General features: G+C 56.0%; 182 protein-coding genes, 3 tRNA genes and 3 rRNA genes (2 of these 188 running past the window's edge). 106 read left to right on the forward strand and 82 right to left on the reverse strand.

What is annotated here, in order from left to right; translation table 11 throughout:
• The 4 genes from accC to AC0L6S_RS20420 all read right to left on the reverse strand — a co-directional run.
• On the reverse strand, positions 1–1,113 hold the 5' portion of the coding sequence (accC, locus tag AC0L6S_RS20405) for an acetyl-CoA carboxylase biotin carboxylase subunit (protein WP_473428658.1). The gene continues 228 nt to the left of window position 1, outside the view; 1,113 of the gene's 1,341 nt are visible here — the first part of the coding sequence; its start codon is at positions 1,111–1,113; the stop codon falls past the left edge of the window.
• 42 nt (positions 1,114–1,155) lie between these two features.
• Positions 1,156–1,623, reverse strand: coding sequence for an acetyl-CoA carboxylase biotin carboxyl carrier protein (gene accB, locus AC0L6S_RS20410; protein ID WP_473425950.1), 468 nt, complete (start codon positions 1,621–1,623; stop codon positions 1,156–1,158).
• A 12-nt stretch (positions 1,624–1,635) separates the two neighbouring features.
• Complete coding sequence (aroQ, locus tag AC0L6S_RS20415; protein WP_473425951.1) at positions 1,636–2,088, reverse strand: type II 3-dehydroquinate dehydratase; 453 nt, start codon at positions 2,086–2,088, stop codon at positions 1,636–1,638.
• Between the two features lie 213 nt (positions 2,089–2,301).
• A complete protein-coding gene (locus AC0L6S_RS20420) occupies positions 2,302–4,086 on the reverse strand; it encodes a protein-disulfide reductase DsbD family protein (RefSeq protein WP_473425952.1) in 1,785 nt (594 codons plus the stop codon).
• A 163-nt stretch (positions 4,087–4,249) separates the two neighbouring features.
• Between AC0L6S_RS20420 and AC0L6S_RS20425 the strand changes: the two genes are divergently transcribed.
• Together AC0L6S_RS20425 and AC0L6S_RS20430 are read left to right on the forward strand one after the other, a co-directional pair.
• Positions 4,250–4,711: a copper chaperone PCu(A)C gene (locus AC0L6S_RS20425; RefSeq protein ID WP_473425953.1), complete on the forward strand. Its 462-nt coding sequence runs from the start codon at positions 4,250–4,252 to the stop codon at positions 4,709–4,711.
• A 13-nt stretch (positions 4,712–4,724) separates the two neighbouring features.
• Positions 4,725–5,750 (forward strand): DUF2333 family protein, encoded by a 1,026-nt coding sequence (locus AC0L6S_RS20430; protein WP_473425954.1) that lies wholly within the window; start codon positions 4,725–4,727, stop codon positions 5,748–5,750.
• A gap of 56 nt (positions 5,751–5,806) precedes the next feature.
• Here the strand turns inward: AC0L6S_RS20430 and AC0L6S_RS20435 are convergent, their stop codons facing one another.
• Positions 5,807–6,151, reverse strand: a complete 345-nt coding sequence (locus AC0L6S_RS20435; protein ID WP_473425955.1) for a pentapeptide repeat-containing protein — start codon at positions 6,149–6,151, stop codon at positions 5,807–5,809.
• Positions 6,152–6,287: 136 nt separating this feature from the next.
• On the opposite strand from AC0L6S_RS20435, the gene AC0L6S_RS20440 reads away from it, so the two are divergent.
• The gene (locus tag AC0L6S_RS20440) at positions 6,288–8,642 is read left to right on the forward strand and encodes a DNA polymerase II (RefSeq protein WP_473425956.1); all 2,355 of its coding nucleotides are present in this window, start codon (positions 6,288–6,290) and stop codon (positions 8,640–8,642) included.
• 7 nt (positions 8,643–8,649) lie between these two features.
• Here AC0L6S_RS20440 and AC0L6S_RS20445 read toward each other — a convergent pair whose 3' ends face one another.
• Positions 8,650–9,651: an adenosine kinase gene (locus AC0L6S_RS20445; protein ID WP_473425957.1), complete on the reverse strand. Its 1,002-nt coding sequence runs from the start codon at positions 9,649–9,651 to the stop codon at positions 8,650–8,652.
• A gap of 167 nt (positions 9,652–9,818) precedes the next feature.
• Between AC0L6S_RS20445 and mrcB the strand changes: the two genes are divergently transcribed.
• From mrcB to AC0L6S_RS20465, 4 genes are all read left to right on the forward strand, one after another.
• Positions 9,819–12,077, forward strand: coding sequence for a penicillin-binding protein 1B (gene mrcB / locus AC0L6S_RS20450; RefSeq protein ID WP_473425958.1), 2,259 nt, complete (start codon positions 9,819–9,821; stop codon positions 12,075–12,077).
• Positions 12,077–12,523, forward strand: coding sequence for a tetratricopeptide repeat protein (locus AC0L6S_RS20455; protein WP_473425959.1), 447 nt, complete (start codon positions 12,077–12,079; stop codon positions 12,521–12,523). The genes mrcB and AC0L6S_RS20455 overlap by 1 nt, the downstream gene beginning before the upstream one ends.
• Positions 12,524–12,608: 85 nt before the next feature.
• The gene (locus AC0L6S_RS20460; RefSeq protein WP_473425960.1) at positions 12,609–13,751 is read left to right on the forward strand and encodes an efflux RND transporter periplasmic adaptor subunit; all 1,143 of its coding nucleotides are present in this window, start codon (positions 12,609–12,611) and stop codon (positions 13,749–13,751) included.
• Between the two features lie 28 nt (positions 13,752–13,779).
• Entirely contained in the window at positions 13,780–16,815 is a 3,036-nt protein-coding gene (locus AC0L6S_RS20465; protein WP_473425961.1) for an efflux RND transporter permease subunit, read from the forward strand.
• A gap of 1 nt (position 16,816) precedes the next feature.
• Here the strand turns inward: AC0L6S_RS20465 and AC0L6S_RS20470 are convergent, their stop codons facing one another.
• Positions 16,817–18,310, reverse strand: a complete 1,494-nt coding sequence (locus AC0L6S_RS20470) for an ATP-binding cassette domain-containing protein (RefSeq protein ID WP_473425962.1) — start codon at positions 18,308–18,310, stop codon at positions 16,817–16,819.
• 118 nt (positions 18,311–18,428) lie between these two features.
• On the opposite strand from AC0L6S_RS20470, the gene AC0L6S_RS20475 reads away from it, so the two are divergent.
• The gene (locus tag AC0L6S_RS20475; protein WP_473425963.1) at positions 18,429–19,079 is read left to right on the forward strand and encodes an NUDIX hydrolase; all 651 of its coding nucleotides are present in this window, start codon (positions 18,429–18,431) and stop codon (positions 19,077–19,079) included.
• A 28-nt stretch (positions 19,080–19,107) separates the two neighbouring features.
• On the opposite strand, the gene AC0L6S_RS20480 is transcribed toward AC0L6S_RS20475, so the two are convergent.
• From AC0L6S_RS20480 to AC0L6S_RS20535, 12 genes are all read right to left on the reverse strand, one after another.
• Positions 19,108–20,304: a diguanylate cyclase domain-containing protein gene (locus AC0L6S_RS20480; protein ID WP_473425964.1), complete on the reverse strand. Its 1,197-nt coding sequence runs from the start codon at positions 20,302–20,304 to the stop codon at positions 19,108–19,110.
• Positions 20,305–20,393: 89 nt separating this feature from the next.
• A complete protein-coding gene (locus tag AC0L6S_RS20485; protein WP_473425965.1) occupies positions 20,394–21,002 on the reverse strand; it encodes a delta-aminolevulinic acid dehydratase in 609 nt (202 codons plus the stop codon).
• Positions 21,003–21,009: 7 nt separating this feature from the next.
• Positions 21,010–22,023, reverse strand: coding sequence for a porphobilinogen synthase (gene hemB / locus AC0L6S_RS20490; RefSeq protein WP_473425966.1), 1,014 nt, complete (start codon positions 22,021–22,023; stop codon positions 21,010–21,012).
• Between the two features lie 14 nt (positions 22,024–22,037).
• Complete coding sequence (gene hemL / locus AC0L6S_RS20495; protein ID WP_473425967.1) at positions 22,038–23,318, reverse strand: glutamate-1-semialdehyde 2,1-aminomutase; 1,281 nt, start codon at positions 23,316–23,318, stop codon at positions 22,038–22,040.
• A 100-nt stretch (positions 23,319–23,418) separates the two neighbouring features.
• Entirely contained in the window at positions 23,419–25,320 is a 1,902-nt protein-coding gene (locus AC0L6S_RS20500) for an acyltransferase family protein (RefSeq protein ID WP_473425968.1), read from the reverse strand.
• 170 nt (positions 25,321–25,490) lie between these two features.
• Positions 25,491–27,257, reverse strand: a complete 1,767-nt coding sequence (locus AC0L6S_RS20505; protein WP_473425969.1) for a sugar phosphorylase — start codon at positions 27,255–27,257, stop codon at positions 25,491–25,493.
• 5 nt (positions 27,258–27,262) lie between these two features.
• Entirely contained in the window at positions 27,263–28,489 is a 1,227-nt protein-coding gene (locus tag AC0L6S_RS20510; RefSeq protein WP_473425970.1) for a glycosyltransferase family protein, read from the reverse strand.
• Between the two features lie 12 nt (positions 28,490–28,501).
• Entirely contained in the window at positions 28,502–29,344 is an 843-nt protein-coding gene (locus AC0L6S_RS20515; RefSeq protein WP_473425971.1) for an HAD-IIB family hydrolase, read from the reverse strand.
• Positions 29,341–30,276 (reverse strand): hypothetical protein, encoded by a 936-nt coding sequence (locus AC0L6S_RS20520; RefSeq protein WP_473425972.1) that lies wholly within the window; start codon positions 30,274–30,276, stop codon positions 29,341–29,343. Before AC0L6S_RS20520 ends, AC0L6S_RS20515 begins: the two co-directional genes overlap by 4 nt.
• A gap of 100 nt (positions 30,277–30,376) precedes the next feature.
• Complete coding sequence (locus tag AC0L6S_RS20525) at positions 30,377–31,165, reverse strand: prolipoprotein diacylglyceryl transferase family protein (protein WP_473425973.1); 789 nt, start codon at positions 31,163–31,165, stop codon at positions 30,377–30,379.
• Positions 31,166–31,238: 73 nt separating this feature from the next.
• Positions 31,239–34,205, reverse strand: a complete 2,967-nt coding sequence (locus tag AC0L6S_RS20530) for a thrombospondin type 3 repeat-containing protein (protein ID WP_473425974.1) — start codon at positions 34,203–34,205, stop codon at positions 31,239–31,241.
• Between the two features lie 503 nt (positions 34,206–34,708).
• Complete coding sequence (locus AC0L6S_RS20535; RefSeq protein ID WP_473425975.1) at positions 34,709–35,938, reverse strand: sulfotransferase family protein; 1,230 nt, start codon at positions 35,936–35,938, stop codon at positions 34,709–34,711.
• A gap of 139 nt (positions 35,939–36,077) precedes the next feature.
• Between AC0L6S_RS20535 and AC0L6S_RS20540 the strand changes: the two genes are divergently transcribed.
• Positions 36,078–36,662, forward strand: coding sequence for a hypothetical protein (locus AC0L6S_RS20540; protein WP_473425976.1), 585 nt, complete (start codon positions 36,078–36,080; stop codon positions 36,660–36,662).
• 48 nt (positions 36,663–36,710) lie between these two features.
• On the opposite strand, the gene AC0L6S_RS20545 is transcribed toward AC0L6S_RS20540, so the two are convergent.
• Both AC0L6S_RS20545 and AC0L6S_RS20550 read right to left on the reverse strand, forming a co-directional pair.
• Positions 36,711–37,130 carry a CopD family protein gene (locus AC0L6S_RS20545; protein WP_473425977.1) on the reverse strand — a complete coding sequence of 140 codons (420 nt, stop codon included), beginning with the start codon at positions 37,128–37,130 and terminating at the stop codon, positions 36,711–36,713.
• 32 nt (positions 37,131–37,162) lie between these two features.
• Positions 37,163–38,896 carry a chloride channel protein gene (locus tag AC0L6S_RS20550; protein ID WP_473425978.1) on the reverse strand — a complete coding sequence of 578 codons (1,734 nt, stop codon included), beginning with the start codon at positions 38,894–38,896 and terminating at the stop codon, positions 37,163–37,165.
• A gap of 162 nt (positions 38,897–39,058) precedes the next feature.
• On the opposite strand from AC0L6S_RS20550, the gene argC reads away from it, so the two are divergent.
• The 4 genes from argC to erpA all read left to right on the forward strand — a co-directional run bounded on the left by argC (position 39,059) and on the right by erpA (position 41,714).
• Positions 39,059–40,090 (forward strand): N-acetyl-gamma-glutamyl-phosphate reductase, encoded by a 1,032-nt coding sequence (gene argC / locus AC0L6S_RS20555; protein WP_473425979.1) that lies wholly within the window; start codon positions 39,059–39,061, stop codon positions 40,088–40,090.
• Between the two features lie 13 nt (positions 40,091–40,103).
• A complete protein-coding gene (locus tag AC0L6S_RS20560) occupies positions 40,104–40,844 on the forward strand; it encodes a DUF6776 family protein (RefSeq protein WP_473425980.1) in 741 nt (246 codons plus the stop codon).
• On the forward strand, positions 40,831–41,289 hold the full coding sequence (locus AC0L6S_RS20565) for a bactofilin family protein (RefSeq protein ID WP_473425981.1): 459 nt from the start codon (positions 40,831–40,833) through the stop codon (positions 41,287–41,289). The genes AC0L6S_RS20560 and AC0L6S_RS20565 overlap by 14 nt, the downstream gene beginning before the upstream one ends.
• Before the next feature lie 71 nt (positions 41,290–41,360).
• A complete protein-coding gene (gene erpA / locus AC0L6S_RS20570) occupies positions 41,361–41,714 on the forward strand; it encodes an iron-sulfur cluster insertion protein ErpA (protein ID WP_473425982.1) in 354 nt (117 codons plus the stop codon).
• On the opposite strand, the gene AC0L6S_RS20575 is transcribed toward erpA, so the two are convergent.
• Together AC0L6S_RS20575 and AC0L6S_RS20580 are read right to left on the reverse strand one after the other, a co-directional pair.
• On the reverse strand, positions 41,711–42,862 hold the full coding sequence (locus AC0L6S_RS20575; RefSeq protein ID WP_473425983.1) for an anhydro-N-acetylmuramic acid kinase: 1,152 nt from the start codon (positions 42,860–42,862) through the stop codon (positions 41,711–41,713). The genes erpA and AC0L6S_RS20575 overlap by 4 nt on opposite strands.
• Before the next feature lies 1 nt (position 42,863).
• The gene (locus AC0L6S_RS20580; RefSeq protein WP_473425984.1) at positions 42,864–44,279 is read right to left on the reverse strand and encodes a peptidoglycan DD-metalloendopeptidase family protein; all 1,416 of its coding nucleotides are present in this window, start codon (positions 44,277–44,279) and stop codon (positions 42,864–42,866) included.
• A 158-nt stretch (positions 44,280–44,437) separates the two neighbouring features.
• On the opposite strand from AC0L6S_RS20580, the gene tyrS reads away from it, so the two are divergent.
• From tyrS to AC0L6S_RS20615, 7 genes are all read left to right on the forward strand, one after another.
• On the forward strand, positions 44,438–45,733 hold the full coding sequence (gene tyrS / locus AC0L6S_RS20585; protein ID WP_473425985.1) for a tyrosine--tRNA ligase: 1,296 nt from the start codon (positions 44,438–44,440) through the stop codon (positions 45,731–45,733).
• Positions 45,734–46,260: 527 nt separating this feature from the next.
• A 16S ribosomal RNA gene (locus AC0L6S_RS20590) occupies positions 46,261–47,794 on the forward strand.
• Between the two features lie 234 nt (positions 47,795–48,028).
• Positions 48,029–48,105: transfer RNA gene (locus AC0L6S_RS20595), tRNA-Ile, on the forward strand.
• Positions 48,106–48,229: 124 nt separating this feature from the next.
• Positions 48,230–48,305: transfer RNA gene (locus AC0L6S_RS20600), tRNA-Ala, on the forward strand.
• A gap of 468 nt (positions 48,306–48,773) precedes the next feature.
• A 23S ribosomal RNA gene (locus AC0L6S_RS20605) occupies positions 48,774–51,785 on the forward strand.
• Between the two features lie 238 nt (positions 51,786–52,023).
• Positions 52,024–52,139: ribosomal RNA gene (gene rrf / locus AC0L6S_RS20610) — 5S ribosomal RNA — on the forward strand.
• Together the 16S, 23S and 5S rRNA genes with 2 tRNA genes alongside form the textbook arrangement of a ribosomal RNA operon.
• A gap of 198 nt (positions 52,140–52,337) precedes the next feature.
• Complete coding sequence (locus tag AC0L6S_RS20615; protein ID WP_473425986.1) at positions 52,338–53,921, forward strand: peptide chain release factor 3; 1,584 nt, start codon at positions 52,338–52,340, stop codon at positions 53,919–53,921.
• A gap of 5 nt (positions 53,922–53,926) precedes the next feature.
• On the opposite strand, the gene AC0L6S_RS20620 is transcribed toward AC0L6S_RS20615, so the two are convergent.
• From AC0L6S_RS20620 to AC0L6S_RS20635, 4 genes are all read right to left on the reverse strand, one after another.
• Positions 53,927–54,412 carry a glutathione peroxidase gene (locus tag AC0L6S_RS20620; RefSeq protein WP_473425987.1) on the reverse strand — a complete coding sequence of 162 codons (486 nt, stop codon included), beginning with the start codon at positions 54,410–54,412 and terminating at the stop codon, positions 53,927–53,929.
• Between the two features lie 24 nt (positions 54,413–54,436).
• A complete protein-coding gene (locus tag AC0L6S_RS20625) occupies positions 54,437–55,618 on the reverse strand; it encodes an acyl-CoA desaturase (RefSeq protein ID WP_473425988.1) in 1,182 nt (393 codons plus the stop codon).
• Between the two features lie 207 nt (positions 55,619–55,825).
• The gene (locus AC0L6S_RS20630) at positions 55,826–57,169 is read right to left on the reverse strand and encodes a glutamine synthetase family protein (protein WP_473425989.1); all 1,344 of its coding nucleotides are present in this window, start codon (positions 57,167–57,169) and stop codon (positions 55,826–55,828) included.
• 163 nt (positions 57,170–57,332) lie between these two features.
• Positions 57,333–58,184, reverse strand: a complete 852-nt coding sequence (locus AC0L6S_RS20635) for a helix-turn-helix transcriptional regulator (RefSeq protein ID WP_473425990.1) — start codon at positions 58,182–58,184, stop codon at positions 57,333–57,335.
• Positions 58,185–58,472: 288 nt separating this feature from the next.
• On the opposite strand from AC0L6S_RS20635, the gene AC0L6S_RS20640 reads away from it, so the two are divergent.
• A complete protein-coding gene (locus tag AC0L6S_RS20640) occupies positions 58,473–59,510 on the forward strand; it encodes an AraC family transcriptional regulator (protein ID WP_473428659.1) in 1,038 nt (345 codons plus the stop codon).
• Positions 59,511–59,551: 41 nt separating this feature from the next.
• Here AC0L6S_RS20640 and AC0L6S_RS20645 read toward each other — a convergent pair whose 3' ends face one another.
• Entirely contained in the window at positions 59,552–61,264 is a 1,713-nt protein-coding gene (locus tag AC0L6S_RS20645; protein WP_473425991.1) for a proline--tRNA ligase, read from the reverse strand.
• Between the two features lie 345 nt (positions 61,265–61,609).
• Between AC0L6S_RS20645 and AC0L6S_RS20650 the strand changes: the two genes are divergently transcribed.
• The 17 genes from AC0L6S_RS20650 (at position 61,610) to AC0L6S_RS20730 (ending at position 75,473) form a co-directional block, all read left to right on the forward strand.
• Positions 61,610–62,014 (forward strand): HU family DNA-binding protein, encoded by a 405-nt coding sequence (locus AC0L6S_RS20650; protein ID WP_473425992.1) that lies wholly within the window; start codon positions 61,610–61,612, stop codon positions 62,012–62,014.
• A 192-nt stretch (positions 62,015–62,206) separates the two neighbouring features.
• Entirely contained in the window at positions 62,207–62,533 is a 327-nt protein-coding gene (locus AC0L6S_RS20655) for an FmdB family zinc ribbon protein (protein WP_473425993.1), read from the forward strand.
• A 50-nt stretch (positions 62,534–62,583) separates the two neighbouring features.
• A complete protein-coding gene (aspS, locus tag AC0L6S_RS20660) occupies positions 62,584–64,368 on the forward strand; it encodes an aspartate--tRNA ligase (RefSeq protein ID WP_473425994.1) in 1,785 nt (594 codons plus the stop codon).
• Between the two features lie 574 nt (positions 64,369–64,942).
• On the forward strand, positions 64,943–65,461 hold the full coding sequence (gene ruvC / locus AC0L6S_RS20665; RefSeq protein WP_473425995.1) for a crossover junction endodeoxyribonuclease RuvC: 519 nt from the start codon (positions 64,943–64,945) through the stop codon (positions 65,459–65,461).
• Between the two features lie 14 nt (positions 65,462–65,475).
• A complete protein-coding gene (gene ruvA, locus AC0L6S_RS20670; RefSeq protein WP_473425996.1) occupies positions 65,476–66,093 on the forward strand; it encodes a Holliday junction branch migration protein RuvA in 618 nt (205 codons plus the stop codon).
• Positions 66,094–66,103: 10 nt separating this feature from the next.
• Positions 66,104–67,168, forward strand: a complete 1,065-nt coding sequence (ruvB, locus tag AC0L6S_RS20675; RefSeq protein WP_473425997.1) for a Holliday junction branch migration DNA helicase RuvB — start codon at positions 66,104–66,106, stop codon at positions 67,166–67,168.
• Positions 67,165–67,584, forward strand: coding sequence for a tol-pal system-associated acyl-CoA thioesterase (gene ybgC / locus AC0L6S_RS20680; protein WP_473425998.1), 420 nt, complete (start codon positions 67,165–67,167; stop codon positions 67,582–67,584). The genes ruvB and ybgC overlap by 4 nt, the downstream gene beginning before the upstream one ends.
• 18 nt (positions 67,585–67,602) lie before the next feature.
• The gene (gene tolQ / locus AC0L6S_RS20685) at positions 67,603–68,313 is read left to right on the forward strand and encodes a protein TolQ (RefSeq protein WP_473426000.1); all 711 of its coding nucleotides are present in this window, start codon (positions 67,603–67,605) and stop codon (positions 68,311–68,313) included.
• A gap of 36 nt (positions 68,314–68,349) precedes the next feature.
• Positions 68,350–68,739 (forward strand): protein TolR, encoded by a 390-nt coding sequence (tolR, locus tag AC0L6S_RS20690; RefSeq protein ID WP_473428661.1) that lies wholly within the window; start codon positions 68,350–68,352, stop codon positions 68,737–68,739.
• A complete protein-coding gene (locus AC0L6S_RS20695; RefSeq protein ID WP_473426001.1) occupies positions 68,736–69,557 on the forward strand; it encodes an energy transducer TonB in 822 nt (273 codons plus the stop codon). Before tolR ends, AC0L6S_RS20695 begins: the two co-directional genes overlap by 4 nt.
• Positions 69,557–70,855 (forward strand): Tol-Pal system beta propeller repeat protein TolB, encoded by a 1,299-nt coding sequence (gene tolB / locus AC0L6S_RS20700; RefSeq protein WP_473426002.1) that lies wholly within the window; start codon positions 69,557–69,559, stop codon positions 70,853–70,855. The genes AC0L6S_RS20695 and tolB overlap by 1 nt, the downstream gene beginning before the upstream one ends.
• Before the next feature lie 111 nt (positions 70,856–70,966).
• Positions 70,967–71,500 (forward strand): peptidoglycan-associated lipoprotein Pal, encoded by a 534-nt coding sequence (gene pal / locus AC0L6S_RS20705; RefSeq protein ID WP_473426003.1) that lies wholly within the window; start codon positions 70,967–70,969, stop codon positions 71,498–71,500.
• A 3-nt stretch (positions 71,501–71,503) separates the two neighbouring features.
• Positions 71,504–72,505 (forward strand): tol-pal system protein YbgF, encoded by a 1,002-nt coding sequence (ybgF, locus tag AC0L6S_RS20710; protein WP_473426004.1) that lies wholly within the window; start codon positions 71,504–71,506, stop codon positions 72,503–72,505.
• 68 nt (positions 72,506–72,573) lie between these two features.
• Positions 72,574–73,233 (forward strand): 7-carboxy-7-deazaguanine synthase QueE, encoded by a 660-nt coding sequence (queE, locus tag AC0L6S_RS20715; protein ID WP_473428662.1) that lies wholly within the window; start codon positions 72,574–72,576, stop codon positions 73,231–73,233.
• Between the two features lie 14 nt (positions 73,234–73,247).
• A complete protein-coding gene (queC, locus tag AC0L6S_RS20720; RefSeq protein WP_473426005.1) occupies positions 73,248–73,946 on the forward strand; it encodes a 7-cyano-7-deazaguanine synthase QueC in 699 nt (232 codons plus the stop codon).
• 139 nt (positions 73,947–74,085) lie between these two features.
• On the forward strand, positions 74,086–75,282 hold the full coding sequence (locus AC0L6S_RS20725; RefSeq protein ID WP_473426006.1) for a hypothetical protein: 1,197 nt from the start codon (positions 74,086–74,088) through the stop codon (positions 75,280–75,282).
• 115 nt (positions 75,283–75,397) lie between these two features.
• Positions 75,398–75,473, forward strand: a tRNA-Lys gene (locus AC0L6S_RS20730).
• Between the two features lie 23 nt (positions 75,474–75,496).
• Here the strand turns inward: AC0L6S_RS20730 and AC0L6S_RS20735 are convergent.
• The 3 genes from AC0L6S_RS20735 to AC0L6S_RS20745 all read right to left on the reverse strand — a co-directional run bounded on the left by AC0L6S_RS20735 (position 75,497) and on the right by AC0L6S_RS20745 (position 77,357).
• The gene (locus tag AC0L6S_RS20735; protein ID WP_473426007.1) at positions 75,497–75,994 is read right to left on the reverse strand and encodes a hypothetical protein; all 498 of its coding nucleotides are present in this window, start codon (positions 75,992–75,994) and stop codon (positions 75,497–75,499) included.
• A gap of 15 nt (positions 75,995–76,009) precedes the next feature.
• A complete protein-coding gene (locus tag AC0L6S_RS20740) occupies positions 76,010–76,195 on the reverse strand; it encodes a hypothetical protein (protein ID WP_473426008.1) in 186 nt (61 codons plus the stop codon).
• 262 nt (positions 76,196–76,457) lie between these two features.
• Positions 76,458–77,357 carry a LysR substrate-binding domain-containing protein gene (locus AC0L6S_RS20745; protein ID WP_473426009.1) on the reverse strand — a complete coding sequence of 300 codons (900 nt, stop codon included), beginning with the start codon at positions 77,355–77,357 and terminating at the stop codon, positions 76,458–76,460.
• A 163-nt stretch (positions 77,358–77,520) separates the two neighbouring features.
• Between AC0L6S_RS20745 and AC0L6S_RS20750 the strand changes: the two genes are divergently transcribed.
• The 4 genes from AC0L6S_RS20750 (at position 77,521) to AC0L6S_RS20765 (ending at position 80,923) form a co-directional block, all read left to right on the forward strand.
• Positions 77,521–78,426 (forward strand): DUF302 domain-containing protein, encoded by a 906-nt coding sequence (locus AC0L6S_RS20750; protein WP_473426010.1) that lies wholly within the window; start codon positions 77,521–77,523, stop codon positions 78,424–78,426.
• 33 nt (positions 78,427–78,459) lie between these two features.
• Positions 78,460–78,843, forward strand: a complete 384-nt coding sequence (locus AC0L6S_RS20755) for a DUF4345 domain-containing protein (RefSeq protein WP_159170952.1) — start codon at positions 78,460–78,462, stop codon at positions 78,841–78,843.
• 50 nt (positions 78,844–78,893) lie between these two features.
• Positions 78,894–80,684 carry an arylsulfatase gene (locus tag AC0L6S_RS20760; RefSeq protein ID WP_473426012.1) on the forward strand — a complete coding sequence of 597 codons (1,791 nt, stop codon included), beginning with the start codon at positions 78,894–78,896 and terminating at the stop codon, positions 80,682–80,684.
• Between the two features lie 101 nt (positions 80,685–80,785).
• The gene (locus AC0L6S_RS20765) at positions 80,786–80,923 is read left to right on the forward strand and encodes a hypothetical protein (RefSeq protein ID WP_473426013.1); all 138 of its coding nucleotides are present in this window, start codon (positions 80,786–80,788) and stop codon (positions 80,921–80,923) included.
• Between the two features lie 241 nt (positions 80,924–81,164).
• Here the strand turns inward: AC0L6S_RS20765 and AC0L6S_RS20770 are convergent, their stop codons facing one another.
• Positions 81,165–81,842, reverse strand: a complete 678-nt coding sequence (locus AC0L6S_RS20770) for a TetR/AcrR family transcriptional regulator (protein ID WP_473426014.1) — start codon at positions 81,840–81,842, stop codon at positions 81,165–81,167.
• A 185-nt stretch (positions 81,843–82,027) separates the two neighbouring features.
• Complete coding sequence (locus AC0L6S_RS20775; protein WP_473426015.1) at positions 82,028–82,933, reverse strand: fumarylacetoacetate hydrolase family protein; 906 nt, start codon at positions 82,931–82,933, stop codon at positions 82,028–82,030.
• Positions 82,934–83,126: 193 nt separating this feature from the next.
• Between AC0L6S_RS20775 and AC0L6S_RS20780 the strand changes: the two genes are divergently transcribed.
• The 6 genes from AC0L6S_RS20780 (at position 83,127) to AC0L6S_RS20805 (ending at position 90,751) form a co-directional block, all read left to right on the forward strand.
• Positions 83,127–83,585: a hypothetical protein gene (locus tag AC0L6S_RS20780; RefSeq protein WP_473426016.1), complete on the forward strand. Its 459-nt coding sequence runs from the start codon at positions 83,127–83,129 to the stop codon at positions 83,583–83,585.
• A 39-nt stretch (positions 83,586–83,624) separates the two neighbouring features.
• On the forward strand, positions 83,625–85,274 hold the full coding sequence (locus tag AC0L6S_RS20785) for an FAD-dependent monooxygenase (protein WP_473426017.1): 1,650 nt from the start codon (positions 83,625–83,627) through the stop codon (positions 85,272–85,274).
• 35 nt (positions 85,275–85,309) lie between these two features.
• Positions 85,310–86,086, forward strand: a complete 777-nt coding sequence (locus tag AC0L6S_RS20790) for an SDR family oxidoreductase (RefSeq protein WP_473426018.1) — start codon at positions 85,310–85,312, stop codon at positions 86,084–86,086.
• A 55-nt stretch (positions 86,087–86,141) separates the two neighbouring features.
• Positions 86,142–87,638, forward strand: a complete 1,497-nt coding sequence (locus AC0L6S_RS20795; protein WP_473426019.1) for an arylsulfatase B — start codon at positions 86,142–86,144, stop codon at positions 87,636–87,638.
• A 66-nt stretch (positions 87,639–87,704) separates the two neighbouring features.
• A complete protein-coding gene (locus tag AC0L6S_RS20800) occupies positions 87,705–89,882 on the forward strand; it encodes a TonB-dependent receptor (RefSeq protein ID WP_473426020.1) in 2,178 nt (725 codons plus the stop codon).
• 23 nt (positions 89,883–89,905) lie between these two features.
• Positions 89,906–90,751, forward strand: coding sequence for a glutathione S-transferase family protein (locus AC0L6S_RS20805; RefSeq protein WP_473426021.1), 846 nt, complete (start codon positions 89,906–89,908; stop codon positions 90,749–90,751).
• 24 nt (positions 90,752–90,775) lie between these two features.
• On the opposite strand, the gene AC0L6S_RS20810 is transcribed toward AC0L6S_RS20805, so the two are convergent.
• The 6 genes from AC0L6S_RS20810 to AC0L6S_RS20835 all read right to left on the reverse strand — a co-directional run bounded on the left by AC0L6S_RS20810 (position 90,776) and on the right by AC0L6S_RS20835 (position 97,113).
• Entirely contained in the window at positions 90,776–90,955 is a 180-nt protein-coding gene (locus AC0L6S_RS20810; protein WP_473426022.1) for a VOC family protein, read from the reverse strand.
• Positions 90,956–90,961: 6 nt separating this feature from the next.
• The gene (locus AC0L6S_RS20815) at positions 90,962–92,692 is read right to left on the reverse strand and encodes an FAD-dependent monooxygenase (protein ID WP_473426023.1); all 1,731 of its coding nucleotides are present in this window, start codon (positions 92,690–92,692) and stop codon (positions 90,962–90,964) included.
• Positions 92,693–92,948: 256 nt separating this feature from the next.
• Positions 92,949–93,575 (reverse strand): TetR/AcrR family transcriptional regulator, encoded by a 627-nt coding sequence (locus AC0L6S_RS20820; RefSeq protein WP_473426024.1) that lies wholly within the window; start codon positions 93,573–93,575, stop codon positions 92,949–92,951.
• A 298-nt stretch (positions 93,576–93,873) separates the two neighbouring features.
• Positions 93,874–94,995 carry an integrase core domain-containing protein gene (locus tag AC0L6S_RS20825; RefSeq protein ID WP_473426025.1) on the reverse strand — a complete coding sequence of 374 codons (1,122 nt, stop codon included), beginning with the start codon at positions 94,993–94,995 and terminating at the stop codon, positions 93,874–93,876.
• A gap of 532 nt (positions 94,996–95,527) precedes the next feature.
• The gene (locus tag AC0L6S_RS20830; protein ID WP_473426026.1) at positions 95,528–96,769 is read right to left on the reverse strand and encodes a cytochrome P450; all 1,242 of its coding nucleotides are present in this window, start codon (positions 96,767–96,769) and stop codon (positions 95,528–95,530) included.
• A gap of 23 nt (positions 96,770–96,792) precedes the next feature.
• Positions 96,793–97,113 carry a 2Fe-2S iron-sulfur cluster-binding protein gene (locus tag AC0L6S_RS20835; RefSeq protein WP_473426027.1) on the reverse strand — a complete coding sequence of 107 codons (321 nt, stop codon included), beginning with the start codon at positions 97,111–97,113 and terminating at the stop codon, positions 96,793–96,795.
• Between the two features lie 124 nt (positions 97,114–97,237).
• Here AC0L6S_RS20835 and AC0L6S_RS20840 point away from each other — a divergent pair, with 124 nt between their 5' ends.
• Positions 97,238–98,257: an AraC family transcriptional regulator gene (locus AC0L6S_RS20840; protein WP_473426028.1), complete on the forward strand. Its 1,020-nt coding sequence runs from the start codon at positions 97,238–97,240 to the stop codon at positions 98,255–98,257.
• Between the two features lie 52 nt (positions 98,258–98,309).
• Here the strand turns inward: AC0L6S_RS20840 and AC0L6S_RS20845 are convergent, their stop codons facing one another.
• The gene (locus AC0L6S_RS20845; RefSeq protein WP_473426029.1) at positions 98,310–99,536 is read right to left on the reverse strand and encodes an aromatic ring-hydroxylating oxygenase subunit alpha; all 1,227 of its coding nucleotides are present in this window, start codon (positions 99,534–99,536) and stop codon (positions 98,310–98,312) included.
• Between the two features lie 367 nt (positions 99,537–99,903).
• Between AC0L6S_RS20845 and AC0L6S_RS20850 the strand changes: the two genes are divergently transcribed.
• Positions 99,904–102,204: a sulfatase-like hydrolase/transferase gene (locus tag AC0L6S_RS20850; RefSeq protein WP_473426030.1), complete on the forward strand. Its 2,301-nt coding sequence runs from the start codon at positions 99,904–99,906 to the stop codon at positions 102,202–102,204.
• A gap of 48 nt (positions 102,205–102,252) precedes the next feature.
• On the opposite strand, the gene AC0L6S_RS20855 is transcribed toward AC0L6S_RS20850, so the two are convergent.
• Positions 102,253–103,683, reverse strand: a complete 1,431-nt coding sequence (locus tag AC0L6S_RS20855; protein ID WP_473426031.1) for a CehA/McbA family metallohydrolase — start codon at positions 103,681–103,683, stop codon at positions 102,253–102,255.
• A 268-nt stretch (positions 103,684–103,951) separates the two neighbouring features.
• On the opposite strand from AC0L6S_RS20855, the gene AC0L6S_RS20860 reads away from it, so the two are divergent.
• Complete coding sequence (locus AC0L6S_RS20860; RefSeq protein WP_473426032.1) at positions 103,952–104,761, forward strand: acyl-CoA thioesterase; 810 nt, start codon at positions 103,952–103,954, stop codon at positions 104,759–104,761.
• Here AC0L6S_RS20860 and AC0L6S_RS20865 read toward each other — a convergent pair.
• The gene (locus AC0L6S_RS20865) at positions 104,758–106,959 is read right to left on the reverse strand and encodes a TonB-dependent receptor (RefSeq protein ID WP_473426033.1); all 2,202 of its coding nucleotides are present in this window, start codon (positions 106,957–106,959) and stop codon (positions 104,758–104,760) included. The genes AC0L6S_RS20860 and AC0L6S_RS20865 overlap by 4 nt on opposite strands.
• Before the next feature lie 345 nt (positions 106,960–107,304).
• Here AC0L6S_RS20865 and AC0L6S_RS20870 point away from each other — a divergent pair, with 345 nt between their 5' ends.
• Together AC0L6S_RS20870 and AC0L6S_RS20875 are read left to right on the forward strand one after the other, a co-directional pair.
• On the forward strand, positions 107,305–108,789 hold the full coding sequence (locus tag AC0L6S_RS20870) for a mechanosensitive ion channel family protein (RefSeq protein ID WP_473426034.1): 1,485 nt from the start codon (positions 107,305–107,307) through the stop codon (positions 108,787–108,789).
• A gap of 139 nt (positions 108,790–108,928) precedes the next feature.
• Positions 108,929–110,266, forward strand: coding sequence for a tetratricopeptide repeat protein (locus AC0L6S_RS20875; RefSeq protein WP_473426035.1), 1,338 nt, complete (start codon positions 108,929–108,931; stop codon positions 110,264–110,266).
• Positions 110,267–110,339: 73 nt separating this feature from the next.
• On the opposite strand, the gene AC0L6S_RS20880 is transcribed toward AC0L6S_RS20875, so the two are convergent.
• Complete coding sequence (locus tag AC0L6S_RS20880) at positions 110,340–111,035, reverse strand: transglutaminase-like domain-containing protein (RefSeq protein WP_473426036.1); 696 nt, start codon at positions 111,033–111,035, stop codon at positions 110,340–110,342.
• A 244-nt stretch (positions 111,036–111,279) separates the two neighbouring features.
• Between AC0L6S_RS20880 and AC0L6S_RS20885 the strand changes: the two genes are divergently transcribed.
• From AC0L6S_RS20885 to AC0L6S_RS20905, 5 genes are all read left to right on the forward strand, one after another.
• Entirely contained in the window at positions 111,280–111,891 is a 612-nt protein-coding gene (locus AC0L6S_RS20885; RefSeq protein ID WP_473426037.1) for a cysteine hydrolase family protein, read from the forward strand.
• A gap of 245 nt (positions 111,892–112,136) precedes the next feature.
• Positions 112,137–113,705, forward strand: a complete 1,569-nt coding sequence (locus tag AC0L6S_RS20890) for an arylsulfatase (protein ID WP_473426038.1) — start codon at positions 112,137–112,139, stop codon at positions 113,703–113,705.
• Positions 113,706–113,782: 77 nt separating this feature from the next.
• The gene (locus AC0L6S_RS20895) at positions 113,783–115,486 is read left to right on the forward strand and encodes an alkaline phosphatase family protein (protein ID WP_473426039.1); all 1,704 of its coding nucleotides are present in this window, start codon (positions 113,783–113,785) and stop codon (positions 115,484–115,486) included.
• A 365-nt stretch (positions 115,487–115,851) separates the two neighbouring features.
• Entirely contained in the window at positions 115,852–117,339 is a 1,488-nt protein-coding gene (locus AC0L6S_RS20900) for a SulP family inorganic anion transporter (RefSeq protein ID WP_473426040.1), read from the forward strand.
• Positions 117,340–117,349: 10 nt separating this feature from the next.
• Positions 117,350–118,201: a universal stress protein gene (locus tag AC0L6S_RS20905; protein WP_473426041.1), complete on the forward strand. Its 852-nt coding sequence runs from the start codon at positions 117,350–117,352 to the stop codon at positions 118,199–118,201.
• Positions 118,202–118,239: 38 nt separating this feature from the next.
• Here the strand turns inward: AC0L6S_RS20905 and AC0L6S_RS20910 are convergent, their stop codons facing one another.
• Positions 118,240–119,346, reverse strand: coding sequence for an NADH:flavin oxidoreductase (locus AC0L6S_RS20910; protein ID WP_473428665.1), 1,107 nt, complete (start codon positions 119,344–119,346; stop codon positions 118,240–118,242).
• Positions 119,347–119,669: 323 nt separating this feature from the next.
• Between AC0L6S_RS20910 and AC0L6S_RS20915 the strand changes: the two genes are divergently transcribed.
• Complete coding sequence (locus AC0L6S_RS20915; protein ID WP_473426042.1) at positions 119,670–120,101, forward strand: VOC family protein; 432 nt, start codon at positions 119,670–119,672, stop codon at positions 120,099–120,101.
• Positions 120,102–120,136: 35 nt separating this feature from the next.
• Here the strand turns inward: AC0L6S_RS20915 and AC0L6S_RS20920 are convergent, their stop codons facing one another.
• The 4 genes from AC0L6S_RS20920 to AC0L6S_RS20935 all read right to left on the reverse strand — a co-directional run bounded on the left by AC0L6S_RS20920 (position 120,137) and on the right by AC0L6S_RS20935 (position 123,073).
• A complete protein-coding gene (locus AC0L6S_RS20920; RefSeq protein WP_473426043.1) occupies positions 120,137–121,051 on the reverse strand; it encodes a LysR family transcriptional regulator in 915 nt (304 codons plus the stop codon).
• 103 nt (positions 121,052–121,154) lie between these two features.
• Positions 121,155–121,925, reverse strand: coding sequence for a GNAT family N-acetyltransferase (locus AC0L6S_RS20925; RefSeq protein ID WP_473426044.1), 771 nt, complete (start codon positions 121,923–121,925; stop codon positions 121,155–121,157).
• 3 nt (positions 121,926–121,928) lie between these two features.
• Positions 121,929–122,369: a DMT family transporter gene (locus AC0L6S_RS20930; RefSeq protein WP_473426045.1), complete on the reverse strand. Its 441-nt coding sequence runs from the start codon at positions 122,367–122,369 to the stop codon at positions 121,929–121,931.
• A gap of 2 nt (positions 122,370–122,371) precedes the next feature.
• The gene (locus tag AC0L6S_RS20935; RefSeq protein ID WP_473426046.1) at positions 122,372–123,073 is read right to left on the reverse strand and encodes a nitroreductase family protein; all 702 of its coding nucleotides are present in this window, start codon (positions 123,071–123,073) and stop codon (positions 122,372–122,374) included.
• Between the two features lie 273 nt (positions 123,074–123,346).
• Here AC0L6S_RS20935 and AC0L6S_RS20940 point away from each other — a divergent pair, with 273 nt between their 5' ends.
• A complete protein-coding gene (locus tag AC0L6S_RS20940) occupies positions 123,347–125,290 on the forward strand; it encodes a hypothetical protein (protein ID WP_473426047.1) in 1,944 nt (647 codons plus the stop codon).
• A gap of 50 nt (positions 125,291–125,340) precedes the next feature.
• On the opposite strand, the gene AC0L6S_RS20945 is transcribed toward AC0L6S_RS20940, so the two are convergent.
• Positions 125,341–127,869, reverse strand: a complete 2,529-nt coding sequence (locus AC0L6S_RS20945) for a TonB-dependent receptor (protein WP_473426048.1) — start codon at positions 127,867–127,869, stop codon at positions 125,341–125,343.
• Between the two features lie 215 nt (positions 127,870–128,084).
• Between AC0L6S_RS20945 and AC0L6S_RS20950 the strand changes: the two genes are divergently transcribed.
• Entirely contained in the window at positions 128,085–129,839 is a 1,755-nt protein-coding gene (locus AC0L6S_RS20950) for a mechanosensitive ion channel family protein (protein ID WP_473426049.1), read from the forward strand.
• A 41-nt stretch (positions 129,840–129,880) separates the two neighbouring features.
• Here the strand turns inward: AC0L6S_RS20950 and AC0L6S_RS20955 are convergent, their stop codons facing one another.
• Entirely contained in the window at positions 129,881–130,984 is a 1,104-nt protein-coding gene (locus tag AC0L6S_RS20955; RefSeq protein WP_473426050.1) for a calcium:cation antiporter, read from the reverse strand.
• Positions 130,985–131,405: 421 nt separating this feature from the next.
• Between AC0L6S_RS20955 and AC0L6S_RS20960 the strand changes: the two genes are divergently transcribed.
• Together AC0L6S_RS20960 and AC0L6S_RS20965 are read left to right on the forward strand one after the other, a co-directional pair.
• Positions 131,406–132,905, forward strand: a complete 1,500-nt coding sequence (locus tag AC0L6S_RS20960) for a metal-dependent hydrolase family protein (RefSeq protein WP_473426051.1) — start codon at positions 131,406–131,408, stop codon at positions 132,903–132,905.
• Between the two features lie 21 nt (positions 132,906–132,926).
• Positions 132,927–134,027, forward strand: coding sequence for a linear amide C-N hydrolase (locus AC0L6S_RS20965; RefSeq protein ID WP_473426052.1), 1,101 nt, complete (start codon positions 132,927–132,929; stop codon positions 134,025–134,027).
• A 39-nt stretch (positions 134,028–134,066) separates the two neighbouring features.
• Here the strand turns inward: AC0L6S_RS20965 and AC0L6S_RS20970 are convergent, their stop codons facing one another.
• From AC0L6S_RS20970 to AC0L6S_RS21025, 12 genes are all read right to left on the reverse strand, one after another.
• On the reverse strand, positions 134,067–135,905 hold the full coding sequence (locus tag AC0L6S_RS20970) for an SLC13 family permease (protein WP_473426053.1): 1,839 nt from the start codon (positions 135,903–135,905) through the stop codon (positions 134,067–134,069).
• Between the two features lie 8 nt (positions 135,906–135,913).
• On the reverse strand, positions 135,914–137,356 hold the full coding sequence (locus AC0L6S_RS20975) for an efflux transporter outer membrane subunit (RefSeq protein ID WP_473426054.1): 1,443 nt from the start codon (positions 137,354–137,356) through the stop codon (positions 135,914–135,916).
• A gap of 3 nt (positions 137,357–137,359) precedes the next feature.
• A complete protein-coding gene (locus tag AC0L6S_RS20980; protein WP_473426055.1) occupies positions 137,360–138,490 on the reverse strand; it encodes an HlyD family secretion protein in 1,131 nt (376 codons plus the stop codon).
• Between the two features lie 3 nt (positions 138,491–138,493).
• Positions 138,494–138,796: a DUF3302 domain-containing protein gene (locus tag AC0L6S_RS20985; protein ID WP_473426056.1), complete on the reverse strand. Its 303-nt coding sequence runs from the start codon at positions 138,794–138,796 to the stop codon at positions 138,494–138,496.
• 165 nt (positions 138,797–138,961) lie between these two features.
• Complete coding sequence (gene poxB, locus AC0L6S_RS20990) at positions 138,962–140,689, reverse strand: ubiquinone-dependent pyruvate dehydrogenase (protein ID WP_473426057.1); 1,728 nt, start codon at positions 140,687–140,689, stop codon at positions 138,962–138,964.
• 17 nt (positions 140,690–140,706) lie between these two features.
• The gene (locus AC0L6S_RS20995) at positions 140,707–141,153 is read right to left on the reverse strand and encodes a DUF2721 domain-containing protein (RefSeq protein WP_473426058.1); all 447 of its coding nucleotides are present in this window, start codon (positions 141,151–141,153) and stop codon (positions 140,707–140,709) included.
• A gap of 70 nt (positions 141,154–141,223) precedes the next feature.
• Positions 141,224–142,105 (reverse strand): cytochrome c oxidase subunit 3, encoded by an 882-nt coding sequence (locus tag AC0L6S_RS21000; RefSeq protein ID WP_473426060.1) that lies wholly within the window; start codon positions 142,103–142,105, stop codon positions 141,224–141,226.
• Entirely contained in the window at positions 142,102–142,689 is a 588-nt protein-coding gene (locus AC0L6S_RS21005; protein WP_473426061.1) for a cytochrome c oxidase assembly protein, read from the reverse strand. Before AC0L6S_RS21005 ends, AC0L6S_RS21000 begins: the two co-directional genes overlap by 4 nt.
• 3 nt (positions 142,690–142,692) lie before the next feature.
• Positions 142,693–144,231, reverse strand: a complete 1,539-nt coding sequence (gene ctaD, locus AC0L6S_RS21010; RefSeq protein ID WP_473428666.1) for a cytochrome c oxidase subunit I — start codon at positions 144,229–144,231, stop codon at positions 142,693–142,695.
• An 87-nt stretch (positions 144,232–144,318) separates the two neighbouring features.
• Positions 144,319–145,425, reverse strand: coding sequence for a cytochrome c oxidase subunit II (gene coxB, locus AC0L6S_RS21015; protein WP_473426062.1), 1,107 nt, complete (start codon positions 145,423–145,425; stop codon positions 144,319–144,321).
• Complete coding sequence (locus AC0L6S_RS21020) at positions 145,419–146,966, reverse strand: c-type cytochrome (protein WP_473426063.1); 1,548 nt, start codon at positions 146,964–146,966, stop codon at positions 145,419–145,421. The genes coxB and AC0L6S_RS21020 overlap by 7 nt, the downstream gene beginning before the upstream one ends.
• Before the next feature lie 94 nt (positions 146,967–147,060).
• Positions 147,061–149,253 (reverse strand): beta-glucosidase, encoded by a 2,193-nt coding sequence (locus AC0L6S_RS21025; protein ID WP_473426064.1) that lies wholly within the window; start codon positions 149,251–149,253, stop codon positions 147,061–147,063.
• 250 nt (positions 149,254–149,503) lie between these two features.
• Between AC0L6S_RS21025 and AC0L6S_RS21030 the strand changes: the two genes are divergently transcribed.
• The 5 genes from AC0L6S_RS21030 to AC0L6S_RS21050 all read left to right on the forward strand — a co-directional run bounded on the left by AC0L6S_RS21030 (position 149,504) and on the right by AC0L6S_RS21050 (position 157,308).
• Positions 149,504–150,943 (forward strand): lipase family protein, encoded by a 1,440-nt coding sequence (locus AC0L6S_RS21030; RefSeq protein WP_473426065.1) that lies wholly within the window; start codon positions 149,504–149,506, stop codon positions 150,941–150,943.
• Positions 150,944–151,193: 250 nt separating this feature from the next.
• Positions 151,194–152,591, forward strand: a complete 1,398-nt coding sequence (locus AC0L6S_RS21035; RefSeq protein ID WP_473426066.1) for a hypothetical protein — start codon at positions 151,194–151,196, stop codon at positions 152,589–152,591.
• A gap of 348 nt (positions 152,592–152,939) precedes the next feature.
• Positions 152,940–153,314, forward strand: coding sequence for a cupin domain-containing protein (locus tag AC0L6S_RS21040; RefSeq protein WP_473426067.1), 375 nt, complete (start codon positions 152,940–152,942; stop codon positions 153,312–153,314).
• A gap of 50 nt (positions 153,315–153,364) precedes the next feature.
• Positions 153,365–154,861: a malate dehydrogenase (quinone) gene (gene mqo, locus AC0L6S_RS21045; protein ID WP_473426068.1), complete on the forward strand. Its 1,497-nt coding sequence runs from the start codon at positions 153,365–153,367 to the stop codon at positions 154,859–154,861.
• A 245-nt stretch (positions 154,862–155,106) separates the two neighbouring features.
• Complete coding sequence (locus tag AC0L6S_RS21050) at positions 155,107–157,308, forward strand: TonB-dependent receptor (protein ID WP_473426069.1); 2,202 nt, start codon at positions 155,107–155,109, stop codon at positions 157,306–157,308.
• A gap of 135 nt (positions 157,309–157,443) precedes the next feature.
• Here AC0L6S_RS21050 and AC0L6S_RS21055 read toward each other — a convergent pair whose 3' ends face one another.
• The 3 genes from AC0L6S_RS21055 to AC0L6S_RS21065 all read right to left on the reverse strand — a co-directional run bounded on the left by AC0L6S_RS21055 (position 157,444) and on the right by AC0L6S_RS21065 (position 162,105).
• The gene (locus AC0L6S_RS21055) at positions 157,444–159,630 is read right to left on the reverse strand and encodes a molybdopterin-containing oxidoreductase family protein (RefSeq protein WP_473426070.1); all 2,187 of its coding nucleotides are present in this window, start codon (positions 159,628–159,630) and stop codon (positions 157,444–157,446) included.
• Between the two features lie 31 nt (positions 159,631–159,661).
• Positions 159,662–161,365 carry an alkyl sulfatase dimerization domain-containing protein gene (locus tag AC0L6S_RS21060; protein WP_473426071.1) on the reverse strand — a complete coding sequence of 568 codons (1,704 nt, stop codon included), beginning with the start codon at positions 161,363–161,365 and terminating at the stop codon, positions 159,662–159,664.
• 89 nt (positions 161,366–161,454) lie between these two features.
• Complete coding sequence (locus AC0L6S_RS21065) at positions 161,455–162,105, reverse strand: HAD family hydrolase (RefSeq protein ID WP_473426072.1); 651 nt, start codon at positions 162,103–162,105, stop codon at positions 161,455–161,457.
• A 210-nt stretch (positions 162,106–162,315) separates the two neighbouring features.
• Here AC0L6S_RS21065 and AC0L6S_RS21070 point away from each other — a divergent pair, with 210 nt between their 5' ends.
• Complete coding sequence (locus AC0L6S_RS21070) at positions 162,316–163,323, forward strand: MBL fold metallo-hydrolase (protein ID WP_473426073.1); 1,008 nt, start codon at positions 162,316–162,318, stop codon at positions 163,321–163,323.
• Positions 163,324–163,357: 34 nt separating this feature from the next.
• On the opposite strand, the gene AC0L6S_RS21075 is transcribed toward AC0L6S_RS21070, so the two are convergent.
• On the reverse strand, positions 163,358–164,074 hold the full coding sequence (locus tag AC0L6S_RS21075) for a dienelactone hydrolase family protein (RefSeq protein ID WP_473426074.1): 717 nt from the start codon (positions 164,072–164,074) through the stop codon (positions 163,358–163,360).
• Positions 164,075–164,536: 462 nt separating this feature from the next.
• On the opposite strand from AC0L6S_RS21075, the gene AC0L6S_RS21080 reads away from it, so the two are divergent.
• Both AC0L6S_RS21080 and AC0L6S_RS21085 read left to right on the forward strand, forming a co-directional pair.
• Positions 164,537–166,285: an isocitrate/isopropylmalate family dehydrogenase gene (locus AC0L6S_RS21080; RefSeq protein ID WP_473426075.1), complete on the forward strand. Its 1,749-nt coding sequence runs from the start codon at positions 164,537–164,539 to the stop codon at positions 166,283–166,285.
• A 294-nt stretch (positions 166,286–166,579) separates the two neighbouring features.
• Complete coding sequence (locus AC0L6S_RS21085; protein ID WP_473426076.1) at positions 166,580–168,754, forward strand: glutamine synthetase III family protein; 2,175 nt, start codon at positions 166,580–166,582, stop codon at positions 168,752–168,754.
• 74 nt (positions 168,755–168,828) lie between these two features.
• On the opposite strand, the gene AC0L6S_RS21090 is transcribed toward AC0L6S_RS21085, so the two are convergent.
• Both AC0L6S_RS21090 and AC0L6S_RS21095 read right to left on the reverse strand, forming a co-directional pair.
• On the reverse strand, positions 168,829–169,788 hold the full coding sequence (locus tag AC0L6S_RS21090) for a PilZ domain-containing protein (protein WP_473426077.1): 960 nt from the start codon (positions 169,786–169,788) through the stop codon (positions 168,829–168,831).
• Between the two features lie 111 nt (positions 169,789–169,899).
• Entirely contained in the window at positions 169,900–170,583 is a 684-nt protein-coding gene (locus AC0L6S_RS21095) for a murein L,D-transpeptidase catalytic domain family protein (protein WP_473426078.1), read from the reverse strand.
• Positions 170,584–170,860: 277 nt separating this feature from the next.
• On the opposite strand from AC0L6S_RS21095, the gene AC0L6S_RS21100 reads away from it, so the two are divergent.
• Positions 170,861–172,771 (forward strand): DUF3604 domain-containing protein, encoded by a 1,911-nt coding sequence (locus AC0L6S_RS21100; RefSeq protein WP_473426079.1) that lies wholly within the window; start codon positions 170,861–170,863, stop codon positions 172,769–172,771.
• A 37-nt stretch (positions 172,772–172,808) separates the two neighbouring features.
• Here the strand turns inward: AC0L6S_RS21100 and AC0L6S_RS21105 are convergent, their stop codons facing one another.
• From AC0L6S_RS21105 to AC0L6S_RS21135, 7 genes are all read right to left on the reverse strand, one after another.
• Complete coding sequence (locus AC0L6S_RS21105; protein WP_473426080.1) at positions 172,809–173,294, reverse strand: type IV pilin protein; 486 nt, start codon at positions 173,292–173,294, stop codon at positions 172,809–172,811.
• Positions 173,295–173,304: 10 nt separating this feature from the next.
• Complete coding sequence (locus AC0L6S_RS21110; RefSeq protein ID WP_473426081.1) at positions 173,305–176,613, reverse strand: pilus assembly protein; 3,309 nt, start codon at positions 176,611–176,613, stop codon at positions 173,305–173,307.
• A gap of 40 nt (positions 176,614–176,653) precedes the next feature.
• A complete protein-coding gene (locus tag AC0L6S_RS21115; RefSeq protein WP_473426082.1) occupies positions 176,654–177,199 on the reverse strand; it encodes a pilus assembly PilX family protein in 546 nt (181 codons plus the stop codon).
• A gap of 5 nt (positions 177,200–177,204) precedes the next feature.
• Positions 177,205–178,194 carry a PilW family protein gene (locus tag AC0L6S_RS21120; protein WP_473426083.1) on the reverse strand — a complete coding sequence of 330 codons (990 nt, stop codon included), beginning with the start codon at positions 178,192–178,194 and terminating at the stop codon, positions 177,205–177,207.
• A complete protein-coding gene (gene pilV, locus AC0L6S_RS21125; protein ID WP_473426084.1) occupies positions 178,185–178,793 on the reverse strand; it encodes a type IV pilus modification protein PilV in 609 nt (202 codons plus the stop codon). Before pilV ends, AC0L6S_RS21120 begins: the two co-directional genes overlap by 10 nt.
• A complete protein-coding gene (locus tag AC0L6S_RS21130; protein WP_473426085.1) occupies positions 178,778–179,383 on the reverse strand; it encodes a GspH/FimT family pseudopilin in 606 nt (201 codons plus the stop codon). The genes pilV and AC0L6S_RS21130 overlap by 16 nt, the downstream gene beginning before the upstream one ends.
• A 289-nt stretch (positions 179,384–179,672) precedes the next feature.
• The gene (locus AC0L6S_RS21135; protein WP_473426086.1) at positions 179,673–182,939 is read right to left on the reverse strand and encodes a 3-keto-alpha-glucoside-1,2-lyase-like domain-containing protein; all 3,267 of its coding nucleotides are present in this window, start codon (positions 182,937–182,939) and stop codon (positions 179,673–179,675) included.
• 363 nt (positions 182,940–183,302) lie between these two features.
• On the opposite strand from AC0L6S_RS21135, the gene AC0L6S_RS21140 reads away from it, so the two are divergent.
• From AC0L6S_RS21140 to AC0L6S_RS21165, 6 genes are all read left to right on the forward strand, one after another.
• On the forward strand, positions 183,303–183,770 hold the full coding sequence (locus tag AC0L6S_RS21140; protein ID WP_473426087.1) for a nitroreductase/quinone reductase family protein: 468 nt from the start codon (positions 183,303–183,305) through the stop codon (positions 183,768–183,770).
• A complete protein-coding gene (locus AC0L6S_RS21145) occupies positions 183,767–183,982 on the forward strand; it encodes a DUF1653 domain-containing protein (RefSeq protein WP_473426088.1) in 216 nt (71 codons plus the stop codon). Before AC0L6S_RS21140 ends, AC0L6S_RS21145 begins: the two co-directional genes overlap by 4 nt.
• A 53-nt stretch (positions 183,983–184,035) precedes the next feature.
• On the forward strand, positions 184,036–184,842 hold the full coding sequence (locus tag AC0L6S_RS21150; protein WP_473426089.1) for an SDR family NAD(P)-dependent oxidoreductase: 807 nt from the start codon (positions 184,036–184,038) through the stop codon (positions 184,840–184,842).
• 195 nt (positions 184,843–185,037) lie between these two features.
• Positions 185,038–185,517, forward strand: a complete 480-nt coding sequence (locus AC0L6S_RS21155) for a nitroreductase/quinone reductase family protein (RefSeq protein WP_473426090.1) — start codon at positions 185,038–185,040, stop codon at positions 185,515–185,517.
• An 89-nt stretch (positions 185,518–185,606) separates the two neighbouring features.
• Positions 185,607–185,840, forward strand: coding sequence for a YgaP family membrane protein (locus tag AC0L6S_RS21160; protein ID WP_473426091.1), 234 nt, complete (start codon positions 185,607–185,609; stop codon positions 185,838–185,840).
• Between the two features lie 143 nt (positions 185,841–185,983).
• Positions 185,984–186,523 (forward strand): DUF2452 domain-containing protein, encoded by a 540-nt coding sequence (locus tag AC0L6S_RS21165; protein WP_473426092.1) that lies wholly within the window; start codon positions 185,984–185,986, stop codon positions 186,521–186,523.
• A 268-nt stretch (positions 186,524–186,791) separates the two neighbouring features.
• On the opposite strand, the gene AC0L6S_RS21170 is transcribed toward AC0L6S_RS21165, so the two are convergent.
• Complete coding sequence (locus AC0L6S_RS21170; RefSeq protein WP_473426093.1) at positions 186,792–187,328, reverse strand: DUF3833 domain-containing protein; 537 nt, start codon at positions 187,326–187,328, stop codon at positions 186,792–186,794.
• A 234-nt stretch (positions 187,329–187,562) separates the two neighbouring features.
• On the opposite strand from AC0L6S_RS21170, the gene AC0L6S_RS21175 reads away from it, so the two are divergent.
• Both AC0L6S_RS21175 and AC0L6S_RS21180 read left to right on the forward strand, forming a co-directional pair.
• On the forward strand, positions 187,563–188,267 hold the full coding sequence (locus AC0L6S_RS21175) for a hypothetical protein (RefSeq protein WP_473426094.1): 705 nt from the start codon (positions 187,563–187,565) through the stop codon (positions 188,265–188,267).
• Between the two features lie 32 nt (positions 188,268–188,299).
• Positions 188,300–188,752 carry a pyridoxamine 5'-phosphate oxidase family protein gene (locus tag AC0L6S_RS21180; protein ID WP_473426095.1) on the forward strand — a complete coding sequence of 151 codons (453 nt, stop codon included), beginning with the start codon at positions 188,300–188,302 and terminating at the stop codon, positions 188,750–188,752.
• Between the two features lies 1 nt (position 188,753).
• On the opposite strand, the gene AC0L6S_RS21185 is transcribed toward AC0L6S_RS21180, so the two are convergent.
• Positions 188,754–189,587: an NAD-dependent protein deacetylase gene (locus AC0L6S_RS21185; RefSeq protein ID WP_473426096.1), complete on the reverse strand. Its 834-nt coding sequence runs from the start codon at positions 189,585–189,587 to the stop codon at positions 188,754–188,756.
• A 95-nt stretch (positions 189,588–189,682) separates the two neighbouring features.
• Here AC0L6S_RS21185 and AC0L6S_RS21190 point away from each other — a divergent pair, with 95 nt between their 5' ends.
• Positions 189,683–190,606, forward strand: coding sequence for a TIGR01777 family oxidoreductase (locus tag AC0L6S_RS21190; protein WP_473426097.1), 924 nt, complete (start codon positions 189,683–189,685; stop codon positions 190,604–190,606).
• On the opposite strand, the gene AC0L6S_RS21195 is transcribed toward AC0L6S_RS21190, so the two are convergent.
• Positions 190,570–191,541 (reverse strand): YbgA family protein, encoded by a 972-nt coding sequence (locus AC0L6S_RS21195; protein ID WP_473426098.1) that lies wholly within the window; start codon positions 191,539–191,541, stop codon positions 190,570–190,572. The two genes, AC0L6S_RS21190 and AC0L6S_RS21195, sit on opposite strands and share 37 nt — an antisense overlap.
• Before the next feature lie 288 nt (positions 191,542–191,829).
• Here AC0L6S_RS21195 and AC0L6S_RS21200 point away from each other — a divergent pair, with 288 nt between their 5' ends.
• Positions 191,830–192,069 (forward strand): hypothetical protein, encoded by a 240-nt coding sequence (locus AC0L6S_RS21200; RefSeq protein ID WP_473426099.1) that lies wholly within the window; start codon positions 191,830–191,832, stop codon positions 192,067–192,069.
• A 179-nt stretch (positions 192,070–192,248) separates the two neighbouring features.
• Here the strand turns inward: AC0L6S_RS21200 and AC0L6S_RS21205 are convergent, their stop codons facing one another.
• The gene (locus AC0L6S_RS21205) at positions 192,249–196,100 is read right to left on the reverse strand and encodes an NAD(P)-dependent oxidoreductase (protein WP_473426100.1); all 3,852 of its coding nucleotides are present in this window, start codon (positions 196,098–196,100) and stop codon (positions 192,249–192,251) included.
• 160 nt (positions 196,101–196,260) lie between these two features.
• Positions 196,261–196,518, reverse strand: a complete 258-nt coding sequence (locus AC0L6S_RS21210; protein ID WP_473426101.1) for a hypothetical protein — start codon at positions 196,516–196,518, stop codon at positions 196,261–196,263.
• Between the two features lie 229 nt (positions 196,519–196,747).
• Here AC0L6S_RS21210 and AC0L6S_RS21215 point away from each other — a divergent pair, with 229 nt between their 5' ends.
• The 3 genes from AC0L6S_RS21215 to AC0L6S_RS21225 all read left to right on the forward strand — a co-directional run bounded on the left by AC0L6S_RS21215 (position 196,748) and on the right by AC0L6S_RS21225 (position 202,116).
• A complete protein-coding gene (locus tag AC0L6S_RS21215; RefSeq protein WP_473426102.1) occupies positions 196,748–197,989 on the forward strand; it encodes an MFS transporter in 1,242 nt (413 codons plus the stop codon).
• 184 nt (positions 197,990–198,173) lie between these two features.
• Complete coding sequence (locus AC0L6S_RS21220) at positions 198,174–200,801, forward strand: B12-binding domain-containing radical SAM protein (protein ID WP_473426103.1); 2,628 nt, start codon at positions 198,174–198,176, stop codon at positions 200,799–200,801.
• 10 nt (positions 200,802–200,811) lie between these two features.
• Positions 200,812–202,116, forward strand: coding sequence for an NAD(P)/FAD-dependent oxidoreductase (locus tag AC0L6S_RS21225; RefSeq protein ID WP_473426104.1), 1,305 nt, complete (start codon positions 200,812–200,814; stop codon positions 202,114–202,116).
• 26 nt (positions 202,117–202,142) lie between these two features.
• On the opposite strand, the gene AC0L6S_RS21230 is transcribed toward AC0L6S_RS21225, so the two are convergent.
• Both AC0L6S_RS21230 and AC0L6S_RS21235 read right to left on the reverse strand, forming a co-directional pair.
• Positions 202,143–203,027, reverse strand: coding sequence for a DUF3014 domain-containing protein (locus tag AC0L6S_RS21230; protein WP_473426105.1), 885 nt, complete (start codon positions 203,025–203,027; stop codon positions 202,143–202,145).
• A gap of 248 nt (positions 203,028–203,275) precedes the next feature.
• Complete coding sequence (locus AC0L6S_RS21235; protein ID WP_473426106.1) at positions 203,276–203,548, reverse strand: hypothetical protein; 273 nt, start codon at positions 203,546–203,548, stop codon at positions 203,276–203,278.
• A 264-nt stretch (positions 203,549–203,812) separates the two neighbouring features.
• Between AC0L6S_RS21235 and AC0L6S_RS21240 the strand changes: the two genes are divergently transcribed.
• The 21 genes from AC0L6S_RS21240 to AC0L6S_RS21340 form a co-directional block, all read left to right on the forward strand.
• Positions 203,813–204,493, forward strand: coding sequence for a DsbA family oxidoreductase (locus AC0L6S_RS21240; protein ID WP_473426107.1), 681 nt, complete (start codon positions 203,813–203,815; stop codon positions 204,491–204,493).
• 308 nt (positions 204,494–204,801) lie between these two features.
• The gene (locus AC0L6S_RS21245) at positions 204,802–205,566 is read left to right on the forward strand and encodes an ATP-dependent zinc protease family protein (RefSeq protein ID WP_473426108.1); all 765 of its coding nucleotides are present in this window, start codon (positions 204,802–204,804) and stop codon (positions 205,564–205,566) included.
• Entirely contained in the window at positions 205,563–207,080 is a 1,518-nt protein-coding gene (locus AC0L6S_RS21250) for an inactive transglutaminase family protein (protein ID WP_473426109.1), read from the forward strand. The genes AC0L6S_RS21245 and AC0L6S_RS21250 overlap by 4 nt, the downstream gene beginning before the upstream one ends.
• Positions 207,080–208,060: an alpha-L-glutamate ligase-like protein gene (locus tag AC0L6S_RS21255; protein WP_473426110.1), complete on the forward strand. Its 981-nt coding sequence runs from the start codon at positions 207,080–207,082 to the stop codon at positions 208,058–208,060. Before AC0L6S_RS21250 ends, AC0L6S_RS21255 begins: the two co-directional genes overlap by 1 nt.
• A 36-nt stretch (positions 208,061–208,096) precedes the next feature.
• Entirely contained in the window at positions 208,097–210,250 is a 2,154-nt protein-coding gene (locus AC0L6S_RS21260; RefSeq protein WP_473426111.1) for an AAA-type ATPase lid domain-containing protein, read from the forward strand.
• Positions 210,251–210,263: 13 nt separating this feature from the next.
• Positions 210,264–210,884 (forward strand): hypothetical protein, encoded by a 621-nt coding sequence (locus AC0L6S_RS21265; protein ID WP_473426112.1) that lies wholly within the window; start codon positions 210,264–210,266, stop codon positions 210,882–210,884.
• Positions 210,877–211,797 (forward strand): chemotaxis protein CheB, encoded by a 921-nt coding sequence (locus AC0L6S_RS21270; protein ID WP_473426113.1) that lies wholly within the window; start codon positions 210,877–210,879, stop codon positions 211,795–211,797. Before AC0L6S_RS21265 ends, AC0L6S_RS21270 begins: the two co-directional genes overlap by 8 nt.
• Positions 211,798–212,059: 262 nt before the next feature.
• Entirely contained in the window at positions 212,060–212,470 is a 411-nt protein-coding gene (locus AC0L6S_RS21275; RefSeq protein ID WP_473426114.1) for a response regulator, read from the forward strand.
• A gap of 2 nt (positions 212,471–212,472) precedes the next feature.
• Complete coding sequence (locus tag AC0L6S_RS21280) at positions 212,473–213,039, forward strand: chemotaxis protein CheW (RefSeq protein ID WP_473426115.1); 567 nt, start codon at positions 212,473–212,475, stop codon at positions 213,037–213,039.
• On the forward strand, positions 213,032–214,351 hold the full coding sequence (locus AC0L6S_RS21285) for a methyl-accepting chemotaxis protein (protein ID WP_473426116.1): 1,320 nt from the start codon (positions 213,032–213,034) through the stop codon (positions 214,349–214,351). Before AC0L6S_RS21280 ends, AC0L6S_RS21285 begins: the two co-directional genes overlap by 8 nt.
• Complete coding sequence (locus AC0L6S_RS21290; protein WP_473426117.1) at positions 214,348–215,202, forward strand: CheR family methyltransferase; 855 nt, start codon at positions 214,348–214,350, stop codon at positions 215,200–215,202. The genes AC0L6S_RS21285 and AC0L6S_RS21290 overlap by 4 nt, the downstream gene beginning before the upstream one ends.
• A gap of 10 nt (positions 215,203–215,212) precedes the next feature.
• On the forward strand, positions 215,213–217,645 hold the full coding sequence (locus tag AC0L6S_RS21295) for a FimL-related protein (protein WP_473428668.1): 2,433 nt from the start codon (positions 215,213–215,215) through the stop codon (positions 217,643–217,645).
• 44 nt (positions 217,646–217,689) lie between these two features.
• The gene (locus AC0L6S_RS21300) at positions 217,690–221,808 is read left to right on the forward strand and encodes a hybrid sensor histidine kinase/response regulator (RefSeq protein WP_473426118.1); all 4,119 of its coding nucleotides are present in this window, start codon (positions 217,690–217,692) and stop codon (positions 221,806–221,808) included.
• A gap of 9 nt (positions 221,809–221,817) precedes the next feature.
• Positions 221,818–222,264 carry a hypothetical protein gene (locus AC0L6S_RS21305; protein ID WP_473426119.1) on the forward strand — a complete coding sequence of 149 codons (447 nt, stop codon included), beginning with the start codon at positions 221,818–221,820 and terminating at the stop codon, positions 222,262–222,264.
• Positions 222,265–222,285: 21 nt separating this feature from the next.
• Entirely contained in the window at positions 222,286–222,672 is a 387-nt protein-coding gene (locus AC0L6S_RS21310) for a hypothetical protein (protein ID WP_473426120.1), read from the forward strand.
• Positions 222,673–223,015: 343 nt separating this feature from the next.
• Positions 223,016–223,351: a hypothetical protein gene (locus AC0L6S_RS21315; RefSeq protein WP_473426121.1), complete on the forward strand. Its 336-nt coding sequence runs from the start codon at positions 223,016–223,018 to the stop codon at positions 223,349–223,351.
• A gap of 89 nt (positions 223,352–223,440) precedes the next feature.
• A complete protein-coding gene (locus AC0L6S_RS21320) occupies positions 223,441–224,379 on the forward strand; it encodes a cation diffusion facilitator family transporter (RefSeq protein ID WP_473426122.1) in 939 nt (312 codons plus the stop codon).
• 227 nt (positions 224,380–224,606) lie between these two features.
• Complete coding sequence (locus AC0L6S_RS21325) at positions 224,607–226,898, forward strand: TonB-dependent receptor (RefSeq protein WP_473426123.1); 2,292 nt, start codon at positions 224,607–224,609, stop codon at positions 226,896–226,898.
• 257 nt (positions 226,899–227,155) lie between these two features.
• Positions 227,156–228,337 carry an acyl-CoA dehydrogenase family protein gene (locus AC0L6S_RS21330; RefSeq protein ID WP_473426124.1) on the forward strand — a complete coding sequence of 394 codons (1,182 nt, stop codon included), beginning with the start codon at positions 227,156–227,158 and terminating at the stop codon, positions 228,335–228,337.
• Positions 228,338–228,365: 28 nt separating this feature from the next.
• Complete coding sequence (locus AC0L6S_RS21335) at positions 228,366–229,505, forward strand: acyl-CoA dehydrogenase family protein (protein ID WP_473426125.1); 1,140 nt, start codon at positions 228,366–228,368, stop codon at positions 229,503–229,505.
• Between the two features lie 48 nt (positions 229,506–229,553).
• Positions 229,554–230,686, forward strand: partial view of a class I adenylate-forming enzyme family protein gene (locus tag AC0L6S_RS21340; protein ID WP_473426126.1) — the 5' portion only. Its footprint extends 571 nt past the window's final position; only the first 1,133 of its 1,704 coding nucleotides appear in the window; the start codon lies at positions 229,554–229,556; its stop codon lies beyond the right edge, outside the window.

A 230,686-nucleotide genomic window follows, 5' to 3' on the forward strand; every position in this document is an offset into this window, starting at 1 on the left:
CAGGTGTGAGTCAACGCGCACACCCAGACCGCCGGGTGCGTGGAATGTAGTGACCTTGCCGGGGCAGGGCAGGAATGTCTTGGGGTCTTCGGCATTGATGCGGCACTCAAACGCGTGCCCGCGAAATGTGATGTCGCTTTGCTGGACAGACAGCGGCAAGCCACTGGCAATACGCAGCTGCTCCCTCACAATGTCGATCCCTGTGATCATTTCAGTGACCGGATGCTCCACCTGCACACGGGTGTTCATCTCGATGAAATAGAAACCTTCATCCTCGTACAGGAATTCGAAGGTGCCGGCACCGCGGTATCCGAGATCGATACAGGCCTGCACGCAGGAGTTTGCCACAGCATCGCGCACTTCTTGCGGAATACCCGGAGCTGGTGCCTCTTCGAGGACTTTCTGATGGCGACGCTGCAGTGAACAGTCCCGGTCGCCGAGGTGTATCGCATTGCCCTGGCCATCGGCGATCACTTGTATCTCCACATGACGAGGCCGTTGCAGAAACTTCTCAAGATAGACGACATCAGAGCCGAAGGCGGCCGCGGCCTCGGATTGCGTTACCTGTATCGAGCTGAGCAAATCGGCTTCTTCGTGTACCACGCGCATGCCTCGACCGCCGCCGCCGGCAGCGGCTTTAACAATCACGGGGTAGCCGATACGCCGGGCTATCGCCAGTGTTTGTTCGTCGTTACCGGTCAGGGGGCCGTCGGAGCCGGGTACCGTGGGTACACCAGCCTCTTTCATGGCCTGAATCGCGGAGACCTTGTCGCCCATCAGGCGGATAGTATCGGCGGTGGGGCCGATAAAAATAAAGCCGCTCTTTTCCACCTGATCGGCAAAATCGGCATTCTCAGCCAAAAAGCCATATCCTGGGTGGATGGCGGTGGCGCGGGTTACTTCGGCGGCGCTGATAATGGCGGGTACGTTAAGGTAGCTTTCGGTCGATGGCGCAGGCCCGATACAGACGGCTTCATCTGCCAGCAGGACATGCTTGAGCTCGCGGTCTGCTTTGGAGTGTACCGCAACCGTCGGGATATCCAGCTCCTTGCAGGCCCGCAGCACGCGCAGCGCAATCTCACCGCGGTTGGCGATGAGTACTTTCTCTAGAATGGGCATGCGGTGATCCTCGGTTCGTCTCTGGCTGAACTGCGCTTAAACAATGGAGAACAGGGGTTGGTCGAATTCGACTGGCTGTCCATTTTCAACGAGGATGGCCTCTATGGTGCCGGCTTTGTCGGCCTCGATCTGATTCATCATTTTCATCGCCTCGACGATGCAGATGACATCGCCAACATTGACCGTCTGGCCAACTTCCACAAACGAGGGAGAGCTGGGTGATGGCGCACGGTAAAACGTGCCAACCATCGGGGAATTCAGTTGGTGGCCGGCAGGGGCGGCATCCGCCGCAGGTGCTGCGGGCTCTGCTGCGGGGGCAGCCGGCGCTGGTGGCGCCGCAGCAGCAGGCGCGGCGTACACCGGCGGGCTCTGCGCAGCCATCGATAGCGCAGCGGCACTGTTGCGGCTGATGCGCACGGACTCCTCGCCCTCCTTGATTTCAATTTCGTCGATGTTGGACTCTTCCAGCAATTCGATCAGTTTTTTTACTTTGCGAATGTCCATAGTGCGGTCTCGTCAATGTGTTTTCGGTTGTTCCAATTGGTTCAGAGCGGCTTGCAGCCCCAGTTCGTAACCCTGCGCGCCCAGCCCACAGATGACACCCTGTGCGATGTCCGAGAAATAGGAGCGCTGCCGGAAGTCTTCCCGGGCATGGGTGTTGGACAGGTGTATTTCGATAAAGGGAATCCCCACTGCGGCAATCGCGTCGCGCAGCGCTACACTGGTATGCGTGAACGCAGCGGGATTGATGAGAATAAAGCTGACCCCTTCGCGGCGCGCAGCCTGCACGCGTTCTACCAGTTCGTACTCGGCATTGCTCTGCAGGTGCACCAATTGGTGTCCTCGCGCCTCGGCCTGAGTTGTCAGTTGTTGATTGATATCAGCCAGAGTGGTGCTGCCATAAATATGTGGTTCGCGCTCGCCCAGCAGATTCAGGTTGGGGCCGTGTAGTACTAAAATGGTCGCCATTCGGATGGCTCTCCCCGCTGGAGCACGATGAGCTGGAATTCTCGCGCAAATATTCGAGGCTGTCCAGTAAATCGATAAGTTTGTGAATTTTGGCAGAATATAGCTACTTTATTCCAGAAGTTAGCTAGATTTTTTGATAGCGGGGGCGCGTACAAAAAAATGCGCTCCCATTTGCTGTCAGCCCGAAAAAATAGCCTATTTTCGTGAAATGGTCTAGAAAGTGGTTGCAACGTCAGTGTTTGTGCCAGAAATCGCCTGCAGAGCCTCTCGCACGGTGTTTTTGGTCAATACCTGCGGCAGAATTAACGGCGGTTCATCTGTATCGGCTGAGTATGCGAGGTAAAGGGGGATGCCGTTGCGGCCGTGTTTTTTCAGCAGTGCGGCAATATCGGCGTCTTGGTTGGTCCAGTCGGCGACCACATAGGCCACGCCATGATCGGCAAAGGCCTGCTCTATGTCATCGGTGAACAACACGGCTGTTTCGTTCGCAATGCAGGTAATACACCAGTCCGCGGTGACATCGACAAACACCGGTTTGCCAGCAGCGCGCAGCGCCGCCACCTGTTCCTCAGACCAGGCCATGCGGCCATTGGCAAGCGCCGTATCTCCACTGTTGCCCCCCCCATCCAGCCCGCGCATTGAGCCGAGGCCGACCGCTCCGAACAGGCAGATGATGGCCAGTATCCGTCGCGTCCGGCTGTCACTCCACAGCCACAGGCCCAATGCCAGCGCCAGTGCGCCGGCGAGCGCGACTGTCATCGTGTTTACGCCGGTCTGCCTGCCCGCCACCCAGAACAGCCAAAGTGCTGTGGCGTAGAGCGGGAAAGCCAGGAATTGTTTGAGTGTTTCCATCCACGGGCCGGGTTTCGGCATCATGGCCCGCGCCGCCCCGCTGTAGCTGAACAGCAGCAGGGGCGCGGCCATGCCGGCGCCGAGTGCAGCGAAGATCAATAGTGCGATCTGTGGCGGCTGGCTGGCGGCAAAGCCCAGTGCGGTACCCATAAAAGGCGCGGTACAGGGGCTGGCCACCACAACTGCCAGTACGCCGGTGAAAAAACTGCCGCTGAGCCCGCCTCGGTTGGCGAGCTCGCTGCCGGTATTCATCAGGTTTCCGCCCATTGCAATCACGCCGGACAGGGATAGGCCCATGGCGATGAACAGGTAGGCCAGGGCGATGACAAAACCCGGCGACTGCAGTTGAAAACCCCAGCCGATGGCGCTCCCCGCCTGTTGCAGGACAATCAGCAGTCCCGCCACCAGTACGAAGCTGGCGATAACGCCGGCTGTGTATAGCCAGCTGTGCAGGTGCCGGTCGTGATCGGTGCTGCGTGCAAAGCTGAGCACCTTTAGTGACAGGATCGGGAAGACGCAGGGCATCAGGTTGAGTATTGAGCCACCGAGGAAGGCCAGCGCCAGCATCATCAGCAGTGTCTCGCCTGTGCTGGATGCGCTAGCGGGCGGTGTCTGCTGGCTGGCCTTGGCCGACGGGGGAGCGATGGCTGTCGCTGTGCCGGTTTCGAAATTCAGCTCAAAAAATTCTTTCTGCGGGGGATAGCACAGCCCGGCGTCAGCGCAGCCCTGCGAGGTCACCGCCAGAGTTGCGCGCTGTGTGGCACGCTGCAGTTGCACCGTGATATCGGCGCTGTTGTAGTGGATCTCCACTTCACCGAAATACTCATCGTTGTGCAGCAGGCCTGCCGGCAGCTCGGTCTGCAATGCCACTGTGCCTGCCGCATCTTCCAGAGTGACGTCGAAGCGGTGTTGGTAGAGGTAGTAGCCGGGGGTGATCTGCCAGTGCAGTAGCACGTCGCGTTCGCCGAGAATCTCCACGGCCAGCTGGTAGGCTTCTTCCACCGGCAGGAACTCCGGTGTGGTGGAAGCCCCAATGGCAGAGCCAGGCATGGCGGTGCCCGGCACGCTGCGATCGACAGCGTCGAAACCCTGCGCAAGGCAGGTACTGCTGATCAGTAGTAGCAAGCTGGTGAGCATTGCACGCATATCTATTCCTTACCGGTGGCAGCGCTCATTGCCGCACAATTTCGGGGCCGAATTGTACCAAGTCTTTGCGGAAGTGGCGAAGAGGGTGGGATCAAAGTCTCCACGGGTGGTACACTGCTATGACGTCTATACGCAGCATTAGTTTCGCAATCGGAGCTCAATAGTGAACAAAATATGGATGCTGGCATTGGTTGCCAGTCTTTTTTCGTGGGCCGCAACGGCTGCGGCAGAAACCTCGCTGGAATTTGAGAATGTCTGGGTCAGGGCCATGCCGCCGTTTCAACCCAACTCTGCAGGCTATCTCACGCTGGTCAATCGCGGGGAGTCTGCGGTGGCCATTGTTGGTGCCAGTTCCAATGTAGCGGAATCGGTAGAGTTGCATGTCACCCAGGAGGTGGATGGTCTGATGCGCATGGAGAAGTTGCAAGGGCTGGCGGTTGCGCCGGGAGAGCGTGTGGAACTGGCGCCCGGTGGCAAACATTTGATGTTATTTGGGCTGGCGTTTAGGCTGGTACCTGGCGATGACGTTGAAATCTGTCTGCAACTGATCACCGACGAAGAAGTTTGCACGGACGCTGAAGTGCGTAAGAGCGACGACACGTCTGATCATCAACACCACCACTGAACAGAGTAATATCATGAACAAGTTTACTGATCCAACCTCTTCCTGGCTCAAGGTCGGGGGGGCCGTGCTCGGCGTATACCTGTTGGGTGCAATTCTGCTTGGCATGTACTGGAGCATTACGCCGCCCCCCTTTGATGTGCGGGCCAATGCTGTGGCTCTGACCGAAGCGGAGGGGATACAGGTCGGTCCCAAGGACAAGCTTGTCACAGGCGCTGTCACTATGGGGGCGCTTATTGGAGCGATGGAGGTCCTGCTGGATAAGCCGGGTGGCTATACACACAATGACAGGTTCCCGCCGGGTGTCTGGCTGGACAACATGCCCAACTGGGAATACGGCGTGCTGATTCAGGTGCGTGACATGTCGCGGGCAATGCGTGAAGTGTTCAGTCGTTCGCAGTCGCAATCGAAGGAAGATGTCGATCTGGTAGAGATGGAGCCTCGCTTCCACTTCAATTCGGACAGCTGGGTACTACCGTCCTCTGAATCCGAGTACCGCCAGGGACTGAAATACGCCAAACAGTATTTCCGTCGTCTGTCGGATAAAGACGCGAGCGGGGCCCAGTTTTACGCGCGAGCGGACAACCTGCGCTACTGGCTGTCAACGGTCGACAGTCGGCTCGGCAGTTTGTCCCAGCGCCTCAGCGCCAGCGTGGGCCAACTGCGGCTCAATACTGATTTAGCCGGTGATACGGCGGCCAAACAGTCTACCAAGGCACCGATGGAACAGGAGGTGAGAACCCCCTGGACCGAAATCGACGATGTCTTTTGGGAGGCGCGCGGCACGGCCTGGGCGCTGATCGAGTTTCTCAAAGCGGTGGAAATCGATTTCGCCGATGTGCTGCGTAAAAAGAATGCCCAGGTGAGTGTTAGACAGATTATCCGTGAGTTGGAAGGCACCCAGGAGGCCATGTGGAGCCCGATGGTGCTCAACGGCAGCGGTTTTGGTCCACTGGCCAATCACTCACTGGTGATGGCCTCCTACCTCAGCCGTGCCAATTCGGCCATTATCGATCTGCGCGATTTGCTCTCTCAGGGCTAGCAGTCGTGTGATTGGCCGATGCGGCATCACCGCACCGGCCAGCTTCGCCCGACTGCTCAGTCGTTGCTATAGCGTAGGCGTGTTCCTGTCTCCAGTGAGAGCCGGATCTCCTGTGCGCTCAACGCCGCTGGGAAATAGGTGCCCGACAGCTTCGCGTCGAGCAGACTGGCACCTTCCAGATTGGTGTTGCGAAAGTCAATGCCGCTGAGATCGGCGTTGCGGAAGTAGGAGTTGCTGAAATCCAGCCCCGCCGCATTCATATTCCGCAGGTCGCGCCCCCGATAGTCGCCATTCTTGAGTTCGTCGGTATCCAGTTGGTCGCGCTGTTCGTTGAATTCCTTGATATTTTCCGTGCGCAGCAGCTGGTATAAAGGGTCTTGTTTAATGACGGGCTTGTCCATTGCATTACCTTGCTTATGATTGTCCGAGTCGGGTTCGGGCGGTCGTTCGGGCGCACCCGGCGACCGTATACCCGGGGATAGCTTAAGCTACCGCGTCGGCCAAGCCCAGCCCCTGAGGCAAAACAGAAGGTGGAGTTTGACTGCACAGACTTTCGACGGATTTCTCCTGACCCGCAATTGGCGCGATACGCCCGCAGGTATTGAACTGGAATTCTGGTTCAGCACGGTGCAGGGGCCGCTGTGCGCGCTGGTGCGCGGCGAGCGCAGCGTGTTTTTTCTGCCGGAGCATGCACTGGCAAGGGCACTTAAGCTGCTGGGCACGGTGCCCGGGCTGGAGACCAGGAAGGTGCCCCTGCGCAGCTTTGCGATGGCCCCGGTAGTCGGGCTGTATTTCCGGCAATATCGGCAGGCGCGCCGCGCCGCCGACCAGTTGCGGGCCAATGGGCTCGATCCGCTGGAGGCCGCTATCAACCCAGCCGATCGCTATTTGATGGAGCGTTTTGTGGCGGGCTCGGCGCGCCTGCACGGCGCAGTCCGTCGCCGCGGTCAATTTCTCTTGCTGGAAGATCCGGCAGTCAAAAAGGGCGACTACCTGCCTTCGCTGAAGGTTGTGTCCTTCGATATAGAGACGGCGATGGAGGGGCTGCAATTGTATTCCATCGCCGTGCACGGTAACTCCTCCGCTGGTGAGGAGCGGCGGGTATTTATGCTGGGTGAGGGCGCGCAACAGGCGTTTGTGCAGACCTGCTCGACGCAGGAGCACCTATTGCAGGCCTTTCTGGACTGGATTGTGGACTACGATCCAGATGTGCTGATCGGTTGGAATGTGGTGAATTTTGACACCCGATATCTGCAGCGGGTAGCGGATCATCTGGGTCGCCGCCTACTGCTGGGCAGGGAGCGCCGCCCGGGTCACTGGCGTGAACTTGACGACGACGGTGAGCGCTACACAGTACAGTTTCCTGGCCGGGTGATACTTGATGGTATCGAACTGCTGCGGGCGGCATTTTACCGCTTTGAAAGCTTCTCACTGGAGAATGTCGCGCGCGAACTGTTGGGCGAGGGGAAACTGCTGCACGGCAGCGATCGCGGTGGCGAGATCACCCGCCAGTTCCAGCAGGATAAAACCAGCCTCGCCGCCTATAACCTGAAAGACTGCGAGCTGGTCTCTCAAATCTTTGACGCCACAGCAATGTTGGATTTTGCTGTAGCCCGCAGCGCGATGACTGGTCTCAATCTGGATCGCATGGGCGGCTCAGTGGCGTCCTTCGACAACCTGTATCTGCCGCGGCTACATCGGGCCGGCTATGTTGCGCCCAACGCCAGCACCGAGCACACCGCCAGCCCCGGCGGCTTTGTGCTGGATTCCATGCCCGGTATCTACGATCATGTGCTGGTACTGGATTTTAAAAGCCTGTACCCCAGTATCATTCGCACCTTCTTTATCGACCCGCTGGGCCTGGCATTGGGTATGTCAGGTCAATTGCCGGCGCAGGGGACGGTCGAGGGTTATCTGGACGGGCACTTCGCGCGGGAAGGGCATATTCTTCCGGCCCTGATCGAACAGCTCTGGCAGCAGCGCGATGCCGCGAAGGCGGAGGGCAATGGGCCGCTGTCGCAGGCGATCAAAATTATCATGAACAGTTTTTACGGCGTGTTGGGTACGCCGGGCTGTCGTTTCTTCGATGCCCGTCTCGCTACATCGATCACCCGTCGCGGACACCAGATACTCGGCCTTACCCGGGACGTAATCGAGGCGGCTGGGCACCGTGTTATATACGGTGATACTGATTCCGTGTTCGTCTGGATTCAGGACGCCAATTCCGACGACCAGGCCCTGTCTGCCGGGAAAAAACTGGAGCGGGACCTCAACAACTGGTGGCGCGATCGGGTGCGCGAAGAATTTGGCCTGCAGAGCGTACTGGAGCTGCAGTTCGAGACCCACTTCAAGCGGTTTCTGATGCCCACGGTGCGAGGCTCGGACAAGGGCAGCAAAAAACGTTATGCCGGTGTCGTATCCGGTAAAGACGGCGATCAGTTAGTGTTCAAGGGACTGGAGAGTGTGCGTACAGACTGGACGCGGCTGGCCCGCAATTTTCAGGAAGAGCTCTACGGGCGCATTTTTCGGCAGGAGCCTTACGCGGATTACGTCAAGGCTGTTACGGCGCGGGTGCTGGCAGGCGATGAAGACGCCCAGTTGGTTTTTCGCAAGCGCTTGCGGCGCAGATTGGATGACTACCAGCGCAACGTGCCGCCCCATGTGCAGGCAGCGCGTCTTTACGCGGACAGAGGGCTACCTTTACCCACCCGGGGCAGTTGGGTGGAATACGTGATTACTACTGCCGGCGCAGAGCCTGCCGCCCGGCCGCTGGCGCCGCTGGATTACCAGCATTACGTCGACCGTCAACTGGCGCCGGTCGCGGACGGCATTCTCGGTTTTGTCGGTAGCTCGTTCAGCGCACTTACCGATAAGCAGATCGGCCTGTTCTAGGGTTCCGCTAGTCGCCGAAGAACTCCTTGCGCAGCGCCGGGTAATCAGCGGCGGGCAGTCGCGGACCGTAGTTGGCCACCACTTTTCCCGCCGCCAGGCTGGCGAAGCGGCCTGCTGTTGGGAAGTCTTCGCCCCGTGTGATAGCGTACAGAAAAGCCCCGGCAAACATATCGCCAGCGCCATTGGTGTCCACGGCCATCACCTTGTGTGGTGGGATCTCAGTAAGCGTATTGCCGTCATAGGTGAGAGCCCCTTCGCTGCCCCGGGTAACCACAAAGCATTCGGCGGTGGTTTTCAATCGCTCCACCGCTACGTCCAGGTTGTCTGTCTCTGCCCAGCCCAGAGCTTCATCCTCATTACAGAAAATCAGGTCCACTCGCTTGCCGATCATCTCGGCAATCCCCTCGCGGAAGAACTCCACCATGCCGGGGTCGGAAAAACTCAGGGCTGTTTTTACACCGGCGGCCTCTGCGATTTCCCTTGCCTTGATGGCGGCAGCCCGGCCGGTGGGGGACGTCACCAGGTATCCTTCCAGGTACACATACTCTGAATCGGTGATGGCCTGGGCATCGAGTTCGTCGGTGGACAGGGTTTCGCTGATGCCCAGATAGGTATTCATGCTGCGCTCGGCATCGGGTGTAATCAGCACGAGGCATTTCCCCGTAGTGCCCTGGGCGCGGGCACCATTGAAACAGTGGTCCACGCCGGCGGCTTCGAGGTCGGAGATGTAGATGTCGCCATCCTCGTCATTGGAGACCTTGCATGACATAAAGGTTGGCCCACCGAACTGCGCTGTGGCAATCATCGAATTCCCCGCGCTGCCACCGCTGGCATGACTGGCTTTGACCAGATGGCCAGCAAGGTGCTTGAGCAACTCGTTGCGCCGCTCCTCGTCCACCAGCGTCATAAGCCCTTTCTCGACGTTCATTTCCTCCAGTTCAGCATCGACCACCTTGATTTCGGTATCTACCAATGCTGCGCCAATGCCATATGCCTTGTACTTCTTCATGCCTGTTTCGCCCAATCAGTTGAAATCAGCGCACTATTATCCTGATTCGCCCGTTGAATAACAGTGCTGGTTGCTCCAACGTAGGATTGTTTCGCCGGTTATAAAGTTGAGCGGCGCGATAAACTCAATCGGTAAATTCCGCCAGAGCTGGTGTACACTCGCACCCCATGTTCCGTACCAGCCATCTTCTGCTTAAAATCGCTCTGGTCGCCCTTGTTGTGGGGGCGATGTTCGTGATCTATCTCGACGCCCGAATCACGGCAACATTCAGCGATAAGATGTGGGATCTGCCGGCCAAAGTCTATGCCCGGCCGCTGGAGCTATTTGCCGGTGCTGCCGTGTCGGCGTCAGATCTGGCCTACGAACTGGATGTGCTCGGATATCGGCCGGTGAGTTCGCCGCGCAAGCGCGGGGAAGTGTCGCGAAACCGCGATCGGTTCGATCTTTATACCCGTGGTTTTGATTTTCCGGGCGAGCGGGAGCCGGAGCGACGTGTGCTGATTGAATTTAGTGGCGATCGCGTCAAGAGCCTGCACTCAGGCGGCCGTACGGTAGACCTGATGCGGCTGGACCCGGTGCAGATAGGCGGCATTTTCCCCCAGCATGGCGAGGATCGCGTGCTGGTGCAATTGGCAGATGTGCCGGAACAGTTTCGCCAGGGTCTGCTGGCCGTCGAGGATCGCAATTACTACCAGCACTGGGGCTTTTCCATTGTCGGTATTGCGCGAGCGGCGTTCAGTAATCTGCGCTCCGGGCAGGTTGTCGCCGGCGGTAGCACCATTACGCAGCAGTTGGTAAAAAACTATTACCTCACATCCGAGCGCACCATTATCCGTAAGCTGACAGAGCTCGTGATGGCTGTGCTGTTGGATCTGCACTACGACAAGGACCAGATTCTGGAGAGTTACATCAATGAGGTGTATCTCGGGCAGGAGGGGCCGCGCGCCGTGCACGGTTTTGCGCTGGCCGCCCAGCACTACTTCGGCAAGCCTCTGGACCAGTTGAATCTCCCACAGCAGGCGCTGCTGGTCGGCATGATCAAAGGTCCCTCCCTGTATAATCCTGAACGCAACCCGAAACGGGCACTTGAGCGGCGCAATGTTGTGCTGGGCGTGATGGCAGAGCAGGGGGTGATTACCGGCGAGCAGGCGGCTGCCGCTCGTGCCAGTGGCCTTGGCCTGAACAGCGAAGGCAGTATTCGAGGTTCCTTCCCTGCCTATCTGGATCTGGTTCGCAGGCAGTTGCGACGCGATTATCGCGAGGAAGATCTCACTACCAAGGGTTTGAGCATCTTCACGCCTTTTGATCCCCTGCTGCAACGCCAGTTGGAGCGCAGTACCACGGATGTGATGAACCAGCTCGATCCTGCCAATAAGCTGCAGAGCGCCTCCGTTGTTACCCGCTTCGACACCGGGGAGGTGGCCGCGCTGATCGGCGGACGCAAGACACGTTTTGCCGGGTTCAATAGGGCGCTGGATGCGCGCCGCCCGGCCGGCTCTCTGCTGAAGTCGGCCATTTATCTTGCCGCATTGGAGCAGCCCCGAAAGTATTCATTGGCGACGGTGTTGTCTGATACGCCAGTCTCGGTCAGTGCGGCGGGTGCGAAAACCTGGCAGCCGCAGAATTTTGACCGTAAATCTCACGGTGATGTGCTGCTCTACCAGGCGCTGGCGCGATCATACAACCTGGCGAGCGCCCGTCTGGGGATGCAATTGGGCGTGGGCAGTGTTGCCGATATGCTGGCGCGACTGGGCGTCGAGGACGGCGTGCCACGTTTGCCAGCACTGTTTCTGGGCGCCGGTGAATATTCCCCGATGGATATGGCGAGAATGTACCAGACCATCGCCGCCGGCGGATTTCGGATGCCGCTGCGCAGTATTCGCGACATCGTCGATGCCAATGGCGAGCCGTTGCGGCGCTACCCGCTGGAGTATGATCGCACCGTCAGCCTGCAGTCCATGCACCTGCTGCACTTTGCGCTGCGTGCAGTTGTTCGTGAAGGCACTGGACAGGGAGTCTATCGCTACTTGCCACAAAGCTTTGCGGTGGCGGGGAAAACAGGCACCACCAATGATGGCCGCGACTCCTGGTTCGCTGGATTCTCCGGCGATTTGATGGCTGTCAGTTGGATTGGGCGGGATGATAATGGTAGTACCGGGTTGACCGGAGGCAGCGGCGCACTGAAGATCTGGGCGCAGTTTATGGCCGGCGCTAGCAGGCAATCGCTTGCCTACCGCATGCCGGACGGCATTCAGACACAATGGGTAGATGGTCGCAGTGGTTACCTGACCGGCGAGGGTTGCCCCGACGCAGTCAAATTGCCATTTATTACTGGGTCCGAACCGCAGGGGCGCACTGACTGCGGTGCACAGGGGACGGGCTCCGGGCCGCGCGGTTGGTTCGATTCTCTGTTTGGAGGAAATTGATGGTATTGTCGCAACGGGTCCTGCGGGCTGTTGTGCTGGCAATTATTGCAATGCTGGCGGCTTGTACTACCTACACAGAGCCAGGCCGGGGCACGGTGCCAGTGGAGGCCCCTCAGATTGAACCGCAGGCGCCTGTGATAGTAAAACCCCCTTCCCCCGAGCACGAAACGCCTCCTCGTGCTGCCACGCATTCCGCCAGTGCGGCGTGGCGTCCGCTGTTGGTGAATGCCGCAAACGCCACCGAGCGCGGCGATTACGAACAGGCACTGGCACTGCTGGAGCGGGCGCAACGTATTGATCCGGACAATGCCCAGATCTACCTCGGTATCGCAGAAACTCACCGGGCCAAAGGCGATACCGTACAGGCGAAGGTGATGGCCGAGCGTGGTCTGCTCTACTGTTCCAGTGTCGCGCTGTGCGATGCCTTGCGCGCGCTCGCGCGCTGAACCGGCGGTATACTCAGCCAGGGCTTGGAGCATTCTGCGTCACAACGTATTATGGCGTAACTAAAATGGCCGGGAGTGGTTTTTGATGCTGGGTTACACATATAAATTCGTTGTAGCAGCCCTGCTGCTGCCGGTTCTGGTCGCGTGCGGCGAACAGGAAGAGACGGTGGTAGTGGAGCAGACTAGGCCGGTTAAGACTTTCGTTGTCGAGGGCGGTAGCGGCAATACGCTGCGCAGTTTCCCGGGTCGGGTCGATGCCAGCAAGCGCGCTGAACTCGCATTTCGTGTACCGGGACGCCTGCAGGAAATCCTCGTTAAAGAGGGGGATCTGGTCGAGGAAGGCGAGGTGCTGGCGCGCCTGGACCCCACTGATTACCAGTTGGTCTATGAAGACAGGAAAGCGACGTTCGACAACTCGAAAAGTAATTTTACACGGGCCAAGGACTTGGTTGCCGACGGCAATATTTCACGCATGGACTATGACAGGATGGAGGCGAACTTTCGCACCGCTTCAGCCGCCCTGTCGCAAGCTGAGCAGGATTTGGAGTACACCGTACTGAAATCGCCGTTTCAGGGGCGGGTCGCTGAGCGCAAGGCGGAAAAGTTTGAAGAGGTGTTGGCCAAGCAGACGGTTTTTTCGCTGCAGAATACCAGTACGCTGGATATTATTATCGACGTACCGGAATCCGTGGTGCGCATGGTGCGCAAGATGAGCGATCTGGACCGCTCTATTGAATCCAATAGCAAAGTCAGTGCGACTGAGGCCTACGCAGAATTCCAGGGTCACTCCGATGAAAAATTTCCGCTGACACCCAAGGAAATTGCCACCAAGGCGAACTCTCAGACACAAACATTCAGAACAACCTTTACGATGGAGTCTCCCACTGACTTCACCGTGTTGCCGGGCATGACTACCACCGTGGTGTTGGATCTCAGTAACCTGATTGGCTCTGACGGCGGTATGGTGAGGCGTGTACCGGTGCGCGCGGTGCAGGGTGACGCTGGCTTGCAATCACGTGTCTGGGTGCTCGATTCCGATACGATGACGGTGTCGGCGCAGCCGGTGACGATTGGCCGTATGAGTGGCGATCTCGTCGAAGTGACGGAGGGGCTCAACGGCGGTGAGGAAATCGTCTCTGTGGGCTCGCCCTACCTGGCCGAGGGCATGAAAGTATCACGCATGGCGGTGACCGAGCAGGCTGTCCCGCGGCCTGGCGAACCCCTCTGAACCTATCGACTGAACAAGGAACGCCCGTATGAGCATTGGGGAATTTTCGGTCGAGAACAAGGTGATCTCGTGGTTGTTGGTGGTGATCATGGTCGGCGGTGGGTTGCTCGCATACCAGAAGATGGGCAAATTGGAGGACCCTCCTTTTACCATCAAATCCGCTAAAATATTAACGCTATATCCGGGAGCTACTGCGCGCGAGGTGCAGGAAGAGCTGACCTACCACCTGGAAGACGCAATCCAGAAAATGCCGCAGGTGAAACGGATCAAGATGTCGGTTTCCCGTCCCGGCCTCTCCGATATCCTGATTGATTTCAAGGACAAGTACACGGCCTCCGACCTACCGGATATTTTTGACGAACTGCGGCGCAAGATTGCCGATGTGCGCCCCTCACTGCCGCCCGGCGCACAGGATCCGATAATTCTGGATGATTTCGGTGATGTGTACGGCATATATATGGTGCTTACCGGGGATGGCTACAGCTGGCGTGATTTATATGACACCGCCGATGCGGTCAAGAAGCAACTGGTACTGGTGCCCGGTGTACGCAAGGTTGTGATCGAAGGCGAGCAACGCGAGGTGGTGTACCTCGATGTGTCGCGTAGTCGCCTGGCGGAGTTGGGCATAGACCTGCAGCAGATCGCCAGTGTGCTGGGCTCGCAGAATGTGGTCGTAAACGCGGGCAAGGTGCGTGTGGGTGACGATTACCTGCGTATCAGTCCTACTGGCAATTTTACTTCCGTGCAGGAAATGGGCGACCTGTTGATCAGCGGTACCGACAAGACACTGGTACGGCTCAGCGATATTGCTACCATCACGCGCGCCTACGAGGAAGTGCCGACCAAGCTCTATTACGTCAATGGCAAGCCCGGCCTGAGTATCGGTATATCGATGGCGCCGGGTCAAAATGTGGTGGAAGTCGGGCGCGCCGTGAACCGTGAGATGGACGACTTGCAGGCGGTGATACCGGTGGGTATGGAAATGGTGCCGGTTTACGATCAGCCGGCGGAAGTCGAGAAGTCTGTGGGCGGCTTCCTGATCAGCGTTGGTCAGGCGGTGGCAATTGTTATCGTTGTGTTGTTGTTATTTATGGGCCTGCGCACTGGTATTGTGATCGGTGCGGTGTTGTTAATCACGGTGGCCGGTACGCTGTTTGTCATGAATATCTTCGGCATTGAGTTGCAGCGCATCTCGCTGGGAGCGCTGGTGATCGCGCTGGGGATGCTGGTGGATAACGCGATAGTCGTGGCCGAGGGAATGTTGGTGCGAATGCAGGCCGGCATGGATGCGACCAAAGCCGCCGGCGAGGCGGTGGGCAAGACAATATGGGCGTTGCTCGGTGGAACTGTCATCGGGATCCTGGCGTTCTCGGCAATCGGCTTATCGACCGACAACACCGGGGAGTTCGCCAGCTCCTTGTTCTATGTCATCCTTATCTCGCTGTCGTTGAGCTGGGTGACGGCTATCAGTACCACGCCCCTGCTGTGCGCCCTGCTGTTGAAACCGGACCCCGCTGCGGCGGATAAAGACCCGTATGCGGGCAAACTGTTCCAGCTGTACCGTGGAGCCGTAGAGAAAGCGGTGAATGCGCGGTGGCTGACATTGGCGGTTGTGGTGGGTCTGTTTGTACTGGCCGTGGTCGGGTTTGGCAGCGTTAAGCGAAGCTTCTTCCCCGATTCCAATACGCCGTTGTTCTTCGTGGATATCTGGGAACCTGAAGGCGCCGATATTCGCGTTACCCGCGATGACACCCTGCGCGTCAGCGAGTTTATCCGTCAGTTGCCCAATGTCGTGGAGACCACGTCGGTCATCGGTGGCCCCCACCAGCGTTTTACACTGGTATATGACTCCAGGGAACCGGCCCCGGTGTATGCCCAGATTATTGTGCGCACAGAAACGCGAGAGCAAATCCCGGCCGTGTGGGAGGCAACGCAGAAGTTTATGCGTGAGGAGTTGTCCTGGACTGACCCGATCATAAAAGCCCTGCGTATCGGGCCCGGTCGCGATGCCAAGATCGAGGCACGTTTTTCCGGGCCGGATCCACACGTGTTGCGGGAGTTGTCTGAGCAGGCGCAGGCGATTATGCGCGCCAACCCGAACGCTGTGGATATTCGCGACGACTGGCGTTCCCCGGTTAAAGTGGCGACGCCGATTTTTAATGAGCAGGTGGGGCGTCAATTGGGGGTCGATCGCGAAAGCCTCGGCGGCGCCATGCAGTATGCGTTTGAGGGAACCGACGTGGGCTTGTACCGCGATGGCAATCGCGTATTACCGATACGGATGCGGGCGCCGCTGGATGAGCGCGGCGATATCGATAACATGCAGGACGTACAGGTGTGGAGCCCGGTACTGGGCAAATCGGTGCCGGTGTCGCAGGTGGTATCCGGTTACGATACCCGTTGGGAAAATGCTGTCATTCGTGGGCGCAACCGAATACAGACCAATATAGCATCGTGTAATCCCCGCGACGGCATGGCCACTGGATTGCTGGATGAACTGCGTCCGGAGATCGAGGCCATTCCGCTACCGCCGGGTTACAAGCTGGAGTGGGGCGGGGAGTACGAGGATTCCATCAACGCACAGGCGGGGCTCGCCGCCTCGCTGCCGGTGGGCTTTTTGCTGATGATTCTGACCAGTATCTTCCTGTTCGGGAAACTGAAACAGCCGGCGATCATCTGGCTCACTGTGCCGCTGGCTATTGTCGGCATTACCGCCGGCCTGCTGTTTACCGGCGGCGCGTTCGATTTCATGTCCCTGCTGGGCGCGCTATCGCTGGTGGGGCTGTTGATCAAGAACGCCATTGTGTTGATCGAGGAAATCGATCAGCAGATCGAGACCGGCAAGGATCAGTTCCAGGCGATTCTGGACTCCTCCGTCAGCCGTATGCGCCCGGTGATGCTGGCTGCGGCAACCACCATTCTGGGCCTGATTCCACTGCTGTCCGATGTGTTTTTCGTGAATATGTCGATCACTATCATGGCCGGCCTCGGTTTCGCTACCGTGCTGACCTTGATTGTCGTGCCCACACTTTACTCGGTGTTTTTCAAGATTCGGCGCGAATAGCTTATTCCTGGCGGCATAGCAGTTCGAAACCGCCATCACGGGGCTCGAACATGAGGTGCTGGTTGATACAGGCCGGTGTCTCTCCCGCCGAATGGCTGACAAAAATCAGCTGGGTGTCACTGTGCCGGGCAATGTGGTCCAGAGCGCGCAGCATCAGGCGGCGGTGGTAGCCGTCCAGTCCGAGCGTGGGTTCGTCCAGCAGGAGTATGATGGGCGATTTAACCATCGCGCGCGCCAACAACACCATGCGTTGCAGGCCGAATGAGAGTTCGTCGAACTTTTCCCTGCTGAACTCTGCCAACCCGAGCGCGCTCAGCCACTGCTCTGCGCTGCTGCGCTGGGCATCCCCCCAGTCATCGTACAGCCCGATGGAGTCGAAGAAGCCGGACACCACCACTTCGACTACGCGCATGCCCCGCGCGAAATTGAGCTGCAGTTGTGTGTCCAACTGACCGAATTTCTGTTTGATATCCCACACGCTTTCGCCGCTGCCACGGCGTATTCCAAACAGCGTAATATCCTGGCCGTAAGCCTTGTGGTTATCGCCGGTGATCAGGCTGAGCAGTGTCGTTTTACCGCAGCCGTTGGGACCCGAGATACAGCAGTGTGTCCCGCGCGCCAGTGTCCAGTTCACATTCTGCAGGACGGTGAAATCGCCGTATTGCACGCAGACGTTATGCAGTTCCAGCAGGGGGCCGTCGACCGGCAGCGTGTAGGGGCGCGCAGCCGGTGCGGGAAGTTCACCCAGCGCGGCCATCGGTGGGTTCATCAGCGCCTCGACAGTTGTGCTGGATACAATGGTCTCGCGGCTATCACAGGCCACTACCTGTCCCTCATCCAGTACCAGTACGTGAGAAATATCGGCGGGTATATCCTCCAATTGCCGGCACAGCATCACTATAGTGACGCGAGATCGCAGTAACTCTGCGATCACCGTGTGCATCTCCTGCTGACTGGCGTAATCCAGCCCGTCCAGTGGGCTGTCCAGAATGAGCAGCGCGGGTTCGCTCAGAATGGCGGAAACCAGCAGGGTTTTGCGCATCTCGCCGGTGGAGAGGAAGCGCAGCCCGCGCTGCAGGAAATGGCGCATGCGCAGGCGTTCTGTCCAGTGGGCATAGTGTTCGTCGGGCGCGCGCCCTGCCAGTATCAGTTGCTCTACCGTGGTGCCGGGGTCGCTAGCGTCTGCGCGAAACTCAGAGTCATCCAGTTTTTTGTCGCGCTCGCACAGGGTTCGCGCCTGTTCAAAGCACACATAGGCAACACCTGCCTGTTCCAGCTCAGGGGAGCGTCGCATTTCGCCGGAGAAATGGGTGGCCTGTCGACTGATGATCTTTGCGAGACTGGTTTTTCCCGAACCGTTGGGTCCCAGGCAGGCCCACTGCTGGCCGGCATGGATGGTCCAGTGAATGTCACGCAGTGCAGGCAGCGCGCGGTAGACAAGGCTCACTGCTTGCAGTTCAAGAAGATGTTGCGGTACGGATTTTTTGTCTGGCATGATTTTCCTGGTCGTAATTGTCTGCGAACGCTTGTCATGTTCCCGTCCGGCTGGCTTAATCCGGGCAGGCGCTCGCAATTGGATCGGGCGTGCCCTTCTCTGTTGCCAAGGCGTTCAAGTGTCAGTGTCACTGCTACAACTCATCGAAACCCGACTCGGCGATCATACGCCGGGCAAAAAACTGTTGCGGCGATTGATGAAGCGCTCAGCCGTGGCGATGATACTGCAGGTTCGTGAGGGCGAACTGCATATTCTAATGATTAAACGGGCCGAGCGGGAGGGGGATCCGTGGTCTGGGCATATGGCTTTCCCCGGCGGCCGCATGGACAGCATTGATGCCAACGGCTATGCCGTTGCGGTGCGTGAGACGGAGGAAGAGGTCGGTTTGAATCTGGGCGAGGAGGATCTGTGTATCGGTCGTCTGTCCGACCTTCACGCCAACCCATACCGCGGCCCCCTCGGCATGGCTGTCAGTCCTTTCGTATTTCGTCTCGATCGCGAAGTCACCTTTACCCTGAACCACGAGGTTGCAGAAGTTGTTTGGGTGCCGCTGGAGTTTTTACTGGATAAAGAAAATCAATCGGAAATGACCTGGCGCTATCGGGGTGCGAAGGTAGCGATGCCCTGTTACTGGTATGAAGGCTATTGTATCTGGGGGCTGTCGCTGATGATGCTGGGTGAGCTGTTGGACCTCATTGAGGGTGGCAAGTCACGGCAGGCACACTGGCGTCGGCGTAGGTTCCTGGGGCGATTCCGGCGCCGGCCATGAGGTAGCACCTCATTCATTGCGCCCTGCGCTAGATGCGGTTGGTCGGCGCCCTCGCAGGCATCGGTCTGTTGGTTGCTTCGAGACTGGCCAGTGCCACAGGGATGCCGCGACCTTTGGCCAGATACATGGCTTTGTCCGCTTTCTCTTCCAGTTCATGCAACTGGCGTCCGTCAATCGGAAAAATTGCAACCCCAGTGCTGCAACTGAAATTCAGTATCTGTTGCCTGACATACAGTGGCTGCTCGATAGCCTGAGACAACTTATGGGCCAGCCGCGTGATCTCATCGGTGGATCTGACATCCTCCAGCACCGCCACGAATTCGTCGCCACCGAGGCGCGCGACCAGATCCGTTTCTCGAAGGCTGCTCTGTATCCGTTGGGCAACCGCGATGAGTAACTTGTCACCCGCGCCGTGTCCATAGGTGTCGTTGACGGTTTTAAAGTCATTCAGATCCATAAACAATAGACCAACCATGCTGCGCTGCTCTGCCGCACGTTGCAGGGCCAGAGCAACACGCTCGTCATAAAACCGGCGATTGGGCAATCGTGTCAGCTGATCATGGGATGACAGATGTGCCAGTTCCGAATTGCTTGCTTGCAGGCTGTTGCGCAGTGCCTTATTCATTTCCGCGTAGACAATGATGACGCTGACCACAGATATCGCCAGTGCGGCGTAGGCCGTCATCATCGCGATACTGTAGTTTTCCGGGAGGATAATCTGCGTGAACTGGACGCCGTGCCGCTCCGCCTGCAGTATGCAGACCCAGATAGCGATAGTCAGCAGGCCCCAGGCTGCACTCAGGGCTGCGTTGCCCGCAATGCCTGCCATTGCCGGCGCGAGTATCAGCAGGGGGTATGTGGGCGATGCTGTGCCCCCGAAGACGGAGCAGGCCAACGTGAACGCGCTGGTATAAATCAAAAGCATGATATTGAGTGCAGCGATGCGATCGCCGCGAAGGCGCAACAGCAACATACTGACAAGAACGCCGAGTATGCTGACCACAAACAACAGGTTGGCGGCGATTTTGCCCTGCGGGGTGATATCCAGGAAAAAGGGAATGACAACAGCGAACAGGATGACGTTCAGTAGCCAGAAGCAACTGGTCATCACCAGGATGCGCTGGCGGTAGTGTTCTTCGTCCGAGCGCCCGTACACCGAGCGTCCGGTACACAGTTGGAACCACCAGTTACGGGCCTTTCTAAGGGGCACAGTTAACGAGTACATGGTCGTTTGTTCTTGTTTTTTGTCACACGATTCGTATTTATAGCGTATCAGAATGACCTTTGTCGCCAATAAATCGTCAAAAAGTGGCGTTAGTGCTCGTTTCGCAGAAAAGCACGCGTATCCAGCTTTAACTTGCGCAGGGCAGGGTCCTCCCTGCTGGCCTGCAACAGCGCATCGCTCGCGAGCCTGCCCTGTACAAATTCCACGACCAGGTCCAGCAGAACCGGCGTCATGGGTGGGTCGCGTTCCCAGCGCGGTGCGTCTATAAGGTTTCCTGTCACCAGATTATCGCTGCGCCTTAGCCAATAGCCACCACAACTGGACAGGATATAGTCACCGAGTCGGCCATAACTGACATTGGGTGTGGCAGGATTAAACCCGCCGGGAGCCTCTTCGGTGATCCTATTGAGCGCCATTACCCAGGTGGAACCGACGGGGAAACGTTCGACATTCGGACGGCAGTAATCTCCTGTCTGTAACCAGATACGTAGCGGGGCAGGCGGCTCTGGGCCGCGTAATACCTGCGATACCGCAAGATCTATGGAATTGCCTTTACTGGCTCCGACGCGGCCACTGACCACCAGATCCGTAGCGGCCTGTACCTCGCTGAATGAGCCCTGCCAGAGGCATTCACAATCTGCCAATGCAGGCGGCGCCAGCAGACAGAACATCGCAGCCAGGCATAGGGTGGCACGCATCTGGTGCTCAACCGCCCTGCAGAGCCTGCGCTGCCTCGAGCGCGAAGTAGCTCAGAATGCCATCACAACCGGCGCGTTTGAACGACAGGAGTGACTCCAGTATCACCGCTTCGCGGGGTAGCCAACCGTGCTCAAATGCGGCGATGTGCATGGCGTACTCTCCACTGACCTGATACGCGAAGGTCGGCGCGCGCAATTCCTGCTTTACCCGGTGGACGATGTCGAGATAGGGCATGCCGGGTTTGACCATGATCATATCCGCGCCCTCGGCGAGATCCAGCGCGCATTCGTGCAAGGCCTCGTCGCTGTTGGCCGGGTCCATCTGGTAGCTGCTTTTGTTGCCGCCTTTGAGATTGCCCGCTGATCCTACGGCATCGCGAAAGGGGCCATAGTAGGCGGATGCGTATTTTGCGGAGTAGGCCATGATAAGCGTGTTGTGAAAACTGTCGCCCTCCAGCGCCTCACGGATGGCTCCGATGCGGCCATCCATCATATCTGAGGGCGCCACGACATCCGCGCCCACCGCCGCATGAGAAAGCGCCTGTTTCACCAGTATTTCACTGGTGACATCATTCAAAACGTAGCTATTTGAGTCAATGATGCCGTCCTGGCCGTGCGTGGTATACGGGTCGAGTGCAACGTCGGTGATAATGCCCAACTCCGGTAGCGCGTCTTTCAGCGTTTTCACCGCACGCTGCACAAGCCCCTCGCGGTTGAATGCCTCCTCAGCGAGCAGGCTTTTACGCTCAGCTGGCACCACTGGAAACAGCGCAATTGCCGGAATCCCCAACTGGTGCACACGTCTGGCCTGCTCCAGCAGCAGGTCGACGCTGAGACGCTCGATGCCGGGCATGGAGGCTATCGCCTCGCGCTGACCACTGCCCTCCAGTACAAACACCGGGAAGATAAGATCGGCGGGGCTCAGCGAATGTTCACTGATCAGCCGCCGGGAGAATGCACTGGCGCGCAATCGACGCATACGGGTTTGGGGAAACGGGCCGCGCTGTGTGGTAAATGCCATGGATTAATCCTCGGTCAAAGACTGGCGAAGGCGACCTTGGCCGCCGCCAGGGTCTGGGCGATATCATCATCGCTGTGCGCGCTGGACATAAAACCCGCCTCATAGGAGGCCGGCGCTAGATAGACACCCTGGTCGAGCATGGAGTGAAAAAACCGGTTGAACGAATCACCGTTGCAGGCCATCACCTGATCGTAGCGGGTCACGCTGGGTGCGTCGGTAAAAAAACCGCCGAACATGGTCCCGGCGTTGTTGGTGGTAAAGGGTATACCGGCGGCGTCGGCCGTGTCGCGCAGGCCCTTGCACAGTTGCTCGGTGCGTTCAAACAGCGGTTCAAAGAAACCCGGTTGTGAAATGACATTCAGTGTCGCCAGCCCCGCCGCCATGGCGACGGGATTGCCGGACAGTGTCCCGGCCTGATATACCGGGCCCAGCGGTGCTATCTGCTCCATGATGGTCTGCTTTCCGCCGAACGCGCCGACCGGCATGCCGCCGCCGATAACCTTGCCCAGCGTGGTGAGATCTGCCTCGATATCATAGTAGCCCTGCGCACCCTGCAGGCCGAAGCGGAATCCGGTCATCACTTCATCGAGAATAAGAACGGCGCCATTCTCAGTACATACTGAGCGCAGTGTTTCAAGAAAACCGGGGGCAGGGGGTATGCAATTCATATTGCCGGCCACGGGTTCCACGATAGCACAGGCAATGCTTGCACCGTGCTCACTGAAGGCGCGGCGCAAACCGTCGATATCATTGTAGGTGAGCGTCATGGTGTGATCCGCCAGTGCCGCCGGTACGCCGGGTGAACTGGGTACGCCCATGGTCAGGGCGCCGGAACCGGCCTTCACCAGTAGGGAGTCGGAATGCCCATGATAGCAGCCCTCGAACTTCACGATGGTGTCGCGCCCGGTATAGCCGCGTGCCAGGCGGATAGCACTCATGGTGGCCTCGGTGCCGGAGCTGACCATGCGGACCATGTCCATGCCTGGCATGATGTTACAAATGCGCTCGGCCAGTTCAATCTCCAGCTCGGTTGGCGCTCCAAAACTGAGTCCTTTCAGGCACTGTTGCATGACTGCTTCTCGCACGGCCGGGTGATTGTGGCCCATCAGCATCGGCCCCCAGGAAAGAACGTAATCGATGTAACGTTTTCCCTGGCAATCAAACAGGTAGGCACCTTCGCTGCGCTCAATAAAAACGGGTGTTCCGCCCACCGCTCTGAAGGCACGCACTGGCGAGTTGACCCCGCCGGGGATGTGCTTGTTGGCGCGTTTGAATAACTGTTCAGAGGTGCTCATTGTGTCGCTGTCCCAAGTAATCTTTGGCCGGCGCAGGCATTGCGAGTGGCCGAGGTGAAATTATCAGGGCTGCAGCGCACAATATCCAGTGCCCGCCGGTTTATTCGGGCAGCGGGTAGTGCTGTCGCAGGTAGTTGCCGAACTGCACTGCACCGAAAGAATTGAGGTGCTTGCCGTCATACGTCAGCAGCTTACCGGATGTGCGATCGGCAAAATGATACTCGCCGTCAAAAAACAGCGGCCTATAGCTGAGATAAACTGCGCCCAACGCCCGGATATGCTCCGCGTATTCGCCGTCGAGAAAGAACGGCTCGTCAACCAGATAGCGTTGCAGATGGTCTGCCCGCTCTGGAAATCGCAGCGCCTCTATCTCGATATCGATCGGTGTAATTTGGTTTGTAATGTGGAACTCCCCTGTCAGAAAGACGGTTTTACCGGCCTGCCTGAGGCGCGCGACCGTGTCCAGGGTAGCGCTTGAGCGCCAATCTTTAAGATCCAGCGCAAGGAAAATTATATCTTCAGGCGGTGCATCCAGCGCTGCCCTCAGTCTGGCTTGATTAAATTGCGGGCAGTCGGGGTAGAAGAGGCTGGCGCTGGCAGTTTCCGAAAATACCGGAATGCACCCCATTGCGTACGATGCCTGGATATGGGCATCCGGGTAGGCATGTTTTAGTGCCGGATAAATGTCCAGAACTCTGGAGTCACCCAGCAGCAGGATATTTTTCTCACCCGGCTCGCGCTCGCCACAGAATAATTCGGCGGCGGGAGTACAATTTTCCTCCAGAAACGTTTTGCGACTGCGCATATCCTTGTGCGGATTGACATCGATTAGTGCCTGTACTTTTTCGGGCATACGTGAGGGCCAGCCGTCGCTGGTGATAAGCAGTGTGCTGGTGACGGCTATCACCGCAGCGACACCTGCGGTAACGATCAGTACTCTGCCTGAAGACAGGCCACTCGCAGTGCGCCTGCTGGCCTGCCGCAGGCGGTATCTGCGTTCCACGGTTCGATTCAAGACAGCGGCCGCCAGTGCGATGGTGGCAAAGAGCGCGCATTGTTCAAACACCGACAGGCTTGCTCCGAAATATGCGCGGTAAAAAACGATAATCGGCCAGTGCACGAGATAGAGCGCGTAGGAGGTTTTGCCCAGCCAGGACATCACCGGGTTCATCAACAGGACTCTGGCGACCGCCGAAGGGCCGGCCAGCAGTACCAGCACCGCGCCCGTTATGGGGATCAATATCAGCAGACCAGGCAGTGCCATGAGGTCGTTAAACTGAAGGCATCCATACAGAATCAGGGTGAGGCCTACCGCAGTGGCCGAGCTGGAAATGCGGGGGGAATTCTGTAGTACAGCCACGCTGGGAATTGTGGCAGCCAGTCCGCCAATGGCGAACTCGTAAAACCGCAGTGGTGCCAAATAGAATGCGGCGGAGTGATCGCGCTCAAGGACGGCTTCGCTACTTGCCGTGCCGAGAGTAGCGATCCCCGCCAATACGGCAATGACACCCTTCGAGCCTGTAAAGTGGTAGGTGAGCGCCAGCAGCAGCGGATAGACAAGATAGAATTGCTCCTCAACGCCCAGTGACCAAGTGTGTAGCAGGACGAACTTCTCTGCCGCCGGGGCCCAGTAACTGGTTTCGCTCCAGAAGAACATATTGCTCACTGACAATAGGGCATAAACACTCTGCTGCGCAGTTTGAACAAGCGCAGCGGGCTGCTGTAGGTACATGGCCAGTGGCAGGACTATCGCAACTGTGGCTACCAGCGCGGGTAGAATCCGCGCGCCGCGTCGAATATAAAAATCCGCGAATGAGAACTCCCCGCGATGGAGGTCCCTGATGATAATACGGGTAATCAGGTATCCGGAAATGACGAAAAAAACATCGACACCAATAAAGCCACCGTCAAATGTCGCAACACCGAGATGAAAGAGAATGATTGCGAGCACAGAGACCGCTCTGAGGCCGTCAATTTCATGGTGATAGGTGTTACTGGTCATGGTGTCGTTATGCAGTCTCGCAGCCAAATAGGGCCTGTCTCATGCGCGCCGAACATCGCAGAACAATGCGGCAATCTATCACTGCATTATTCAGAGGTGCCCTAGGGTACAGGTTTGGGCAATTGCGGTATACGGTATTGCTTTAAGGAGGCCCAGCGTTCTTCGCTGGTTCAAAGCGCCTGTGACATATTTGAAAGCCACACGGTTTGATAGGGCGTCAGCAGCAGTTCCTCATCGTGCGCGGTGTACTGTTGCAGGCTGATAAGATCGTACCAGTTTTCAGTGTTGTCGAGATTGATATCCGTCAGAGGAAGCTTCTGCTCCGTATTCGAGATATTGCTGACACAGAAAATGTGTTGCTGCTGATCCATACTTTCCCGCCGGAAACCGACTATACCCGAGCCCAGGTGCAAGGTGTACTGCACGGCGTTGGGGTGAAAGGCCGATTGCCGCCTGCGGATGGCCAACAGTGTCTTCAGCCGGGAAAATACCTGGGAGTGATGGCTGCCGGTTTCGGCCAGTGCCGCACCCAGCTCATTCATGTTCCATTGATGCCTGTTGATCGCGCGGTAGTGCCCGCTATTTTCGACCCGTTCGTAATCGTTGCGCGTGCCCAGCAGGCTGTGAATGTAGATGCCGGGAATTCCCTCCAGTGCCAACATGATGGCATGCGCACAGATAAACCGCTCGATGCCCCACTCATCAGTGCCCTCGATCGTGCCCTGCAGTGCATCCATCAGCGATATATTGATCTCGTACGGTTTGCGCTGGCCACATTCCAGCGCGCGATAGGATACGTGGCCACCAAAGCCCTCCATTGCGGCAATCAGGCGTTCCAATTCAGTATCGGATAACAGGCCCTCGGCGGGACGCAAGCCGATGCCATCGTGCGAGGCGATGAAGTTAAAGTAGGCGGTACCGTTCTGCGCCGGCGGCATACTCATCATCCACTGTTTGAGGTAGCTGCAATCGCCGGTGACCAGGGCGTAAACCAGCAGTGGCGGCAGCGAAAAATTGTAGACGCAGTGTGCTTCGTTGGCATTGCCGAAATAGGAGAGGTTCTCCCGGTTGGGGATATTGGTCTCTGTGATCAACACGGTATCGGGCCGCGCGTATTCCACCAGTGTGCGCAGCAGGCGCACCACCTCATGGGTCTCTTCGAGGTTTAGGCAGGTGGTGCCGGGAATCTTCCACAGAAAGGCCACGGCATCGAGACGAAAAATACGGATGCCCATGTCCAGATATTGTCGAATAATCGATACAAACTGCTTCAGTACTTCCGGGTTGCGAAAATCCAGATCGACCTGATCGGGACTAAAGGTGCACCACACATGCCGCTCGCCATCTACCGCAGTGACCTCCTGCAGTAGCGGCGTCGTTCTCGGACGTACCACTGCGCTCAGATCATCCTGCGGACTGGCCGTAAAAAAATAGCCCTTACCGGGCTCTCTGTCCGCCAGAAAGTTCTCGAACCAGACGCTGCGTATAGAGCAGTGATTGATCACCAGGTCGGCCATCAGATCATAGCTACCGGCAATGGCCCGAATATCGTTCCAGTCACCCAGGCTTTCGTTCACGCTGGAGTAGTCGAGTACTGAAAAGCCATCATCCGAGGTCCATGGGTAGAAGGGGAGAATGTGCACGCCGCTGACAACGCCCTCTGTCCATTCGTCGAGAAAGTGCTTGAGCGTCACCAGTGGTTTTTCACCGGCAACCTGCAAGCTGTCGCCATAGGTGATCATCAGGGCATCGCCTTGATCCCAGTGATTCGTGTGCTGCAGCGGTTCGGCCGGAGACTGGTCCAGGCGCATCAGGGAAAGCAATGCCTCGGGCAGGCCTTCGAGATCTGCGTTCAGCGGGTTCTCGTGATAGATCTCCCGAATGTGAAGTCGGACCCGCTCTAGTAAAAAATTTACTTGTTCCCTATTGTCTGGCATATCGTTCAACCCGCCATAAATTCGGCGTGATCATCTTCCACAGCATTTTTGAGTTGTTCCAGCACATCGGGAATGGCACTGATCACCCTCGACCAACTCGGGATGAAAGGCCGCTCCATGGGGTTCTCAAAAAAGGCTTCCCCGGCTTTGATGATATTTTCCGCGAACAGCTCTACGGCCTGCTCCTCAGCGTGAATATCCAGCGTCAGGCCGTTCATCACCGCGTCGTTGTGGTAAGTCTCGACAAAGTCCAGTGCGATGCGATAGTAGGTGGCCTTCAGCGATCGGAAGAGTTCGGTATTGAACGTGACGCCGCGTGTGGCCAGCTTCCGAAACAGGGCTTTGGCAATATCAATCGACATCTTGGACAGGCCGGAACTGTCGTCTGCCGGTGACAGACTCTGGTGCTTGTGGTCGTAGATATCGGCGATGTCCACCTGACACAGGCGATTCTTGGCGTAGTTGCGGTACATCTCCGAGAGTACCCCAATTTCCAGCCCCCAATCACTGGGAATCAGAATGTCGTTGAGGACGTCGCGGCGAAATGAGAATTCTCCGGCCAGCGGGTAGCGGAAGCTGTCCATGTACTCCAGGTATTCGAGGTCTCCGACGGTTTTTTTGAGGGCTCGCAGCAGCGGTGTCACCAGTAATCGGCTGACGCGTCCGTTGATCTTGCCGTCTGCCACGCGTGCGTAATAGCCCTTACAGAATTCGTAGTTGAAACGCGGATTGGCAACTGGATAGATAAGGCGAGCCAGCAGGGAGCGGTTATAGGTGACAATATCACAGTCGTGGAGGGCGACAGATTCCGAGCGGTTGTTCGCCAGTAAATAACCCATGCAGTACCAAACATTGCGTCCTTTACCCAACTCCCGCGGTGCCAGCCCATGCTCCTGCAGCTTGGCATCCAGCGCCTGCAACCGCGGACCGTCGTTCCAAAGTACGCGGTGATGCTGTGGCAGGCGGCCGAAAAACTTCAGCGCATTGCGGTACTCGGCCTCGTCTGCCCTGTCCAGGCCAATCACAATTTCCGTGAGATACGGAACCTGCACCAGTTCATCGATGATACCGGGCAGCGCGTTACCCCCCAGCTCAGAGTACAGTGAGGGCAAGATCAAGGCCATGGGCCTGCGCTTGGAAAACTCGATCAGCTCCTGCTCGAGATCCTGCAGTGATCGGTTCGAGAGATTGTGCAGGGTAGTGATGATGCCGTTCTGATAAAAATCACCCATGGCGGTAGTACCTCATAACGTAATTCCTTTTGCCTGTAACCATTGTGATACTCCTTCGGCCCATCCTGCCGGACCGAAGTGTTGGCTGTGAATGACAGCATCTTTTCTTGTCAGTTCGGGAAAGCCGTGCACTGGCGAGCGGATCAGCAGGGCGGTGTGTGCTGCCTCCAGCATGGGCAGATCATTTGCGCTGTCGCCGATAGCGATGTCATCCATCTCAGCACCGGGCTGATATGACTGGTACTGGTCTCGCAGCCAACGCAGTGCCGCTCCCTTATCGCAATTTGCGCTCACTGATAAAAAACGTCCGCCCCTGAAGATAGTTGCACCTGCCTGCTGCAGGGACTCGATAAAGCGGGCTTCACGCTGGGCCGTGCCCAGCCACCTGACAGGCTCGCTGTACAGTCGATCGTTCGCCGCCTCTGCCTCGGTCTGAGAGAGCCCGGTCATCTCGCGGATCCCGGCAACGCCGGCGCTGTAGAATGAATCAAATTCACCGGGGTACTCCTGTGCCAGTTCAGCCAATATGGCCAACCAGCGGGAACGCGGTGGCGCCATTTCGTACAGCCAGTAGTCGCCCTTTGTTTCGGTGCCAGCCGGTTGTGCGGGCAGAGAGTGCATGGGAATAAATACTGCGGCGCCATTTTCCACGATGAATGGGTGATTGTTCCCCAGAGCGGAGCGTAACTCAACGATCTCTGCACGGGTTTTGCTGGACGTCAGGATCAGTGGAATGCCCAGACTGTCCAGCACCTCAATCATCGGTAGCGCATCCTCGAAACTATAGCTGTAGTGGTCCAGTAGTGAGCCGTCGAGATCACTGAAGACTAGAGACGCCGGCGTATCGCCGCTCATGAGAAATCACCCGCCTGCTCGCGATGAGTGTAAGCGACAACCTGCCGCTCCTTATTCAGTTCAAACAGGTGGTTCACCTTGTCGGGTAGTGATTCCAGGCACTGCCGGGTTATGCGTTCGTAGTGCTGAATGAACCTGAGCAGGGCATCGTCGTTCATCAACTCATGCGCCTGCCCACTTGGGAGGATAGCGGCAAGTTTCTGCTCCTGCTCTCGTCGCCACTCGAACACACACTCAAACGATGGCGCGCGTAACATGATCCACTGATCGACCAGTGTGTAGAGTGCGTGAAACTCTTTGCCCAGCAGGGTATTGCTGAAGTTGCGCCAATGTCCACCAGCGTCCTCGGTTTCCTCCAGCGCATTTATCGGGGCGGAGAGGGAGGCTGAGGGTTGCGCTTGTGCCCCGAGGCACCAGCCCTCCAGCAGTACAATTTGAACCGGAGGACAGACGTAATCCCAGTTGGAGGGAGGGTGTCTGTCATCCACGGACTTGTCGAACCGGGGTACCGCCACCGGCTCAGTGCGTTCTACATCGAGTAATTGCTCGAGGATTTGACGCAGGAGTGCCATGTCATGGGTGCCGGGAACGCCACGCGTTGCCAGCAAGGGGGTCACAGATTTGGCGAGCGCCTGTCGCTGTGCTTTGGTGAGGTAGAAATCATCCAGTGAGAGGGCAACGGCCTGTAGTTGGTGCTCGGCCTCGAATGCAGAGCGCAAATAATCGCAAACGGTTGTTTTTCCAGAGCCCTGGCAGCCGTTCAGTGCGACGAGGATCACACGATCTGCGCTATTTTGGTGCGATGCCAGTTTCTGCACCAGTGGAGCGAACCATTTATGTGCGGTTTCGAGATACGCCGTATTCAGTTGATGCCGCTGAATAAAGTCTTCCTGCCATTGTGGGATGCGGCGTTGCTCGGTTGCTGATGTCACAGGGTGCCTATTATGGACAGTTTGACTCAGAGTAAAGCAGAATTCGTGCCAAGGACAAACCTGGCATAAGGCGCCAGCGCGTTGGAATATTGTCCCGCGCTCAATTCGCCTCGCCGGCGCGAGCGTTGCCACGGCGCCAGCGCATGATCGCCAGCAACACCACGAGCCCGACGGCGCTTGTCAGTAGTGAGGTTATCTGCAGCTGTGCCACGTAGGGATCTCGGAAGGACTCCAGCAGGCCCTTGGCGCCGTCGTGGAGTACGAGGTAGAGCAGAGCAATCTGCCCGTCAAAGCCTCGCCTTCCGTCAAACCACATCAGGAACAGGCCAACGGCCAGGGATGCTGCCAGAAAAAGGACGTGTAACGGCAGCACGGGCAGGCTCCGGTGTACGGAGGACTCTATCAGGCCATTCTGTAAGTGAGCGTACCAGACCTGGCTGCCGGGCGCGTAACTGAGGCACAGAGCGCTCTCACAGGGCGCCCCGGTACAGCAACCGTTCATCCAGCAGCTGATGCGCACTAGCGCAAAGCCAAAACAGACGGTAATTGCCAGCACATCGAGGAAACGGGCCAGCGGTAGTTCCGGCAGTATCCAGCGTTTCAGCAGCGGACCGAATGCGACCATCGCCAGCAGCGCACCCGGGTAGCGCAGGCCACCGCGTAATTCGTGTGAGAGCGGCTGGAACAGTTCCCACCCCCGGACATAGAGTGAAAAGACTTTCGCGCCGAGGAAGGCAACAATGGTCAGTAATACGAGCAACACTACTGCGCGCGCAGCCCGTATGCCATCCTGTCGCAGGTACAGAACAAAAAACAGGATGCCGAATACTGAGACGGGCATGAGCAGCAGCCGCAGTGCTTCTATACCGAAAAGGCCGTGTGGGTACATGTTGGTCTCTGAGGAAAATGGCAGGGAATACGCGTGGCCTCAAGAAGCTACGCGTATTCCGGTTGGAGCGAGTTTAGCAGCCGATTGGTAGTCCGTCGCAGGCATCGCCCCTGCCGTTGCCATCGCTGTCCAATTGATCCGGATTTCTAATCCCCGGGCAGTTGTCTACATCGTCCAGCACTCCGTCCATGTCGCTGTCGGTGATCGGATCACAGGCGTTGCCGATGCCGTTACCATTGGTATCGATTTGTGAGTCGTTCTGAACAGCCGGGCAGTTATCGAGCCCATCCAGCACACTGTCCTCATCCCTGTTGATCCCCATACGCACGCCTGAACCGGGAGGGGCACAGGTGTAGGTGATCGGGCCTTCGGTAGCGGCGTAGCCTCGCAGGGTAGCATCGCTGATGACTTCATCGGTGTCGGAGCGGAACTGCCCATTTGCCTCGCGGACCCAGCCGCGTTCAACACCACTAATTGTACCCTTCGCGATCAGGTCGCATTCCTTCACGGTGCCACCAAGTAACAGCGAATCAAAGTCTGTGCTGGCCCGGCTTATCAACAGGTCGATACGCGGATTTACAACAGCACCGTTGTTGGCTGTCAGCGTTACCTGTTGACCGACCACGGGTGCGAGATCAGTAGGGAACTCCATCGAGAATGCCTGCAGGTTGATCTCTTCTGTGTTGTTGACACTGAAGACGCCCGCTTCGAGGAAGTGATCTACAGTATCAACAGAGCCGTCATGCAGGAAGCCGAAGCCGCGGACCTGGTCTCCCGTATGCACTGAATCACTGGACAGGCCGAACATGCCGACTTTGTGATAGAGGTTGCGCATATGCGGCACTTTAAAGTTCTGCGTTTCACCTTCGAAACTCTGCTCGCCGCCTGTGCCGTAGAAGCCCTGTGCTGGATCCAGTGTGTGGCAGCCGTCGCAATTTGTCACTGTATCCGTGGCCCGTCCAAAGAACAGGTCCCTGCCGCTCTGGGCGGCCGGCGAGAGCGAGTTATCCAGCGCGCGTATTGGGTTGGGCGGCAGCATGAGCTGAAGTGCGAAATCGGCAAATTGCTGCATCTCAGTGGTCGTAATCGTGCCCTCCATCCCCACAAGGCCTTCATAGGCCACAATGAAGTTTCGGAAGGATGAATCCTCGGAGCAGGGGGCCCCGCTCGATTCTGCGCAGGAATCCGTACCGAAGAAACCGTCCACCCGGTCACCGCGCCAGTGCATGCCGCCGTGCGTTGCCATGCCGCGCAAAGTCTGTGTCGTCATGGGCCCCTTCATGGGATGAAAACTATCCGCTCGAGGCAGAAAAGCTACGGAAGAAGGCTGTGTATTGACTGTCACGTGGTCATCGGGGTTACCCAGGTTCCAGGCCAACTGGTCCATATCGCCAAAAATATGGCAGCTGCTGCAAGAGGCCTCGCCATTGCCCGATGTGGCAAACGCGTCATAGAGGAATTTTCTTCCATCGACCACTGAAGCGGGTTCGGGGTTGTGCAGCCCGTGGGTTTCGACGGTGGAATTGGTGTCCAGATCAATTACCTCGACCTGGTTGTTAAAGCGTGTCATTACGTAGAGGCGATTGTTTGCCTCATCCAGCACCATCCCGCTGGGGCCACCACTGGTGGAGATGTAGTTGGCGCTTTGCGCGGTCGGGTCAAAGTCGCTCTCGAAACTGGCCGCTTCTATATCTTCGACATCGAATACCCCGATTTTGGCAGATCCGAAGGCGGCTACGTACAGCGTTTCACCATCGCTGGAGACAACCGGTTGTAGCGGTGTAGCCAGGCTGTGGTAGCGCTGCGCATCGATCGCGGCGTGGTCCGCTCCAGCATCGGTGTGAAGTTGTGCATAGTCGATGTGCTGGTTCAGGTGCTGGACATCCACGCCCCCGTTCGCAGGGTTGAGTACGGTGATCCGGGATTCTGAAAGACGCCCCTGTACGGTGCTGCCAGCGTGAATACCCGGGCCCTCAAAGTTGATGTGATTCGGCAACTCGGTATTGGTAACGTACACTTTGCCGGTAACCGGGTTCACGGCCAGGTTAAACAAGATGGTGCCGACATGGTCGTACTCGACGATGGAGCCTGAGGCCAGTGTGTTCGCGTTAATAGAAAAAACATCGTGGTCCGGCAGGTTGAAGTTGACCTTGTCACTCCAGTCCGTGCCTTTGGAATCCACCCATTTACTGCCATCGTACTTGACGATTACGCCTACTTCGGGTGCCTGGCTGCTCTGCTCACAGGCGGCATCGCCGTCGTTTTGCCAGCAGTTATTGCTCGGCCCAGGAACGCCGTTGGCACCAAAACCGTCGGGAACCTCTGTTTCAATGATGGAAGTCGTCTGGTTACCGGAGTGGAAGGCTGCGACATACACCGTGCCGCCATCGGGTGTCACGGCCAGACCGCGCGGTGTGTCGGCGAAGAAACTGAGGATTTCCAGCGGTGTACCGCCAATGGTCGTGCCGAGATTACCTGAATCAAAAACCCAGACATCCGCTCGGCCTATTCCCTCGGTGCTTAATTCGGGACCGCCAGCACCGGGTACGGATGCTATCGAGCTGTCAGAGCGCTGCTGACCGCGGTGGGCTGTAGTGATAAAGGCACGATTAAAACCCGTGCCTGCAAACACAATATCGCGAGGTTCATCGCCCACCAGCAGGGTACGCACGACTTTCGCCGGGCTGGCGGAAAGATCGATGATGCTGACGCTGTCTGAAAGGTGGTTGACAACCCAGATTTCGTTGTTGGTGCGCGCCGCTACTGCCACCGGCTCCATGCCGACGGGAATGGAGCCGGTGTGAGTGAGTGAACCGTTATCGACGGTAAACACCTCCAGGCGGTTGTCGGGTGTGTTTACTGCCAAAAGTTTGGTGCCATCTGGCGTGGTCGCAACCGGCCGGACGTGCCCGCTCTCAAAGGTGATAAATGAGGGCTGCGCGATACTTGGAGTGGCCAAGACTCCCATCAGCAGCATAGTGCTCAGCAGGTATCCCGCCAGACGGGACAGCGGGCGACGGCAGAATCGAAAGTTCGTCATCTGATATTTCCTCTTATTTTTTTGGCCGCAGAACGCTGCGATACGTTGGGGGTATCAAATGAGCGAAACAGGGCAGTAGTACACTTATTGTTAGAGTGATCTGCAGTGCAGGCTAACATATTAGCATGAGCGTTAAGTAACTTTTTGTGAAATCGGGGAGGGTGCCCAGCGAGAACGGCTGTTCGGGTACATATTCTCAACCGCAACAAACCCAAATGCGTGATGGAGTCTGCAAAGAAACTGGCTTTGTTCCGATTGAGCATAGCTACCCTCTGGAAAAACGAAGCGAGCCAGCTCCTGCCTTGTTGCCACTTCGACACAATCCCCGGCGCGAGTTGTTGGTTATTCCCTCAGCTACTCGCACTAAGGTCATCCATCCCTGTCAGGTTAACGACGCAAAAATCGTACCGAAAAAGTGTAAGTCTCTGATATATAAGATAAACAGCTGTATTCCAGGTGCCCGTCCGGCGCCGGGTGTAAAAAAAGGTGTCACATGTGATGTGTCAGAGGTAGTTGCCGTATGTGGACAGGTACTCTTGATAGAGCTGTTTTTCGCGGGTGGTGTCCAACCCGAATGCCTGTGGGCTGTAGCGGTGTTCGCCGTAAAGATTGCGGGGTCTGCGCCTCAGGTATTCACGCATGCTGACGCGGGCCTCGTGGGTCAGTTCTCGCCCGAGGTGGGCGTAAATCGCGCTGACAACGGATATCGGGTCGGCGCAAATGGATTCAAAGCTCACGTCAATGAACTGGCCATTATCCAGCGCCTGGCGCGCGGCCATGCCCCGCTGCACCATTTTTGCACAGTGCTCCAGCTCACCCGTGCCCGTCGCTATAGTGTCGCTGTTGGTGCTGAAGCCACGGCGTAATGTGTTGGTGAGGCTGGAGAATGAGGCGACCGCCTGCAGTGGGCGGCGATGGGTCCACACAATAGACGCATCAGGGTACTGCGCCAGAAGGTAGTTCAGCGATGTCAGGTGCGCAGGCGTTTTCAGCACCCAGTGTTCGCGAGCAGTGTCTGTCTGGAGGTGCTGCAGAAATCGGGCGTGCCAGGCATACGCACTGGTCATGTCCTGCTCCAGTACCCAGCTTCGATACCGGGGTACGTTGTACATGTAGCCAAACTGTTCGCTAAAAAAACTGGATGCAAGCATATAGACACACTCCTGCGGCAATTGCGCGCCAATGGCATGGATCGCCTGAAACCCCGGAGTCAGTTTCTCCAGCACGCGCAGTAGGCGGTCAACTTTCGCTATGCGTTTGTCGCTGTTATAGGTTTGTGCTGTAGGTGGTGGCAGTGGTCGCGAGACCTCCCAGGTGGCGGGTGAGCGAAATGATGGATCCTGTGTAATTAATTCGTGGAGAATAGTCGTGCCGGTCCGCGGAAGCCCGAGAATGAAAAGTGGCTGTTTGATCTCCTGCTTTGCAACCTCCGGTCGGTTGGCGCGGTAGTTAATAATTCTCAGGCGCACACACAGGTGGTCCAGCAGGTTGTAGTAAGCGGCGATGCGGCCCACCTGAGACAGACTTGCCTGTAAATTCAGGGACGCGACAAGCTCATTCAGGGCAGGCCTGAAGGATAAGTCTCCCCAGGTATCCAGCCCCGTGCGCCGTTGTGCATGTTGTATCAAGTGATTCGCGTTGAGCTCGGGTTTGACGATGTTCATTCGCTCGAGATGCTTGCCCAGTGTATTGATAAGCTGGATGGTTGTGGCGGGGGCAGGTGGAACGTTCAAATCTCTAGCCTTGGATTGACAGGAAGATGTAGTGTAATTGTTATCGAGAGAAATTTATCGGTAAAGTTAGGTTGCGGGCAGTACTCGCCGTCCGCGACACTTTATATGCTGTCTTCTGGCCCTTTGGAGGGGAAACCAAATGCACCCACCGCGCGCACTCGCCGTGTTGTTCTTGCTGAGCGTATCTGCTGCTGCGCTGGCACAGTCGCCCTATGCGATCAATGGTCTGCACACTGATATGACACTCGCCAATGCTGTCGCCCAGGCGGAAAAGCTTGGAGGCAAGTGTGAGGTCAATGAGACGCGCGCCGGGAAGGAGGACGACATTACCGTTCACTGTAGTTATGGCCATTGTAGCAACTCCGGTTCAGCTTCCGGGTGTGAAGCAGGTGGTGCGGCTGGCACCGGGCTGATGTTGTTCTCTTTCCCTATATCGAGCATCACCCTGATCGCGCCCAATGACGCCTCGCCTCTGACGCGAATTGTCATGGCCTTCGAAGGTGACACTGACGCGGTCGCAGAAGGGTTGCTCGAAACGTTTGGTCCGACAGTCGCTGAAGGTGCGCCCACCGACAAAAAGACCTGGAGCAAGGCGCGGCGTTGGGGCTGGGTGGAAGGACAGTATCGTCTGGGTCTATTGAACTCTCCGCAGTTGATTATTCTCGCTACCGACTCGAAGGCGGCACCGCCAGACGCAGAAGCTCGGTCTGAGGCGTCACGCTGACTCGATTGGGATGCCTGGAAGCCCGACCACATGGCGTTCGTAAGGGTGTTAAAACGGTTTGAGAACCGCCAGCAGTACGATGACAAACAGGAACAGTACAGGGATTTCATTGAAGAACCGGTAAAACACGTGGTTGTGTCTATTGCGATTTTTGTTGATTGCGCGCACATAACGGCCGCAGATGAGGTGATAGACGACAAGACATGTGACGCCGCCCAGTTTCAGCCACATCCAGCCGCTTGAGAAATAATAGTTCGGGTTTTGCAACAGCATCGCGACACCCAGCGCGATTGCAATCACCATAAAGGGTGTAACAAAGCGGTACAGCCTGCGCGCCATTTCTGCCAGTTGCTCGCGCACCTGCGCGTGTTCCGTGGCGGCATAGTACACAAAGATTCGCGGCAGATAGAACAGGCCCGCGAACCAGCATACCACGAAAATTATATGAAAGGCTTTCAGCCACAACATGGGTCGCCCTCTGCGTTCGCGACGGAATTAACTCACTGGCGCATGCCGGTCAGTGTATATGTCTCAATACTCTCGAGCGTCAACACCCCGTGCAATATCTGCTTGCCGGTATTCGGGCTGCGATCATACACACACACGGCTTCGGTTGTCTGCTCGCGCATTGTATCCATTGCCTGTCGCAGCGTCGCCTGTATCGGGAGTGGAGATGTCGCCAGGCGTCTAATGCCGGCACCGGTCAGGTCCACGGTCTCCTGCTCAAACGGCGCCTGCTTTAGCCAGTCCAGCAGTTCGCCACCATTCACCAGATAGAGATCGTCGCCGTCGCGCTCCACCACGCACCATACTGGCTTGAACTCCAGCAGTGGCTCAAAACCCTCGCGTGTCAGCATCAGGGGCACGCGCACCGCGCGAGTATCCATAGTGGACGAAACGCTGGTGCTATGAAGCAACTGGTTGAGCGGGTCGTGAGGCACGACACGCTTCATTTGCTCTAACATCGCCTGGTGGGCAGAGCGCTGCCTGAACAGGCCGGTGCTGGTGAGCGTTGCGGTGACAATCGCAAGCATCGCTGCCATGCTGATACTCAGTGATTGCGTCATTTCAATCACGGCCAGTATCGCCGCCAGCGGAGCGTTGAGCACCGCACCCATGGCCGCACCCATGCCGATGACTGCATAGAAGGTCGGGTCTGAAGCCAAGTCCGGCATCAACGCGCTGCCCGCTGCGCCGATCAGGCCGCCAATGCACGCACCCATTATCAGCATCGGGCCTATCAGCCCCAGCGGCATGCCTACCCCAACGCTGACAGCAGTTGCAACCAGTTTGCACAGTGCGATCGTCAGCAGCGCGGAGAGCGCAAGTTTGCCGTGTATGGCAAGCGTCAGTGTATCGTAACCCAGGCCCAGAATTTCCGGGACCAGCAGTGCAAGCCCTCCGGTAACTATCCCGGCCACGGTAAAGCGCAGTGCCACGTAAGTGTTTGAAAATCGCGCCGCGAATGTGCTTAGGCGCACGAAGGCTGCCACGGCGGTGCCGCAACAGAGCCCCAGAAGCATGACGTAGGGAAGTTCCAGCATGGAGTTAAGCTCCAGCGGAGGCAGGCTGAACAGCCAGGTGTCTGTGGACAGGGAATGGCTCACCGCCGAGGCAGACACCGCTGCCAGCATCACCGGGATAAAGCCGACCACGCTGTATTCCGCAATAATCACTTCCATCGCAAAAAGGACACCTGCCAGAGGTGTTTGAAAGGCTGCCGCTATACCGCCTGCGGTGCCGCAGCCTATGAGAATCCGCAGACTGTTGTTGGGTAAGCCCAGCCACTGTCCGAACAGGCTGTTGATGGCCCCACCAAGGTGAACGCCTGGACCCTCGCGGCCGCCCGATTGACCCGTAGCGAGGCCGAAGACCCCGCCAAAAAACTGCACCAGAGCGTTGCGTAATGGCAGGATGCTGTAGCGAGAGTGCATGCTGCTGATGACATGTACGATGCCTGTTTCCCTATCCTGCGGCTTCAGCAGGGTGTAGGCCAGCCCCAGTATTGCCGCGCCACCAGCGGGCAGTGCAAAAATCATCCACCGGGGCAGGGATTCGAAACCTTCCCCGTTCTCGCCGATACCCAGCAGAATACTCAGCTCCCGGATGGCCAGTTCAAAAGCTAGTACGATCAGTCCGGACGCGACTCCGCCGACCACGCCGAGTACGGAGTAGGCGAGAATGGAGTCGTAGTTGACTAACAGGCGCCTGTAGTTATTCAGCCAGTGTTGCACCGTGTTACCGCTTGGTTGCCCCAAAAATACAATATTAACAGTTATCTTGGCGCGTATTGCTTTTATACTGTCGCCCCGAAGATGATATGTATCGATTACTCGGGGTCATTCGGGTATGCGTGCAGCCCGTGAAGATATTCAGTGTGAGGATTGGAACGCAAGATGGTAAAGGTTGGCATAGTGGGGGGCACCGGATACACAGGTGTCGAATTGTTGCGCTTATTGGCTGCCCATCAGGACGTGGAAGTGGTAGCTATCACTTCGCGGGCTGAGTGTGGCCGGCGTGTTGACGATTTGTTCCCGAACCTGCGCGGTCACTATGATCTGGCGTTCAGTGAGCCCGATGTGCCAATGCTGGCTGCCTGCGATGTGGTCTTTTTTGCAACACCGCACAATGTCGCGATGAATATGGTGCCGGAGTTGCTGGCAGCTGATGCCCGGGTTATAGACCTCTCCGCAGACTATCGCATCCGCGATGCCGCGCTGTGGTCGCAGTGGTACGGCGAGCCTCACGCCAGCCCCGAGTTGTTGGGCGAGGCCGTGTACGGCTTGCCTGAACTCAATCGCGAAAAAATTGCCGGTGCGCGGTTGGTAGCTTGCCCGGGATGCTATCCCACATCAGTACAACTCGGGTATATGCCTTTATTGGCGCGTGGTCTGGTCGATCCGACACACCTTATTGCGAGTTCCGCGTCCGGTGTCAGCGGCGCCGGCCGTCAGGCCAAGGTGGACAACCTGCTGAGCGAGGTCTCGGACAGCTTCAAGGCGTATGCGGTTTCCGGACATCGTCATCTGCCCGAATTGGAACAGGGGTTGTCGGATATCGCCGAACAGAAGGTCGAGATCACGTTTGTACCGCATATGTTGCCCATAGTACGGGGTATTCACTCGACACTGTTTTCCCGCGTCAACGACAGCGGTGTCGATCTGCAGGCGCTGTACGAAGACTGGTATAGGGATGAGCCGTTTGTCGATGTGCTGCCGGCTGGAGTCTTTCCGCAGACCCGTACGGTGAAGGGTGCCAACAGGTGCCAGATCGCAGTGACAGTGCCGCAGGAGCGCGATACCGTCGTGGTGATGGCCGCGATAGATAATTTGGTCAAGGGGGCATCCGGTCAGGCTGTGCAGAACATGAATATCATGCTCGGCTTGGACGAAAGTGCTGGTTTGCGACAAGTCGGCCTTCTGCCTTGAGTCATCACTTTAGATGAACGCAAACCCTTCTCCGATTTCGCGTTTACTGGATCAACTCGGGCCGAAGTTAATACTCGCGTTGTTGTTACTGTTGGCACTGACCTTTCTGGCAGGTGTCTATATCGGCCGCCAGTCTGTCTATGATGCGCTGGAGGTCGGGCCCGAAACGGCCCAGAGCATGTTGTCGGAATTGTCTGATTTGCGGGAGGCCCTGCGGGTTACTCGCGGTGATCTGGAAGTGCAGCGGACCCGACACGAGGTCGACAGGCAGGCATTGGAACTTCTGCGGATTGAAATGGCCGCGGAGAAAGAGCGCACGGCGGGTCTCGAAGAGGGGCTGAGCTTCTACCGCAGCATGGTGGTTTCTGAGGATCAGGGAAGCGGGCTCAGCCTGCGTCAGCCCGAACTGGTGGCTGGGGCTGCACCGGGGCGTTGGAAGTACCGGTTTTTTGTGCAGCAGAAAGAGCGCGAGTATGAAATGGTGGAGGGCGCTCTGTCAGTTCAGGTATCGGGTGTCGAGGGTGAGCAGGAGGTCAGTTACCCGCTGTCCGAGCTGTCCGGTGATTTCGGTGAAGCGGCATCGACATTGCATTTCCGATATTTTCAGGCTATAGAAGGCGAACTGGTATTGCCGGATGGGTTTGCGCCCCAGAACATCACACTGGTGGCCCGCGCCAGCAAGCCACACAAGTCCAAAGTGAAGAAACAATTCCCCTGGGAAGTGCAGGAGCGATTTATCAATGTTGGGAAGTAAAAAGTCCGTCAGTGTCTCCGGGGGAACCACTCTGATATCTCATGACACCGTGGTTGCCGGTGACGTGCATTTCTGTGGCAACCTGGACGTTGAGGGTCTGGTGCAGGGGAATATTATTGCCCAGTCAGGCAAGGAGGCACTGCTGCGCGTCGTAGGTAAAGGGCGAGTGGAAGGTGAGATTCGTGTGCCCCGCGTTATCGTAAACGGCCTGGTTACCGGCGATATCTACTCCAGTAAACACCTGGAGTTGGCATCCAAAAGCCGGGTTCATGGTAATGTTTTCTATACCATGGTGGAAATGGCAGCTGGTGCCGAGGTCAATGGTAGCCTCACGCATATGACCGATACCGGGGCTGCTGCAGAAAATGCGGCGCCACCGGCCAAGCTGGAGGGCAGCAAAGAGGGCAAGCCTGCTCCCAAGGCGTCGCTTGCTAAAGTTGACTAATTTAGTCGGACTTATGATAATAAGCGGCCGAAACCCTGTGAGACGGTCTATACCGAATCTGGAATACATCGATGTCTGTTGCTGAAACATTCAATCCATCAAGCATTAACCTGTCGGCCCGCGCCATTCAGAAAGTGCGCGACCTGGTGGCAGAAGAGGAAAATGACCAGCTGAAGCTGCGCGTGTTCATTACCGGTGGAGGTTGTTCCGGCTTCCAGTACGGGTTTACCTTCGATGAACTTGTCGCCGATGATGACACCGCATTGCAAACCGATGGCGTGACACTGGTGGTGGATCCGATGAGCCTGCAATACCTTGCCGGATCGATAGTGGATTACACCGAGGGGCTGGAAGGTTCGCGCTTTGTCGTTAACAACCCAAATGCGACAGCCACCTGCGGCTGTGGGTCATCGTTTTCAATCTAAGCGCAGCCTGAGTTTCTGGTAGCGCCCTGGTATATCCCGCCGAGTACACGCCCCCCTGCCGCTCCCGTTACAGCTATGGCGTTGCCGTCAAGCCCTCGCAGGGTACGGTCTGCGAGCCAGGCGAAGGTGGCTGCTTCGACCCAATCGGGGTCCATGCCCAACTGTGCCGTGCTGGCCACGATCGCAGGCGCCATTTGGGTGGCCAGACGCGCCATCAAATGTGCGTTTTGGCTGCCACCGCCGCACACATACACTTCGGAAATATCAAGCGCGCAGCCCTTGATGGCCCGCGCGATACTGACAGCTGACAGCTCCACCAGAGTGGCTTGAACGTCCTGAGTAGTAACGCCTGAAAACGCGTCGAGGTTCCGGTCCAGCCACTGCAGGTTAAATATTTCCTTGCCGGTACTGCGGGGGCCTGTTTGCTGGAAGTATGGGTGTCCCAAAAGCTGCTCCAGCAGGGCGGTGTGGACCTGGCCGCTCGCCGCCCACGCGCCATCCCTGTCATAGGGTTTGCTCCTGTGGCGGAGAATCCAGTGATCCAGCAGGGTATTACCCGGTCCGCTATCAAACCCCATCTGCAGCTCAGTGCCGCATAAAATGGTGGCGTTGGCGATTCCGCCGATGTTCACAATTGCCCGATTGACACCCGGTTTAGCGAGAACGGCGGCATGAAACGCTGGCGCCAGTGGTGCGCCTTCACCGCCGGCCGCGATATCCCGTCGCCGAAAGTCGGCGATGGTGGTGATACCGGTAACTTCTGCAATGGTGTTGGGGTCGCCAATTTGCAAAGTAAAGCAGGCTGGATCGCTAGTGTTAGCCGAGGGTGGACGGTGACGTATCGTCTGGCCGTGGCTGCCAATCGCCCTGACCTGCGCGGCCTTGATGTCGGTTTTAGCCAGCAGCTGCATTGTCGCCTGGGCGAACAGCAGGCCAATTTCTCTGTCCAGGACCCCCAGCCGCTCAATCTCGTTCTGCCCGGGATGACTAATTTCAGCGATCTGCAGTTTGAGTTGTGCGGGAATGGTGTGCTGGTGTGTGGCGAGAATCTCTACCCCGTCATCACGGCAGCGCAGCAGCGCGCTGTCGACAGCGTCCACGCTGGTGCCGGACATCAAGCCTACGTAGAGTGGGTCGTCACCGCTCAAGTTAGTTGGTGGCAGCGTTTGAGTCAGGCGTATTGTGCATTGCCAGGCTGTTGCTGGAGCGCAAAACCGCTAGCTGGAAATTAGGCCGGTTGATCGCGCGGCGGAAGTTTTCCATTTCTTCTTCGGGCAGCTTCTGCGCCTTTGGCAGGTCCTTGTAGATAGTGCGAGGGTTGCGATGCACGCCGTTTACGACAAACTCATAATGAAGGTGCGGGCCGGTGGCGGCTCCGGTGGAGCCGACAGTGCCGATGACCTGGCTCTGCGAGACCCTTTCTCCCGCACTCACCAGACGTTTTTGCAAATGCAGGTATTTTGTGACGTATTGGTCACCGTGCTGAATGAAAACGTAGTTTCCATTGCTGCCGCTGTAGCCCGCTTTCAGCACGCGGCCATCTCCGGCTGCATAGACTGGTGTGCCTGTGGGCGCCGCGTAATCGGTGCCTCGGTGTGGTCGTGTCGTTTTGTAGATCGGGTGTAGGCGACGCATATTAAAATTGGAGCTGATGCGGGTAAAGTCCAGTGGGGCCATGAGGAATGATTTGCGCATGCTTACGCCATCCTCATTGTAATAGTTGGTATCCCCGTTGCTGTCGGTGTAGCGAAATGCATTGAAGGTTTCACCCTGATTGGTGAACGATGCCGCAATAATGTCGCCGTCCTTGAATTTTTCACCGTCTACATACTGTTCCTGATACACCAGTTGCATGGTGTCTCCGCGGCGCGGATCGAGCGCAAAATCCACGACTCCGCCGAAAATGTTGGCCATATCCATTATCATGCTCTGGGAGAGACCTGCTTCCTGGCCTGCCAAAAACAGTGAGGAGGTGATTACGCCGGTGGTCCACGCTTCGCGCAATTCTGGTGCTCGAACTTCCAACTGGCTCTCGAACCCGGTTTCTGTGCGCAGATAGGTTACGGTTTCAAGTTGCGACTTGGTATGCCGCACACCGATCAAGCTGCCCGAGTCATCTTTTTGAAAGGCGATGGTCTGGCCGGGGAATATCTTTTCCAGCGATTTGCCATCGGTGGAGTGATTGACGATGTCGTATACGTCCTGATCGCCGTAGCCGGCGCGTTTGAATATCTGCGAGAGGGTATCACCATACTGAATTTCCTGATCCTGCCATGAAGGCTGGGGAAGTGAGGCGGTGGTTGTCCACTCAAGCGTCTCTACGGGAATGGCAAAATGGTTTTTCAGTGTGGTTGATACTGGGCTTATCAGGCTTGGGCTGGTCAGGCTTGCCCACTGGATATCCTGCTCGCTGGGCGCATCGGCGGCGCCCAATGTCACGCCAGCGACAACCGCAGTGGCGCCCAGAGCGGCCAGAAATCGCTTGCGCGGGAATTGGGACGCGAGTACTGACAATAGATTACCGCGGGTATCCAGAGACCCGGACGATCGTTTCACTGCTGACATGGTCTAGTAAATCTATTTTGTAATTGTAGCCGCTAGTATATTGAAAAGCCTCGGAAATTCAACCTTTGACTCAGGTTCGGGGCTTGCTTTTGATAGGGGGTGTTGTATCGTTGGCGCCCGCTGAATGCCTTATTAATCATTAACTTGGAACATGGCTCATGAGCAACGCCCTACTCGATGACCTTCGTGCGCGTGGTTTGATCTTTCAGGTGGCAGGAGAAGACGATCTCCCGCGCTGGCTCGAGGGTGGTGTTCGCACGCTGTATTGTGGTTTTGATCCTACTGCGGACAGCCTGCATATAGGCTCATTGGTGCCTTTGTTGATGTTGCGCCGCTTCCAGCTTGCCGGCCATAAACCCCTTGCTTTGGTGGGCGGCGCCACTGGCTTGATCGGCGACCCCAGTTTCAAGGCCCAGGAGAGGCAGCTGAATTCCCCCGAGGTGATCAACGGCTGGGTTGAAAAGATCAGGCAGCAGGTGTCGCGTTTCATCGAGTTTGATGACGGCCCAGCGTCCGCCGAGGTGGTTAACAATCTCGATTGGACCGCCGAGTTGGATGTTCTGACGTTCCTGCGCGATATCGGCAAGCACTTCTCTGTGAACGCGATGATCCAGAAAGAGTCGGTGAAGCAGCGAATCGAGCGTGAGGGCAGCGGCATCAGCTTTACTGAATTTACCTATATGATCCTCCAGTCTTTCGATTTTGCCGAGCTCAATAAGCGCTATGACTGTAGCCTACAGTTGGGGGGCTCCGATCAGTGGGGCAATATTACGGGGGGGATTGACCTCACGCGCAGGTTGCATGGCAATCAGGTGTTTGGTCTTACCATGCCCTTGATCACCAAGTCTGACGGCACAAAGTTCGGAAAAACAGAATCCGGAACGATATGGCTGGATCCGCAGCGCACCTCGCCCTATGCCTTCTACCAGTTTTGGCTGAGCGTTTCCGATGCGGATGTGTACCGGTTTCTAAAATACTTCACTTTTCTCGATGTCGCCGCGATCGACGCGCTGGAGGCCGCCGACGCCGAGCGCAGTGGTAGGCCCGAGGGGCAGGCGGTCCTCGCTCGTGAGGTCACTTTATTGGTACATGGGCAGGAGGGATTGGACGCGGCGCAGCGAATTACCACCGCACTGTTCAATGGCTCCCTGACGGACTTGTCTGAAAGTGATGTCCTGCAACTCCGCCTGGATGGGTTGCCCGCAAGTACGGTGGCTCGCACCGATTTCCCAGAAACGCTAACCCAGATGCTCACCGATGCCGGTGTGGCTGCCAGCGGCAAGCAGGTCAAGGATGCGCTCGGCCGGCAGGCTGTGACAGTCAATAACCGGGTTGTCGGTATGGAGGACAATGCCAATGTTGCGGGATGTTTCCCGCCGGATGAGGCGATTTTCGGTCGCTTTTATCTTGTCCGTCTCGGGAAGAAGAAATACCACCTTTTCGAGCTGAGCTAGCGCTGGTGTGGGATAGAGAATCTCCGGGAGCGCTTGTCGCGGCGGAATATGAAATTTCTTCACTAATCTTTCGCAAAATCGCTTGCTCCTTTCAAGCGCTGTGCGTATAGTGCGCCTCGCTCTTGAGAGGGAGCAGGGGTGCAACCCCGGCAGCACAAAAACTGACCAGTTTTCAAAAGTTTAAGTGCGGCTTCTGGGTTACAACCTGAAATGAAAAAAAACGGCGTGATATGATTTTTTTGGTTGCCAAGAACGCGGTGATCAGTATAATACGCCTCCCCGATGCAGCACTGCTCATCGGATATCTGAACCCCGGCGGTATCAGATGTTGTTTAACAATCAGATGAAGACAGATGTGTGGGCACTTGTTGGGATAGTTGTCGCAACTATTCAGATACAACAAGTGACTCATTAATTCATTGTAATTTTTGATTTTCGAATTGTATCTGAGCCTTAGATTTGGGTGTTGAAGTGGGGTTAACCACGTAAACATCCCCTCTTGTCTCTTGAGGCAGAGGTAAAAGATTAAACTGAAGAGTTTGATCATGGCTCAGATTGAACGCTGGCGGCAGGCTTAACACATGCAAGTCGAGCGCGAAAGCACTTCGGTGTGAGTAGAGCGGCGGACGGGTGAGTAACGCGTAGGAATCTACCTGGTAGTGGGGGACAACTTGTGGAAACGCAAGCTAATACCGCATACGACCTAAGGGTGAAAGTGGGGGACCTTCGGGCCTCACGCTATCAGATGAGCCTGCGTAGGATTAGCTTGTTGGTGAGGTAAAGGCTCACCAAGGCGACGATCCTTAGCTGGTCTGAGAGGATGATCAGCCACACTGGAACTGAGACACGGTCCAGACTCCTACGGGAGGCAGCAGTGGGGAATATTGCGCAATGGGCGAAAGCCTGACGCAGCCATGCCGCGTGTGTGAAGAAGGCCTTAGGGTTGTAAAGCACTTTCAATTGGGAAGAAAAGCTAAACGTTAATAGCGTTTAGCCCTGACATTACCTTTAGAAGAAGCACCGGCTAACTCCGTGCCAGCAGCCGCGGTAATACGGAGGGTGCGAGCGTTAATCGGAATTACTGGGCGTAAAGCGCGCGTAGGCGGTTTGTTAAGTCAGCTGTGAAAGCCCTGGGCTCAACCTGGGAACTGCAGTTGATACTGGCCGACTAGAGTATGAAAGAGGGAGGTAGAATTCCATGTGTAGCGGTGAAATGCGTAGATATATGGAGGAATACCAGTGGCGAAGGCGGCCTCCTGGTTCAATACTGACGCTGAGGTGCGAAAGCGTGGGGATCAAACAGGATTAGATACCCTGGTAGTCCACGCCGTAAACGATGTCTACTAGCCGTTGGGAGACTTGATTTCTTAGTGGCGCAGCTAACGCAATAAGTAGACCGCCTGGGGAGTACGGCCGCAAGGTTAAAACTCAAATGAATTGACGGGGGCCCGCACAAGCGGTGGAGCATGTGGTTTAATTCGATGCAACGCGAAGAACCTTACCAGGTCTTGACATCCTGAGAACTTTCTAGAGATAGATTGGTGCCTTCGGGAACTCAGAGACAGGTGCTGCATGGCTGTCGTCAGCTCGTGTCGTGAGATGTTGGGTTAAGTCCCGTAACGAGCGCAACCCTTGTCCTTAGTTGCCAGCACATAATGGTGGGAACTCTAAGGAGACTGCCGGTGACAAACCGGAGGAAGGTGGGGACGACGTCAAGTCATCATGGCCCTTACGACCTGGGCTACACACGTGCTACAATGGAACGCACAGAGGGCTGCAAAGGCGCGAGCTGGAGCGAATCCCACAAAACGTTTCGTAGTCCGGATTGGAGTCTGCAACTCGACTCCATGAAGTCGGAATCGCTAGTAATCGTGGATCAGAATGCCACGGTGAATACGTTCCCGGGCCTTGTACACACCGCCCGTCACACCATGGGAGTGGGTTGCAAAAGAAGTGGGTAGACTAACCTTCGGGAGGTCGCTCACCACTTTGTGATTCATGACTGGGGTGAAGTCGTAACAAGGTAGCCCTAGGGGAACCTGGGGCTGGATCACCTCCTTAAACGATAGTGACACTACCTGATGAGTGTCCACACATTTGTCTTCATCTAATCGGTTGATGCGAAAGAAATCACGAGCGGACCTGTGACCCACTGATGAATATCGGCGGGTTTTGGCGCAGGATGCTGGTGGGCTGGCAAGGCGCGATGCGAGAGAGGGAGGGAGCGTACATGAGTACGTGACTGACTGAACGAGTATTGCAACGCGGCCAGGCCGGCAGCAGACAAGTCAAAACAGGCCTGTAGCTCAGTTGGTTAGAGCGCACCCCTGATAAGGGTGAGGTCGGCAGTTCAAATCTGCCCAGGCCTACCAAATCGCTCCAGCTCTTCGTTGCCGCAACGCTCATGTGCTGTTCGCACACTACGCGTCACGGCGCCTCGATCTGAAACGATTTGGTTTACTTGGCAGGCTTTGTGGTTGCTGGTGACGCTTTTGAGGGGCTATAGCTCAGCTGGGAGAGCGCCTGCCTTGCACGCAGGAGGTCAGCGGTTCGATCCCGCTTAGCTCCACCACTTCTTTTAGGTAACACCAGCACGTCTTCATTTGAATGTTCGTCTCGCATCACTGAGATCAGAACGAAGTCCATTGGATTGAATGGACTTCGTTCTGGTTTTAACAACCGGAAAGTTCTTTAACAAGGTAAATTAAGCTGATTCTTTGAATTGTAGCTTGGCAGTCGGAAGTCCTTCGGGGCTGATGGGTGACAAGAGCGATTCATAGATAAATTGTTCTGTAGTAGCGGGTTTCAATTCCCCGTTGCTACAACGAGTTGTAATAAACACTGTGACTTAAGCGTCACAAACATCCGGCGGGCAAAGACTTTGATCGGTCTTTGTCTACTAAGTACCTGGCCTGTGTTAAGGGGGTCGGGGAACTGTCTTCTTGGCGTTTGATTTGGTTTTGCAGTTTGAAGCCAAAGTGAGCGATCCGAAGGATCTTGCAGTTTGAGGTCTGAAGGGAACAGATAACTTCGGTTATATGGTCAAGTGACTAAGCGTATACGGTGGATGCCTTGGCAGTCAGAGGCGATGAAGGACGTAGTAGCCTGCGAAATGCTTCGGGGAGGTGGCAAACAACCTTTGATCCGGAGATGTCCGAATGGGGAAACCCACCTGGTGTAAGCCAGGTATCCTGCACTGAATACATAGGTGTAGGAGGCGAACGAGGGGAACTGAAACATCTAAGTACCCTTAGGAAAAGAAATCAATTGAGATTCCCCCAGTAGCGGCGAGCGACCGGGGAGTAGCCTGCAAGTGATAGCAGTTGTGTTAGTGGAACGGTCTGGAAAGTCCGGCGATAGAGGGTGATAGCCCCGTACACGAAAACACGATTGTGGTACTGAGCTTGCGACAAGTAGGTCGGGACACGTGTTATCCTGATTGAAGATGGGGGGACCATCCTCCAAGGCTAAATACTACTGACTGACCGATAGTGAACCAGTACCGTGAGGGAAAGGCGAAAAGAACCCCGGAGAGGGGAGTGAAATAGAACCTGAAACCGTATACGTACAAGCAGTGGGAGCCCCATCACTAAGCGATTTGGTGATGAGATTGTCACGAAGTAATTTGTTAGGGTTAGCGTCGCGTAGCGACGATCAACCGCCCTAAAGAAGCAGATTGCTTAGTGATGGGGTGACTGCGTACCTTTTGTATAATGGGTCAGCGACTTATTGTCTGTAGCAAGCTTAACCGTTTAGGGGAGGCGTAGGGAAACCGAGTCTTAATAGGGCGACATAGTTGCAGGCAATAGACCCGAAACCGGGCGATCTAGCCATGGGCAGGTTGAAGGTGCCGTAACAGGCACTGGAGGACCGAACTCACGTATGTTGAAAAATGCGGAGATGACCTGTGGCTCGGAGTGAAAGGCTAATCAAGCCCGGAGATAGCTGGTTCTCCTCGAAATCTATTTAGGTAGAGCCTCGCGTCTTACCCTGGGGGGTAGAGCACTGTTTGGGCTAGGGGGTCATCCCGACTTACCAACCCCATGCAAACTCCGAATACCCAGGAGTACAATCGCGGGAGACACACGGCGGGTGCTAACGTCCGTTGTGAAAAGGGAAACAACCCAGACCGCCAGCTAAGGTCCCTAATACCAGTTAAGTGGGAAACGATGTGGGAAGGCTTAGACAGCTAGGAGGTTGGCTTAGAAGCAGCCATCCTTTAAAGAAAGCGTAATAGCTCACTAGTCGAGTCGGCCTGCGCGGAAGATATAACGGGGCTAAATTGGTAACCGAAGCTGCGGATGCTTACTTCCTTCGGGTTGTAGGCATGGTAGAGGAGCGTTCTGTAAGCCGTTGAAGGTGAACCGGGAGGTTTGCTGGAGGTATCAGAAGTGCGAATGCTGACATGAGTAACGATAAGGGGGGTGAAAAACCTCCCCGCCGGAAGATCAAGGTTTCCTGTCCAACGCTAATCGGGACAGGGTGAGTCGGCCCCTAAGGCGAGGCAGAAATGCGTAGTCGATGGGAAGCGGGTTAATATTCCTGCACTTCTTATTATTGCGATGGAGGGACGGAGTAGGCTAGGCCATCAGGGCGTTGGTTGTCCCTGTTTAAGGTTGTAGGCTGGGGTTTTAGGTAAATCCGGAACCCCCAGGCTGAGAGCTGATGACGAGTGTCTTCGAAAGGAGACGCGAAGTGGTCGATGCCATGCTTCCAAGAAAAGCTTCTAAGCTTCAGATAATGAGGAACCGTACTGTAAACCGACACAGGTGATCAGGTAGAGAATACCAAGGCGCTTGAGAGAACTCGGGTGAAGGAACTAGGCAAAATGGTACCGTAACTTCGGGAGAAGGTACGCCGGCTTTGGTGATGGGACTTGCTCCCTGAGCTGAGGCTGGTCGAAGTGACCAGGTGGCTGCGACTGTTTATTAAAAACATAGCACTGTGCAAACACGTAAGTGGACGTATACGGTGTGACGCCTGCCCGGTGCCGGAAGGTTAATTGATGGGGTTATCTTCGGAGAAGCTCTTGATCGAAGCCCCGGTAAACGGCGGCCGTAACTATAACGGTCCTAAGGTAGCGAAATTCCTTGTCGGGTAAGTTCCGACCTGCACGAATGGCGTAACGATGGCCACACTGTCTCCACCCGAGACTCAGTGAAATTGAAATCGCAGTTAAGATGCTGTGTACCCGCGGCTAGACGGAAAGACCCCGTGAACCTTTACTATAGCTTCACAGTGGACTCTGACTTTACTTGTGTAGGATAGCTGGGAGGCTTTGAAGCAGTGGCGCCAGCCATTGTGGAGCCAACCTTGAAATACCAGCCTGGTAACGTTGGGGTTCTAACCCAGGTCCATTATCTGGATCGGGGACATTGTGTGGTGGGTAGTTTGACTGGGGCGGTCTCCTCCCAAAGAGTAACGGAGGAGCACGAAGGTTGGCTAATCCTGGTCGGAAATCAGGAGGTTAGTGTAATGGCACAAGCCAGCTTGACTGCGAGACTGACAAGTCGAGCAGGTACGAAAGTAGGTCATAGTGATCCGGTGGTTCTGTATGGAAGGGCCATCGCTCAACGGATAAAAGGTACTCCGGGGATAACAGGCTGATACCGCCCAAGAGTTCACATCGACGGCGGTGTTTGGCACCTCGATGTCGGCTCATCACATCCTGGGGCTGAAGCCGGTCCCAAGGGTATGGCTGTTCGCCATTTAAAGTGGTACGCGAGCTGGGTTTAGAACGTCGTGAGACAGTTCGGTCCCTATCTGCCGTGGGCGTTGGAGAATTGAGGGAAGCTGCTCCTAGTACGAGAGGACCGGAGTGGACGAACCCCTGGTGTTCGGGTTGTGTCGCCAGACGCATTGCCCGGTAGCTACGTTCGGACAGGATAACCGCTGAAAGCATCTAAGCGGGAAGCCCCTCCCAAGACTAGTTCTCCCTGAGACTTTACGTCTCCTGAAGGGCCGTCCAAGACCAGGACGTTGATAGGCTGGGTGTGTAAGCGTTGTGAGGCGTTGAGCTAACCAGTACTAATTGCCCGTGAGGCTTGACCATATAATCCAAGTTATTTGTTGTTGTCGGTGTTGTGTTATCAGGCAACGGACGCGTGAGCGCCGCTGCTGAAGTGATGCGGGCCGTGTGCAACAGGTAAAAGGAAGACAGAACGTTGGGTGTTGTGACAAGTCCAGTGTAGCAACTTAGAAAGACAGAACAGACAGCTTGATTTACCACCCTATTTGTTGAGACGAGGCAGTCCCCCGGGACGTGAGACCGACGACGACAAGCCAGTTTGCCTGGCGACCATAGAGCATTGGAACCACCTGACCCCATCCCGAACTCAGAAGTGAAACGATGCATCGCCGATGGTAGTGTGGGGTTTCCCCATGTGAGAGTAGGTCATCGCCAGGCTTTAATACCAAACCCTGTAGTACATCGTGCTGCAGGGTTTTTTTATGGAACACGGAAACGTTACACAGGTGATGGCTGATTCATAATGACAAACTAATGTATAGCGCCGTTGTTATTCGGTAGAATAGCGCGCTTTTTAGCCCCTAGGGGTGATTAAACAATGCCTGTATGATCAGGTGCAATTAAGGTTTTTGTCGTATGGCTGATAGCAATCTATCCAATCAGATCAACAAGCGAAGGACGTTTGCTATTATTTCCCACCCCGATGCGGGTAAGACCACAATCACCGAAAAGCTGCTGCTGCTGGGCAATGCGATTCAGGTGGCGGGGAGTGTTAAAGGCAAGAAAGGCCCCCATGCAACTTCCGACTGGATGAGTATGGAGCAGGAGCGGGGTATTTCTGTCACGTCCTCAGTGATGCAGTTCCCGTATCACGATTGCACCGTAAACCTGCTGGATACACCGGGTCACGAAGATTTTTCCGAGGATACCTATCGTACACTCACAGCGGTGGACTCTGCGTTGATGGTGATTGATGGAGCGAAAGGTGTGGAGGACCGTACCATCAAATTGATGAATGTGTGTCGATTGCGGGATACCCCGATTTTCAGTTTTGTGAACAAGATGGACAGGGATATCCGTGACCCGATTGATCTGCTGGATGAGATCGAAGAGGTTCTGCAGATTGAGGGTGCACCGATCAATTGGCCGATAGGGATGGGTCATGAGTTCAAAGGCGTCTACAACCTCTATACGGATACAATTCATCAGTATTCAGCAGGCAAAGGCAGTGTGTTGCCTCCCGATGTGCGTATCGAAGGTCTTGACAGTGCTGAAGCCCGCGCACTTCTTGGCGATGAATACGAGACATTCTGTGAAGAAATTGAGTTGGTACGCGGTGCCAGTCACTCCTTCGATGTTGATGCATTTCTCGCGGGTAAATTGAGCCCGGTATTTTTTGGTACGGCCCTCGGCAATTTTGGCGTGCGGGAAATGCTGGACGATTTTGTCCGCTGGGCGCCCCCACCTCTGGATCGCAATGCAACCGATCGCACTGTGAGTGCTACCGAGGGCAAATTCAGCGGCTTTGTTTTCAAAATCCAGGCCAATATGGATCCCAGACACCGGGATCGCATTGCGTTTATGCGTGTTTGTTCAGGCCGCTATCTCAAGGGCATGAAGATGCAGCACGTGCGTATTGGCAAGGATGTTAAAATTGCCGACGCGGTAACCTTTCACGCGGGTGAGAGAGTGTTGGTGGAGGAGGCCGTGTCCGGGGATATCATTGGTCTGCATAACCACGGCACTATCCAGATTGGTGACACGTTTACTGAAGGTGAAGCTCTGCAGTATACGGGTATTCCGCATTTCGCCCCGGAGCTGTTTCGCCGCATCCGATTGACAGATCCGATGAAATCCAAACAATTGCAGCGCGGGTTGCAGCAGTTGTCTGAAGAGGGTTCCACACAGGTGTTTTCACCAATCAATTCGACTGATCTGGTGGTGGGTGCAGTGGGGCCGCTACAGTTTGATGTGGTGGCCTATCGCCTTAAGGATGAGTACAAGGTGGAGGCGCGCTATGAGCCGGTCAGTGTGTACACAGCGCGTTGGATCCATTGCGACGATGCGCGCAAGTTAGAGGAGTTTCGCAAGAAAGCCGCGGAACACCTGTCTATCGATGGCGGCGGATATCTGACCTATCTGGCACCGACACGTGTCAATCTATCGCTGATGGAGGAGCGTTGGCCTGATCTGGAGTTCAGGTCAACGCGGGAGCACTAGGACGTTCAGGCCAGTAGCTTTTCAATATCCCGGGCAATTGCCTTGGGCGTATCCTTGGGCGCGTAACGTTTGATAACAGTGCCGGATCGGTCGATCAGGAATTTGGTGAAGTTCCACTTGATGCCCTCGGTGCCGAGCGCACCGGGTGCCGCTTTCTTGAGGTATTTGAACAGCGGGTCTGCGTTGGCCCCGTTGACATCAATTTTGCCGAACATCGGGAAACTCACGCCGTAATTGAGCTGGCAGAACTCCATAATTTCGTCATTGCTACCCGGGTCCTGTTTGCCAAATTGATTGCAGGGAAACCCGAGAATCTCCAGCCCCTTGTCTTTGTATTTTTCGTACATCTCTTCAAGGCCGCCGAACTGCGGGGTAAATCCACATTTCGAAGCGGTATTGACCACCAACAGCACCTTGCCTTCGTAATCCTGCAGCGACTTTTTCTCACCGCTCGGTGTGTCGCAGCTGTACGCGTATACATTGTTACTCATGGTGCTCTCTCCACAATGGGTTGATCAAGCCACCTGGGTTTGATGGAAGTGAACCTGCTCCATTAAAAGAGTCAGGCGCTTGCGCTGCATTTTGAGAGAATACTCCAGAGTTTTCAACTTGGTATGCAAGGCCGCATTTTCCCATCGCTGCTGAAGTTGATGCTTGCCTTCTTCCAGCGCATCGCTTAGCTGGACCTTGGTACGCTCGTAGCGCTCTGCTTGCAGAGTAGTCCATTGATTGATGGACTCGGTAAACAGCTGGTATTCCCGTTCCAGTGTCGCCAGCAGGGACTCGCTATCCTTGGATTGCTCGAGTTTATTGCGAGCACGGATAAATGCCGTGTCGAGAATGGCTCGCTGAATTTTGAAATCGGAGACGCGGTTCAGGTTGCGTGCGAGACCCAAGCGGTTGCACAGGGCAATCATCCACTTGGTGGGATCCCACTGCCACCAGCGTATGCCGTTGCGATAGTCCGCCTGAAAGATGTGGTGGAAATTGTGATAGCCCTCGCCATAGGTAAGAAAGGCGAGAAAGCCGTTGTCGCGTGCGCTATTGCTCTCGGTATAGGGCCTGCTGCCCCAAAAGTGGGCCAGGGAATTGATGAAAAATGTGACGTGGTGGTTGACGACCAATCGCAACAGGCCGACCAACAGCACAGTACCAATAATATCGCCGTGCCAGATTCCCAGCAGGATCGGCAGGCCCAGATTCATCAGCAAGGTGAGGGCGATGTAATGCTTGTCCTGCCAGACTACAATCGGGTCGCGCAGTAGGTCTTGCGCGTTGCTGTAATCCTGTGTGTTAGTCTTGTACTTACGTAGCATCCAGCCCATGTGACTGAACCACAAGCCGCGCCCGGCCGAATAGGGGTCGAGATCGACATCATCCACGTGGCGATGATGCCTGCGGTGATCAGATGCCCAGATCAAAATACTGTTCTGTAACGCGCCAGCTCCCCAGAACGCAAAAAACCACTTCAGTACCGGGCTGGCCTCATACGCATTGTGCGACCAGAGTCGGTGATAGCCGCCGGTGATTGACATGCCATTGAGGTAAAGGAAAGCCAGTGCCCAGAGCCACTGAAAGCTGTCGTAGCCGTGATAAATCCCCCACAGTGGAACCAGTAGAAGTGCGGCCAGTGGTAAGCCGATGAAAATGATAACGTTCACCATATTTAATGGTGGCTTATTGGTGTCTTTTTTCATGAAGGTTATCGAGTCTCGTAGTTTATTTCTGGTGACGCAATAGTGTCGTCAGCGCAAGCGTCCAAAGCGCTCGCAAGGGTAGCACGGATTGTCATAATGCAGTTTACCAGTTGCCAGCTGTCAAATCCTGACTATTGTTGAGCCTTACCCTGAGACAATGATTTTACCGTGTTAGTTCCGCAGGTACACGCTTGCCAGCGCGGGTTGCTAGAGTTTTTCCAGAAAGGACTGATATTCGAGAAGAGTGATACGCCTGCGGAATTCTTCAACCTCCTGCTGCTTGGTGAGGGTGTAGATTCGCTGCAGCTCCGCGCCCAGGCTGTGATGAATAAAATCTGATTCACTAAACAGCTTTACTGCTTCGGGCATGTACACAGGGAGTTTGTCTTTTTCCTGTGAGTAGCCATCGCCTGTCGTGGGGTCGCCCGGAGACAGGTTTTGTTCGATGCCATCGAGCATGGCAGACAGCAAGACGGCAAAGAGCAGATAAGGGTTAGCATCTGCTCCGGCCACGCGATGCTCCAGACGGCGTGCAGTATGACTACCTGCGGGCACGCGCACCGCAACGGTGCGGTTTTCGTAGCCCCAACTCGGGTAAGTGGGGGCGTGGCAGCCAGCCTGAAAGCGTCGATACCCGTTATAGCTCGGAGACAATATAGCCACAGAATCCGCCATATTGGCGAGGCAGCCGCCAATTGCGTTGAGTAATAGGGGCGACCCTTTCTCCGTGCCGTCATCGAAGACATTGACACCGTTTTCATCAAGCAGGCTGCAGTGAACATGCATGCCGTTCCCAGCCTCAGTTTCAAACGGCTTGGGCATGAAACTGGCTATCAGCTTGTGTTTGGCTGCGACGCCTTTAATGAGGCGTTTCATCATTAGAATCTGCTTTGCGGCCAACACCGGGTTGTCCACGTGCTGCATATTGATTTCGTACTGGGAAGGCGCCGACTCCTTGGCTACACCATCAAACGGGATGTCCTGTGATTCGCAGGCGAGCCGTAAATCCTCCAGCATGGCCTGATGGTGGTTGAGCACGTCCAGCCCATAGGTATTCCCGCCGACCGGTGACCCGCCAACCGGAGAGGGACAGGTGTGCAGAGGAACAGATTCATCCCACTCGACAAGGCTGAACTCGAGTTCAGCGGCCACCACAGGTCGCCAACCGGCTTTTGTATATCGTGTCAGCACCTGCTTCAGCACCTGGCGCGGGTCGCCCGCATAGGGCGTGCCATCGGCATCAAACATAGAGAGCATGACTTGCCCGTGGCTGCCGTCGGCGGCCCAGGGTGTCGGCAGAAGCGAGCCCTCTACCGGGCGACAGATACCGTCGGCATCGCCACTGGCAAAGACCAACTGCTCCACGTCTCGACCCCAGATATCCAGGCTGAGAGCAGTTTTGGGAAGTTTTAGTTCGCCGTCGAAGATCGTGCTGAGTTTATGGCGTGGGACCCATTTGCCCCGCATTACCCCGTTGCAGTCGGGGAGCAGTGCTTCTATGGTCGTTATCTCAGGGTGAGCCCGCAGGAACCAATCGGCTTCAAGCGACATGCATCCACCGTACAGTCATTGGTAAGGCCGCACTATCCATTGTTCGCCAGAGTCTCTCAATACCCTACATGGGGCAGATTAAAAGCGTGGTATACCGACATTGATTGCATGCTCCAGTCCCCCAGTTTGCGTGGCACTAAAACGCATGTAAATGGACGCTATATCATGTACCGCGAGGTGACATGTAGATACTCAGAGGATCTTTTCCCGCAGCCTCTCCCATGCAGGACATCGCATTCAGGAACAGGGAAAAAAGATCCGTCTGGGAGCTTACATCCAACTTGCGGTAAATGCTTTTACGGTGTCTGCGTACTGTTTCCACCGCGATATCCAGACGCTCTGCAGAGATGTGTGTGCCGTAGCCCCGCAGCATCAATTCGAGCACGTCTTTTTCACGGGGTGACAACATCGAGGCGCCGAACGTGCGGAACGCGAGATCAATCTGGTGGTTAATGCCGGGTTGTATCAGGTTGGTCGCGGCAAAATCATTGTGCTCAGTGTGGCTCTTGAGCAGTTCAGAGACGGGTTCCGCCAGTAAATACAGAGACTCATATTCCTGATCGCTAAAGGGTGTGTGATCTGCCAGTCGCATCATACTGAGGTTGATGACGTTGCCGGCCTGCAGTTTCGCTACGTAGACCGCCTCGTCGCAGGTGCCGGTGTCCGCGTAGTAGTTTCGGTAGTAGTCAGAGTCCTGCAGCTTTCCCATGGTGATACGAGAGAGTCGGTAAATTTTGGAGCGCGGTTGGTGCAGGGACGTCTGGTAAAAAGGGTCCTCGCGGTAAGGTCCCTCCAGATACTGATCAATCTGGCTGTTTACCGCGTGTTCGGGTATGCCGTGATACAGTATTCTGGGTGGCAGGTCCCGGTGATACAGCCAAACCTGCGGGTAATCAATCTTTACCTGGCCATCGATGGCCTCGATGAGTGCAGGGAAAAATTTATCAGTACCCAGCGCCGCAATTGCCCGGGATATATCCCTGTTCCATTTGCTCAGTTGATTTACGTTTGTCATGCGAAATTGTGCTATTTATGGGTAGCGTTATTCCTACATAGTGATGAGGCGCCAGAGTCTTGTCAAACCCGGAATCCAAATAATTGACCGAGTGAGCACGAGTGCTTCGCCAACGTCATGCCACACAGTCCGCTGAAGCTACCGGAAAACACTTGATTATGTGCCATTGCACCATAATTACACCTTACATTTCAATGACTTGTGGCGTAAAAGCGGGCGGTTCACTCACGGGCGCGGTATGCGCTATGCTGTAGTGCTGTTCAGGAGGGCGTATTTATCTTGTCGAAAGTGGTTAACAATTCAGATTTGTACAATGAGCCGGTGCCGATGGCGTTTACCAGAGCGTTGCTGGCTCAAGCACGTGCCCACGACCGTGATCTGGATGCAATTCTGCGCGCAGCCCGATTTCCATTCGACCCTTTGCGACAGGATGCCCAGACAGCATTTGTCTCCCGAGAGCAGTACTCTCGCCTGTGTCTTGAGCTGATTCGTGCACTCGGTGATGAGTCGGGAGGGGTGATGCCGGATGTACAGACACCGGTGGGGACCACGCGGTTGATCGCTCTGAGTATGATCAACAGCTCCACGTTGTCTGCCGCATTGCACCGGGCCATCGAATTCAATCAGGTCTGTCGCGTGCGCCATGGTGCACGGATTGTCAATGAACTCATCGTTGATGAAGAGCGCAAAGAGGCGACGCTGACTTACCGCTGCGATGACGATGTGTCGGAAGTGCAGCACAGTGTGTTGTGCAATCTCGCGATGTGGATTCGATTCAGTGGTTGGCTAATTGACCAGCATATCGATGTGACGACTGCCTGCTGCGCCGGTCCCCAGCCCGAGTTCATGGCGGGCATCAGGCACTTTTTTCACTGTCCTGTGGAGTACGGTCACGCAGTGAACTCGGTGACGTTTAGTGCACGGCACCTCGAATCCGAGCTGGTGCGCAATGAGGAGGATCTCGACGAGTTCCTCAAGTTGGCGCCGTATTATGTCGTGATCCAGCCGCAGGCCAGTACACTCAGTATCACCCATCGAATCCGCGGCATTTTGGGCGACGACTTCCGTTGTGAGATGCCCAGTTTCGAGGAGTTGACCACCCTGCTCAATATGTCAGCGCGTACATTGCGGCGTCGCCTTGAGAAAGAGGGCACCTCTTACCAGCGCATCAAGGATAATGCGCGGCGGGATGTGGCGATCTCCATGCTCAGCGGTGACGGGCTCACCGTCAGTGAGGTCGCCGAGCTGGTGGGGTTCTCCGATCCGAGTGCGTTTCACCGCTCCTTCAAGAAATGGACAGGTCAGTCACCGGGCAGTTATCGCTAGTTGCCCGCGATATCGCGCACTCATGATCCAGTATGGCGTTGCTACTGTCGCAATGCATCCATCAAAAACGCCAGGATATCACCCTGCGGGATAAGCTGTGAGTCCTCTCCGCGGCGGCTCTTGTACTCGATGTTCCCATCTGCGAGTGCCCGGTCGCCGATCACGACACGGTGTGGAATGCCTATCAGCTCCATATCGGCGAACTTGACGCCCGGTCGCTCGTTTCGATCATCCAGCAATACCTCTACGCCGGCCGTCTGCAGTTGTTGGTAGAGATCCTCAGCGCACTGCGCCACGGCCTCCGATTTGTGCATGTTCAGCGGCACGATGGCCAACTGAAAAGGCGCCATCGCAGCGGGCCACAGGATGCCGGCGTCATCGTGGTTCTGTTCTATGGCCGCGGCCACGATTCTGCTCACGCCAATGCCATAGCAGCCCATGGTCACGGTGATGTTTTTGCCATTTTCGTTTAGTACTTTGGCATTCATTGCCTCACTGTACTTGGTGCCCAGCTGAAAGATGTGGCCGACCTCAATGCCACGGGTGATCTGCAACTGGCCTTTGCCGTCGGGGCTGGGGTCGCCAGCGACGACATCTCGCAGATCTGCAACCCGGTCGATATTGCAATCGCGTACCCAGTTAACTCCGGTGAAATGTTGGTCGTCCTCGTTGGCCCCGCAGGCGAAATCTGCCAGCTGCGCTGCGCTGCGATCAACGATCATGGGAATGCCCAGGTGAACCGGGCCGAGAGAGCCGAAGCCCGCATTGCAGGCTGCCCTTACCTGTTCTTCTGTAGCCCTTTGCAGGGGGTTGGCAACGCCAGGCAGTTTCTCCGCTTTAATGGCGTTTAACTGGTGGTCGCCGCGCAGCACCAGAGCGACCAGGGCGCCTGCTTCCTCGCCCTCGACGATCAGCGTCTTGACGCAGTTGGCGGCGTCTATACCGAGAAAAGTCGACAATTCCTCAATTGTACCGATGCCGGGTGTTGCCACCTTTTTCAATTCTGCTGTCGGTGCAGGGCGTTCTGCAGCGGGTGCGATCGCCTCGGCCATCTCTACGTTCGCGGCGTAGTCACTGTCGTCGCTGAACGCTATCGCGTCTTCCCCGGAACTCGCCAACACGTGAAACTCGTGCGAAGCACTGCCTCCTATACTGCCTGTATCTGCGATAACAGGGCGGAATTCCAAGCCCAGGCGGGTAAAGATTGTGGAGTAGGCGCTGAACATCTGCTTGTATGTCGCCTCTAGCGACGCCTGGTCGCTGTGAAAAGAGTAGGCATCTTTCATCAGAAACTCACGTGAACGCATAATGCCGAAACGCGGTCGTATCTCATCGCGAACCTTGGTCTGGATTTGGTAAAGATTCAGGGGCAGCTGTTTATAGCTTTTAACCTCGTCGCGCACCAGGCTGGTAATCACTTCCTCGTGGGTTGGTCCGAGGCAAAACTCGCGCCGGTGTCTGTCGTGTATGCGCAATAGCTCCGGGCCGTACTGCTCCCAGCGACCTGATTCTTGCCAGAGTTCGGCTGGTTGTACCACCGGCATGCTGACCTCCTGCGCACCGGATGCCTCCATTTCTTCCCGCACAATCGCCTCCACTTTGCGTAATACGCGCAGCCCCATAGGCAGCCAGGTGTACAGACCCGCTGCCAGCTTTCGAATTAAACCTGCGCGGAGCATCAACTGGTGACTAATAACTTCCGCGTCTGCGGGTGTTTCTTTCTGGGTGGCAATCAGGAATCGGCTGGTACGCATGAATTTATCCAGTGTGTTGAAAGAAAGTAAGGATGGCGCCTAGTTTACGTGCGAATAAGTTTAGCGTACAGCGGTTGGTTATGGCCCTGGGCAGCTGCTCCGGGTGTGCTTAACTGCAGCGCGGTCCAAAGGGTTTCCAAATCTGATTTTCTCTTATCGGCGGCAATTACACTTTTAAAATAGGGTATTTTCGGTGCAAACGTAGAAAACGCTTGTATTACAGCGTTTCCTGATTTATACATTCCCCTGCGGCTCGCAACGAGGTATTTTCGCAGGATTGGAGAACACCTCATCGGGGCTTGCAGAGGGTCTCACTTCAAATTTTTAGGGAAGGTTGAAAACAACATGGCAATTAAAAAAGCAGCTAAAAAAGCTCCAAAAAAGGCGGTAGCAAAAAAAGCGGCAGCTAAAAAAGCTCCGGCAAAGAAGGTCACTGCGCTCCAGTCTAAAATGACCAAGAGCCAAATTGTGGCAAGCTTGGCTGAGAGCACAGGCCTGACTAAAAAGCAGGTCGGTTCGGTGCTGGAAGAGTACGATACACTGGTTCACCGCAGCATCAAGAAGCGTTCTGTCGGCGAGTTCACCATGCCTGGCATGCTGAAAATCACCACAGTCAGCAAGCCGGCGCGCAAGGCACGCAAGGGAATCAATCCGTTTACTGGAGAAGAGACCATGTTCAAGGCGAAGCCTGCGAGCATTGCAGTGAAAGTCCGTCCGCTCAAGAAGCTGAAGGAATTCGCTGCCTCCTAAGCAGCGCCTGGGGTCAGCTTACACGTGTGAGCTGGCCCGCATTCTTTCAACCCCGCAGCGCCTGCCGGCGCCGGGATTTTCTGCCCCTCAATTCTGCTCCCTATGCGCTTGGCCTGCACGCTCGCATGGGTTAAAATCCGCGCCTCAATTTTTTACGTTAGCTTGTGAATTCATTGCAGGTGGGAACATTTCATGCCGATTTATGAGTACCAATGTCAGGCTTGTCATGAGCAATTGGAAGTCTTGCAGAAGATGTCCGACGCCCCGCTCCTGGAGTGCCCAAAGTGTGGTAAGCCTGAACTGAAGAAAAAAGTATCTGCCGCCGCATTCCGCCTGAAGGGTAGTGGCTGGTACGAGACGGACTTCAAAACAGGCAATAAAAAGAACCTCGCCGTTGGCGGTGAGGGTTCAGGTGGCGGTGACAAGCCGGCCGCCACCAGTTCGGGCGAGAGTAAGTCTAGCGACAGCAAGCCCAAGTCAAACGACAAAAAATCAGGCGACAGCAAGAAGACAGCCTAATCCCGGGCCCCATGCAGGCCCGGCCTGCCAATTCAAACGGAATCCAGACTATGCGCAGTCATTATTGTGGCGCCCTGAGTACAGCTAATATCGACGATACAGTCACCCTCTGTGGCTGGGTGGATCGCCGACGGGACCACGGCGGCGTGATTTTCCTCGATCTGCGTGACCGCCAGGGAATTGTGCAGGTCGTGTTCGACCCCGATACCAATGAGCATTTTGAACGTGCGGACAGCGTGCGCAGCGAATACGTGCTCAAAGTGACCGGCCGTGTGAGAGCTCGCTCTGAGGCCACTGTGAACCCGGCGATGTCCACGGGGCAAATAGAAGTGCTGGGTAAAGAGCTTGAGATTCTTAATGCCGCAGCGACTCCGCCTTTCCAGTTGGATGAGTACACCAATGTGGGCGAAGACGTACGCCTGCAGTTCCGCTATATGGATCTGCGTCGCCGTGAGATGCAGGATCGACTGATCCTGCGCTCAAAAATCACCAGCGCGGTGCGCAACTTCCTCGACAGTGAGGGCTTTCTGGACATCGAAACACCGATTCTCACCCGGGCCACGCCGGAGGGCGCGCGTGATTACCTGGTGCCGAGCCGGACGCATCCGGGCCAGTTTTTTGCGCTGCCGCAGTCGCCGCAGCTGTTCAAGCAGTTGTTGATGGTGTCCGGGTTTGATCGTTACTACCAGATCGCCAAGTGCTTCCGCGATGAGGATCTGCGCGCTGACCGCCAGCCGGAATTCACCCAGATCGATATCGAGACGGCATTTCTCGATGAAAGCGAAATTATGGCGACCACGGAGCGCATGATTCGCGAACTGTTCAAGGCAGTGCTGGATGTGGAGCTGCCAGCCTTCCCCCATATGACCTACGCCGAGGCGATGGAGCGTTACGGTTCGGACAAGCCCGATCTGCGTATCCCGCTGGAACTGGTCAGCGTCGATGACCTGATGCAGCAGGTGGAATTCAAGGTCTTTCGCGGGCCGGCGGATGATCCGGCCGGCAGGGTGGCTGCCCTGAAAGTTACCGGTGGAGCTTCTATCAGCCGCAAGGAAATTGACGACTACACCAAATATGTGTCGATCTTCGGCGCGCGCGGACTGGCCTGGATCAAGGTCAATGATATCGCGGCAGGCGTGGAGGGATTACAGTCCCCGATCCTGAAGTTTATGCCCGATGAGGTTGTCGCCCAGATGATGGAGCGTTTGGGCGCCGCTGATGGCGATATCATTTTCTTCGGCGCGGATCGCGCCCGCGTGGTGAACGAGGCACTTGGCGCACTGCGTATCAAAGTCGCAGAGGATCAGGGGCTGGTCGCAGAAGGCTGGGCACCGCTGTGGGTGGTGGACTTCCCAATGTTTGAAGAGGACGCCGCCGGCGGCTGGACGCCGCTGCACCACCCATTCACAGCACCCTCCTGCGATGCGCAAACACTGGCTGCCGACCCGGGTGCCGCGCTGTCTCGCGCCTACGATATGGTGCTCAATGGCACTGAGCTGGGCGGTGGCAGTATCCGTATCCATCAGCGCGATATGCAGGAAGCGGTTTTCGGCATTCTGAATATCGATGCGGAGGAAGCAGAAGAGAAGTTTGGTTTCCTGCTTAACGCTCTGCAGTACGGTGCGCCGCCGCATGGTGGACTCGCTTTTGGCCTGGATCGGCTGGTGATGTTGATGACCGGGGCCTCCTCTATTCGCGATGTGATTGCATTTCCGAAGACGCAGACGGCGGCTTGTGTGATGACGAATGCGCCTGGGGATGTCGGAGCTGAGCAGCTGAAAGAGCTGAATATTCGGCTGCGGCAGACGCGGGAAGACGTCGAGAAAGGCGAGTAGCATTTGGGCGTGTTGCCTTTGGTGCCCTGCTTTTTGATGTTCTTTGAAGCCCTGTAACGGCAACCTATCTCACGGCTGCGCCGGCCTTGCGAGGTGGCAGGCTGTGTGAACGGCCGCGAGCTTGTCACCGCTTACGGGCTGCTGCGCAACTCGACAAAAATTGCTTCGCAATTTTATGGACTCGGACAGTGCTCGCAGAAAGACTCCCGTAAGCGGTGACAAGCTCAAGCAGCGGCCTGATGTTCACACAGCCTGCCGCCTCGCAAGGCCTCCTGTTCACCGGAGATGAGAGGCTTGTTTTTTGTTGCTGAGGAGTTAGTAGAAGTCTTCGATGGAATGCAAAACCGGGGGGGCGGACATTGGCCCTAAATAGTGGCAGGCTCTGATCGCGCAATACTCCCGCCAATCACGCACCGTAGCATCCACAAGCACCATCCAGATTCGCTTCGATCTGGGTATATCTCTTTTCAGCGCCGGTTTTTGATCGGCACTGGAAAAATGCTGCCTCGTACCTACAGACCAACACTGTAAATTTGTACATAATAGACGCCTGACGCAGAGGGCGGGGTTCGGTATGTCGCTAATCCTGGGAATTGATCCTGGATCGCAGAAAACAGGCTTTGGCATCATCAGCTATGTGGGCGGGCGCAGCGAGTACGTCACCAGTGGTGTGATACGGCTACCCAGTGGTGCGCTGCCGGAGCGATTGCGGGTTATTTTCGATAGCGTGACGGAGCTGATCGAGCTGCACTGCCCCCAGGAATTGGCTGTTGAACAGGTTTTTATGGCCAAAAGTGCTGGCTCTGCACTGAAATTGGGGCAGGCGCGCGGTGCCGCGATTGTGGCCTGTGCTGTGCAGGGCATGCCGGTATCAGAATACTCTGCGCGCCAGATCAAGCAGTCGGTGGTGGGAACGGGGGCGGCGGATAAGCTGCAGGTACAACATATGGTGAAGGTGTTGCTGAAGCTGCCCGGGACGCCGCAGGAGGATGCCGCAGACGCGCTGGCTGCGGCCTTGTGTCACGCTCACACGCAACACAGTATGATCAATATAGCTGGTGCCACTGCGGTGCGCCGGCGTCGAATTCGCTGACAGGGCGGCCCCATATGATAGGCAGAATCCGCGGTATTCTCGTACATAAGCAGGCTCCCCTCATTCTGGTTGAGGTGGGTGGTGTCGGTTATGAGTTGCAGGTTCCGATGACGACGTTGTTTCAGCTTCCCGCGTTGGGGGAGGAAGTGTCTCTGGTGACGCACTTCGTGGTGCGTGAGGATGCGCAACTATTGTACGGCTTTGCCGAGGAGGCGGATCGCAGTCTGTTTCGCCAGCTGATCAAGGTGAGTGGGGTGGGCCCCAAACTGGCGCTCACGATTCTGTCGGGGATGGACTCGCGGAGTTTCGCGCGCTGTGTACAGCGCGATGATATCTCTTCACTGGTGGCACTGCCCGGGGTCGGTAAGAAGACGGCAGAACGCTTGTTGGTGGAGATGCGAGACAAGCTCAAAGACGCACTGCTGCAGGTGGATGCCGACGATGGTGAGGCGAGTTCTGGCGAAGGTCTGGCGCCGCCGGCGGATATCGTTCTGGATGCCGAGGGCGCACTGGTCACACTGGGTTATAAGCCGCAGGAAGCCAGCCGGATGGTCGCAGCTGTCAACGATGACAGCGTCGTGGCAAGCGAAGAGCTTATTCGCCGCGCGCTGAAAGCCACAGTGAGAGGATGAGGGGCCGCGCATGATAGAAACCGATCGCCTGATCGCGCCGGAGGCGGAGAGCCCGCGCGAGGACGTCGTGGACAGAGCCATTCGTCCCAAGGCGCTGGACGAGTATGTCGGGCAGCAGGCAGTGAAAGAGCAGATGACGATCTTCCTGCAGGCTGCCAGAGCGCGCAACGAACCGCTGGATCACACCCTGATTTTTGGCCCTCCCGGTCTGGGTAAAACCACGCTGGCCAGTATTATCGCCCATGAGATGGGAGTGTCGCTGAAAACCACATCGGGCCCGGTGCTGGAAAAAGCCGGGGATATTGCCGCACTGATGACGAACCTGGAGCCCGGCGATGTGCTGTTTATCGATGAAATTCATCGCCTCAGCCCCGTGGTTGAAGAAATACTCTACCCGGCCATGGAGGACTATCAGCTCGATATCATGATCGGCGAGGGGCCGGGTGCGCGCTCTATCAAGCTCGATCTGCCACCGTTCACGCTGATCGGTGCAACCACGCGCGCCGGGTTATTGACGTCACCGCTGCGCGATCGATTTGGCATTGTGCAACGCCTGGAGTTCTACGAGGTCGCAGACCTCGCCCATATCGTGGAGCGCTCCGCGCATATTCTTGGTATTGGTATGGACGCCAAGGGGGCTGCGGAAATTGCCCGGCGTGCGCGCGGTACGCCGCGCATTGCCAACCGGCTGCTGCGCCGTGTTCGTGACTATGCGGAGGTCAAGTCAAACGGGCATATCACTGATGCCATCGCCGACCGCGCGCTGGACATGCTCAGCGTCGATCAAAAAGGCTTCGATCATCTCGATCGCAGGTTGCTGCTGGCCCTGATTGAAAAGTTCGACGGTGGGCCCGTGGGGGTGGAGAGCCTCGCAGCCGCAATTTCCGAGGAGCGCGGCACCATAGAGGATGTGCTTGAGCCCTACCTTATCCAACAGGGCTATATGCTGCGTACGCCGAGAGGGCGCATGGCGACGCGCGGCGCTTACCTGCATTTCGGCCTTCCGGCTCCGTCCAATGAAAGCGCCGGCGCCAACCTTTCACTTGATCTGGGAGAGGACGGAGAAACTCCTTGAGCGCCGCGGAATTTTCACACAAGTTGCGTGTCTACATTGAGGACACGGATGCCGGTGGGATTGTATATTACGTCAACTACCTCAAGTTCATGGAGCGTGCGCGCACAGAGTTCATGCGCTCCCTGGGTTTCGGTAAAGACTATATATTCAGTGCCAACCTGATGTTTGTGGTGCGGGATGTGGCGGTTACCTATATGCTCCCCGCGCGCCTCGACGATGAGCTGGACGTCACCGCAGGTATCGCGCGGGTACGCGGTGCCGGTATGGTATTTCGGCAGTGTGTCAGGCGCGGTGGTGAACTGCTGGCGCGGGGAGAGGTCACAGTTGCCTGTGTTGACAGGAAACAGGTAAAACCGCGCCGTCTGCCGCCGGAAATGGTTGAGCGGTTGCAAATAGCACAACAAAGAGAAGCATAGGTCTTAGAGGGACGGGCATTGGAAGAACAATTGAGTTTGCTGGACCTGGTATGGAATGCCACATTCACCGTGCAGTTTGTGATGGCCACTTTGCTGCTGGCCTCCATGGTGTCGTGGTACATGATTGTCAATCGATACCTGTATTTTCGCGATGCCAACGATGAGATGTATCGCTTTGAGGAGCGTTTCTGGTCGGGAATTGACTTGTCGCAGCTTTACCGCGAGGGTAATGAGCGCTCTGCTGATGGTTACGCCATTCTCGGGATGGAAAGTATCTTTCGGGCTGGCTTCAAGGAGTTTTCGCGTCTGGCGCAGCAGCCGGAAATGGATTCCGAGGCTATGGTGGAGGGCGCCCGACGGTCTATGCGGGTCGCGGTGATGCGCGAAGAGGAGCGGCTTGAGCGCCATCTCGCATTTCTGGCCTCGGTTGGTTCCACCAGCCCCTATATCGGTCTGTTTGGTACGGTGTGGGGGATCATGCACTCTTTCCGTGGCCTGGCGAATTCCACACAGGCCACGCTCGCTACCGTTGCACCGGGTATCTCCGAGGCATTGATCGCTACCGCGATGGGGCTGTTTGCGGCCATCCCCGCAGTGCTGGCCTATAACCGTTTCTCCGCAAAGGTTGAGGTACTGAACAACCGCTACGACACATTTGTAGATGAGTTCTCCGGGATTCTCTACCGGCAGGCCTTCTCCGTGCGTACCCGTGAGAAGAAGGCGGGTTAAGGCGCCGTGTCGAGAAATCGCAACAAGCGTAAACCGATGTCGGACATCAATGTGGTGCCCTATATCGATGTGATGTTGGTACTGTTGATCATATTTATGGTCACCGCACCGATGTTGATGCAGGGCGTCCAGGTGAACCTGCCGGAGGCGAGCGCCGATCCAGTGGAAAATCAGGACAGCGAGCCCCTCATTGTATCGGTGGATGCAGCCGGGCAGCTATACCTCAACCTCGGTCAGGAGGACCAGGTGTTGTCGCTGGCGACCATCAAGGAGCGGGTCTCCAAGGTGATACGCCGCAAGCAGGACACGCCGGTGCTAATTTGGGGCGATCGCGGTGTGCCCTACGGTGATGTAGTCACAGTGATGGTTGCATTGCAGGAGGCGGGCGCCCCCAGTGTTGGACTGGTGACCGAAAACCCCAAGTGAATACATCAATATACGCCAAGCCGGTGATGCCGCGTATCGTGGTGCGCCCGGCACTTGCCACACTGATTATTCACGGCCTGCTGATCTTTCTGTTAACCGCCAATTGGGCCAGCATGGATCGCGAGCGTATCAAGGTGAAGCCGTTGCCCAACCTGGTGAATGCTCGGCTGGTGGATGCCAGCGACCTGAAACCGAAGCCCAAGCCGGAGCCTGTGAAGCCAAAATCGGAGCCCGTGAAACCCAAGGCGGAGCCAGTAAAACCGAAACCAGAGCCGAAACCGGAACCCAAACCTGAGCCGAAGCCCGAGCCCAAACCAGTACCAAAACCCGAGCCAGTGAAACCAAAGACGGAGCCGAAACCTGTGCCGAAACCGGAACCGGCCAAACCCAAACCGGAGCCGGCAAAACCGACGCCACAGCAACAAAGTGCCCGTGAGGCGCTTGCCCGAATTGCCCAGCAGGAGTTGGCCTCGGTCTCTAACGAACCGGCAGCGACGGAGCTGACAGCGACAGTGGATGAATTGTCGGCCAGCTTCAGCGCGTTGATTAAACGTACGGTAATCAGCTACTGGAACCCGCCTCCCAGCGCACGCAACGGGATGGAGTGTGAGCTGGAGGTGCAGTTAGTGCCCACTGGAGAGGTGGTTGGTGTTGGGGTTATCCGTAGCAGTGGCAACCCGGCGTTTGACAGCTCGGCAGAAAATGCTGTGCGCAAGGCGGGAGCGTTTCCCGAGTTGCAGAAACTTCCAAGCGGGGAGTTTGAAAGGAAGTTCAGGCGTCTATATTTGATATTCAGACCAGAGGATTTGCGTTACTGATGAAAAAACTACTTGTTGTACTCACCGCTGTAGCGCTGGCTGTGATTGCCAGAGGCGCATTCGCCCAGATCACGATTGAAATCACCGAGAGCAATCGCGACGCCACTCCTATTGCCGTGGCGCCGTTCGCGCGCGAGGGAACGGGTTTTCCGGCCGAGGATATCGCTGACATCGTCAGTAATGATCTCGCCCGCAGCGGTCAGTTCCTGCCTGTCCCGCGAACGGATATGTTGAGTCGCCCCAGCAAGGAGTCGGAGGTCTTTTACCGCGATTGGCGCTCCATCAATACGAAATATCTGCTGATTGGGCGGGAGTCGATGAACGGGCCGCAGTTTCGTGTCGATTACGAACTGTTCAATGTGGATACCCAGAAGAAAGTGTTTTCTGGCTACGAGGCGGGCCCCGTCAGCGATGCGCGCATGATGGCCCATCGGCTGGCCGATGAAATCTATGAGCATCTCACCGGCGTGCCCGGTGCCTTTGCCACCAAACTGCTGTATATCTCTGTGGCGCGCGTCCCCGGCGGCAATGATTATTCCCGCCTGACCATGTCGGATTCCGATGGTGCACGCCCCGTTGTGGTGCTGGAAACGAAAGAGCCGCTGCTGGCGCCCACGTGGTCGCCGGACGCCAAGCATATTGCCTATGTCAGTTTCGAGACCGGCCGCCCGGCCATTTACCGACAGGAACTGGCCACCGGACGGCGCGAGCAGCTGACCAATTTCAAAGGGTTGAACGGCGCGCCATCCTGGTCGCCCGACGGCAAGTCCATGGCGATGACGCTGTCCAAAGACGGCAATCCGGATATCTACGTGATGGATCTGGCAACCAAGCAGCTCACGCAGATTACGCGTCACTACGCCATCGATACCGAGCCCGCCTGGATGCCGGACGGCCAGTCATTGCTGTTCACCTCTGATCGCGGCGGCAAACCGCAAATTTACCGCTATGATATGAGGACGGGAAAGACGGATCGTGTCACCCATGAGGGCAGCTATAACGCGCGTGCACGGGTATCGCAGGATGGTCGCAGTGTGGTGCTCGTGCATCAGCAGGATGGCCGCTTCCAGATTGCTGTGCTGGACCTGGTGACTAACCGCTTGATCCCCTTGACATCGACGCAGCTGGATGAAAGTCCCAGTATCGCGCCCAATGGCTCTATGGTATTGTACGCCACCAAAGACGCAGGGCGCGGTATCCTCGCTGCAGTAGCTGTGGATGGAGACGCAAAGTTCAGATTGCCGGCCCGCGATGGCGATGTGCGAGAACCCGCGTGGTCCCCTTACATCAGCCGCTGACACAGGGTTTTGTCGGGTTGCTGGTAGTTATTGGTAGTGAATGATTAGTGATGTAATAGCGGCGCAAAACGCCTCACAATTAACCAATTATTGAAGGAAGGAAGAAGGACTATGAAACATCTGTCTACTGCTAGTAAGACCGTCGCTCTGCTGTTTTCTGCAGCCCTGTTGGTCGCTTGTTCTGGTAGTGATACTAAAGAGGACGAAGAGGCCGCCAAGGCAGCCGCAGAGGCAGCTGCAGCAGCGCACGCAGCCCAGCTAGCTGCGCAGGAAGCTAATAAGTCCGCCGAAATGGCAGGTCTGGAAGAGGCCGCAGCGGCTGTGGGCAACGTGTTCTACTTCGAATACGACAGCTCTACGCTGACTCCGGAAGCATTGAGCGCCGTTGACGCCCATATCGCCGTGCTGAACCGCAACACCGAGAATATTCGGCTGGAAGGCCATACCGATGAGCGCGGTACCCGCGAGTACAACATGGCGCTGGGTGAGCGCCGGGCGAACTCAGTCCGTGACTACATGGTTGCCAATGGTATTTCCAGCCTGCGTATCGAGACCATCAGTTATGGTGAAGAGCGTCCCCTTGCGTACGGTTCCGGCGAAGCCAGCTGGGCAGAGAACCGCCGCGTAGAGCTGAAGCCGCAATAAGCTATGCATTTATCTATTCTTCGCAAATGGGTAGTCACGAGCGGGATGGCCATTCTGGCCGCCCCGCTTTCCCTATTGGCCTATGGCCAGCAGGGATATGTGGATGTGGAAGCCGAGCGCGCAGCAGCGGAGGCCGCGGGCCATAGTTATTCTTCGAATACCGGTAGCGCGGCCGCCGCCAACAACGATCCATACGGTGCCCAGCCAGCGCAGGCCTATCCGGCCACGAGCTATGGTGTGAGCAATGCACCTGCAGCGACATCCACCATCTCACCGGTTTCCTCTGTGCAAGGCCCGGCTACTACCTCAGCACCGGTCAGCGGCAGCGCGCGAAGCGGCTCCGAACTGGGCAATTTGTTCCTTCAGATCCAGCAGCTGCAGCAAGAGGTTATGCGTCTCAATGGCAAAGTTGAGGAGCAGGCATACGAGCTGAATACACTGAAGGAGCAGAGTTTGCAGCGCTATATGGATCTGGATAAGCGTATTGGCAGTGGTGCGGGCCCGGCAACACCCGGTGGCGCTGAGCAGGCATCTACCGGTACGGGGTCGGACGGTGGCAATGCCGGCGATATGTCGAGTGCCCCCGATACGAGCACTGCGACACCCGGCGAGGAGCAGCCGGGCGAGGCTGACGCCTATCGCGCCGCCTACAGGATGGTGCAGGGGCGGCAGTTTGAGCAGGCCATTCCTGCGTTCCAGCAATTTTTGCAACGCTATCCCGCCGGTGCTTATGCCGCCAATGCGCACTACTGGCTGGGTGAGCTGTATCTGGTGAAGTCTCCGCCTGATCTGGAAGCGTCCAGACAATCCTTTGCACTGCTGCTGAGTGAGTATCCTGACAACAGTAAAGCACCGGACGCCCTGTATAAGCTTGGCAAAGTGCAGTTTCTCAAGGGCAACCGCGAAAAGGCCAAAGAGTACCTGGATCTCGTGATCGTGCAGTACGAGGGCACGAACAATGCCGTCGTGAAATTAGCCAGGGACTTCATAGCCCAGAACTACTGATCTGTGGTCCTGTGACAACGTCTATCGCCGCTAAATCAGCCAATACGCCGGACCAGGCAGACCAGACAGTGGTCGGCGATGCCGGTCAGTCCCTGCGTATCACAGAAATCTTCTATTCCCTGCAGGGAGAGGCGCGTACGGTCGGTCTTCCCACCGTCTTTGTGCGCCTCACCGGCTGTCCTCTGCGCTGCGTCTATTGCGACACCGAGTACGCCTTCAGCGGCGGTGAAATGCTCGCCATTAGCGACATCGCCAAACAAGTGCAGGGCTACGCGCCGCGCTATGTGACAGTCACCGGGGGCGAGCCCCTTGCCCAACCCAATTGCCTGCCGCTGCTGTCGATTCTGTGTGACGCCGGTTACGAAGTCTCATTGGAGACCGGCGGAGCGATGACGCTGCAAGGCGTCGATTCGCGCGTGGTGACAGTACTGGACCTCAAGACACCCGCTTCCGGTGAAATGCAGCGCAATGACTACAACAATATTGCGCTGTTGCGCGCGCACGATCAGGTCAAGTTTGTGATCTGCGATCGAGCCGACTACGAGTGGGCGCGTTTCAAGCTGGATGAATATCGCCTGCAGGAGCGTGTCGCTGACGTGCTGTTTTCTCCCAGCTTCGGCCAGGTAGAGGGGAGGGAGTTAGCCGAGTGGATTCTTGCGGATAACCTGCCGGTCAGAATGCAGCTGCAACTGCACAAGCTGCTGTGGAATGATGAGCCGGGCCGTTAACGCAGGTGAGTGCGATGAGTGAGCAAAAGCGTGCAGTCATTCTGGTCTCCGGGGGGCTGGATTCCACCACGGTTCTGGCGATGGCGCGTTCCCAGGGTTACTCCTGCTACACCCTCAGCTTCGATTATGGTCAGCGGCATCGCGGTGAACTGCTGGCGGCCGAGCGCGTCTCCGCAGCGCTGGGTGATGTCGAGCACAAGGTGGTCAAGCTGAACCTGGACAGCATAGGGGGATCAGCCCTTACCGATTTATCGATTGCCGTACCCGAGGAAGAAACCGAGGGTATCCCGATTACCTATGTTCCGGCGCGCAACACGGTGTTTCTTTCCATTGCTTTGGGCTGGGCGGAGGTTCTTGGTGCACACGATATATTTATCGGGGTAAATGCAGTGGACTACTCGGGCTATCCCGATTGCCGGCCCGAATATATAGCGGCGTTCGAAACCCTGGCCAATCTCGCCACGAAAGTGGGGGTGGAAGGACAGAAAATAACCGTTCACACGCCGTTGATGACCTTGGGCAAAGACGAAATCATTCGCGAGGGTATGGCGCTCGGCGTGGACTATGCTCTAACCGTTTCCTGCTATCAGGTGACCGAGGAGGGCCTGGCATGCGGTAAATGCGACAGCTGTCGCCTGCGTCGGCAGGGTTTTTTGGACGCCGGTGTGGAGGACCCCACGCGTTATCGCCAGTACCCCGCAGCGAGCCGCTAGTGTATGCTAGATTCCAGCACAAACTGGTACGAGAACCCCATGCAGGACAATAATTACCGGCGCGGCATTGCAAGCGCAGAGGATTTTGACGCACTTCGACCAATGGATATTTGCGTTGGTCGACAGCGCGGGGTTTGCTATGAGTGATTCAATTGGAGTGGGTACACCGCGCTTGGTTTGCCTGCACATTCCCAAAACCGCCGGCAGCTCCCTGCGCGAAACCATCAAGGTGGTGTATGGCCCCGAGCGCATGCACTGGTTCAGCGACGACGATGGACTACTAGGCCGTAATCGCTTCAAAGAGAGCGCCATTGCCGACAAACTGTTTATCGGTGGCCACCGCCCACTGAATTATTATCCCGCGGATAACATGCACCTGTACTTTGCTGCGTTGCGCCACCCAGTGGAGCGTGCCCGCTCATTATTTTCCTATTTTACGCGCCCGGAAGAGGGTGGCTCGGAGGGCAATATTGCCGAGCGTCAGCGCCTCAAGGCACAGTGGGTTAAACAGGGGATAGTGCCCGAAAGCTTTATGCGCAGTATCGAGCGCTGCAAACCATTCCGTGAGTCGATCTATAATGAGCAGTGTCGCTACTTGAGTACCGGTGCTGCCACGTTCGAGGCGGCGTTGGAAACTTTGCACAGCGGTAATTTTCTGATCGGAAACTCTACACACCTGGGGTCTCTTCTGAACACGCTGGGTACCACCTTCCAATGGCCGGAGACGCGGGAGGTGAGAACCAATATCTCGGTGGCCAAGGGAGAGGACGATATTCTCTCAGAGCCCGGTGTCGTCGAACGCATTCTTGAACTCGGTGCAGAGGATATGAAACTGTACGAGTACGTGCAGCAGGAGCACGATGGCCTTTACTGCAATATGCCGGACCGCGAATCACTGCTTGCGAGCCCGCTGCATTTTAGCGATGCACAGCAACGTGCAATGTCTGATATGGCATGGCGCAAACTTGAGTTGACTGCGGTAGATCCTGAGGAAAAAGCGCAGCAGGGCAGGACTACTATTAACCTGCGCGTGCGTAACGGCTCGCGTGAGTACCTGAACCCGGAGTGTGAAGATCGCATCGCCATTAGCTATAAACTGCTGGATGCACAGGGTGAAATTATCGAGAGGGCAACCCCTCGCTCGCCACTGGAGACTGTCGTTGAGCCGGGTGCGTCTGTCGATATCCCTGTCAGACTGGTTGTTCCCGACAATCTGCCGAGCAAGGTGTCGTCGGTCAGGTTCAGCGTAATGGTCGAAAAGCGATTCTGGCTGTTTCGTATTCATCCGGAACATGCACTTGATATACCGTTGGCACCAGCCGGGAGCGGTAGTTAAGCCGAATGGGGACTGCACTGTCCCCGCCTTGGACTTTGTGCTCCATCGGTATGATTTTCCTAAAAAAAGCACTTGAGTTTTTGGCTCAATTCCGTACCATACCGTCCTCCTTCTGGGGCCGTTAGCTCAGTTGGTAGAGCAGTTGGCTTTTAACCAATTGGTCGCTGGTTCGAATCCAGCACGGCCCACCATTTCCCCGTTTTGTATCAACTGCTTAGCGCGTTACCGCGCTCAGCGTCCGGTGCCTCAGCACGACCAGTGCCGGAGTTTTTCCGAACTTTCCTTTACACACCCTGTTTGCCGCCTCTAAGAGCTCCTCCAACTCCAACTCCAACTCCAACTCCAACTCCAACTCCAACTCCGGCTCCAACTCCGGCTCGGAGTAGTGGGTGGTGATATCGCCGTTCTTGTGGCCAAGCAGTATTTTCCGGGTTTCCAATGGCACTCTGGCCGCACGCAGGCGGCGACCGAAGGTGTGTTTCAAGTCGTGTACCCGTATGGGCATGTCCAACTTGCGCCGAACTGACTTCCAACCATTGTTGTTGATGCTGCGCACCGGACGGCCGTAGTAGGTGAATACACGCTGCGGGTGGTGCCCACGCACGCCTTCGGTCACTGACTTTGCCACCTGGTTCAATACCACCAAACGATCCTCCCGGTTCTTGGCCTTTTCTCCCGGAAGGAGAAATACCGAGGTGCCCAGTTCCGGCACGTCGATCTCCCAATCTCACTGCAAGCTACAGACTTCGCCATCCCTGCAGCCGGTATTCACCTTGAACAAACACATCCTGCTCAGGTGATCCAGCAAGGCTTTGAGCAAGCGGTGTTGCTCCTCCCAGCTCAGCGGGCAGGGGTGCCTGGCGTCGTGCAGCGGCGGCAGATGGATCAGCGGTGCCGAATCCAGCCAGGTCAAACCGTGTTCATCGCGCCACAGCCGGGCGCTCAGGTTGAGTACCCTGCGTACCGTGGCCAGCGCACCATTGACGGTCTTGTTCTTCTGCCCTCCTTCTTCCTTCTATAGCGGCTAACCAGATATTCACCACGCTGATGGGCGATCATGTAGAGCTGCGGCGGGAGTTTATTAAGGAAAATGCGCTTTCGGTTGCCAATCTTGATATATGACGAGCTCAGAACTCTCGGCACCTGAAAGGCAAATAAAAAGTCATCAGGCTGGGCTATGCGCAATAGTTATCTGCGAGCGTCATCCAAAGTCGCTCCAGTGAGTTCATCGCATGGGGGTCCAGGCATGCACAACAGATGTTGTATTGTATTCTATGTGACATGCTGATGCGGGCCAGTATCCCTGATGCCAGCGCATCGTCCAATTGAGCTTGTGTACCAGCGGTTATGATATCCGTAGTAGCCGCCAGCGAGATTAGTGTCTGGTAATCATCGGTCTCTATTTGTGGGATGCGAGTGGGCGCAGTTGCGCCGGCTGCCTGTAAGGCGTCATTAAATGTGGTTTGCCAGTATTTGTGGATATGCGGCAGAGCAAGGCGCCTTTGCAGTAAGTCGGACAGGCTGTAGGGGCCGCCGTTGATGATAGGGTTCTCAGGCCTCGCGACAAATATTACCTCTCGTTTTTCCAGCACCATGACTTCGATATCATCGAACGGCGTGGAATGTGTAAGGTCACCGATAAAAAGGTCAATTTTTCCTTCTCGAAGCTGCTGGATAGGTTCTCGGTGAGCGGAGACGATAATCGTTGCGGCAACATCGGGCAATTCCTCCAATAAGCCCCGCAGTAAAGGCAGGAGCACGGTGTGTGTGGCCAGTGGTCCGCAAGAAACTCTCAATGCCTCGGAGGTATTGCCCTGAATTGCGTCAAGTCTTCGCTCAAAGTCGACTGCCGCGAGACTTAACTCCTTGCAAGCTTCCAATAGTTGTTTGCCCCTGACTGTGGGAACGGTCGCAGCCCTGCTTCGTGAAAAAATCTGAAAACCACAATCTTTCTCTGCGCGCTGAACCATACGGGTCAGCTTCACTGGTGAGGTGCCCAAGGCAGCGGCGGTGCCTTTAAAGTTGCCGATAGATACCAATAATATCAGCGCGTCCAGAGTTTGTTTGGAGAGCAAGCCAATCCCTTTAGTTTCATTAAATGAAACAAATAATACTAAATTTGAATCTATATTGCACTAAGCGCGAGGCTGCCCCATACTTTTCCGGCCTTTTTTGACCGCTCTATCTCTCGCGGACCACGTAAGGTTAAAAATAACCGGTGGCAAAAAGATTAGGAACATGATGGCTAAACACATCGTAATGCGTTTTTTCTTTGTGATGCTACCTGGTCTCATCATCGCAGGGTGTGGCGACGCGGAGCCAGTTTCGGCAGAACGTTATGTCGGGACTGACCAGCTAGTTAGTATTGTCGACGAAAACCTCGTTTCTTCTGCGAACCTCTCCAAAATCCTAGACATTGACCATTCCCGTTTGGCTCACGAAGCTGGCTCTGTGATGCCTCCAGCAACGGTACTGGTTTTTTCCGACCCAGCGCTGGACTCAGAGCTGATAAAACTGAACCCGCTTGTCGCACTGGATCTTCCTCTGAGGGTGCTGGCTTTCGAAGATGTTGGCGACAGCGCCAGCAAGGTTATTTACAACAGCTTTGATTTTCTCGTGTCTCGCTATCAACTCGGTCCAGGCGCAACAAAATCTCTGCGTACAAAATACAATCACGCTATGAGTGAGATAACCAAGGGCGTTCCGCCAGAGGCAATGGCCTTTTTCGCCAGTGACGAGATGAAACCAGACGGGGTCATCACCATCGAAAGCCCTTATGGTTATCAGGAAACTATCGATCGGGTGAATGCCGCCATTAATGAGCAGAAGGACACAGTGCATTTTGGCGTGGTGGATTTTCAGGCCAATGCGCGCGAGCTTGGAATAGAGCTCAATCCTAGCTACCTGATATTGTTCGGTGGACCCGGGCCAGGTGGTAAGGCGATGGCGGATGCACCGACGCTTGGCTTGGATGGGTTTTGCCAAAAGTTTCTTGTCTGGGAGGACGCGTCCGGCGGGGTTAACCTGTCATTTAACGATTTGCTTGCCCTGGCAGAGCGCCAGGGTGTGACAAAAGCTTTGGCGTTGCGCGTCATTAACTTCCGATTGAATCAAGTGTTTAGCGATGCCCTTGCAAGCGACTAATGCCAGGTATCAACACCCAGAGAGGAAATTAGTATGAGTAAAGAAAGTATCTTTTTGTTGATAGCTGCAGCGGGCTTGACGCCGATTGCACTTGCTTATGGCCTTGTTCCTGCTGTGACGGCGCCCATGCTGTATGACGTGGACATCGACTCGATTAACATCGCGCATATCTTTCGCGCGGTCATGGGACTGTACCTGGCTATGGTTGTTTTCTGGATACTCGGAGCAACCCGTGAACCCTTGCGCTTTGCTGCATTGTGCAGCGTGGTGGTATTTATGGCTGGGTTGGCCCTGGGTCGGGTTGTCAGCCTTGTCGTTGACGGTATGCCTGGTGTCCTTCTCGTGATCTACCTACTGCTCGAGATTGGCTTTGCATTTGTCGCCCTCAAATTGGCCAAGAACTACCAGCGCAGCTGATCGCTTCCGCTGCTGCAAATTTCAAATCAATCGCTTCTTCAGGAGTCACTATGAGTAATTGTGCAGGATTCTCCCTTAAGGTAACGGGCTGCATCGCCGCGCTGGCTGTTGTACTTGCGCAAACCGCAATTGCGCAGTCGGAGAATGGGCCGGTAGCCGAAGAGACACCCAAACGGCCCAATATCCTATTGCTGGTGGGTGATGACATGGGGCTGGGTGACATTGGCCCCTTTGGATCCGAAATCCATACTCCCTCACTGAATATGATGGCCGCGCAAGGTGTTCGCTTCTCAAATTTTCACGCCAGCCCCGTTTGCTCCATTACCCGCTCACAGCTGCTTACCGGCAATAACAATATCGAAATTGGCCTGGCCAGCTTCGATTACGCGGTTTACCCGGAGGCTAAAGGAAAGCCGGGCTATGAGGGTTACCTGACAGAAAACGCAGTTACCATTCAAGAGTTATTGCGTGATGCAGGCTACGACACCTACCAGACTGGCAAGTGGCATTTGGGTGGTCAGCACGGCGGGCGAGGCCCCCATGAAATGGGCTTCACCCGCAGTTACGGTATTTTGGCAGGAGGCTCGAACCACTGGAACAGCGGTGACATGCTTCCTAATATGGCCCACCCGGATTCTCAAAAAGCCGTTAAGGCAGGCTTGATTCCCCCGATGATCGACATGCCCTACTTTGAAGACGGCAAGCCTGTAGAGCGTCCACTGGGCATTTATTCCGACGACCTCTACACAGGCAAAATGCTCGGCTACATGGAGCAGTCGCGCCGCGCCGACAGGCCCTTCTTTGCCTATTTGGCTTTCACCACTGCCCATTTGCCCATCCAGGCCCCCGGTGGTTTGGCTGAGCGTTATTATGAGCAATATCTGGAACTGGGTTGGGATGGCCTCAAAGCTCAGCGAATGCAGCAACTAATTGACGCCGGCATCCTGCCGCAGGACAGCAAATTACCAGTCCAAAACCCCATCACCCGCCCCTGGGATAGCCTCAGTGCAGATGAGAAAAAATTCCAGGCCAGGATTTTCGCTACATACGCAGCAATGATTGAATCACAAGATCGACATATTGGGCGTGTAATGGATTGGCTGCGCGAGACTGGCGAACTGGATAATACGCTTATCATTTACATGACGGATAATGGCCCTGAAGGCACCGATGCCTTTGGTGAATTGGGCAACCCTGCTCTAAGTGGCTGGATGGAAAAACACTTCAGCCAGGATATTGCCGATGTAGGTCACGGCAATTCCAACTGGCAGATTGGCATAGAGTGGGCAAATGCCACTACCGGTTCGCTACAATGGTGGAAATGGTTTATTGATGAAGGCGGGATTCGGGTGCCGTTGATTGTGGTTCCGCCCAAGTCCCATGGCAACAAGTTCGTGCTACAAGGTGAAGTCTCCGATACCTTTTTGTCGGTGAAAGATTTGCCGATGACGATACTGCAATATGCCGGTGTAGAGCACCCTATGACGCGCTACCAGGATAGGGATATTGTTCCGCCGACAGGAAAGAGCATGGTTAGCTATCTGGATGGCGAAGCCGAGACTGTCTATGGCACGGATGACTGGACAGCCTTCGAGCTGTTTGGCAATGCCTACGTAGTGCGTGGGGACTACAAAGCCATAAAGGTACGCACGGGCATGTGGGGTGACGGAAAATGGCATTTGTATCATCTTCGAAACGACCCTGCTGAAAGCACACCTCTTGAAGCTGGCATGCCCGAAGAGCTAGCCGAGCTGGTAGAAATATATGAAGGCTATGCTGAACAATGGCAGATTCAGGAAGTGAGGGATGACTGGAATCCGCAAAAGGAACTGGGGCACTAGATCAAGCAACCCCTTCGGTTTTGGCTTTGCGAGAAGGTTCTCGTGCGGTTAACAATCAGGCTGGATCGCTCTTCGTCACTGAGTCCAGACGGTCATTTTCGATGTCAGTTTTACCGCACGCTTCGGACGTGGTATTCCTCGTGCTGCTGCCCCAATCCGGTTCGTTCAGCACGATGGAGATCCGAGGCGGAACCACCATGTTGGCACAAGGCAGGGATGGCCTTGGCGAAACTGCCTAGGAGCGCCATCAACCGGAGCAGACACAGCTCTATCAGCTCGTCGGCTCTGCTCTCAACCTCAATATCCACTTTCACATCCTGTTCCTGGATGACGTCTATGTCTGTTGAATTGCATCCAAATTTGACCCAGTAATTGCACTGAACATTGAACCATGCTGATTGGGATAACTGCATGAAATTATTCACGAAAATTGCTTTAAGGTCGGGTCAACTATTCAGTGCAAATATCATCAAAAGTGGGTTAATCGAACGTGCAATTCAACACAGCAGCCCCTTTGTTTGCCACATACTCTTGGTAAGCACCGCATTTCTCGCGCAGATACCGCAGCGCCTTGCCTCGAGCATGTGGAAGAAGACTATTGGCCCATGCCAGATGGATGTGGGCCACAGTTTCTTTCATGCTAAGTTGTGAGTCGGCCCACATGCCCAACACGGATGCCAGCAAAATTCCCAGGTGTACTGTCAGGGCGTGGGTGTCACAGTCGTTATCGAGCTCGCCGTGCTTCAGCGACTGGCTAACATGTTCCTCAATAATGCGATCAAGCGTTTGACGGCCAGCCAACTTGGCTTCCAAATCGTCGGACCGCATGATCGCCCAATGAATGCTGCGAAAATATGCCTCTCGTTTTGCTTCAAGCCCCAGCAGCGACTCCAGTAGCATTAGCAGGGTGGCAATGCCCAGACGCTGTTCAGCAGGGTTGTCGCGGTCCTGCAACGGCTGCAAGCTTTGCAGCAAAATGGTGAGGAGGATATCCGTCTTTGAAGCAAACAAGTTGTAGGGCGTCTTGGAACTGACGTCTGCCACCTCGGCAAGATAGCGCATGGTGAGGTAGTCGATCCCTTCATCCTCAATAATCTGCTGCGCCGCGGTCAGTATACGGGTGCGTTTCTCCTGCTTGTTTTGCTCCCTTTGACTCAACGTACTTTCATTCCTTGCGTGGTAGGTCTGTGTCAGAATTTAGAGCCTCTGGGGCTTGATCATTGCGCGACGCGCTCTCGCGCCATAATACGACCTACGTTCACGCCGCGCAAATAGGTCGCGTGTCACTGCTATTCGCGTACCCTCTGCTCCAACCCCTTTACAGTGCCCGTATCAAGGGGCTTTCACGGGGCGCTGACCTTGTTGCATTGACGCCCCAATTCAACCTCGCCATCTTCACTGGTGATTTCGATTTCCACGATATCACCATCCTTCAGGTACCTGGGTTTGTTCATCTGCGCACGTCTGAACTTCTCTTTGCGCTGAGAGTCCCGTCGAAGATTCAGTAAAACGGCGAGGCCCGTTTTCAGATCCGCCTGCAGTGCCACACCACCGGGTGTCCCGGTTAGCAGGCAGTCGCCCGGTTGCAGGTTGGCAAAGCGGGACAGGTAGACGAGCGTGTCGGCTGGTTTGTGAATGAGCTGCGACGTATTGGCGCGCTGGCGAAGTTCACCGTTCACCCACAGGCGTAGCAGCAGCTTGTCCAGATAGCTGATCTCGCCTTCATCGAGTAAATACAACACAGGCCCGGCGGGGCAGAAAGTACGGTAGCTCTTGCCTTTAAACCATTGCATCCCCGGCGCCCCGATCTGCTGGTCGCGAGATGAGACGTCGTTGCAGATGATAAAGCCCGCCACATGATCATTCAGTATCGTGGCCGAGACCTGCAACGGTCCAGTGATCGGCTGCTTGATCACCAGTCCAAGCTCCGCCTCGTAGTCAAGTAGTGTACACTCCGCAGGTCTGACAATGTCGTCCCTGGCGCCGCACAGCGAGGCACTTGATTTCATGAAAATCAGATTGTCTTCAGGGTCGACGCCGTCCTTGTCAAGCCCGGCTTCCTTCTGATGCTGGGCATAATTGAGCCCCTGGCAAATCAGGCGACTGTCCTGCGTCAGTGGGCTAAGTAGCGTGACGTCATCAATCGAGAGCCCTGTGGAATAATTGTCGCTCTCTGCGAGTGAGCGTCTGGACGGGAGGTTTTCGATCACAGTACGCAATTGCTCGTCCTGCCAGGGTAAGGAATGCACCTTGCCGTCTTTGATTATTCCCCATGACGGGGTGGTTTGGAGCGGTTGTATAAAGCGTATTACTGATAGTCCCATAGGTCACCTGTGACGTTTGTTCAGGCGCTTAGGATATAGCAACAAAATATATTTACAACGTGTTGTACTTTTAGTGCAACATGGGTACTATGCGCTTTCGCAACTACGGAGGCGCACTATGGAAACCTTGTTTGAGCAGAATCTGGTAGCGCGTATGCTGCTGACCATCTTGGCGGTAATGCTGTGTATTGGCCCGGCTAAAGCTGACTTCAACGCCACCCATGCCACCAATCCACTCTGGCCCGGCCATGCTCGATTTCATGTGGTTTGGCAAGTCGTCACCAACAGTACTAACACGCTGGTCATGCTGGCTCTAATCTGGGTGCCGGTGGTGCAGTACGACCTGCAATTGAAGTTAGTGTCACTGCTGACCGCCATAATTCTGGGTTCGTTCTACGTAACGCTGGCCTGCATGCGCTTGTTCGACGGCACACTGGCAGACCCTAACGGCATAAAACCTTTCAATTTCAAGTTCCCCGGACGCACGGTGAAAGTCGATACAAACCTGTTCGGCTTCAGTATTCTATCGATAGTCCTGGCCGTGGCAGTTGCCAATATACATGGCGTAACAGTTTGATCTGACCGGCTGTGTAGCTCGCAACGAGAGGCAATGTGCATGAGTGATAACAAGCAACCTGAGCACCTCGAAACACCATTACTCATAGTGGGATGTGGCCCGTCAGGAATGACCACGGCGCTGGCCCTGAGTCAATTCGGTGTCACGTCAATAATTATTGATCGACGGGAATCGATCTCAGGAGCACCCCGAGCTCACGCGCTCAACTGTCGTACTCTGGAGATTTTTTCAGCTCTGGGCGTAGACATGGATGGCCTGCGCGCGAACGCCACACCGGATGAAGAAAGTGGTTGGGTGCGGTGGGTAGATACTCTCAGTGGCGGCGAATTTGGCGCCGTTCCCTATGAGCGTATGCATGCGCCCGAAACAGTCCCAACACCCCACCCGCTGTTTAACATTGCCCAGCCTTGTGCAGAACAGGTCTTGTACGACCAGGTAATGGCCGATAGCAATATACGGGTAGAGCGGGGTTGGGAATGGCAGAGCTGCGTACAGACCGACTCGCGCGTAACCTCCAGTATTAGCTCAAGGCACGGGCAATCCATAGTAATCAACAGCAATTATCTGGTCGCGGCTGATGGCGCGCACAGCCCGGTGCGCAGAAGCCAGCACATTGCAATGGAAGGCGCGGGGCTGATTCAAAAATTCAAAAACGTACACTTCCGCGCAGACCTCAGCGCTGTGGTTGCAGCCAAACCAGCGATTCTTTACTGGGTTCTCAAGCAGGAATGTGCTGGCACTCTCCTGGCCTACGATATGCGAGACAACTGGGTATTCATGTATCCGTATGACCCGGCGACTGCGCCTGCTGACGGCCTGACCGATGAGGCCTGCGTGGCCCTCGCTCGAGACGCTATTGGTGCCGGCGACATCGCGCTGGACATCGTCAGCGTCCGCGACTGGGATATGACGTCTGAGGTCGCCAGTGGCTACCGCAAGGGTCGTATTTTTCTGGTCGGTGATGCGGCGCATCGTTATCCGCCCAGCGGCGGTTTAGGACTGAATACCGGTGTTGGCGACGCTCACAATCTCGCCTGGAAACTGGTGGGTGTGCTCAATGGCTGGGCGTCAGAGGCGCTGCTGGACACTTACGACAGTGAGCGCCGGCCCGTCGCCAACAATAACGCCAATTTCAGTCTCGAGAACGCTATGAAGATGCTGGATGTTTTCAATCATGCGGGTGTATTTGCAGAACCTGGAACTCAGCCCAACCTCACCAGCCTGCAGGCAGACGAGGAACAATGGCGTTTGTTACAAGCGAGTATTGAAGATCAGCGCGTGCATTTCGATGGGCTTGCACTGCACCTGGGTGCTCACTATGGGCGCACAGAGCCGCCTGATCCCTACGCCTCACAAGTGCAGTTCTTGCAGGTTGGTGCGCGTCTGCCACATGTCTGGTTGCGCCGCTCGGGCGCGCGCGTGTCCAGTCATGAGTTGCTATCGCCAATCGCCTTCACGCTGCTGGTTGGCAAAGGTAACGAATCGGGCGCGGCCCAACTCGACATACCTCACCGAGTGGTTTCCTGCCCTGCAGATTTCGACGGTGATGAGGCGGCTCTGCTCGAGTTGGGGCTCTGCAATGGCAATGTTCTGGTAAGGCCAGACGGGCATATAGCAGCGCTGCTGCCAGGCGGTAACGCGCTGAATACTGCTGTTGAACAGATCACAAAAAAGGGGCTGGCAGCGTAAGGCATGCGAGTTCTAACAGAGTTGGGAGTTTGGCTATGGACCTGAATATCAGTGGTAAAAGCGCCATCGTCTGCGCCTCGAGCCGCGGGCTCGGAAAAGCCTGCGCTATCTCGCTGGCGGGGGAAGGCGTGAGTGTGGTTATCAATGGCCGCACAGAGGAGGCCTTGCAGGCATGTGCGGATGAAATTCGTACTGCCGGTGGCGAGGTCACGACAGTGTTGTGCGATGTCTCCACGGCGGACGGTCGTGCCGCACTGCTGGAAGCGTGCCCACAGCCGGATATCCTGGTGAATAACAATGGCGGCCCCAACCCGGTCGGCTTTGCACAAAGTACAGCCGACGATTGGAACGCCGCCATTGAGGCCAACATGATGGCGCCGATCATGATGATTCAATCGGTGTTGCCCGGTATGCAAGAACGCGGCTTCGGGAGGGTTATCAACATCACGTCGGCGATGGTGAAATCACCCAACCCGATCATGTGTATCTCCAGCGCTACCCGCACTGCGTTGACCGCGCTGACCAAAGCAGTTTCCAAAGAGGTGGTGGCTGCCAATGTCACGATCAATAATCTGCTGCCGGAAATGTTCGATACCGGCCGTCAGCACGATAACGCGGAGCTGATGTCGACACTGGCCGGTATCAGCTATGAAGAGGCGCGAGAGAAGTTGGTCTCACGCATCAGCGCAGGGCGTTTTGGCCGCCCAAAAGAATTCGGAGATACCTGCGCCTTCTTGTGCAGTGAACAGGCCAGCTACATTTCGGGGCAGAACATCCAGCTGGATGGTGGCTCTTACGATGGACTCATCTAGTCCTTTTTCCTGCGTGCTACTGTTTCGGCGGCAATACGACTGCCGTGACAGTCTCATGCGCGGCAGCGTTTATGCCGCCGCAGGCCAGATGATCGCCGTCCTTACGGTGTTGTTCATTGCCGGGCTGCTACCCCGCATTGCCTATGCAAGCCAGGCCCAGCCCAATGTGATACTGATCCTCGCTGACGACCTGGGTTGGAACGACGTGGGTTACCACGGCAGTGAGATTCTGACACCCCATCTGGATGCAATGGCTGCAGAGGGTGTTGTGCTGGAGCGATTCTATGTGCAGCCCAGTTGCAGCCCCACCCGTGCCGAAGTGATGACGGGTCAGTCCGCCCTGGCGCTGGGTGTTGTGTCTCCCTTTAGTAAACAGCAGCCCGCGGGTGTACCTGTGTCGGAAACCATGATGCCCGCGTATTTTCTGGAAGCCGGTTATCAGACCTGGATGGCCGGAAAGTGGCATTTGGGTTTCAGGGAGCCACAGTTCAGACCTAACAGCCGAGGCTTTGAGCACTTCTACGGACACGTTACCGGCGGTATCGGTTACTGGGATCATGTGCATGGCGGTGGCCTTGACTGGCAGCGCAACGGGGTAACACTGCGGGAGGAAGGGTATACCACCCACCTGTTACGGGACGAGGCGCTGCGCCTGGTGCGCGAACGCGATACGAACCGCCCCTTCTTTCTCTACCTGGCATTCAATGCACCTCACCTGCCCGGTGAAGCGCCGCACAGTGCGGTGGAGGCGTATGAAAATCTGCCTGATCATAATCGACGCCTGCATGCGGCTATGGTGTCTGAAATGGATGCTGCAATCGGTGCACTGATTCAATCGTTGCGAGAGCAGAACATCCTGGATAACACGCTTGTATGGTTTATCAGTGACAACGGTGGGCTCAACCCGTCGGTAGCACAGCCGTCTCTGCGCGCCATTGCGTCAACCCTGGATGACTGGTTTGGCGATGAGCCCGTTCCGCTGCGAGCCCTGGAGTTTTTGCGCGTCAATCTGCTGCACGGTGCCGGCGACAATACCCCGCTGCGGGGGGGCAAGCAATCGGTTTATGAGGGTGGCACTCGCGTGCCCGCAATCGTGTATTGGCCTGGCACGCTGGCCCCTGCGGTGATCGCCAGCGTGGTGACTACCACCGATGTCCTGCCCACGATTCTGTCAGCTGCCGGATTGCCGGGAGTCGGGAGTGCGCTCGCAGGCTCTGATCGCTGGCCGGACATTCACGGCGCAAGCGAAGCATTACTTGAGGATTACGTTCTGACCGGTTTCGACGGTGAGGCGATCATTCGGTTTCCATGGAAACTGGTGGTGCCGAACGGCGGCCAAGCAGAGCTGTACCGTCTGGATGAGGATCCTGCGGAGCAGCGCAATGTGGTGACCCAACATCCGGCTCTCTCAAAACGTTTGCAGCGAGCGCTGGCTCAATCTTACAGAGGGGAAACTCTGAACTTGCCCCTGTGGCAAGTCGTTGGCGACCCCGATTTTTTTGGTGGAATAGAAGACCGGCCTCCCTGGTCGGAACTGCCATCGCACGATTGATTCCCAACAATAATATCCCCGCACCGCGCTTTAGCTGCTGTGGCGAGGAACAATGGAGAATGGCTCATGAGCAACAATCACTTGAAAAAAAGCCACTGCCTGTTCGCACTTGCAAGTGCATGCCTTGCGGTGTTCGTAAGTGGGCAGGCTGCGGCGCAGCAATTGGAGGAGGTGCTTGTTACGGCCACGAAACGGGAGGCCGGCCTGCAGGATGTTCCTATCGCTATCACCGCACTGAGCGGCGATTTCCTGGAACAGAAGAACATCCTGTCGGCAACACAGCTGCAAAACTTTACCCCGGGTTTGAGAATTCCGCAGCAGGATGCCTCGCGTACGTTCGTTCGCATCCGGGGTGTTGGGAGTCGGAAGTTTGATATTGGTTCTGAAGGGTCGGTGGGCATATTCGTTGATGAAATCTATATACCGCGCTTCAGCGGTGCTGATCTGGGCTTTCTGGATACGGAGCGAGTGGAGGTACTGAAGGGTCCGCAAGGCACTTTGCTGGGACGCAACACTGCGGCGGGTGCTATCAATGTTACGAACCGGCGTCCCACCAGCGAGGTTGAGGGTTTCTTGGAAGCCGGTGGCGGAAATGAGGACAGTTACATCGCCAGGGGCGCGCTTTCTGGCGCGGTGTCCGAGAATGTCGATATGCGCTTATCTCTCGGCACGCTGGAGGAAGGCGGGATGCTCGAAAACACGCTCACCGGTACAACCAACGATCTGGAAACGTTTGCATCGCGTTTGCAGGCAAACTGGGAGGCCAGTGACACGCTATCGATACTCGCCGGCCTTAACTATTCCAAGCGTGAACAGAAAGCCCTGTTGCAAAAAAACTCCGCCACAGGGAGCGACGGCACAATCAATCCTTTGTTTGGAACACCGGGTGTAACGTACACCGTCAATAATGATCTGTACAAATATCCGATCAGTGAAGATGGGCACTATACCGGTAAGTCCTTCATGGGGAATTTACGTATTGCAAAGGAGCTCGGCGAATTCAGCCTCGTTTCTATTACCGGCTATCAGCATACCGATGACGAAGTGTTCGAGGATTTTGATGCGAGCGCGGCGGATATCGGCCTATCGACTACTGATACCAACTCAGACACCTGGTCACAGGAATTTCGGGTCATTGATGAGAACTTTCTGGTAGGTGTATTTTTCTACTATGACTCAGCCTCCAGTGATAATGCCTTTACCTGGGGTGAGGATTCCCTGCAGTTTTTCCTCAGTGGACAGCCCGACGTGGTGGACTCGGGCACTGTTGATGTAGACACAACGAGTTGGGCGGTCTTTGGCGAGTATACCTTCGACTTGCCCAATGCCTTTTCCCTCACCGTGGGTGGGCGTTACTCCTACGACGAAAAGGATTTCAGTGTTGCCGCGCAGACGACTCTACCAGGCCTGCCGGCCGTACTTGAACCTTTTGTTTACTCCGACGATGAAAACTGGACATCCTTTGATCCCAAAGTCGCGCTGCGCTGGGAGCCAGAGGATGACTTGATGGTCTATGTTTCCTATAACGAGGGTTACAAGTCCGGCGGTGTGCAGTTCACGGCGATCAACGAAGCACTGGCCCGCCAGTTGTTCGATCCGGAAGAGCTTACTGCCTACGAGGTGGGCATCAAGACAGAGCTGCTGGAGAATTCGCTGCGATTTAATGCCGCGGCCTTTTACTACGAGTACGAAGACCTGCAGGTACAGCGAGTGGATTCGTCCATTAGCGACGGTGTACCCGTTGCCTTTACCGACAATGCCGCCCAAAGCGATATAAGCGGAGCGGAAATGGACCTGCGCTGGCTCTTGCCGTATGGCATTTCCACGCGGCTTGCCTATGCCTACCTCGACGCTGAGTACAACGATTTTGTGGGTCCTGGCGGACAGGACTTCAGTGGCAACCCTCTGCCTGCAAGCCCGGAGCATACCGTCATGTTCTCCTTGGAATACCGTCTTGAGATGGCGAACGATTGGCAAATAGTGGCCGGTACGGACTGGACCTGGGTAGATGACTACAACTTTGATGTAGATGATAACGACCCGGCGACCAAGCAATCCGGCTATACCCTCGGTGATATCACCCTGGCAGTGTTGCCCCCGGGCGATCATTGGACCGTGTCTGCGTTTGTACAGAATGTGACAGACGAAGAGTATTTCAGCCAGATAACCCGGCGCGAAACTGAGATCATTGCAACGGCTGCCAATGGCAGGCGCTACGGTTTCCGCGTGCGGTACGATTTCTGACGCCATACCAGCGAGGCAATACCATGATTATCCCGCAAGAACGCGTTACAACCGATGAAGTAAAGGGTTGGCAGGGACTGCACCTGCTGCATTTCCAGGGTTCTTCCTGCTCACAGAAGGTGCGCCTTGTGCTCGGAGAGCTGGAGGTCGATTGGACGCCGCATCCAGTGAATCTGCTCAAGCATGAGAATGCGACACCCTGGTTTATCGGAATCAATCCACGCGGTGTGGTTCCTGTGCTGGTGCACGATGGCGTTGTTCATGTAGAGAGTAATGACATTATGACCTACCTGGACGCGCAGTATGCCAAACCTGGGAACAGCTACTTCTTTGCCAGCGGCGAGACGGGTGAAGAAGAGGCTCGTTCGTGGCTGGCGTTGGAGGACTCTCTGCATAGCGATCTGCGCCTGCTCACTCTGGAGTTCGGGCCCTTGCCGCTCAAGAGCGAACAACAGCTGGACGCACAACAGGACAATGGCGCGATCGACGAGAAGCGTGCAAGTGATATTCGATGGTGGCGTACCAAGCTGGCCGACGGCACCAGTCGCGCCGAGTTGCAGGAAAGCTGCGCGCGCTTCAATGATGCGTTCACTCGGCTGGATGCGCTCATTGCAAAATCCCCATGGCTGATGGGCGAACGAATGACGATTGTCGACATTGCATGGTTCGTGAGTATGCAGCGGGTGTTCCGGGTTGGCTATCCTCTGCAGCGCCACAGGAATCTGTATCGACACTATCTCAAAATGGCGTCGCGCCCCGCCTTTCGTGCGGACGCCAAACAGCCGCTTTCCCGCCTCAGTCGAGCAGTATTCGCGGTCCATAGGCTGAAAAACCGCATCAGGGGAAAGCAGGTAGCGGATTTTGTTTAAACTCGCTTTGGCTCTTCGGGCGCGTTATTTCAGCCCGCGGTTGGTTACATGAAAGCCCAGTACCTCGCAGTAGAATTCAATCAGGCGATCGATATTCCGCGCTACCAGGGTGGTGTGTCCAAGTTGCAGCCTGGGCGAACTCGCTGCGGTCATGGTCGCCTCCCGCAGTCGAGTGGCTGACGGGGTCGATAAAACGGTGGTCATTCATTTTCAATCCTCAGTATGTAGAATCGTCCGCATTACATCGCGCAACTGCACCACGGCGTTTTCAATCGGCCCCATGCTACGCCACGCTACGATACGATCCGGACGGACCAGCACGCAGCCGCCATCCGCTATCTCGCGGCGAGTTGTCCAGTGCTGGTAGACATCATTGATGTCCATTCCCAGTGAGACCTGTTTGGCAGTGATGTCGACACCCAGCTCCGCTGAAACCTGCTGCGCCGCATCAAGCCATGTTTGTCCGCCAGCGCCGGTAATCACCGTAAAGCGGCCGTAGTCGCAGATATCAAGTGTCGAGACATCTTCTGTGCCCATCGCGAGCCATGCGTGCGGTAGGGGGCTGCCCGGGTAGGTCGAGGGCTGGTGGTGCAGAACAGGGTCACGCTCGTGTAACGGCGCCGCCGTGCCATCGCTTACTACCGCACCAGACTGATATCGTTGTCCCAGTTCCACTCCCAGTGCATTAAACTGCTCATTGGTAAGATTCAGAGATTCCAGTACTTTCGCTCTTTGTGCTTCGCCTTCCGGGCCGAACAGCCACGACAGGTGTGCGTCGGTCTCCTCGGGGCTCATCTGGTCCTGGAGCCCGATGGCATCAAACAAGAACAACATATCGGCGGCACTCTTGTTAGCCCTGTCGACGATCTGGCGACCCACCGGTTGGCGCTCCGCGCTGTAGCTATCAAGCAGTGTGGCGCCGGCCCTGCCGCGCAAAACCAAAGCCAGTTTCCACACCAGGTTATAGCTGTCCTGCATGGAGGTGTTGCTGCCCAGGCCGTTGGCAGGTGGGTGACGGTGCGCGGCGTCGCCGGCAATAAAGAGGCGGCCTTTGCGGTAGGTTGACGCTACCACATGGTTGAATTGCCAGGGGCTCACTTTCTTGATCGTAAACTCGATTTCATCGTTGCCAATCGCGGCTCGCACGCTTTCTCGTATGCTTGATTCTTCCAGGTCGTTGGGCGTCAGCTCAGGCCGCAGGAAAATAGTGCTCCATTCATTCCACGGCTCGACGCATGTCCAGACCCCCAGCATGTCATCACTACCGGGTGTGATAGTAAAAAAGAGTGCGCCAGAGCGGTGCGCCGTATAACGTCGGAGGTCAGCCTCTATCCATACGGTTACGGCGTCTCCGAGCCCTGCCTGCCCCTCAAACTCAAAGTTGCCGTCCCGACCAGCGATGGTGCGAGCCCCGTCACACCCGATGGCATACCTGGCGATCACTTCAAACTCCTCGTCACCATTCCTGGGCCGCACGTGCGCAGTGACATGGTCATCCGTTTGCTGCACAGACAGTACCTCGTGGTGCAGGCGGATATCGGCACCCAGTTGCTGGGCATGTGAGAGCAGTATCGGTTCCAGCACGTGTTGAGCGATGTTGCACATGGCACTCGGGCTGGCTGCGCGGTACTCACCGATACGGTCATCCCCGGCGCCCCAGGTCATCATCCGCGACAGTTCCTGGCCCGCGAAAGTTGTGGCGAAAACCTGCTTGCCCATCAGTTCCTGCGGTAAGGCTCGTGCTACGGCTTTATCCTCGACACCCAGATCGCGCAGTATTTCTACAGCGCGTTGATTCGTGATATGTGCACGTGGTGCATTTGCCGTGCCGTATTTGGTCAGGGTGAGCGCATCTACACCCTCTCGAGCCAGTAGTGCAGCCGCCGTCAGACCAGCGGGGCCTGCACCCACTATCAGAATGTCTGTGTTGATAGATCTCATGGGTATCTCCGCATTTTTGGTTATTCAAGTGAATAAGATAATTGTAGGAACCCTCAATACACTTGTCAAATGAATAACGTGAAGTTTGGAGTGGGACCTTTTGAGAGAGTGTGCTTTCGCCCCTGCCGCCCTGAAGCTGGCTTCTTGTAGGAAAACGAGGATTGAAAACGTGGGTGCTATTCGCTTGCCGCGCGCGGGTTGAACTGCGGTTCAGGCGCGCAAGCTGCTGATGTGGTGGGAGCGATGAGCAGCGCAGTTAGCGTGTAGCAGGCGGCACCATCAGATTAGCGACAAATTCAGCGTGGGTTTCTATCGCTTCGGTGGTGCGTGGATTGAGCCCTGTTAGGCGCAGACATTCCGGGGCGACGGCGAAGATCAGCGAAGCGGCGCCGGCCAGCGCATAGAATGCATGCGGCACCAGCGGTTTTTCCAGGCCTGCGATCTCCGTTATCTCAAGTGTGATGGCTGCAAAGCGCGGTTTTATATGCGTATCCACCAGCCAGTTCATGCGCTTGTCTGCAATTCTTCCCTCATCAACCATTAAGCGGAAGAACTCTGGATTCTCGGCGACAAAGCGCACGTACTCCCGGATTGTCTCCCGGGCATATTCTCGTTTGTCGGACACGCGCGATGCCCCTGTGCGTTCCCTGAGACGGCGGTCCAGGGCGTCCATAAGGCTGTCGGCGGCGGCGCGCCACAACGCTTCCTTGCTGCTGAAATGGTAGGTGATAAGCCCCTGGTTGGTGTTGGCCAGCTTTGCGATATCCCTGGTACTGGCCCCGTGAAAACCCTTCTGAGTAAACGCTTTAACTGCCGCTTTCAGAATGCGGCCACGCGTTGCGTCGCGCTGTTTTTGCCGTGTTGTTCTGGTGGTTTCGTTCAATTTGGTGCCTGCTTTTTGGTCGCTGTGTGTTGAATTGCATCCAAATTTGACCCAGTAATTGCACTGAACATTGAACCATGCTGATTGGGATAACTGCATGAAATTATTCACGAAAATTGCTTTAAGGTCGGGTCAACTATTCAGTGCAAAGATCATCAAAAGTGGGTCAATCGAACGTGCAATTCAACAGCCCACCATATAAATGAAGGTCCTGCCCGGAAACATGGTTTACACCTAATACCGGGCACATAGTTTCCAGTTCCGGTACAAAAGGATTGGTAGCAGGCTCGACCCGCCCCTATTCCTCATCAAAGAATCCTAGATCATACTCCATGAAACTGACAAGCCAGATCTCGTCATCAACCTCTCTAATTCCGACACTTTCACCTGCAAACACGGTACTGAGGTTGATCTTTTTCCTTCCGATGCAAATTCGACCGCACTGGGTGATGCGGATTGTGCGGTCATGGTAAGGGTATTCCGGCTCCTCAGGCGGCCTATAGACGCTTGTGGAAGGTGTATACAGATCGCCGGGATAGCGACCGTTTAATGCCTGGTGCGGGCGCTCGTTATTGTAAACATCCACGAAGCTGTCAAAGCGCTCCTGCTGCTGCAAGAAGTTATAGCCAGGTGGCTTGGTTGCTTCCTTTTTGAGCGTCAGGTGCATGCGCTCCTGGCGACCATTTTGCTGTGGATTCCCCGGTTTGATGCGTTCGATATTGACCCCCAAGCGTAGCCACCAGATCGAAAGCCGACTCAACCCAAAGAGGGCATTGGGAGAAGCAAAGGGAATACCGTTGTCTGAACGAATAGCGTCGGGCAGTCCAAACTCCTTAAACATACGCTCGAAAACGGTAAAAGCGAATTGAGACTTGGTTGATTCCAACCCTTCGCATGCGAGCAGGTAGCGTGAGCTGTAATCTGTGATTGTGAGCGGGTAGCAGTAATGGCGACTGCCCAGCATAAACTCACCCTCGTAATCTGTGCACCACAACCCGTTGGGGTTTTGAGCATCGCTCAATGGCGTCCCTTCTGCTCGATAGCGGCGGCGACGCCGTTTTTTGACCAGTCCGTGACGTTCAAGTATTGCGTGAATCGTACTCTTGGCCGGTGGCTTGATCATCGGATAATCGCAAATGATCTTGTCCCGGATCTTGACGGCGCCCCAGTCGTACTCGCGTTTGAGCTGCAGGATAGTGCGCTCCACCTGGAACGGCAGGCGATTGGCATGGCGGTAGGGTCTGCGGGTGCGGTCTTGTAGCCCTTCCAGCCCTGACTCTTTGTTTCGGTTAAAGATTTTATACCCTGTAGGTCTGGAGATGCCGAACTCTCGACATAGAGCAGACATGCTCTCCCCATCGAGGCCGCGGGCAACAAACTTCAGTCGTTCATGCCCAGTAAAGAGGGGCAGGCTCTCCATCGGTTTACACTCTTTCCAAGGCATTTGGGGACCTCCCAAATGCTTAAAGGTGCAAACCATGTCTCCGGTATTTGCTGTAAGCTATGTCTCAGGTAGTACAACAGGGTCCATGCAGGAGACATCGTTCACAGGTTGTACCCGAGACGCGGTTTGCAGTTGCCGAGGCCCCGGGGGTAAAATATAGCGGGCTCTACGCAGTTAACGGGGGATGAGCATTCATCCGTACCCGATTGATAATACCGTCCGGCTCTTCCCCATTAAGGGGGATGCACCGACACTCACTAAACCCGGTTAATAATGCCATCCCACCCACAATGGGTTAAGACGCGCAATCGGTAATTCTCTAAATTTCTGAACCCATAGGCCCTGCGGGTCATCATCTCCATCCCACGCCAGCGCAGGCGCCTGGCTCGCGGAACAGATATGGACCGGACTGTTCGCTGAACCCGTCGGGGAACGGGCTGTCGTATTCGATCCAGCCCTGTCGAAAGGTGGACGGTTTGTAGCCGGGAAGCTCTCTCATGGCCGTCGCTCACAGGGCGTGCAGTTTGACGGGCAAATATTCATAGCCCATGACAAAGTTCGACTGCACCCGTCTGGGTTCCCCAACGACTTCAACAAAGCTGAAGCGCTCCATCATTTGCTCCCAAAGGATTCGCAGTTGCATTTCTGCCAGTCGATTACCCATACAGCGGTGTATTCCGAATCCAAATGACAGGTGGTGGCGGGGGTTGGCGCGATCAATGACAAATTGATCTGCATTCTCAATCGCCGATTCATCGCGGTTTCCAGAGAGGTACCACATCACGACCTTGTCGCCTCGCTTGATCTGTTTGCCGTTGAGTTCGATGTCTCTGGTGGCAATGCGGCGCATATGAGCAAGCGGTGTCTGCCAGCGAATGATCTCGGAGACCATAGAAGGAATCAGGGCCGGATTGGCGCGCAGCTTGTCGTACTCCTGCGGATTTTGATTCAGGGCTACCACGCCGCCGGTGGCGGAGTTGCGTGTGGTGTCGTTGCCTCCCACGATCAACAGTAGAATAGTGCCGATGAACTGCTCTGGATTGTCGATCATATTGGCTGTCTTCGGGTCGCGCTGGAGCAGCGAGATCAAATCCAGGCCAGCTTCTTGCCCCTTCCTCTCGTGCCACAGTTTTTGGAACGACTGCAGGCAGGACTGTAGGCCAGCAACACGCTCCTCAGGGCTCACATTGCCGCCACCCATTTCCGGAGACCCGGTTGCGAGATCGGACCAGTAGGTGAGGTTTTTGCGATCCTCGAATGGGTAGCCAAACAGCACCGCCAGCATCTGGGTAGTCAAATTTTTAGAGACATTCTCCACCCAGTCAAAGTGCTCACCCACCGGAAGGTTGTCCAGAATGTCTATCACCTTGCTGCGAATAACCGCTTCCATTTCTGCGAGGTTCCTGGGTGCAACCACCGGCTGGACCGCCCGGCGGTGTTCATCGTGTATGGGTGGGTCTGTGGCGATAAACCCCTGCGTGTTAAAGCCGTCCGTTGCCCCCCCAATAAGCACGGATGGAGAGGATGAAAATGCCTCGTGATTACTGTCGACGGCGACAATGTCCTCGAAACGGGTGATCGACCAGAAGGGACCGAACGCGCTGACCGGGTTGTAATGGATCGGGTCTTCCTCGCGCAGCCGGGCGAAATAGGGCCGCCATGCGTTGTGCAGGTAGAGGCGAGAATCGCTGACGTCTATCTCTTCCAGCGGTACGGTTTTGGGGTCGGGTAATTCGGTGGTCTGGTTCATTATGAAGCCCTCGTTATTGTCGATTACATCTGGTATTCAGGGAGGCGGACCACCATGCCGTCCATGTCTTCACTGACATCGATCTGGCAACTGAGGCGTGAATTCCCGGCTCTGTCTGGTCGAAAGCCCAACATGGATTCTTCCGGAGCATTGATCTCCCCGGTCACGGCAAGGGCATCGCCTTCGATATAGCAGTGACAAGTACCGCAGGCGCAGGCACCGCCGCAGTCCGCGTCAATACCGGGAACCATATTGTCGACCGCGTTTTGCATCAGTGATTGCCCGACTTCTGCCTCGATGGTGTGCTCGGTCCCGTTGTATTCAATAAGCGTTATTGTTGGCATTGGTTTGTCTCCCAAGATTAATTCGTGAGTCAGTCTAGGCAGGCTTGGGAGGAATCTTGAGGGCATTTTTTGACTTATGGGGGGCATAAGTTGACAAAACTGGCCCGGCCCGTAGACTTTGGGCATGACTGGGCGCCTTTACATTACCAGTGGCTACTCGCGGATCATTGCTCGGGTGATGGGTTTACAGGAGCGTGATCTGCCGGACTTGTTGGCGGCTACGAATCTTCCTTGCGACATTTTTGATCCTGGAGATGAGACGAGGCTCAGTGGTGAGCAGCAGTTACAGATTGTACATAATGCCAGGCGCATGTCCGGTGAACCTGGCCTGGGCCTGCGCATAGGGCAGCAACTACATCCTTCCGTACACGGGGCCATAGGTTATCTGGCACTCAGCAGCCCGGATCTGATTACCGCTCTCAAAGCACTGCGTGACTATTTGCCTCTGCGCATAGGCTTCGCCCGTCTGGAGTTAGCGTTCAGTGAGGAATGGATGGTGTGCACGCTCGCTGCCGATCTCGATGGTGAGCCTGCTGACATGCGTTTTCTTATGGAGTGCTTTGCACTGCTGCTGCAGGCGCTCGTAGAGTATCTTTTGGGTAGGCCGTTGAGCAGTGCACAGTTCGATTTCGACTTTCCGTCACCGGAGTATGCCAGCTGTTATGCCGAGTATCTTCATGCACCAGTGAGTTTTGGCCAGCCGGGTTGTTCCCTACGTCTGCCTGCCAATCTGGCACTGTCGGAGAATACGCATGGCGATCCAACCGCATACAGTCAGGCGATGAACCTGTGCCAGCGCATGCTTGCCCAAATCCCCACAAACGCCGAATCCCTGTCTGACCGCGTGCGCCGGTTGATGTTATCGCAGCCAGCGGAAACCCTGAGTGAAGAGCGCGTCGCTCGTGCACTGTTTATCTCCAAGCGCACACTGGCCCGCAGGCTCGACGGTGAGAATACCAACTACAGGCAGATCCGTGAGAGCCTGTACGCTGAACTGGCGGTGAATCACTTGCGCGATCCGAGCCTGACTGTAGAGGCGATAGCCGTATTGCTGGGTTATCACGACAGCGCCACTTTTCGTCGCGCATTTCGACGCTGGTACGGCATGCCTCCGCAGGAATACCGGCGAATGAGCGAGTTTTGAGTGCCGCCCATCCAACCTGCCTTTGCGGGTAAGTTGTTCTGCAAGCAGCGTGTCAAGCGCTCTGAAGCACCGCCTCTATCTGGCGCGCCAAATACCGCTGAAACAACCAGATCGGCTGTTCGAGCTGATTCAATGGCCCGGGCGTGTAAATGTCAGAGCGCAAGCCGGACTGCACGGCACCACACATTTCCATGTCTTCCAGGTGGAATTTGCGCATCAGTTCAACTTCGTCAGCCAGTGTCTTCTCGTAATCCGGCGCGTCCAGCGAATCCGGATGAATAAGCATCGTGGTGCGGATTTGCATCTCGCCGGCAGCCATCGGTTGCAGGCGATACCAGTAAACTCGATCGGCCGCGACAAAAAACAGCGTGGCAGGTGCGGCCAGATACACAGTCCACTCAAGGAAGTCCGAGTCCCGTAGTCCCGGGACAGGTTTGAAACTCAGGAACTGTGGCTCGCCGGCTTGCACTTTCTGTTGTATCTGTTCAGTGAAAGGTAAGTGACACACCTGGAAGTGCGCGTGTTCCTCATCGGTCCAGCACCCCTGAGCGGGCATCATGGGTTGGAATGTTGTGTGGTGAGCGCCGAGGTGATGGTACGGTTCCATGAAGTTTTCTACCAGCACCTTCCAGTTGAAGGGGCAGTCCCACCCGATGTCGGCAACCATGGTGAGCCCGGCCATTTGCCAGCGATCCAAATAGTCGTTAAGCCCGCTGAACTGCTCGCTGATGGCTTGTGCGTCGCCGCTGAGATTGACGAAGACAAACCCCTGCCAAATTGCGCTATTGAATTCATGCAGCCCGAGGCTCTTCGCGGCCACCTCGGGGTGGTCCTTCATCAGTGGTGCACCTTTCAACTTTCCGTCGAGTCCGTACACCCAGTGATGATAGGGGCAGCGGTACTGTTTACAGTTTCCCGTTTGCTGGTGATCAAACTCAGGTGGCATTACGTCCATGCCGCGGTGCGCGCAAACACGGGACAGCACCTTTATCCCGTCTTCGCCACTGTTGACCACGCTGATACGTTCACCGAGCAAATCCAGGTTCACGTAGTCCCCCTTGTTTGCGAGCTGTGAAACGTGCGCAATGCTCAGCCACTGGCGTTTGAGGATATGTTCACTCTCCCAGTTAAAGTATTGCGGATCAGTGAAAGCCTTGGGGGGCAACGCGCGCGCCTCGGTGAGGGGGTTGGCGGCTGTCTGGCATATCCCCAGTAGCGTTGTGTCGAGCGTCCTCTCGTGCGCGGCCAGATTGGTTGCATGGATGGTTGCTGAAGTCATTCGTAAGCCCCGTAATGTCCTGTGCTGAATGCGGATAGGCCCCGGCAACTATCCGGGACAGGGGAATTTCAGCAATTAACATGCCAGAATGCATGTAAGTTTCTATAATGTTGATTTATATGGCTTTAGTGGAATTGGGGCGCTGCAGCTGTTGTTTATCCTGACTGACTACGCACCGATATTGGTAGCTCTGGGGCTTTTCTGGTGCGCGGAGTTTGACCGGTGGTCCACTGGGCACCTGGCTGGCCTGCGGTACCGTCAAGCACAGTATAGGGGCGTCAGTAAGTATAGCGTTGTAAGCATTCGTGAGTTTCTGGCCACAATCCCCTATACTGCGATTCGCCCTAAATATAAAAGGAGTCTTCCTATGAGGCGCCAAACCGATGTGTTGTCGATGGTTTCCTGGCTTCTGGTCACGTTGACCGGGTTGTTCGTTGGCTGTAGTTCCTCCAGCGACAGTAACAAGCCCGAGGAAGAAACGCTCCCACCAAATATTCTGTTTGTAGTTATGGACGATGTCGGCATCGATCAGATGACGGTATTTGGCTACGGCGGCATAGGGCCGTTCGATCAGGCTCCCAATCCGCCTTTTCAGCCGGTTGACCGGTCGCCACAGCTCCCCAATATCGATGCCATCGCACAGGAGGGTGTGCTCTTTCGCAATACCTGGTCTATGCCGGCGTGCTCTACCAGTCGCGCGGTTTTTTTCACTGGCCGCTACCCGCTGCGCACCCAGGTGTTTGGCGCGTTGGGCCAGTACGATCTGGCCAACTATCAGGTTTCGCCCTATGAACTCACTATGCCTAACTTGCTGAAAGAGCGCGGCTATCAGAATGCGCTATTCGGTAAATTCCATATAGGGTTGCAGCAAAACAACCCCTTCGGCGACTCAATGGTTAGCGCCCTGGGATGGGATTATTATGCGGGCTGGCTGGACGAAACCGGTGACCCCTCATCGATCGATACCTCGGCCGGGCTGGGCGAGGAATATGAGGGCCGCTACATGTGTGGTTTTGTGCCCGGTGAAGCGCAAGATGCTGACTATGGAGCTGACGCAGGGGCGTGTTACACCGCTGCAGGAGACTGTACTCCGATGGTTCTCGAGGGCGGTATTCCACCGGGGCGTGCCTGCCGCGACAGTGGCGGAATTCTGGATCCCCATCAGTCCTGCGGTACTACGGTGCCCTCCAATATCCAGGCTGGCTTCAATACGCTTAGCGGGCACTACGTCTCGCCGCTCTGGATCAATGACGAGAACGGGCAAGCCATCGAAGTGCCGCTCACAGATACTAGCGCGCGGACTTATCGTGGCGTGGTGCCGGTTGATAGCGCCATCGACTGGATAACGAGTCGACCCGAGGATACGCCGTGGTCCGCGACAGTCAGTTTCTCCTCTGTACACACGCCGGTGATGCAGCCACCTCAGGCACTGTTGACTGAGAATGCAGCGGTGGTCAGTCGACTGCTTTGTGCAGCACCGGAAGGCGCGTCCACTGAAGTACAGAATCGGGTGTTACTGGATCAGCGAGAACTGACCACGCTGATGCTCGAGGCAATTGATGCCGAACTGTCGCGCCTGCTGGTCTCCATCGGAGCGGCGACGCGCAACGACGACGGATCGTTGCTGCTCAACCCGGATAGCAATACGCTGATCGTCATCCTCGGCGACAATGGTACGTTTGGGTATTCGGTGAAGTTGCCGTTCGACCAGAGCAGGGCCAAGGGCACGGCATACCAGACGGGTGTCTGGGTGCCTTTAATAGTGTCGGGGCCGATGGTGTCTTCGCCCAACCGTGAAGTTGGGAATATGGTGAATATCGCCGACCTCTATGAGCTGTTTGCCGAAGTAGCCGGCATTGAAAATGTGCACGAGCTGGTGCCGCGCTCGCTGGATTCCGTCTCCATGCTGCCCTACCTCACCACGCCCGGAGTAGAGAGCCAACGGGACTACAATTTTACCCAGGTGGGCACTAACCACCAGGCTGGCGGTGCGATCAATCAGCCCTGCACCTTTGCGACGAGTTGTAGCCAGATCCCCGTTTCCAAATCGGTGTGCCATGACAACGGCGGCACCTGGTGGGGCAACGAGCCAGACGAGCCGGGTGTGCCCGCCGGCGGTTACGCCCAGTGCTGTGAGGTCAACCAGTATCTGTATGATCGGGAAGAGCCAATGGTCGCGCTGCAACCGCTGTCTGCGGAGGCGATCCGCAATGATTCATACAAAATCGTGCAGAACCACTTTGTCGGTGATGCCAACCCCGACCCTGATGAGTACCCCAATTGTACTTCGAACACCACGACGGAGTTTTATCGTATTAACGAACGGCCACACAACCCGCTGATCGATAGAGAGGGCGATAACCTGATCAACCCGGAAACGGGCTTGCCGGATGATCCTGCGGAGAGAGTCATCTTCGCGGAACTTCAGCAGCAGTTGAAGTTGATCGAGGATAGCGTCCAACCCTGTCCACCCGGCCCGCCCGCCGGCTATTACGCCAGCATCGATGGCAATCATGACGGTGTCGTCAATGATGCGGACCTGCAAAATCTGGATGGGTTTGCCGTAGCTGGCGGCAGCAGTTGGTATGACATCGATGAAAGTGGGACTACCGATGCGACGGACTATATGATGGTGAACGACTACCTCGGTATCGAGTGTGCGAACTAGAGTCTGTTGAAGGACGCAGCCCGCTTTATTGGAATGCAACCCAGTTGATCAATCTGGTTCGCGTTGGAGCCAGATGTAGCTGGTGAGCGCAGCCAGTTTGTCACCGTCGAGGACGTCATATCGGTAGCGGTCTTCCCCGATTGCCGGCGCTTCGACCATGACCTCGTGAACGAAGGGGTCTCCTGTGACATCAACGGATGAAATATGCTGGCCGTTCTTCCATATACGCAGAAACATACCGGAGGCGGCTGTGACGGTGGCACGAAGCATACTTCTGTCGGCGAAGATAGTATCTCCCCTGCGAACACCGCTCATTTCTGCCTCAATCATCGGGCCATCGAGCCCCTGGACCTGAACCACGGTGCGGCCGTTGCGAATTCCCTCGAGTATGCCAGCAACGCTCAGCTCTTCGGCCCAGACACGTGTGGTGGGCTTCGCCAGGGGAGAGTAGGTCGGTCCGTCGCCGGTACCGCCCCGGTGATCGTCGCTTCCACCCAGAGCGGCTGCGTGGCTCCCGCGTTCGAGAAGGTCCTCCCAGAAGGGGACGCCGGTGAAAATGCCGCCCATGACCTCGACCCCGTCGATAGTGTCGGCTGCAACCTCGTGTTGCCAGCCACAGCCGATGCACAGGTCGCCGACGTTCAGAAGTGGATGGTTGATGGAGATGAGGCCGCCCTGCTCGTGCGTATCAGCAATCGCGTCCTCAATGGTAGCGCCTCTGACCCCTGTGCGGTGATCGATCCACTTTGTCGTACCGATAGTGTTCGCGTGTCCTGCGTAGGTCGTGAACTCCATGCCGGGTAATAGAAGCACTGGCGTGGTCATTTGGTATGAGGGGTACCAGCTAAGCTGGCTCACTGTATTGTGCTCAGACATCAGGACGAAATCGAGGTCGCGGCTCTCCGCGAATGAGATCAGCTCCTCGATGGTCACAGAGCCATCGGACTCGACTGTGTGCGAATGAAAATCACCGGCATACCAGCGCGCAGTAGACTCGAGCGCCTGCGGCGATTCATACGGCTGACGCTCGGTCTGCGGCGCAAGTGTCGCCGTGTCGCGGAGGATTACCTCAACCTCGTAGCGTGCGGGTAATTCGGCAATCTTGGCTTTGCCGACGACAACCTCCCAGGTACCGGTCGGGATCGGCCCGGGTATGTAGCTCGGTGAGGCAGCATCGAGGCCTACGATTACGGGCTGCGACTTACCGCCGCCCCAGCCGCGGAAACCGGCCGGGTCGTCGAGGCCCCAGTCCAGGGTGTTCTCGCTGGAGAGGTCGTCGTGGTGGATCTCGATCTCAGCGACACCCTCGGGTACTTCGAAGGGAAGGAAGAAGTGTGTCTCCTCGCTCGTGGGAACCTCACCGGAGATCTGGATGCGGGTCTCACCCTTGAATCTGTCATCATTCTCGGAGCTATTGTCGCTGTCGGAACAACTCGCAAGTATCAGGGCCAAAAAGCTGACAAGGTAAATCGGTCGCATGGATAGTTCCTACTCTATTTCCGCTCTGGTGGGCGTCATCTGTCATCCAGTGAGAGCCACAACAAGGAGAGCCCATGGTTTCCTGCTGTGATAGTACTTTTGATTCAGCCATACACTATATAGCAAAGAACGTGCTGCGACACAGGTGGCCTGCTGCGAAGATGGTGTTGTCGCAATCGCCACCAGAAGCTGAATTCAGGCATAATCACATCCCGCCAAATGTATTATCCCGCCTTCTCAACTAGATCTCACTAACGATAGGTATCAAATGGATTTTCAGTATTACAAAGATAAAGTACAGCAGGTCTCAGAGTTTCCCATCGACAGTCGCTGGGGGCAGGGGCGAAGCGCCTTTGGTGGTCTGACCGCTGCACTGCTATTAGCCTACATCGAACACAAAACTGGGTTAACCGATCGCGATCTCCGTACTATCAATATCCATTTTTGCGGCGCTGTCATCCTCAATCACCCCTGTGAATTTACTCACAGTGTTTTATCTGAGGGAAAGTCAGTCTTTCAAGTTGAGGGAAAGCTGCTACAGGATGGGCAGGTAAAAACCCAAATAGTAGCCTGCTTTAGTGCGCCGAGAACATCGTCCATTCAGGTGACACATAAACCGGTCTTTGCCGCAAAAAGTGTGTCGCAGTCAATGCGATTTCCGTATGTCGAAGGTTTGGTGCCAGAGTTTCTTGCAGACTTTGATCTGCGCATTACCGAGGGCAGTTTACCATTCAGTGGCTCTGAACAATCCAAACTGGCAGGGTGGATGCGCTTTGCCGACCCGATAGAGCCACTTGATGACAGCGCTATGCTAGCCCTTATCGACGCCTGGCCACCGGCAGTGCTGCCCATGATGGATAACCCGGCTCCGGCCAGCTCGATTACCTGGAATGTCGAATTCATCCATCCGCGCGCGTCATTACAAAGCGATGACTACCTGTTGTACGACTGTGAGACGGTGCAGGCGGATTCTGGCTATGCCCACACGGAAGCGAAAATATTTCACCCCAATGGTCAATTGCTGGTTCTGAGTCGACAGCTGGTTGGCATCTACGATAATCGTGTCGGTAAAGCCTAGAAACTGTAGTTGAGGCCGACGTAAGCAGAGCGGCCTATACCCGGCACTGGCACTCCCCAGGGCACGCCAGTGGCGCCCATGGTTGCACCCTGACCAACATAGGCGCCGCCCAGCGGCATGTCGTAACCTTCGTCGAACGCGTTGTCCACGCCCAGATCGAGCCTGATGTCGCGCCAAGTATAGCTACCGCGAATATTGAACAGGCTGTAACTGGATGTCGACACTTCATTGCGTACTTCAGACACATCATCCTTGTCTGCAACTACTTGCCATTCCAGTGCGCCTGTCCACGATAGCCAGGAATATTCGAGAGTGGCTATCGCGTTCAGTGGCATCATATTGTAGAGATTGTCGCCGGTTGAGTCGTTCTCGCCCTTGACATAGCTGATGGTGCCGCGAAGTGTGAAGTCGCCCACTGTCGCATTGCCGCCCAGATGGCGAAAGCCCGAGATATCCACGCCGTACAGTTTTGCATCAGCGTTATCAAACGTCAGGTAGCGGAACCCGGGTGTCGCATTCGACTCCATGCACATCATTGCCGTACAGGTGGCGGCGTCTATATAGCTCTGCACATAGGTGTAGTAGGGAGATACTGTCAGTTGCCAGTGCTCTTGTCGCGGATCGTGCCAGTCAAGGCTGACACTCACTGTGTTGGCAATCTCCGGGTCGAGATCGAGATTGCCTACGTAGCCGTTGCCATCGCCGGCCAGGTTGACCATGCGCATGGCCATGCCGACCGTAGACCAGGTATAGCGTTCGTAGAGATTCGGCGAGCGGGTCTTGCGCGCCACGCCAAATTCCCAGCTCAGGGACGGGCTTGGGACGTAGCGTGCCTGCAGGCTGGCATCCCAGTTGTTGTCGTTGATGCTGTGGTCCTGTGCATTGAACGCAGCGGCGTCGGCTTGGTACATCATACTGTAGCCCTGCACATCGTCAGTATCCATGCGCACGGCTTCATAGCGTATGCCGGCCAGTGTCATCCACTGATCGCTCCACTGCGCCTGCCATTCACCGAATGCTGCGTAGCGATCGCGCTTGCCATTGCGGATATTCCAGAATGTTTCCGGCGACATCATCATGCCGGAGCCGGAGGGTGGCCACCAGTCATCCAGTTGATACAACTGTACCTCGCCCCCGAAACGCAGCAGATCGCTATCTGACAACTTGTAATCCAGTGCCAGCGCGGCACCGTTGTTCTTGCCCCGGGTCTTCATTGGCATGCCTGGCGCATCGCCGTACCAGTACTGTTTGTCGTCACCGAAGTTCATTTCGTGATCGGTTTTTTCGTAGAAGAGGCGGGAGTTGATTTCGCCCCATGTGTATTCGGCGATGTGCCGCAGCACGATCTGGGTACTTTCATTGTCAAGCATGTCCATGCGCTGGTTGGGAAAGCCCTGATCGGGTATTTTCTGGTAGCCCACTTCAAGGTCGATGAGGTGATTATCCAGTTGTACTGCTGCTCCTATCTGATGGTTTTGTGTTTCATAGTAGGTCGAGCCGACTTCGTCGGCAGCCAGTGAGTCGCGCCCGGGTGCGGCGGGTCCAGCCGGTTTGAAGTTCTTGCCGGCCTTGTAGTTGTTGGCGTTTGCATAGGCGCCGCTGTAGCGCACACTGATCCAGTCATTCGCGCCGGAAATCGCCAGGTTGGTGCCGTAGGCGTCGCCATTGGAGCGGTAGAATGTGCCCATCTCGCCTTCGAGCAGGACGTGATCACCGTCATTGGCGAATTTGGGCGGCGGTGACTTCACAATGATGGAGCCACCGATACTGTCGCCGCCCTGGCTGACGGGCGTGATGCCGGCCAGCACTTCAATGGTGTCGACATTGGTAGGGTCGATATATGACATGGGTGGATTCATATGGTTGCCGCAGGCTGATACCAGATCCATGCCGTCGACTTTAATACGCAGCCGATCATCACCGAGCCCGCGAATCACTGGCAGGCTTGAAACCCCGCCGGCGCCGTACATGTTGACACCCGGTACGCCCCGCAACAATGCCGCACTGTCGCTGGTGGCGGCGCGTTTAGGGCGCAAATCATCAGCAGTGAGCTGAGTGGCGCCGTTGGCCGAATCCCATTCGGTGGCGGTAACCAGCACTTCGCTGATTTCCTCGTCGTGCTCTATGTGGTCGGCATTGGCAAGCGTTGCGGTGCAAGTGAGAATTGCGATGAATAGGGGGCGTCGATAAAAGCCCATGAATCTCTCCCTGTGTGGTTCAAATTCAGGGGCGGCATTGTAGACAAGTTTGAAGCGCTAGCGGATGTGGCAAATTGTCGCAGGTGTTTATCCTGTAGTGGATATATCGCGCCAGAGCAGATTGGTATTGCAGGGAATGCTTTAACAGCGCCATTTGGCAAGAGGCGGGCGATTGCAAGAATTGCAGGCGGAATTGAAAAATCTACTCTGAGAACGGCGCTACACCGAATGGAAGGCGATTTTCGCTGCAATTTGCCCCCGCTCTGACTGGCATACAGATTGCATCACACAGTAAGTGAGCGAAGTCAGCAACGCTATTGCACCGCATGTGATGAAGGAGGGTCGATGTTTCAGAAGGGAAAGAAATCCGTGTTGCGATGCGGTATTTCTATATCGCTTTACTTCGCCATTGCACTGGCTGGCCTGATGATTGTGCAAATGAGTGAGGTTACGGCGCAGCCGCTGGGTATTGAGCAAGCCACTGCAGAGGAAGACCTCAGCCAGCAGGAATTGGATAATCTGATCCGGTTGCTGGAGGACCCCGATGCGAGGCAGGCCTTCTTGCAGAAAATTAAAACCCTGGAAAAGGTACAGCAGGACACGGACGCCCGGGACTCGCTGGAGTTGAGTGACGCGCTGCAACTCGACCAGAAAGTCGGCCTGTTCCTGAAGAACTACCTGTCGGTGCTTTCGCGCCAGGATTTGAGTGCCAGCAGTATCGGCAAAATAGCGGCGGTTGCAGTGCTGGGGTTTGTGGTCGGTTTGGTTGGGCTACTCAATATGTGGCTGGCCAAAACATTCGACTCCCACCTGAAACATCTCCGCAGACGTTTACGGCTACAACCTACACGCTTTGGGTCGATCTTTACCTGGCAGCGGTATGCAGTCCTTGTCGTTGCTGTATCTGCCTGGGTGTACGCCAGTGTTGTCATCATTTTTGAGCCCAATAGCGGCTCCAGTGTGATCTCGGTAATGACAGCTGCCGTGCAGACACTGGTGGCAACGCTACTGGTGGTGCTGTTGTTTCTCACCATCTGGGAACTCACTAACGCATTCATCGAATCTATCGCCAGTCGCGAGAATAACCTCAATAGCCGCAGGGCGCAGACCTTGCTGCCCATTCTTCGCAACGTCATTTCTGTCGTAATAATACTGTTGTCGACACTGGTTATTTTCTCTGAGTTAGGCATCGATGTCCTGCCACTTCTCGCCGGTGCAGGCGTTGTGGGTATTGCAATCGGTTTTGGCGCTCAAACGCTGGTAAAAGACTTTCTCACGGGCTTTACCATACTCATTGAGGATCTGCTGCAGATCGGTGATGTGGTGTGTGTCGCTGGTCGAACGGGATACGTGCAGCACATTTCAATGCGGAAGATTGAACTTCGCTCACTGGAAGGGACGGTGCATACCATACCGTTTAGCGCGATCGACATCGTCGACAATCTCACCAAGGATTTCAGCTACTACATGCTGGACGTAGGAGTGGCCTATAGGGAGAACACGGACGATGTTGTGCTGTGCCTGAAAGAGATTGACGAAGATATGCGTGCCAGCGATGAATTTGGGCAATACATTCTCGAGCCACTGGAGGTTTTAGGTGTCGATCAGTTTGCCGATAGTGCGGTGGTAATCAAGGCTCGCACCAAGACCATCGCACGTGAGAAATGGCGGGTCGGACGGGAGTTCAATCGGCGGATCAAACAGGTGTTTGACGAGCGAAATATCGAGATCCCATTTCCCCATCAGACGCTCTATTTCGGCGTGGACAAAGACGGGAATGCACCACCTTTGCCAGCGCCACGCCAAAATCGTGAGAGCGAAGACGCGTAGTGCTGCACTTCTGGTGTCGCTGTCGCTGGAAACCTAAGAGATTTGCGTTTCCTCGGGGGTTTGTGCGCATAATATCCAGCGCGAGAATACCGTGCTGGGGGTCTTCCATGTACTTTAACAAACCGGTCGGCGGCAAACTGTGTCTTTAGTCGACATCGGCGATGCCCGCATGAGCGTGGAGCATCCTCTCGCCAGAGCTGCGGTCATCCGTTACGAGGATGCTGTCCTTCGGTACCTGGGGCACTGGCAAAGCGCGCGTGAGGCGCTTGAGATCGAACCTGAGAACGTGCTGGTGCGCGTGCTTGCGGCGGACTATTACCTGGCCAAGGGGAACCTCGCTGAGGCCCAGCAGCAGTTGCAGCATGCACTGCGGGTAGAGCAGGCCGGGCTTTGTCCTCCCACTGCCAGGGAACGCGCGCTAAGTTGCGCGATGTGCCAGTGGCTGCTTGAAGGCGCGCCCCACGCCGCGCTGGAGACCCTGCTTAGTGCGCTCACGCAGTACCCTGCGGATTTGTTTATGCTCAAGCGAACACAGCTGGTGGCGTTCGTGCTGGGCGATTTTGAGGCGATGCTGCACGCGGCCAGAATATCCGAGGCAGCGTGTCAGCAGACGCCGCTGTTCTATGGGCTACTCAGTTTTGCATTGGAGCAGAATGGTGAAGGCGATCTCGCCGAGGTGGCGGCGCGCCGCGCGCTGGAACTGGATGCCAGGGACGTCTGGGCCCAGCACTGCCTCGCGCACACGCTTTACTTTAGCGGCCGGCACGAGGAGGGGACAGCCTTCCTTCAGGCACATGCCAGTAGTTGGGACGATTGTATGTCCTTCATGTACACCCACAACTACTTCCATCTTGCGATTGCCCATCTGGCACTCGGCCACTGGAACGCGGTGGAGCATATTTTTGACGAGCATGTGTGGCCGCTGGAAGAGCCATTGCCTGTTAACGACGGCCGCGCCTTCGCCTGTACCGATCGTTTAGACGTGCAGGACCAACTCGGCGCCCTCGGCCTGCTGCTCAAGTATGAGCTGCGCCGCAAGAAGTACGGCCAACAGAATCCGCTCGCGTCACGTTGGGCGAGCGTAGTCGAGTATGTGGTGTTGCCTGTGCGGTCACTGGATCCGCTGCACGACGTGCTTGTCGTGCATGCCCTGGCGCGTCTTGGACGTTTCGACGAGGCCGAGATAGCAGTCAATACGACGATGCGCGACTATGTGGAGGCGCAGCAGGAGGTGGCACGGCGCGATAATCTCACCGTGCAGTGGCTGGGTTATGCGCGAGGCGTGCTAGCAGCGGGCCGCGGCGATTGGGCCGGGGCTGCCGATCTGATAGCGCGGGCCTTGGCAACGGGCGGTGGTGCTGCGATGGGCGGTTCTAACGAACAACGAGAAGTACTGCATGAGTTTCTGTTGTTGGCGTTCGAGAAATCCGGCCAGTTTGCGCGGGCAGAGGCCTATCGGCAGCAGCTCTGGACGTAACATACCGGCATTTTGCAGCGATACATTGCTCGCAACTACCAGCGACAGAGTTGTCACCTCATTGGGAGGTGGATCACCTCTGTGTCTCGCGGGCTACATCGGCGTCCCAGTCACTGCTGCTGCCTGCACCGTCGCGACCGGTTGCGGCGATCAAGCGGGGGTAGTGTGCACGCATGGTCGTCATCAGGTCCTCGAACGGCAGGTCCAGATATTCACCGCGATCATTTAAGTACTCCATATGCCGATTCCCGGCGATATCGAACTCGTGATAGAGGCTGTCCTCACGGCCATTGAACTCCAGTGGCCGCAGGGAAAACTTTTCGCACAATTCAATATTGAATGCCGGTGTCGCCTTGATCCAGCGACCGTCCAGGAATAATGAGGTGTAACCGTGGTAGTAAAAGATATCTGTTTGCATGGATTCACGCAGGCGCTCGGTCGACAGGTGGTTGCGCACATCTGCATACCCAACTCGAGCGGGAATGCCCCGTGCGCGGCACAGCGCTGCCAGTAGTAACGACTTGGGAACGCACCAGCTCTCGCCGGCTGCAAGCGTAGCGCTGGCGAGGTAGGCAGCTGGAGTGGTGCCGACACCATAGGGGTTGTAGCGTACTTGATCCCGCACCCAGTAATAGAGGCTGACGGCATTGCTGATATCGTCGGCGCCGGGGTCGGTCTGCGCTGCGGCCAGCTCCTTGATCGTGGGGTGTTCGCTGTCGATAAAACGGCTGGGAGACACGCACGCCTCGGGCGGTGGGAATTTGGTCATAGTGGCGACTCGCTTGCTGAATCGGGTTGGATTTGTATCGTGGTCGCCCCATGATACTGCATTTTCCAGCCTACTACCGCTCTGGCCCGTTTCTCGCGCAGGCGCAGACATGCTTTACTATCGGACAGGTATGATGTGCTACGGACAAAATTTGCAAGGGAGATAGTTCATGGACACTATACATAGCCACCCATGTTGGGTGACCACTGCACCCGCCTTCGAGCCACTTGGACGATAACGCGCAATGGACTGGCAGCAGGCGTTACGTCCCGAGGTTTGTGCCGTGCTCTGCATGGAAATGCAGAAGGGCGTGGTGTCAGATGCGAGCACCATTGTGGAACTTGTGGAAGCCGTGGCAGAGCAATCCGTGGTTAGCCATGGCTGCGCTGTATTGCAAGCCGCCAGAGCCAGCGGCATACCTGTAGTACATTGCACGGCAGCCTTTCGAGCAGATCGTCGTGGTAGTTTCGACAATACCCCACTGCTGGCTTCGCTGTTGAAAGATCCGGCGCACATGCTTGAGGGTACACCTGCCGTCGATGTGATCCCCGAATGGTGCGATGCGAGAGATATTGAGAGCAGGCGCTATCATGGCGTTGCGCCGTTTACCGCAACGGACCTGGATAGTCAGCTACGAGCAATGCACGTTGAAACGCTTGTTGTCATGGGGGTCTCGCTCAATCTGGGCGTGACGGGTTTGTGCATTGAAGCTGTTAACCTGGGTTATCGGGTGCTGGTTGTGGAAGATGCTGTCGCAGGGTTTCCGGCGGAGTATGCGCAGGCTGTTGTCGCCAATACACTTTCGCTGGTGGCAAAGCGGATGTCCAGTGAGCAGGTTGTCGGTTACTGGACCTGAGCTGTGATGCGTTGGTTAGTCAGTTGCGGGAGACTCACTCGCAGCGCACGGCGCCGATCGGGCACGGGACCGCCGATTTGAGATCGCATACGCTGGCAACACACGGTGAGTTGGCGTGCCCCGGAAATAAGTAGCAGTTTGATAGATATCTGTAGATGTGGGTGCCATTGATCCAGATGGCAATCGGGTGCGTAAAAGTAGCAATGCCTGAATAAATTAACCCCCACTAAGCAGGAGCTGAACATATGGTTCACCATACCACGCGTCTATCAAGTCTCAGAACACACTTATGGCTGGGCATCGTATTGTTGTTCTCCAGCCTCTTTTCCATGAATATTGCACAGGCACAGGAGAAACCCAATATTCTAATTCTCTGGGGCGACGATGTAGGCTGGTTCAACACCAGTGCTTACAATCGTGGGATGATGGGGTACCGAACGCCCAATATAGACACTATTGCTTCTGAGGGTGGGCTTTTCACCGATTGGTATGGGCAGCAAAGCTGTACTGCAGGCCGGGCAGCGTTTATCACCGGGCAGAGTCCGTTCCGTACCGGTCTGTTGAAAGTTGGTCTACCGGGCGCAAAAGAAGGTATCTCTGAAAAAGATCCAACGCTGGCAGGCCTGTTGAAAAACCATGGCTACATGACTGCGCAGTATGGCAAGAATCACTTGGGTGATTTGGACGAGCACCTGCCTACCAACCACGGCTTTGATGAGTTCTTTGGCAACTTGTATCACCTTAATGCCGAGGAAGAGCCAGAGAGTCCTGACTATCCCAAGGGCGAGGAATTTGCCAAGAAGTTCGGTCCGCGAGGCGTCATTATGTCGAGTGCAGACGGCAAGATTGAGGACACCGGTCCGCTGTCTAAAAAGCGCATGGAAACAGTCGATGAGGAAGTGACCGCTGGCGCTATCAATTTTATGGAGCGGGCCGTTAAGGCAGGCAAGCCCTTCTTTCTCTGGTGGAATTCCACACGCATGCATGTCAATACGCATCTTAAGCCTGAATCTGAAGGTGTTACAGGGCTTGGTATCTATGCAGATGGTATGGCGGAGCATGACAAGCATGTCGGTGAACTGCTGGCGAAGGTGGATGCGCTCGGTATCGAGGGCAACACCATCATCATGTACTCTACCGATAATGGTGCTGAGATGTTTACCTGGCCCGACGGCGGTATGTCGCCGTTTCGCAACGAAAAGAACACTAACTGGGAAGGTGGCTATCGCGTTCCTACTTTGATCAAGTGGCCCGGTGTGATCAAGCCGGGAACGGTCTACAATGACGTGTTTTCCCATGAGGACATGCTGCCGACTTTGCTGGCAGCGGCAGGGGAGCCAGATATCAAGGAAAAGCTGCTTCAAGGTCATAGCGCTATCGGGCGAAACTACAAAGTGCATCTGGATGGCTACAATCTATTGCCCTACTTTCGCGGTGAGGTAGAAACAGGACCGCGGCAGGAGTTTTTCTACTGGACGGATGATGGCCAGCTTGCAAACCTGCGTTACGGGCGCTGGAAGATGGTGTTCATGGAGCAGCGCGCGCACGGCTTTGATGTATGGCAGGACCCGATGGTGGTGCTGCGTCTGCCAAAACTGTTCGACCTGCGCGGCGACCCCTTTGAGCGGGCAGATGTAGAGGCCGCTCCCTACGATATGTGGCGTTTTGATCGCGCCTATATGATTTTGCCTGCAGTAAATTATGTTGCAGAGCATCTGGCCACTTACCAGGAGTTTCCTCCGCGTCAGGAAGCGGGTAGCTTTAATCTCAATAAAGTACTCGAAACCTTGCAGAGCAATTCGGTCAGCAACTAATGCTGGAACAACAGGCTGTTGGATCAACGGGCGCCACTGGCGCCCGTTATACCCGCGGCCTCAGCAAAGGAAAGCCAATGATGAGTAAATTTGGCAGATTGGCGACAGTCACTTTTCTGCTGTTAGTCAGCGGTCTTGCAGCCCACGCCGACTCAGCCGATAAACCGAAACTGATTTTGCAGATAACCGTCGACCAGCTGCGCGGTGATCTCCCTACTCGATATTACAATCGCCTTGGTGAAGCAGGTTTCCGCTACCTTTGGGAGTACGGCGTCGTGTACCCGAACGCTCATCACGGCCATGCCAACACCGAGACGATCGTCGGCCACGCCACACTGGCAACCGGCGCCCACCCTGCCGTTCACGGCATGGTGGGTAATCTATGGTTCGACCGTGAGACGGGTTTTACCACTTACAATGTCGAAGACTCACGCTATCGTCTGCTGACCGATGGTGCAGCTGTCGATGCAGGGACCGAGATTGACCCAACCCAGCGCGCGGCGCGCAGCGACGGACGCTCGCCGGCGGCGATACTGGTGACTACGTTTGCCGATGAGTTGCGCAGTAATACCGGGGGCGAAGCCAAGGCTGTAGGCATTTCGGTCAAGGATAGGGGGGCGATTTCAATGGCGGGTCACTCGGGTACGGCTTACTGGTTTTCCAAGGCCGGCGGCGAGTTCGTCACCAGCAATTATTACCGCGATCAGTATCCTGCGTGGGTGACGCAGTGGAATGATAAACAACTCGTGAAGCGCTATGCGGGAAAGCAGTGGCAGCTGATGCACGAGCAAGACACCTATCTTTTTGGCGACTCCGATGACCGTGAGTGGGAGGCCGATGTCGGCGGGTTTGGTCGGGTATTTCCTCATGAGTATGGGCCGGAAGATAGCCGGTACTACACAACCTTACTCACCCTGAGCCCGGCGGGAGACGAATTGGTTCTTGATTTCGCCAAGTCGGCGCTGGTGGAGGAGCAGCTCGGTAAAGATTCAGTCACCGATTACCTGAGCATCAGCTTTTCCTCCACTGACTATGTAGGCCATGTTTTTGGGCCATCCAGTCTGGAATCGGAAGATAATATCTTGCGCCTCGATCGTACCCTCGAGGAGCTTTTTGCCTTTGTGGATATGCATGTGGGGCTCGATCACACACTAATCGTACTGTCGGCAGACCACGGCGGCCCGGATACGCCGGGCTATCTTAACAGCCTGGGTATTCCTGCAGGCTATGTCGATCCGGACAGTTGGGACAAGGCCGCCGCGATCTCGCGTATCAAGGCGAAGTTCAATATTGACGGCCCTCTTATTGAAACGTATGAACACCCCTATCTGTACTTCAGTGCAGAGGTCAGGAACAATAAACAGATAGACCAGCAAGCGCTTGAAGAGGACGTGGTGGAGGAGCTTTCCAGGTTCCACGGTGTTTCTCTCGCAGTATCGAGCTCCGCTCTGCTCCACGGCAATCTTCCTGCTACCGATATTTATCGAGCGGTGATCAATAACTTCCATACCAAACGCTCCGGGGATATCTTCGTGGTCTTCGAGCCGAATTGGTTCATCAATGATTTTGACGGCCTTACCGTGGCGTCCACCCACGGCTCGCCGTGGAACTATGACACCCATGTGCCGCTGGTTTTTGCAGGTGCCCATCTGCAGCCAGAGACGATTGAAAGGCAGGTTGAAACCGTTGATGTTGCAGTAACGCTCGCGGCCTATATAGGTATCAAGCCGCCCTCGGGAGCTGCGGGGCAGATATTGGAAGAGGTTGTGAGCAGGAAGTAATGACTTCTACCACCGGTAGCTTGTGGTAAATGGATATAGCTGAACGCCAATCGTCAGCGACTGTAAATTTTTAGTGATTACTAGAAAAGGGTTTAACAAGCTTCTCGCACAATAAATGTAGTACAATAAGCGGTTAATTTGTTGTGATATAAGGTAAAGCGCTTTGTTTACTACGCCGCCATAAGCACTTCCTCCCAAAAGTCATCCCTCTTCGGGTGACTTCTCTGTGCCGGTATCCCGGTTGGCACCAACAATTATTGATACACCAATGCACGATCCGTAGCTATAGCGGAAGGACTGGGCTGCCCCATCTTCCTTTCCTCGCTTTATGCAATGTTGTTTGAAAATACATTACAAGGTTTCCTATGCTTCAAAAAATGAAACTCGAGTGGCTCTCCAATATACGCGGAGATGTCCTCGCAGGTCTGGTTGTGGCGCTGGCTCTCATCCCCGAGGCCATCGCCTTCTCTATCATTGCCGGTGTTGACCCTAAAGTGGGTTTGTACGCCTCGTTCTGTATTGCTGTCGTCATTGCGATAGTCGGCGGCCGCCCCGGTATGATTTCGGCGGCAACGGGTGCTATGGCTCTGCTTATGGTCACGTTGGTGAAAGACCACGGCCTGCAATACCTGCTCGCCGCAACGCTGTTAACGGGTGTCTTTCAGATTGTTGCCGGATACCTGAAACTGGGGGGGCTGATGCGCTTTGTTTCCCGGTCCGTGGTCACCGGTTTTGTGAATGCACTGGCCATCCTCATCTTTATGGCGCAGTTACCTGAGCTAACCAATGCCTCTTGGCATGTCTATGCGATGACAGCGGCGGGGTTGGGCATCATCTATTTGTTTCCCTATGTACCGGTAATCGGTAAAACAGTTCCCTCGCCGCTAGTGTGTATCGTGGCGCTGACAGCCGTGGCACTCGCTCTGGGACTGGACATTCGCACTGTCGGCGACATGGGTCAGTTGCCGGATACCCTGCCGGTATTCCTCTGGCCTGAAGTCCCGCTCAACCTCGAAACTTTGATGATTATCCTGCCCTATTCTATCGCCATGGCCGTTGTCGGTTTGCTTGAATCCATGATGACGGCGACCATTGTCGATGACCTGACGGATACGAAAAGTGACCGAAACCAGGAGTGCAAGGGCCAGGGGATCGCGAACATCGGTGCTGGCCTGATGGGTGGTATGGCGGGTTGCGCGATGATCGGTCAGTCGATTATCAATGTAAAATCCGGTGGTCGCGGACGCTTGTCCACCTTTCTGGCGGGTGTGTTTCTGATCATCATGATTGTGTTTCTGGATGAATGGCTTAAGCAGATTCCGATGGCTGCGCTGGTCGCAGTGATGGTGATGGTATCAATAGGGACGTTCTCGTGGAGTTCCGTGCGGGACCTGGGGAAGAATCCGCTATCAAGCAATATTGTTATGATCGCGACAGTGATCGTGGTAGTTGCAACGCACAACCTGGCGCTCGGTGTCCTTGTTGGTGTGCTTCTGGCAACGCTGTTCTTTGCCAACAAAATTGGCCGGTTTATGGTGGTCAGGACCGAGCAGCAGGATGAGGGTGTGCGTGTCTATCAGGTGGCAGGGCAGGTTTTCTTCGCATCGTCTGAGCAATTTATCGAGTCATTTGACTTCAAGGAAGCGGTCGATAAAGTGGTCATTGACCTGACGCACGCCCATTTTTGGGATATCACTGCTGTGTCCTCTCTTGACAAGGTTGTTATCAGGTTCAGGCGCGAGGGCGCTGATGTAGAGATCATCGGCATGAGCGAGGCCACAGAAACGATAGTCGATAAATTCGGAGTCCACAACGACGCCAGCGAAGTTGAGAAACTGATGGCCGGGCACTAAGGAGATAACAATGAATAAAATTATTACATGTGTGGATGGTTCCGCTTACTCCGATGCCGTTTGCAATGCGGGTATCTGGGCGGCCGGTAAACTTAGCAAAACGCTCCTGTTCCTGCACGCGATTGAAAAGAAGAATACAGCTGAAATAGAAGATCTTAGTGGTGCCATCGGCCTGGGTGCGCGGTCATCACTGTTGCATGAAATGGCATCGCTTGATGAGAAAAGAAGCAAACTGGCGCTGGAGTTGGGTAAGGAGATGCTGGATCAAGCGCAAAAGCTGGCGCTGGAGAAAGGCTGTGGGCAGATAGAGAAGACACAAAGGCACAGCGATATCGTCGAGGCAATATGTGACCTGGAGTCAGATGCCCGTCTGGTGGTGATCGGTCGCTCCGGTGAAAGCCATGGACAGAATTTCAAAGCTCTGGGTTCGCACATAGAACAAATTATTCGCCAGGTTCATACGCCGGTTTTGATTGCCAACAGGGATTTTTCAGAGCCCGGGAGTTTTATGTTGGCATATGACGGACGGGCGACCGCCGACCGGGCCGTAAAACGGATCATTGATGGTGGGCTGTTGCACAATATGACCTGCCATCTGGTTACTGTGAAGAACAATCAAAGCGGGTTGATGGAGAAGTTCAGGCACACCGAAAAGCTGCTGATGGAAAGCGGCTTCGATGTGCACGCTACCTTTCTGGAAGGGAATATATTCAGTGCATTAACAGAATATAAAACTCAAAATGACGTAGAAATGCTCGTGATGGGTGCGTTTTCCCATTCCAAACTGGCGCAGGCATTCCTGGGCAGCAATACGCTCAAAATGATAGAGAACACCCACCTGCCGATGATCATTTTACGATGAGTGTTCTTTGGCTGTACTGCCGTTAGCCAGCCCTCAGGCTATGACAATGTCGCCAGTGCCTCGCCATTGAAGCTGTGAATGGCATCTACGCGTCCGTCTCTCACCTTGTTCGGCCACTGAGGGTCCTGTAGCAGGGCGCGACCCACAGCAACCAGATCGAACTCTCCTTTATCCAGTCGCTCGAGCAGGTCATCAATCGCACGGGTTTCGCTGGATTCCCGCATCGCAATAGCTCCGATGAAGTCCGCGTTCAGCCCTACCGAGCCGACAGTGATCGAGGTTTTGCCCGTGAGCTTCTTCGTCCATCCTGCGAGGTTCAGGTCGCTGCCATCAAATTCCGGTTCCCAGTAACGCCGGGTGGAGCAGTGGAAAGCGTCGACGCCGGCATCCACCAGCGGCGTCAGGAACTGCTGCAGCTGCTCAGGTGTTTCTGCCAGTTTCGCCTCAAAGTCCTGCTGCTTCCATTGCGAATATCGCAGGACAATTGGAAAGTCAGGCCCGGTTGCTGTCCTGGCAGCCTTGATGATCTCAACCGCAAACCGGCCGCGATTCTCCATGCTGCCGCCAAACGCATCGGTGCGCTGGTTCAGGCCTTCCCAGAAAAACTGGTCGATCAGGTAGCCGTGGGCGCCGTGAATCTCTATGCCATCAAAGCCGAGTCGCTGGGCATCGGCGGCGGCACTGGCGAAGCTTGCAACAAGGTTTTCAATCTCTGCGACGGTCAGCGGCTCGGAGACTTTCTTACCGGGCGCCTGCAGTCCCGAAGGGCTGGCGCTTGGAACCTCAGAATTGCTCATCTTGGCCGGATTGCGTGCAATTCCCGTATGCCATAGCTGTGGAAATATTTTGCCACCGACAGCGTGCACCTGCTCGACGACATTCTTCCAGCCTGCCAGCGCCTGTTCGCCATGAAATGCGGGGATGTTCTCTCCCATGGAGGCCACCGGATCATTGATCGTGGTTCCCTCGGTAATGATCAGCCCGGTGCCACCCTCCGCGCGGCGCCGATAGTAACTGGCAACGTCATCGCCAGGTATTCCGTTGGGTGAGAACTCGCGTGTCATGGGTGCCATGACGATACGGTTTTTGAGTGTGAGCTTGTTCAGAGTATAGGGGCTGAAAAGTATGCCCAGGTCATTGCTCATTGGTTCTTCCTGTGTCGTGATCAGGTGTGCATGGTAGCCAAATTGACCGGTCGTGGACACCCCGTGAAAGATCTGCTTCCCGATCATACCCGGACTCTTGCTTTTCAGCCGTCATGGCCGAAGAAAGTCATGCAGAAGATGTCTGTTCAAGGCGTCCCCCGGGCGAGTTCCTCAGGACGTATTCGGTGCTGATCATCGCTGACGCTTCGAGGTATCTGTCATAATCTGTAGACAGTTTTTTCTCGTGACCGATAGTTATCCAGAGGCCTGTTGCGCTTATAGTCTCCCCTTCAATCATCCACCAGATCAGTGAGTTTGGAATCATGGAACAGAAAAGTGTGGAAAGCGCTAACCCCATCAACATTTCTCATATAGATCATGTTGTCCTCCGGGCGAGAGAGTTCGAGCACATGATTAGATTCTACCGCGATGTGCTCGGCTGCAGGCTGGAGCGCGGCCCTGGTGAAATCGGTCTGGCCCAACTGCGCGCTGGCCGTTCGCTTATCGATATTGTCGATACCGGTGGTCCACTGGGACTGCAGGGCGGACGCGAGCCCGATCATCGGGCGCCCAATGTCGATCATATCTGTCTGCAGCTTGATCCATGGGATACCGATACAATTGAGCAGCACCTGCAGAGCTTGGGGGTCGACCATGATCCGGTCACAACCCGCTATGGTGCGAGGGGAATGGGACCATCGATCTATTTGCGAGACCCGGAAGGAAATATGATCGAACTCAAGGGCATGCCATGAAGGTGTGTCGCGTTGCCGCCCGGTTTCGGGGCAGGTCAACTGACAGGCTGATCCCAATGCGGGGTGTCTGAGATCCTGCTCGCGATAAAGTCCACAAAAGCCCGTACCTTAGGCGACAGGTGGCGACGCTGTGGATAGACAAGGTAAATGGATACTTGCAGCATTTTGTAGTCCGAGAGCACGTTCTGTAATTTTCCCTGCTGCAGATCGCTACCGACCACAAAAGTCGGTATGCGCGCAATACCCAGACCGCCCAGCAGTGCCTCGCGTATCGCCAGGCTATTGTTGATCTGTACCGAGCTGTTCACCGCTACGGACACCTGTTCTTTTTCGGGCGAAAGGAAATGCCAGTCATTCACTGATGATTGGTAACTGAAAGACAGTACATGGTGATCAAGTAAATCCTCGGGAGTTCGGGGCGTGCCGTACTTGTCCAGGTATGACGGTGAAGCCACAATGACGTGATGACACGATGCCAGACGCTTTGCGACCAACGAAGAGTCGGGCATTTCAGATATTCGGATTGACACATCGTAGCCCTCATCGACGATGTCGATTTTCCTATCATCCAGATTCATGTCGATTGAGATGTCGGGGTATTCCGCCCGGAACTCGGAAAGTAACGGCGCGATATGGAGAATGCCGAATGACATCGGCGAATTAATACGCAGAATGCCGCGCGGAGTCTGCTGCAATTGTGACACCTCCGCCTCGGCGTCCTCAATGTCCAGCAGGCTGCGGCGACTGCGCTCATACAATATTCTGCCGGCTTCGGTCAGGCTCAGTCTGCGTGTGGTGCGGTTTAGCAGGCGTGCCCCGAGCCTGTCTTCCAGGCGTGAAACGTACTTGCTGATGACTGAACGGGAAATGCTCAGGTGCTCTGCCGCCCGCGTAAAGCTGCCCAGTTCCACAACCCGCACGAAAACCGCGATATCTGTTAAAGAGGCCATTGCTACTCCGGATACTGAGACTTTACTCGCAGTATTGTGCAAGGCGCAGCGATTATCAACGAGCCGTGTTTCAGTGCTAATGTCCGGCCCTTGAGCACTCTTGTTATTGTTGAACCTCGCTCAGGCCAAACAGCCCTATCGTGAACTGCTGTCTGAAGCCCAGTTGCTGGTAGAGCCCGACACCTTGTGCCGAAGCCTGCAACACAAACCGCGATGGCCTCCACTGCTCTTTGGCAATACATAAAGCAGATTGCATCATGGCGCGTGCGATACCGCGGCCGCGGTGCTCGGGGTCGACGCCGACCTGATGCACCCCGACAACGTCATCTGTGCGATACAGCAGTGTGGTGGCTACCGGCTGGCCCTGCAGGACGCCGGATACAAGCCGGGTGTCCGGATTGTCGAGCACACCTGCGATGACCCGTTCGTCTATGTGGTAGCCGAAGCTCCTGCCACACAATCGCGCCCACAGGAGAGCCTGCCTTGAGTCAGTCACTGTCTCCACAGTCAGTCTTTCTTCAGTGCTGGGCGCAATATCGGATGCGGATATGGTCATACCTGTCAAAGTCGCCCGGGGTGTCAGACCCAGTGAGTGTAGGAGGGGGTCCCAGCGCTGCTCTGCGGGTTGCGCCAGATCCCAGATCACAAAAGTAGAATCGGGTGGTGACGCTTCAATGGCCTGATTCCAAAGCGACAATTGTTGTGGCTGTGCATGTGGATTGAACCACGCGCGCTGCGGCCACGATGTCGATAGGTGCAGCGTTGTACTACCAGTCAACGGTACTGCCATACTGCCAAAACTTTGCCACAGCCCAGTGAGATTGTTGACGTTGGCAGCGTAGTTGTCGTCAGTGGGTGACGTTATGGCTGTCATAACCTAAGCTCCATTCACAAGATAAATACCAGATAAGAGTGCAACAAGTCCCATGGCCCGCGACATATCCAACGGGCTTTGCGGCAGGCCGAACCACCCGAAATGACTGACCATCATAGCGACGGTGAGTTGGCTGGTCAGCGCAATCGACATCATTGGTCCCGCACCCATGCGGGGAATGAGGTAGTAGAACAGGCCGACACCGCCGGCGCTCAATAAGCCCCCGAACCAAAGCCAGCGGGGTATCGCCTGATCCTGGTCCGCCGGTTCTGTGGTGTGATCAGTGAACAGTACCAGCAGCATGGTGACTGTAGCACTGACGCTGAACGCCACCAGGCTGGCTAGCAGCGGGCTGTGCAACAGTACGCCCAGCTGTGCATTCATGCCTGCTTGAACGGCGATCAGGATGCCGGCAACGGCGGCTAGACAGATAAGCCACAACATGATCAATACTCCAGCAGCCAGTCGCCGCGGGGCACGCGTACCCTGGGGTATGAGGAAGCACCGTCCTGCGGATGACGTCGTCCCAGTGCGCAGATCACTGCGGCTGTCAGGCCCCTTTGTGGCAGGCTTAAAATGTCATCGTATCCGCTGGCTTCAAAGCCACTCATCGGACAGCAGTCGATTCCCAGAAGTGCCGCACTGGTCAACAACGTACCCAGTGCGAGAAACGACTGGTTCACGGCGGAACTGGCCCGCTGTTCCCGGGTCTGTGCAGCCAGCGCATTTTTGACCTGCACGGCGTACTCCCCCAGGTCCTCCTGTGGCGCACCTCTGCCTTCTGCCGCCAGTGTGATGTAGCGGTCGACCAGCGCGTCATCAATGTCCTTGTAGGCCGCAAACACCACCAGATGAGAGCAGTTGACGACCTTGTCCTGCCCGTAGGAGTGGGCGAGCAGTTGCTCGCGCACTTGCCGGGAGGATATGACAATAAGTTGGTAAGGTTGGAGTCCGTAAGCTGATGGGCTATGCCGCACGGCATCGAACAGAGTGTCGAGTTCTACTTGCGGGATGATGTCATCTGTGAAGCGCCGTACGGCGTAGCGCCAGCGCATCGCTGCGTCGAGCGTGCCTGCGGTAATCCTGTGCGGTGCTATCGTGTCGTGGTCGATGTCAGGATCGGATATCACAGTTGCGTTGTGGTTCATTGCCCTTCTCCTCGATTGTGGAATTCGGTGCTAAATCTAGCGTATAGGGCCGTCCGGATAAGCCCGTCCTATAAAACATCATTGTTTACGAATCTGGACAAATCTGGACGAATCGACGAAGCCAGCTGTAGCAACAGGCTTGAGCGGTGCACGCTAAACGTGCAGAATGCCCAGCGTGGCCATATACAAATATAAACACGGTGGCACGAGCACAGTTAGCGACTGTGACAGCCATGACGACGGATCGATGATGGATAACAGAGGGATGAAGCGATGAGTTCTCGCCTTGGTAACACTTTACTACTGGTAAGCCTTTCGTTACTGGTGGCTTGCAGTAACAGCAGTAACAACAATAGCAGTGCGACGATTACAGATCCCCCGAACACCACACAGCTCATGGCTGGTGCTGCCAGCCGCAGTATCCTGCCCACCGTCAATGGCGGGCGCGACTACCTCAATGATGCGCCGGGCTGGTCCACCCCGGGCGCCATTGATCCTGATGACCCCGGCATCTTTATTGCACAGTGGGACCAGGGGCAGGTCGACGTTGGCAACGGTCGATCTGACTCAGCCTGGGTACACGACGATCTGCATACGACGGTGCTTGCAATGCAGTTGGAGGAACAACGGGTGTTGTTGGTGATGGCCGATGCCTATTCCTTCTTTTCCTCCGATATCAAGGAGATGGTCGAGCGCATCCGCTCACGATTGCCCGATGACTGGCAGGAATCACCGGTGCTGGTCTCGGCTACGCATAACCACCATGGCCCGGATAGTGCCTTCAGCATCAACCCTGACTGGTTCTCTATGATGGCGGATGAGATGGCCTTTGCCGCCGAGGATGCGGTGGCCGCGTTGCAACCAGCAGAACTCGTCTCGGCGACGGGGAATCACGCTTATGGTGCCAGTGACCAACGCGACCCCGTTATCGAAAATACGCGTTTGAATGTACTGGCTGTCAACGCGATCGAAGACGACAGTGCGATAGCGACACTGGTGCAGTGGACAAGCCATCCCGAGTCAACTTTGGGCTGGGAGCCGCCGGCGGAGGCCGCAGGTTTGCAAGAAGCCTGTCAGGTGAAGGGCTGGACGGGCGGAAACTGTACGGCGGAAGGGCGTTACCTGACTGCCGATTATCCGGGTGTATTGCGTGATCGACTCGTCAGTAGTCGCGGCGGTCATGTGTTGTACCTGAATGGCCCCGTGGGTAACCAGATTGGGCCCGGCTCTGCGCCTACCTGGCGGGTGGATGCTGAGCACCCCGTGGGTGACGGTGTGACCGTGCCGGCCGGCGCGCAACCGCTGTCGAGTTGCGACCGCAGTGACCCTTATCTGTGCCGCAGCTTTGCCAAAACCGAGTCGATCGGAACCGAGCTGGCCAATGCGGTAACAAATCTTTTGCAGGCGCCTATGCTGGTTGATGTGTCGCAGCTTACTGTGCACGTTGAGCCGTTTTATACTCGGCTTACCAATATCGGTTTCCGGCTGCTGATTGCCGAAGGTGAAATTGGCTGGCAACCGACAGAACTGTTCAATTGTCACACCGTGCCGTTCAACGATGACAACTGCATTTCTGCAGGGCAGGAAGTGGAGGATGACCCGTTCATCACGCCCGCACTGGGCAGCCAGATCGCCCGTGGCGACGTGTTGCGCACTCAGCTTGCTCATCTCGACCTTGGCGATGTTGGAATTCTGTGGATGCCGGGCGAGTTGCCGCCGGAACTGGTATACGGCCTGCCGGACGACTTCAATACAGCGCCGCCGGAAAAATATTACACCGAGCCTCATCTGCATGCGGTGGGAGCTGATTATAAACTGCCGGGTTACCTGATGTCGCTGGTGGATGAGTCTGTCACCCTGACCGTTGGGCTGGGCGGTGATCAGGTCGGTTATTATACGCCGGTTGATGAATACCGTATGAGTTGTCTGGACCTGGTGTTGCCCGGTGACGCCACTTGTAGCGATCTGGCTGCGCGCGGTGTGATCGAGGACCCGCAGTGGATCGGTGGTCGTATCTGCAAGACGATTACCGACGACCCGTCTGAACTGGCCGCTCTGGGTGGTGATGCCGAAGCGGTGGCGGCCATTTGCCGCTATGGTCAGGGTCTGGGCCGCGAACTGGGCGAGCCGCAGAACCATTACGAGGAAACCAATGCCGCAGGTTGGGATATGGTGGATGATATCTGGGCGGCGGCGCAGCGCTTGTTTCAGGAGTAGCGCCTTTGCAGTTACAGAGGGTCAGCAGCCTGCGCCGCTGACCATCAGGCTCAGTTATCGCCAAAGCGATAAATAATGTCTATGCCATAATTGCGTGGCAGGGAGTAGGTTTCTGTCGTGGTGCGGGCAACCCCCACCGTCGATATACCGCCCTGGAAATGGTCGTCAATGTCCGTGAGGTTTCTGCACCAGGCCACAATAGTGGTACGGTCATCGGGCAGTGACCAGGTCACACGGGCATCATAGAAGGTTTTGGACGGGACAGTGACTTCTTCCTCCACGTAGAAACTGGGGCGGTCGAAGCCACCGTACACTTCATCGCTGTAGCGCACCAGGAAGTTCGGTGTGACTGTGCCCCAGGACGTCGTCTGAATGTTGTAGTCGACGGAGAGGTAGGCTGTCCATTTTGGGGCACGGGGCATCGGTTCATCCGCTCGGTCAATCTCGATCTGGCCGCCACCGTTGGGGTCCGGAACTTCCGCCAGGTACTCTTTGTATTCTGCGTCCATGTAGGCGAAGCTGCCCATAAAGCGCAGGTTGTCAGTGGGAAGGAATGTGAATTCGGTCTCTATGCCTTTCATTTCCGCCTTGCCGGCGTTTCGAATAGCAGGCAGTGGGATACCAAAGCTTGGATCAGGTATGGTCGTGGTGAGCTGAATGTCATCATACTCCTGGTAATAAATGGCCACATTGGTACGCAGCCTCCTGTCCAGCGCATCGATTTTGAAGCCCAGCTCTAACATATCCACATATTCTGGTTTGTAGTTCTCCAGGTCAATGATGCCGTCGCCGTCGAAATCACCATTGCCCACCGCCACGCCACCCGAGCGAAAACCCGAGCTGTATGTCAGGTAGACCATGGCATCGTCCATCTTCAATCTGTCCAGCACAGGTTCGGTGGCCAGATACTTTATGCTAGCCATCGGGTTCCAGTCATCATCGTTGCGGTTGTCACTGGATTCACCAAAAGCGCCAACCTGGAATGGCTCGCCACCAGGGCCGTCGGGGTCAAAGCCATACTGCCAGCTGGTCACCGGCGTGCCACCGGGTTCAGAGAACGGGTGGATGACGTTGGCGGTATAGATCGTGTCAAATGTGCCGAGGTATTCGCCGTTACCGATACTGGGCAGGTAGACCCTACCCTCGCGATAGTTTGTCTTCCTTTCCTCCCAGGTATAACGAATGCCCAGTGTCAAGGTGATGTTGTCGCTAAAGTTGTAATCCAACTGGCCGAAGCCAGCGTAGGAGGTGTTCTCGGTTTCGCGTTCGGTGAGGTTGGAACGCGCCAGCATAATGCTGTTTGGCACTGTGGTGGTTTCAACGTAACCGGAGAAATCCTGCAGCCAGTCATCGTCGGTTTTCTCGTAGAAGGAGTACAGGCCGAGGGTATAATCCAGGCGCTCATCAAACGCATTGCCGATGAACTGGAACTCCTGTGAATACTGATCGGTATTGTTGTACTGTGTCGCGAGCCGGCCGATGATGACGGCATCCATACCATCGATATCTTCGTCGGCTTCCTGCTTGGTATTGCGGTAGGCTGTGATGCTTTTGAACTGCAGGTTGTCATTCACCTCCCAACTCACGGTATTGGCGACCATGCTGGTTTTTACTTTGTAGACGCCCTGGTAGAAAATATCTGATCGCGAGTTCTGTTCGCTCTGAAATTTGTCGAGCGGCAGGTCCTCGCCGCTCCTGTTGCAGTACTCCTCAACCGATATCGGAGAAAAAATATCGTAGATGCCTTCCAGCGATCCCTGTTGAGGAAAACCAGCCTCCGCCAGTTCGTCTCCCAGCCACCGGCACTTTTGGCCCAGAGGTTTCTGGTCGATTCTTGTGTGATTCATATTCAGGTCGACGATTACGGCATCGGTGGGAAGCCAGCGCAATTGTCCGATAATAATGTCCCTTTCCTCGTCGCTGTACTGTGTGCTGTTGATATCATTTTCGATGTGGCCATTGCGATTCACTGTAGCCACCGATAGGCGGGAGAGGAGTTTGTCCTCTATTAACGGTACGTCAACCGCCAGAGACGCATCCTTGCGATCCAGATTACCCAGGGTGCCCTTCGCTGTACCTCCAAATTCTGCTGAGGGTTTTATCGACGTATATAAAATGGCTCCCCCTGTGGTGTTTTTTCCAAACAGGGTTCCCTGCGGGCCACGTAATACCTGAATACTCTGCGTTTCCACAGCGTCCAACAGCGCGCCGGATGCGCGGCCGATATACACTTCGTCCAGATAAATGCCGACGCCGGAATCAATGGTTACCCGGGTCTCCCTCTGCCCAACGCCGCGAATGTAGGCGTTGCCATCACCCTTAACACCATTGCCTCCGCCGTTGAGGTTGAGGCCGGGGACCAGACCATCGAAATCACGCATATTTTTTATGCCCAGCGCCTCCATGGTTTCGGCTGTGAAGGCGGTCACAGCTACAGGTACTTCCTGCAGAGACTCCGCGCGCTTTCTTGCCGTGACCACGACCTCCTCCAGGGCCAGATCTTCGCCCAGCGCGGTGATCGGGTGGGGTAGTATGGCGAGGCCCAGTAACAGGCCGGGCAGCGTTCTGATGAGCGTCATTGTTAGTCTCCGTGGCTGTATTATTTTTATGCCTGACTGTATTAGCATAGCTTGTCTGGTTCTGCTGTGACAATATCTGGAAGATACAGCCGATACCCGCTGTGTGCACCTGCCCGCAACGCGACGTTGTTCCGCGGTGCTTTTCCTGCGAGACCGTTGCCACTGACGTGGGCGGAGCTTGTCATTTAGCTGCGTTCTGGCTAGGGTGGATGCCGATGAAACTATTGCTGTTTATACTGCTGTCAATCTTTACTCTCACTTGCGATGCCGCCAGAGTCAGTAAGCCCCTGAGTTTCCACGATGAGCTGGATTTGGCTCGTCTGAGCAGCCCGCGCCATACCTGGCAATCAATGATTGATATCACGGATGCCTACAACAAAATTGTCCAGGAAGAAGGCTATACGTTTGACAATGAGGACACGCTCGACAACCTCGAAGAGCAGATGGAACGGCTGTTTGATCTGCGTAAAGTGCCTGAATCGCTGCGCCGAACCGACGCGGTAGAAGCCGCTGTCTATTTGAGAGAGATCGTGGCCAGAGTGCCGCCATTAAAGCCCGATGCGCTGCCCGACCGCGAACAGGCGTTTGCAGAGATGCGCGACAATTACCCTCCTATTTGGCAGATCGACGAGAGCGATATCGTTATCGCTTACATACGCGAAGGCCCTTTCACGGGTAACTTCCAGTTCAGTGAGCGCACACTCAAGCTGGCGCAGGAAATGTATGAGAGTGTGCTGGAACTGCCGTACATTAATCTGGAGATAGAGGGGCTCCACGACGCCTATTTCATGACGCCCGGGCCTATGATTCCGACAGAGTGGGTGCGGGACATGCCCGAATGGATGCATGGTCAGTATCTCGGCCAACAAACCTGGCAGTGGGTCTTCATGGTCACGGGCTTCGTGCTGCTGCTGCTGGCTCTGTACGGGCTGCGCTTGTTGATACGCAGGATATCACGGGGTTGGGCGGAGAGTTGGCAGAACCGCTTGAGTTTGTTGGTGCCGCTGGCGGCATTGTTTCTCGCTCATGAGCTGGAAGTTTTTATTTCCGATGAGATATTTATCACCGGCGAGGTCATGCAGTGGGTGCGTCATCTCTCCGCAGTCATCTGGTTGGTTGCGTTCATCGTTATCATTCAAATCATCGCCAATTTGATTATAGGCCAGGTGACGAGACGAATAAGCGGCCAGCGAGTAAGCATTGATCTGCAGCTGGCGCGTTTTGGTATTCGCATCGGCAGTATTCTGTTGGCGATTGTGGTGCTGATTCAGGGGCTGTCACGCATGGGGGTACCGCTAGCCACCGTATTGACCGGTGCCGGAGTGACCGGTTTGGCAGTGGCATTGGCGGCGCAGGAATCGCTGCGGAATATCTTTGGCAGCATGATGTTGTTGCTGGATAAACCCTTTCATGTCGGACAGCGTATCAAAGTGCGTGGGCACGATGGTACGGTGGAAGAAATCGGTCTTCGCTCAACCAAAATTCGACTGCTCAATGGCCATGTAACCAGCATCCCCAACGATGACGTGGCCAAGGCGGATATTGAGAATATTGGCCAGCGCCCCTTTATTCGCAGGGTGATGGACGTCACGGTGACCTACGACACCCCGCCGGAAAAAATCGATGAAGCGATGGCTATCATCAGGGATATTCTGGCGGTAAAAGTGTGCGATGGCGAAGAGATTAACCGCTGCGTCAACAGGGTTGGCTATGAGCCGCGGGTAGTCTTCAACGAACTGAACAGCGACTCCCTCAACATCAATGTTATTTACTGGTATTTTCCGCCTGTGTATGCGGATTACCTGGTGCACCTTACCTACGTGAACAGAGCGCTTATCGAGCGTTTCAATGCAGCGGGTATCGATTTTGCCTTCCCAACGCAAACCCTGCATTTGGCTGGTGATCCCAATCGCCCGCTGGAGATTGATACGCGGGACATCGCATCCCCATTGCCTTCAGACGTGCGGTAGTCGGCCTGGTTCAGGCGCTCCACCGAGTCTGGCAGCGGTTGTCAGGGAACTGCGGCAATCACGAGGAAGGCTGCGAAAATAACCAGATGCAAGCCTCCCTGTAGTACGGTTGTGCGGCCGGTTGCCAATGTCAGCGTACAGATAAACAGTGACAGTACCAGCAGCACAATATGCTCGGGCTCCAATCCCAGTGCCAGCGGCATACCGATCATCAGCGAGACGGCGGCGACGGCCGGTATCGTCATTCCAATACTGGCCAGTGCCGAGCCCAGCGCCAGATTGAGGCTGGTTTGCAGCTTGTTTGCTTTCGCAGCACGCAGTGCAGACAACCCTTCCGGAAATAGCACGATAGCCGCAATCACCACACCGACAAAAGCGGGGGGCAAGCCGGCGCCCAGCACAGCCGATTCAATAGTGGGTGTGAGACTCTTGGCGAGGAAAATGACACATGCCAGTCCTACTGGCAGCAACACGGCACTGGCGGCCATCGTCGCGCCACTGGGTTTGCTGCCGTGATGCCCCTCTGTGTCCTGGGCGCCGTGCAGAAAGTCCTCGCGGTGTCGCATAGTCTGGACAAAGAGAAAAAGGCCGTACAGGACAAGTGAGACAGACCCGACAAAGAATAGCTGCGTTGACGAATACACCGGCCCCGGAATAGCCTGTGTGAAGTTCGGGAGTATGAGGGCAAGGGTCGCCAATGTGCCGATGACGCCGAGTGCCCCGGTCGCCCCGTGAATTTGGAAACCCTGCTCGTGATACCGCAGTCCGCCTAGCAGAAGGCTCAAGCCGACGATACCATTCAGTACAATCATCACCGCAGCGAAAACCGTGTCTCGCGCTATTTCATTGGGGCCGTCGGTGCCGGTGAGCAGGACCGACACAATCAGCGCAACCTCTATCACAGTGACAGCCGCGGCGAGAACCAGAGAGCCGAAAGGTTCACCCAGACGATGCGCGATAACTTCCGCGTGATGAACCGATGCAAAAACGGTTGCCAGAAGAGCAACCAGAGTCAGCGCATCAAACCAGGCACCGTGGAGGCTCTGCGCCAGTGCCAGCTTGGCGAGCAACAGCAACACTGCAGCAAGCGGTACCGCCCAGGTCCAGGCGGGCAGAGGCGATGGCGCTATGGTTTCATTGTTCATAGTGTTGGGTCGCTCGTAGAGGCAAAGGTGTGCGGATGAAAAACTGTGCGGATGTGATTCATCACGGACTGAATATTTGAAAAGTACTTATCGGGGTTATCGTGCACCCCTAGCCTGAAAGCGGGGCACCGTTGTCCAGCGAAAAAACGTTCCCTGCAATAACGCTACAGTTTTCAAGCGGAGTAATCTTAGTATCTGTGCAAGGTGAAAGTCAAAGCATCAGCCTGTGTGCAACACAGTAAAGTTATCGCTCCCGGGTGCGCGTTTATCCTTCCTGACAGTGTCGCAAACAGCTTGCACTGCGAGCAAACCGCCCCAGCTTTGGCATTTGCAGCTGTTGTCGATTAGAATCCAATGTCATTTCAGGACTGCTGCCGCCAGAATATCCCTTCGCGCGGGTGCACGCGATCAAGGACTTACATTGACAGAAAATCACGATAACGCAGACGAAGCGGCAACCATTGGCACTGCTTCCGGGGCAGTCGCGACAGACAAGTCCGGCACAGCATACGAAGGCTATCCGTATCCTGCCAAGGCCGGCACAGCCTGGAACGGCGTGACGCGCAGGTCGTTTCTCGGAGGCCTATCTGCGGCCATGGTGGGTGCGATGGGAGTGAATCCGTTGCCGCTACGCGCTGCAGACTCCAATGCGTCGTCCCCCCCTGTTCTGTTTACCAATCTCAAGCTGTTTGACGGCGTAAATCTCAGTGTGCGCACAGGGATTAATGTGCTGGTTGAAAAAAACCGTATCACCGCGTTGCCAGCAGTGGGGCAGGCTGTGGACAATGCACAGACTATAGACTGCGGCGGCAGGTTGCTGATGCCCGGCCTGATCGATGCGCACTGGCACGCGATGTTCTGTGCTATCACTGAAGCCCGCGCGATGCGCTCCACCGTGGGCTATCTCTACCTCGTCGCTGCGCAGGAAGCTGAACGGACACTGATGCGCGGCTTTACCAGTGTGCGTGATGTGGGTGGCCCGAGTTTTGACCTGAAACGGGCCATCGATGAAGGTATTGCAACAGGGCCGCGTATATACCCCTCGGGAGCGATGATTTCGCAGACATCCGGCCACGGTGATTTCCGCCTGCGCAGTGAGGTACCGCGTAGCAATGCAGGTGCACTGAGTTATGCCGAACAGATTGGCGCGGCGGCTATCGCTGATGGCAGCAGCGAGGTACTGCGTCGTGTGCGCGAGCAACTTATGCTCGGCGCGTCCCAGATCAAGCTGATGGCCGGGGGCGGTGTTTCATCCCCTTATGACCCGCTGGATACGACACAGTATTCTGAAGAGGAGCTGCGCGCAGCCGTAGGTGCCGCGGAGGATTGGGGCACGTATGTGATGGTGCATGTCTATAATCCAAGAGGCATCAAAAGAGCTGTTCAAGCAGGCGTCAAGTGCATCGAACACGGCCAACTGGCCGATGAGGAAAGCGCTCGAATAATAGCTGGCGAAGGCGTCTGGTGGAGCCTCCAACCTTTTCTCGCTGATGACGACGCGAACTTCAAAATTGATCCCGATGCCCGAGCGAAACAGCTGCAGGTTGCCGAGGGTACACGCAAGGCCTACCATCTCGCCAGAGATCTCGGTATCAAGACCGCATGGGGTACCGATATCCTGTTTACGCCGGATAATCTGTCCAGTCAGGGGCGCCAACTGGCGAAGCTGATTGAGTTTTACCCGTCACTGGAATTGTTACAGATCGCCACAGCGAAGAATGGGGAGTTGTTGGGGCTGTCCGGCGAGCGGAATCCCTATCGCGCCAAAGTGGGTGTGATTGAGCCCGGCGCGCTCGCCGACCTGTTGATCGTCGATGGAGATCCGACGGAGAACCTGGACTTTCTCGGGGAGCCAGACAAAAATCTTCAGCTGATTATGAAGGACGGTCGCATCTATAAGAATCTTCTGCAGGCTTCCTGAGTCAGGCTTAGTGGTGTCGCCATGTGTACTTCCCTGATCTACCGCGATAGCAACGACGGCGTATATTTTGGCAGAACGCTGGAGTTGTCGATGGAGCTCCCCTACCAGCTTGGTTACTTCCCTGCGGGCCAGTCATTCAAGTCGGAGGTTGAGGGGCATCCGGAGCTGGAGTATCAAAGCCGTTATCTGTTTCTAGCGATTACCATGCCGGATCGCGCGCCCACGGCAGACCGGCCACTGCGGCCCAATGACTTCAAGGTGTTGGAGGGCGTGAACCAACAGGGTCTAACTTTCAGTCTGTTGGCATATCCTGGGACAGGCTGTGCGCGCACTGCCGTCAGCGTAACACAGGCGATACTGTCCGCCAGTGATCTCGGGTCTTGGCTGCTCAGCCAGTTTGCTTGTGTGGCAGAGGTTAAGGAGGCACTGGCAAAGCAGGTAATATCCGTAGTCAAACTGGCGATGCTCGGTGGTATGGCGTCACCGTTTCACTATGTTGTGCACGATAGTGGCGGCGCTTCCATTGTGATCGAATTTTCTGGCGGTGAGGCCACTGTGTATGATAATCCCGTCGGCGTGATGACGAACGGGCCAGCGTTCCCGTGGCATCTGACCAATCTCGACAATTACACCTTTCTAAATAACCACGATCAGTCGCACGCAACATTTGGCAGCTATCAGGCACATCAACCCGATTCAGGAATCGCAACGGCGAGTCTGCCGAGCTCAAATACGTCCGTCGGTCGCTTTGTGCGTGCTGTCTACTACGCGCAGTTTGCAGAGCGTGCCAGCGATCCCGATAGTGCAGTGCAGACTCTCGCACATATCATGAATAACTTTGATCGTCCGCGAGGTATTACAATCGCTGTTCCCGACGGGGAGGCCGGGCTCAACCTCGAGGCAATGAGTGCAGGGGATGAGGAAACCACAACCGAGTACACCTCGTGGACCAGCATAGCGGATTTGCAGCGCAAGCAATTGTATATCCGCACTTACCGGAGTTTGGGTTACGTGCAGTTTACATTAGAAGATCTCAGCGATATCCGTGAACCTGTTATCTTCCCGATGAGCCGGCTGACCGGGTTGGTTGGGGACCAGGCATCGCTGTTGCTGGCCCGCTAGCGCCCGCAGTGCCCTACCGGGGGTGCCGGCTAAGCTGTCTCAATTCGCCGCTTGGGGGTAAAGCGGCAACAGCCAGGACACCAGCAGTACGCTGGCAACCATCACTATCAGCGTTAGTGGCAGGCCGACCCGCAGGAAATCGGTAAAGCGATAGTTCCCGGCCGTTGCCACGAGTTGATTAATTGGCGAGATAGGTGTCATGAAGGCGCTTGATGCAGCCAGTGCGATAATCATCGCGAAGGGATAGGGAGAGGCCCCGAGCGCCTCGGCAACGGCCAGAGCGACAGGAATCATCAGCACTGCATTCGCGGTACTGACAATAAACAGGCCCAGCAGTACGGTGGCGGCGAACAGGGTTGCCAGTATGATACGCGGGTCTGCACTTCCCACCAGATTCACCAACTCACGCGCGGCGATATCCACGCCTCCGGTTCGATCCAGCGCTAGTGCAAACGGCATCATGCCGACAATCATTATGAGGGTCTTAAGCTGAATGGACTGGTAGGCCTGCTCCAGGTTGATGCAGCGAAAAAGGCCCATCATCAGGCAACCAATCAGTGCGGCGTGCACGTTGGCGACGATGTCCGCAGCCATCAATACGATAACGACGACCAGTGTCAGCAGTGCATAGGGCGCACGGCTTGCCTCCGGGAGAACGTCGTCATATTCGCGTGGAAGGTTGAGAACAATGAGGTCCTGGGTTTCATTGCGCAGGTTACGGATCGTCTCCCACGACCCGGCGAGTAGCAGTGTGTCGCCCGCTTTCAACTCTTCGCCTCGCACCCCGTGCGGTGGATGGGCCGTGGCACCGCGTCGCATGCCAGCAACACTCAGTTGCTCATCGGTAAGTTGTTCCAGTTCTGCGGCCGAGCAACCGACAAACCGCGAATCGCTGGTGACGATCGCCTCTACCAGACCCTCGCTCTGAAATCGGTTGGCGAACCATCGTCCCGATTCGTCCAGTAACTCTACGCCGTATTGCTGGCACAGTGCTACTATGTCTGTGTTGGCGGCATCCTGGTCAAAATTGATCAGCAGCTTATCGCCTGCCTGTAGTTGCATCGACGGTTTGCGCGTCATCAATTTACGCGCGCGGCCTTGGCCGCGATCCACGAGTATGATTCTTGCGCCCACCTTGCTAGGTAGATCCAACGCCTCCAGCGACTTGCCCAGAAGCGGCGAATCACCTTTTACGCGTAGCCGGAACTCGCGGTCGGCGAGACCATAGTGAGCAATCCACTGTCCGATATCGGGACGTTTGGGGCCGGAATCCTCGACTGTCTCCGACGGGTCCAGCCAGCGCTGTGCAACCATCATATAGAGTGTGCCGATGATCAGGATGGGCAACCCGAACGGTGTGAAGGAGAAAAAATCGAAACCCTCGTTGCCGAGGCGCACGAGTTCGTAGTTGACAATCAGATTGGGTGAGGTTGCAACGAGCGTCATCATTCCGCTGATGAGTGCGGCGTAGGCCATGGGCATCATCATACGACTTGCTGGTATTCCGCGCCGGCTGGATATCCGCAATATCACCGGGATAAAAATGGCGGCTACACCGGTTGAACTCATCACGGAGCCGAGCAGTGCCACTACCAGCATGAGTGTTGCCAGCAAACGTGTGGTGGATACTCCGCCATTTTCAATCAGCCAGTCACCTATGCCGCGGGCGACGCCGGTGCGCGCAAGCGCGTCACCGATAACGAACATCGCGGCAATCAGTACGATGTTTGGGTTGCCAAACCCGGCCAGCGCCTCCTGTATCGTGATGACTCCGGTCAGCGGCAGAGCCACCAGCATCAGCAGTGCGACTGCATCGACGCGGGGTCGATTGATGGCAAACATGACAATTGCTGCCAGCAGCAGCAAAAGTACACTCATCAAGCCGTCTACCACCCACCTCCTACGGCTTTGTAGAGGGCGATCAACTCGAAATCCAGTTGTGCTTCGCTCGCGGCCAGCTGCTCCTGAAGTTGGAACAGGTCGCGTTGCATGGTCATCACGTTGTTGTAGTCGGTCAGACCTGTGTCGTACTGGACCATGGCCAGCCGCACGCCTTCCCGAGTAGCAGTGGTAGCGCGGCGCAGTGCTGCCAGCCTGTCGTGTTCATTGTTATAGGCCACCAGTGCACTCTTGACCTCTTCCAGAGCATCCAGCACCGATTTGCGATACTCGAGCAGTCGTTGTTCGGTGAGCTCCCTTTGTAATTCAATATTGCTGCGCACCCGATCGCCGGCATAGAGGTTCCAGTTAACAGGCAGGGACACACCCCAGAAGTCGCTGTCGCTACTGAACAGGTCATTCGTGGAGCGCGATTGTAGTCCGATGAAGCCGCTGAGCGTGAACTCTGGATACAACGCGGCTGTCGCTACGCCAATCTGCGCGGTCTGCGCTGCGAGACGGCGCTCAGCAGCGCGCACATCCGGACGTTGGCGTACAACGTCTACCGGCAGGCCGAGCGTAATGCGCCCTGTGGGTATGGGGATGGGGGCGGTAACTGCGAACTCTGCATCCAGATTGCCGGCTTCCTCACCCAGCAGGACTGCCAGCCGATACAGGGCCTGGGCCCTGACGGTGTCCAGCACCGGCAGTGCAGCCTGCGTCATACTGAGTGTGGCCTCAGCCTGCACTACATCCAGCTGTGAGCTCAGCCCGGTGGCGTTGCGCTCTCTGGCCAGTGCCAGCGCCTCTTTCTGGATGGCAATGTTCTCGGTGGCATAACGTATGCGATTCTGGTATTCACGCACTTCGATGTATGTCAGTGCGACCTCTGCAAACAGGGTGACCATGACATCGCGTTCAGTTTCCAGTGTACTTTCATACTCCGCCTGTGCAGACTCGATCGAGCGGCGGATACGCCCGAATAGATCGATCTCCCAACTTGCGTCGAATCCCAGTTCGTAGAGGTTCTGTGCGTCGAAGCCATTGTCCGGCGCCACCTGTGCCAGCCAGCCGTCATCGCTCTGGCGGGTGCGCGAGGTCTGACCGGCTGCATCAAGCACAGGCATGCGCTCGCCGCGCGTGATGGCCAGATTTGCACGCGCGGCTTTGACACGTGCGGCCGAGGTCTGCAGGCTCAGGTTGCCACTGCGCGCGCGTTCGATGAGTTGGTTCAGCGCGGGGTCGTTGAATACGGTCCACCAGTTCTGCAGGGAGGCCTCTGGCCCTTCATTCACCTGCTCGACGATTCGCATATGCCAGGCATCGGGCACCGCCAGCTCGGGTTCGACATAGTCGGGCCCAACCGCCGCACAGCCGCTCATAGCGAGCGCCGCACAAGCACTCAGCCAGCGGCGCCGAAAAGTCGATAGAGATGAGAGCGTTGCCGGCATTGCCTAGAACGGGTTAAACAGGTAGTTCAGGAAGCTTTCGGATTGGATCTCGATCTGGCGCAGTAACTTGAGGAAATCTGCGCAGTCCTCGCTGTACATTGCCACAATAGCCCGCGCGCCGAACCGCAGTGGGTATTTGGGGTCATTCTCTGTCATGCGCAGGCGCACAAAGAACTCCATACCCGGATGAACCTGTTGTTCCTGCGGCAGTATACCGCTGGGTATTCCCTGGGCAGCGCCATTGGCCCACACCACACTCACCACCTCGGCGTCGAAAACCTTGCCGGGATACATCGCAAACGCCACTTCTGCCTTGTCGCCGGGCGCGAGCCGTTGGACACCGTTCTGCAGCGTCTTCGCGACGATCCAGTGCTCTTCGGTGCTGATGAAGCTCATGATCGGCGTTTTCAGCCTGATGTAGCTGCCGGGGTGTATCTGCAAATTGGAGACATAGCCATCCGTGGGTGCCACGACGGTGGTGTTGGCCAGCTCATAGCGGGCCTTGTTGAGCTCTGCCAGCACTGAGGCGACGGCAGTGGGCATATCATCGACGTTGGAGTCCAGTGCCAGCTTGGCCGCTTGCTGCGAAGCTTTTGCCGCCAGGGACTCTGCTTCGAGGCTGGCGATTTTCTGGGCGACACTCTCCAGTCGATACTGAGAGGCTGCGCCTTGTCCCGCAGCTTCCTTGATTTGCTCGTACATGACCCTTTCTATTTCCAGGTCGGCCTCGATCTTGCGCACTTCTGCATCTGCCCGTGCCAGGCGCTGGGCCATCTCGGCTACCTTGGTGTCGGCTTCTGCTAGCGCCGCAACGTACTGATCCACCTTGTACTGTTTATCGGTAGGATCCATCCGGAATAATGGATCGCCCTTGCGAATGGGCACATTGGGTTTGGCATAGACTTCCTCGACACGACCACCCCATTCCGGGGCCATCTGCACCACGTAAGTCTGCACGAAGGCACTCTTGCTGTAGGGGGCAAACTGGCCCAGTGCCAGTACTTCCGTCAACAGCGCACCAATCCAGACTCCGAAAACTACAAATTTCCAGAACAGGTTGAAACGCAGCAACTTGTAGTCGAAAAAAACCAGCCTGACGAGAAAAAAGTAGGCAATTGTGATCAGCAGTTCCATGACTTAGCGCTCGCCCTCTTCCAGTTCGGCAGAGGCGGGTTCATCATCTGTTGGTGGCTCTTTGTCTGCAGGTTTTTCGTACAGATTGCCTATTACTGCGCCCGAATATGACCAGATCAGCGCCAGCATCCATAACGGAAATATCAGCAGGCCCATAAGAGAGGTGGCTTCTATCGCATCTTTCTGTGGGTGGCCGCGTTGTTCAGCAACTTTTCCGGGATAGGTATGTATTTTGACAATCCCCAGAATGATGGTGATGACCGAAAAAAAGATCAGAAAAATGGAAACGATTGCAATTTTATCCATTGGGAAAAATCAAAGATGAGCGTGCGGCAAAGATACCACGGTCATAAACAGCGGGACAACCGTCGCGGGCGTTTTCCGCACGGGTGATCGCGCCAATGGTTTCAGGACATGCGGTCCGCAGTAGTCTGAACTTCATGGTATTGGCATTCCTTGCCCCGGGTGTGTTTAACCCTTACGTAGGTTGGTTTTGGCGAGTTCCAGTACTTCGTCGCCGCGGCCGCTCATGATCGCCTTGAGCATAAACAGACTGAAGCCCTTGGCCTGTTCTAACTGGATCTTCGGCGGCATCGACAGTTCCTGTGTGGCGGTGGTGACATCGAGGATGACCGGCCCGTCATGGGCGAGCATGTCTTTCACCGCGTCCTCCAGCTTGTCCGGGTCCTCAACGCGTATACCGCGCACGCCGATGGCTTCTGCCATCATCGCAAAGTTGGGGTTATCGAGATTGGTATTCTCATCAATGTAGCCGGCTGCCTTCATCTCCATTGCGACAAAGCCGAGGACACCGTTGTTAAACACCACCAGTTTCACCGGCAGGCCGAGCTGTTTGAGTGATAAGACGTCGCCCATCAACATGGTGAAACCGCCATCGCCAGACATTGAGATCACCTGCCGGTCTGGGAACGACGCCTGCGCGCCCAACGCCTGCGGCATGGCATTAGCCATGGAGCCATGATTAAACGACCCGAGCAGACGGCGCTTGCCATTCATTTTGAGGTAGCGCGCCGCCCAGACGGTGGGTGTGCCGACATCGGCCGTAAAAATGGCATCCTCGGCTGCATGTTCACTGAGCAGCCTTGTCAGGTGTTGGGGATGGATACGGGGCTCGCCGGACTTCGGATGAGAGAGGGTGTCCAGGCCTTTGCGCGCGCCGCTATAGTGTTTCTTCGCGTTCTCCAGGAATGAACGGTTCTCCTTTCGATGCAACAGCGGCTGCACCGCATTGATCGCGGAGCGCAAATCCCCCACCAGACCGAGGTCAACATGGCGGCGGCGACCGATCGCCTCGGGATTGATGTCGATCTGAATGACTTTAGCTTTCTGCGGGTAGAAAGGTCGGTAGGGAAAATCGGTGCCCAGCATCACCAGTGTGTCGCAGTTTTCCATCGCGTGATATCCCGACGAAAAGCCTATCAGCCCCGTCATACCCACGTCGAACGGATTGTCCCACTCGATATGCTCCTTACCGCGCAGCGCATGCACAATGGGAGCTGCGAGTGTGTCAGCTAGCGCCACTACCTCGTCATGGGCGCCTGCTGTGCCGCTACCGCAGAGCAGCGTGACAGCTTCGGACTCGTTGAGTATGCCGGCAAGCTGTTCAATATCGGCTGTGGCGAACGTGTTGGCGGCGGGTGCAGCCAGACGGATCGGGGAGGGTACCTCGGGCACTGTCTGTAACGAAACGTCACCGGGCAGCACTATGACCGCCACGCCGCGTCGGCTGATGGCTGTGCGAATAGCGGTTTCCAGCACTCGGGGAAACTGCGCCGGATTGGTGACGAGTTCCACGTAGTGGCTACATTCACGAAACAGTTCCTGTGGATGGGTCTCCTGGAAATAGTGCAAGCCGATCTCGGAAGAGGGTATGTGCGACGCAATGGCCAGCACCGGCACATGGTTTCGCTGGCAGTCAAACAGACCGTTGATCAGGTGTAGATTACCCGGCCCGCAACTACCGGCACAGACCGCTAGGTTGCCTGTTACTGCAGCCTCCCCTCCGGCCGCAAAGGCGCCCACCTCCTCGTGGCGAACGTGCATCCATTCAATCTTTTTCGACCGGTGGAGACTGTCATTGATACCGTTGAGGCTGTCGCCGGTAACGCCCCAGATCCGCTTTACACCGATCTGTGAGAGTGTTTCTGTGAGGTAGTCGGCACATGTAATTTTTGACATAGCTCTTCTCTTGATAATTACTCAGTTTCCAGCATTTCGCCCCACTCTCGAAGCGATCGGGTTGCCAGTAGGGTTTCTTTGATAAATAGCACCAGTGCCAGTATCAGGGATGTCATGGCGACCACGAACAGAATCACCACTCCGGTCCCGATATCTGCTTCCCAGTAGCTGCCAACGAAGAGTGTCATTATCGTCAAGCACACCAGCAGCCCGGAAAAGGTGCAAAAGCCTATGGACCAGCTGTTTAGCCGGATACGCTCGCGCAGTGCCTGCAGTTCCTGGTCGAGGCGCTCCAGCGCTACGGGGTCCTTGAGTATCAGGCGGCGGCGCTCCACGATTCTCGAACGGTCGATGATGCGCCCCAGCCGGCCGGACATCACGTTCAGGAATGCCGCTACACCCATCAACAAGAATACGGGTGCAACCGCTAGCTGGATAATATGTGATAGCTCAGACAGGCTCATAGCGTACCCTGAAACGTGCGCCGTCTGTTGGGGCTGATTCCGATAACACCCTTGAGATGTCTGGCGCTGATTAGAGCCAATAGACGAACACAAATAGCAACAGCCAGACAACGTCGACAAAGTGCCAGTACCAGGCGACGCCCTCTAGTGCAAAATGGTCGCCGGGGCGACTGAAGTGGCCCTTGAGCGCGCGGCCCAGCATGGTAGTGATCATAATGACCCCGACCAGTACGTGGAAGCCGTGAAAGCCCGTCAACAAATAGAACACGCTGCCGTATATACCGGCATTGAGTGTGACATTATTGCGTTCGTAGTCATCGATGTACTCGTGCGCCTGCAGCCCGAGGAAGGCGGCACCCAGCAGGATCGTAATGATCAGCCCGATCTTCAGTGTCCCGCTGTGTCCCTGCGCCATGGCCCGGTGCGCAAATGTCAGGGTGAAGCTACTGGTCAGTAGCAGCAAGGTATTGACCAGCGGCACTCCCCAGGGGCTGCCGAGATTGGTCGCGCCCAGAAAGCGGCCGTTGTCCGGGTTGGTGAGCAGGGGCCACTCTGCGGTGAAATCGGGCCAGAGCAACACGCTGGTGATGGGATGAACCTCGCCACCTAGCATGGGTATCCCCCACAGCCGGATGAAAAAGTAGCCGCCAAAGAAACCGGCGAAAAACACAACTTCGGAAAGGATCAGCAGCTTCATGCCCGAGCGGAAGGAGCGCCCCACCTGTTCGTTGTAAACACCGGAGAGGTTCTCGCTGATCACCGTGCCGAACCACCCGAACAACACCACAACCAGCAGGCCCACACCACACAGCCAGACCCACGGTCCGCTGGGCAGCTCGTGCAGCCAGCGGCCGATGCCGGCGAAAAAGGTAAAGAGCGCTATACAGCAGAGTATCGGCCAGTGCGATGAGGCGGGTATGTAGTACTTGTCAGTGCGCGTGGGCTCGCTCACGTGCGGCCTCCTCGAGTGCTTGCTACGGCCTCAGGGCGCAATTGCGCCGAGGCTGTTGCCTGTTTCAGTTCGAACAGGGAATAGGACAGGGTAAGCGTGGAATATTTCTCTGGCAGCGCCGAGTCAATCAGGAAAACGACGGGCATTTTGACAGATTCGCCGGGCTCCAGCGTCTGCTGTTCAAAACAGAAGCACTGCGTCTTGATCAGGTAGTCTGTTCCCTGCACTGGTGTGATGCTGGGTATCGCCTGTACCGTCATTGTCTTTTGCGTATTGTTACGCGCGAAGAAATTCACCATATACGTTTCGCTGGTGGTGACTTCCATTGTCTTGACCAGCGGATAGAAGCTCCAGTCCAGCTGTTCGGTATTGGTGGTGATAAATTCGACCTCCAATGTATGAGGTGTGAGCGTCGTGCTGGTCTGGGCTGATTCGGCCTCGCGAATTTTACCGATGCCCAAGGCATCGCACATCAGGTCGTACAGCGGCACCAGCGCAAAGGAAAACCCGAACATCAGCACCGTGCCTGCCACCAGTTTTATCAGCAAGGGGCGTCGCGCGGGCCTGTCTGGTGCAGTGCTCATCTGCTAATCAACCCTCGGCGGCGTCTGGAAGCTGTGGTGCGGAGGCGGTGAACTGAGCGTCCACTCCAGCCCCTCGGCACCCTCCCAAACCTTGTCGCTGGCCGGCTCACCGCGGCGTCGCGAGGAGATCAGGTTGTAGACAAATATCAGCTGGCTGAAACCAAACACGAAGGCGCCGACGGAGGACATAAAGTTAAAGTCGACAAACTGCAGGGCGTAGTCCGGTATACGGCGCGGCATGCCCGCCAGCCCCAGGAAGTGCTGGGGGAAAAATAGTACGTTGACCGATATCGTTGACAGCCAGAAGTGCCACTTGCCCAGTCGTTCGTTGTACATACGGCCCCAGAACTTGGGATACCAGTAGTAGGCGCCGGCTATAAATGCAAACGTCAAGCCGTTCACCAGCACATAGTGAAAATGGGCGACGACGAAGTAGGAATCGTGATACTGGAAGTCTGCCGGCGCCACCGCAAGCATAACTCCGGTGCATCCGGCGAACGTGAACATGAACACAAAGGCAATGGAGAACAGCATCGGTGTTTCAAAGCTGATCGAGCCGCGGAACATGGTGGTAATCCAGTTGAAGACCTTCATGCCGGTTGGCACGGCAATCAGCATGGTGGCCAGCATAAAGTACATCTGCGCGCCGTAGGGCATGCCGCTGGTAAACATATGGTGCGCCCAGACGATGTAGGACAGCACACCGATCAATACCGTTGCCGCGACCATTGTGCGGTACCCGAACAGTGGCTTGCGGCTGAATGTAGGAATGATCTGGGAGATGATGCCAAAGGCCGGCAGCGCGAGGACATATACCTCGGGGTGGCCGAAGAACCAGAAAATATGCTGGAACAGCAGTGGGTCGCCACCGCCGGCGGCATCGAAGAATGCGGTGCCGAAGTTGCGATCAAACAGCATCATAGTCACAGCGCCCGCCAATACCGGCATGATGCCGATCAACAGGAAGGCTGTGACCAGCCATGTCCAGACAAATACCGGCAGCTTCATCCACGTCATGCCCGGTGCGCGCATCGTGGCAATGGTGGTAATGATGTTGATGGAGCCCATGATCGAGGATAGGCCAAGCATGTGTACGGCAAAGATCATGTAGTCGGTGCTGGGCGGACCGTAGGTGGTGGACAGCGGTGCGTACATGGTCCAGCCGAAATTAGGTGCTCCGCCATCCATGAACAGTGTGCTGATCAACATGATGGTTGCACTGGGCAGCAGCCAGAAACTCATATTGTTGAGGCGCGGCAGTGCCATATCCGGCGCGCCTATCATCATGGGTATCAACCAGTTGGCGAACCCCACCGCAACCGGCATGATAAACCCGAACAACATGATCAGGCCGTGCATCGTGGTTAATGTATTGAAAAAGTTGGGTTCGACAAACTGTAACCCCGGCACAAACAGCTCTGCGCGTATACACAGCGCCAAGGTGCCACCGACAAAAAGATTGAGCAGGGCCGTGCACAGGTATAGTGTACCGATATCCTTGTGGTTGGTGGCCGTTGTCCAGCGCGCTATAAAGGACATCATGCGCCGGGGGACGCTCTGCTGAACCGCTGTTGCGGTCGCTCCGTTAGCCATGACTCCAGTTCCTCAAAACGTCGGGTTGCGCTGTCATCATTGTCGGCGCGCCTGTATTTGTGAAGGCTGCACCAGGTCACCGGTGTCGTGCTCCCAGGCGTTGCGCTCATAAGTGATAATCGCAGCCAGTTCTTCGTCATCCAATTGTGGAGCGAAGGCTGGCATTGCAGTATTGGGTACGCCATTCATCACCACATCAATATGCCGGTTCACGTCGGACCCGGTGGTGATAGAGCTATCTCGCAGCGCTGGGAAAGTGGGAGGCATGCCGCTGCCGTCATACTTGTGGCAGGCCCCGCAGTGCTGATCGTAAAGCACCGCACCGCGTTTCATCGCCTCTGGCAGCGTCATATTTGGGCCTGAAGGCTGAACCGTTGCTGCAGCCCGGGCGCGCTGGGCGATCCATTTGTCATACTCGGCAGGCGGAACCGCTTTTACGACAATGGGCATAAAGCCGTGGTTGACGCCACACAGTTCTGCGCACTGGCCGCGATAGATACCCGGCTCCTGTATACGGGCCCAGGCCTCATAGACATAGCCGGGAACAGCATCGCGTTTGACACCCAGTTCGGGTACCCACCAGGAGTGAATGACATCGTTGGAGGTCACAACGAAGCGGACTTTGCGATCAGTCGGCAAGACCAGTGGCTCATCCACTTCCAACAGATACCACTCATCCTTGTCCTCGACGCCAACGACCTCCGCCATGGGGGTGGACAGCATACTGAAAAAACCGACGCCGTGGTCCAGATACTCGTATTGCCACTTCCACTGGTGCCCGGTGATTTTAACGGTCAGGTCTGCGGCGTCGTAGTCATCCATCTCAATCAGCACACGGATGGACGGAACGGCAATGGCAGTGATGATGATCAGCGGCACCACGGTCCAGACTATTTCCAGCAGGTTGTTCTGTGAAAAGGTGGCGGCGACAGCTCCTTTCGATTTGCGGTGCCTGATCAGGGAGAAAACGATCACACCGTAGACCACTGCCATGATGCCGACAACGATCCAGATTACATACATGTGCAGCCCATAAATATCCTGGCTGACGGGTGTTACACCCCGCGGCATATTGATCTGGGCGTTCACCAGGGCAGGGCTGAGTAATATGCATGCCCCCAACAAGCGAAACAGGCCTACCATAGTGAATAATCCTTGTTGGGGTCGGCCTGTTCGGCCATGTATTTCACCGCTGAGATCACTTCCTCGCCGGTGCAGGAAGTGCATCCCCCTTTCGCTGGCATCGCATTGATGCCCTCAAGTGTGTTGTGCAACAGCACGTCGAAATTCTTGTCGAGTAGCGCTGCCCACTGTTGCTTGTCGCCCAGTACCGGTGCGCCGAGCTTGCCCTGATTGTGGCAGGTAGCACAGGATTCTTTATAGACCTGCTTGCCTGTTTCGGCACTGGTGGCCTGCGCACGCGGCAGTTTCACCTTTTCGGTGTAGATGCGCCACTGCGATGATGTCAGCGCTTTTTGGATGATGTAATCCACAGCCGCCTCAACGTCGTCGTTGTCGCAGGTCACACAGGCGCCGCGTGCGGGCATATTGTTGTATCCGTTAATGGCGTGTCGGTAGAAGGCTGTGATCGGCCTGGCCTGCAGTCGCCGCCACCAGTTGTCACTGTCCTTGATGCGTGGCGCGCCCGCCTCGCCGTCGACATGGCATGCGTTGCAGGCATTCCAGAACACCTGTTCACCGCGTTTCAGCCGCGGTTGATCCGCCTTTATATCGGCCGCATTGAAGCGCTGCTTACTCTGTATGGACGTGAGGTATTCGGCAACCGCCATGGCATCGGCATCTGTCATATGCCCCAGGCTGTTGTGGTTGACGTCGGCCATCGGGCCGCGCACCGTGCCGGCTTTGTTGATTAACTGATCATCCACGAACACATCCGCCACCTCATAGCGCTTGGCCGTTTCTAGCCCCCGCTTGGTGATATCCGGGGCCCAGTATCCCTCAATCAATTGTCCTGTCAGGTAGTATTTATCCTTGGACGCGCCCAGCAGGTTCATCGGTGTATGGCACATACTGCAGTGCCCCAGCCCTTCTACTATATAGGCGCCGCGGTTCCAGGCGTCGGATTTGGTTTTGTCGGGCACGAAGTCGCCGCGATCGGGATAAAAGAACAGTATCTTCCATCCATACTGCGCCAGTCGAACATTGGCCGGGAATGGCAGGGTGTTGCCCTTGTTCTTCAGGTTAACTGCAGGTATCGCCTGCAAGTAGGCCCAAAGGTCTTTAAGATCAGATTCTTTCACTCTGTTGAAATAAACATAGGGAAACGCGGGGAATGAATTCGAACCATCGGGCCGAATACCTTCCTTCATTACCCGGATGAAATCCTCTTCACTCCATTTCCCCAGACCAGTCTCCTCATCCGGGGTGATATTGGGTGTGTAGAATGTTCCGAACGGGGTCGGTATGGGCAGGCCACCTGCAAATGCCGGCCCGCCGTCGGTGGTGGTGTGGCAGGCGATGCAGTCACCCAATTGCGCGAGGTACTCGCCACGACGCACAGCCTGACCCTGCGCTCCCGTGCCGTAATTGACGGTGGGATAATCGGGGTAGGTGGTGATGAACTCAAGCTTCTTTGAAATTGGGTGGAAAGCCTGACTGCCCGGTGCTGCCAGCAGTGTACAAAAAATAAGCAGTCCAAATAGTGGAAGGCATTCCCGTTTCAAGGCTCTTGCCCCATCGCAGATAATAAGACTGAACACTACAAGAATTGTCGCAGTCAATGCAAGCCGCTGTCGCGGTCTTTGGTAATTAGAACAACTATTTAGCAGTGGTGGAGGGGTTGATCTCAATCAGCGAGGAATCGTCTGAACTGTTGCCGACAGATACCCTGTAGTCCAATGGTTCGAAGACAAACTCCTCAGAAACGTTACAGTAATATTGCAGTTCATCGAAGAGTACGTCGATTGTGACGCTTACAGTTTCCCCGGTCTTAACAAATACTTTTTCAAACCCCTTTAACTGCTTGCGAGGACGTTCGACAGCAGACCCGGGAAAGCCAACATAGACCTGCACCACTTCTTTTCCATCACAGTCTCCTGTGTTGGTAACGTCGACACCGACCCGAATGCGATCCTCCATCACGGCTATTGTATGATTGGATTGCGTGAACGTGGTATAGCTCAAACCGTAGCCGAAAGGATACATGGGTTTGACGTTATTCTTGTCGAGTAAGGTGTAACCGTGATAGTAGTCGTATCGGAACTGGTTTTCGGTGTTGCTGAAAGATGGTAGGTCGCTTTCGCGATACGGTGTGCTGAATGGTAGCTTGCCACTGGGGTTCACCTCGCCAAACAGAATTCCAGCCAGTGCATGCCCGCCCTCCATACCGGCATACCAGTTGTAAAGTATCGCGGGCGCATGCTCGTCCCAGTCCGCAGTCATTATCATGCTGCCGGCAATGAGGTTCACCACAGTATTGGGATTGATGCGCCCTATGGCCTTGATCATGCGGGCCTGTGAATCGCGTACACCCAGTTTGACCCGGTCGCCTCCAACCCCCTTGCCTTCCTCGTCTGAGGCCACCATATTGTGCTGGCCGAAGCGCAACAGTTTGCCTGCAATCCAGGCCCTGACATGTTGGCCGGCATTCTTGTAAATTCTCGTGAGAAGACTGTAGTCGGCCGCTTCATCGGGCACCAGGAATTCGCCTTCATCAGAGGCATTGCAGCCGGCGAATATAAGCACCGCATCCACTTCGCCAGCCAGCGAGCGCGCCTTCTCCAGTTCGCTGTCCCGGCAATGAATCAGTTCTACTGAATCACCGAGGTAATCCTGCAATCCGCGCATCGGTGATACCGTGTACCGTGGCCTTATCGCGCTGCTGCCGTGATCGCCAAGATTGGACGATCGCGCAAAATCCCCAACGAGCAGCAGTCGTTTGACAGACCTGTCCAGCGGTAGAACACCGCGCTCATTCTTGATGAGGGTCATCGATTCCTCTGCGACCTTGCGCGTGAGCGCCGTGTGATCTGGGCAGGAAACCAGTTCCTCGCTGTAGTTTTCACGGTCCGGGTTGTCAGTAAACGCCAGGGTCGTTTCCAGAACACGGCGCACGGAGGCGTCTACCACCGCAAGGTCGACGTCGCCGCGCTCAACCATATTTACGATGTTCCTGTGATAGTGGATCGGCGCTGGCATTTCTACATCCATGCCGGCGTTGAGCGCCTTTGCCGGATCTCGGATACCGAAGAAAAAATCCGAGATATGAAAACCCTCAAAGCCCCATTTTTCACGCGCGATTTCCGTAAGCAGTTTCCTGCTTTCGCACACGTGATCTCCCTCAAAAAGGTTGTACGCGCCCATCAGCGAGGCCGCCCCCCCTTTTACGACACATTTTTTGAAATGGGGCAGGTAAACCTCGTGCAGCGTCCGCTCGTCGGTATGGATATTTACTCGGTAGCGTGAATTCTCGATATTGTTCATGGCATAGTGCTTCACACAGCCCATCACATTGTGAGACTGCACGGACTCGGTCAATGCCAGTCCGAGTTCGCCGACGTGATAGGGGTCCTCGCCGTAGGTTTCCTGGGCTCGGCCCCAGGCCGGGTGGCGCAACAGGTTTATGCAGATACCGGCAAAAAAATTGCCGCCCTTGAATGCGCGTACTTCCCGGCCGATGACATCGCCGACTGCTCGCTCGAGTTCGCGATCAAAACTTGCACCGCGAGCAATGGAGACAGGGAAACAGCTGGCAAAGCCCATGGTGACACCTCTGGGGCCATCGGAGAATCCGATGGCGGGGACGCCGAAATGTTCGCAACCAAAGGTGGGTATTGGCCGTGCGTTATAAATACTCCCCAGCTTTTTCACATAGCTCAGCCAGATAAAGCGGAACAGATCCCAGTTGCCGGTCAGCAGGCGGGCTTTTTCCAGTAAGCTCATTTGTGCCTGTATGTTGGCAGCTTTTTTTCTGATTGTGGCGCGGTCGGCACCAATTTTTTCGTAGAACATCTGTTTTGATATCCGGTGTATTCGCCGTGTTGTTTTGCTCTGATATTCGGCTGCCTGACTCAGTGAGTGTTGGCGGGAATATCATCCTCCATAATGGCCTGGTTTCCCACCCTTTCGTGGGATCAACTTCTTCTCAGAAGGATTTGACCGATGGAGATCACTTTTATGACAAAATGCGAATATCGGCTGGCTGATTGAGCGCAGCGTCTATTATGTAATCTAGAGCTCTATCCAAAGGAAGGAGAGGTGAATGAAACCCATTCTGTTAGTTCATGGCTACTCATCGGAGGGCGAGGATAACAGCGTCAGCGAGATCTACGGGACACTACCGGCAGACCTACGCAGCGAGTTCGGCGCCGACAACATTCACACATTGAACCTGAGTCGATGGCTGAGCCTGAATGACGGTGTGCGCCTGGATGATGTCAGCTATGCAATGGACAGAGCACTTCGCTCACAGGAGTACAGCGATCTGCTCCTGAACGGCTTCCACGCGGTTATCCATTCTACCGGAGCGCTTGTGGTCAGAAACTGGATCAAAATGTTCAGTCCCAAGCCGTCGCCGATAGAGAACTTTGTGCATCTGGCGGGGGCAAATTTTGGCAGTGGGCTTGCGCACATTGGCAAGGCGCAGATCGTTCGCTGGGCGCGGTATCTGGGTACCGGTACACAGGGTGGCAGGCATATTCTCGATGAGCTCGAGTTCGGGAACTGGAAAACACTGGATTTGCATCTGCACTTTCTCAAGCCGGGCAATAGTATGCGCGAGGACTATCAGGTACAGGAATTTTGTATTGCCGGTTCACAGACGACAAAGGTGCTGCGTGCCGCGCCGATTCGGTATGTAAAGGAAGATTCCTCCGACAACACTGTCAGAACCAGTGCAGCGAACCTCAACTACACCTGGGTCCACATCGCGCCGGCAGAGGAGGCGCGCCAGTTGTCAGTTGATGAGTTAAAGCGATTGGTTCAGGAGCGCAAGGAAGATCAGAGTGTTCGCGATAGTAATTACTCCGTCGCTGTAAATCGGAATCATCCCGAAGTGCCTTTCTCGGTGGCTTATGAGACGGGACATTTCGGTGAAAAAATAGGCATAGTCTCCGGCTCGCGGAATCGAAAAGAGGTGATGCCAAAGCTGAAGCGCGCATTACAGACGCCGTTGGAAGATACTGCGTACACCGCCACGCGGGAGTATTTTCAGGAGCAGCATCGACGTACGTTTGAGCGTGTCGGTCGATTGAAGACGTCGCCGCTGGGGTGGAGCAAGCAGGCGCAGTATGAGGGGCATGCCCAGATTATCTTCAGGCTGAGAGATCAGTACGGAGAAGGTGTCAAGCAATTCGATATCACCTTCAGGACAAGTGACAGGTCTGCGAAAAAGGTGTCGCTGGAGTCACTGATTGAAGACGACCACAAAAATAAGGAGGACGACGGCACGCTCACATTCTACCTGCGGACACAGACGTTCAGTCAGTCGGCCTGGCTGGACCGGATGAGCATCATCGCACCAACGCGACTGGAGATATTTGCGACAGAAACCGATGGCCAGGAAATAGAGTACTTGCCGGTAAACCTGCAACTCAGTTCGGATTTTCTGCGCGATATTGTGAAGAGCTTCCAGACCACTATCATCGATGTTGAAATGCTGCGGTTGCCCACAAGAAAAGTGTTTGAAATTATCGAAGGCTAGTTGAGCCGCGACACCGCTTGCGCCGCAATGCCGTCGTTGGAATCTTGCTGCTGTGAGGGCGTATCCGCCCCGGCATAGTGCGGCGCTGCACTTCAGCGGTGCGCGAGATCGACCTGCGTCTTCCAGCTGTTTATCGTTCGCCCATAAATATGCAGCGGTGGAGCCGGTTCGGCGGATCTTGTGATTCTCTCGTGTATGGCCCGGAAATTGCTAGCTCTCCCTAAATAATTTTCAGCACAGGTCGGCGCGCGTGAAATTACCTATCGATACGAGGACTCGGCAGGCTGCATCCCTGCAGGAGATGGGTTGGCGTACCCGCCCTGGCATCCTCGGCTATCACGCGGCCAGCCCGCAGTCGATCCATGCACTTTTGGGCTATTTTCTCAACGACAGGGATTCGTGCACGCCATTTCCCGGGCGTGACGGACTCCTCGATGGCAGTCTGTTTGAGTGGGGCGTCGCCCCACCGTTAGAGAAAGTGATCAGCTCCCACACAGAGCTGGATCTGCTGCTCAGCCTGCCGGAAATTTATCGCAACAGCGTATCGGTTGTTGAGCCCTGGAAAAACGTGGGCATCAATATACAGGGTGAAGAAGTTCGCGCGTCCAAGAATATTGCCTATATCCTGCAGCAGGTGGCTGATGCCGATTCCATTCTCTATCCCATGTGGCATAGCGGAGTCACCAATCACAAGCGTCTTGCCAGTGTTTTGTCCGCAGGTATCGCAACGGTAGTGCAGGGAGGCAACCCATCGGTTCACAATGCTGCAAGTTTCGATGGCTCCAGTGCCAGCCTCGACGATATTCTAGATCTGGTTGACGAATTGCTGTTGCACCGCTACTCAGGCAGTGGCCCCAGTATTTTTATCTGCCTGGGGCACCAGTTAGCAGCGGCTTCCCATATCCGACTAATTAAACGCGTGGTGCGAGAAGTGGCCAACACCACCTATCTGCCGATGGATGCTAACGGCACTGCGCTGGCGTCGCTGCAGCGAGTGTGCCAGCGTATCGAGGAAGTCGGTGCTGCATTGCCTGTGATCAAGGAAGGTAAGACTATCGCCACTGGCTGGCATGACACGATGTTTGCTGTGGCACCTAACGAACAGGTGGAGGTGGGTACCCGGCGATTGTTGGCGTACAGCCGTCGCCCAGGCAGCGAGCATATTCCGGATGAGCTACACGGTGCGCACGCGCTAGTCGCGGACGAACTCGATGGTGTCATTGATACCATGCTGAAGATGGAGCGTGATCTGAGGATCGAGATGTTTCATTCTGATGAAGTCAATGAAGAGGCGATACTGTTCGCGAACTGGGCGTTCAAGCTGCTGCACGACACGATCATACCGCTTCGCTACCAGATCGCGGTAAGCCCGCTGTCCTGGTTGCTAGGACTGCCCTACGCGATTGAAATCCTGTCCCAGACCAGGGTCGATGACGATACCTGGACAGAGGTGTCCACTACCTGCATCTACTACAAGGACTGGGAGACACACTCCATTCGACGTTCGTTTACCTGTCAGTTCCACCCGGAACTGATGGCCGACATCCGCGACATCGGCAAGCGCGAGGGTCCCCAGTACGCGGAGCTGAAAGATAATGATGGTGTACGGCTGCTGGTGCGTCTGCTTTACCACGGTATGCAGGAATAATCGCACTGCCTCCTGGTGATTGCTGCAGTGCTTGGCTGTTCTGTCATTCCATCCATTCCTCGGCCATAGCGTGTCGACTGTATCCTGGATCTTACAGAAGTGTCTTTCTGGTAAGAAAACCTTTGCACTGTTGCGCATCTGCGTCTTAAATGTAGCCTTTCTCACTGTGCGCTTTTGGTTGTTTTGTTGTGTCTCGCACACGCGGGGAAAGAGGCCGAGGTGAACGCTGGTTGAGCGTGAAAATGTGGCAGGTGTTCCCGGCCAGCCTATGCCACAAGTCAATAGACAGCAGTGCATAGTGAGCTAGATGACAATTCAGTTAACAAGGAGCAAACGATGATCCGGTGTGTGCGAATATGGACAGGTGATGATCAGGAATCTCATTTTGAGGAGGGTTGTATCGATCTCAATCCCGGCGTCCACGGCGACATGCTCAGCGACAAACTACTGGTCACGAGCACGTCTTTTCAGGAAACCTCAGCCGGTGGCACACTGGCGTGGCATACGGCGCCGGTGCGCCAACTGGTCGTTACCCTGAGCGGCACACTGGATTTCGAGACACGAGGTGGACAGCACTTTCAACTCGCGCCCGGCGATATCCTGTTGGCGGAGGATACTGTCGGTGGCGGGCATACCTGGAAGCTGGTTGATGAACAGCCTTGGCGGCGCGTCTACATTGTACTGGCACCGGATGCGCCGGTGCCTTTCAAGGCATTGCAGTAACACGCAATACTAAGTAGACGACGCACAAAGAATTGACGGGGGAATAATGTATGAGTGACATCAGGGCAGGTGAGGAAGTGGATGTCGCACTGGTCGGTGCCGGCATTATGAGCACGACCCTCGGCGTTTTTCTGAAGGAACTGCAGCCGCACTTGAAGCTGGAGATTCTTGAGTGCCTGCCAGGAGAGGCACAGGAAAGTTCTGGCGCATGGAACAACGCCGGCACCGGTCACGCCGCCAACTGTGAGATGAATTACACCCCGATGGGGGATGACGGACGAGTCGACATAGCCCGGGCACTTGAAGTCAATGTCGAGTTCGATATGTCCCGGCAGTTCTGGTCCTACTTGGTCAAGAAGGGTGCGATTGCAGCTCCTGAGGCTTTTATTCACCCGGTTCCGCATATGAGTTTCGTCATTGGCGCCGAGCATCAGGATTTTCTCCGTAAACGCCACGCCGCAATGAGCAGCCATCATTGTTACCGCGGCATGGAATACTCGGAAGATCACGCGCAGATTGGGGAATGGGCTCCGTTGCTGATGGCCGGTCGCGACCCGGCGCAACCGGTGGCTGCAACCCATATCGTCACCGGTGCGGACGTCAACTACGGTGCGCTCACTTCCGGACTGTTGAGTTATCTCCAGAAGCAGGACGACTTTGTCGTTCGCTTTTCCCAGCGAGTGCGCAATCTCGAGCGTCGCCCGGAGGGTGGCTGGCGCCTCGATGTGCATGACGAGGTAACCGGGGCGCGGCGTACCGTGAATGCAAAGTATGTGTTTCTCGGTGCCGGTGGCGGTGCGCTGCCGCTGTTGCAGAAATCCGGTATTCCCGAGGCAAAGGGTTATGGCGGCTTCCCCGTCAGTGGGGTATGGCTGCGCTGTGGCAAGTCGGAAGTGGCGGAGCGCCATGCGGCCAAAGTCTATGGCCTGGCCGCCACGGGCTCCCCGCCGATGTCGGTGCCACATCTGGATACCCGTATTATCGATGGAAAGCGGTGGCTTTTGTTTGGTCCCTATGCGGGGTTTACCACGCGCTTTCTGAAGCACGGTTCGCTGCTGGATTTGCCGAAATCTGTTCGCCCTGACAACATCCTGCCGCTGCTCGCAGTCGCACGCGACAATTTTCCTCTGGAGGAATACCTGATAGGGCAGGTATTACAAAGTTCTTCCCACCGTTTTGATTCCCTGCGAGAGTTTTATCCGCAATTGGACAGGTCGGACTGGGAGTTGTCCGTTGCAGGCCAGCGTGTACAGATTATTCGCAAGGACAAGGTGCGCACAGGCACGCTTGAATTCGGAACAGAAATCGTTCACTCAGCGGACTCTTCCATTGTCGCGCTGCTGGGGGCGTCACCTGGCGCCTCCACCGCCGTCGCCATCATGGTCCACATGCTGGAGAATTGTTTTCATGAACAATTGGTCGGTCATTGGGAGCCGAAATTGAAGGAGATGATTCCCTCCTACGGGCACGATCTGAAAACGGATTCCGCGTTGTCTGCACGGGTGCGTGCAGAAACCGCCGAAGTTCTCAAGCTGGACAACGTGTAGCGCTGACAGTAATCGTACGGGTCAATCGCAGTGAGGTAGTGCACATTACGCCCATCCTGTGGAGCAGGTAATAATTTATAGTTTGAGCTATAGTATGCTGTGCAGGGTACGCTCGATACGGGGCATCTGTGTTAGCCATATAGCGCGCAGTCTGTCTTCTTCGAATAACAATAATAGCAGGACCTTCAGGGATAGTAATTGTGACTGGAATAAGATTAGGCACAGCGCATTGTGCGGCTATGGCAATGTTGTTAATCATCAGCCCGGCTCGTGCCGAATCGGGTCGTATGCTGGAGGAAGTCATCGTCACAGCTGAGAAAAGAAGTGAGAACGTCCAGGACGTCCCCATATCGATAGCAGTGGTCAGTGGCGAAGAAATAAGTGCCCTGAATCTTTTTGATTTTGTTGAAACGGCGCAGCTGACGCCGGGTATCTCGCTGAACAGCGGACTGCAGGCCGCGGCGATTCGCCTGCGTGGTGTTGGTCCGGGATACTTTGCGCTCGGTCAACCTCAGAGTGTGACGGTGTTCGTGGATGAAGTAGCGCAATCGCAGGTCGGAGCCGTCTTTACCACCATGGTGGACGTCGAGCGCTTGGAGCTGTTGCGAGGTCCGCAAGGGACACTCTATGGTCAGAATGCCCCTGGCGGGGCCTATAACATTACCACCCGAGCGCCAAATTTCGATGGCTACCACGGATATATCGAGGGTAGCTACTCGCAGTGGGACAATAATGGTGAGGGGCGCGTGGACACCCGTGGCGCAGTGAACATCCCATTGATCGAAGATAGGTTAGCGCTGCGTCTGGCGGGTGTTTACAGCAATTCAGATGGGTATATTAAAATGGAGAACCCGGAGGCGTCACACAGTGCCACGGGCGGCCAGGATGTGCAGGCGTGGCGGTCGCGCATGCTATGGCAGGTCAATGAAAGTATGGATATCAACTGGACCGTGAACTATCAGGATATCGCCCAATACCAGGAGCCCTTCAATTTCGATGGCCAGGTGCCGGGGACGGGTGGTGATAACCCTACACCTGCAATCTACAATACATTCAAGGAGCGCAAAAACTACGGCGATTTTCGAAGCAAGGTGACGGGTGATATCAAGGATACCAGTGTGCACTTGCGGTGGGGTGATGAGGCATCTCAGGTAGATGGCATCGCCAATTACCAAAGTTACGACAGCCAGTCAGATGACAATCGCGAGCCATATCCCGGCGGCCTCGGTCTGTTCAAAATTGGCTTGAACACAGATCTGACTACACTCGAGTTACGTTATTCGAGCGAGGGTGAAAAAATTAGCTACCTGACAGGTTTGTACTACCTGTATTCAAAGGCCGTCAGTGACACAACAGTGACACTCACAGGTATTGAAGTGGCACAGGATGCAAAGGGAACTACTGAAAGTTATGCCGCTTATGTAAATGGCACAGTTCACCTCGCGCCGCAGTGGGATTTGTCTTTGGGGGCGCGCTATGACTATAACGAGTCCACGCTGGATTCCAATGTTGGGTTTCTCGAGTACGCAGGTGCAATTGATGATTCCCTGGATTTTGACCATGTTTCCTGGAGCATCAAATTACAGTATTACATACAGGATAATCTTAACGCCTATCTGGCTATAGACAATGCCTACAAGCAAGGAGGCTTTAATACACTGACCTCTGCGGTACTGCCGTTTGGAAGCACCTTCCCTGTACAGGTGGCTGCGGCTGAAGATGTAGTCCCCATTGAAGAGGAAACGTCAACGGCTTATGAAATCGGCTTGAAGGGCACGATACTCGATGACACATTGCGTTTTGCTGTCGATATTTTCTATCAGGAGTTTCACGATCACCAGCTAACGCAGCCCAACAACGTGGCGGCACTTGCGCCGCTGGAAGGATTGTTTGAAGGATCAATCGTGAACGCCGATGAGGTGGTGACCAAAGGCATAGAATTTGAGCTCGCCTATCTGCTGGGGGAACACTGGGATATCGATTTCAGCGGGGCCTATTTTGATGCCACCATCGAGGATTGGTCCAATCGCTTTTGTGAGGGCGGTGAGGAACAGTCTGCCGACCAGTTATTTTGTCCCAAGGGCAACGGTGATCCGCTGAACTCGTTGCCGCAGTGGAATACCAATTTACAGCTGGGGTATCAGCGTCCCCTGTCCGGGGCGTGGGGATTTTACTCGCGCCTTAACTGGACCTGGCATTCAAAGGCCAATTACACCGTTAACACTGACGAGTTCAGTACTGACAAGAACCTGTTTGGTCTCAACCTCGGTTTTCGTGAGAGCGATATCGGCCTTGATATCCGTATCTGGGGCAAAAATCTCACCAACGAGGATTTTAATATCGATCCGGCGGTCAAGGTCAATGGGTCTCCCGGACAGCCAGACGCCTGGGAGGGTACATACTGGCCCGGACGTGAGTATGGTGTAACAGTCAGTTATGCGTTCTGAATTTTCTCGCAGATTGAGGCATAGAGGCTGAGCGGACTCCGATTGATTACCGTGATACTAGCAGTTAGTCACTGACGTAGAAGTGGGACCAAAAATGGCATCCAAAATGTGTAGCCGCCTTGTGTGAAGTGTGGATCAAGGGCCATCTTGCCGGGCCGTGGTTCGGCTGCCGGGTTCCCGAGCTGTTACGTCAACAATTACGCCGTTCATATGTGCCATGCCAGAGGCGGGCTCTATGGAGTCAGGCCCATCGGGCAGGATGATATTGACGTTGACACCTGTCGTTCCCTTTGCAACAGAGAGTCCTGTCGCGCTCTGATGGCCCCAGCCATGGGGGACCGATACGGTGCCCGGCATCATGTCATCGTCAATGCGAACGGGGACCTCTATTGAATTCCCGTTCGCGGCGACTATAGCATTGCTACCGTCGGTAAGCCCACGTGCGGCGGCGTCTGTTGAATGGATATAGAGGTAGTTTGTTGTGCGTTCTCCTTTTACAAAGGCTTGCACGTTGTGTGCCCAGGAGTTATGAGTGAAGCGCTCGCGTTTCTGGATGAGCTTTAACGCACCTTTTGCTGCAAGTTCCTGCCGGTAAGTAGAGTTGAGAGATTTTGCGCGCTCGATCAGGTCCGGGGGCGCGAGTTCCACCTTCCCGGACGACGTCTGTACGCGTTGTCCCAGATAGTCGCCGGGACGATTAGGTGCCAGCAGGCGGCCATCGGGATGCTGTCGCATTTTTCGCAAACCGCCGAGCTTGGCCGAGCGCATAAGCATGCCCAGAAACAACTTGTCCAGACTCGTCAACTTGCCAAAGTAGGGCAGCTTGGACAATAGTTCGGCGGCGTTTGACAGTGTCTGCAACAATCTTGATCCGGCCAGCGGTGCGCCGGCTGCCCGGCACAGTTGTCGAAAAATCAGGCCTTCGTCCCTGGACTCTCCAGCGGCAGCGATCACGGCATCGGTGTAGGAAAAACTGCGAATCGGCATCAGGCCCATCATCGTAAAAAAGTAAAATGGTACGTCGGGCCGCTCGAGGCTGTGCAGGGTGGGGAGGATATAATCTGCATGCACGGCAGTTTCATTGCGCACGATATCCAGGCAGACAAACAGTTCCAACTGGTCAAATGCCTGCGCCAGCCGTTTGCTACCAGGACAACTCAGTAAAGGGTTTCCCGACATGTTGAACATGGCACGCACTTGCCCGGCACCGGGAGTGAGTATTTCATCGGCCATAATGGCGGCGGGAATAGTGCTGTTTACATAGGGTGTGTTGCCAATTCGTGACGTCAACGGTTCTGCCGCAGCGGAGCTGCGCGGAAAAACGGGTGTGCCAGCGAGCACGCCGCCGCGCTTGTCGAGGTTTCCAGTGATCGCGTTGATCGCTTCCTGCAACCAGTACACCATCAGTCCGAATCGGCTCTGGTTGACACCGGTAGAAGAGAATATTGCCGCGCCATCGGCTTCCAGATAAGCCGTTACAATGTCTGTCATAGTCTCAGCCGGAATCAATGTGACAGCAGCGACGCGTTGCAGTGTCCAGGGAGACGCGGTTTCGGCGAGCGCGTCATACCCATTCATATAGTTAGCCACGTGCTCGTGGTCTACTGCGCCGCGCCTTATGACCTCATTGAGAAAACCCAACATGAAAAATACATCGGTATCCGGGCGAATTGCGACATGTTCCCCCGCCCGTTTGGCCGATTCGGTCAGTCGGGGGTTTATCCAGTACACCTTGCCGCCGCGTTCCTCGATTGCGGCTATCCGATCCATCGGGTGCGGAGCACTGATGAAGCTCATTTTTGAAATAACCGGATTGGTACCTACTGCAATCAGCAGTTGGGTGTGATCAATATCGGGGAATACCTGTTCATTGGCGCCTCCGAACAACCGCTCGCCCCCGGCAAATTTGTTGGCACAGTCCTGCGTACCCGGAGTGAACAGTTTATCGGCGCCGAAGGCCTTGAGAAAGAATGTCATAGCCATGGTCGGCCAGAGGCTGAAGCCAATCGGGTTACCCATATAGGCAGCAATGGCTTCGCCACCATGTTCTGCGTGAATGGCCTGCAACCTGCTGCCAATTTCCTGTATCGCCTGTTCCCAACTAATCGCCTCAAACTTGCCGTTCACTTTTTTCAGCGGTGTTTTCAGTCGGTCCGGGCTGTGAACGAAGTCACCCATTTTTAGGCCCTTTATACAGGCGTAACCGCTGCTGGCTACGTGCGCCTTGTTGGGTTCAATGCTTATGACCCGTTCGTCGCGGGTGTTGATGACCAGGCCGCATTGGGCTTCACAGATTCGACAAAAGGTCTTGTGTTGTTTCACATGCGATATCTCTTGTTCTATCGGTTAATGCTCAACGCAAATGCATTGAGAAGCCCTGGTTTTCCCTGTCGAGATAACTGAGCATACTGTCCAACGTCGACGTATCTCCGGCGCCATCCGGCGCCGGTTCACCGGCGAGTATGTTCTGTAGCTGCGCCACCGTCAGGCTGACAAGGGGAATATCAGGTGCTATAGAAGGGCTGATTTCCAGAATACTATTACGCAATTCCACGGTATAGCTGTCGCCGGAGTCAGTGAACTCTATCCCAAGTTGTATCCTGGTATCGCCGGCCTTGTCCGCATCCACCTGATAGCGCCAGTTCTCAAGCAGTTCAGCGCCGGTAAGGTTGCGTTGCGCATTCTGCATGCCGAGCTTCATCAGGCCGGCAGGGTTCAGTTTACCGTCAAGCTCATTGGCACCATTGAGATACCAGGCGCGGGCGATGGTATTGCTTTCCCGATAACCCACTTGTCGCAAACTGGCAGCCTTCAGGTGCCGCGCATCCCAGTCGCCACTGTCTATGCGTACCAGTAGTTGGGTCAGTTCCGCTGCAAACTGGCCGTCGCCGTCTTCGAATGCCTGTGTCGCCTCGGCCATCACCTTGTCGCGGCCACCCATCATTTCAACGAATCGGCGCGCCTTGGCTACCGGCTCGGTCGGGGCGAGGTCGGTGGCGTCGCCGCCAAACCAACTGACCCAGCCAGTGTATATCTCCGGCGCTATGATGGAGGGCTTGCCATACATGGGGCGAGTGAAAGGTTCGAGATCGAGATAAGGAGGTAGCTCCTTGAACTGGTGCTGTAATTCCACGGGTGTATAGCCTTTGTTTATGTAGCGAATTCCTTGATCCCACAGATACTGAATGGCGTCCCGGCTGATGGTCACATAGCGTTGGATATCTGCACGGCCCCGGATCGGCATAATATGTGACCCCAGCAGCCACTCGGGTTGAATCTCGCGCACGCGATCAAGCGCGTTCATGTAGTTTTCAGGCAGTCGTGGCTTGGAGCCCCTGATGGAGTGAATATTGGCCAGTGCGTAGAAAAACTCATCGGCGATCAGCACCATATCGAAATCTGGTAGATACAGTCCAAACTCGGAAATTGCCTCGCCGCCCGTATAGAATACGTGGATGCGTACGCCAGCTATTACCAACTCGGTATCATCACTGAAAGTGTCTGTGGGAGGTATATAGCCGGCTTTTCCTCCCAGTACACGCGGGGAGCAGCAGCCGTGATAATGCTTCTCCTCAGGTGGTAACAGATCCGGGCCATAGTAAAAAACGCCCATTAGTTGCCGCGGTAAAATAGCGCCAAACTCGTTGGCGACTTCTTCCTCAAAGTTGTCCCAGGCGTAGATTTTGACACTGCCATCGGCCACTTGCTCGGGCGTCACCAGTGCCGAGGTACCATTGTAGTGGTCGGTATGGTGATGCGAGTAGAAAATGGCTTTTATCGGTTTGTCTGAAATCTTGCGAATTTCCTTAGCTATAAATTCCCCAGCTTCAACGCTGACGCTGGTGTCATAGACAATCAGTCCGTCATCGCCTTCGATGATTGTACTGTTGCCTATCCAGCCGTCGGGTACGTGAACGGTCCAGACCGGGTACTTTCCCGCTTTATAGGTGCCTGCCTTGTCGGTAAACAATGCCTGGTGTTCCAGGAAATACGGCGGCCAGCTGCGTTCCACATGATAGGGGTTAGGCGGTACCTCTGGAGGATTTGTTGCGGCCATTGCAGAACTACATGCCACCAGAAGTATCGCAATGAGGTGTATAACACACGTGTTCGCTCTGGTAGAGAGTTGCATGGGTGGCATCCTTATCACAGTGAGTTCAGGCCCAGGATTTCATCCAGGTCAGCGATGGTTTTTTCACCATCGCCGTCGACCAGAATCGATCGAATATTAAGCGCACTCGCCGCGATCACATTGCCTTCGAAGTCATCCAGGAATAAGGTCTGCTCAGCGGTAAGCCCGCCGATCTCCAGTGCCTTCTCGAAAATGGCGGGATTAGGCTTGCGCATGCCCACTTCACTGCTGTCGACGACGAAATCAAACAGCTCGTCCACCGGCAGCATGCTGCGCCAGTGATCCCTGAATTCAACGACATTGTTTGTGATGATGCCCGTGCCCAGACCCGCTGCGCGTATCTTGCGCACATAGTCAACCAGTTCGCTGCGCAGGCCGCCGCCGTTCTCAGCCATCGCCATAAATACTTCCCAGATATCAACATGCAGACCTTGTGCCTTGCCCAGTGCAAGAATATCGTCGCGCGCGTTTTCCAGCGTAATCTCTCCGCGCTCCACCCGGTGCCAGGGATGGTCGCCATCGATGCCGTAGCCGCCGAAGACGATTTCGGTGACCTGTACGTCGGAGGCGCCAATTTTTTCGGCGTAGGCGCTGAACGCATGGAAGGGGGAGTCGGTAAATACGCCGCCAAAGTCAAATAGCACGGCTTTCGGGTCTGTTGTCATTATTACCTCTACTTTATATGCTCGGCGTCAATTCCGCCTCTGTCGGAGTATGAGATGCTGTGCTTGGTTGTCGAGAGCATCGCAGCACACTGCATAGACTCAGTCTGGTGTCTTGAACCAATTACTGGCAGGTTATCAGACTTTGTAGTGTTTCACCCCGTGATCGGGAACTGGTATTCTCACCTGCAATCCGGCAATTGGCCTTGAGCAATGATGATAGCGAAAATCCTCAAACGGATAGTGCAATTCCTGCTGGTGATCTGTTGCCTTGCAGCGTTGTGGGTACTCACCAGGGACGATATGAGCGAGGTGGGTATTCCCTATGCGGGGCCCGCTGCGGCGGATGCGCCGCTCACTGTAACATGGTTGGGGATTGCCACCCTGATTATCGACGATGGCCAGACACAGATTATGACCGACGGTTTTGTGTCTCGCCCATCCTTGCTGGACTTGCTGCTGAGGCGGCCCATTGCTACTGATACCGATGCGGTTGAGGGGGTAATAGAGTCTTATAACATCAACCGTCTGGCGGCGATCATGCCGGTGCATTCACACTACGATCACGCAATGGACACTGCCGACTTTGCGCGGCTTACTGGTGCCGATGTGCTGGGGTCTGATTCGACTTCGAATATTGCCCGCAGTTCCTCTCTGGAGGAGTCCCGTATTGTAACGATTGAGCCCGGCGAAACCTATTCCTACGGATTGTTCGATATTACGTTTTACGAATCCGGGCACGCGCCGCTGGCCAGCAACTCTGCGATTGAAGGCGTGGTGTCGGCTCCCTTTGAGTTACCGGCTCCCTACACTGCCTACAAGGAAGGGGGGAGTTACGCGATACACATCGACCACCCGGAGGGTTCGATTCTGGTGGTGGGCAGTGCCGGGTTTGTACCCGGTGCGCTGCAGGGGGTGCAAGCCGATGTTGTGTTTCTCGGCACAGGTGGTTTCATCGGACTGGATTCAGAGTATGTGTCTGAGTACGTTGATGAAACGGTTGTAGCGGTGCAGCCGGACGAGGTTGTGATTATTCATCACGATGATCTCTTGGGCGACTTCGGGAATGTTGAGCAGAGCAGGATAATTCCGTCCTTCGACAAAACCCGCGCGCTGGAGTTGCAGCAGTTTGTGCTCCCGGCCAGGCTCACTCAGCCGACCTTTGGTGTCCCGATCGCTATTCGTGGTAACCCACCTGTAGCCTCATCTGCTGCGCCCTGAACCGAATTACGTTGCTCGCCGGTTTCTGGGCCGCTCAAAGCACTTCGTCGAAGAAATCAAGCATGGACTGCCAGGAACGACGGTCTGCCTTGGCATTGTAGACAGTCCCGAAATCCGGATTATTGGCCGCCGGGCGTGTAAATGCGTGGACGGTATGGCTATAGGCATGCAGCTGCCAGTCCACCTGTTTGGCGTTCATCTCCGCTTTGAAATCCAGAACGCTTTGCGGTGATACCAGAGGGTCGTCATCGCCGTGCAGGATCAGTAACTTGGTGTCCAGGGATTTTGGGCCGGCCAATGTGTGGCCGTCCAGCGAACCGTGGAACGACACCACGCCCTTTACATCAGCACCGCTGCGGGCCAGGTCGAGTACAGCCATGCCGCCAAAGCAGTAACCCATCGCGCCAATTTTCGATGTATCCCCGCCGGGGATCGTTTGCGCGGCACTAAAAGCTCCGTGCATGCGCTCTAGTAGCAGTGCACGGTTCTCCAGATAGGGGGTAAGGGTGGGCATCAATTGATCAAAATCGGTGATTACTCTCCCGTCGCCGTGTACGTCTATCGCAAAGGCAATATAACCGGCGTCGGCGAGTTTGCGGCATTTGTCGCGCACCTCATCATTCAGCCCGTCCCACGCGTGGCACACCAGTACCACTGGCAGTGCACCACTTGCACCGGCTGGTGTGTAGTATTCGCCAATGCAGCGTGTATCGCCGGCAAGGTATTCAATTTGGGTTGTTGTGCTTGTCATGATGGTCTTCCTATCTCTAAATACAACGCTATCGGAGCTCCAGCGTTTTTTGCGCCGTTACCAATCTCACTTGATAGTCTGTCCCAGTTACCGCGCTGGTTGCCTGCCACTGCACCCAGCGGCTGATCGTAAAGTCATGCGGTACCCTGATTCTTCGAGAATACATGTCTGTCCGACGGTCTGTCCCGACCACTGTTACGGGAAATATCAGCAACTATCGCGACAGCCGATCATACTGAACTTACCTCCGTAATGGAAAGTCGGTAGCCCCGACGCGACTGTGTTTCCCGCCGGGTCGAAACAATGGTGAAACTATTTGCCGCAGCGGCACGTTTTTTGCGTGAGTTTTTGCGTTAGTCTTTGCGATTGTTTTTTACGATATACCGACACGAGCCGGCCATCTCAGGCTCTGATGCACTATGATGGAGCCAGCCGGTATCTAACGAGAATATGGGAGACCCAATGAGCACGAAAATCCAGGTGAGTGAACCTCTGGTAATTCTGCATGGAGACGAAATGGCGCAGGTCGCGTTTGAGCGCATCCTCGAGCAGTTTGTCAGGAAACGGTTGGATATCGATTTGGTCGAGGTCGATTTGTCCGCTGAAAACCGCCTTATCAGCAACGGACAGGTAGTTCTCGATGCCATAGCGGCGCTGAAAAAATACGGTGTGGGCATCAAAAATGCGGGCATGACGGTCAACCGCCAGCAATTGGATGAACTGCTGGCCAAGCACCCGACAATCAATGAAGAGGCGCTGGACAAACTGGCGACCAAGTCTCCCAATGGCTCAATTCGCAAGGGTATTGGCGGCAATATCACGCGAGAGGACATTGAGTTTCGCAATCTTGAGGTGGTGCAACCCGACTGGGTGGGGCGAGATATCGACGTGATGACGATGGAGGGCGGTGGTATAAAACACAGCCACAGCGAACTGTCCAAGGTTACCGGCATCATCAAGCTGATGTTTGTGGGCAGCAGCGGCGAGCCGGTGGAGTTACACCGGCGCCGTGTCAACAAGGGTGATCCGTGGTTGCTCGCCACCAATAGTATCGCCGATGTTAAGGCCTGGGCGCACGAGTTCTTTCAACGGGCACTTGACGAAAACAGGGATGCTTACCTCGGCCTTAAAGACACTGTTATTCCCGGTTACGACGGGGTGATGCGTGCTGCGATCGAGGAGGTGTATGAGCAGGGTTATAAAGAGCGGATTCAGCAAGCCGGCCTCAAGTATCACTATGAACTGATCGATGCACAGGCTGCGCGCATTGTATCCAATCCGCCGGAGCGCGCCCTGTGGGGTGTGCCAGATAACACCACGGGAAGAAAGCTGTTCAAGCTGGTGGGCAAACTCAAGGTCTACGGCATTCCCAAGCGCAAGCACCATGTTTCCCTGTCGCGCATGAGCGCTGGAGGTGGTGACCAGTACGGCAGTTTCAATATGCCGGCAGCCGAAGATGGCATTTTGAAGGTGGTGCTGGACGGCGAGGAAAAATATGCTCGCGACGTCAGCAGGAATGACCCCATACTGTTAATGTCGAATGACAATCAGGCCATCACCGACTGGGTCAGCCAGGTGTTTCGGGATGCGTCCAAGAAAGAAAAGGAAGTGTATTTCGGTCTCAAGCGTGAGTACATGGAATATGATGAGGTATTCAGCACGGCCATCACCAATGTGCGACACACGCTGGCCAAGTCGGGAACACGACCTCCTTCATTTATGATTATGCGGCCTTCCAGCCAGTTGAAGAAAATGATTACCGACCCACCCAGGAATGCGTTGTATCCAGCGCAGAACCTGGATGGCGATATATTCTCTGACATCTCGGCGGCGCTGGGCGGCAGCCTGGCGACTGCCAGTTCGATTATCGAGAGTAAAGACGGCACCATGTTGTATGAGGCTCCACACGGCACCGCCCACGATCTGTATTTGAAATATCTGGAGAGTGAGGGTGAGGAGGCCATTTTTAATTCCTCTGCGCTGATCTATGCGCTGGCCAATGCACTTGAGACGCTGGCACTGCGGGAGAACAACGATGCACTGGCCGCCTACTCAAGCGCCCTCAAGGAGGCGCTTATTGAGACTGTCGCCCAGGGCAAAATAACCGGTGACCTGAAGGGCAAAACGACCAACCCTGCCTCGGAAACAATTCTCGACATGTACGGCTTTCTGGATGCGATAGAGAGTAATATCGTCGGGTTCGCAGAGTAACCCCGCCGCAGCAGTCTCGCCGTCCGGCAATTTCAGGCGGACGGCCGGGTATTTTTCGCACCCATATGGTGCGACATGCCCTATAGTGGAGCGCTGGCGCGTCGACGTAACCCCACTTATAGCGCTTGTGGCCGATGAACACCGGCTCCACTTCTAATATTTCTTCCTTTTTACGATTTTGGTCTGACTCTTGCTAGCTGGTATATGTCGGCGATCTCGCAATGCCGAGTAATTGCACACTTGGGGGGTGCCCCCATATGCGACTCCCCTTATTTATTAGAACGAGGAAAACACATGAGTGCCAATCCATCACGCCAGCAAGCCATCCAGCAGGTTTCCAATCGCCAGCCGGTTCCGATAAAGAAAACAGATTTTCTGGGCGAGATCTGGGCTGAGGATGTATTTAACCTGGCCAGAATGGAGTGGGCGCTGTCCAAATCAGCTTTCAAGGCCATTAAGAAGACGGTTCATACGGGCGAGCCGCTGGATCCGGCAACTGCCGATGTCGTCGCCGCAGCGATGAAGGAATGGGCCATCTCCAAGGGTGCCAAATTTTTCTCCCATATATTCTATCCGATGACGAATATCACGGCGGAAAAACATGACGGTTTCATTATCACCAATGCCGACGGGGCCGCTATCACAGAGTTCTCTGGCAGCCTGTTGATCAAAGGGGAGCCCGACGGCTCATCCTTCCCCAATGGCAGCCTGCGTATGACCAATGCCGCGCGCGGGTACACCGCCTGGGACCCGACAAGCCCGGCTTACATCATGCAGACCGACAACGGTGCAACGCTGATGATTCCCAGCGTATTCATGTCCTGGACAGGCGAAGCGCTGGACAAGAAGATTCCGCTGCTGCGCTCAAACAGGGCGATGGACAAGGCTGCTCAGGAAGTGCTTAAGTTGATGGGCGAAACAGATATCGCCACGCTCAACTCCAGCTGTGGTGCTGAGCAGGAATACTTCCTGGTGGATACACATTTCGCCAATAGTCGCCCCGATCTGTTGCTCGCCGGTCGTACGTTATTCGGTGCCTCACCGGCCAAGGGGCAGGAGTTCGATGATCACTACTTCGGAGCAATACCTGCGCGCGTGCAGGTATTCATGCAGGACTTTGAAGACCAGTTGTATAAACTGGGAATCCCCGCCAAAACCCATCACAACGAGGTTGCGCCGGGACAGTTTGAGATTGCACCGTATTTTGAAGCGGCTAACGTCGCCGCCGACCATCAGCAATTGATGATGACGCTGATGAAAGCCACTGCCAAGAAGCATGGTTTCATGTGTTTGCTGCATGAAAAGCCCTTTGCCGGTATTAATGGCTCGGGCAAGCACGTTAACTGGTCAGTGGGCAATTCCACTCAGGGCAATTTGCTGGACCCAGGCAGCACGCCGCACGAAAACCTGTTGTTTCTGCTGTTTTGCGGCGCCGTAATTCGCGGTGTGCATCTTTATGGCCCACTGTTGCGGGCTGTCATCGCCTCTGCTTCCAACGACCACCGTCTCGGCGCCAATGAGGCGCCGCCGGCGATCCTGTCGGTCTACCTGGGTGACCAGTTGGAAAAAGTTTTTATGGACATCAAGGAGGGCAAACTCAGCGAAACGGCACAGGGTGGTGAAATGGATCTGGGGCTGTCGCAGATCCTCAACTTTGAGCGCGACCCGGGTGACCGTAACCGCACATCGCCCTTTGCGTTTACCGGCAACCGGTTTGAATTCCGTGCGGTAGGTTCGTCGCAGTCGGTCTCGGGGCCGCTGGTAGCTATGAATACCATGCTGGCCGATTCTCTCAGTTGGATTGCCGGCAAGCTCGAAGGCGCGCTGGGTAAAGGTGCGAGCAAGTCTGAGGCTGTCATTGCCGTGCTACAGGAACTGATGAAAGAACACGGCAATGTTGTGTTCGGCGGTGATGGTTACTCTGCAGAATGGCATGAGGCCGCAGTCAAAGAGCGCGGACTGAAAAATATTCCCACGACGGCGGATGCATTACCGGCACTGCGCGAAGCCTCTGTGGTAAAACTCTTTGAAAACACCGGTGTACTCAGTCCGGTTGAACTGGAGAGCCGCTTTGAAGTATACGCTGAGCAGTATGTGCTTTCGATTGAGGTGGAGGCCAAACTTGTCATCGATATGGCCAAAACCCTGATCTACCCAGCCGCTGTGGACTATCTGTCGACACTGGCCAGCGCCGGCGCCGGCTTGTCAGCTATGGGTGTTGATCTGGAGAACAGCGCGGCCAAAATCGTGGCAGAGCACGCCAATGCGATGATGGCCACGGTTAGCAAGCTGAGCGAAGCGCTGTCAAAGGATGGATTCCCTTCAACAGAGGAGCATCTGCAGTTCTGTGCGAGCACAATTCGCAGCCTGATGGATGAGGTGCGCAGTCACGCGGATGTGCTGGAGGCTGAGGTGTCCGATGCACTGTGGCCGCTGCCCAAGTATCAGGAAATGCTGTATATCAAATAGTCGGTATCAGCAGAGCACACAGTGCGTATTTGCATGCCCCGTGGCGTAGCCACGGTAGCGGATGCGCACTATCGCTAGCTGAAATTCGCACTCTTTCCCGAGGCCATAGTACGCAGCAGTTCAGCGATGCGTTCCTGTAGGTCGTCAGCATCATGCTCGAACTTCAGTCCCGCGCGATAGACGACTACTGTGCCCAGCTCAATGGGGTCCTGCCGCACGACACGGGCGCGCAATTTCAGGCTTGTATTGCCGTCAAGTGCACTGATGACGGTCTGTAGTGACTGCCCGATCTGCAGTGGCTCCGGAACGGTTATGCCCATCCCTCCCGCGGATATATCGTCGAGAGTGGCCTGAAGTTCCTGTAGGCCGTCGAATTCGATGTCCAGCCGCTGGGTTAACCTCGCGTGGCTGCGCTGGCCGTCCGTATCCGCTGACTCAGCCAGCAACTTGAGCAGTTTTTCCAGTTCCAGTTCATCCCGCGTATTGAGACTGCTAAAGCGGGTTGCCAGGCCATAACCCTTGCCGCCTGGAAGTTCCCAGGTGCGCAGTACTTTAGCCTCGATCGATATGGCGCTGCCCTGACTGACGGGTACCATAATCTTTAGTGAGTCACCATTGTCCAGCTTCAGTTGCTGTACGTGGATTGCGGCTCCTCCCCAGGAGATATTCTCCAGTTTAGCCGTCTCGGGATCTGACTCTCCCGGCCATATAATTTTGATCGCCGCACTGACGTGAATACGCAGCTGCTGCCGCTTTTCCATTGGCTGGCTGTCGGCTGCTGACTCCGGTTCCGGTTGTGCCAGGCGTTCTGCGGCGAGTACCCTGATAATTTCAAGCGCTTCTTCAGCGACGCGTCTGCCCGGCTTCATCACTTCTTCAGCGGCACTTTTGCCAGAGCCGGGGTAAAGGTTCTTTACAGAGTCGCCCAGTGGCACGAAGCCATTTTTACTGCGATGTTGGGCGACGCTGACCGCAAGTAGGCCAATACAATCGAAAAGCTCATCCTGCGTCGATCCTTCCAGGATCTTATTCAAAGTCTCTTTCATAGTATTCGCTACTGATGGCGTGTTCCGCTGTAGTCTCGGTGACCCGCGTTGAGCGCTGTCGTTGCGCTCCGTTGGGAGATCTTGGTCCAGTGATGCGACTTAGCTCTTGCCCGCCTTGTGCTGGTCCGACAGGCCGGCCAACGCCAGGTTTTCGGTTTTGCAACTCGACAGGGTGGCGGTACCGGGGCCGTAGGCGTAGATAAACTGGCCGTATTTGAGGGTATCAATGATCGGTTGTGCGACTTCGGTGCGCACCGCCGGGCAACCCCACGATCGGCCCAGGCGGCCCATTTTCTTGGCGGCCTTCGGGTTCACATAGGGGGCGCCGTGCATCACGATGAGTCGCTCCATGGCAGATTCGTTAAAACCGCGGCTCAGGCCCTGCAGTCGCAAAGAGTAGCCGTTGCCGCCCTCATAGGTCTCATCGGTCAGAAAAAGCCCCAAGCTGGTCTGGTGGCTGCCGTTGCGGTTGGAAAACATGCTGGGTATATCCTCACCCGACCCCTGTCCGTGTGCGACATGCTCCTCAAACAACAATTTGCGCTTCTCCAGATCCAGTACCCAAAGGCGCTGGTTTCGGGAAGGAATGGTGTAATCGATAATTGCCAGACGGCTGGCCCCTTCACCAACACCGTTCTTTTGCGCGCATTTCATTGCGGAAACGGCTTCAGAGACGGCTGTGGGGTTAATTGAGGGAGCCAGTTCACGTATCAGGGCTGCCTCATCGGCGCTTACCTGGGTGCTCGCGAGCAGACTGAATACCAGTGCTGACAGTAATCGCATGTAAAAAGCCTAATGGAGTGACAGGTTCGTTATTGTCACAGCAGAATACACAACAAACGCCGGCAATGTAAAGCTAATTGTTTATAAAAATGAGCAAATTCAAAGAGATACTGCATAATCCTTAACTTATTTTTATGGGCTGGCTGGCGGCCGTCGCCGCCTGTCGTTCAATCCCGCACCGCGATTGTGGCAGAATACGTGCGACGACGCTCGCGATGAACCATACTGTCTGGGAGCTGTTCTCAAGTTACACCTGTCCGTTGCAAGGAGAGAGCTTATGGACACCCTGAATGGACTCGCCCGGCGCGCCTTGTACTGTGTAGTGGCAGCCACCGTGGTATTGGCCGCCTGCGATTCTAAACAGCGTCCTGCAAGCACAGGGGTTGCCGCTGAGCAGCAGGACGTGCCGCTTGAGTCGGCCAAAGCAACCGCACCACAGACTCTGGAGGACTTTGAGGATGCGGCTACCGAGGTCCCGCTCAAGGCAGCGTATTTCGGTGAGATTCACGTCCACACCTCTTATTCCCTCGATGCCTATATCGCCGGTACTCGCCTGACGCCGGATATGGCTTACCGGTTTGCCCGTGGCGAGGCCATGATAGTCAATGGTCGCCAGCATACTATCGCCCGGCCTCTGGACTTCGTTGCAGTGACCGACCACGCGGAATACATGGGCGAGATGTATTCCGCACAGGTCCCGGGGGCAGAAGGCTACGACCATCCGCAGTTGGCGGAGTTGCGAGGTCTTGCGGGGATTGAGAAGCAGGAAGCCTGGTTCGGCAAATATGTCATGGAACCCGCGCGCTCCGGAAAAGGCGGTCATCCGGCATTCTATGCCGGTGAGGAAACATTGAAGCACGCCTGGCAGTTAACCATACAGGCTGCTGTAGAGAACTATGAACCCGGGGTGTTCTCGACGCTCGCCGGGTTTGAGTGGAGCGCAGCACCCAGTGGCGCGAATATGCATCGCAACGTGCTGTTTCGTGACCTGGATGTGCCGGCCTTGCCTTTTTCTTCTATCGACAGCAGCGATGAGGAAAAACTGTGGGACTGGATGGAGGAGCAGGAGGCCGCAGGACGCAGGCTCATCGCCATTCCGCACAACTCTAACGCCAGCAAAGGTGCCATGTTTGAACTGGTCGATAATAGCGGCAACCCAATCGATGCAGTGTATGCCGAGCGCCGCAGCCATTTCGAGCGCTTGATCGAGGTGATGCAGGTCAAGGGCAGTTCCGAGGTCCACCCTAAATTCTGGCCGGCGGATGAGTTTGCCGATTTTGAAAATGCCGACAGCATCCAGGATTACAGCGACCGCACATTCCAGAAAGCGAATTATGTGCGGGCCGCGCTGGTCGAGGGAGTGAACTATGATCGGCTACTGGGACAAAACCCCTTCAGGCTGGGCTTCGTTGGCGGTAGCGACAGCCATAATGGTACGCCTGCTGATGTCGCGGAAACTAACTATATTGGCAGCCATGGCGCGGCGGACGGCACTGTGCAGCGCCGGCGTAACAGCGATATTGCCGGCTGGTTGATGGCCAGGGATGCCAACCCCGGCGCGCTAACCGGCGTGTGGGCCGTTAAAAACACCCGTGGCAATATCTGGGATGCGCTGCGGGAACGCGAAACCTTCGCGACCTCCGGTCCGCGAATCCGCCCCCGGTTTTTTGCAGGGGTGGATCTTGTCGCAGAAAATCCGGAGGAGTTGGTCAAGCAAGGTTATGCTGAGGGGGTGCCAATGGGGGGGCAGCTCTCGGGGTTGCGGCAGTCGCCAACGTTCACGGTTCACGCATTGAAGGATCCGGATGGTGCCAACCTCGATCGCATACAGATCATCAAGAGCTGGATAGATGTCGCCAGCAACCCGCAGGAAAAAATTGTCGACGTGGCCTGGTCTGACAATCGCGAGCCGGATATTTACGGGGTGCTACCGCCAGTGGGAAACACTGTTGACCTCGCCGATGCCAGCTATACCAACACCATTGGCAGTGCAGAGTTGATGGGCAGCTGGATTGATTACGACTTTGACCCGAGGTTACCCGCGGTGTACTACGCCAGGGTGCTGGAGATACCCACCCCCCGGTGGACTACCTATGATGCGGTAAACCATAAGTTACCCCTGCTGGACAACGTTCCTGCGACCATTCAGGAGCGCGCCTGGACTTCGCCCATCTGGTATACGCCCTGATGGCGGTGTATTGGGCAGAGCCAGAGGTGGTGTTGCTTTACCAGCACTGCAGCCCGTCAATATCGGGCGAGCCGGTATGTCGGCGCACCCCTCGGCTGTCGACTGTCAGTGTTCCGCAGGGGTCCGTCACCTGCCCGCCCCTGGGTGTTGCTTTGAGCATATAGCAGGTATCGAAGTCATCCTCGTCTTTACCTTCGCAGGCAACCACACTGAGGCTGTAGTGACCCTCGGAACTGATGCTCTCGTCACCCTCACCGAGGTCTGAGTCGAAATTCAGTCCGGCTGCGGTATTGATGTCGTCGGTATACCTACTGTTCTGCGCGTAAAAACGCTCCTGCCGAGAGACCAGTTCCATCAATTCCCGCATGCCATCGGCGCGACGGGATTTCTTCATACTGTCCTGGTACCCAGGCAGCGCGACCAGCAGCAGTACGCCGATAATAACCAGTACGATCATGACTTCGATCAGCGAGAAACCGGCAGCCGCAGCCTGTTGCGCGCGCTCTGGTGAATGTCTGGTCATCGGTCGCGGGCTACTTGACGACATCAGTCCAACTCATGCGTCCCGGATTATACTGCACGCCTTCTGTCAGTGCGCCCTGGCCGCCGTCGCCGCTCAGGCCGGCGCCGGTGGCGCCACCTTGCATATTGTGTGGGGTTTGATTAGTAGTCGTTGGGGGAAGGAAAATAGCTGAACTAACCTCTTTTCGAGAATAATCTGCGCTGATGTCTAGAATCGTCTTGAGTTGTGTCCACTCAGTGTGACATGAGGCTTGGGAGTTTTCGCAACCGTCGAGACTTAGTGCCTGCACGGCTGCTGCGAGAGTATCGGAATTAAGGTCGTACCCCAATTCAGCGAGTGTCGCGGAGATCGGGTCATTGCTCAGCTCAAAATCGACGGCAGCGGTCCATTCGGGGTCTCCGTAGCACGGTTCTCCCAGCCCGACGAGGTTTGCCAGCGTGCCGAAATGCCAAAACAAGGTAGCCTCCCAAATACGCTCCGCGGAGTGTTTCGCTAACAGTCCGCCAACGGTTTCATATTGGTTGTCGTCATAATCGATATACGTGTCAATCCTGACCCCTTCGTTTGTGATTACATAAGGTCGAAGATCATCGGGTAGCTGAACATCCACCATTGCAATAGCGGGGTATACAGGGTTGTCGGTAAAATAACTCTTCTTCACCAGTTGCGTGGTAAGTGCGCCGTTGCGCCAGCGGGTCGTTGCAGGCCGCTCGTTTGCAGTCCCGCCCACGCATTCTGGCTGTGTAGGGTGCATGCCGCCATCAATAATCGCCCTGTCATCGAAATTGTGGCTAATGGTGCCATTGCTGTCCCTGATCTCGCGCCATGTGAAAACCAGCGATTCACGATCCTTGTCCAAAGGCTCCGAATTGGGGGCCGATGGGTCCCATATTTTCAAGGCATTGTGAATTTCGCGTTGGTACTGAACAACATTCCATGTCTTGTTGCCAATGCGTAGCGTACTGGCCGGAGTAAGGTCAGCATTGGCCAGAAGTACGATGAACTCTTCATCGCCGCTGATGCCACTACCCGGAGCCGGGTTTGCGGGCGCACCACCGCCGTCGGAGTCAATTTCAACTTGATCGAGTACGCTCTTTGACTCATCAAGTTGCGAGGTGTCCGGGTCAAAGTGCTGCCAATACAGGTTGAAAAAATCGACAAAAACCGCCCTGCGTCGGGAGTCAAACGCCTCGGTATGTTGAGTGCTCGGGCCATCGAGAGCGACATCTCCACGGTATGTGTGCAGATCCATGAATCCACCCAGAAACCCCTGTTCGCATTGTCCCGGCCCGGTGCAGGGCACATCGGGCGTAATTTTTGGTAGCAGATAGTTTATGAACAAAGTGTCGAAACCACTGGATAGAAAAGCAATAGTGGTCTGAGACATAATCCCGTCATCCTGTCGCCACATCATCGGAACATGCCATTCTTCGGCTTCGTCCTCGACATTGTTGTCGTACAGATCCGCAAGATTCAGCAGCCGGTCGACATTCAGGTCGTAGATTGGAGCTGAGGGTGGGTTGGGGCCGCCATCGGACAGCACGGCCTCGACCAGCCAGTTTTCACCCTGCTCGTTGGTGACAGCATTGGGTTTATGCACCGTGGCCTTGACCCGATTTGCGCGTAATTGCACAGGTTGCAGCACGCGGTAGCCCTCCGGAAAGTTGACTTTCCAGCCATCGTGAGTGCTCCAGTTGGGGTCGCCGGCATCCTCGTTATAAATCGCGATTGTCTGTGTTTCGGTGCTGCCGCCGCTGCCCGTATAGTCGTAGGTTTTCGGGCCGTCCCATATTTGCGTGAGCAGGGATTGTTGCTCGGTAGTCGGCGGCGGATTGCCCGAATCCCATATGCCATACATTGACTGGACTGAGGTGTCATACTGGTCTGCCTCCCAGAACAGCCGGCCGGTAGCGAAGTAGAGCATATAGCCGTTCTGTGGGTGGCGTGCGATTTGTGGAGCATGGACAATCGCTTGATCGCCGGCGGAGGGATGCAGGGGACGACCATACGGTTCGAGCCATTCATCTGGATCGGTGTTGGATAGGTCAAACTTCCACAGGTTGCCGTCGATATCCCCGGCATACGCAAAGTCGACCTTGCCGTCTCGGTTGGTATCGAGCAGGCTCGGCGATGACAGGCCATTGGGATTGGCCGCCGTTCCCGAACCGGTCGACAGTTTGGTGATGGTCATTGTGCCGAGGTTGAGGAGGTACAGCTTGGCCTCGCCATTTACACTGTTGTAGCCGTTGCCGACTACCACATACCACTCGTCGTCGTTCAGTTGCGCGATGAGTGGTCGGCTGAAGGAGTCGCCCAGATCGTCGTCGGCGCTGGCATCCCATTCAAACAGCACTTTTTTATTGCCGCCGCTATTCGCCGTTTCGCTGGACAGGTCGGGGTCTGTAATATCGAGCACGAAAAAGCCTTTTCCGCCAGCGCCCAGAGAGCCGGCCAGCACGGTGTGCCAGTCGCTGTTGAAATACGCATCGCGCACGCTCATTTCGCCGTCGACAAAATACCTGTGTTTATAGGGGCGTGCCGCGAGCGTCGCCAGTTTGCCCATCAGCATCGATGGCACGTAGGCATATACTTCATCGCCTGTTTCGGCGTCGAATACGTGCAGCATGCCATCATTGGCTCCGACGTACACGCGGGCCTCACGATCGGTCAGCGCCTGTGCCCATTCGGCGTAGTCATTGTCGGTACGATTCTCGCCGGGGGGTGGGACGTACACCGGTTTGGAGTGAATAATGTCGCCGAGAATTGAGTAGCGTGTACGCATCGGACCTGCAGGGTTAGCTGGCAAGTCATACTCATTGCTGCGGTCGCCGCGAATAAAATCAAGAATATCGGAGGTGTTTTCGCTGGCTCCAGGATCCAGCAGTGCCATGTTGTCGCTGCCAATCCCGTCGCTGGAAAACCGGAACGGTACTTGCGAACCATTGCTATAGCTAATAATTTTGCGGTCGACATCCCAGTAAGTACTGGCGTTTTTGGCAGCAAACTGCTCCCGGGCCGACCAGTTGGCACCGGTGGTGTTGGTGGGTGGGGATGTGAAGCTGACACTGGTGCTCAGCACGCCATCTGCGGTGACACTGTATTCGACGAGATCGCCCTGCCAACTGCCGTTCTCAAACCATGGCCGGTAGCCCTTTGTGGTATTGCCGCGTAAATCGGTATCGGACAGCACAATGGGTGCTATCGAGCCCAGTGGCTGGACAATCGGTTGGTAAAAGCGCTGCGCACTCCAGCTCTGCAGGGAGACAGTCATCGCTGCAGCGGCCAGGCATCCCAGTCTTGCAGAAGTTGAGAAAATCATCGTTCCATCCTCCTGGAGCCGTTAGCGACCCCATTGGGTGTTATTCCTTAGTATAATCCGACTCTACGATACGCACTGCTTTGCCGTCGGTCTCGCTGCGGGTAGTGATTCGATAGGCATTGTAGCTGGTGCCGTATACCTCATCCCCGACCATAAGCTCGCCCAGCGTGCCGTGGCCTTCCAGTCGCATTTCTCCCAGGTCCTCCACGATCAGGGCGTCCTTCTCGCCGAGGCCACTCAGTTCGTTGATACCTGCTTTATTGACACCGATGATATCCGACCAATCCGTTTTAGAGGTGTCCGGCTTGTCCTCATCTCCGGGTTGGTAATGGCCGTCAATCGTGTCATCCAGCGGGACAGGTTGGCTGTCGATATACCTTTCCGCCGAAGTCAGTGTCCGCTCTGCCGCGCGTAATGCGAGCTCTTCCCGCTGCATCATGCCGGCCATGCTGACTTCCAGCCGTGCGCTGTTCATCGCGGAGATGCCGATAATGGTCATGATCAACAGCAGAATCAGGCTCACGACGAGTGCCGCACCGCGTTCGATGTGCCTGCTGCCGTCCGTATGTTGCCGCCTACTACCCATTGCGTTCAGTTTCTCAGTTGTGTGGTTGTGGTAAACACCTGGCGCCTGAATTCCGCGTCTGTCGGTACATATTCGACACCCGCGAGTGTAAAGGTTCGATTGTTGCTAAAACCGCTTTCCGGACACTCCGCTCTTACCAGCACGATGATTTCTACCGCCTCAACACCTTGCCAATCGTCGATTGCGACTTCATCGGCATCGTAGTAGCGGTTGTTTATCAGATAGCGAAACTGCAGGTTCTCCACTCCGGCCAGCAGTTCCTGGGTTTCGGGCAATCCGGTATCGCCTATCGTTTTTCGAAACAGCGCCGGAATGTCCGCGCCGCTGCAGGTTCGACCAGTCGAGCCTACAAAGTATGTGTGCGCGGTCAGCTCGTAATCACGCGTCGCGGGGTCATCCAATTTGTTGTTGGAGGCGGTTTCTTCGCTACCCAAAAACAGTTTTCCGTCAACCAGTGTGGTACGCAGATAGGGCCGGGTGGCCACCATATTAGCAATCGCAATGGGCGGGGTGGGGGCGTAGCGTACGGTAAGGGCATCGCCGCGCAGCCACTTGAACCCATTGTCATCCTCATTGGCAATGCAGTCATAGGGAATAGCGTTGGACCCCTCCGGCGCATCGATGCCGACCAGGGGTTGATTCAGCATCAGCGCCCAGTCTGTCGTGTCCGCAACGCAGTTTATGGTGTAGGCAGGGATTTCCTGGGTGCCGCCGATCATGTCGGTGCTGTGCTGATTATGGATATTGCCACCGAGGTAGCCCGCCCGGCGGATATCTGCCGAAAGCAACTGAATCGCGGCGCGTCCGGTGTCGGCCATTCTCGCCAGCGTCCCGGTGGCCGTGGCGTTCTGGGAATTGGTGACCACCAGCTGCGACAACCCGGCCATCAGCAGGCTCAGTATCACCACGGTGACCAGCAGCTCCATCATTGTCAGGCCGCGTTGGAGGCTGCCTGCGGCAACCGGTACTTTGCGAGTGGCGGCGGTCATGGACATGGTGCTGCTCCCGCTGCGTTCAGGCAGCCGAGATTCAGCGCGTATGCATAGCAGTCCAGGCCGTCGTCCGGGTTCTGTACATCCTCCGGGTCAAGCGCATCGCAGTCCTCTCCCGTCTCGCTATCCAGGCTGTCGTTCCAGCGCACTATGACGATGTAATTATTGCCGGAGCGGTAGACCTCGCCGCTGGCCTCGGGCAGCGAGCCGGGTACCCTGGCATCACCGGATACGCCGAGCAGTTCGGTCTGCCAGTACCAGTTGTCGTAGGTGGCCAACTGGGCAGGTGTGCAATCCTCGCTTCCACAGTCAGGGCTTGGTTTTGTCAGGTTGTCGCCGCTGTCATGCAGATAGGCGTCCGCCGCTACCCGCCCCTGGTTGGCCAGCATGCGATCTGCCATATCACTGGCCAGCATCGCCGCTTTGGAGAAGTTTTGTGAAGTCTGCAATTGCCTGTAGGTGGAGGCCTGCAGGCCTATGATGCCCATCACACCGATCGCCAGTACGACCAGAGAGATCATCACCTCCAGCAGTGTAAAACCGCGCGCGGCAGGTTGCTTGGCGCGCCGGCTGGCAGACAAAAGAATCACGTGCTGGAGCATGCGTCTTCCTCTACGTTGTCGTCGTTGAGAATACTCGCCTTGCCCAGCATGGATACAATCAGTACCCGGAGAGATACGCCATACCTGTCTGAGTTACAGATGAAAATCTCGTTAGTGGCCTTCAGATCGGTGAGCCCGTTGGGTCGATAGGTGACGCTGCTCTCCAGTGTGCCAACGCCTGTCTGGTTGCTGCGAGCTGTCAGGTTGTCAGCCATTGGGGAGTGAATATGCAGGACCTCGTCATCATCCTCTTTATTACCGGGATCAAAAATACCGTTGCTGTTTTTATCAACGAAGGTAAACCAGCCGGCTTCCCACCCGCTATCCTCGTCTTCAACGCATTCAAGATCATCGGGGTCGGGCGCATTGTTGCTGATGCAAACCTTTACTGGATAATTGAGGCCAATAGCCTGCGATTTAGCTGACATAAAAGCACTGAGCAAATCCGTTGTCGCAGCCGACATACGGCTATTTTGTACCTGTGTACGAAACATCGGGATGGCGACAACCAGCAGGGTACTGGCAATGGCGAGCACGGCCATGAGTTCAATCAGGGTATAGCCTGTTGCATGCCTTTTGTGCATTGCCATTCATTTTGCCCCAGCCCACATGTTGAACTCTTACGGTTCCAGTGCACCCACTATCCGGAAATAGGGATAATCTGCGCCGTTTCACGTTGCGCAGTTCTCGGGTGCGTATCTAATTCGCAGTATAGTATAGGGCTTTTGGGAGGCATAGTCGCAGGCGGTGTGTGTGATGCGGGTCTCATTTCTCATGGAATCTCGCGCGCAGCGGTTAGTTTTCTCGACTTATCGCCAAGCGCGCAGTTGACAAGTATTCGCCTTCACAGGTAATACCTCAACGCCCTGATGTGCCCAATTACAGCTCGCGTACGCGGATATTGCGGAACCACACAGGGTCGCCGTGGTCCTGTAATGCGATGTACCCCGATTCAGCTTTTCCGTAACCCGGCATGTCGGCAAACTTGCTGTTGGCCACCAGTTCGTCCCATTCGGGGGTGCCGCGCTCAATGCTCACCACTTTTACGCCGTTCAGCCAGTGTTCGATGTGATTGTTCTTCACGCGGATCAGTACGTCGTTCCACTCGCCAGGTGGCCGCACGGTTTCCGGGTCCGAGGCGATCAGATCGTAGAGGTCGCCGGAGCGGTGGGTGCGGATTTTGCCGTCTTTGTGAACGTCATTGTCAAGCACCTGCATTTCCAGACCGGTGCGCCAGGACGTGCTTTCAGTTTCATCCTGAATAAAATAAAAAATGCCGCTGTTGCCGCCGGGGGATATTTTCCACTGCAGGCTGAGCTCGAAGTCGCGGAATTTCTCGCGGTAGTAGATCAGGTCACCGCTGGGGCCGCCAAAGATGGCGCTCTTGATCATTGCCCATGCGGGAAATATACCGTCCTGCACCAGCGTCAGTGTGCCGTCCTGCACCGTCCATTTCTGGACATCGTTTTCGTCGCCACCGACATTGCGCCAGCCCGTCAGCGTTTCGCCGTCGAACAGGTCGCGCCAGTCTCCATCGGCTGTTGCTTGTTTTGCCGCAGGCGGCGCTGCCGGTGCGACCGGTCCACGGGGTATTTTATTCAGCGTGTACCAGGCCTCGGCAGTCCACAGTGCCCCTCCACTGTCGGATCGCAGGCGGTCTGCAAGGCGCAGGTAAACCACATACCCCTCTTTCAGGCCGGGAATTCGCAGGCGAATACTGCGGCGATCCGGTGCGACTTCAACCTCTGACACAGCAAGCGTGGCTTCGTCGTACTTGGGGCCGCCATACTGTTCGTTGGGATAGTAGAACCACTGCTTGACGATCACGTCGGCGGGCGATAGCGTCAGCCCTGCTTCCAGTGGCTGTGTCAGTTCGATAACGAAACCGTCGCTCTGCGCTGTGACGCTGAGCATTTCGAAGGCGTTATTGCCCTCCCAGGTCATACGCTCAAGGCCGTACCAGGATTTACCATACTCACCCCAGTTGGGCGGGTTGCCCACTTCTCCCAGATAGATCGCGCCGTCTGGACCGCGCTCCAGGCGATTGACCCCGCCCTGGAAGCCGGCACTGAAATGAAAAGCTGCGCCCTGCTGTTGTCCCTCAACATCGTCCAGGTACACCCGTTTGATGCCGCCGTTATAGATATCGCCGTGTATCATTTGTCCCGCATACGGCCCTTCTGTCAGCAGTAGTGGCTGGGTGGGGGAGTTGCCTACCTCATCCTGCGGCAGCCACACGACCGGGGGCTCCTCCTCGCGGTCCATGATGCCTTCTCCGGGCACTGCGCGTGAGCCGTAGAAGCCATCTTCCCTGATGCGTATCAGCTTGCTCGAGGGCAGCCAGTCACCCTCGTTGTCGTTGACGTAGATCGCGCCGTTAGGGCCGGCAGTGATGCCGTTGGGTGTGCGAAAGCCGGAGGCATAGATTTCGACATTGCCATCGCGATCAGCCCGCAGAAGCTTGCCCTGGGTCGGCAACTGCTCGGGGCAGCTGGCGCCGCCGGGAAGCACGCAAATCGACAGCAGGAAGTAGAAGTCGTCATCCATCGGCAGCAGGCCGAAAGCAAAGGAGTGGAAATTACTGCCGCTTGGCCAGTCGTAGGATACGACGCGATACTCGTCGATAATTTCATCGCCATCTGTGTCGATCAGCTCGGTCAGCTCTTGTTTCTGCAGCACAAAAATACGGCCATCCACTATGCTTAGGCCCAGTGGCTCGTGCAGCCCTTCTGCGATGCGTTTAACGCGCTTTTCATGAGGGGCCTCAAGGTCGAGCAGGAATACCGCACCGTCAATGTCCCAGCTGGCAACGAGCAGCTTGCCGTCATCGCGAAAGGCGAGGCCGCCAACTTTGGGTTCGAAACCGGGCGGGGCCAGATTTTCCAGCGCAAACGAGGGGTGCAGTGATTTGAGCCGCGGCAGCACATCGTAGCCACGGGTGGCGGTATACGGTTGGCCACTGCTGTCGGTCGGGACGTTCAGGTTTGCTTCCTGTTCGTCGACGCTCAGAATATAAGTAACTGCAGCGGTCGCCTGTTCTTTGGAAAACTCTGGGTGGGGGGGCATAGGCACCGGGCCCCAGGTGCCCACACTGCCGTCTATGACTTTTTCAGCGAGTGCCGCGACAACTTCGGGTTGTATCTTGCCGCGAAACTTGCCGGCGATCTGCGCCCAGGCGGGCCCGGCGATCTTATGATTTGGGGCATGACAGCCCAGGCAGTCGCTGTTGGCGATAATCGATTTGCCCTCGAGGTGCTCAATGTCCCCCTCTGCGACGACACTTGCAGTGGCCGATGCCTTAGCCGGGATCGGTGTGCTCAGACCGAGCGGGATGGAAACGGTGCCATCGGCAATATGGCGCTTGCCGTCTCCCGTGCGAAAACCGGCCTTGATCTCTGTGGATTCCTCCAGCAGGGGCAGCATCTCTTCGGACAGCTCACCAAACAGCTGCGCGCTATTGTCGTCTGTCGCTGGTGTATCTGCCATGCGCTTGAAATGCCGATCCAGGCTGCGAGCGCTCGCTGTTTGCGCCAACTCGGGCCGTTCCGTCATTTCTATGCGGTAGGGGCCTGCAGAGAGAGCGAAGCGTATCGATGCGGTTTTGCGCCCGTTACCGTATTCATACCCTAGGTATTCCACGTTGGCTGGAAGTTCTTCACCGTCCACTTCGAGGAACCACTGCGCGCCCTGTGTGTCGCGCACATACCATGCACCCTGGCTGATCGGTTGCGGACCGTGCTTGTAGTTATAGACCGAGCCTTCAAACAGGATATCGCCTTCCCAAACCTGATAGAGTGATTGCTGCTCTATGTCGTACGCTGCCCAGATACCTGGCGCAAGCGCGAACTCCAGCACACGCGGTCTGCCGTCGAGGTTGCCGCGCATCACCCAGGGCGCATGACCGCGGCCTTCGACCTGTTCGCGGCCGTAGGAGGGGTCGGACACTGCCGATGAGTCAACGCCGTACAGCTCGGTTTTTATTGTTGAAATCACCGCGGGAATCCCGTCGCGCTTGCCGAGATCAATCAGGAATTTAATGTCTGCTTTGGTCGCGAGCCCCTGCTGCATGGCGATGCCGAATGCGATTGCGGTGAGTAGAGCCAGAACGAGGGGTATTGAGAGCAGTGCAACAATGATTTTCTTCATTTCTATTCCAGTTTTTTGGCTTCAGGCATGGATTTCGGGCGCATGGGGGCCGCCTATGATATACGCGACAGCGCAGTGTGCAAGCGCTTGAGCACTGTCTTATGAAGCTGACATTCAGTGGTGTATCGGTTGCTGTAAGGCATGTACCGTATCACCTGCGCTGAATTCGTCGGTTGAATGCGCTGCGTTGCGTGTTGTGCGAGTTGCATCAGATCGAAGGCGCCGGGAACCCCCGCGCAGTGAAGGACAAGTTTGCCTATCTGGTATATCCATGAAAAAACGTGGCGTCGGCGTGCCATGCGCGCGGGTATCTGGTATATACCAGCGTCTATATCCCTTTCTCTATTTTCCAGGATCGTAATCATGACGCAAGACGTTCAACGCTATACCCCGAAACAGGAAAAGTTTGGTAGCTGGGTGATCAGCAAAGTCGGACGCTGGCAAACTACGGTTTATGAACTGACAGGAGGCCGCTTGTGGAACACCTTTCTGGGTGGGCCGGTAGCCATCCTGACGACGGTTGGGCGCAAGTCCGGCCTTGTGCGCAAGGTGCCACTGCTGTTTCTGAAGCACGGTGACGAGGTGGTAATGACGGCTTCCAAGGGCGGCATGTCGAAACTCCCTATCTGGTACCACAATGTGGTGGCCGCAGAGACCTCCGACATACAGATAGGCAACCAGAAAAAGACCTACCGCATGCGTGAGGCCAACGCTGAGGAAGAGGCGGAGCTGTGGCCGAAGCTGGAGGAGATGTACCCCGACTATAAAGATTACAGGGCGCGTACCGAGGGCGTGCGCAGCATCCCAGTATTGATTTTCACACCAGTATGACAGCAACGCTAAAACCCGGGCGCTACCGGCACTTCAAGGGCGGTGAGTACGAGGTGCACGGTATGGCTACGCATTCCGAGACGCGCGAGCAGATGGTCGTGTACACCCCGCTTTACGGTGACGGCGGGCTGTGGGTCCGACCGTTATCAATGTTTGTGGAAACTGTGGAACGTGACGGTGTGACACAGCCCCGTTTTGTCTGCATCGAGTGAGCCGGTGCGGAGCGGTTGCGCTCCGATTTCCAACCTGAGTCAGAGGCTGCGCAATGACATCAACCAAGTGGACACAGCGCTACGGCTCTACTGCGCTGGTGACCGGCGCGTCGTCGGGCATCGGTGAGCAGTTCGCCTGTCAACTGGCAGCGAAGGGATTTGACCTCGTGCTAACGGCTCGCCGAGAAGTGCTGCTGCAGTCGCTGAAAGATAAGCTGGAGCGGGAACACGGGGTGAGTGTCACCTGCATTGTCTGCGATCTGTGCGATCTGGCGAAAGTAGACTCCCTGATCACGCAGGTGCTGGCCATGGACGTAGGGCTGGTGATCAGCAATGCAGGTTATGGCGTGTTAAAAGGCGCCTATCTGGCCACTGAACTGGAGGCGCTGGAGGCGATGTATCGCGCCAACAGCCTGGCGCCGGCTCGCCTTGCGCATGCCCTGCTGCCCGCAATGGTTGCCAAAGGCCGCGGTGGCGTTATTTTTACCGGCTCTATCGAGGGCGATGCAGTCTTTCCCTGGTCGGCCGGTTATGCCGCGTCAAAAGCTTTTCTGCACAGTCTGGTGCAGGCGCTTTGGTATGAGGTGAAGAGCAGTGGGGTCGATGTGCTGTTGCTGGCGCCCGGTGCCACCGATACCGAGGCGCCCCTCAAGCAGGGTGTTAGCCGGGATAAACTGGTCGGTTTGATGAGTCCCTCCGCTGTCGCCCAACAGGCGCTCGCGCAACTGGGAGCGCGACCACATTTCACTCCTGCCCTGCGCAATCGGTTACTCATCGGCGTATTGCGTTGGTTGCCGCGAAAGTTGGCAATTGCGATGGCCGGGTACGGCATGCAGCAGTCAATGGGAAAGTCCCGCTGAGGACAATGCGTTGATCCAGGGCATTGGCTGGCGTGTTACCGGCCGCGTCTGTGTCCAAGCAATGCCGCCTATAGTATGAGGTTTTTTCCCGCCCGGATTGATCTGTCTGGCTCTCACTGACGTAGTGTTAGTGGCGAGGTATTGCGCCGCATGATCCGACGATGTCCGCAGTACATCATAATCAGGAGAGTCATCATGAAAGATACAGCTAACACGCGCCCCGGCGCGGGCCGCCGAAATAAAGCCTTTAGCCGGTTTGAGCAAGCCGTCTTTCGCAGTCTCAATGCGGTGGTGGAGCCAGCGGTGCGCTTGGGTATCGGTTCACCAACGTTGACGCCGGCCAGCCTGATTGTGCTGGAGACAGTGGGGTTCAAAAGTGGTGCGCGCCGCAGGACACCCCTGTGGAGCATTCGACTCGGGCAGCACCGTTTAATCAGTACTGCGCGCGGCAATCGGTCATTTTGGGTCAAAAACTTGCGAAAAAGGCCTGACTCAAGCTTTTACCTTGGGGGTTGTCGGCGCGAGTCACGCGCTATCGTCATTGCAGACGGTGTAGCTACTGCAACGTCAGCTGAATTGTCTCCGGGGTTGGATAGACTGGCTAAAGTGATCGCGCGATACGCACCGTCGGGCTGGACATTTGCAATCCTCACGCCGACCGGGCAGCGACGTTAAAAGGCTATTGTAGCCGCCAGAGTGATCCAGACGGAAGCTCGCATCGTATATATCACCAGACAGTCATATCGACTCTGGGAGAAAAAGTGATGATAGAACGTAATCTGGGTAACATTGAGCGCGTAGTACGGTTTTTGATGGGCGTCGCATTCGCAGTCTGGGCTTTGTCGCAGCCTGCAATGAATGTGGTTGAATGGTTTGTGACCTTCGTATCGCTTGCCCTTATTCTCAATGGTATCTTCTCGCGCTGCTACGTCTGGTACCTGCTGGACATAGATACCAGCGAGTCGCGTAAAGGGACGCCTTCCACCACGATCTGCTAGGATTGTAAGGAGGGATCTAACAAGCGGAGGTGGCGTTGCAGAGCAGCGCCGCAGTGCCTGTGGGAGAGAGCGTGTCGAACGCAAAAACAGTAACCTCTACAAGTAGATACGTCAAAAAACCCAATCCCCAGGGGAAGGGCGTCGTGCCCGTTCTGAGGGACTGGGCGACCATGCAGCCGAGTATTGTAGCGGTGAAAGGGCCGGACGTGCTGCTGCGAGACTACTGCATTTCATCTCTTGTGTTGGGTGCCAGGTTTCAGTTTAAACCCGTCATAGGGAAAGGCTATTATCTGTACGCCAGAGAGGGGGGTTGGACGATGTCACTGATAGCACCTGATGAGTGGGGAGAGCGTGAGCCCGGATCCTGTCTGGGCCTGTGCCGGCTGAGGAGCGACATGACATGGGAGATCGAACCGATCCCGGGGCATGAGGTGGGCGCGGTGGCGCAGGGAAGAGCGCAGGAACATGTACGCAGTTTTGTCGATGCGCTGTCCGAACAACAGATCATTGCTGAGCACCTGCCCTTCTACGTGCAAGAACTTCCGTATTATCAGAGGCTGCTGGCCACTGCGCTGGCGGCATCCGTGCAACGATCGCTTCCCGCTGTTGGCAACGACCTGCAGGCCCGATTGCGGAAAATGCGCGACTGGCTGTTGACCAGTGATGAAAAAGCGCCTGCCTGAGGAACGAAACGGGGCGGCACATGAAAACGATAAAAACCCGGAAGAGAAGAGAGCAAGTCAGCAAGGCGAGAAGAACGGAGAGCGAGTCCGGTCTGCGTAGAAAAGAACGGTCCAGGTAGGACGAGCGGAGTCGAGAGCAGGACAGAACAGACGAGTTGGGATGAGTCCAGTCCAGGCGACTGGAAGGGGTCGTGGCGGAATTCAGACAGCGCAGGGCGGCCCAGGGCAGCGTGGTTGAGAGGAGCTCAATCGAGAACAAAGCCAACAATCACAGTGGTGTCTGGGATTTGATGATGACCAACACCAGATTGCCAACACGCCAGCCAAATTTGGACATGCTCGACTCGTTGATCAGGACATCGGGCGATATCAGATACATTCTGTCATCGACACGTACATCGACCTGAGTGCCACGGTAGTCCAGCCGCAGTACATAGTCCAGAAAAAGGCTGTTACCCGACAGGTGCAACTCGGCTTCGCCAACAACATCACCCGCTGTGCCGGTGTATTGGCCCAGACCATCAGGTGTCAGCGTCCAGATGCGCTGCTGTGTTTCACCGTCGTCAAAGATAAAATCTTCTACCAGTGTGCCCACGCCATCAACCCAGTGCGCGGAAATATCTGCGTTGAAAGTGCGAATCACTTTACCGCCGCGATCCTTGACGATGCCGTGGGCTGTCAGCTCTCCAGCAAAGAATTGTTCGATGTCCAGCAGTGGCCGCGAATCAGCGTAATCGGTGACCTTTACTGGGGTGCAGGCGGCCAGAAGTGTCAGCAGTGTTAGGGCTAATAGTGTGCGAGTCATTGTCATTCTCCATGGTGTGTAAAGTGGATACGCACACCGGGGATGTTCCGATCATTTGCGTGTTGAAATACTCGCGCGGGAGCAATCCAGTTACGATTTTTCGACGTATATCGTCTCATGGATTCAAATCAGACAAAGCGACCCGCGCGGCCCTTTAGTGGCGTTTCTCCGATGCATCGCGCGGCGATAATACGCTGGCCTGTTGGCAGCTTGTGGGCTGCCCTGGCGTGGGTTTTGCTCGGTCTGACGCACAACGCGCACGCGGACGCTCTCTTTGCCCAAACTTTAGGCGAAGCTTTCGATCAACGCAGTAACAGGCTGCTGTACAGTGAAGTCCATTGCGTCAGCCCGGATGCCCAGATTCGTGAGGTCAGCTATCGCAACCCTCAAGCGCAGCTAATCGCGTTCAAGTCACTGGACTATCAGGCGGGCCCGTGGACCCCCTCGTTTGAGCAGCACAACGTGAGGTCCAACGACTCTGTTTCAGTGCAGCTGGAGCAGGGCAAGGTGATATTGACCTCTACAGAGGGTGACGGCGAGCCGGACGTCGCTACCTTGCGGCCCGGCGGCGCATACCCGGTTGTTGTCGATGCCGGGTTCGATGCCTTTGTGAAGGATAATTGGGACAGCCTGATCGCCGGTGAGGTCAGGCGTTTTCAGTTTCCCGTGCCGGCCAGCGAAGCACTGGTAGAGCTGAGCATCGAGACGGCTCGCTGCAGCTATGACACGAAAACCGATCATTGTTTCCGCTTGGAGCCGGACAATTGGTTGCTGCGCATGGTCGCGGAGCATATTGAACTGGGATACGATGCCAGTGCGAAGCGGTTGGCAAGGTTTCGCGGCGTTTCCAATATTGGCGATGGATCGGGTTCAGGTCTGGCGGTGGATATTCACTACAGATACCATGACTTAGGTGGCCTACAGTGCGTCAGGTCCTAGATATCAAAGTTTCCCCGAGGAGAGAGGAGCCGATGCCGATCACGCTGAAAGGGCCCTGGAAGAGAGACGAGGTGGACCGCTTCCTTACCAGCAGCCAGTTCCCACTGCGGCTGGCCTGTGTGGCTGAAGACGGTTTTCCGCGTGTCGTCTCTGTGTGGTACGGCTATGACGGTGAGCGGTTGCGCTGCGTGTCGCACCGTTCTTCCAAACTGGTCAGTCTGCTCGAACGCTGTGACCGGGTCGGGTTTGAGCTGGCGCCGAACGAGCCGCCCTATTACGGTGTACGCGGGCAGGGCATCGCTCGACTTGAGCCGGATGTTGATGGCGAGGTACTGGCGCAAATGCTAAAACGGTATCTCGGTGGCACACAATCCAAGCTGGGCGAATGGTTGCTGTCGCGCTCTGACGATGAGGTGCTGATTACAATCGAGCCCCTGCGGTTGTTCAGCTGGGACTACAGGGATCGCATGGCTGTGGAGCAATAGTCTACGCGAGGAGATCGACCGCACCGGAGAGCAGCGGGCCTGCCAAAGCGGGGAGCTTGAAACTGGCAAGGTGGTCCGCCCGTGTGATACCGGGGTTGATAAGCACTACAGGCTTGCCCATTTCAACCGCCCGCCGACAAAAGCGGAATCCTGAGAAAACCATTAACGAACTGCCGATGGCCAACAATGCGTCCGAGCGCGACAGTGCCGCGTGACAGGCAGCGACCGTCGCGCGGGGTACCGTACCGCCAAAAAACACCACATCCGGTTTCAGGTCGGCGCCGCACAAAGGGCACAGCGGTAACACCAGTTGTGCCACTGTCGCTTCGGGTATCTCCATATCGCCATCGGGTCGCGGCTGGTGATCTGTGCTGTCGGGCCAGGCATTGTCGGCGGCCAGTTGCTGCTGAATGTTTTCTCTGCAGTGTACTGCTGCGCAGCCAAGGCAGCGGACGCGGCCGACGGCACCGTGCAGGTCGAGTACATTGCGACTGCCCGCGCGTTGGTGGAGGCTGTCTACATTCTGCGTGATAAGCAGATCGATGCGGCCCTGCGCTTCCATGACTGCCAGCGCGTGGTGCGCCGCATTGGGCTTGGCGTCGCGTAGAAGCGGCCAGCCATACCAGGAGCGCGCCCAGTAGCGCCGCCTTGTCTGCTCCTCAGTCAGAAATGCCTGCTCCTGAATAGGGCTGCGGTGTTGCCAGTTGCCGTGTTGGTCGCGGTAGGTCGGAATACCCGAGGACGCACTGATACCGGCCCCCGTCAGTACGACCAGGCGGGGGTGGTCGACAATAAACTTTGTCAGTCTATCGATGTCCTGCTGTAGCGTGTTCACGGTATAAGTATACGGGCCAGAGCAGCGGATGGATGTACAGAGTGATCTATTAAGCGTGTTGCGCGTATATTAGGTAAACCAATCACGAGGTGGTTATGCAGATTCTGCTTACTGGTGGTACAGGGTTTATTGGTGCGGCGCTGACGCAGACCCTACTGGCCGCTGGCCACAACCTGATTATTCTCAGCCGCAGTGCCTGTACCGACCGACCGCGCTGTCGCTATGTGCAATCACTCGACGATGTAGCCCAGCGCACCAGACTCGACGCGGTGATCAACCTGGCTGGCGCCTCCCTCGCCGCCAAGCGCTGGAGCGCGGAGTACAAACGTGAGCTGGTGGCCAGTCGCCTCGAGGTAACCCGCCACTTGCTGGCTTTGTTGCGCCGTCTTGAGTACCGCCCTGCAGTGCTTTTAAGTGCCAGTGCCGTCGGCTATTACGGGCATCACGGCAATGACGTCCTGACAGAGTCCTCGCCGGCGGAGCCCGGTTTCGCGCAGTCACTGTGCAGTGACTGGGAGGCGCTGGCGCTGCAGGCACAAGCACTGGGTGTGCGGGTTTGTCTGCTGCGGCTCGGTGTGGTGCTGGAGCAGGGCGGGGGGGCGCTGCCGGAGATGTCGAAGTCCTTCAAATTCGGGGTTGCCAGCTGGCTGGGTTCCGGCGAGCAATGGCTGAGTTGGGTGCATCGCAGCGATGTCGTCCGCGCAATGTTGTTCCTGCTCGAGCGGGAGGATTTGCAGGGGCCCGTCAATATAACCAGCCCGGCGCCGACCACCAGTCGCGACTTTGCCGCAGCACTGCAGTGTCACTACCGCACTCTGGTGCGCGCTGCTGTGCCGGCTCCTGTGATACGGCTATTGGTTGGCGAGATGGCGCAGGAACTGCTGCTCAACGGGCAGCGCGTCGTGCCCGCGCGCCTGCAGGCGGCTGGTTTCGAGTTTACCTACCCTACGATTGAATCCGCCCTCGCGGCTATCCACAAAGGTCAAACCACATTGCGCACACGCAGTGCGTCGGGATAGGGGTCGAGGAACACCTGTCCGTCGATATAGGCGTTGGGGTTGTCAGAGAAGTGATGCTTGAGCAGGGTGACGGGCACTACGAGCGGCACCTCCCCGGTGCGATAATCCTCGATCAATGCCGCCAGGCGCTGTCTCTGTGGGGTGGTGATCGTGCGCTTCAGGTAGCCGGCGAGATGAAACAGGACATTGCTGTGGCTGCGCCGTGTGGCGCGATGGCTGAGCGCGGCCATCAACGCGTGGATAAATTGCGCCGCCAGCTCTTGCAGCGGCAGTTGGCTGGCGTTGGCCACCAGCGGCCCCAGCGTTTTGTAGCTCGGCACGTGATGGGCCATCACCAGGTACTTGTAGCGGGTGTAAAACGCGATCAGACGGTGCGCGGTGAGGCCCTGGTCAAGCAGTAGCTTCCAGTCGTGATAGGCGCAGGCACGGGTCACGAAACTCTCTCGCAGGCCCGGGTCATTGAGGCGGCCATCGTCTTCCAGTGGCAGCAGTGGGTCGGCCTCTGCAAGTGCGTCGGCAAAAATTCCGTTCTGGTCGGAGGCGAGGTGTTGACCTTCCTGCGAGTAGCGTTTGACGCGCCCGTACCCGCAGCTGGGGCTGCCCTTGACCAGAATGTACCCGCACAGGGATGGGGCCTGCTGCAACACCTGTCGCGCATAGCCGCGGATGGCATCGGTGTAATCGTGCGTATGCGTTTTTACATCGACAATGCGCACGTCGCTCTCGCTGCCTACCAGCCGGATAGGTGGCCGTGGCACGCCCAGACCGATGCCCATTTCCGGGCAAAAGGCCCGGGTGTCGAAGTGCTCGCTGATGCTGCGCACAAACTCGTTGGGCTTTTTGGTTTCGCCGTTGTAGCGTACCGCGTTTCCGGCGAGGCAGGAGCCAATCCCCAACAGGGGTTTTGGTGGTGCCTTGTCATCGCTGTCGATCATGCTGAACCCCTCTCGTCCCCGCTACGTTACAGCTCCGGCGTGCACACGGCAACTCTATGAACTCCTTTCCTGCAACTCTAATTCGAATGTGGTGCTGCGCAGATGCCAGTGCGGTTACCGGTAATATGTACGGTAGTGTGCAGCTGTGTCGATTGCTCGTTTGGCATACTATTGGCAGTGACAAGGATGTCGGGAAGGGAGTTGAAACAGCTCTGGTGCCGAACAGTCGGTTGCCTCACCAACGCGGGAACCGGCCGCGGCGCAGGGAGCAAAAAATAGAGGGCTCACGTGGCGACGTCGGGCGCAGTCAGTTTTACCCGAAACAGCCACCACGTGATACAGACCCTCATCGGTGAAAGAGGCGAGCGTATGTTTTCTGTATTGATAGAGTTTGCAGTGTTCTTTCTTCTGTTGTTTTTTCTACTGCCCTCACTACTCATCTTTTTGATGATAGTGCGTGAAATAATCCTGCAGGCCCGCAAACAGTCAGGATGGCAGAAGAACGCAGGGGGGGATCTGCTCAGCTAGGCACCGCTGACGAATGCAGCGAGGCCGCAGCGGGTAGCGATACTCGCCGGGGAGCCGTGCGCTCAATGCGAGCGGTTGTTGCCGGAATGGCCCGGCGCCGGACTCTGGTGCTTCACAGTAAAGGGCGCTGCTTGCAGTGTGTGAAATAGGCCTTTTCTTTCGATTGCGGAAAAATCGCGTCATGCAACGATGTCACCCATTTTTCTAAAGTAGCTCACGGCATCCGGTGGCAGTACCGGGGGCTCCTTGCCCACGGCGTAACAACCCAGTATGACTTCGGCCGAGCGCTCTATGATCTCAACCATATCGGCTGCCCGGCGCAGGTTGCGCCCTGCGACAATGATGCCGTGGTTTACCATCAGTACAGCCCACTCATCACTCATGGCCTCTGCAACCTCATCGGCCAGCTCCGGTGTGCCCGGCATGAGGAAGGGGACGCGCGGGATGTTTCCGAAGAATGCAGCTTCTGTCGATATCGGCAGAAAGGGCAGGCCGCAGTTGGCCAGAATCGTCGCGTTGGGTGCATGGGCGTGAATCACAGCATTGGCCTGGGGCTTTCGTTGCAGAATGCGCGTGTGCATGCACCATTCGCTGGAGGGCGAGCGCGCGCCGGCAATGAGGCTCTCCCCGCTGAGGTTGATGCGAACCATCAGCTCCGGGCGCAAATCACCTTTGAACAGGCGGCTGGGCGTAATCCATACCTCGCTATCGGCACCCGGCACCCGGACGCTGATATTGCCACCGGTGGCCGTGATCACCTGCGATGCATAGAGCTCCTCCATAATCGCAACCAGTTCGCTGCGGATATCGTCGCTCCCATCGGCCTGTGCCTGTGAGGTAACAGCCCCGGCTGAGGTCTGGCCACTGAGGTCGCCGGGGTCGCCCACTGCCTCTCTCGCCACGCGGTAGAGGCGTTCCATATCCGGCTGAATGTGCTGTATCGTCATGGCCTTGGCTGCATCTCCGATGAAGGAGAGCTCGCCGTTCATTGCGCACTCCATAGCGTCCACGGTGCCATTGAACATGCCATCGAGAATCTCGCCGCGCATCTGCAATTGAACTTCCGCTGTGCGCGGCGCCGGTCCCATCGCACTGATCACACGCCCCTGCAATAGGCCGAGGTGAAATTCCAGGCCCAGATCGTGGGCGCTAAACTGCAGTGTGACGTCCTGATCTGCACTGAACGTGTTGAGGGCAGTATCGGCTGCCATGGCGGCGCAAAATTTTTCCAGTATGGTCGACATCCTGTCGACGGCTGCTTTGGGCACCGTTGACAGGGTGATTGCCACTGGCGCAGCGCCCTGGGGGGGGAGTGCACTTGTGGCAGGTTTGGCATCGCGCTGTAGGTCGCTGACAGCGGGGCCGCTTTGGCTGCACAGTCTGGCCAGCTCGTCCTCGGCGGGATGGGGTTTGTCCCCCCGCCAGTCGAATGTGGCGAGCACCTCTGGATTGAGTACATTGTGCGGTACCTCGCCGCGCAGCAGCTGCAGCAGGCCCGCCGTCACACTTTCGCCCTGATGGTCTGCCACCTCTACGGTATTCCCGGCAGAGTGGGGTGTGGTAATCACCGCCGGGTGCTGTACCAGCGGGTGGTCGAAGCCCGGTGGCTCCACAGCGAAGGTATCGAGCGCCGCGCCGCCCAGCTGGCCGCTCTGCAGGGCATCGACCAGCGCCTGTTCCTCGATCAGCGCGGCGCGCGCGGTATTGATGAAAAACGCGCCGGGTTTCATTCTGCCGAATTCCGCCGCCCCCATCATGCCGACGGTCTCAGGCGTGACCGCGGCGTGTAAGCTGACAAAGTCGCTGTGCTGTAACAGTGTGTCGAGATCGGTGAGACGACAACCTGCCAGGGCAGCCTGTTCCGGGGTGGCAAACGGGTCGGCTACCAGTATTTCCACCTCGAAACCGGCCAGTCGCTGCGCGACCGCGCGCCCGACCGCCCCCAGTCCCACCAGCCCGACAGTTTTGCGCCACAGTTCCCGGCCCTGTAGTTGGTTAAAAGCCTGTCCCATCTTGCCCATATTGCCAGCGGTGGAATCCGTCTGCTGCAGGAACTGAGCGGCGGCGGGCAGTTTGCGGGCCAGGTTGAGCATAAACGCGACGGTGAGGTCGGCGACCGCCGTCGCATTGCGTCCCGGTGCAAACAGTACCGGAATGCCAAATGCGGTACAGGCCGGCACATCGACATTCACTGCATCGCCGCGACAGGCGGCAACCACGCGTAACTCGGGCAATTGGCGCAGCGCGTTGGCATCGACCACATCGACCTCAGTGACAAATACCTGCACACCTTGCAATGCCGCAACCAGATCCGGCCCGGTGAGAAGGCGTTTTACCTCGCGAAAACTCGCATACTCCACCGCCATATGGGCGCGCAGAGTGGTGAGTGATTCGGTATCAAATGCAGCCGAAACCAGTGCCCGTAAGCCGGACGCGGCTGGATTGTCGGTTGTGCTGGCTGCTGCCGGCTCTTTCATCACGCGCGGCAACAGGTGGTCGATAGCGGGGGGCGCGGTAGCGGTCTCTGCCCGTTCGCGAAATTGCGACCAACAGGCATACAGTTGCGCGTTTTCCGCTGTGTGTTCGCGCTGCGGCTCGAAGCGCTGACGCGGGCCGTTCAGGCCCTCACAGGCACTGTCAAAGTCGACAAAGGCACCGCTGGCAACTGCCGCGCAGATGGCCGCACCCAACGCGGAAGTCTGGTGAGACGGTGGCACCAGTAGCGGGCGAGCGCTGATGTTTGCGACCAGCTGGCTGAAGACAGTGCTGCGTGATATCCCACCGCAGAGCGTGATGGTGTCGGCCAGGGTGTTGTTCGGATTGCGGGCGAGCACTGTGCGCAATTGTTCGATGTTGGCGCGAATACCGCAGGCGCAGCCCTCCACGACTGCGCGCGCCAGGTGCCGGCGCGGTAAGGTATCTTCGCCTCCGGCCATATGGCTCAGTGTCAGTTGCCCCAGTGGCATGGATGGCGCACGCATATTCATGACTTCAGCGCCGAAGGTGGATAGCATGCCGGCTGCACCGGGCTCTGATTCAGCGGCCTCGGCAAACAATCGCAATTCCGGTTCAGGCGCTTCGGGATACAGCATTCTGGCCATCAGGCTGAGTGAGTAGCCCATGCTGCCGCCGCTGCTTTCCAGCACCCAGCGCCCGGGTACGATATGGTACGTGGCCAGGGTTTTTCCCGTCACATCAAAGGTCGGTTGTGGCAGTATAAGCTGTACCGGTGCCGTGGTACCGGCGACAGCGGCCACCTCGCCAGGGGCTATGACACCACCCCCCAACAAGCTGCACTGGGTATCCGCGCCGCCCATGGCGACGGTGGTGCCAGCGGCTAATCCCAGATGTGCGGCAGCGGCGTCCGTAAGCGCTCCGACCGCGCTGCCGGCAACTGTTACGGGGGGAAACACATGGCGAGGCAGGCCCAGTTTCTCAATGAGGGGCCAGCACCATTCCCTGCCCTCAAGCTGAAACAGGCCGGTTGCGCTGGCCTGCGTCGCATCGATTGTGCGCACGCCGCTAAGCTTGAAGTTCAGCCACTCGCCCAGCCCGAATACGGTATCGACGCGTTTGAAACGTTCGGGATGTTGTGCCTTCAGCCACAGCAGGCGCGCGGAAGCGTGCAGGGGCAGGGGCCATGAGCCTGTAGCCTGCAGTGCGTCCTCACCCACTTTTTCCACAATGTCGAAATACTCGGCGACCGCGCGCGCATCCCGGTTGTCGACCGCGAGGAGGATCTCACCGTCAGCGTCGAGCACCACGGTACTGAAACGCATTGCGGAAATAGCCAAGGCGGCCACATCAGAGGGATCTAGCTTTGCTTTGTGCAGTACCTCGCGGCAGGTCAGGCCGACAATGTCCCACACCGTGGCCAAATCGATATCGTAACCGGTACCCGACGTGCCGGGCGCAGCGGCAAACCGCCAGCGTCTCTGGGCACTGATCAGCACGCCGGATGCATGGTTTACCAGCACGCAGCGCGCGCCACTGCCGCCCATATCTATCCCCAAAAACCACGCTTTGTCCATCAGTTGAATCCCGGTGAGTACCCGCCATGGACGGCAATATGACCACCTGCTGGCCAGTCATCTTCAGACTCCCTGGCGGGAGCGGTGATGGCTGTGCAATATCGGTAGGGGAACTTGTTGGTGTTGTGCACGGACGTTGTGATGGCCGCTGTATTGATCCCTACTTGGGTGCGGTGATGGCCGCTTTCACCTTGTCCATATCCACCGCCTCTGCTGCCTTGGTTTTATCGACAGAGTCCACGGCTTTTTTGTAGTCGATATCGCCGCCACTGACGGCCTCAGTCATTTTCTGGGTATCAACCGCGTCGGCAGCTTTCTGGGTATCGACAGCCTCTGCCAGTTTACCCAAATCCTGCGCGATAGCGGGCAGGCCCAATGTGAGCGCGCCGATGAATGTGCCCAATGTAACGATATTCATTTATAAGTACTCCTTTTCAACAATATTTGTCCGCAGACCATCGCGTTCTGCTCGTCGGTGCTTAAACTCCGCCTGCGGTTTGAGTGGCGATATTATACGGTAACCGTCACTGTAGCACTGGCCCAACTGGCAAGGCCAGTCTGGTTCTCTGTATCGCGTCGGGGTGAAGCGGTGCTCGGTAACAGGTATGCTTAGCACAGATAACTGATAATAAGAAACGCGAGGTCCTATGTCAGCTCCCGCCAAATTCGCCCTTTTGTTCATAGTTTTTGTCGACTTGCTTGGACAGGGGCTGGTGTTTCCCATCGTGAATGCGCTGATTATGGACCCTGCATCCACGTTTTTACCGCACACAGCATCGGACAGCGTGCGCCATCTGAACTATGGGCTGGTTATTGGGGTGTTTTTCCTGATGTGGTTTCTGGGTGCTCCTTATATTTCAAAATTGTCCGATGTGATAGGCCGCAAGAACGCTATTCTTATTTGCCTGTTTGGCGCGCTGGCCGGTTACGCGGTGACGATTGCGGCGGTCTATTACAGCAGCCTCTGGATGCTCATCCTGGGCCGCGCCATCACCGGGTTCACCGCGGGCAACCAGCCGATTGCGCAGGCCGCCATGATTGATGTCAGTGTCGATGACGAAGATCGTGCTCGCAATATGGGTTACATCATTACCGGTATCAGTTTCGGCCTGGTCGGCGGCCCACTGCTCGGCGGCTTATTGTCTGACCCCGCGATTATCGGCGCGAGTGCCAGCCTGGCACTGCCCTTTATTGCCGCGCTGGGACTGGTGATTGTCGGAATACTATTGATTGTGCTGTTTTTCAACGATATCGACCGTGAGAAACAGCCATTTACATTCCGGCCCACTGAGATTTTTGAGCTGTTGTGGCGCATAAAGTCTTATCCGGTGGTCATGCGGCTCACCGCGGTGCTGATTGTTTTCCATATATCGAATGTCACTTTTTACATCTTTGCAGAGAACTACCTGACCAGTCGCTTTGGCTATGGAACCTTCGGTGGCAGCATGGTGATGCTGACTATCGGTGTGGCCCTTGCTATATCCAGTACCTTTCTCGTTGTACCGGTACAGGCGCGGGTGGGCAAACAATCGATTCTTGCCGCCACCTTCATTGTCTGGGGCCTGTCCACTGTGGCGTTTATTGCATCGCCGCTTGCAATCCTGTGCTTCTTGCCCGTATTCACATTCTATTTCATTTTTGGTGTTGGCTATCCAACATTTCTCGGTCTGTTCGCCGCCAGTGTCAGCGACGATGAGCAGGGCTGGATTATGGGCATCACGACCGCGGCTTTTACCCTTGTCGCGGGACTTATGTCGCTGCTTGGCGGTGATCTCATGGGGATCGATATCCGCGCACCTTTCTATATTGTCATAGCCAGTTCGGTGGTCGGTGTGGCGCTGCTTTACCTGCTGTGGACGTCGCCGCGTATTCAGGAGATGCTGCGCTAATTGCGAAACTGGGCACCACTTGACGTGGCTATTTGTGGACTGAGTCGTAAGTTGCCGAAAAATGAGACTAAAATCGGCTGTGCAGTTGTATAAACTTGATTATTTCGGAGCGTATGATAAGAGAAGGGAAGCCAACCGGTTGGTTTGCACCGGATTGAACCTATTAGAGCTTTGAGTAACGATAATGGATAAGAATGCAGATCTGCCGTTAACGCCGACGACCAAGTGTATTGTGAAGCTAGGGGAAGAGGGGGTGCATCTGCACAGTCCCTACGGTGCCGCTGTGTACAAGCTGCAATTCCACGAGTTGGTGGCGCTGTTTGAGTTGCAGTACGGCAACTATACCGATGCAGCAGAGGTGGCCGCTACCGTCGCCACGAAAACAGGGGTGCCCAAGGCGCTCACCGAACAGTTTATTGCCTCTCTCATCCGGCGCGGACGTGTGCGACGCCGGGAGCGCGGTATCCCGCTAGCCAAATTACGCCCACCCAAAACGCCAGCCAGTGCCGACATTCCTGATTTTGAGACGGGGCTGATCGCATTGAAACTGCCACAAACGCTCAGAATTGGCGAAGGCAAATTTCAGTTGGTTGATCACGATGGCCACCTGTTGCTGGGTTTTTCGGCCGCTGAATTGTTGGCTGTGGGCGAATTTGCCAGGCCGGCTGCGTTCTCTGATGGCCTCGAAAGCCAACGCGCCCTGCTCAAGGGTCATGCGCTGGACAAAGATAGGCTAGTCAAATTGCTGGCGCAGTTGTACACGGCCGATCTGTTGTCGATAGCGGAGCCGACAGCCGTGAGTACAAAAGAGGCCCGGGGTTACCGCCAGACTCTAAAAGCGAACATTGCCCGCCAGGCGGCGGAGCTGGATGAGAAGGAAGCCCTGCGTCAGCAGCGCACAGGTGTGTATAGAACCAAAGTGATCCCGGTATCCTTTGGCGATGCCGTGCCAGCAGCGCTGGGTCTGGTTATGGCCTACAGTAAGGCCTATAACGGGGGCTGCCTGGATGAGTTTTACGATTTTCGTCTCGACTGGATATGGGACGAGGAGCGCACAGCAGGTTTTACCGCCAAACCCGCCATCTACCTGTTTTCAAACTATCTCTGGACACACGGTAACAGCATTGCCGTATCGGAGACGGTTAAAAGGCTCAGCCCGGATAGCGTTACCATTCACGGCGGGCCGGATACACCCAAGTATGCGCAGGACGCAGAGGATTACTTCGCCAAGTTCCCGCATGTCGATATCATTATCCGCGGTGAAGGTGAGGCCACTTGCGCCGATACCCTGGACAAACTGCGTAGCGTCATCGGGCAGGAGAATCCCGATTTATCGGTGCTGGTGGATGTTCCCGGGATTACCTACCGGCACCGTGGCGAAATTATCCGTAACCCCGACCGAGAGCGAATCGCAGACCTCGATACGATACCGTCACCGTATTTGACAGGGCTGTTCGAGGCCTTCCGCGGTGTGCCGCAGATGCATGCCACGCTGGAGACAAACCGGGGCTGTCCCTACGGCTGTACATTTTGCGACTGGGGCAGTGCCACCACCAGTAAAATTCGGAAGTTTGATCTGGATAGGGTCTTTGGTGAACTGGAGTGGTGCTCTGACATGAAGGTTGTGTCAGTGTCCCAGTGTGATGCCAACTTCGGTATTTTTGAGCGCGATGTTGCGATCGCAGAGTGGGTTGCCGAACTGAAGAGTAAAACAGGCTTCCCGCAGACGTTCGGCGGCAGCTATGCAAAAAACTCCACCAAATACCTGCAGAAGATCATCAAGGTACTGGCCGATGCCGGTATTCTGGCACAGGGTGTGCTGTCGCTGCAGACAATGGATGACAGTACCCTCAATGTGATAAATCGCTCCAATATCAAAGTGGCCAAGTACGATGCGCTAGCCAACGAAATGCGCAACTCGAATCTGCAATTGTCGGTTGAGTTGATGATGGGGCTGCCCGGAGCCACTCTGGAGAGTTTTATTGAAGACCTGCAACAGTGCATAGATAGGGAGATACCGGCGCGCGTCAACCACACCACCATGTTGGTCAACAGCCCGATGAACAGCCCCGACTACCGGGAGGAGCACCAGATCAAAACCGGTACTGAGCTCGGGCCGGGGAAGATGCCGGTGCTGGTATCCACGAGAACCTATACCCGGGATGATCTGGCGCAGATGATAGCGCTCAAGAATATCTATCTCGTGCTCGATACCTTTGGAGTGATGCGCGTGTGTTCCCGCTTTGTCCGGCAACAGGTCGGTATGACCGAGATGGAGTTTTATCGCCTGCTCCTGGCGAAAGCCGGCCCCGGTGGCAGGGAGCGCGTCTGGCCGATACTCAATACTCTGGTGAACTACGGTCACGATTTGATGGCGCCGGCGTATAGCTGGGCGCTGGCTTTTGAGGAGTTGCGCCGTTTTATGATCCGGGAGTGCGGCGTGCAGGACGACAGTGCGTTGGAGGCGGTTCTGGCTGCCCAGCATGCGCTGTTGCCGGCGCACGGCAGGGTCTTTCCTCATGTGGTGGAATTGCCGCACGACGTGGTGGCCTGGCACGCGCAGATGCTCGCGGTGAAAGGTGACGGGCACTGGAAAGACTGGCAGTCCATCGTGCCCCCACTGTCCAGCTTTGGACCGGGCTGCCTCGAGGTCGACGATGTAAACGGCTCTGTGACAAAACTGCTGGGCTGCGACATCGAAATTAGCTCCGGTGGAGGCAACTGGGACATGGATTCCGGTATCGCGCGGGCCAGGGTGGATATGCATCACGTGGCCTCGGGCTTGTCAGAGGATATCATTCACGTCGCATAGGGCAGTCTATATGCGCGTGTACACCGATAAGCCCATGGACTTTAGCGAACCGCACACCACGTCCTATTACGCCGCAACACGCAACGAGGCGGCAGAGTTCCCCGTTCTGTGCGATGACGTGCGCAGCGATGTCTGTGTCGTCGGCGCCGGCTTTACCGGCATCGCCACCGCCCTCACGCTGGCGGAACGCGGCTACAGCGTCACTGTTGTGGAGCAGCACCGTGTGGGTTGGGGAGCATCCGGACGCAATGGCGGGCAAATGCTCGGTGGCATTCCCGGTGAAGAGCGGCTGGATAAAGCCTGGGGTAATGCCCATGCCGACCTGCTGTTCGACCTCGGGTATCGCGGCCACGACATTATCGCGCAGCGCGTGCAGGCGTATGGTATCGATTGTGACCTGAGGTACGGTGCGATTGATGTGGCGCTGCGGTCGCGGCAGGTAGAACAGCAAAAGCGGATGTATGATGCACTGTGCACGCGTGGCATGGAAAGTCAGTTGCGTCTGGTGTCGGGGGCAGATATGCCTGAACTGCTGGGTACGGACAAATACCTCGGCGGCCTGGTCAACATGCGCAACGGTCATCTGCATCCACTCAATCTGTGTCTGGGTGAAGCGCGGGCTGCCGTTGGTCTGGGTGTTTCCATTTATGAAGGCAGTGAGGTCACTGCTATTGAGCACGGTGCCCGGCCATTGGTGCGGACCCAGCGCGGCAGCGTGCGCGCGGACAGCGTGATATTGGCCGGAAATGCCTATCAGCAACTGGAGCTGGAGGTATTGCGGGGGCTGGTTTTTCCCGCAGGGAGTTACATCGTCGCGACTGAGCCGCTGAGTCCCGAGGAAGCGGCGCAGATCAATCCGCAATCTCTGGCGGTATGCGACATGAACGAAGTGCCCGATTATTTTCGGCTCTCAAGTGAGAACAGGTTGCTGTTTGGTGGTCGCTGCAACTACTCCGGTCGCGAGCCTCGCAATATCGAAAAAGTAATGTTGCCGCGCCTGCGCGAAATTTACCCGCAGTTAGCGCAGCGGCGCGTGGATTACGCCTGGGGAGGAAAGATTGGCATCGTCGTCAATCGCGTGCCGCTGATGGGTCGCATTGGCGCAAACGTCTATTATGCGCTGGGCTACAGCGGACATGGCGTCAGCCTGAGTCATGCCCTCGGTGAGGTGCTGGCGGAAGCGGTTGCGGGTACAACGGAGGCCCTTGACGTGTTTGCGCGCGTCCCACACCGCAAGATACCGCTCAGTCAGGAACTTGGCAGCCAGATCGTGGCTCTGGGGATGCTCTACTTCCGCCTGCGCGATCTGTTGTAGATCAAGCTCCCGTTGTCCCCGGGGAGTTATTGCGCCAGCAATCCCTCGCGTAGCACTCTGGCCTGTTGCTTGATGCGGCGGAGATTACCCGGACCCATGCGTAGCAGTTGCTTTTGCAAAGCGGGCAGGCTTTCCAGTGCGGAATCAGCATATACGTAAACCACAGACTTCGGTTTCAGTGCAATCGGCTCGGTAATCTCGGGTGTTGCCAGCACCATATCCAGTGTGCGGATAATGGCATTGTCAAAATCCTCGGGATCGAGCCCCAACTCTTCATAGGCCTGTTGATACAAGGGGCGCAGTGTGTGGAACGTCTCGACCAGTACACTGATATTCAATGCTGTGATGGCATCTGTATAGTCGTCGTAGCGCTTGTAGCTGTCGGGGTCCATATACAGGGTGTCGCCCGTGCGTTCCACGCTGAAAGCTTGCTTGGGCTTATCCAGTGGCACCATTTTGCGCAGGATATTGCCCTTGCCGAGGCCATCGATCAGGGCGGCGCTCAAATCTATCGGATGATCGTTACTGGTCAGTTTGCGCAGTGTTGAACCAGCTCCTGCTGCGGCCAATTGCTCTCGCAAGATGGCGTCGCCATCTGCGGGCGTCAGCGGCGCGGGCTCTGCCACTTCCACCGACACTGTTTCGGTATCTGTTTCCGTATCAGCGGTATCAATCGCCACTGCAACTTCTTCACGCACGGGAATATCCGGTGTCGGAGGCAGTTCGGGCTGTTTGGCTGGCGCTGCGGCCTGCGGAAGTTCAACGGCGGGCGGCTCCGGTTGCTTCTCTTCAGACCAAAACCAGAAATACACCAGTCCGGCGATAACGGCCAGTGCAAGCAACAACTCGACAAGGGGGAATTTCTTTCGCGCTGAGCTGTGGCTCTGAATATCTTCAGGTTCTGCTCTCATATGCAGTTCTCCTTCACGGTAAATCTCTCTATTGCGATACGGGCAAGTCGGTGTGTACTGATCGTTAGGACAGAATACTCTCTGCAGAGTTCACCAGCCAGTGGTGCGGCGATTTAATTGCGGAATCGGACAAGCAGGAAGCGAGGCGTAGCGCGGTTGTGAGCGTGGATGTCTAGGGTGTTATGCGGTGGTCTGGCACTGAGCACGACTCGGGGCAAAGCCGTGGAACACTGCTGTACCGGTTTTGCCTAAGCGTTCGAAACGCCCTTGTGTGTATGGCTGTCCACACTGGGCACCACGCTGATTTTTTGGCGCATCATGGCCTTTTTCAGCTTTTTGCGGCGGGCCTCTTCAACCTGGATATTGGCTGCACAAAAGAATTCATCCAGTGCCTCGCCGGTATCGGTATTACATCCGAAGGACTCTCGGCCCTCCTGAATCAGGGCCATCACCAACAGCAATTCGCGTTGATTCAACTGAATGGTGGCACCCTCTGCGCTGTGCTCGATTAAACTAATCATCACTATCTCCACATGACTGATATAGAACGTAGACCAGTGTGTAGCAGCGTTATTCCCAGTATAGCGCAAGGCAAACAAAACCGATCCAAGTAGTTTTTAACAGTGGCCCGCAGAAAATCAAACCAAAAACTGGAGAAAAGTACAGAAACCCGGGATTGTGCCCCCGCAACCCGGGCTCGGGGACTGCCAATCGCGTATCAGGCCTCGCCTGGTACGATATTTGGCTCTATGATGGCCAGCCCTGTCCGGATTGTTGGAGGAACTATGACCGAGCCCAGTAGCGCTGCGACGGCGTTGTTGCCACTGCAGGTGGATATTGTTTCAGATGTGGTATGTCCCTGGTGCATCCTGGGCTACAAGCAACTGCAGAAAGCACTGGCAGCGCTCCCCGGGGAGTTTGATGTCACGATAAATTGGCACCCGTTTGAACTGAACCCCCAGATGCCTGAGCAGGGGCAGGAACTGCGCGAGCACCTGGCACAAAAATACGGTACCACCGCCGCGCAAAGCGCGGCGGCCAGATCGCGCATGTCAGCCCTGGGGGAGTCGCTGGGTTTCACCTTTGATTACTTCGATGGGATGCGCATGGTCAACACCTTCCGCGCACATCAATTGCTGCACTGGGCTGCAGCAGAAGGGCGCCAGACAGCCCTTAAGCTAGCACTGTTTGAGGCCTTTTTCAGTCGCAGAGAGGATGTAAACAACCTCGAGTTGCTCGCAAAAGTGGCGGAGCGGGCCGGTTTGGATGGTGCGCAGGCGCGCCTTGTCTTGTCTGATGGCCGCTTCGCAGAGGCGGTGCGTGAGGAACAGCAGTACTGGCTCGATCAGGATGTTCACGCGGTACCGACGTTCTACTTTCAGCGGCAATACCTGGTTCCCGGAGCACAGGAGGCGGAGGCCTTTGTGCGCTTGTTGCGCAAGATTCAGGCGCGTGCCAGCGCATGAGTCTCTGTGCCGCACAGAGTCAGCGGCATAAGCCCAGAGCGATGGTCTATAATGTGGATTATTTATCAGCATCGATTGCGGCGCGCCCCTGCAAGAGGGCGTATCGTGTCGCACAACGTCAAGCTGCTCTGGCGCCAGACTACATACCTCGACATCCCTGGGTATATTGATGACCTGACTACCAGCGACGGTGGTATTTGCCCGTGTGTGTGCTGCTGCGGCACCCTATTGCGGTAATTTACTTTACGGGGTGCGCTCGCTAGAGTTGCATCTTCAAAAAATGACAGTGCTGTTGAGTTTGGGTTTATATGATATTTCGACGTTTACCTTTGGTTTTTGTGGCGATGGGGCTTTTGGTGCTGACTGCCTGTGTGGTCCAGCCTCAGCAAGAAAACGAGCACGATACGCGCCTTGATCAAGTTGTTTCGCAGCTGAACCAGTCGCTCGCAAACCAGGCGTCTGCGAATGCGCAGTTGCAAGCACAGCAGCAGCAGCTGGAGCGACAGGAGCAAAAGCTGGCGGCCTTGAATACCAGTATCGGAAATGCACTGAAGGCCCCCAAGGTTGAGGAATGTCCCAAGGTCGAGGCCTGTCCTACGGTAGCTGAAAATTCCAGCAAAACGGTCGTTGGCGGATTGGAGGATGTGTGGTTTCCCGACCTGGGGCTGGCGCTCACCGCCAGAATTGATACCGGTGTCGCCACCGCGTCTATAGATGTTGATGACATCAAAGAGTTTGAGCGTGACGGGAAGCCCTGGGTCCGTTTCAGCATCAAACGCCCCGATAGTGAGACGCCTGAAACCGTGGAGCGCAGGCTGGTGCGAACTATAGGTATTGTTTCGGCGGGTAGCGATAAGGCAAAACGTCGTCCGGTAGTGAAGATGGCCATCGTTATCGGTGAGAACGAGCAAACTGCCGAGTTCAGCCTGAGTACGCGAGCGCACAAAAGCTATCAGGTCAAAATAGGCCGCAGTATTCTGCGCGATGTCATGGTGGTGGATGTGAGCAAGCAGAATATCGCGCCCTACGTCATCCCTGAGGACACGTCGGGCAGTGACGGAGAATCCAGGTGAGTCAGAAACGCACGTTTTTCAGCATCCTGACGATTCTGGCGTTGAGTGGCATAGTGATCGCCGTGCTGCGGCATTACGCTACCGGTATTCCCTTCCTGCCCGGACAGGAACAGTCTGTGTGGCTGGTTGAGGCAAGAGTCGATTTCACGGCGGATGGCGGCCCTGTCACTGCCAACCTCGGTTTGCCCGATGCCCAGATACCGGGTTTCGAAGTGTATGAAGAGCAGGCCGCCTCACCCGGCTATGGTTTTGCTATTCTCACGGACAATGGAAACCGACGTGCCGAGTGGACAAAGCGCAACACCGACGGTGAGCAGTCGCTCTACTATAAGGCCCAACTCGTTGAAACCACCGGCGGTAACACCAGTGTCACTGATGCCCCCGTTGAAGGCGAGGAGCACCCTGAATACTGGGATTCGGCGCAGGAACTGGCGGCAAAAGAGGTGCTGGACCTCGCGCGCGAAAAGTCCAGTTCTCCAGAGAGCCTGACGCGTGAGCTGGTCACCTTGCTGAACAGCCCGGGTTCCCAGAACGCGGCACTGCTGTCGTCCAATTCCTCTGATCAGGCCGAGCTGCTGATGCTATTGCTCAATCGCGCCGGCATCGCCTCGCGCTCGGTGATGGGTCTGTATCTGGAAGATGCCCGGCGCAGGCAGACGCTGACACCCATGGTAGAAATATACACCGGCGATGAGTGGGTGCTGGTCAACCCTGTATCCGGCGAATTCGGTGTTCCCGCAAACCTGCTGCTTTGGCATCGCGGTGGTGTGTCGGTACTGGATGTCACCGGGGGGCGACAATCTCGTGTACATTTTTCCATGATTCGACAGACTGTTCCCGCCCTGCAACTGGCCCAGGTCAAAAACAGTGAGAGCGTCTTCACCCGGCTGGGCGTCCAGCATCTGCCTATCGAAGAGCAGAGTATGTTCAAACTGCTGTTGCTGCTACCGCTGGGCGCTGCTGTTGTGGTGTTTATGCGGGTCATTATCGGCCTGAAGACATCGGGTACATTTATGCCGGTACTCATTGCGTTGGCGTTTCTGCAGACATCACTGGTGACAGGGCTGATAAGTTTTGTGCTGGTGGTGGCTGCCGGTCTGGGGTTGCGCAGCTATCTGTCCCGATTAAATTTGTTGCTGGTTTCACGTATCGCCACGCTGATTGTCCTGGTGGTGTTTATGATCTCGGCGTTCAGTATTATCGGTTACCAGTTGGGTTATAGCACCGGTATGACAATCACTTTTTTCCCGATGATTATTATTGCGTGGACCATTGAGCGGATGTCGATTCTATGGGAGGAGGACGGCCCCAGCGAAGTTTTACGACAGGGCGGTGGCAGCCTGCTAGTGGCTGTTATCGCTTACCTGCTGATGCAGATGCCAATTTTTGTTCACCTCTCCTTTAATTTCCCTGAGCTCAACCTGGTGTTGTTGGCTGCGATTCTCGCGATGGGACAGTACACCGGCTACAAACTCTCTGAGTTGCGGCGCTTTCGGTCGATGGAAGATCTCTGATGGCGAGCGCATGGGTTTCAGTCCGTCACCTGAAGAAATTTGGCATGTTGGGTATGAACTGCCGCAACGTGGATTTCATCAATCGTTACAACGATCGTAAACTTTTTCCGCTTGTCGACAATAAGCTGAAAACCAAACTGCTGGCGCAGGAGTACGACGTACCCACGCCAGCCCTGAAATTTGTAGTGCGTGAGCAGCACGAGATCAGCCATATCGAGCGTGAATTGGCGGATCTGGAGAGCTTTGCACTGAAGCCGGCAAAGGGCTCCGGCGGCAAGGGCATCCTGGTTATTATCGGTCGCAAGGGGGATCAATTTATCCGCAGTTCCGGCGCACTGATGGATATCCTCGATATCCGGCGGCATATGAGCAATATCCTCGCCGGGCTTTATTCTCTCGGCGGAACATCGGATGTTGCAATCGTCGAAGACCTGATAGCGTTTGATGACTGTTTTGACGGTTTCTCCTACGAGGGCGTTCCCGATATTCGCATCATCGTATTTCGTGGATACCCCGTGATGGCCATGTTGCGGCTCGCCACCGCCGCATCGGACGGCAAGGCCAATCTGCACCAGGGTGCTGTGGGGGTGGGCCTGACGCTGGATACGGGGCGCTGCCTGAATGCCGCCCAGTTTGGCCGCCCTATCAAATTACATCCAGATACCGGCCGCCCGCTGAGCGATATCAAGATAGCTGGTTGGCGGGATATTCTGATGTTGTCATCACAGTGTTACGATATGACGGGCCTTGGCTATATCGGCACTGATATCGTGTTGGATAAGGTAGCTGGCCCGCAATTGCTGGAGTTGAATGCCCGGCCTGGTCTGGCAATACAGATCACCAATGGCAGGGGGCTGTTGCCGCGCCTGCGCCATATCGAAAATATGACAGTAAATCGGCGCTTTCGAACCGAGCACCGCGTGGATTACGTCATGCGCCAATTCGCCGAGGACGACTCTTCGGCGCAGCGAACAGCGTAAACTTGTGTGGCGCGCAGCAGCAGGGTGTGCCGGATAATGAACAGAATGGACGAAGCCATTTTTTCGATTCAAATCGACACCGGTGAAATCCTCGATTGCAATGACGCCGCTGTTGATCTGCTCATCACACCTGCTACTGAGATAGTGGGTGAAACCTGGAGTCACGTCATTCCCTGTGACACAGATTCTGCCAGTGCCCTTGAACACGCGCTGCAAGCGGGACGAAGCGTCCTGTTACCACCACTAATACTGGCGCGTCCGCCACAGCCTGAAATCCTTGTCGGCGGTCTGTGCCTGCCGGCTGGGCAGGAGCAACAGGGCGGTGCAGCCAGGCTGATGTTGTGGCGCTTACACGATGGTGATCACGCGGGCATGCCAGAGGTGTTGGCCAGCTCCGATACCCTGGCGGTGCTGGGCGTAGATCAACTGCGCTATGACGCGCAGTGGGGCGCCAGTGAAACATCCGGCCTGATGGCTGACATTCGCACCAGCCTGCTGGAGATTGTTCGCAACGGCGATTCGGTGGGTCCTCCGGTAGGCAGTTCGATTCTGATTACCCTACGCGATGTGGATATCGAAGGCGCCCGTGATATTTGTCGCGCGATTTTGTCGCATGTGCATCGCCAACACACCGCGCCGGAGACCCTGACCGCCGATGCTCGTATCTGCGTTGGTTTGGCACACCATAGAGCGGGGACCAGTGCGTTGGCTACGCTGCTGGCAGCCAACAATGCGCTGATGCTGGCCCGGTCTATCGGCGCCCGGGAACCCGTTCGAGCCGCCAGCGCGGATGATTACAAACGGGTTGTCGGGATAGCCGTAAACCACGCGGGAATATTCAGTGAACCTTCCGCTGCACCTTCCCCTGCCAGCACGCAAAACGCTGCGAAAGATAGTGTGGAGCCCTCCTCGCCTCCGAGAAAAATAGTGCCTCCAATAGCGCCGATTGAAAAGGACATTGAAGGCTATGTGGTCGATAACATGGAAGGCGCTGTGGATCAGGCCATCTTTCTCGCGCATCTCGATATTCCGGTGGCGATTATCGGCCCTGCTGGCACCGGGAAAATGTATGTTGCCAGAATTATCCACGAGCAATCCGACAGTTCCAGCGACATGCTGGTGCCGATCGATTGCCGGGAGTTTCGCAGCCGCTCGGTGGCGCACAAGCGTATCGCGCGTGAGTTGGCGCAGGGAGAGGGCAAGACACTGGTTTTCAAATCACCCCATTTGATGCACGCTGAAGTGCAACTAAAGCTGGCAAAACAGATCAGTTCCCGCACCCTCGCCGACGTCACCCCACCGCAGTATCTGCCCAGGCTTAAACTGATTGCTCTTTTCCCGGAGAAGCTGGAGGTTCTGATCCGGCGCGGCCAACTGGTCGTATCGCTGGCCAGCGCGTTTGCCGGTTACCCCATCCATGTGCCTCCCATTAAGGACAGAAAACAGGCCGTCTTGCGCTGGGCACACAAGATACTCGGTCAGGAGGGCGTATCCCGCGACCGGGTTATGAAAGGTTTTACGCCAGATGCAGAGCAGGCGATGCTGCTTTACGACTGGCCGGGCAACATCAGTGAAATGCGCCAGTGTATTCACGATGCGCTGGAAAAAACGGAAAAGGACTGGCTGACCCCGGTTGACCTCGGCCTGTTTACCGGAATAAAGCCTGACGGGGCACCCTACCAACCGGAGCCCAGACCTTTTCTGGCGGCAGTGGCCGCGGAAGAAAAGGAGGATGAGAATTACGTACCGTCCGTCCAGGAGTCGGTCAACGTCGTGCTGGGGGAGGCCGTGCACAGTCTACTGGAACTGAATGTGATCAAACCGTTGGGAACCTGGCTTGAGGATGAACTGGTACTGGCAGCATTGGACCGCTATCGCGGCGATCTACGACAGACTGCTGATTTCTTGCATACCAAGCCCAGAAATATCAGTCGCTGGCAACCGAAAATCGCCGCTCGTGAGAGTGAACGCAACGGTAGTGCGCTGTGGCAGAAACCCCGGCGGATACTGCGCGAGTGGGTTAGGGAGTCACCGCAATCAGATGAGTCGCCGCTGACGCGTATGGCAGACATATTGATGGCACATGTGAATGAGCAGGGTGGCGCACTGGGTTCTGCTGCGCGCGCGCGTATCATGGGTGTATCGACGCCAACCTACTTAAAGCGCTGCCGCGAGGCCGGGAATATTTGACAGGAGATCTCAGATGGCCGGGAATAATGTAAACAATCGTGAAAAAGGCCGGGATAGCGGCGCGGCGTCAAGCGGAGTGAAGACGGTGGAGGATTACGCGCGGGCATTCGAGGAGGGAATGGACAAGGACGTACCACCAAGCCTTGGTTTCTCTGCTCGTCTGAATATGTTGTGGGATCTCGCGGGGGCGGCACCGCCACAGACAGAGGGACGTGTAATCAGCTTGCTGGGCATAAACCGCGCCTGGCGTGAATCCGATGTGCGCAAGTGGTTGCAAAAAGATGTATTGCCACCGCGTATCGATTTGCACAACATGGTCAAATTCCTGGTTGCGCAGTTGGATCAAGGACAGGATGTGCGCCGTTGGGAGGCTTTTCTGATTTACGGCTCCCCTATCGTCTCGTCACCGGTCAATCAGACCCTGTACCGGGAGGATCAAACCCGGCGGGAAATAGCCTCTACCATTTTCGCCCAGATCACTGATGAGTATGGCATACCTCCCTCCGCCTATGAGGCCGACCAGGTTTTCCAACGCTGCCTTACCCTGATGCACAAATTCAACATCTACGAGTTGCGCGATTTTCAGGCTGGCCATCTGGAACCCTTCAAAAGCTATATGTTTCCCGGTGCCTGACAAGCCTTCGAATATCGGCCTTGTGCTGGCCGGTTTTGCGCGGGATGCCATTGTCATCGCGCTTTCTCAGGCGGGATACGAGGTCCATATTGCTGTCAGTCTGGACCGGGTGCGTGCCTTGATAGATCGCAATATGGTGGACGCGTGGATATTTGATGCACAATCCGACGCAGTGTTGGAACTGCTTCTGCAAACGGACTGCTTCCTACTTCCTGCGGATAATATTCCTGAGCGCGCTTCTTCCGCGACAATGTTGCCTTGGGTGGAAGCGCTGATGACACAGTTGGAACTGGCACTGTCGCGCCGCTCGGTTCCGCCGGATCGCAATGTGCAGGACCGTTGGGGAGACGTCCGCGGTGTCTGGTTGTTGGCGGGCTCCGCTGGCGCCACTGCGGCGGTGCAGGCGTTCCTGAACAGTTTTGCGCAGCCGCCGCCGGTGGCTTTTCTCTACGCCCAGCACCTGGATCCGGCAAAACAGCAGCTATTGCAGAGCTTTACGCCTCAAAATACGCAGTTCTCGCTGCGACTTGCCGAGGGAGTGCAGTCATTGCGGCCGGCCGAATTGCTGATGATCCCGCCCCGATCTAAGGTCGCGCTGGCAGAATTTGGCCAGCTGACGGTCACCCGAGAGGAATGGGGTGGCCAGCACACACCGGATATCAATGAATTGCTGGTGATTCTGAGTGCGGCGAAGTTGCCTTCACCCGGTGTCATCGTTTTCAGCGGTATGGGCAATGATGGCAGTGCTGCACTGTCTATCTTTGAGGCCGCCGGTGGACGTGTCTGGGCGCAGTCACCTGACAGTGCGATTTGCCCTGCGATGCCGCAGGCTGCAATCGGCAGCGGGCTGGTTCAAAAGAGCGCCGATCCCTCTGCGCTGGCCCGCGCTTTACGGGCCCTGTACCCAGAATAACAACAGTCTGGAGTCTGCTAGCAAAGCTCAAAGCGGAACTGCTTCACAGAACAGAAAAGTCCGCGCTGAAATCTCATTTTTATAATAAATCTAGTTAAAACAGATAGATACAACCCTCTCCGATAGAAAATCCGAATTTTTGCGGTACAGAACGTCTGATTTCTGGAGAAATCTCCAGTTTTCACTTGCTGGAAATGCGGGTCATGGAAATACTGTTGCTTCATAACCAAGCGGAATAACTATTCAGGATATGAGGGAAATCATGAGTAACGAAATAGAGCAGTTTGATATCAGTGGAGTAAAGATTGCCGTCATCGATGATGCGAAAACCATTCGTATGATGATGTCACACACTCTGCGCGGTATGGGCTGTGAAGTGGAGTGCGCCGAGGACGGCTATAAAGCCCTGGGGATGCTGCGCCGCTTCAAGCCCGATCTGATCTTTCTGGATATCACCATGCCGGAGTTAGATGGCTACCAGACCTGCACCCTGATTCGCAATGCCGAGGAAACACGGTACACACCCGTAGTGATGCTGTCTTCCTCCGACGGCATTTTTGACATAGCCAAGGGGCAGGCCCGCGGTGCAACGGCGCACGTCACCAAAATTCCGCCCGAGTCCGTGTTGCGTGAACTGATATACAACCACACGAACAGGAAGGTGGCAGCGTAACAATGGGTATCTCCGCTTTTCAGTCTCTGGAACTGCTGGAGCGCCTGCACGCCTACGACAATGTGCCGGCCCCCGAGGTAGCCGCACCGCCAGTGACTTGGGTGGGCAGTTCTTTGGGTATCGCCGGTGTTCCCCTGCTCATCGGTGCGGGTGAGATGGATGAGCTTATTGAAACGCCGTCTGTCACGACCATTCCGGGCACCAAGCCCTGGGTACTTGGCGTGGCGGCCTACAAAGGTGGATTACTGCCAATATACAGTGGCGACGTGCTGTTTCGTAAGCGTCCCTACATTGGCCGGGTACGCGATTACTGCATGGTAATTCGCCGACCCGGTATGCATTTCGGGCTCACTCTGAGCCATGTCCAGCGCGATCTTCGGTTCCCGATCGATGAGCGGATCATGGAGCATGAGGTCGATCCCGATTTCGCCGAATACACACTTGGCGGCTTTATGTACAAGGGTGAATTTCTGGCGGTTCTTGATATCGACAAATTGGTGGCAGATGAAGAATTGGCAAATGCCGCCGCGGGTAAGGCTTCTTCCACTAAGGGGAAAAGTAATGAATAAGTTATTGAAAGTTGGGGTTCCCAATCTGTGGCTGGCGGTGATGGCCCTGGGTGTTCTGGGTTGTATCGCAGGTGTTGTTTATGCGCTGTCCAAGGCGCAACTGGATGCTGGTACGCTGATGGCGCTGATCGGTGCGCCTGGTGTGTTGGCAGTGGCGCTGCTTGCATATCGCGGACAGCGGCGACGCATGGAGTACACCGAGGCAGGGGTGGCTGAGATCAACCGCGCGCTGGTCAAGATTGCCGAGGGTGATCTGACGGTTCAGGTGCCGGAAGACAATTCGGTCACTCGGGATATAGCTCGGGAAATCAATGCGTCCACCCAGCGTCAGCGCGAACTTATCCGTAATATCAAGACGCCCTTTAAGGTATCAACCGAGGGGATCACAAAGATTGGTGCAATAGCCGAAGGACAGGTTGAAAAAGGTCGTGAACTGACGCGTTCTGTCGTGGAGTCCACCACGGCAACCACGGAAATGGTGCGCACCAGTGAAGAGATCAAACAATCGACGGGCGAGGCTGCCAGAACCTCTGAGCGTAACCGTCAGCGGGTCGCCCAGGGTTATGAGTTGACCAAGGACATGTCCAAAGCCTCTGCCGATGTGCGCGAGTCCGTACAGGAAACCTCCAAATCGGCCAAGCGACAGGGTGAACTGATTCAGTCAGTAACCGCCGCTGCAGAATACATCCAGGCGCTTAATACCAAAATCTCGGTAGTTGCAATCAACACCCGAATCGAGGCAGAGAAAGCCGGGGAGCACGGACGGCCATTCCTCGGTATTGCCGAAGCGATTGGTGATCTGATGCGCGAGGCTGAGGAAGAGGGGCGCAAGATCATTTCTCAGGTTCGCATGCTGCAAAACCTATCCGCCGACAACCTGTCCAGTATGGAAAATACGGTGGGCACGGTGGTCACCATTCTGGAGTACATCGATCGGCTGGACAGCTCGCTGGAAGAAATCAATGCAGGTTCATCTGCGATAACCAAAATCATTACCTCAGTGGATGACGCAGCTGGTCAGTCGGCCACTACTGCGCGCCATATGAACAGCTCGATGGATGCTATACGCGAGCGTAATTTGGATATCAGCGAGTACAGTGAGTCCACTCTGGTAGGGGTGAGCAGTTTGACCGCCTCTATGCGCGAGGTAGCTGAGAGCCTCAGCCAGTTCAAGATTGAGGAGATCACGGAAGCGGAGCGCACGTTGGCTGCCATTGAAGACTTGAAGAACATTCAGGGTGCCAAGAAAGTGTACAGAGAAGAAGAAATGACCGCTCTTGAAACGGCCAAAGTCGAGCGAGTGTCTGTGTGAACACAGCTGCCGCCGCGCGCGTACAGGAGCTTCGCCACAGTGAGCTGGACCTGCTGATGCAGAAGCTGCACACGCACGCGGGTATCAGGATCGACAGCACTAACCGTGTCATCGCCGGGACGGTGCAGAGTCGTATGACCGCACTGGGGCTGGATGATGTGCAGGTGTATCTGGCGCTGTTCGATGACAGCATCAGCGCGCGCGCCGAATGGCTGGCACTGATTGACCTGCTCACGGTGAAGGAAACGCGCTTCTTCCGTCAGCCCGATGCCTACAAATGTCTGGCGAAGTATGTGGATGAACTGCTGGATACCGGCCCGGCGCCAAGTGAGCTGTCATTCTGGAGCGCCGGATGCTCGCATGGGCAAGAGCTGTATTCGATGGCGATGGTAGTTGAAAGTGCGGTGGCGCGTAGCAGACCCTGGCAGCAGTGGCACGGTATTGGTACGGATATCAGCTTCAATGCGATTCACCAGGCGCAGCAGGCGCGTTATCCCGGGGAGGCGATGAAGTTTATCCCACCCGAGTATCGCCAGCGTTTCATGCGCGAAGAGCAGGACGGGCAGTACGCAGTAGCAGATGCGATCAATGCCAGAACGCACTTTTTCCACAGCAACCTGTTACATGTTGACAGTGCGCCGTTCGCGGATTTCAGCATTATTTTTTGTCAGAACACATTGATCTATTTTGAGCGTGAGCGTCAGCGCTGGATCATTGATCAGTTGGTAAAACGGCTGCGGGGTGGCGGTTTGCTGATCCTTGGGGCTGGAGAGGATGTGTCCTGGTTAGGGCAGAACGTATGCCGCCTGCAGTGGCCGGGCGTATGCGCATATAGGAAAACTGGAGGTTGAGCGAGTGAAGATGAAACCGGATATCGTGTCCCTGAAGTGGGTGATCGGCCTGATCAATGAGCAGGCTGACGCCGCCGAGGCCGCCCTCGTGGAATATGGACAGGACCCCTCGCAGAAGCAGGCACTACTGCGGTGTATGTGGTCTGTACACCAGATCACGTCCACACTCAGGACGCTGGGCATGCGCAAGGCAGAAATGTTGACGTTGGAAATGGAGCGCAGCCTGAACTTTCTCTACAAGGATAAGGTGCTGGGTGAGCGACGTAAGCTGGCGATGGGCGGCCTGATGCAGGCGCTGAAAGTCATACCTGCCTATCTGGAACACACACAGGGTCAACGTGTTGACACCGGACGCGGTCTGGAGAAGTTTGTTAATGATCTGCGTCGCTGGGTAGGAGAACGGCCGCGTCCGGCTGCCTTCTTCTTCTATATGGAGATTGCAGCGGACGCCGGCATCACTGCTGACGGTGTTGTCGCCGCCGACGAAGAGATCAAGAGCCGCGCCAATGTCATGCTGGCACTTTATCTGGAGATGGCGAAGCAGGGGTTGCGTAAGCGCAAAGTCACGGAAAGCATGAAAACCGTAGCGCGAATTGCACGAAAAATGCAGCTCCTGTTCGCAGGCACTGAGCAGGAACGTTTCTGGTTCACAATGATCGGGCTGTGCGAAGGTATCGCCGGTGGTCTTATTGTGCCGGATGAGTGTATAGCGCAAATTTTCAAGTCGGGCGCTTTCGCGATCAAGTTCGCTCGGGAGAACGGTAGCAAGGTCGATGAGTCCATTGATTACGAAAGTTATCTGCAGCAGATGCTCTACTATATTGCATCCTGTCGCTCGCGCCCCGTGCATATCTGCGCTATTCGCGAAGCTTTCGGGATAACCGACAGCACCATCAGTGATGCATCCCAGGGGCTGGTGCACAGCGACGCCATCGTGATTACACTCAAGGGCGCGTTGCAGCATCTGGACGTTGCTGTGGATTACCTCTCTACCCATGATCTGGTGGCAGTCGCAAGAGCCAAACCCGAAGACCGGGATGGCAGTGTGATGAGCGCGATTGAAGCAGCAGAACAGCGTCTGATGGCAGCAGGACAGCTCCAGCATGCTGATTCCCTCAGAAAAGTACAGCAGCAGATAAGACCTTTTTTCAGTGAGCGCGGTGTAGATGATCTGAAGATGCTGGCCGACAGCGTTCGTTCAATCACATTGGGTATTACCGATGTCAAATCTGATATCGAACACAAGCTGCAGCACGGTCTGAACAGTTCCTATGCGGGCAAAGAATTTGAGTTGCGTGAAAGCGTGGCCACAGCAACCTTCCGCCAGATGGGCCTGGTAGAGAACTATCTACATCAGATACTGCGGCGCAAGGCGTTAAAAAGTGCGCTGGACAAAAAACCTCTGGATCGGGCGAGTGTGCTGCGACTGACGACAGCGCTGCATCGCCACCTGAACAAAACCGACAAAGGGCATGAGGAGCTACGCCAAGCGGTACTGGATGCAGACAATGGCGATCCTGATCTGGATCTGCTCTATGGGCTTTCGCTGGATTATCTCAGTCAGCTTGAGTCCATCCCCGATCGTAAGGCCATCGGCGACTCGCTGCAGTTGCTCGATGAAATTGCCGGTGCACTGCAATTCGCCGGGATGGTGCGAGAGGGCGCAGTGATTGAGCATTGCCACCGTTGGCTGAGCGCCGCAAGCGATGCCGGCAGTGTGCACGAGGATGATGCATTCCGCTGTTTCGCGGAAGCCTTTGCGCAGATCGAACTGCATTTGCAGCGTTCGATCATTGATCCTCTGGATGACACCTCGCACATACTTGCGCTCGCCGAGCAGCGCGCAGAAGAGTTGGGTGGCAAAATCGCCGGTCTCTCGCCCGGACGCAAGATCGCCGGGATGGTGAACCCGGAAAATGCGTTTGACGTCGGTGAAGAGTTGCTGGTGCAAGACGTCGAAATCCCAGCCGAGTTCCGCGATGTATTTATCGAGGAATCTGAGGAAATGGTCGCAGAGTTGGCAAGTTTGACGACGGATTGGCTGCAGGATCCGAACAATAAGGATGTGTTGCGGGATATTCGTAGATACTTCCATACCTTCAAGGGTAATGGCCGCGCTGTCGGTGCCAATATCCTGGGCGAATTGGGATGGGCCGTACAGGATATGCTGGATCGCTCGCTCGACGGTGAGCTGGTGCCGGACGCTCAGGTGCAGGCGCTGGTGCACGAAGTAGTCGAAGCGTTGCCCGCTCTGGTCCGCTCCTATACCAGCGATGCCGGGCCTGACGTAGGCCGCATTCGCAAGCTGACCAGCGCCTGCTTTTCGCTGGCGGCATCCAGCGATGAGGCCGCTGAAGGCAGTCAGCCCGAGATCACAGCTGTGGTCGGCGCAACGGGTGGATTGTCGGAAAATCTCACAGCCACAACCAATCTGACACATTAAGCCGGCAGCAGTAAATGTCGATAGACCGGACGGGGAGAGCAATTGTGCATACTGATAAGAACCTGAGCGAAACAAGCTTCGAGGTCGGTGCAGAAGAGGAGAGTGATCAGGAGAAGAGCCTGCGCTGGTTGCTGGATATGGATCTCTCTGAACCGGAGGAAAAGCTGTTTACCGTCGCTGGTGACGAGTATCTAGATACTGGCTTATCTGCCTATGAAGCCGAAGTAGCCGGTCGCCCTCTGGTTCGCGGCAATGCTGGCAGCGACGATTTGGCTAGCTATGTTGAAGAGGAGATCGTGGTTTCCTCCGCTGGCGCGGGATCAGATATATACAACCGCAGTGACGCAGCATCGTCAGTTGAGTCAACGCGAATGACGCGTGACGAGTTTATGGCGGTTGATTTTTCCCTCGGACGCACTGGTGAAGAGTCCCGGTTTGTCGGCCATGTGGAAGAGGGAACCGATATTCTTGGTCTCTCGGGTGATGATGATATCGGTGAGAAATTTGTGTCAATAAAGCGGGTGAAACCGGCAACGGATAACCACGCGATGCGTGACCAGGTCGCAGAGAAGGCCTCAGGGCCCATCGATACCGCGCCGATTCCACCTGAATCTGTTACGCCTATAGAGACCACCGCAGCGCAGGAAAACAGTTTAGCGCTGGAGCCACTCATTCCGGTGGAGCCAGTTGAGTCGGTCGAGCAATCTACCCTGGTCGAGCAGGCTAGTTTGATGGGGCAGGCAACTTTGGCGGAGCAAGCTTCTCTGATGGAGCAAGCGACTCCTAACGAGCAGCCCACTTCGATGGAGCAGTCCAATCCGGTAGAAACAGAATATCTGATGGAGCAGGCTACTCCGATGGAGCAGTCCATTTCGATGGAGCAGGCTACTCCGGTGGAGCAGTCTGCCCCGACAGATACAGAGTTTTTGGTGGAACAAGTTGTGGTGCCTGAATTCGCTGCGCCAGATCAGTCGTTTAATCAGGTAGAAAGCGCTCCAGCGACACCGAGTATCGTGCGTTCGGAAGCAAAAATGGAGCCGGCTGATGCTGCGCCGACGATGGACGGAGGCGACGATGACAACCGGGTAGAGCAGGCGGATTATTCAAGTGTCAGTGAGTACGTCGCGACCATCCCCGACTCAATGGATGATGATGAGTTTGACAACTACCTGCTCGCGGGTAATCACCTGCCTGAAGGCAACTCGAACCCCGAAGAACTGGTGGTTCAACGCGATGATGGCGCCGTTTCGGTCGATCCCTCGAGCGATGTGCAGATCGATTATCACGAGGATTTCCATGCATATGGTGATCGCGCGCAGGAGCCTCTTGCGGCGATGGAGTCTGTTGACCCGGTGCTGTCTGAATCGCCGCAGAATTCCGATGTCTATCAGGATGTGCCGCTTGCCGGCAGCGCGCCCGGCGAGGGTTTTGGGGAAGATATCTTTGCCGGCGATCTTACCGACGATTTTTCGGCGCTGTTGGCCGCTGATGGTGCTCTGGCTGCTGCTGATATCGACGCTGCCTTCTCCGACCTGTCACCGTTTCAGGATAATCGCGATGAGATTTGCGGTGTAGGGTTTGAAGACTTCACAACTGCTGCAGTTGGCGAGGTCAACACGGAACTGACGCCGGAGCTAATCGAGAGTGCGCCGGATGTTGCGAAGCCCGCGCCCGAGGTCTCTGCGGACTCTGATGCTATAAACGATGCGAGCGCAGAAGAGGAGATAGATGCCGCTGCGTTCGACGGGACTTGTCTGGACAGCTTTGTGCCAGATTACATCACGTTCAATTACTCCACCCAGAGCAATACCGAGATTTTCACTGACTTCCTCGATGCGTTTATAGAGGAGGGTACTGTCGAGGTGGAGCGCCTGGAAAATGAAGTGGGCGAGTGGGAGCGCAATATTGCCAGTGAATCGTTGTTTGCCAGCGTATCGCGCACCCTGCACACCCTCAAGGGTATTGCCAAAGGTGTGGGTCTACAGCGTCTGGGAACGCTGGTACACAACTTTGAAACGCTGCTGGAGAAAATGCCGCGGCCCAACAGCGGCGAGGAACAGAACTATTTCCGAATCGTAAATGCCTGGCTTGATGCGATCGTGCGCGGCGTTGAATTTGTCGTGGAGAAGCGCGCTGATGTGGCCAGTGAACTGCCGGTACCATTGGTGCAGCCAGTACCAGTATCAGCACTGGATGCTGACGCTGCGGGCTCAACCCGGGAAGAAGCACCCGGCACCCCGCAGGCCGAGGTCAAGCCGCCTGTCGATGAGACTCGCACAACGGCGTTCTCCGCACTTGAGAAAAAGCGTGACCAGCAATTGGCTGATGAGGGCGCCAAAGTGTTGGCTGCTCAGCAGTCGGTACGGATTACGTCCGAGAAGCTAGACCTTTTGCTTAACCTCACCAGCCAGGCACAGCAACTCGGGGTGCGCGCATCGCAGAACACCACACGCAGCAAGCGCTCGTCTGCGGAATTACAGGCGCGCCTGTCTTCCGTGCGAACCCATATCCGGAAGATTGCCGATCGCGCTCTGCTCGATGTCAACGCGCGTCCCGGAAGTTCATCACCGGATATGGACGCTCTGGAGATGGATCAGTACTCCGAACTGCAGGAGGCGGCCAGTATTCTGCGTGAGGGCGTTGAGGATCTCGCCGATCTGGTCGATGTGGTGAGTCGTCAGAACATGCAGATCGAAACGCTGCTGAAGCAGCAGACCTCGGTGATATCCAGTATCTCGTCTTCTATCCAGAGCGCCAGAGTGGTGCCTGTGTCGCGGCTGATGCCGGGCCTGCGCCGCATAGTACGTACGGTGAGTACTGATCTTGGCAAGATTGTCACGTTCAAGACGCTAAATGAAATTGGTGCGCTCGACAGGGATCACTACGCCCGACTGCAGGTGATACTGGAGCACATGGTACGCAACGCGCTCGACCACGGCATCGAAACACCCGACGAGCGGATGGCGATGGGCAAGCCAACAGGTGGTCGAATCACCATTGACGTGCGCAAATCGGGCGGTGATTACGTGGTACGTTTGGCCGACGATGGCCGCGGCATAGACCCTGATGCGATTCGCGAATCCGCCTATGAAAAAGGTCTGGATGTCGATGCCGATGCGCTCAGCGATGATGAGGCTATCCGCTTGATTTTCCACAAGGGGTTTTCCACAGCCAATACGCTCAGCGAAATTTCCGGTCGCGGTGTGGGTATGGATATTGTGTTGACCGAACTGCAGCAGATTGGTGGTGATGTCCAGATCCAATCTGCGGTGGGTCTCGGTACGGCATTTGAGATCCGCATTCCCAGTAATGTGTCGGTCAATGGTGCGCTGTTGGTTCGGTCGGCCGGGGAATCCTATGCGATACCACTTAATGGTCTGGTTTCGGTAGAGCAAGTGCCGGTCGATGATTTTTTTGCCGCCGTGGAGCAGCGCACAGAGCTGTCGGTGGCCGATATTCCATGTGAGGCGAATTACCTTGCAACGCTGTGCCAAGGCGTGGCGCTGCCCGATCGCAGTGTCTGGGGAGATAATGTGCCGGTGATTGTCGCGGGTACTGAGGATCGCTACATGGCCATCGCCATCGACAGTCTGGAAGAGGCTCTGGAGCTGGTGGTTCGATCACTTGGTTCCCAGTTCTCCACAGTACCTGGTGTCGCCGGTGCAGCCACAACAGCAGAAGGGGAGGCCATTATTGCGCTCGATCTTAACCTGCTGGTGAGTACCGCCGGTTCTGATGGGATTGCACCAGTGGCTGTGAGTCGGACGGAACCCACGACATTGTTGGCTCTGGTGGTCGATGACTCCAGGACGCAGCGCATGGTTGCGACCAGTCAGTTGGACACAGTCGGGGTGGAAACCGTCACCGCTGAAAATGGTCTGGTGGCGATAGACCTTCTCAATGCGACCCATCGCCTGCCCGATGTCGTACTGCTGGATGTCGAAATGCCGGTCAAGGATGGGATTCAGACATTACGCGAGATACGCAAGTCCCAGCGTTACGGCCACCTGCCGGTAATTATGGTGACATCCAGAACAGGTGCAAAACATCGGGCTCTGGCGGGGGATGCTGGTTGCAACGGCTACATGGGCAAGCCTTTCAATTTCCCGGAATTGATTCGCCGTATCAATGAGTTAACCGGACATGACTTAAGTCTCTCATAGGAGGTAGTGATGCAAGACAACGGCAATCTCTGGTGTGCGCTGATTCCGTGTTCCGACACTGAAACCTGGGCGGTTCCACAAAATTGCCTCGCTGAGATCGTGACGCTGCACACCGACGCAGAGCAGCCACCTGCGGAGTTGAGCTGGCGTGGGCGCAGCGTGCCTGTACTGGATATGGGTGCAGAAGATGGTTCGCTGTGGCTACAACCGAGCAGGGATGCGGGCCTGGTGGCAGTATTTCTCGGGCTGAAAGGTGAAGGTTGTGAGTACTGGGGGGTGGCTATTCGCGGCCAGGGGTTGAAAGTTGCATCGCTGGTGCCTGAGGAAATGGAGGAGGTGACCGAGGATGTGAAGGAATATGCCTCGGCCGCTTTTATGTTCAATGGTGTGCTGTGCCAGGTTCCTGACCTGGACAGCTTTCAGAAGAAAGTCGCCGTCAAACAGATGGTTGCCTGAGCTAGGTTGGAGACAGAAGCATTGCATTTAGATGAGATAGTAGATTGGATCGATTCGGCGTTTGGCGTGGAGTCGCCCGGCTGTGCGAGTGGTGAGGTAGAGGCGTTGAACAGGATTCTGGGGTCCACCGGCTTCAAGCGTTATATGAAGGATCAAGTCAATCGGCAGATTATTCGTGATTATCTGACCAATGCCGTGGTGCTAGGTGAAATCACCGCCGGCGGTTTGGCGGCATTTGCCCCCCAGATGGTGTCGGAGGAGAGCCGCGCCACGCTGGCTTTGTTCATGCTGATGAGCTCGGTTGAGGAGGCCAAAGATCTGCCCATGGCCAGTGGCGACGCGGGAACACTGACACCGCTGGAGCCTCAACCGAAGCCCCGGCCAAATATCAAACTGGTGACCAGTTAGTGTGCTAGATGGGGTGTGCTTGCAGTCCATTATTACGCTGGTAATCCGGAATTTATTCCATCGATAATGCCACTACTTTATAAAAATATGGCATTAATAGAGAAAAAATAGGCAAAAACCTCATTTAATAATAAAAATATGACCTATAAATAGCCTTTTATTAAAATAGCAAAAAAATATGGCCGCTGCCTGTTGTGGTCGAACCCCCCTCGAATTATAACTTCCCTGTCGCCGCGAATTGCGCAGCGACCTGGCGGGACAGCGGGGCATGGTCGAGGCAGATCACTCGCTCCAGAAGTGGACGCCAGAATAATCAAAACAGTGATCAGTGGGGTATGCAGCAATGTTGACAATAACTCCTACCGCGGTGCTGGATACAGTTCCAGAAGATGGGCCGGAAGTGTTCGCAGTCATTGGCGGCAAAAAAGTCTTTCTGCCTGCCGAAGCCAGATATGTGATGCAGGACATGCGCGGACTCTGGTATTACAGCTCGCGCAAGCCACGTCCCAAAGAAGGGGACTGGACTCCCAACAAGACCAGTATTGCCTGTCGCACTGAGCGGGGTTACGTGCGCGCCTTGAAGACGGAAACGGTTCAGCAATGGCTGGATACCTGTCAGCGAACTGTACGCATGGTGCGATCCGGTAGCGGCGGTGAGCGACGTCCTTCCGAAGATTGATGTGAAGTAACCGGCCCCGGCGTCCCTGTCGGGCCTGTCATGCATTAGTTTGTTAGACTGGAAGACTTGTCCAGCTGACCGGCGCCTTCATGACACAACACTCCGACAACGTAGTGCCCACCTCGCAGAGCGAGACTGCCCGCCTGATGCGTATGGCGACTTACGCATCGATCAGTGTGGCCGTTATCCTGATGTTGGCGAAAGCTGTCGCCTGGATGATTACCGACTCTGTTGTGCTGCTTGCTACGCTGATCGACTCCACTCTCGACGGGCTGGCTTCTTTGATAAACCTGATTGCGGTGCACCATGCTGTAATGCCCGCAGACAAGGAACACCGGTTTGGACACGGCAAGGCCGAGCCGCTGGCGGGGTTGGCCCAGTCCGCCTTTATTGCGGGATCTGCAGGGTTTTTGTTGCTGGAATCAGGCCGGCGCCTGCTCAACCCTGTGCCACTGGAGTCCTATGGTCCTGGCTTGATCATTATGGTCTTTTCCATCGCCCTGACGCTGGCGCTGTTGCTCTTTCAGCGTTATGTGATTCGCAGGACCAACTCCACTGCGATAAAGGCAGATGCGTTGCATTACAGAACGGATTTTATGGTTAACGGCTCGGTTATTGTGGCGCTGTTGCTGGCAGTTGAAGGCTGGCACGGGTTCGATGCGCTGTTTGCGATTGGTATCGCTGTGTATATTTTGTACAGCAGCTGGGAAATTGTGCGGCGGTCACTGGATGATCTCATGGACCGTGAGCTGCCGCAGGAGGAGCGCGAAGAAATCACACGTATCGCCACCTCGCATGAGGGCGTGCGGGGTCTGCACGACCTGCGGTCGCGCCGATCAGGCATTTCCACCTTTATTCAATTGCATCTTGAGGTTGAGGACAAGCTGTCCCTGCTTCAGGCCCACCGCATCTCCGACGAGGTAGAGGGGGAGTTGCAGAAAGCCTACCCTACTGCGGAAATTATTATTCACGTCGATCCGGAGTCAATGGTGCCGCATGAGCATGGGCCGGACCTTCTCAGAGGCTAACATCCGCCTCACTTCCCCATAGTGCCCGCTTCGGGCGAGGTCGGGCCGCAATCTTCATCGCAGGCAGCAGCGCACCGTGTCGCAGATTGTTGCGTACTTGCAAAGCGGCATGTTCAGTAAATATTCCATACCAACAGCGGCGGGAAATTTCATATAGTTGAAGCAAGGCATGCCTATGGAGGGGCATCCCGCAATGGTCCGTTGTCTATAATAAGTGGAGAAAAACCATGTCACACAATATTTCACGCAAAACACTGTCACTTGCCGTGATGCTGGCATCCGGCCTGGCATCCAGCAACTCGCTCGCACAGTTGGAAGAAGTCATCGTCACCGCACAGAAACGTGCGGAATCACTGCAGGACACGCCGATCGCGATCAGCGCCTACAACAGTGAAAATATCGAGGCGATGGGGCTGATTGATGCCAAGGATATCGGTGCGGCATCGCCCTATCTGCAAATGCCGGCCTACCCTAATGCGACCAACAACCTTGCGTTGTTTATCCGCGGTATTGGCAACGCGGACTCTATTGTTCTGACCAAGGACCCCACTGTCGGTCTGTATTATGACGGGGTGTATGCAGCGCGCTCTACCGGCCTGCTGTCTGACCTGTCCGAGTTGGAGCGGGTAGAGATTTTGCGAGGTCCGCAAGGCACGCTGTACGGCCGGAATACCATGGCCGGTGCGGTCAATTTTATCAACGCCAAACCCACCGGCGAGCTGGGGTTCAAGCAGACCCTGAGTGTGGGGAACTACGATAGCTGGCGTTCTGTAAGCCATTTGAACTTACCGGAGGTGTCCGGATTTATGGCCAAGCTGACCGCGGCATTCTCTGATCGTGACGGCTGGGTACAAAACGAGGGCGCAAATGAGGTGCCTGGGTACGATTACACCGATTATTACAAGAAAGAAACAGAGGGCTACCGCGCCGCACTGCGGTTTGACGGCATCGATAGGTTGTTGGTGGATTACAGTTATGATTATTCCGATGTAACGTCCTCGCCACCCTATTTTCAGTACAGCGGGCCCACCGGTGGAACCACGCTGGCCGGTGTTCCCATCACCGACAGTTTTTCAGACCGGCTGAAGAATACGCGTTCACCGACGGGCGGTGCCCGCACGGCCTATTACCTGCCGGATTCGAAAACTGAGGTCAACGGGCATAACCTGACTATCAGTTATGAGATCAACGATAACCTGACGCTGAAGTCGATTACCGGGTATCGGGATTTTGATGATGAGATATCGCAAAACTTCGCCCAGGCTTTTGGTGGTGCGGGATCGCTGGAGGTATACACCAAGACACAGCAGGACCAATGGTCGCAGGAATTGCAGCTGCTGGGGAGTGCCGAGCGCCTGGAGTATGTCGGCGGTCTCTACTATTTCAACGAGAATGGTGATCAGAAGGAGCGGCAGTATCTCGACCGCGCCGCCGTGGATCAAATGGGTATATACGCGTTCGATTTTATCACCATGATGCCCTGTTCAGACGGTACCAAGCCGGGGCCGATCTGTACGGATTTTGCCAATGCAATTCCCTACTATCTCGGCGAGTACAAGGTAAGCACTGACGTTGAATCCTGGGCGGCGTTTGGCCAGGCGACCTACACACCGAATATCCTCGACGACAAGCTGGATCTGACACTGGGGCTGCGCTACACCGATGATCAGCGCGAGGCCAGCCGTACCAACGATGGCTGGTACGCAAACTCCTTTGCACCCGGTCGAACAGACTCCAGCAAGGACAGGTTCGACTACACCGCCATTGCGGATTACAACTGGACCGACGAATTCTCGACGTATGCCAAGGTGTCTACCGGCTTTCGCTCAGGCGGTTCGAGTCGAAATGGTGTGGATTTCAACAAACCGTTTGACAGTGAGGACCTGACCTCCGGTGAGTTGGGCTGGAAATCAGAGTTGCTGGACCAGCGGGTGCGATTCAATGGTGCGGCCTACTATATGCGCATCAACGATATCATTCTGGACTACCTGCCAGACCCCGTGGACAATCCGCAATTGGTGGAGTCCTTCAACTCCGGCGATGCGGATGTATACGGTTTGGAAATCGATCTGCAGGCTGCTGTAACCGATCAGTTTCTGGTGGGATTCAGTTACTCCTATCTAGACTATGATTTCAGCAATGTCGACTTCCCCGATGGCACCGACCATACCGATACGACGGAACTGGTATGGGCACCGAAAAACGCCTACGCCATTACCGCCGACTACGACCTGCCTGTGAGTGTCGGCTTGGTTCGTTTTCATCTCGACTATTCGTGGCAGGACGATCAGTTTGCGCTGGCCAATACCGAGTTCGGCAAAGTTGAGGTGGAAAGCTACGGCTTATTGAATGCGCGTATCAGTCTTGCCGATGTGGACATGGGGGGGCACAACTGGCAGTTCGCCGTGTGGGGTAAGAATATTACCGACGAGGATACCGCCAACTACCTGATCGGTGCGACAGCCACAACCTATCTCGCCCCGGCGATGTGGGGCGGCGAGGTCATATTCGAGTTTTGACCCCGGCACTATCTCGCGTTACGCGAGTTCTGGAAGAAGGGGCTGCTATGGGCAGCCCCTTTTTTTGGGTGGCGGCGCGACGCCCTGCCGTGCCGAAGATACTTGAACGCACTTAAAACATACTGTATGTTCAAACCCGGTTTTCAGGGGTGGCCCCGTGCGTACGTGTCCTCCCGTGGTGTCTATACTTAAGCAGTATTCTTCCGGCGGTTTTATAGCCGCTCGGCAGTCATCCAACTGATATAAGAGGTAAGCCCGTGAGCGACCTAGAACAATTCCGTCAGGAAACCAGAGCCTGGCTGGAAGAAAATTGTCCCGAGTCCATGAGAGTGCCGGCGAAAGGGTTTGAAGACCTTTACAACGGCGGCCGCAATCCCGAAATCAGCCACCCTGATCAAAAGGTCTGGTGTGACCGCATGGCTGAACGGGGCTGGACAGTTCCGCACTGGCCAAAAGCTTATGGTGGCGGTGGCCTGGATAATGAGGAGGTAAAGATACTTTCTCAGGAAATGTCCAGAATTGGTGCGAGAAGGGCGCTGGACAGTTTTGGCATCTCAATGCTGGGTCCGGCACTGTTGCATTTTGGGAACGAGGAGCAGAAGCTCGAGCATTTGCCAAAAATAGCGCGCGGCGAAATTCGTTGGTGCCAGGGCTACTCAGAGCCCAATGCTGGTTCCGACCTTGCGAGCCTCGCGACCAAGGCGGAGGACAAGGGCGATCACTACCTGATCAACGGGCAGAAAATCTGGACTTCCTATGCGGATAAATCCGACTGGATTTTTTGCCTGGTGCGCACCGACAACTCCGGCAGCAAGCATGAGGGTATCAGTTTCGTGCTCTTCGATATGGATCAGCCCGGGGTCACCGCGCGTCCGATCAAGCTCATCAGCGGTAGCTCACCATTTTGTGAAACCTTTTTCGACGATGCCAGGGCCGACAAGAAAAACCTCGTCGGCGAAGAGGGCAATGGCTGGACCATTGCCAAATATCTGCTGACACATGAGCGTGAGATGATCTCAGGTTTCGGTGCGGCACCGAAAAAATCCGTGGCGCAGGTGGCCATGGAGACTATCGGTGCCGATGCCTCCGGGCGCCTGGCAAACTCGGCACTGCGCCAGAGCATTGCGCAATACCAGCTCGATACGCTGGTTTTTGGCGCGACAATGGCGCGCGTGGGAGATGAAGCCAAAGCGGGGCAGGGGTTGGGAGCGGCATCTTCTATCTTCAAATACTACGGCACAGAGCTGAACAAGCGGCGCAATGAGCTTAACCTGGCGGTGAGCGGTGAACAGGCGCTGGGCTGGGAGGGCGAGGTGTACAACAATGGCACTCTCAGTCGCGACTGGCTGCGCTCCAAAGGTAACTCCATAGAAGGCGGTACCTCCGAGGTACAGCTGAACATTATTGCCAAGCGCGTGCTTGGACTTCCTGACGCGTAGCGCCGAATCTGACGAAGGATAACGAACCATGGCATTGGTATTGAACGAAGAGCAGGTAATGCTCAAAGAATCCGCTGCGGGATTTTTGGCGGAGAAAGCGTCTGTCGCAGATTTGAGAGCGCTGCGCGACAGCAACAGTGAACGCGGTTTCAGCGATGATGTGTGGCGCGAGATGTCCGAAATGGGCTGGGCGGGTATAGCGATTCCTGAGGCTTTTGGGGGTTTGGGTTACGGCTATACCGGACTCGGTTTGGTGCTGGAGCAGGCCGGTCGCAATCTCAGTGCGAGTCCGCTGCAATCCACCGTGCTGGTGGCTGCTTCGGTGATCGGTGAACTGGGCAATGCGCAGCAGAAGGAAGCCTTGCTCGCCGCAATCGCCGGCGGCGGCAAGCTGGTGAGCCTGGCTTTGCAGGAGAGCGCGCACCATACGCCGCTGCGCACGGCACTGCGTGCTGAGTTGCAGGGCGATGAGTATCTGCTTAATGGTGCGAAAGTCCTGGTGCTGGACGCGGCTGCCGCAGAGCTCTTTATTGTTATCGCCCGAACCGGTGGTGAACCCGGTGAGGAGCACGGTTTAAGCGCATTCCTGGTAGATTATGATACGGTGGGCCTGACTATCGAGCGGCGCAGCATGGTGGATTCACGCAGCGCAGGCGCTCTTGTATTGAAAGACGTTCGGGTACCCGTCGGCAATCTGCTGGGTGAGGTGGGGTTGGCTTGGCCGGGGTTGTCGCGCGCGCTGGATATTGCCAATATCGGCCTTGCGTCGGAGCTGCTCGGGTTGTCCACCGAGGCGTTTGAGCGCACCAATGCCTACCTGAAGGAACGCAAACAATTCGCCCGGGTAATCGGCTCCTTCCAGGGCTTGCAGCATCGTGCAGCGGAGATGTTTGCGGAGCTGGAACTGGCGCGTTCAATCGTATTGCAGGCACTGCATGCGATTGATAATGGCGAGCAGGATTTGGCGCTACAGGCCAGCGCTGCCAAGGCCAAGTTGTGTGAGGTAGCGCAGCGTGTGACCAACGAAGCCATTCAGATGCACGGTGGTATCGGTATGACCGATGAACACGAGATCGGTTTTTTCATCAAGCGTGCCCGTATGGCCCAACACCTGTTTGGCGATTACAATTATCACCTCGATCGGTTTGCCCAACTAAGCGGCTTTTGACAAGCCTGCTACCATTACCACCCCGAAGATTATGGACCACAAACAATAATGAACCCTGAAATAGAAAAGTTTGATCAAATAGTGGCCGGGCTCACAGCGCCCGGGCAGCCCTTTGCCTTGGACACAGTCACCCTCGATGGTGTCGAGTACCGCAACTTCTCCGGCATGCCGGCCAACCTCGGCCAGTACTATATGGTGATGCAGCAACATGCTGAGAAGGACTTCGCCGTCTATCTGGATGAGCGCTACACCTTTGGCGAAGGCTACCAGCACAGTTGTGAATTCGGCGCCGCACTGGTGCAGCGCTACGGTGTTAGCAAGGGCGATCGGGTTGCCATACTGAGCCGCAATAACCCGCAGTGGATGATGGCTTTCCTTGCGGCGACCTCGGTCGGAGCGGTAGCGGTCCCGATGAACGCATGGTGGACGACGGAAGAGCTTGACTACGGTTTTGCCGACAGCGGTGCAAAGATTGTCGTGGCCGATCGCGCCCGCGTGGAGCGGCTCGCCCCTATTGCGCAAAAGCACGGGCTGCAGCTCATCACCATCGACGACTGCAGCGGGCTGGACGTAGAGCACACCCCGTTCTCCGAGTTGCTGCAAGCGTATAGTGGCGCCACCATGCCGGAAGTTGCTGTGACACTGGAGGACCATGCGACCATTATGTATACCTCCGGATCAACCGGGCATCCCAAGGGCGCACTGTCGTCGCACCGGGGTATTCTGTCGGCGTTGTACAGCTGGATGTGCCTGGGTATCGCCACCAAGATGGCGGCCACCCAGGAGGTTCGTGATGCAGGCCTGGCCCCCGCAGGGCTGCTCACTATCCCGTTATTTCACTGTACCGCAAGCCACTCGGCGTTCCTTTTGTCTCTGGTGGTTGGTCGCAAAATGGTGATCATGCATAAGTGGGATGCGCAGGAGGCGCTGCGTTTGATCGAGAAAGAGCGCATCACATGGTTCAACGGTGTGCCTACTATGTCGGCGGAGTTGCAGGCCGCGGCGGAAACTACTGACAGGGATATCTCCTCGCTAACGGAAATCATGGCCGGTGGTGCGCCCCGTCCGCCCGAGCAGGTGAAAAAAATCAGTGGCACATTTAAAAAGTCCGCGCCGGGGATCGGTTACGGCCTGACCGAGACCAATGCTATTGGAGCCGTGAATGCCGGTGCGTTCTATAT

The sequence above is a fragment of the Halioglobus sp. D3-4 genome, assembly GCF_055809315.1.

Excerpts from the sequence above, each read along its gene's own strand:
- accB (WP_473425950.1), bottom strand. The coding sequence starts at position 1,623 with ATGGACATTCGCAAAGTAAAAAAACTGATCGAATTGCTGGAAGAGTCC.
- aroQ (WP_473425951.1), bottom strand. The coding sequence starts at position 2,088 with ATGGCGACCATTTTAGTACTACACGGCCCCAACCTGAATCTGCTGGGC.
- AC0L6S_RS20420 (WP_473425952.1), bottom strand. The coding sequence starts at position 4,086 with ATGCGTGCAATGCTCACCAGCTTGCTACTACTGATCAGCAGTACCTGC.
- AC0L6S_RS20430 (WP_473425954.1), top strand. The coding sequence starts at position 4,725 with ATGAACAAGTTTACTGATCCAACCTCTTCCTGGCTCAAGGTCGGGGGG.
- AC0L6S_RS20435 (WP_473425955.1), bottom strand. The coding sequence starts at position 6,151 with ATGGACAAGCCCGTCATTAAACAAGACCCTTTATACCAGCTGCTGCGC.
- AC0L6S_RS20445 (WP_473425957.1), bottom strand. The coding sequence starts at position 9,651 with ATGAAGAAGTACAAGGCATATGGCATTGGCGCAGCATTGGTAGATACC.
- mrcB (WP_473425958.1), top strand. The coding sequence starts at position 9,819 with ATGTTCCGTACCAGCCATCTTCTGCTTAAAATCGCTCTGGTCGCCCTT.
- AC0L6S_RS20455 (WP_473425959.1), top strand. The coding sequence starts at position 12,077 with ATGGTATTGTCGCAACGGGTCCTGCGGGCTGTTGTGCTGGCAATTATT.
- AC0L6S_RS20460 (WP_473425960.1), top strand. The coding sequence starts at position 12,609 with ATGCTGGGTTACACATATAAATTCGTTGTAGCAGCCCTGCTGCTGCCG.
- AC0L6S_RS20465 (WP_473425961.1), top strand. The coding sequence starts at position 13,780 with ATGAGCATTGGGGAATTTTCGGTCGAGAACAAGGTGATCTCGTGGTTG.
- AC0L6S_RS20470 (WP_473425962.1), bottom strand. The coding sequence starts at position 18,310 with ATGCCAGACAAAAAATCCGTACCGCAACATCTTCTTGAACTGCAAGCA.
- AC0L6S_RS20480 (WP_473425964.1), bottom strand. The coding sequence starts at position 20,304 with ATGTACTCGTTAACTGTGCCCCTTAGAAAGGCCCGTAACTGGTGGTTC.
- AC0L6S_RS20485 (WP_473425965.1), bottom strand. The coding sequence starts at position 21,002 with ATGCGTGCCACCCTATGCCTGGCTGCGATGTTCTGTCTGCTGGCGCCG.
- hemB (WP_473425966.1), bottom strand. The coding sequence starts at position 22,023 with ATGGCATTTACCACACAGCGCGGCCCGTTTCCCCAAACCCGTATGCGT.
- hemL (WP_473425967.1), bottom strand. The coding sequence starts at position 23,318 with ATGAGCACCTCTGAACAGTTATTCAAACGCGCCAACAAGCACATCCCC.
- AC0L6S_RS20500 (WP_473425968.1), bottom strand. The coding sequence starts at position 25,320 with ATGACCAGTAACACCTATCACCATGAAATTGACGGCCTCAGAGCGGTC.
- AC0L6S_RS20505 (WP_473425969.1), bottom strand. The coding sequence starts at position 27,257 with ATGCCAGACAATAGGGAACAAGTAAATTTTTTACTAGAGCGGGTCCGA.
- AC0L6S_RS20510 (WP_473425970.1), bottom strand. The coding sequence starts at position 28,489 with ATGGGTGATTTTTATCAGAACGGCATCATCACTACCCTGCACAATCTC.
- AC0L6S_RS20515 (WP_473425971.1), bottom strand. The coding sequence starts at position 29,344 with ATGAGCGGCGATACGCCGGCGTCTCTAGTCTTCAGTGATCTCGACGGC.
- AC0L6S_RS20525 (WP_473425973.1), bottom strand. The coding sequence starts at position 31,165 with ATGTACCCACACGGCCTTTTCGGTATAGAAGCACTGCGGCTGCTGCTC.
- AC0L6S_RS20530 (WP_473425974.1), bottom strand. The coding sequence starts at position 34,205 with ATGACGAACTTTCGATTCTGCCGTCGCCCGCTGTCCCGTCTGGCGGGA.
- AC0L6S_RS20540 (WP_473425976.1), top strand. The coding sequence starts at position 36,078 with ATGCACCCACCGCGCGCACTCGCCGTGTTGTTCTTGCTGAGCGTATCT.
- AC0L6S_RS20545 (WP_473425977.1), bottom strand. The coding sequence starts at position 37,130 with ATGTTGTGGCTGAAAGCCTTTCATATAATTTTCGTGGTATGCTGGTTC.
- argC (WP_473425979.1), top strand. The coding sequence starts at position 39,059 with ATGGTAAAGGTTGGCATAGTGGGGGGCACCGGATACACAGGTGTCGAA.
- AC0L6S_RS20560 (WP_473425980.1), top strand. The coding sequence starts at position 40,104 with ATGAACGCAAACCCTTCTCCGATTTCGCGTTTACTGGATCAACTCGGG.
- AC0L6S_RS20565 (WP_473425981.1), top strand. The coding sequence starts at position 40,831 with ATGTTGGGAAGTAAAAAGTCCGTCAGTGTCTCCGGGGGAACCACTCTG.
- erpA (WP_473425982.1), top strand. The coding sequence starts at position 41,361 with ATGTCTGTTGCTGAAACATTCAATCCATCAAGCATTAACCTGTCGGCC.
- AC0L6S_RS20580 (WP_473425984.1), bottom strand. The coding sequence starts at position 44,279 with ATGTCAGCAGTGAAACGATCGTCCGGGTCTCTGGATACCCGCGGTAAT.
- tyrS (WP_473425985.1), top strand. The coding sequence starts at position 44,438 with ATGAGCAACGCCCTACTCGATGACCTTCGTGCGCGTGGTTTGATCTTT.
- AC0L6S_RS20615 (WP_473425986.1), top strand. The coding sequence starts at position 52,338 with ATGGCTGATAGCAATCTATCCAATCAGATCAACAAGCGAAGGACGTTT.
- AC0L6S_RS20620 (WP_473425987.1), bottom strand. The coding sequence starts at position 54,412 with ATGAGTAACAATGTATACGCGTACAGCTGCGACACACCGAGCGGTGAG.
- AC0L6S_RS20625 (WP_473425988.1), bottom strand. The coding sequence starts at position 55,618 with ATGAAAAAAGACACCAATAAGCCACCATTAAATATGGTGAACGTTATC.
- AC0L6S_RS20630 (WP_473425989.1), bottom strand. The coding sequence starts at position 57,169 with ATGTCGCTTGAAGCCGATTGGTTCCTGCGGGCTCACCCTGAGATAACG.
- AC0L6S_RS20635 (WP_473425990.1), bottom strand. The coding sequence starts at position 58,184 with ATGACAAACGTAAATCAACTGAGCAAATGGAACAGGGATATATCCCGG.
- AC0L6S_RS20645 (WP_473425991.1), bottom strand. The coding sequence starts at position 61,264 with ATGCGTACCAGCCGATTCCTGATTGCCACCCAGAAAGAAACACCCGCA.
- AC0L6S_RS20650 (WP_473425992.1), top strand. The coding sequence starts at position 61,610 with ATGGCAATTAAAAAAGCAGCTAAAAAAGCTCCAAAAAAGGCGGTAGCA.
- AC0L6S_RS20655 (WP_473425993.1), top strand. The coding sequence starts at position 62,207 with ATGCCGATTTATGAGTACCAATGTCAGGCTTGTCATGAGCAATTGGAA.
- aspS (WP_473425994.1), top strand. The coding sequence starts at position 62,584 with ATGCGCAGTCATTATTGTGGCGCCCTGAGTACAGCTAATATCGACGAT.
- ruvC (WP_473425995.1), top strand. The coding sequence starts at position 64,943 with ATGTCGCTAATCCTGGGAATTGATCCTGGATCGCAGAAAACAGGCTTT.
- ruvA (WP_473425996.1), top strand. The coding sequence starts at position 65,476 with ATGATAGGCAGAATCCGCGGTATTCTCGTACATAAGCAGGCTCCCCTC.
- ruvB (WP_473425997.1), top strand. The coding sequence starts at position 66,104 with ATGATAGAAACCGATCGCCTGATCGCGCCGGAGGCGGAGAGCCCGCGC.
- tolR (WP_473428661.1), top strand. The coding sequence starts at position 68,350 with ATGTCGGACATCAATGTGGTGCCCTATATCGATGTGATGTTGGTACTG.
- tolB (WP_473426002.1), top strand. The coding sequence starts at position 69,557 with ATGAAAAAACTACTTGTTGTACTCACCGCTGTAGCGCTGGCTGTGATT.
- pal (WP_473426003.1), top strand. The coding sequence starts at position 70,967 with ATGAAACATCTGTCTACTGCTAGTAAGACCGTCGCTCTGCTGTTTTCT.
- ybgF (WP_473426004.1), top strand. The coding sequence starts at position 71,504 with ATGCATTTATCTATTCTTCGCAAATGGGTAGTCACGAGCGGGATGGCC.
- queC (WP_473426005.1), top strand. The coding sequence starts at position 73,248 with ATGAGTGAGCAAAAGCGTGCAGTCATTCTGGTCTCCGGGGGGCTGGAT.
- AC0L6S_RS20725 (WP_473426006.1), top strand. The coding sequence starts at position 74,086 with ATGAGTGATTCAATTGGAGTGGGTACACCGCGCTTGGTTTGCCTGCAC.
- AC0L6S_RS20750 (WP_473426010.1), top strand. The coding sequence starts at position 77,521 with ATGATGGCTAAACACATCGTAATGCGTTTTTTCTTTGTGATGCTACCT.
- AC0L6S_RS20755 (WP_159170952.1), top strand. The coding sequence starts at position 78,460 with ATGAGTAAAGAAAGTATCTTTTTGTTGATAGCTGCAGCGGGCTTGACG.
- AC0L6S_RS20760 (WP_473426012.1), top strand. The coding sequence starts at position 78,894 with ATGAGTAATTGTGCAGGATTCTCCCTTAAGGTAACGGGCTGCATCGCC.
- AC0L6S_RS20765 (WP_473426013.1), top strand. The coding sequence starts at position 80,786 with ATGTCAGTTTTACCGCACGCTTCGGACGTGGTATTCCTCGTGCTGCTG.
- AC0L6S_RS20780 (WP_473426016.1), top strand. The coding sequence starts at position 83,127 with ATGGAAACCTTGTTTGAGCAGAATCTGGTAGCGCGTATGCTGCTGACC.
- AC0L6S_RS20785 (WP_473426017.1), top strand. The coding sequence starts at position 83,625 with ATGAGTGATAACAAGCAACCTGAGCACCTCGAAACACCATTACTCATA.
- AC0L6S_RS20790 (WP_473426018.1), top strand. The coding sequence starts at position 85,310 with ATGGACCTGAATATCAGTGGTAAAAGCGCCATCGTCTGCGCCTCGAGC.
- AC0L6S_RS20795 (WP_473426019.1), top strand. The coding sequence starts at position 86,142 with ATGCGCGGCAGCGTTTATGCCGCCGCAGGCCAGATGATCGCCGTCCTT.
- AC0L6S_RS20800 (WP_473426020.1), top strand. The coding sequence starts at position 87,705 with ATGAGCAACAATCACTTGAAAAAAAGCCACTGCCTGTTCGCACTTGCA.
- AC0L6S_RS20805 (WP_473426021.1), top strand. The coding sequence starts at position 89,906 with ATGATTATCCCGCAAGAACGCGTTACAACCGATGAAGTAAAGGGTTGG.
- AC0L6S_RS20810 (WP_473426022.1), bottom strand. The coding sequence starts at position 90,955 with ATGACCACCGTTTTATCGACCCCGTCAGCCACTCGACTGCGGGAGGCG.
- AC0L6S_RS20815 (WP_473426023.1), bottom strand. The coding sequence starts at position 92,692 with ATGAGATCTATCAACACAGACATTCTGATAGTGGGTGCAGGCCCCGCT.
- AC0L6S_RS20825 (WP_473426025.1), bottom strand. The coding sequence starts at position 94,995 with ATGGAGAGCCTGCCCCTCTTTACTGGGCATGAACGACTGAAGTTTGTT.
- AC0L6S_RS20830 (WP_473426026.1), bottom strand. The coding sequence starts at position 96,769 with ATGAACCAGACCACCGAATTACCCGACCCCAAAACCGTACCGCTGGAA.
- AC0L6S_RS20835 (WP_473426027.1), bottom strand. The coding sequence starts at position 97,113 with ATGCCAACAATAACGCTTATTGAATACAACGGGACCGAGCACACCATC.
- AC0L6S_RS20840 (WP_473426028.1), top strand. The coding sequence starts at position 97,238 with ATGACTGGGCGCCTTTACATTACCAGTGGCTACTCGCGGATCATTGCT.
- AC0L6S_RS20845 (WP_473426029.1), bottom strand. The coding sequence starts at position 99,536 with ATGACTTCAGCAACCATCCATGCAACCAATCTGGCCGCGCACGAGAGG.
- AC0L6S_RS20850 (WP_473426030.1), top strand. The coding sequence starts at position 99,904 with ATGAGGCGCCAAACCGATGTGTTGTCGATGGTTTCCTGGCTTCTGGTC.
- AC0L6S_RS20855 (WP_473426031.1), bottom strand. The coding sequence starts at position 103,683 with ATGCGACCGATTTACCTTGTCAGCTTTTTGGCCCTGATACTTGCGAGT.
- AC0L6S_RS20860 (WP_473426032.1), top strand. The coding sequence starts at position 103,952 with ATGGATTTTCAGTATTACAAAGATAAAGTACAGCAGGTCTCAGAGTTT.
- AC0L6S_RS20865 (WP_473426033.1), bottom strand. The coding sequence starts at position 106,959 with ATGGGCTTTTATCGACGCCCCCTATTCATCGCAATTCTCACTTGCACC.
- AC0L6S_RS20870 (WP_473426034.1), top strand. The coding sequence starts at position 107,305 with ATGTTTCAGAAGGGAAAGAAATCCGTGTTGCGATGCGGTATTTCTATA.
- AC0L6S_RS20880 (WP_473426036.1), bottom strand. The coding sequence starts at position 111,035 with ATGACCAAATTCCCACCGCCCGAGGCGTGCGTGTCTCCCAGCCGTTTT.
- AC0L6S_RS20885 (WP_473426037.1), top strand. The coding sequence starts at position 111,280 with ATGGACTGGCAGCAGGCGTTACGTCCCGAGGTTTGTGCCGTGCTCTGC.
- AC0L6S_RS20890 (WP_473426038.1), top strand. The coding sequence starts at position 112,137 with ATGGTTCACCATACCACGCGTCTATCAAGTCTCAGAACACACTTATGG.
- AC0L6S_RS20895 (WP_473426039.1), top strand. The coding sequence starts at position 113,783 with ATGATGAGTAAATTTGGCAGATTGGCGACAGTCACTTTTCTGCTGTTA.
- AC0L6S_RS20900 (WP_473426040.1), top strand. The coding sequence starts at position 115,852 with ATGCTTCAAAAAATGAAACTCGAGTGGCTCTCCAATATACGCGGAGAT.
- AC0L6S_RS20905 (WP_473426041.1), top strand. The coding sequence starts at position 117,350 with ATGAATAAAATTATTACATGTGTGGATGGTTCCGCTTACTCCGATGCC.
- AC0L6S_RS20910 (WP_473428665.1), bottom strand. The coding sequence starts at position 119,346 with ATGAGCAATGACCTGGGCATACTTTTCAGCCCCTATACTCTGAACAAG.
- AC0L6S_RS20915 (WP_473426042.1), top strand. The coding sequence starts at position 119,670 with ATGGAACAGAAAAGTGTGGAAAGCGCTAACCCCATCAACATTTCTCAT.
- AC0L6S_RS20920 (WP_473426043.1), bottom strand. The coding sequence starts at position 121,051 with ATGGCCTCTTTAACAGATATCGCGGTTTTCGTGCGGGTTGTGGAACTG.
- AC0L6S_RS20925 (WP_473426044.1), bottom strand. The coding sequence starts at position 121,925 with ATGACAGCCATAACGTCACCCACTGACGACAACTACGCTGCCAACGTC.
- AC0L6S_RS20930 (WP_473426045.1), bottom strand. The coding sequence starts at position 122,369 with ATGTTGTGGCTTATCTGTCTAGCCGCCGTTGCCGGCATCCTGATCGCC.
- AC0L6S_RS20935 (WP_473426046.1), bottom strand. The coding sequence starts at position 123,073 with ATGAACCACAACGCAACTGTGATATCCGATCCTGACATCGACCACGAC.
- AC0L6S_RS20940 (WP_473426047.1), top strand. The coding sequence starts at position 123,347 with ATGAGTTCTCGCCTTGGTAACACTTTACTACTGGTAAGCCTTTCGTTA.
- AC0L6S_RS20945 (WP_473426048.1), bottom strand. The coding sequence starts at position 127,869 with ATGACGCTCATCAGAACGCTGCCCGGCCTGTTACTGGGCCTCGCCATA.
- AC0L6S_RS20950 (WP_473426049.1), top strand. The coding sequence starts at position 128,085 with ATGAAACTATTGCTGTTTATACTGCTGTCAATCTTTACTCTCACTTGC.
- AC0L6S_RS20955 (WP_473426050.1), bottom strand. The coding sequence starts at position 130,984 with ATGAACAATGAAACCATAGCGCCATCGCCTCTGCCCGCCTGGACCTGG.
- AC0L6S_RS20965 (WP_473426052.1), top strand. The coding sequence starts at position 132,927 with ATGTGTACTTCCCTGATCTACCGCGATAGCAACGACGGCGTATATTTT.
- AC0L6S_RS20970 (WP_473426053.1), bottom strand. The coding sequence starts at position 135,905 with ATGAGTGTACTTTTGCTGCTGCTGGCAGCAATTGTCATGTTTGCCATC.
- AC0L6S_RS20975 (WP_473426054.1), bottom strand. The coding sequence starts at position 137,356 with ATGCCGGCAACGCTCTCATCTCTATCGACTTTTCGGCGCCGCTGGCTG.
- AC0L6S_RS20980 (WP_473426055.1), bottom strand. The coding sequence starts at position 138,490 with ATGGAACTGCTGATCACAATTGCCTACTTTTTTCTCGTCAGGCTGGTT.
- AC0L6S_RS20985 (WP_473426056.1), bottom strand. The coding sequence starts at position 138,796 with ATGGATAAAATTGCAATCGTTTCCATTTTTCTGATCTTTTTTTCGGTC.
- poxB (WP_473426057.1), bottom strand. The coding sequence starts at position 140,689 with ATGTCAAAAATTACATGTGCCGACTACCTCACAGAAACACTCTCACAG.
- AC0L6S_RS20995 (WP_473426058.1), bottom strand. The coding sequence starts at position 141,153 with ATGAGCCTGTCTGAGCTATCACATATTATCCAGCTAGCGGTTGCACCC.
- AC0L6S_RS21005 (WP_473426061.1), bottom strand. The coding sequence starts at position 142,689 with ATGAGCACTGCACCAGACAGGCCCGCGCGACGCCCCTTGCTGATAAAA.
- ctaD (WP_473428666.1), bottom strand. The coding sequence starts at position 144,231 with ATGATGTCCTTTATAGCGCGCTGGACAACGGCCACCAACCACAAGGAT.
- coxB (WP_473426062.1), bottom strand. The coding sequence starts at position 145,425 with ATGGTAGGCCTGTTTCGCTTGTTGGGGGCATGCATATTACTCAGCCCT.
- AC0L6S_RS21025 (WP_473426064.1), bottom strand. The coding sequence starts at position 149,253 with ATGTTCTACGAAAAAATTGGTGCCGACCGCGCCACAATCAGAAAAAAA.
- AC0L6S_RS21030 (WP_473426065.1), top strand. The coding sequence starts at position 149,504 with ATGAAACCCATTCTGTTAGTTCATGGCTACTCATCGGAGGGCGAGGAT.
- mqo (WP_473426068.1), top strand. The coding sequence starts at position 153,365 with ATGAGTGACATCAGGGCAGGTGAGGAAGTGGATGTCGCACTGGTCGGT.
- AC0L6S_RS21050 (WP_473426069.1), top strand. The coding sequence starts at position 155,107 with ATGTTGTTAATCATCAGCCCGGCTCGTGCCGAATCGGGTCGTATGCTG.
- AC0L6S_RS21060 (WP_473426071.1), bottom strand. The coding sequence starts at position 161,365 with ATGGCCGCAACAAATCCTCCAGAGGTACCGCCTAACCCCTATCATGTG.
- AC0L6S_RS21065 (WP_473426072.1), bottom strand. The coding sequence starts at position 162,105 with ATGACAACAGACCCGAAAGCCGTGCTATTTGACTTTGGCGGCGTATTT.
- AC0L6S_RS21070 (WP_473426073.1), top strand. The coding sequence starts at position 162,316 with ATGATGATAGCGAAAATCCTCAAACGGATAGTGCAATTCCTGCTGGTG.
- AC0L6S_RS21075 (WP_473426074.1), bottom strand. The coding sequence starts at position 164,074 with ATGACAAGCACAACAACCCAAATTGAATACCTTGCCGGCGATACACGC.
- AC0L6S_RS21080 (WP_473426075.1), top strand. The coding sequence starts at position 164,537 with ATGAGCACGAAAATCCAGGTGAGTGAACCTCTGGTAATTCTGCATGGA.
- AC0L6S_RS21085 (WP_473426076.1), top strand. The coding sequence starts at position 166,580 with ATGAGTGCCAATCCATCACGCCAGCAAGCCATCCAGCAGGTTTCCAAT.
- AC0L6S_RS21095 (WP_473426078.1), bottom strand. The coding sequence starts at position 170,583 with ATGCGATTACTGTCAGCACTGGTATTCAGTCTGCTCGCGAGCACCCAG.
- AC0L6S_RS21100 (WP_473426079.1), top strand. The coding sequence starts at position 170,861 with ATGGACACCCTGAATGGACTCGCCCGGCGCGCCTTGTACTGTGTAGTG.
- AC0L6S_RS21105 (WP_473426080.1), bottom strand. The coding sequence starts at position 173,294 with ATGACCAGACATTCACCAGAGCGCGCGCAACAGGCTGCGGCTGCCGGT.
- AC0L6S_RS21110 (WP_473426081.1), bottom strand. The coding sequence starts at position 176,613 with ATGATTTTCTCAACTTCTGCAAGACTGGGATGCCTGGCCGCTGCAGCG.
- AC0L6S_RS21115 (WP_473426082.1), bottom strand. The coding sequence starts at position 177,199 with ATGGGTAGTAGGCGGCAACATACGGACGGCAGCAGGCACATCGAACGC.
- AC0L6S_RS21120 (WP_473426083.1), bottom strand. The coding sequence starts at position 178,194 with ATGTCCATGACCGCCGCCACTCGCAAAGTACCGGTTGCCGCAGGCAGC.
- pilV (WP_473426084.1), bottom strand. The coding sequence starts at position 178,793 with ATGCTCCAGCACGTGATTCTTTTGTCTGCCAGCCGGCGCGCCAAGCAA.
- AC0L6S_RS21130 (WP_473426085.1), bottom strand. The coding sequence starts at position 179,383 with ATGGCAATGCACAAAAGGCATGCAACAGGCTATACCCTGATTGAACTC.
- AC0L6S_RS21135 (WP_473426086.1), bottom strand. The coding sequence starts at position 182,939 with ATGAAGAAAATCATTGTTGCACTGCTCTCAATACCCCTCGTTCTGGCT.
- AC0L6S_RS21140 (WP_473426087.1), top strand. The coding sequence starts at position 183,303 with ATGACGCAAGACGTTCAACGCTATACCCCGAAACAGGAAAAGTTTGGT.
- AC0L6S_RS21145 (WP_473426088.1), top strand. The coding sequence starts at position 183,767 with ATGACAGCAACGCTAAAACCCGGGCGCTACCGGCACTTCAAGGGCGGT.
- AC0L6S_RS21150 (WP_473426089.1), top strand. The coding sequence starts at position 184,036 with ATGACATCAACCAAGTGGACACAGCGCTACGGCTCTACTGCGCTGGTG.
- AC0L6S_RS21155 (WP_473426090.1), top strand. The coding sequence starts at position 185,038 with ATGAAAGATACAGCTAACACGCGCCCCGGCGCGGGCCGCCGAAATAAA.
- AC0L6S_RS21160 (WP_473426091.1), top strand. The coding sequence starts at position 185,607 with ATGATAGAACGTAATCTGGGTAACATTGAGCGCGTAGTACGGTTTTTG.
- AC0L6S_RS21170 (WP_473426093.1), bottom strand. The coding sequence starts at position 187,328 with ATGACTCGCACACTATTAGCCCTAACACTGCTGACACTTCTGGCCGCC.
- AC0L6S_RS21180 (WP_473426095.1), top strand. The coding sequence starts at position 188,300 with ATGCCGATCACGCTGAAAGGGCCCTGGAAGAGAGACGAGGTGGACCGC.
- AC0L6S_RS21190 (WP_473426097.1), top strand. The coding sequence starts at position 189,683 with ATGCAGATTCTGCTTACTGGTGGTACAGGGTTTATTGGTGCGGCGCTG.
- AC0L6S_RS21195 (WP_473426098.1), bottom strand. The coding sequence starts at position 191,541 with ATGATCGACAGCGATGACAAGGCACCACCAAAACCCCTGTTGGGGATT.
- AC0L6S_RS21205 (WP_473426100.1), bottom strand. The coding sequence starts at position 196,100 with ATGGACAAAGCGTGGTTTTTGGGGATAGATATGGGCGGCAGTGGCGCG.
- AC0L6S_RS21210 (WP_473426101.1), bottom strand. The coding sequence starts at position 196,518 with ATGAATATCGTTACATTGGGCACATTCATCGGCGCGCTCACATTGGGC.
- AC0L6S_RS21215 (WP_473426102.1), top strand. The coding sequence starts at position 196,748 with ATGTCAGCTCCCGCCAAATTCGCCCTTTTGTTCATAGTTTTTGTCGAC.
- AC0L6S_RS21220 (WP_473426103.1), top strand. The coding sequence starts at position 198,174 with ATGGATAAGAATGCAGATCTGCCGTTAACGCCGACGACCAAGTGTATT.
- AC0L6S_RS21225 (WP_473426104.1), top strand. The coding sequence starts at position 200,812 with ATGCGCGTGTACACCGATAAGCCCATGGACTTTAGCGAACCGCACACC.
- AC0L6S_RS21230 (WP_473426105.1), bottom strand. The coding sequence starts at position 203,027 with ATGAGAGCAGAACCTGAAGATATTCAGAGCCACAGCTCAGCGCGAAAG.
- AC0L6S_RS21235 (WP_473426106.1), bottom strand. The coding sequence starts at position 203,548 with ATGATTAGTTTAATCGAGCACAGCGCAGAGGGTGCCACCATTCAGTTG.
- AC0L6S_RS21240 (WP_473426107.1), top strand. The coding sequence starts at position 203,813 with ATGACCGAGCCCAGTAGCGCTGCGACGGCGTTGTTGCCACTGCAGGTG.
- AC0L6S_RS21245 (WP_473426108.1), top strand. The coding sequence starts at position 204,802 with ATGATATTTCGACGTTTACCTTTGGTTTTTGTGGCGATGGGGCTTTTG.
- AC0L6S_RS21255 (WP_473426110.1), top strand. The coding sequence starts at position 207,080 with ATGGCGAGCGCATGGGTTTCAGTCCGTCACCTGAAGAAATTTGGCATG.
- AC0L6S_RS21260 (WP_473426111.1), top strand. The coding sequence starts at position 208,097 with ATGAACAGAATGGACGAAGCCATTTTTTCGATTCAAATCGACACCGGT.
- AC0L6S_RS21265 (WP_473426112.1), top strand. The coding sequence starts at position 210,264 with ATGGCCGGGAATAATGTAAACAATCGTGAAAAAGGCCGGGATAGCGGC.
- AC0L6S_RS21275 (WP_473426114.1), top strand. The coding sequence starts at position 212,060 with ATGAGTAACGAAATAGAGCAGTTTGATATCAGTGGAGTAAAGATTGCC.
- AC0L6S_RS21280 (WP_473426115.1), top strand. The coding sequence starts at position 212,473 with ATGGGTATCTCCGCTTTTCAGTCTCTGGAACTGCTGGAGCGCCTGCAC.
- AC0L6S_RS21285 (WP_473426116.1), top strand. The coding sequence starts at position 213,032 with ATGAATAAGTTATTGAAAGTTGGGGTTCCCAATCTGTGGCTGGCGGTG.
- AC0L6S_RS21295 (WP_473428668.1), top strand. The coding sequence starts at position 215,213 with ATGAAACCGGATATCGTGTCCCTGAAGTGGGTGATCGGCCTGATCAAT.
- AC0L6S_RS21305 (WP_473426119.1), top strand. The coding sequence starts at position 221,818 with ATGCAAGACAACGGCAATCTCTGGTGTGCGCTGATTCCGTGTTCCGAC.
- AC0L6S_RS21315 (WP_473426121.1), top strand. The coding sequence starts at position 223,016 with ATGTTGACAATAACTCCTACCGCGGTGCTGGATACAGTTCCAGAAGAT.
- AC0L6S_RS21320 (WP_473426122.1), top strand. The coding sequence starts at position 223,441 with ATGACACAACACTCCGACAACGTAGTGCCCACCTCGCAGAGCGAGACT.
- AC0L6S_RS21325 (WP_473426123.1), top strand. The coding sequence starts at position 224,607 with ATGTCACACAATATTTCACGCAAAACACTGTCACTTGCCGTGATGCTG.
- AC0L6S_RS21335 (WP_473426125.1), top strand. The coding sequence starts at position 228,366 with ATGGCATTGGTATTGAACGAAGAGCAGGTAATGCTCAAAGAATCCGCT.